This is a genomic window from Solibacillus faecavium, assembly GCF_014836905.1.
Classification (GTDB): domain Bacteria; phylum Bacillota; class Bacilli; order Bacillales_A; family Planococcaceae; genus Solibacillus; species Solibacillus faecavium.
This window is the reverse complement of sequence record NZ_JACSPZ010000003.1, coordinates 230,687-443,811: the sequence shown is the minus strand read 5'-3', so window position 1 is coordinate 443,811 and position 213,125 is coordinate 230,687. Positions and strand designations below refer to the sequence as shown.

Here is a 213,125-nt window from a genome sequence, read left to right as displayed (position 1 = left end):
CCGCCAGCGTTCGTCCTGAGCCAGGATCAAACTCTCCATAAAAGTAGTTTGAAAGCTCATTTGCTTTGCTAGCGATTCAACTTAATTAAAAGTTGAAATCTATTGTTTGCTTCATTTAAGAAGCTTGTTTCATTAACGTTGCTTGTTCAGTTTTCAAGGTTCATATAGCTCCGAAAAGGAACTTCTCAAGATTACCATCTTAAAGTTATTATGTCAATAACATTTATAATATATTTCTCAGTAACTCACCGACTCGAATTATTATATTTCATTTAAAATCCGAAGTCAATAATTATTGTGAAATACTTTTGAAGTAACCATCCTCTTAAGGACAATTAATAATATACCTTAAAAGGATGTATAAAATCAAGCTTTTTTTCTAAAAATCTTTTTCACATCAACAACAAATAACATTATGCCCAATATTACGATTAAACCACCCACTAATTGATAGGCTGTCAAATACTCATTAAAGATAAATAGTGCCAATATTGCTGCTCCAACAGGTTCAAACAAAATCGCAATAGAAATCACGTTCGTACTCACCCACTTTAATGACCAGTTAAAAAGATTATGCCCTAATAAATTAGGAATAATCGCCAACAATAAAAACCACATCCAATCAATCGCCGGGTAAGGACCGAATGATTCTCCTTTTACAATAATATAAAAGAATAATGTAATCGTACTTACTGAATACACGACCATTGTATAAGTTACAAGTGACAGTCTCTTTCTAACATCTTGACCAAACAATAAATATCCGGTTACTAATGCACAAGCAATTAAAGCTAAAATATCACCATAAAGTGCTGAACCGCTAATTCGGAAGTCTCCCCAACTAATCAGAACACTTCCTAAAATTGCTATAGCACCTGCCACAAGCGTCTTTAATGTAATCTTCTCTTTAAAAAATAGGTAGGTTCCGATAAAAGCGAACAAAGGCTGCATTGTAACCAAAACAGTAGAGCTTGCAACGGAAGTGTAGTTTAGTGACTCAAACCATAAGATAAAATGAAATGCTAAAAAAATTCCTGCTATCGAAGAAAAGAACCAATCCCGTTTTGTTAGCATTTTGATTTCGTGGCTATATTTCATTAAAAACCACGGTAGCATAATTATGATTGAAAACAACATACGATAAAATGCAATAACACCCGAGTCTGCACTAGCCAGTTTTACAAAGATTGCAGAAAGGGAAACAGAAATTACACCTATCATAATTGGGATATACGGATGAATTGGTGGTCTTTCCACAAACATGCCTTCTTTCTATATAAATAGTTTAGCATCCGATATTTTTACGATAACTAACCTTACAAACTATACCTCATAAATGATCTTTTTTCGATCTATTCTATAGAAAGGAGATAAACGCGTCATGGAATGGTTAAGTACTGATAATTTTACTATAGAAGTTTTATTAAAATTATCAATTGCGGCAACACTAAGTTTAATTATTGGAATAGAGAGGGAATTAAAAAAGAAGCCAGTCGGTTTAAAGACAAGTTTAGTTATTGCTACATTTAGCTGCTTACTAACAATTATATCAATCGAAACTGCCTATTCAACACCTGCACGAGATGACATCAACATTACAATGGATCCTCTCCGATTAGCTGCTCAAATTGTTAGCGGGATAGGTTTTTTAGGGGCAGGTGTTATTTTACGTAAGGGTAATGATAGTATTACAGGTCTTACAACAGCAGCTATGATTTGGGGTGCGGCAGCGATTGGTATTGCTGTTGGTGCAAACTTTTATATTGAAGCCTTTATTACAGTAATGATCGTCGTATTAGGAATCGAGCTTCTCGCCCCTTTACTTATGAAATTCGGGCCTAAAAGATTAAGGATGCGGGAAGTTTCATTAATGGTTATTACCGAACAGGCAGATAATATAAATGATTTGATGGAGTATATGAAGAAATATGATATGTACGTTGAAAATGTAAGCATTCGAGATGTATCTAACACCGAAAAAATATTGCACGAAATTGATATTAGATTTTCAACTATTGAAACAAATCATACAATTGAGTTATATAACCGACTAAGAAAGCTTAAATTTGTTCAAAATATTAAAATTGAATACTTAGATTAAATGGAGGAAAACGCATGGGAGAATTATTTAAGTTAATAAAAGGTGGTAATAAGCCATCCTTAATCGCCGCTTTTGTCAATTCATTTTTAGGCATTATAAAAGGGGTTGCGTTCTTCTTCACTGGCAATGTCGCCATGTTCGCAGAAATGATGCACTCATTTGGGGATGCTGCAAACCAATTTTTCGTATTTATCGGTTCCGCGCTGTCGAAAAAAGCTCCAACTCCAAGATTCCCCAACGGATACGGGCGTATTGTTAACTTAGTGTGCTTAGGAGCTGTTTTAATTGTTGCTATTCTTTCTTATGAGACCATTAAAGAAGGTTGGCATCACTTCATGCATCCTGCTACAGAATCTTCAGGCGTAGCTATTGCACTTGGTGTATTAACAATCGGGTTCGTATTGGAATTATTCGTTTTAAACAAGGCCGCAAAAGAAGTATTGCATGAAGTTGGGGTAGAGCGTAAAGGGATTGCAATCATTCAGTCTGCTAAGTATTTGAAACGTGCAAAGCCTGCTACAAAGCTTGTTTGGATGGAAGACTTAGTGGCAACATCAGGAAACCTTCTTGCTTTTTCAGCTATTGTCATCGCCTACTTTACAGACTTCTACCGATTAGAGGGAATTGTATCTATTATCATTGGTTTAATGATGTTTTATGTAGTAGGTCGTGTATTTTTGGATAATGCACGTGGAGCTATCGGTGAAACAGATGAGGAAATGCTTGTTCATATCGGTAACTTAGTAATGGAAGATCCTCACGTAAAGGATATTGCACGACTGGAAGTAATAAAAGAGGGTGAATTTTTGCATGTGGAATTAATTGCGGAAACAGACCCTAGTCTATCGCTCGCATATTTAGATGATGTACGTGATTATTTAACTACCCTGCTATTAAATCAAAAAGGTGTTACAAAGGTGACAATGGCCTTCGATGAAGATGATGGAGAACGTGCATGGAAACATACTGTCACAAAGCCCGAAACGGAAAAAGGGATGATTTAATTAATCATCATAATTAAAGGGAAGCTGGTCCAAAAGCAGACCAGCTTCCCTTTTATATTGTTATAAAGACATTTCCAGAATTTTTCGAACGTCCTCTGCTTCAAGCTTATTGAAGTTTCCGAATGGACCATATACTAGGCAATGCTCAACCATTCCTTCAACATGACTTGCATCGATCTCAAAATCAGCTAAGCGGTTTGGTGCACCAATAGATGTCCAAAATGCTGATAATGCCTCGATTCCTTCCAACGCAACCTGCTCATCAGTTTTACCTGTTGCATCAATATTGAATACGTTGATAGCCAACTTTGCAAATCGTGCGGGATTGACGTGTAAATTATGTTTCATCCAATTAGGGAAAATTATCGCTAAGCCACTTGCATGCGCGATATCATAATAAGCTGAAACAGCATGTTCAATATTATGTGTCGCCCAGTCACCACGCGAACCTAGTGATAAGAAGCCATTTAAGCCAATCGTTCCTGCAAGCATCAATGTTTCACGGTGTTCATAATTGAATGGATCCTCTAAAGCTTTAGGAGCAACATCAATTAAGGTACGTAAAATCCCTTCACTCATTTCATCTGTAATCGGTGTGTTTGTCGCATTGTTAAAATATTGCTCAAGGATATGTGACATCGTATCCACAACACCATTTACTGTTTGATTTGCTGGCACCGTAAATGTATAGGAAGGATCTAAAATCGAAAACTTAGGGAACACAGCAGGGCTGCCCCATCCGTACTTTTCTTTTGTCTCCAAATTAGTAATAACCGATCCTGAATTCATTTCTGATGCTGTTGCCGCTAACGTTAAAACAGTTGCCAAAGGTAATGCTTCCAATGCCAATACTTTCTTCGTTACAATATCCCATGCATCTTCTTCGACTTTGGCTCCTGCCGCAATTAATTTCGAGCAGTCAATAACCGAACCGCCACCTACTGCCAAAACGATATCAACATTATGTTGCTTACAAATTTCAATTCCTTTTCTTGCCGTTTCTACACGTGGATTCGGTTCAACACCTGATAGTTCAAATACATTCATATCCAAATCATTCAAAATTGACATGATTGAATCGTAAACACCATTAGTTTTAATACTTCCGCCGCCATATACAATTAAAATGTTTTTCCCGTATTGTGGAAGTTCCATACGTAAGTTTTCGATACTTCCCTCACCAAAGTGTATTTTTACCGGATTGTAAAATGAAAAGTTGTTCACCAATAATTCCCCCTGTTTTTGAAAAAAGCCTCACTCCACATTGGGAGTGAGACTTAATTTTATAACGATTATACCCATCCACGGAAGCGAGAAGCCTCGGCAGTACGGCGTACCCCTACCATGTAGGCCGCTAAACGCATATTAATATTGCGGTTTTGAGCTGTTGTATATACATTATCAAACGCTGTAACCATTTTTGCATATAATTTCTCACGGACCTCTTCTTCAGTCCAATAATAACCCATATTATTTTGAACCCATTCAAAGTAGGATACTGTTACACCGCCAGCAGAGGCTAATACATCTGGAACTAGCAGGATGCCACGGTCTGTTAAAATCTTAGTAGCTTCTGCAGTCGTTGGACCATTTGCCGCTTCTACAACGATGTTCGCTTTAATATTATGTGCATTGTCTGCTGTAATTTGATTTTCAATTGCAGCCGGCACTAAAATATCGCAGTCTAATTCCAATAGTTCCTTATTTGAAATAGTGTTCTCAAATAGTGTTGTTACAGTACCGAACGAATCACGTCGGTCCAATAAATAGTCAATATCCAAACCATTAGGATCATGTAATGCACCGTGAGCATCTGAAATTCCGATTACCTTTGCCCCTAAATCGCTCATGAATTTCGCTAAGAAACTCCCAGCATTCCCGAAGCCTTGAATAACAACACGTGCACCTTTAATTTCAATCCCGCGTTTTTTTGCTGCTTCCTCGATTACAATCGTTACACCTTCAGCAGTCGCGCGATCGCGCCCTTGTGAGCCTCCAAGAACAATTGGTTTACCTGTAATAAATCCTGGCGAGTTAAATTCATCCATACGGCTATACTCATCCATCATCCAAGCCATAATTTGAGCATTTGTAAAAACGTCTGGAGCTGGAATGTCTTTAGTAGGACCTACTACTTGGCTAATGGCACGTACATAACCACGACTCAAGCGTTCGATTTCCCCCATTGACATTTCACGAGGATCGCAAATAACGCCACCTTTACCTCCACCATAAGGAAGGTCGACAATTCCACATTTCAATGTCATCCACATAGAAAGCGCTTTCACTTCTTCCTCCGAAACCATCGGGTGGAAACGTACTCCGCCCTTTGTAGGACCAACTGCATCATTATGTTGTGCACGGTAACCAGTGAATACTTTAGTCGTACCATCGTCCATTTTCACAGGAATTCTTACTGTTAACATACGGACAGGTTCCTTTAGTAATTCATACATTGCCTCATCATAGCCTAGTTTATTTAATGCCTCATGAATTACTTCTTGAGTAGATGTGAATAAGTTTAAATTTTCAGCCATTATATTATTCGCCTCTTTAAAATTATTGTATTTGTGTCTTTCCGCCAACATTGTAACATACTTCATTCAGAGTTTGTTAAATATTTCGTCACATTTTATGGACTTTTATTATTTCTATAATAATTTATGAAAAAAAGTACTTTTTAAACCATGTTTATACTTAGTTAACCTATTTTCCTCAAATAAAAACACACCTCATTATCTATTTATATAACGAGGTGTGCTGTTTAATGTCCGGATTGTTCAATCCAGTCCTTTAATTTTTCCTTTAAAATTTGAAAACCATCTGCATCTACTTCATCTACCCGATCTTGTAAAGAACGGCGAGGTTGCATATCCCTTTTCCGATGAAAGGGCACTTCTTGAAGTTCACGAATAGATAAGCTTATTTTTTTTTGATCTGTATCTACATCTAAAACCTTTACTTGTATTTCATCACCAACGGATAAAAATTCACTTACATCTTTCACAAAACCATATGTGATTTCAGAAATATGCACAAGCCCTTGCGTAAATTCATCTAAAGCAACAAAAGCTCCGTATGGTTGTATTCCTGTTACTTTACCGGTTAACACGTCACCCACTTCAATTTTTTTTGCCATACTTTGTTCCTACCTTCTTTTCGTATATACGTAAATGTCATGTTAAATTATAACATATGAAGCTTACAGTAACAAAGAATCGTATTAATCTAGCGTTTTTCTATCAATAATTATAATAAAAAACCAATAAATAAAATTATTTTATTATTTGTTGCATGAAATTTATCATTTCACTAAATCTTTTTTGCAAAATTTGCGAATATTATTGTAAAATGTTTATTTGCATACACATGAGGAGGTTGTCTTTTGTCATCTAGAGATCAATTTACATCTAAGATTGGATTTATATTAGCTGCTGCAGGTAGCGCAATCGGTCTTGGAGCAATATGGAAGTTCCCTTATATGGCGGGAACAAATGGTGGTAGTGTTTTTATTTTATTATTCGTATTATGTACAATTTTAATCGGGTTACCGATTTTAATTGCTGAGTTTATGATTGGACGAAGAGGTCAAAAAGATCCGATTACCTCTTTTAAAGAACAGGCACCGGGAAAGCCTTGGTTTATGATTGGATGGATCGGGCTAGTTGCTTGTGGACTCATCCTATCGTTTTATAGTGTCGTTGGTGGTTGGATATTGAGCTATATTGTCAGAGCAACTACATTTTCCCTTACCGGTCAAGGGAATGACTTTGGCGCATTATTTACGGATATTATTTCAAATCCAATGGAAGTCCTATTTGCACAGGCATGCTTTATGATTTTGACTTTAGTTATCGTCCAAGCCGGCATTAAAAATGGAATCGAATCGGCGAGTAAATGGATGATGCCGATATTGTTCATTTTTTTCATCTTGCTGTTTATCCGTTCGATTACATTAGAAGGTGCCTTTGAAGGTGTAAAATTCATGTTTATTCCTGATTGGTCCTATTTAAATGGAGAGACATTGATTTTAGCTTTAGGACAGGCCTTCTTTTCACTAAGTATTGGCGTTGCCGCGATGATTACTTATGCCTCTTATCTATCCAGAAAAGAGAAAATTGTAACTTCGGCTATAAATGTTGCTACATTGAACATTGCGATATCATTATTGGCGGGTCTTGTAATTTTCCCAGCCGTTTTTGCACTTGGCTTTTCTCCTACAGAAGGTCCTGGATTAGTCTTCATTATGATTCCTGCAGTGTTTGAGCAATTGCCGTTCGGTAGTTTTTTACTGCTTGTCTTTTTCATCTTATTGCTCTTTGCCACTGTCACTTCTTCCATTGCCTTATTAGAAGTAGTTGTTTCTATTGGCATACGTGAAAAAACTGCACAACGTAAAAAGGCATCTTCGTTATTAGCTGCCATTATTTTTATCGTTGGTATTCCAAGTGCTTTATCATTTGGTATTTTGTCGGACGTTTCAATTTTTGATCGTTCTATTTTTGACTTTGTGGATTATGTAACAAGTGCAATACTAATGCCAATTGGTGCCCTTTTAACTTCAATTTTTGCCGGATACCATTATTCTAAGAAAATTTCACGTGAGGAAATTCAGGCATCGCCAATTTTATATAATGTTTGGCTATTCATCGTACGCTATTTAGCACCAATATCCATCGTAGCCATCTTTATTAATAAAGTGTTCTTTAGTTAATTTTAAAAACTTGTTCAAATTGAAATTTTGAACAAGTTTTTATTTTTGTCATAAACAGGGGATTTCATAAATAGTTCTACATATTATAATAAGTAAAAAGAATATATTGGAAGGATGTGCACCAAGTGAAATTAAAGCTTCATGAACAGTTAAAAATATTGCGTCTAGAAAAAAGCTTATCCATTGAAGACCTTTCAAAAAAGACACAAGTAGGCATTGAAAAGCTGACAGCCTATGAAAAAGGTGACCAGATCCCTTCGACGCAAACAATATTATTATTATCGACGATTTTGGAAGTACCAGTGTCAAATTTAATGGATGGCTTAAATATAAAAGCGAGCGGCCTTAGTTAAAGGTCGCTCGCTTTTTTTTAAATGATGCATTTGGCTTCAAATTTTACCGCAAGTAATTTATACGCAATAGCTACACAGCGTTCAAAAGGAATCCATTGTTCAAATGAATACTCATAAACTTTCTGAATTACTTTCCCTAGCTCTGTTGGATCATCTATCCCTTGTAATGCGGCTACAACATCGGCTGTCTCCGTATCATAGCTATGAATACCAAATCCGAATGGATCCCAATTTTGTAATATATGAACACACTTTTGATTCATTTCAATATTATCCATTTCCCTCACCCTATTACTCTCTTATAATAGTTAGTATAATAACATAAGTAAAAATAATTTCTATAGAAAAGAGGATTATAATGTCTATTTTTAACGAAATTCACGCTCGCCGTAATTCCGATTCAATTAAATGGGATATGATGAGTGCAGTATACAATTTAGAGGATACTTCGAATATTTTACCAATGTGGGTAGCTGATATGGACTTTCCCCCTCCCCCTGCTATGACTCAGGCTATAAAAGAAAGATTGGAGCATCCTATATTTGGCTATACATTTGCGAGTGATGAAGTAAAGGATGCAATCGTTAAATGGTATGAAACACGTCATCAGTGGAACATTGATCCATCTACCATCCTATTCCAACCTGGTGTAGTACCAGCAATTGCTACGATAATCGAGACATTCACAGAAGTTGGAGACAAAATCGCCATGTCTACTCCGGCATATCCCCCATTCTTCAATGTCCCTAAAGACCAGATGCGGGAAGTCGTGACTTGCGACTTAACAGAAGAAAGTGGCATTTACACAATTAATTTTGAAACACTAGAAGAAGTTTTCCGTACTGGTGTTAAAATGTTTATTTTATGTAATCCCCATAATCCAGCAGGGATTGTTTGGGAGCGTAAAGAACTTGAACAGCTTGTCGCTTTATGTATTCAATATGATGTGTATTTATTATCCGATGAAATTCATGCAGACATTTTAATCCAAAAAGCCTATACACCTATTTTTACATTGCCAAATGCTGCTGAAGCAAAAATCATTACTTGTATTGCGCCTACTAAAACATTTAATATAGCTGGTATTCATGCTGCAATGATTGTTGCGCCAAATAAAGAGTTATTTACAGCTCTCGGAAAAAATTCACAGGCACATGGAAATCTTGGCTTAAATACTTTTGCAAGCACCGCTGTAAAAGCTGTCTATAATGATGGTGGCCAATGGTTAGATGAATTGCTTTTATACTTAAAAAATAATATGGAATATGTTGCAAAAGAATTAAATGCAATTGAAGGAATTAATGTAAAAATTCCTGATGCAACCTATTTAATGTGGATCGACTACCGCGCAACTGGCATTGAGGAAAAAGAAATAATGAATCGACTTCTAACAATCGGACAAGTTGCTCTAGATCCCGGTACGAAATACACGGAAGCTGGTCGAGGCTTTTTACGAATCAATGTTGCATGTCCATTTGATACGTTAAAAGTTGGCGTTGAAGGCATTAAAAAAACTTTGCAAACATTTAAATAGCAAAAAAGGGGCTATCCGGAAAATTCTTTTCGGATAGCCCCTTCTACATTTCGATTATTGTTTTTGTAACTGTTCCAATGCCTGTTCTTTAGCCATACGCTCATTACGTTCCTTTAATGCGCGTTCTTCTAAAACTTTTGCTTGTGCAGCTTGGCGAGCAGCGATACGACGAATAAAACGGAATGTAGCAAAAACAATAATCAGTAAAATCGCGAATTCAATTGCAGCAGGAAGATAAAGTGATTTGTCTTCCGGGAAATATAAAAAGCCACCAGAGAAATTCATTAAAAATTGGTTCACGTGCTCACACTTCCTTTAAAAATTAGTCAATTACAGTGATTGACTCAATCTTAACATCTTCTTTTGGTTTATCGTGCATATTTCGGTCAACGTTCGTAATATTGTCAACAACATCCATGCCTTCCACTACTTGTCCGAATACAGTATGTTTACCATCCAACCATGGCGTACCACCGTTTTTCTTGTATACTTCTACATCTTCCTTCGACCAACCGCGTACTTCCATTTGTTTTAGCATAGATACTTCCACTTGTGGTGCTTGTACGATGAAGAATTGAGAACCGTTTGTGCCTGGACCAGCATTGGCCATAGATAAAGCACCACGGATATTTAATAATTCAGGTACACACTCATCTTCGAATGTACCGCCCCAAATTGACTCTCCGCCCATACCTGTACCAGTAGGGTCGCCACCTTGAATCATGAACTTTGGAATGACACGGTGGAAAATAATACCGTTATAATAACCTGATTTCGCGTGACCTAAAAAGTTTTCAACTGTTTTTGGTGCGTGCTCCGGGAATAATTTAATTTTGATTGAGCCCATCGTTGTTTTCATTTCTACCATTACTTCGCCTGGATTTAATTCTTTCGTTAATTGTGGAAACATTTTTGTCTCTCCTTTAAATAAAATATGGAATGGTTGGGTATAGGTAATAGAACCGAACTTCCCCTTTTCTACCAAGTTTCAGTTTACCATAACTCTGTTATTTTAAGCTAATAACATGCGAGGGACTTCCTTCGTATTCCGAAATAAGTTATACTATATTACAAATATTATGGAAGAATGTGATTAATTTGAAAAATATGAGACATAATTTCATCATCATTTTAGTAGCAAACTTTATAGTTGCAGCGGCCGCTACGATGATTATGCCGTTTTTGTCTTTGTATATTGATACGTTAGGGGATTTTTCAGACGACTATGTTCAAACCTGGGCTGGTTTAATCTTTGCTGCGACATTTGTTACAGCATTTTTAATGTCTCCTATATGGGGAAGAATAGCTGACAAATACGGATACAAACCAATTATGATTATTAACTGCATAGGTGTAGCAACAAGTATTTTTTTAATGGGTTACGTCCAAAATGTTGAGCAGTTTTTCGTATTAAGATTAGCTATGGGTGTCGTCACTGGTTTTATTCCAACCTCTATCGCCTTTATAAGTAGACATACGCCAAAAGAAGTGGCTGGAAAAACATTAGGTACTCTGCAAATGGGCAGCGTCGGTGGGACATTGTTTGGTCCTGTTTTAGGTGGAGTAATGGCCGATACATTCGGTTTTAAATATACATTTATTATTACTGCAGTTGCTATTGGAATTGCGGCAATAATTATTATAGTAGGTATTCACGAACCGACTATTATACGGAAAACGAAAAATGCAATTTACGCCAGCAAGAATGTTATTTGGGCGATTTTCCATCATCGATTAATTATAAATGTCATGCTTGTAACGACATTAATCCAAATCGGAAATTTCAGTATTCAACCTTTGCTGTCGCTATATGTTTCAGAACTTACCCCTTCGCAGGAAGTCGCATTGCTTGCGGGAATTACTTTTAGTGCTGCAGGACTCGGAAACATATGCTTTGCCAGGTTTTGGGGGAAATTGAGTGACCATTACGGCTATGAAAGAATATTATCTTATTTATTAATCGTTGCTGTAATTATCATCATTCCCCAAGCATTTGTAACAGAGTTATGGCAGTTAATTGGATTGCGCTTTTTATTCGGAATTGTTTCGGGTGGGCTTATTCCAATCACTTCTGCCCTTATTCGTAGGGAAGCTCCGGTTGAGGTTCAAGGGGAAATTATGGGCTATAACCAAAGCTTCCGTTTCCTTGGCAATATATTAGGACCAGTACTAGGTGGAGTAGTTGCTAGTATCGGTGGTATCCATTCGGTATTCTATTCGACTAGCTTATTATTTTTAATCGCATTTATTGTCATGTCCATTTTAAAGAAGCTCCCTGAGCAAAATATGAAGGAGCTCTTAAAAAAACATGCTTAGATCCATATGAATATGGTATTCTTTTTTAGAAAACAACATATGGGGGCCGATTAAAAGATGAAACAAATATTCGGCTACATAGTCATTTTATGTAGCATCCCCTTACTCCTATTAATTGGTAGTGAAGTATGGGTCGAAATAGGAGAAGCTAAGCAATATGAACAACAAATTGCGGAGTCCATTGAGCTTCCTGAAGTTGTCTCAACCTTTCCCGTCAATTTATATGATGCAAATAAGGTGATTTTCAGCGAAGAATATATAGAATGGTCACAACCCCTTCCCTTAAATGAAATACCTGAAATAGTGAAACAGCTATTCATATATAGTGAAGATGAAAACTTTTACAATCATATTGGTTTTGACGTAAGTGCCATTGCTCGGGCTTTTATAGCTAATACGTCCGAACAGTCCATTCAGCAGGGTGGTTCTACCATTACGCAACAGTTAGTAAGAATGCGCTATTTGTCTACAGACAAAACGTACGAACGTAAATTAATGGAGCTTTTTTATGCCTATGAAATAGAAAAGACTTATTCAAAAGATGAGATTTTTGAAATGTATTTAAATGAAATGTATTTTAGCAATCAAGTTTATGGTATTGGAGCTGCAGCAACCTATTATTTTAATCGCCCATTAACGAAGCTTTCGGTTGCTGAGATTGCCTTTATCGCAGCAATCCCTAATAGCCCGACCTTATACGATCCTATTCAACATTTTGAAAACACAAAAAATCGCCAAGAAAGATTAATCGATAAGCTCATGGAGCATGGTGCTATTACTGCAACAGAAGCGATTGCCTATAAAGAAGAAAGCATCCAATTGGAAGTAAAACAAAAGACACAACAGTATCCTAGTTACAGCACATTCGTTTTGCAGGAGCTCAAATGGCTTATCGCTGATCAAACTGGCTATCGTGAACTTATTGACAAGACTTCGGATAAAATGGAGAAGGAAATCTTGCAATTAGAGCTTCAAAAGAAAATTGATTTAATTTTACGTCAAGGTATTAACGTATATACAGCACTTCAACCGGAAAAACAGCGTCAAGATGAAATTGCTATCAATCGGATTTTACCTAATTCCGATTTACAGGCAAGTGCCACTGTTATTGACAACGAAACACGGGAAGTTATCAGTATTTTTGGAGGCAAAGATTATAAAAAGCACGATTTACACCGCGCTTACCAAGCACCTAGACAGCCAGGCTCTGCATTTAAACCGATTAGTGTATTTGCACCTTATTTTGAAACGACTACTGGTACGAAATATTCGAGTATAAATGGTGGTCCTTATTGTATTGGCAACTTTTGTCCAGAAAATTACGGCCGTATTTGGTATAACAATGTAACTGTTGAAACAGCTTTCAAAAATAGTATTAACACAAGTGCACTCCGAATTTTTAATACGGTTGGAGTCGATACAGCTTTTTCTTATATAGATCAATTCGGCTTTCAATCAATAGTGGATAAAGATCGGACTTTTGCTGCGGCATTGGGTGGATTAACTTATGGGGTAACATCACTTGAAATGGCCGATGCCTATTCTAGTTTTATCGATGGCTTCTACTCGCCTGTACGCAGTATCCGAAAAGTAACAGACTTAACAGGAAACGTGCTATATAGCTGGTCTCGTGATCGTGAGGAAATTTGGTCTGCAACAACGACTAAAACGATGCGTGATTTATTAAATGCGACTGTAACAAGTGGTACTGCACGAGGTCTTTATAGTTCTTCAGAGTATATCGGGGCAAAAACAGGTACGACAAATGCATTTAAAGATTACTGGATAGCAGGGCTAACGAATGATTATACAACGGCTATTTGGGTCGGCTATGATAGACCTCGCTCAATGGAGTCAATTGAAAGTTCAAAAATTCACTTTTCTATATTTAATGCAATAACAGATTAAGTATGTAGTAACCGCAAAACTACATAGCCAAACATAATAAAAAAGCTTGTTAACTAATGTATAGCGCACCTCCCCCGCTAAAATGTTAACAAGCTTTTTTTATTTTATGCAAATGGCAAGCCCGCAAGTATTCCATTGTAAAGCTTCACAATCGCATAGATGACTAACACCACTACTATTGACCAAGTAATTATTTCAAAGAAAATTAACCCAATCACACCTGTAATGGACATATACTGACTCACTTTATAGACATTGTAAATAAAATAACAAAATACTGTTATTAAAAAAACAATGACTAAAATAAGTAACGATTGAAATCCGATGATAGAAGTAAATGCTCCGAAAAAGAAGATAACATATCCTCCACGCGCTGCATGAATTGTTTGCCCCTCTTTATCTTTTGAGAAAAATAACATTCCAAGCTCATGAATCGTTTCACCAATAAGCTTCAATGCTGAAAATAGCATAAAAAATAATAATGCAAATACTATTAGTAGTACGAAACGCAATTCTAAATCCGATAAAAACTCACGCATACCGTTGTATACACCAACTGCGTGAAGTAATTGTAAAGATTCAGATATAGCAAACATACTGAATGAAAAACTAAATAAAATGATTGTTATTAATGGTAAGTATCCATATAAATATGGGTTTTTCATAAATTCATTTCCCTCAAAAATCGTAATATTTCATTCTTACATCATAGCTAACAATACTGTTACGAGCAAGTATGTCTTTACCTATAATTATCTCCTATTTACCAATAACGTCGTCGGTATGGTGGGTAATTATAAGGTGGATAGTAGTAATTCGGCGGATAATTTGGTGGATACGGCCCGTATGGTGGGTAATTAGGTGAGTAATTGTTATTAAGTGACCCCCCTAAAAAGCCTCCTAGAAAACTACCTAAAAACGGAACACCAAATGGATATACAAACCCTGAATTAAAATATGGGTTACGATTAACCATGTTTATGTCCTCCTCCCTTATAAATAGTGTATTCATAATTTATAGAGCCATTGGTCAATTGCCTAAAAATAAAAAGATGTCCCATAAGTTTTATACTTACAAGACATCTTCTCAAATATATTAATTATCGCGTAGCTCTACTAATGTTGCTAATGTACGCACCATGACTCCTGTTCCACCTTTTGGCCCTAAAGCATGTGGTGCACCTGCATCCGATGTACCTGCGATATCAAGGTGAATCCATGGCGTTCCTTCAGCAAATTCTCCAACAAAGCCGCCACCAAAAATCATATGTCCATCACGACCTGGTGAGTTGTTTAAATCCGCGACTTCTGACTTTCGAATACGCTTTTTATCGCTTTCTGTTAATGGTAAACGCCAAACAAACTCGCCTGTTTCAATCGCCGCCTCCATAAACTCTTCGAAAAATTCCTCGTTATTTGTTAAAGCACCAGTTTTATCTTTTCCAAGTGCAACAATTACTCCGCCTGTTAAAGTTGCAACATCGATTAAGTAGTTGGCACCTTGCTGTTTAGCATATGTCATGGCATCTGCCAGTACTAAACGACCTTCAGCATCTGTATTAAGTACTTCAACCGTTTTCCCATTGTACATTGTAATTACATCATCAGGTTTAAAGGCTTCTCCAGACACCATATTATCTGTAGAGCCAATTACTGCCACTACATTTTGCTTTGGCCGTGTTTCACCAATAATGCGCATCGCACCAAGTACTGCTGCAGCACCACCCATATCACCTTTCATACCAACCATACCATCACGAGGTTTTAAAGAATAACCGCCCGTGTCGTATGTAACACCTTTGCCGACAAAACCAATCACGTCTTCCCACTCTGGTTTGCCCTGGTATTTAATCGTGATTAAACGCGGCTCTTCTACAGAACCTTTGTTGACAGATAAAATACCGCCCATACCTAATTCCTCAAGCTGTGCTTTATTTAAAATTTCCACTTCTAAATCATAAATATTAGCAAGCTCTGTTGCATAATCAGCTAAATCTGTTGCTGTAAGTAAATTCGGCGGTAAGTTAATCAAAGTACGCGCTTCATTTACAGCAGCTGCATATACTTTTCCAACTTCGAAGTTTTCTACAACATCTTCTATCTTGGCCTCTGTTACAAATTGAACCTGATCTAAGTATGTGTTTGGTTCATTTGAAGATGTTTTATAGCTTAGTGTTGAATAGTAGCCTAAATTTAACCCTTCTCCAGCTAAATATGCGACTTCTGTTTCTTCTAATTGATCCGTAGTAAATGACTCTACCCAAATTGCAACATCACTTACTTTTGCATTCTTTAATTCTTTACCTACTGTTGCAAATGCTTCACGTAGTTCATCTGCTGTCATATGTTTACGCTCACCTAGACCAACAAAATAAATACGCTTAAGTGATGAATGGTTTCCTGAAAACGGCAATTTCGTAATTGTTTTAGACTCTGTTGAAATTTCTCCAGTATGAAGCCATGTATCAATTGTCTCTCCAAAGAAATCACTAAAAGATGACCAATTTTTCATTTGCTCACGGTGCTTTTGAACACCGATAATTAATGTTTCCGAAGTTTGTGTTTCAAATGTTTTTTCCATCACTTCAATATTCATATTTTTAAAACCTCCTAATGTATAGTTTTATTATATACAAAATCAGTTAATTCGGGTAACGAAAGAAACAATTTATTTATTTTTCTGTGAGTTTAATTTTAATCCAACATAGGAAAAATGGTATAATTACAGCAATTATGAGAAAGTGGGTGTAATTATCGAACTTCTGCAAAATACGCCACTTTGGCTCGGGATTTTCGCAATTGTTTTTGCACAAATATTAAAGGTTCCGATAAATTTTATTGTTACTAGAAAGTTCGACTGGAGCTTATTAACTTCTACAGGGGGGATGCCGAGTTCCCACTCTGCTGCTGTAACGAGCATCGCCACTGCAGTTGGTATAGAAGCAGGTTTTGATTCTGTAACTTTTGCTGTTGCTGCAATGTTAGCTGGCATTGTAATGTATGATGCGAGCCATGTACGTTTTCAAGCTGGACAACATGCAGCAGTTTTAAACGAAATCCGACATGACCTTCAGTTATTTTTCGATGAAATCAAGCGTTGGCCTGAAATGAATGAACAGGAAAAAATAGAAGATTTAAAAACGTTATTAGGTCATAAAAAAAGCGAAGTATTTATCGGGGGACTTGCGGGAATAGTGCTTGCAGTTGTGTGGTATAGTGTTCAAGGTTTATAAAAAATGGATCTGTTAAAAGATTAGATTACCTTTAACAGATCCATTTTTTATTTTTAAAACATTCGATAACCGGCCTTTCGAAGAGCAATCATAACAAATCCAGCTACTATTGCACCTCCGAAGCCACCCGCTAAAATTAAAATATCTACGAGCTGTAATGCCTGAACTTTATCTACTAGTGCAGAAAATGCCATACTAGGTTTAAAGATATAATCCAAAAAGCTAACTTCATCAATAATAAAAATTACGACAATCGGATAAACAATGGCCATTAACCATGTCATACGCAATAACATATTCAATAAAAATCCGATTCCGAAAAACATGACAAAAAATAAAACAATCGAAATGATTAACTGTACTAATGAAACATCATTCATGTTATGTATACCCCCAATAATCTCTCATAATTTTACATGATATAGTGGGTACTTTCAATTCAACATCCAAAATAATGAACAGGAGATTAAAATTGTCAATACTTCTCCATAAAGTTAATAGTATTTTTATTTTAGCAGTTATTATTTCTTGAAAAATAAATGATATTCGCTATAGCCAAATACATCTCCGGGATTAATATCTTCGATGATTGGATGAATATGACTAACAACTTGCTGATGCGCCATTTCCCTTAACATGACGGAAGATAATTCATGCTGTACGATATCTGTTGGTGCCATCCAGCAGGCTTCGATAATTTCTTTTTCCTGCAATACGAACTGTTGAATATTATCGATTGGCTCGCAATGAAAAATAGCCATATTATCGCTAATATCATTTAATATCACACCTGAGCGAAATCCTGCCAACCCCTTTACTTTGCAAATGATACCTGTCTCTTCCAAAACTTCACGCGTAGTTGCAGCTGTTACCGTTTCTGCTTCCTGTACAAAGCCAGCTGGCAGTGACCAAACCCCTTTAAGCCCACCATAAGTCTTTTTTACGAGCAGCCATTCCCCCGCTTGGTTCTCAACAATGGCAGCAACTCCAAGCCATACTTTCCCTCTGTCCTTTTTCATAATAGAAATCCCCCTTGTTATGCTGATAAAAAAACTTGCAAAAGAAGTGTTGCACACTCGTTTGCAAGTTTGAAGTTAGATTATAAAAATTTAAATTTCCCTTTTTTCAGTGTTAAGCCTACACCACCAACTAAATACAGTGCACGGTCATCAACTACTTTTTTTAATGCAGAGGCTGGCTTACCAGTAAATTTACGATCAAATGCAGTCCCAATAGCATCTTCATGCCCTAATGAACATACAGCACCTTTATCATCGTATACAAATACTTCTGTCGGCTCTTCATTAATTAAATGTTTAATATTTTTTGCAATAGTAACACCTTGCTGCATCGCAATCTGCGCAGTTGGCGGATAAGGACGCCCCGCCTCTTCATTTAGAAGAAATGCACAATCCCCTACGATAAATACATCATCAAAGCCTGGTGCGCGCATATCTTCACGAACTGCAATACGCGCCCGATTGGACTCGAGACCACTTGATTCCACTAAAGCATTTCCGCGTATTCCAGCTGCCCATACGACAGTCCCTGCTTTAATAAACTCAAAATCCTCTTCATCTTTTCTAATTTTAACACCTTCTGCTGTTGCTTCAACAATTGGTGTACCAATCGAAAACTCTACGCCTTTTTTTGATAATTGTGCTTTCGCATAATCGACTAATTCCGGATCAAATCCTGGTAATACTGTCGATGCTGCCTCGACACAGAGTAAACGTACTTTTTCTTGAGGTATATCAAATTCTTTACAAAGCTCAGGGATGCGGTTACCCAGTTCTCCCAAAAATTCGATTCCTGTAAAGCCTGCACCACCGACGATGATTGTTAATTTGCTATCGTCTTTTACTTCATCCAAAGTCCATGAAGCAAACTGATATTCGATATGCTCGCGGACTTGGCGTGCTGTATTAATATTGGTTAATGATAAAGCATGCTCTTTCAATCCAGGTATACCGAATGTCTCACCTTCAAACCCTAATCCAATGACTAGATAATCGTACGAAAAATCACCGGCAGAAGTACCGACCAATTTTGTATTGACATCGATGCTTTCAACATTAGCTTTTACAAAGGTTACGTTATGATTAATTACTTTTGAAATAGGATAGCGCGCTTTGTCAGGAGAAATCGTACCTGCCCCAACTTCATGCAACCATGTCGTTTCATAATGGTAGTCATTTTTGTTTACTAAAATGATTTCTGCCTCATTTGCATTGACAAGCTTTTGTAGATTAACAATAGTAGTTAATCCACCATAACCTGCACCTAATACTAAAATTGTCGGTCTTTTCACCAATCAAAACCCCCTTAATTTTAATGTACTAGCGCAAGTACTAGAATAATTCTATTTTCTGTACGCTAGAATGTGCTATTTTTTTACGAAATTACTACTTTTAATACTAGCGTTTTTTATTGGTTATTTCAAACAAATCAGTAAATAGTACTCTATTAATTAACGATATTATGCTCATATAAATAGTCATATTTGATATCAATAAATAAAAATTCTTCATTGGCAATTGCCATCGAGTAGGTACGCGTTAGCTCACCTGTTTCAATATCGCTATATACACCTGACAATTCTCCCTGGTTATCTTTTGTCATTTTAATAATGTTCAATAGGAAATATGGTCTCCAGCTCCAGTTTTTCCCTATTGTTTCTTGATGCATTTCCCACTTACCATCTTTCCAACTTATATTCGGTGATGTTTGGAAACCATTATTATCACAAATATAAAGTCGGAATGCACAATCTTCCAGAGCTTTTGCCAACTCCAATAATTTTTCGTTTTGCATACTTGTAGGATTTAACTGTTCCACAATTGTACAGATTACTCGCTCAAGCCGCTTCATTTCGTCATATTTATGTAGAAGCTGCTTCTTCTCTGTAGCGATAAATTGCTCACATTCTTTGCGGAAACGCTCTTTTAATGAATCACGTGCATGTAATTTCTTCTGTGGGAGTTGTAAATAAGGTCCTTTATAGTAACGTGCCCCGTTTTTCCATCCATGCTGTAATTGGTATACTGTTTCGATATTTTCAATTAATAATTGAGTGCCCATCTTAACAGCAAGAGTACGGATCGTAGAGAATGCGTGATTTTGAGCACCCCACAAATTATAATTTAGCTGACCTACATTCAATTTTAAAATGGATGGCTCGAGCAACATGATATTTTCAAGCTGCGTTTGAGACCCGACATCTGCAAATGCAATTTTCACGCCGTATGTCTTTATATAACGGATTAGATGTTGGAGTTGGTTGGTCTCCCCATCAAATTTATGCTCGGTCATTACAAGTGTAATATTCGATAAATTCGATTCTACAACTATTTCTTTTAACATTGAAAAATAGTTTTCTCCAAAATCTAGCATAAGCAACTCAGGGTTACAAGGAATATATAAACCAAAATCATCGATTAAATGTGCAACTGCCTGTAAAGTTTTCCGGACAAATAATAGCTCAATTTCTGCTCTAATATCCGCAGGCACATCTTTTTCGTATGTGAATTTTTCGATATTAATTATCTTGTTTTCGCTTTCTACTTGACCAATTACTTCGTATGCAATTACGCGATGTCCATCTGCACTATAGATCGGCTCATATAAAATTTCGATTTGATCCAGCTTATCCAATAACTCTAATACACTCACCTCATTGCCCCCTAGCAGTATGGTTTTATTATTATAATAATTCAAACCTTATAATAATACAAAAGTATACACTAAAACATAGTACCGTTATAGGAGATATAAGAATTCAAAAAAAGCCTTTAGCATTTATTGCTAAAGACTTAGTCATTTTAATTATTATTCACATGGTTGCTCTACTGCTGGACGTGCAGCCGCTTTAAAGCTTGTGCCGCATCCGCATGAAGCAAGTGCGTTCGGGTTGTCGATTGTGAAACCGCCGCCCATTAATGATTGTTTAAAATCAATTTTAGTGTCCTGTAAAATACCCGCATCTTCTTTAGATACGATAATTTGAATCCCGTATTGGTTGTCAACGAAGTCGTCTTCATTAACTGTTTGCTCAAATGCCATACCATATGAAAGACCACTGCAGCCCCCGCCTTTTACGGCTACACGCAAGCTCGCATTTTCCTCTTCGTTTTGGACCATCATTTCTTTGACTTGAAATGAGGCCGCTTCTGTTAATATAATTACTTGTTTTTCACTTGCCATTTCAGTCACCTACTTTCTTTACTTATCATATCAATTGTAAAACGTATCTGACAACAAAACTGCCTAGTCCAAGTATTTTACTACAGCACTTTTATTACTGGAGGATAAAATACCTAAAAAATTCATAATAATTCAGTTAATTTATCACTATTCCTGTAATTCCCTTGCTATAATATAGTTATTATTTATGCGAGAGGTATGTGACCTATGATAATTTCCCCATACTATGAAAAAGATGTTGAATGCTTAAATTGCAAAAAAAAATTCCCTACATTAAAAGTGCGTTCAAAATCCATAAAAGTTGACCATACCGAATCCGATTTTCACCCAATATATGCAGATAATCAAGTCAACGCATTATACTATAATGTATTCGTTTGTCAGCATTGTGGATTTTCCTTTACGGAAGACTTCAATAAATATTTTGCCCCGGGTGTCAAAGAACAAATCACTATTCAAATTTCTAATAATTGGATACCACACAATTTTAAAAGTGAGCGTACGGTTTTCGATGCCATCCAGGCATATAAACTTGCTTTATTATGTGCAACTATTAAAAAAGAAAAATTTGTTATTATATCTGGTTTGACCCTACGACTTGCATGGTTATACCGCTCCATCAATAATACTGGGCAAGAACAACGCTTTCTTAAAATGGCACGTGATTTTTATATGGAAAGCTTCTCGACGGAAGATTTTTCGGGTACACAAATGTCTTCCATACGTATTATGTATATGATTGCTGAATTATCACGTCGAATCAACGACTATCAAAATGCAACTCGCTTCTTTTCACGCGTTATCGAAAGTCAGCGTGTAGGTGGCGAAGCAAAACTTATAGAGATGGCCAAGGAGCAATGGGAATTGGTCCGAGAAGAACGTGAAAAAATGCCCCTATAAAAAAAATATAGAGCTGCCTTAAATTTAAATTTAAGGCAGCTCATGCTATTTTGCTATTTTCCGCAAAATGGGATACCCCTTAATCTAAAGGATAATACCATTAATTAGAATACCTGCTCTACTTCAACAATACCTGGCACTTCTTCTAATAGTGCACGTTCGATACCTGCTTTTAACGTAATTGTAGAACTTGGGCAGCTACCGCATGCGCCTAGTAAACGCAGCTTTACGATACCTTCTTCAATATCAACTAATTCACAGTCTCCGCCATCGCGTAATAAAAACGGGCGTAATTTATCTAAAACTTCCTGTACTTGTGCATATTGTTCTGTTTCTGTCATTTTGCTCGACTCCCTTCATTAAAATCATTATAATGTGAAGGAGCAAAAAAATCCATTATTGAATAGCGAAAGGTTGGAATTCCCATGTCACAATCTCAGCCAATTATTGAAGTTTTCGGCGCAAATATCATTTGTGCGAGCTGTGTGAACGCACCTTCTTCTAAAGATACATACGAATGGCTTCAAGCTGCAATCTCACGTAAATATCCTGAACAACCGTTTACGATTCGTTATATCGACATTGAAGGTACAATTGATAACGAGCGTGATCAAGATTATGCAAATCGCATACAAGAAGATGAATTTTTCTATCCACTGGTTTTAGTAAATGATGAAGTTGTCGGAGAAGGTTATGTACAAATTAAACCTGTATTTGCAGCACTTGAAGCAGCAGGCTTTGAGCCAATTGCAGAGTAAGAAAATGCCTCTTTAGCATAATTTTGCTAGAGAGGCATTTTTATTATTAATTATCGTTTTGACGTTTATAATACCAAAGAAGACCTGACTTCATTAGGCGTGCAATACGTCCTGTTACCGTTGTATCAGCTAAATGAACAAAGCCTTGCTTCTTACCCAAGGAGCCCATAAAGCCCTTCATTTTGATTTCTGAAAGCTTTTCCGGTAGTGGCTCGCCTTTCCAGCGCATTTTTAGTACTTTTACAATACGCTCACCTTGTTCCTCGGCTAATTGGGCTGTTGGAGGTAAATGAGAAGAAGCACAATCTCCTACTACGTATACATCCTCATCGCCAACTACATGGTAATGGTCTGTAATGATTGGGCGATTAAATTTATCTTTTTCTACATCCAATTCACGAACGATTTTTACAGGTTGTACACCTGCAGTCCAAACAATTACATCCGCTTCAATAACTTCATCGTGATTGTAAAGACGACCTTCTTCTACACGTGTAATATTAGATTCAGCAATTACTTCAACATTATGTTTTTCGAACCATGATTTAATGTATTCACTTAACTTTTCTGGGAAGTCTCGTAAAATACGGTGCGAACGGTCAAATAATTTAATTTTTAAATCTGAGCGACTTTCGCGTAATTCACTTGCAAGCTCAATTCCTGAAAGTCCTGCACCGATAATTGCTACAGTTGAGCCAGGAGCTAAACCGCAAACCTTTTCAAATGTTTTGCGTGATTTTGCGATAGTTTGAATACTATATGTGAATTCATCAGCGCCTGGGACACCATGATATTTATCAACACAGCCTAAACCGATAACAAGCTGGTCATATGCCAGTTCCTGTCCATCTTCCAAATATACTTTTTTATCTTCACGATCAATACGAACAACTTCACCATATACACGATTTAACCGCTCATGCTCCGGAAACGCAACACGAATTTCTTTATCTGTAGAAGTACCCGCTGCAAGTGCGTAAAATTCTGTTTTCAAACTATGGAAAGGTGTACGATCCACCAATGTAATTTCTACATCTGCCGGTAAGCCTGGTAATAAACGAAGCAAAATTCGCATATTTCCATATCCGCCACCTAATAATACTAATTTCTGCATAGCAATTTCCCTCATATTCTGTAATTAATCAATTACACCTACGCGTAATTGTGTCTGTTTTTTTCTAGTTTACCCCAAAAAAATCTATATAAATCTCCAACGCCTGTCAGAAGCTCTACCTTCATTCAGTACGAAATAGAACGCTTACTGTACGAAGAATAGTTTTGTTCACAAACTTTCCATAAACATTATAACTGTTTGTGATAAATTTCACAATACATTAAATTAGTTTTTGTGAATTAATTCACATAGCAATATATTATGAAACAGAGCAATTGACGTTAATAAAAAAACAAAGTAGCATGACTAATAGTGAGGTGACGATATGTTAAATCCATTAGTCGAATTTTGTATTAGTAACTTAGCAAATGGTGCACAACAAACATATGAACAATTAGAACAAGACCCTGATATAGATGTTTTGGAATATGGTTGCTTAAGCTATTGTACAAAATGTGCACAATGCTTTTATGCGGTTGTAAATGGTGATTTAGTCGAGGCGGATACACCAGAAGAACTGACGAAGCGCATTTATGAATATATCGAAGAAAATCCGATGTGGTAAACTACCCACACCGGATTTCTTTTTGTTATTTTAATAGCTCAATTAAATTCTCTACACAATAAGTGGGTAGCTGTGCCTGTTGTTTTACAATTTCTGTAGGCGTTACACCCGTATTGACATGAATTGTGTCACAACCAAAATGTATGCCACATAAAATATCGGTGTCATAATTGTCGCCTATCATAACCATTTCTTCTTTCTTAAATTGATGCTCGTCCGCAATGATTTGAAGCATTACTGGTGAAGGTTTTCCGATAAATAACGGTGTTACCCCAGCCACATTGCTAACTAAATGAACAAACGAACCATTGCCAGGTGCAAAACCATTTTCATTTGGAAATTTGATATCTTCATTTGTCCCGATTAACTTTGCACCATTTTGGATATAGGCACTTGCCTTAACAAGCTTTTCATAACTTATTTGGCGGTCAATGCCCATTACAAGTACATCGCTTTGTTCCTCCGTTATTTCTAATCCTTCTTCAAGTAAAGCTGTACGAATACCTGCTTCCCCAACGACATTCACCTTATTATTTTTGCAGATGGTTGCAACGTACTTTGCTGTTGCTAATGAACTCGAATATATATGATGAAGTGGTGCTTCAATACCTACACTTTTTAGCAGTTGCTGTAATGTTTCCCGCGTTTTTGACGAGTTATTCGTTAAATAATAAGGCTCAATTCCCTGTCTTTGAAGATGATGGATAAATTGCACTGCAGATTCGATGCCCATTTTACCGCGGTAAACTGTTCCATCCAAATCAAAGCAGTACGCTTTATAAGCTAACATTATGCATGGTCCTCAGGTAAAAATGCTGAAACTGGACCTAACTCATTTAATAAATAATCTTCAACTTTACTTGAGAATTGTTTTAACGCACTTAAATTTGAAGTTAACACTGTTAATATTTCTTCATTATCTACTGCGATAAATTCACGGACAATCATTTTACGTAATCCCACTACTGCTTTTAGTGGTGCATCCATTTCAGGCGTAATTACTTTTTCATCAACGAAGATATCAATAATGTCTTCATAGCTACCTGGATCACGCATAATGAAGCCATCGATTACAAGGTTCCCAACGTCCATCATCGCTTCCATCACATTATGGCCGATACGCTGTAAAGCAAGTTTATGAATTTCATCGCCTAACCAGTTGTCCGTTGATTCAAAAATTGATATTAATTCATCTAAATGTGATAAGTTGTTTGTAATTTTATTTCTATCTACGAAGTACATAGATAAAGCCTCCATTCAATCAATAAAAGTTGATAGTGTTTTCCCTTATATAGTACCATATTCTTTAGAGATGGAAGGGGTTCAAAACAAAATGGAACGATTTTTCTTATATGATGATGTAGAAGACACAAAAACGCGCTTTGTTAGTTTTGCCGGTAAATCGCAACGTTATGATTTAGCGATTTTACAAAGCAGTCGCTTTTTTGGGAAGGTTCTCGTGCTAGATATTCAGTTTGGAAGATTTGCTATTATCGGAGCTGATGATGTAGAGGAACCAGGTTATTTAGAGCATGTTTATAACCGTACTGAAGCTGATACTGAAGATTTGCGTGAATATTTACGTGAGCTATTAAGCTAAAAAAAAACGAGGAAACGTATTAAAACGTCTCCTCGTTTTTCATTTATTCAGTTACTTCCGCAACCTTTTCATCTACAATTGGTTCTGTTTCTTGCTCTTTTTTCACTTCTGTTGCGCGACCGGTTTTTTGAACAATAAAATATGCACAGCCGAAATTACAATATTCGTATAAATAATCTTGGATTGTGCTGATTTTTGTGTCAAATGTTGATTTTTGATTTTTATCATCAAAAAAACCTTTTAAACGTAACTGCCCATAACCCCAGTCACCAACAATATAATCATATTTCGTTAAAATATCTGAATAACGCGTCAGAAATGCTTCTTCCTGAAACCCTTCCCGCACATTTTCAATCAATTCATAAGTATAACCTTCCGCAATAATCAAACTAGACACCACCTATCTTATTTCCATGTTAATGAATATTGACCATGAAAGCAATATTCACTATAAAATTTCAAAAAGACAGCAAACTCATCAGATCTCTACTTTATGGTTTGCAGCAGCATTTACTTGCTCGTCTGCATGGTAGCTACTGCGGACTAACGGACCTGCTTCACAATGACTGAAGCCTTTTTCCATGGCAATTTTACGTAGCTTGCCAAATTCGATTGGAGAGTAATACTTCTTTACAGGCAAATGTTTTTTTGTCGGCTGTAAATATTGCCCAATCGTCATAATATCTACGTTGTTTGCACGCAGGTCATCCATTACTTCATAAATTTCTTCAATCGTTTCCCCTAAGCCGATCATTAATGATGACTTTGTCGGTATATTTGGCTGCATCTCTTTTGCTTTACGTAAAAATTCCAATGACCGATCATAGGTTGCCTTCGCACGTACACGTGGTGTTAAGCTACGTACGGTTTCAATATTGTGATTTAAAATATCAGGTTTTGCATCCATAAGTAAGCGTAGACTTTCTTCTCGACCACCTAAATCAGAAGGCAGCACTTCCACTGAAGTTAATGGACTTTTACGACGAATCGCGCGAACCGTTTCCGCCAAAACTTCAGCACCGCCATCTTTTAAATCATCCCGGGCTACCATCGTAATTACTACGTGTTTTAAGTTCATTAATGCAACTGAATCTGCTACGCGCTCTGGTTCTGCCAAATCTAATTCATTTGGTAATCCGGTTTTAACTGCACAGAAGCGACAGGCACGTGTACATACAGAGCCAAGAATCATCATTGTAGCTGTACGGCGCTCACCCCAGCACTCATGAATATTCGGACAGCGTGCTTCTTCACATACAGTATGCAAATTGTTGTCCCGCATTAACTTTTTTAATGCCTTATACTCATCATTCGTATTCAGCTTAATTTTTAACCATTCCGGCTTACGTACATGTTCTTCCTTCAGATTAGTTGGTTTACAAGATGTCATTTCACTTACTCCCCTCACTCAACTACTACGTTGTTATGATGTCAGATTACCATATTAAATACTTTCCAACAACACACTATTCTTATAATTGCAACTTTTCAAAATTAGGGTTAATCGTAAGGGATAGGTACTTCTATAGAAGGTTGTGCACCTTCACCCGCGCTGTAAATATGAGGAACGGTTCCTCGTACTAAACCGATGGCAACTGGGATTTTCTGCTCTACGGATGCAGATTTACTTGCAAATGGGACAATTATCTGAACGTTTACTTCAATAAATAAATTCACTTCTACAATAGCATTATTTATTCCAAATTCACTAACAGTGTTTTCAACATTGCTATGTACATTCCCAATAATGTGAAAACGTATAGGTATTTTTGGTCCTAGATTCCCAATTATAGGAACATTAAGAGCCTGCCCTAATGGCACAAAAAATACAATTCCGTCTCCAGCCTCCATCTTCCCGACATCATATTCGACATTTTCCAAATTCGGCAAATGCGATAAATCCCCATTTTCTGCTTGCTCTAAATATTCCTTTACTAATGCCGTTGTTTCTGCGCGCACTTGGTTAATAATTTCCGTATTAAATTTTGTCGTAATCATATCTGTTGATTGAGTCGGTAAATCTACAATAATATCATTCACATCGAGAACACTTGACGTTCTTGAATTGATCGCTTTACTTACGACATACGAGGCAACTTTATATGTCTGTACTTCGGCATATTGCAAATATGTCGGCATTAATCTTTCATTTAATACATATATACTAATACAAACCATTCCAACAATACTTACGACAACTATCGTAACAATGTTATGCATTCTACCTTTTTTTCTGCCATATGACTTTGACTTTGGTTTTGAATTTGACCTCCACTTTCTTTTACGAAAACGCAAATAAATCCTCCTTCTCTTAAAATATGAGAAGGAGGATTTTTTATTCAACATATACAGCAAATTCTGTTTCAATATTTTTTATGTAGATTTCCGGGTAATCACTCAAGCATATTTCATATGTAGCACCCAACAACTTATCATCTTCTTCGAAAACCCGAATCCACGGACGGGTTACGTCGATTAAGTTTTGCTTTGATACAATTCCACGTCGTCCATCTGTCAGCAATACAATGGTTCCGTTCGCATAATGAATTATGCTTCTTTTAAAAGCCTCCACTACCTTTGTATCAAATTTTATCCCATCATCTTTAACGATGATGGCAATTGCTTCTGTCGGTAGCATTTTGTTTCGATACACTCGATTAGATGTCAATGCATCAAATACGTCTGCAACTGCTATTATCTTCGCAAATGGATGAATTTCATGGTCCACTATCCCTCGTGGATAGCCACTCCCATCAATTCGCTCATGATGTTGAAACGCACAATGCGCTACAAGTAAAGACAGACTGTGCAGGTTACGCAATATGTCAAATCCATATTGAGCGTGACGCTTTATCTCTTCATACTCACTATCCGTTAATTTACCTGGCTTTAATAGTATCTCAATAGGAATAAGCAATTTCCCAACATCATGCAAAAGTGCCCCAATTCCAATCAATCGAATATCTTCATAAGTGTAACCCATCTCTTTTGCAATGGCTATCGAATACATTGCTACTTGAAAGGAGTGCTGATAAATGTATTCATCATATAAATAGGCATCTGTCAGCACCATTAATACATCATCACTATTGATAATAGAATTCATAATATCATCTACTATTAAGCCGATTACTTTAGATTGCTGATCGAGTACAAACGAGGCCTGATTTGGTTTGGCCTGTTTTACATGTTCAAATGCTTTTGTCATATTTTTTACTGCTTCAATACGCTTCTTCGGTTCAACTGTTTCCTCTATTTCTATTCCTTTTGAAAGGCTGTCATCTATATATAAGTATTGAACATTAAGTTGTCGCAGCCTTTCAACAATCCCTTTTGTTACAGTTACATCTTTATGGAGGAGTGGATGCCCGGCTTCATTCCATATAGTCCTCCCTACTACCATACCTTCTCTCAAAACATTAATCGATATTAATCGCATTTGTTTAATTTCTCCAATCTAAAATTACGTACATTTCATATTCACGTTTAATGGGGGAGAAATATATAAATTTTCACTGAAATTTCTTCATACAGTAGTTTTTAAATACATCTCTTATAAAATCTGGTAAGTAATATTCCTTCTTCGCATATTTAAAACTAGGAAAAAAATAGCCAAACGTAAATAAATCCAACGTAGCTAATCGATATACCTTATCAGGTTCCATGAGATGACCATTAATGAACAATTCACGTTGCTTCGTAATTTCAATGCCATAATTCAATATTTTCCCGAAGATAATTCCTCTAAAGCCTAGTCCTTTTAATTCAAGGCGAGACCACTCTTCATTTTCAAATTGAAGGAATATTTCTTTTAATTCACTACCAGTTATTTGAATGACACATATATTTATCGGATGAGGCAGAATTTTGTGAATATCATATGTAGAAATTAGTCCTTTTCGCAATTTGTCAACGAAAATTCCTGCATTAAACATGACACAATCTGCTCCTGTATAATCGTACATACATTCTGCAAATAAATCGGATAATTGAGAGCGGTGAAACCATTCTTTATTATACGATTTTGTTAATGTAAATACAGGTTTATCCAGTAGGAGCTTGGCTTCCTTTTGCAATTGGATTAACCATTCCCCTTCATTTTCAACTTCAGGTAAAAGAGCATTTTCATACAGGCGATCCTTCTTTTCGGTTAATGTCCGTGTGGCATGGTCAAACTCTATCTCTAACTGCCCCGTATATTGACCAAATTTACCGCCCCCTGTTAAAAGGACATTATTTTCTAGGCGCCCCTGTTCAAATACATGATGTGTATGCGAGCCAAAGATTACATCAATAATCGGACATTCCTGTGCTAACAACTCATCTTCTGTAATTCCTAAATGGGACATACAGATAATGATATCTGCTTGTTTTTTTAATTTAAAAGCCAATTTTATAAGCTCTGCACGAGGTGTTGTCACTTCCCAACCAAGTTCCTTATAAAATAGGTCAAACTGAGCTGTCGCCGCAATTACTGCAATTTTCGTGCCATACCTTGTTGTTAAAATAGTATAAGGCTTCATCCATCTTGGATTCTCTTCAAATTGTGAGTAAAGATTGCCGACCACTACTTCAAATTCAGCATCATCGTATAAATGATAAAGGACATTGTAAGGAAGTGTGATTCCTTCATTATTCCCTATTGTTACAACATCGTATTGCGCCTCATTCAGCATTTTAATATTGCCTTTGCCCAATGTTGCTTCTGTATACAAATTAGAACGGTCTAGATGATCGCCTAAGTCCACTAAAAAGCTTGTTTCCCCTCGATCGGACAGCATTTTGCGTTGCATCTGTATAAACGATTGACTGCGCTTCCAATACGTAAAATGACTATGCAAATCATTCGTATGAAAAAAATGAATTAATTCTCGCACTTTTGCTACCCCGCTCTCTTTTACTCTTCAAAAAATCCTAGCTGTTTTGGTGCAAGTCCACCAAATTCAATCTGTAAGATTTGCTGCATCCGTTTTGCATTTTTTGCTGCATGTCCACCGGAATTATTATTAAATAAAACATAAACATGCTCTGACTGTGCCTCTAAATCTTTTATGTCTTCCGCAAGTTTCTGCAATTCTTCCTCATTGTAATCATATAAAAATCGAACTTTTCTCCAATTTTCCCCGTGCCCAATATTACGCCAGCCATGTACATTTCGACCATGTATTCTAAGAAGCACTTTATTGTCGGTAGCAACAGGTACAAAAGGTACTGAACCACTTCCCGCTTGCGGTTCATCACAAACAGTATGGATAAATTGATTTTCTTTTAAAAATTGAAGTGTCTTTTCTTTCGTTTTGGGACTATACCAAGTTTGATTGCGAAACTCAATCGCAATTGGATAATCTATTAGTTGTTGTTTTATATAGCGAATATATAGTACATTTTTTCTTTGACAGTCAAACCATGGAGGAAACTGCACAAGCACCATCGCCAGCTTTCCATGCCTTTTAAATGTATCGGCACATTTTCTAAATGCATTAAACATATCATTTTTCGTTTCGAACGGTAATTCATCCCGTAGATGACCTGTCATCCCTTGATATGCCTTAATAACGAATTTAAAGTTATCAGGTGTATCTTTGCACCATTTTTCTACATTCTCTACTGACGGTATTGCATAAAAGGAGGTGTCCAACTCTACAACCGGAAAATGCCCACTATAATCAAATAATTTATCTTTTGCTGCCGTCACTTTACTATAGACATCTGGGTGATCGCCCCAACCAGTTAAGCCAATTGAAATCATTTCAATTCACCTCTTTAATTTATTGTATTGTACAACATATTGATCATATATATATTGATACATTGCAAAATGATTTAATTCCTACAATAATAGTAGAAAAGGGAGGTTCAGTTTATGCATATCTTACAATCAATCGAGGAATTTGAGCAAATTAAAAGTAGCTCGGCCGTCGTTTTTGAATTTACAGCTGACTGGTGTGGCGATTGTCGTTTTATTGATCCGTTTATGCCGGAAGTAGTTGAAAAGTTTTCAAATTACAAATTCGTTAAAGTTGACCGCGATAAGTTTTTAGATCTATGCATCGATTTAGGTATTATCGGGATTCCTAGTTTTTTAGCTTATGAAAATGGAATTGAACTTGGGCGTTTTGTGAGCAAAGATCGTAAAACCCAGGAAGAAATTGAAAACTTTATTTCCAACCTCAAATAGAAAAATGCTTCAAACGATAAGTATTATCCGTTTGAAGCATTTTTAAATTATTTGATTATACCTTCGTGCTCTTCGTTTTTCCAAAGTTTGTTGTTCTTTTTTTGTCCTAATGCCCAAAATATAACAGCTACTGCTACGACTAACACTACAGCAGGTACCCCTAAAGTAATTGGCCAGAATAAGTTTTCCATTATAGCTCGCTCCTTTTATATATAATCTACATTCCCATTATTCCATCTAATACAATTATTGTAAACGGCAGCCAAGTATTTAATTAATAAATTCTCGTAAAAGCACTTTTTTTCTTCACGAATTCAACACAATTTTGCTTTTAGTAATGCGATTTCGATTTTTATTACTAATTCAATGAATTTCTCTATCTAAATTCCAAAAAAAAAGCATTTGCCCCCAATTGGTTAGGAGGCAAATGCTTACATTGTATTATCCGATAGAACCTTCCATTTCGAACTTGATTAGGCGGTTCATTTCTACTGCATATTCCATTGGTAATTCTTTTGTGAATGGCTCGATGAAGCCCATTACGATCATTTCTGTCGCTTCTTCTTCAGAAATACCACGGCTCATTAGGTAGAATAATTGTTCTTCAGATACTTTAGAAACTTTCGCTTCGTGCTCTAAAGATACGTTATCATTTAAGATTTCGTTGTATGGAATTGTATCAGAAGTTGATTGGTTATCCATAATCAACGTGTCACACTCGATGTTTGAACGAGCACCTGTTGCGTTTTTACCGAATCTTACTTGACCTAAATAAGTTACTTTACCACCTTGCTTAGCAATCGATTTAGATACGATTGTTGAAGAAGTGTTTGGTGCCAAGTGAATCATTTTAGCTCCAGCGTGTTGGTGTTGACCTTTACCTGCAATAGCAATTGAAAGTGTCATACCACGTGCGCCTTCACCTTTAAGGATACAAGCAGGGTATTTCATTGTTAATTTAGAACCGATGTTACCGTCGATCCATTCCATCGTACCGTTCTCTTCAACAACTGTACGTTTTGTAACAAGGTTATATACGTTGTTTGCCCAGTTTTGAATCGTTGTATAACGGCAGTAAGCGTTCTTTTTAACGATGATTTCTACTACAGCCGAGTGTAGAGAGTTTGTTGTGTAAACAGGCGCTGTACAACCTTCTACGTAGTGTACAGATGCATCTTCGTCTACGATGATTAGCGTACGTTCGAATTGACCCATGTTTTCAGAGTTAATACGGAAGTATGCTTGTAGTGGTGTATCTAATTTAACGCCTTTAGGCATATAAATAAATGAACCACCAGACCAAACTGCAGAGTTTAATGCTGCGAATTTGTTATCTGTATAAGGGATTACTGTACCCCAGTGTTTTTTGAAGATTTCTTCGTTTTCTTTTAACGCTGAGTCTGTATCTTTGAAGATAATCCCCATATCTGTAAGGTCTTGCTTCATGTTATGGTAAACTACTTCAGATTCATACTGAGCAGATACACCTGCAAGATATTTTTGTTCAGCTTCCGGGATACCTAATTTATCAAATGTTGCTTTGATTTCTTCAGGTACTTCATCCCAAGAACGTTCTGTTGCTTCAGATGGTTTTACGTAATACGTAATTTCATCGAAGTTTAATGACGCTAGGTCACCGCCCCATTGAGGCATTGGCATTTCATAAAATTTTTCGAGAGCTTTTAAGCGGTAGTCAAGCATCCACTGTGGCTCTTCCTTCATACTTGAGATTTCACGAACGATATCTGCTGTAAGTCCACGTTCAGAACGGAAAATTGATACGTCCTTATCATGGAAGCCATACTTGTAATCGCCGATTTCAGGCATTTTTTTAGCCATGTTGTCTCCTCCGTTCATTAACTAAAAGTGTCCAAGCGCTCGTTTAGCTGTGACGGACGTTGGAGAGTCCTGACAAGTGTGCTCGCACACGCAGGAAGGAATCGAAACGTCCGAACAACAGCTAGCGCTTTGACCTGGATAAATATGAGAAGTGCTAAAATGCTGTACAAGCACTTTAGCCTACTTAAATTATTTATTTTCGTTATTTACGCCTTTTTCCATCGCTTTCCAAGCTAATGTAGCGCATTTAATACGTGCCGGGAATTTAGCAACACCTTGTAGTGCTTCCACATCCCCAAGATCATATTTTTCATCATCGAAGTCTTCGCCAAGCATCATTTTCGAGAAAATGTCTGCTAATTCTAAAGCTTCATCTAACTTTTTGCCTTTTACGATTTGTGTCATCATTGATGCTGAAGACATAGAGATTGAACATCCTTCTCCATCAAACTTCGCATCTTCTACGATACCATCGTTTAGCTTCAGTGTTAAATGGATACGGTCACCGCAAGTTGGGTTATTCATATCGATTGTCACACTGTTTTCTTCAAGTGCCCCTTTGTTACGAGGGTTTTTATAGTGATCCATAATTACGGAACGATATAGTTGATCTAAATTATTAAAAGACATCGCCAAAATACTCCTTCGCTGAGCGCAATCCTGCAACTAAACGATCAACATCTTCTTCATCATTGTACATGTAGAAGCTTGCTCGTGCTGTTGCTGATACTTGAAGCCATTTCATTAAAGGTTGGGCGCAATGATGTCCCGCACGAACTGCAATACCACTCATATCAAGCACTGTCGCCACATCATGAGGATGGACATCGTCAAGATTAAATGTAACAAGTCCGCAACGTTTCATCGGGTCACGTGGACCAAAAATCTGTAGACCATCAATTGTATCTAATTGATCCATCGCATAGCCTGCTAATTTATGTTCGTGTGCTGCGATGTTGTCTAAACCAATTTCTTCTAAGAAGTCGATTGCAGCACCCAGACCAATTGCTCCTGCAATAATCGGTGTACCACCTTCGAATTTCCACGGTAACTCTTTCCAAGTCGATTCTTCTAAACCTACGAAATCAATCATTTCGCCACCAAACTCTACTGGTTCCATTTCTTCAAGAAGCGCTTTTTTTCCATATAGTACCCCAATTCCAGTAGGAGCACACATTTTATGACCTGAAAAACCTGCAAAGTCCACATCTAAATCTTGTACATCTATCTTTAAATGCGGTGCTGCCTGTGCTAAATCAGCTACCATAATAGCACCATTTTCATGTGCAATACGTGCAATCTCTTTAATCGGGTTAATCGTACCTAATACGTTTGAAACATACATCATTGAAACAATTTTTGTTTTTGGTGTAATGATTTCACGTACTTTTTCCAGTGAAATTGTACCGTCTGGTTCAAGGTTAAGATATTTTAATACGGCCCCTTTTTCTTTTGCTAGCTGTTGCCATGGAATAATGTTTGAATGGTGTTCCATGTACGTAATGACAATTTCATCACCTTCTTTAACATTTTGACGGCCATAACCTGAGGCAACTGTATTAAGGGCTGTAGTAGTACCACGCGTAAAAATAACTTCCTGTGTTGAACTGGCATTAATGAACTTACGAACTTTTTCACGTGCACCTTCATAAGAATCTGTTGCACGGTTTCCAAGTGTATGCACACCACGGTGAACATTCGAATTATCCAGGTTATAATAATTCGACACTGCTTCAATTACTTGAATTGGCTTTTGAGATGTAGCCGCACTGTCTAAATAAACTAATGGATGTCCATTAACTTCCTGGTTTAATATCGGAAAATAACTTTTTATTTCTTTTGGTATCATTATCGAACTTTCCTTTCGATAACCTCCGTCAGCTGTTTTTTAACGCCTTCGATTGGCAATTGAGCAACAACTGGCGCAAGGAATCCATGAATTACAAGGCGCTCTGCTTCTTGTTTAGAAATACCGCGGCTCATTAGGTAGTAAAGTTGCGTTGGGTCAACACGTCCAACAGATGCTGCGTGTCCTGCTGTTACATCGTCTTCATCGATTAAAAGAATCGGGTTTGCATCACCGCGTGCTCCTTCAGAAAGCATTAATACACGAGATTCCTGCTCTGCATTTGCTTTCGTACCACCATGCATGATGTGACCAATACCGTTAAATATTGATTGTGCCTTATCTTTCATTACACCGTGTTTTAAAATTTGACCATCGGAATTTTTACCCCATTGACGGATTAAAGTTGTAAAGTTAAGTTTTTGATCTCCGCTACCTACAGTTACCATTTTGAAATCTGAAGTAGAGTTATCGCCAATTAAATTTGTTGTATTTTCATAAATTGTGTCTGAGTTCGTCATTAAACCTAATGCCCAGTCAATTTTTGCATCGCGCAGTGCATGTCCACGGCGATTTACATAAGCAGTATAACCATGTGCCAAGTTATCTACTGCACCGAATGTAACTTGTGCATTATCTTTTGCGATTACTTCCGTTACAACGTTTACTTGACCATGTGCTTCATCAAATGTAGAAATATAAGTTTCAACATAAGTTACAGCTGAAGATTCTTCTGCCACTATTAATACGTGGTTAAATAATGATGCTTCTGCATTGTCATTTAAAAATACAACTTGAAGCGGTTCTTCGATTACAACATTACGTGGAACATATACGAAAATACCACCGTTAACTAGTGCTGCATGGTAGGCAGTTAGTTTGTGCTCGTCCACTTTTACAGCAGTTGTCATAAAGTATTTTTCTACTAAATCTTTATGGTCACGGATTGCTGTTTGAATATCTGTGAAAATAACACCTTTGTTTTTTAGTTCTTCCGATAATTTTACAAACGCTGGCGTATTGTTGCGTTGGATATATAAATTTTCTTGTGTTTCAGTATCTACGACTGACTTCACTTCTGAAGGCAGTTCTTCCAATGAAGTGAATGGTGCGCTTTCTACTGTATGGTTTGCGAAATCAATGAAGTTCCACTTTTTAATATTCGTTCTATCTGGTTTTGGTAAGTCAAGCTCAGCAGCTTTTTCCATTGCATTTACACGGAAATCAGTAAATGCTGCTGGTTCAGCGTTATTTTGCGAGAACGAGCGTACTTCTTCTACTGATAACGCTAATTTTGTTTCAACCGTCATCTTTGTCGTCCTCCTTAATTATGCTTCTTCTGTTACTGCTTCAGTATCTTGAATACCTAGTTCTGCTTTAATCCACTCATAACCTTCTGCTTCTAAACGTTGAGCTAATTCAGCACCACCAGATTTCACGACTTTACCTTGCATCATTACGTGAACATGGTCAGGTGTGATGTAGTTTAATAAACGTTGATAGTGAGTGATCATTAAGCAGCCGAAACCTTCGCCGCGCATTTCGTTAATACCTTTTGAAACTACTTTTAATGCATCGATATCTAAACCAGAGTCGATTTCATCTAAAATACCGAATGTTGGTTTGATCATCATCATTTGCAGAATTTCGTTACGTTTTTTCTCACCGCCAGAGAAGCCTTCGTTTAAATAACGTTGTGACATTTCTTCCGGCATTTCTAAAAATTCCATTGTTTTATCTAATTCACGGATGAATTTCATTAATGAAATTTCTTGTCCTTCTTCACGACGCGCGTTAATTGCTGAACGTAAGAAGTCCGCATTTGTTACACCAGGAATTTCTGAAGGATATTGCATAGCAAGGAATAAACCTGCTTGTGCGCGCTCATCAACTTCCATTTCCAATACGTTTTCGCCATCAAGGATGATTTCACCTGAAGTTACTTCATATTTTGGGTGCCCCATAATTGCTGAAGCTAATGTAGATTTACCTGTACCGTTCGGACCCATGATTGCATGGATTTCGTTTGTGTTGATTGTTAAGTTTACACCTTTTAAAATCTCTTTTCCGTCGATTTCAACGTGAAGATCTTTAATTTCTAAAGTTGCCATTAAATTACCTCCAAATATTCATTTGCATACTTTTTGTATGCTAAATTAAGTTCATAACCAATCTTACCCGAAATGAATGTGTGTTGCAAATAGTTTAGAATGATTTTAATTAAAAAATACTTATCAATCTATTAAAACGCTTTAGTGCAGTTTGTTTCTACTATTTAAACAGTAATAATTATGCTTTATATTTTTTCAATAGCTAAACACTAATTGAGAATCAATTTCACTTATTGCTGGGCGCAACCATACCCTTTATATAATAAATTAAAACACCATTCTCTTAAAAGAAAATGGTGTTGATATAATTATATTAACTTGTTACTACTAATTCATTTAAATAATAATCAACACTTGCAGCAACACCGCGTCCTTCTTTAATCGCCCAAACAACAAGACTTTGACCACGGCGGGCATCACCGGCAGCAAATACTCCCGGTAGATTCGTTTCGTAATCTTTAATGGATGCGCGAATCCGGTTATTCGTAAATTCCACACCGAAATGTTCTGGCGTTTCCTTTTCTGCCCCTTCAAAACCTATTGCTACAAATACATGCTGTGCCGGCCACACTTTCTCTGTTCCCGGCAGCTCTTTAAAGTAATGGAAACCATCTTCTCCTAAAATCTTCTCCATTTGAATTGTATGGAGTTCTTTTACATTTCCTTTTGCATCTTTAACAATTTTTGTTGTTTGAATGCAATATTCACGTGGGTCACGACCAAATTTGGCGTCTGCTTCTGCGTATGCATAGTCCAACGTGTAAATATTAGGGTCTTTCGGCCACATTGTATCATCTGTACGAACTTTCGCCTGTTGAGGATGTTTCCCGAATTGGTAAACTGAGCGGCAATTTTGGCGCAATGCAGTTGCTACACAGTCTGCACCTGTATCTCCGCCACCGATAACGATAACGTCCTTACCTTCTACATTCAGTGCTTTATTATCCGCAAAATTTGAATCCAATAAACTTTTCGTTACATCTGTTAAATAATCCATTGCTAAGTGGATGTTACCAGCATCGCTGCCTTCCATATGAAGCGAACGCTGCTTTTGTGCACCTGTACATAAAATTACAGCATCATAGTCGGCCTGTAATTGCTCTTTCGTAATATCTTTCCCAACTTCTGTATTTGCTACGAAGCAAATGCCTTCCGATGCCAACAAGTCAATACGGCGCTCAATTACTTCTTTTTCAAGTTTCATGTTTGGAATACCGTACATTAAAAGTCCACCGAAGCGATCCGAACGTTCAAATACCGTTACAGAATGCCCTAGCTGATTAAGCTGATCTGCTGCAGCCAAGCCAGCGGGGCCTGATCCAACAATTGCCACTTTAAAATCAGAGCGTACCTTTGGAATACGCGGTGTAATCCAGCCATTTTCAAAGCCTTTATCAATAATAGTACGCTCTATTGATTTAATCGCGACGGCCGGATCTGTAATGGCTAATGTACACGACCCTTCACATGGAGCAGGGCAAACACGCCCCGTAAATTCTGGGAAGTTATTCGTCATATGAAGACGATCCAGTGCTTCTCTCCATTGCCCTTTATAAACTAAATCATTCCACTCCGGGATGACATTAAAAATCGGACACCCTGCAGCTGTACCTCGAATTTCAATTCCCATATGGCAAAATGGCGTTCCACAATCCATACAACGAGCCCCTTGAGTTTGAAGCTTTTCATCTGGTAGTTTGCTTGCATATTCGCTCCAACTCGAGATGCGCTCTAGTGGTGCTTGTTCCTGTACTTTTTCACGCTTAAATTCCATAAATCCAGTTGCTTTCCCCATGCTAGAACCCTCCTGTTATTTCGAACTCACAAGCTTTTTTTGACTTCCTGTTACTTCCACAAAGGCTTGCATTGCGGCATTGTCATATGTTAATCCATTTAATTTATACTCATCGATTTTTTCCAGCATTTCTTTATAATCCACCGGCACAACTTTTACAAATAGAGGAACGAATTGCTCCCACTTCGCTAAAACATCAAGTGCATAAGAGCTGTCTGTCTCTTCTAAATGCTGAATAATGAGTTGACGAACTGATTCGATCTCAGTAGCATCCGAAAGTTTTTCGAATTGAATCATTTCCATATTGCACTGCGCTTTAAATTTCTCCTCGTCACTCGGCAAAATGTAGCCTATACCTCCTGACATCCCAGCACCAAAGTTTTGACCTACATCACCCAATACGATAATCTTGCCGCCAGTCATATACTCGCAGCCATGGTCGCCTATTCCTTCAACCACGATTTGTGCACCGGAATTACGAACACCGAAGCGATGTCCTGCTTGCCCGTTAATGAATGCCTGCCCGCTTGTTGCACCGTATAAGCAAACATTCCCTGCAATGACGTTTTTCTCTTGTTCCCCTTTAATCGGAGCAATTGCTACTACTTTACCTCCCGATAGACCTTTTCCAAAGTAGTCGTTGACATCCCCTACTACTCTCATCGCCATACCACGTGGAGTAAAGGCACCGAAACTTTGGCCAGCATGCCCTGTAAATGTTAAATTAATAGTGTTTAAAGGCAGTCCAGCTTCACCATATTTTCTTGATATTTCACTACCGACAATTGTACCCATTACTCGGTCTGTATTTTTAATTGGATAACTTAATTCTATGCGCTCTTTTTCTTCAATTGCCTTTGTGACCTTTGGTAATAATTCGCGCATATCAAAGCTTTCTTCAATTTGATGATTCTGCTGTTGCTGCTTTGTACGCGTACCTTGCATTTGATGCAACAATGCGGATAAATCCAGTTGACTTGCTTTCCAATGTTTTGCCGTACGTTCAGAAATTTGAAGAACATCAGTACGTCCAACCATTTCTTCTACAGTTCGGAAGCCTAAAATACTCATGTATTCACGCATTTCTTCTGCTACAAAGCGCATATAGTTTACAACATGATCTGCATTCCCCATAAATTTAGCACGCAGTTCCGGATTTTGTGTCGCTACTCCTACTGGACAAGTATCCAAATGGCAAGCACGCATCATAACACAGCCTAATACGATTAATGGTGCTGTTGCAAAGCCATATTCCTCTGCCCCAAGCAATGCCGCCATTATGACATCCTTACCTGTCATTAGCTTCCCATCTGTTTCTAACGTTACACGATCTCTTAATCCGTTTAGCATTAATGTCTGATGTGCTTCAGCCAGACCTAGCTCCCACGGCAAACCTGTATGTTTAATCGAAGTTTTTGGCGAAGCACCTGTTCCTCCGTCATAGCCTGAAATTACAATAACGTCCGCTGCACCCTTTGCTACTCCTGCCGCTATTGTACCAACGCCTGCTTTTGCTACAAGCTTCACTGAGATTCTAGCGTAGCGGTTAGCGTTTTTCAGATCGTGAATAAGCTCTGCCATATCTTCAATTGAATAAATATCATGGTGAGGTGGTGGAGAAATTAACCCTACCCCTGGAGTCGATCCGCGTACTTCTGCTACCCAAGGATAAACTTTATTACCAGGCAACTGACCGCCTTCTCCTGGTTTTGCACCTTGCGCCATTTTGATTTGAAGTTCATCAGCGTTTACTAAATAATGCGATTTCACTCCAAAACGTCCCGATGCAATTTGTTTAATGCTTGAACGACGGTTATCGCCATTTGCATCTAGTTTGTAGCGCGCTGGATCCTCTCCACCTTCTCCAGAATTCGAGCGTGCCCCTAAACGATTCATCGCAATCGCTAACGTTTCATGTGCCTCTTTTGATAGTGAACCATATGACATCGCACCCGATTTGAACCTTTTAACTATCGAATCAACAGATTCCACTTCTTCAATCGGAAGTCGACGTTCTGCTTTTTTGAAGTCAAATAAGTTACGTAAAAACCCGATTCGCTCTTCATTAGCCATTTCTGCATACATACGATATAGACCGTAATCATTTTTTCTAGTTGCCCATTGCAGCGTATGAATTGTTTTCGGATTAAACGCATGATGTTCACCATCTGCACGCCATTGGAAATCCGAACCTGATTGCAGCTGATCTGTCATCGATTGTAGTGCTGCTTCATGACGGCGTTTAGCCTCTTCACCAATTGTTGCTAAATCAATACCATCGATTTGGGAAGCAGTTCCTGTGAAATATTCATCAATTACAGCTTTTGAGATTCCTACAGCTTCAAAAATTTGAGCACCGCGATATGATTGCACCGTTGAAATACCCATTTTGGACATTACTTTTACGACACCTTCTGCCGCGCCTTTTCGGAACTTCTGCATTGCTTTTTCAAACGGAATTGTTAAGTGTTCATTTTCAATGGCTTCTTCAATTGTTGCATAAGCTAAATACGGATGGATCGCATCAACACCGAATCCAATCAATGCTGCAAAATGATGCACTTCGCGAACTTCCGCACTATTTACTACAATACTTACTTTTGTTCTAAGCCCGATACGAATCAAATATTGATGGATAGTACTAGCTGCTAACAATACCGGTATCGTTAATTGTTTCGCATCTTCTACATAATCCGATAACACAATAATTGTTCGGCCACCGAAAATTGCCGCTTCTGCTTCTGTTTTTATACGATTAAGCTCGCTTTCTAAATTTTCCGTAAATTTAAGCGAGATTTCAGCTACTTTAAATGCTTCTTCTTCATTGTTTAAAAGCAGCTCGTACTCAGCAGTCGATAGCACTGGTGTTTCTAGGAAAATACGCTTTGCGTTTTGTTCGTTCGGATGCAATAAATCCCCTTCCGCACCTAATAGAGTCATCGTAGAAGTTACTACATGCTCTCGAATGGAATCGATTGGCGGATTCGTAACTTGTGCAAAGAGCTGTTTAAAATAGTTGAATAATGATTGTGGTCGATCTGATAATACAGCTAGCGGTGAATCATTCCCCATCGAACCAAGCGGATCTTTTCCTTCTTTAGCAAGCGGTACAATATATTTTTGAACATCTTCAAAAGTATAACCATGAATCTTTTGACGTAAAGTGATGTCATTTAATTCAACAATTTTTTCATCTTTCGCTTTAAGCTCTATCATGTTTTCCTTTAACCAAGTAGCATACGGTTTCGCTGCTGCCATTTGAGATTTCAGTTCTTCATCCGAAATGATTTTCCCCTGCTCTAAGTCGATTAACAACATACGCCCAGGGCTTAAACGGTCTTTATATAAAATATCTTCTTCTGCATAATCCACAACCCCAGTTTCAGAAGAGAAAATAACATGATCATCTTTTGTTACATATAGTCTTCCTGGACGTAAGCCATTTCGATCTAATATCGCTCCAATTTGTTTACCATCTGTGAAACAAATGGCTGTCGGACCATCCCAAGGTTCCATTAAGCTGGCATGATATTGATAAAATGCTTTACGGTCTTCTTCAATGCGCGGATTTTCCGTCCACGGCTCAGGAATCATCATCATCGCTGCCTCTGCCGGTGACCGTCCTGCTAAAACTAAAAATTCGAACGCATTATCAAGCATAGAAGAATCTGAGCCTGTTGCATCGATAATTGGTAACAGCTTCTGTAAATCCTCTCCAAAAACCTGTGATACAAATTGTTGCTCACGTGCTCGCATCCAGTTAATATTCCCACGCAATGTGTTAATCTCACCATTATGAATGATGTAACGATTTGGATGCGCACGTTTCCATGATGGGAATGTATTAGTCGAATATCGTGAATGGACAAGCGCTAAAGCAGAAACAAAGCTTTCATTTTGTAAATCAATATAAAATTCGCTTACTTCCTCTGGAGCTAGTAAACCTTTAAAAACCATTGTCTGACTTGAAAGACTAGGGATATAAAGCTCAAAGCCTTGCTCTACCGCCCAATGTTCCAATTGTTTACGAATAACATATAATTTCCGTTCAAATATTTGCTGATTTTGTGATTGAGCTTTTATAAATACTTGTCGTACAACCGGTGCAGTAGATTTTGCAATTTCACTTAAATTTTCTTTATTGATGGGAGCAGTTCGCCAGCCGATAAGTTCCTGGCCTTCTTGCTGAATTAATTCGTTCATTTTTTGTTCAATTTTCTTACGTTCGATTTCATCGTTCGTAAAGAAAATTTGCCCTACACCGTAAGCTCCTTTTTCAGGTAAATTAATTTCCGGACAATTTAATTTAAAGAAGTCGTGTGGAATTTGTACCATTAACCCTGCTCCGTCGCCTGTCTTACCGTCCCCTCCACGTCCAGCACGGTGTTCTAAACGACATAACATTTCTAAACCTTTTTTTACAATCGTATGTGATGGTTTCCCTTTTATGTTAGCGTACATTCCGATACCACACGCGTCATGTTCAAACTGTGGATTATATAAACCTTGTGCTCCTGGCAACTGGTGAAAACTCATATTAATTCCCCCTCATTCTTTCAATAACGTATTTACATTTTAAAGTTTTCGAAATAATATAAACAATATATAGTTTGGATATAAACAATCTATTTTTTAGATGAATGGGGTGGGATTAGTGGAATTAAGACAATTACGTTACTTTGTCGAGGTAGCAGAACGAGAACATATTTCAGAGGCAGCAGAGCATCTACATGTTGCCCAGTCTGCAATCAGCAGGCAAATTGCCAATTTGGAAGAAGAGCTTGGAGCGGCACTTTTCGAGCGTATTGGACGTAACGTCAAACTGACACCGATTGGTAAAACTTTTTTGGAACACAGCATTACTGCACTAAAGGCCATTGACTTTGCTGCTAAACAAGTTGAAGAATACCTAGACCCGGCAAAAGGGGTAATTAAAGTTGGTTTTCCAACTAGTCTAGCAAGCTATGTATTGCCATCAGTCATTTCCGCATTCAAAAAAGAATATCCGGATATCGCTTTCCATTTACGCCAAGGTTCTTATAAATATTTAATCGAAGCCGTTAAAAATCGGGAACTTAATTTAGCGTTACTCGGCCCTTTACCCCCTAAAGACGAATCAATCAATACGACGGTTTTATTTAGCGAAAGTATTCATGCATTACTACCCGCAACACATCCATTGGCTAAAAGGGATAAAATTAATTTAGTCGATTTACGAAGTGATCAATTTGTCCTTTTCCCAGAAGGATATATATTAAATAAAGTAGCAGTCGACGCTTGTCGCTCTGTAGGTTTTATGCCAACAATTACTTCTGAAGGAGAAGATATGGATGCTTTAAAAGGACTTGTAGCAGCTGGAATTGGTGTTACGCTTTTACCAGAAAGCTCTTTATACGATTCCACACCTCGTATGACAGTAAAAGTACCTATTGCAATCCCATCCATAAGACGGACAGTCGGCATAATTGCACCATCGACCCGTGACCTCGCCCCATCTGAAAAAGTATTTGTAGATTTTGTGTCTAAATTTTACTCACGTTTAACAAGATTCCAATAAAAAAAGAGATTAGTTGAGAATCCTCTCAGCTAATCTCTTTGCAATGACTGCCTAATTAAGCAACTCCAAGTATTTTATTCACCTGAAACAGGTACTACAGAGCCGCCCCATTCTTCAAGGATAAAGTCTTGAATTTCTTTTGAACGTAATGCTTCTACTAATGCTTTAATCTCTTTAGAATCCTCTTCACCAGATTTTACAGCAATAATGTTTACATATGGTGATTCACTTGACTCGATTGCGATTGAATCTTCCAATGGGTTAATTCCATTATCAATTGCGAAGTTCGAGTTGATTAATACTGCATCGCCTTCTTCATTTTCATACATTTGCACTAATAGTTCAGCTGCAGTGTTTGAATCAAATACGAAGTTTTTCGGATTGTCTACGATGTCTTTTGTTTCTGCTTTTGTTTTATCAATACCATCTGCTAAAGTAATTAAACCTTGTGCTTCAAGCAATGAAAGCATACGTCCATGGTCTGCTACAGAGTTTGACAGTAAAATTGTCGCCCCTTCAGGAAGCTCTTCTAAAGATTTGTATTTTTTAGAGTAAACACCGATTGGCTCGATGTGAATACCGCCTGCATTTGCAAAGTCATAATCGAAATCTGCTTTTTGAGCTTCGAAATATGGGATATGTTGGAAGTAGTTAGCGTCGATATCACCATTTTCTAAATCTTGGTTTGGAAGGACATAATCTGTGTATGTAGCAACCTCCAGCTCAATGCCTTGCTCCTCTAAAATTGGTTTTACTTTTTCTAAGATTACCGCGTGCGGCGTATTTGACGCACCTACTTTTAATGTATCTTCATCTCCACCACATGCTGCTAATGCTAATACTGAAGCTCCTAAAATAATGCTTGATAATAATTTTTTCATCTGTTTTACCCCTATTCTCTATTTGTAATTTTTAGCCATTATTAACCGAACAATTTTTATATTCTGTAAATTAAATATATAAACGCGCACTCTTTCAAGATTGCGTTTATTATTGCTCAAAAAACTTTGGCTTATATAATTATGACCTGTAAGTCACGAACTATCGTTTGTCCACTTTTACTGTAATAAAGTCACCAATATATTGAATGATAAATACTACAACTAAAATTAAAACTGTCGCCATAAGCGTGACATCAGTTCGGTTACGTTGGAATCCATCAAGGAACGCTAAATTCCCTAGGCCGCCTGCACCGATAATACCAGCCATTGCTGTATAACCGACTAAAGCAACTGCTGTTACTGTTATACCGGAAATTAATGCGGGTAAGCTTTCCGGAATTAACACTTTCCAAATAATAGTTGATGTTTTCGCACCCATTGAGCGGGCTGCTTCGATAACACCTTTATCAATTTCTCTTAGTGCGATTAATACCATGCGGGCATAAAAAGGTGCCGCACCGATAATAAGTGCTGGTAATGCTGCATTGGCACCACGAATCGTTCCAAGTAAAAACTTTGTAAATGGTATTAATAAAATAATTAATACGATAAATGGAATCGAACGGAAAATATTTACGAGCGACCCAGTCAAAAAGTGAACAACTTTATTTGCCCATAACTGGTTGTCACTTGTTAAAAATAACACAATTCCTATTAGAATTCCGAGGATGAATGTAATGACCGTAGCTACAGCTGTCATATAAACAGTTTCATATGTTGCGTCGAGCATTTTACCCCAGTCAACGTTCGGAAATAATTGATTAAGCATGCTCAATCACCTCCGTTTGAATTTCCTGCATTGTTAAGAAGTTTAATGCCTTCTCTACTTCGTGTTGCTCACCATCGATATGAATAAATAGCGTGCCGAATGAACCGGCTGTTGTATTGGATATTTTCCCGTGAACGATATTAACGACTATGTCAAATTGCTTGATCATCTGCGATATTACCGGCTGTTCTGTCGTTGCCTCCGCAAATGTTAATTTGGCAATTTTCCCTGCTGGATAATTCGCTAAAATTTGCTCTAGTGACGCCTGCATTTCCTGTGTTTCTCCAGAAGCTTGCGAAACGAAATTTTTGGTAATCGGCGCTTGTGGGTGTTGGAAGACCTGCAGAACATCTCCCTGTTCCACTACTTTTCCTGCTTCCATAACAGCCACACGGTTACAGATTTTGCGAATAACATGCATTTCATGTGTAATCAGTACAATTGTTAAACCGATCTTTTTATTAATATCCAGTAATAGCTCTAAAATAGAATCCGTCGTCTCTGGATCAAGTGCTGAAGTGGCTTCATCACATAGGAGAACTTCCGGGTTGTTCGCTAATGCGCGGGCTATGCCGACACGTTGTTTTTGGCCACCTGAAAGTTGAGATGGATAGGCTTTTCCTCTTCCTTTTAGGCCTACTAGTTCAATAAGCTCTTCGACTCGCTTGGCACGCTGAGATTTTGAAACACCTGCGATTTCAAGTGGAAATGCAATATTTTCTTCAACTGTGCGCGACCAAAGTAAATTAAAGTGCTGAAATATCATACTTATTTTTTGGCGTGCTTCTCTTAGCTTTGCCCCTGATGCTTTAGAAATATCCTGTCCACCTACAATAACTGAACCTGTTGAAGGTTTTTCCAAACCATTTAATAGGCGGATCATTGTACTTTTACCAGCACCACTGTAGCCGATAATACCGTATATTTCTCCTTTTTCAATCGATAAGCTAACATTGTCTACCGCTGTAAGCTCACCGTTTTTTGTGTTATATACTTTCGTGATATTTTGTATATCAATCATGCGTCGTACCCCTTCTCTTGAAATAACCTACCTGTAATTTCAATATAATGTTTTTGGTGTTTTTTTCGCATCTTCGAAAATAAAATTACACCAAAAAAACCTTCCTACTCACGACAAGTAGAAAGGTTTCACATAAAAATTTATACGGTAAACCGTTCTCTCATCTTTCAAAGTTTAAACTTTGTGTGAATTGGCACCTTTGCATAAAATGCTGGTTGCCGGGCTTCATAGGGCACTTCCCTCCACCTCTCTTTATAAGAGCAACGTTATTAAGTTTTATTATTATGTCTGTTACTTTATCATGCTAAAGAGAAGACGTCAATTACTTTTTTAATATTTCATACAAAAATGGTACGGATTTAAATGCATATAACTTTTTTGACACTTTTCCATTGTCAGAAACAATTAAACAAGGTACGCTTTCGATTTTCAAATCGTTGGCCAACCCCTCAATATAATTGATATTTGCCATACCTAGTGGTAAATCTGGTAGTAATTTCTCAACTACTTTCAGCATTCTTTCCGAAAGTTCACAAGTACCGCACATTGGGGTGTATAGAAAAAATGCGGTTTGATCATGTTGTTGTATATTTTGTTCCCACTGCTCTCTTGACCATTGTTCCATATTTAAGTCATCCTTCTTTTATTAAAAATTTTGCTTGTATTAATAAGTTCTGTAAAATATGTTTGGGAGTTTTTTCTACCTCTACATATTCTCGAGGTATGATTAGCTGAGTTACTTCAGGAAATGCCCGGTTCATTAGTTTTCTTAACTTTTCACCATTTTTGTCTGCATCAAACATTGTCACAATTTCATAATGCTCATAGTCTTCTAGTAATTCGATTAAATTGACTTCACTTATTGTTCCATTAGTACAAATTATCGTGACTTCTTCAGCCAATAAAGGAATTAACCTCATTTTATCGGCCCGTCCTTCAACTACAATGCATTTTCCCATAGAGATACGCTTCCTTTCATCAATTACGGCTATCTATACAATAGCAAAAAAACACCAAAACCTTTAACTAATAGGCTTTGGTGTTGAAACATTTATTGTTCAATTAATGCAGTATAAGCATCTGCATCCATTAATTCTTTAACTTCTTCGTCGTTCGTTACTTCAACCGTAATCATCCAAGCTGTACCGTAAGGAGATTCATTTACGTATTCTGGGTTGTCTAAAAGTTCTTCGTTAATCGCAACAACTTTACCTGAGATTGGAGCATAAAGTTCCGAAACAGTTTTAACAGATTCTACACTACCGAATGGCTGATCCTTTGAAACTTCATCGCCTACTTCCGGTAACTCCACAAACACGATGTCCCCTAATTCAGCTTGTGCAAAATCTGTAATTCCGATTGTTGCTTTGCCGTCTTCAACTTTAACCCACTCATGCTCTTTTGAATAAAGTAACTCTTTAGGTGTGCTCATTAAAAAACCTCCAGTTATTATGTAGTACATTCAACTTCATTTTGCCATATTTCGTTCGGAAATACAACGTGAATACCGGTTTATTTCCACGATTCTGAGAAGTCAGACTCCTTAAAACCTAATGTTAATTTTTTGCCATCTGTCACTATTGGACGCTTGATTAACATACCATCTGAAGCTAATAGCTCTAATTGCTCATCATCAGACATCGAAGGCAATTTGTCTTTTAGTTCCAGCTCACGATATTTCATACCTGAAGTATTAAAGAATTTCTTTAAAGGCAACCCACTAGCTTCATAATACGCTTTAAGTTGCTCTTTAGAAGGCGTTTCTTCAACGATGTTAATATTTTCATATTGAATACCATTTTCATCTAGCCATTTCTGTGCTTTTTTGCATGTAGTACATTTTGGGTATTGGATAAATTTCACTGTCATAAAAGAACTCCTCTTTACCATTCATTTTCCCTTATTGTAACGGATATAGAAAAACAAATCAAAATTGGAATTGCATTGCGGGGGTTATATTCTTAATTAATTTTATATTAGAAGATTTGTGATGATATTAGAACATATTGAATGCTTTTTAGAAGAAATCATTCATTTATTTGAAACTTTTAAAGATATTTTAGAAGAAGTGCAACTCTTATTAGAACTTCCGATTTAAATTAGAAAATTCATTTACCTAAAACATAAAAAAATCGGATGCGGGCCCTGCATCCGATTTCATTCTATCTTATTATACTACATATTTTTCAGCGTCGATTAATTTCGCTGCTGCTTCACGTTTTTTCGGAATTAAGTTGTAAGGGTTGTTGCGCGTTAATTTACGTAATGCCGATAAGATCATACGTGCATCATCACCTTCAACTGAAGCGATTAATGTTTCTTTTGCTTCTTTTTCGATTTCTGCAAATGCTTCCTGGCAGAAAATTTGTGTGTAAAGAATCTTTTGTGCCGCTTTTTCTTCTCCGTCACGCTCAATTGCTTTTTGTGTACGGATTACTGCTGATTCCATTGCATATAATTGGTTCGCAATATTAGCAATGTTAACAAGCACTTCCTGCTCCGCATCTAATTTAGCACCGAAACGTTGTGCTGCAGCACCAGCTGCAAGTACAGCGATTTTCTTCGCGTTTTTCACTAAATATTTTTCTTGCTCTAATGCTTCATTACCGATTTCTTCCGGCATAAGCATTAGTAGTTCATTTTGTAATTCCTGCGCTACTTGTAATAGTGGTAATTCACCTTTTAGCGCTTTTTTCATGAATGTGCCTGGCACGATCATACGGTTAATTTCATTTGTACCTTCGAAAATACGGTTAATACGAGAGTCGCGGTAAATACGCTCTACTTCGTACTCAGCCATAAATCCGTAGCCACCGTGTAATTGAACTGCTTCGTCTGCTACGTAATCCAAAGTTTCAGAACCGAATACTTTTGCGATCGAGCACTCAATAGCATACTCAGCGATCGCTCCAGCTATTGCTTTACCGTCTTTTTGCTCTTCGTCTGATAATTGGTTCAAGCGATCTTCAAAGTAACCAACTGTACGATAGTTTAAAGATTCTGATGCATAAATGTGAGAAGCCATTGATGCAATCTTTTCTTTTGTTAAGTTGAAATCTGATAATTTAGTTTTGAATTGTTGACGTTGGTTTGTATAAGCTACTGCTAATTCAAATGCACGTTTAGATGCACCTACTGTACCTACCCCTAATTTATAACGTCCAATATTTAAGATGTTGAATGCGATAATATGACCGCGTCCTACTTCACCTAGTAAGTTTTCTACCGGTACTTCTGCATCTTCTAAAATTAACGTACGAGTTGAAGAAGATTTAATCCCCATTTTCTTTTCTTCTGGGCCAACAGAAACTCCAGGGTATGAACGCTCAACGATGAAAGCTGTAAATTTATCGCCATCAATTTTAGCGTACACAACGAATACATCTGCAAAGCCTGCATTTGTAATCCATTGTTTTTCACCATTTAATACATAGTGTGTACCTGCTTCATTTAATTTGGCAGTTGTTTTTGCACCTAATGCGTCAGAACCTGAACCTGGCTCTGTTAATGCATATGCTGCAATTAACTCACCTGAAGCTAACTTCGGTAAATACTGAGTTTTTTGCTCATGGTTACCGAATAATACGATTGGTAATGAACCGATACCAACATGTGCACCGTGAGTAATTGAGAACCCGCCTGCTGGAGACATTTTTTCAGCGATTAATGCCGAAGAAATTTTGTCTAAGCCAAGACCTTCGTATTCTTCTGGTACGTCAGCTGCAAGTAAACCTAGTTCACCCGCTGTTTTTAATAAACGTACTGAGTGGTCGAATTCGTGATGCTCTAAGTTTTCAACAACTGGTAATACTTCGTTTGTTACATATTCAGAAGTTGTTTGAGCAATCATCTTTTGCTCGTCTGTGAAATCTTCTGGCGTAATTACTCGATTAATATCCACGTCCTCGATTAAGAAGCCGCCACCTTTAATAATGTTTGTTGTTTGTACCATAATAAATTCCTCCCTAGTTTCCTTTGTGATTTTATTGCGTTGTTTTCCGTTTCGGTTACGCTTTCCGCGGGCACGGCCTGAGCCTGTAGTCTCAGGCGTCGTGCTCCTGCGGTTACTCGTCGCAAAATAAATTTTGCTTTTCCCGCTGGAGTCGAACCTTCACTACAAACAACACCTTATTATTTCCCCAGACAATTAAAGAACTTCAAATACCCCTGCTGCACCCATACCGCCGCCAATACACATCGTTACAACACCATATTTTCCGCCGCGACGTTTTAGTTCGTTAATCAGTTTTACTGTTAGGATTGCACCTGTTGCTCCAAGCGGATGACCTAATGCAATCGCACCACCGTTAACATTCACTTTATCAATGTCGATCCCTAATTCACGTACTACCTGAATTGATTGTGATGCGAACGCTTCATTAATTTCCCACAGATCTACTTGGTCTTGAGTTATTCCTGCAATTTCCAATGCTTTTGGTACTGCTACGATTGGTCCGATACCCATTACTTCAGGTGGAACTCCGCCAACAGCGAAACCTAAAAACTTAGCAAGTGGCTTCATCCCTTGTTTTTCTGCTTCTTCACGATCCATTACTAATACTGCTGCTGCACCGTCAGAAGTTTGTGAAGCATTCCCCGCTGTTACAGAACCTTTTACATTGAAAGCCGGACGTAATTTTGCTAGCGTTTCAACTGAAGTTCCTGGACGAACCCCTTCATCTGTATCAAAAATTATTGTCTTTTCTTTTAATTGATTGTTTTCATCGACATAGTACTCTGTAACTTCTACCGGTACGATTTCATCTTTGAATTTACCTTCTTTAATCGCTTTTTCAGCTAACTCATGTGAGCGTACAGCAAAAGCATCCTGGTCTTCGCGAGTTACATTGTAGCGATTTGCCACTTCCTCAGCTGTGTGCCCCATTCCGATATAATATTGCGGTGCATCTTCAGCTAACTTAGGATTTAAGCGCACAGTATTTCCTGTCATCGGAATCATACTCATCGATTCCGTACCGCCTGCAACGATTGCCTTTGAATGACCAAGCATAATACGCTCAGCTGCATACGCAATTGTTTGTAATCCTGATGAACAGAAGCGATTTACTGTTAATGCTGGTGTTGTATCTGGAAGACCTGCCAATGCTCCTACTAAGCGGGCAACGTTCATTCCTTGCTCTGCTTCAGGCATTGCACATCCCATAATTAAATCGTCTATTGGACCTTCATAGCCCGCACGTTTTAACGTTTCTTTTACTACTACTGCACCAAAGTCATCGGGTCTAGTATTTGCCAAAGTTCCTTTTTTCGCACGACCAATCGGTGTTCGTGCTCCTGCAACGATAACGGCTTCACGCATAATGATGTTTCCCCCTTGTGATTAGCTAGCAAGTAAACTTGTAATCTACTTGCCGATGATAGAATTTAACTAAATATACGTTTCAATATAAAGTCCGTTGATTTCCGTTTCGGCGGACGCTTTCCACGGGCACGGCTCCAGCCTTCTCCCTCGCTTTGCTCAGTCCGGGTGCTTCCGCTCGCGCTGTTCCCGTAGGAGTCGCCGCCTACACTCCAATCAACTCTTCCCGAAAACTAAGTCTCTCCTTTAATAAAGACTTTTTATATTAGTTACGTAACGGCTTTCCTTTTACTAGCATGTGTTGCATACGCATTTGTGATTTTTGGTCTGCTACTAGTTCTAGGAACGCTTGTTTTTCCAAGTTTAATAAATACTCTTCTGACACTTCAGTTCCGTATGGTACTTTGCCGCCTGCGATGACATATGCCAACTTTTTAGCGATTTTCAGATCGTGTTCTGTAATGTAGCCAGAATCGAACATTCCTTGTGCACCTAATAGTAACGTTGCATAACCTGGTGCACCGACTACTTTTACTTTTCTTTTCACAGGAGGTGTATAGCCAGCCTCAGCTAATGCTAGTGCTGCTTGTTTCGCATCATAAATTAAATGATCCGGATTAACAGAAATTCCATCTGCGAAGTTTAGGAAATTGTTTTCACGCGCTTCTTCCCCAGATGTCGAAACTTTTGCCATTGCAATTGTTTCAAATACTTTATTAGCAATATGCTGGTAGTCTACTTCTACACCTTGAGGTAAGCCCTTAATGAATTTTTCATAAAGGCCTAAGTTACCGCCGCCGCCTGGGATTAACCCAACACCGACTTCTACAAGACCCATATATGTTTCTGCAGATGCTTGAATGTGTGCAGCTGGTAAACATACTTCTGCACCACCGCCTAATGCCATTTGGAATGGTGCCGCAACAACTGGTTTTGTTGAGTATTTAATACGGCGCATTGCCTGCTGGAATGATTTAATAACAAAATCAAGTTCAAAAATATTATCGTCTTGTGCTTCCATTAAAATCATTGCAAGGTTTGCTCCTACACAGAAGTTTTTACCTTGGTTACCGATAACAAGACCTTTAAAGTTCTTCTCAACTTCATCAACCGAAAAGTTAATCATCTGTACAATGTCCAAGCCAATTGCGTTTGATTTTGAGTGGAATTCCAGTAATGCAATTCCATCACCTAAATCTATTAAACTTGCACCTGAATTTGATTTAATAACGCCATGCTTTTTCTTGTAGCGTTTTAAATCAATTGCCTTTTCATTTACTGGTACTTTTACATACTCCGTACCGTTGTAGTATGCTAAATCGCCATCGATTTCTGTATAGAATGTAGAAAAGCCTTTATCGAGTAATCCGCTCACGAACTCTGGAATTTCACGACCTTCTTCTTTCATTTTTGCTACAGATTTTTCAACTCCGATTGCATCCCACATTTCAAATGGACCTTGTGCCCAGCCGAAGCCCCACTTCATCGCATTATCGATTGCTACGATATCATCTGCAATCTCGCCCATTAACTGCGCTGAGTAAAGTAATGTTGGTGCAAATGAATTCCACAATAATTCGCCTACGCGGTCTTGCGCATAAATTAATACTTTTAATTTGCCGCCCGGTCCTTTTGCCTGCTTTGCCATTTCAAGAGATGGTGCAACAAGCTTTTTATTTGGCTCATATTCAAATGTAGATAAATTTAATTGTAAGATTTCTTTTCCTTCTTTTTTGAAGAAGCCTTGGCCGGATTTTGCGCCTAACCAACCATTCGAAACCATTTTCTTTAAAATTGGTGACTCTTCAAATACTGCTTGCTCAGCACCTGTCGTTTGGTCATATACATTTTTTGCAACATGTGCAAATGTATCAAGACCTACTACATCCAATGTACGGAATGTCGCAGATTTTGGACGTCCGATTATAGGACCAGTCACTGAATCTACTTCACCTACTGAATAATTGCGCGCTACCATTTCATTCATCGTAACGATTAGACCGTATGTACCGATACGGTTGGCAATAAAGTTTGGTGTGTCTTTCGCAATTACAACACCTTTACCTAATACATCCTCACCGAACGATTTCATGAAGTTTACAACTTCCGGCTTTGTAGTGTTTGCCGGAATAACTTCCAATAATTTCAAATAACGTGGCGGGTTAAAGAAATGTGTCCCAAGGAAGTGTTCTTGGAAATCTTCTGAGCGCCCTTCTGCCATTGCGTTAATGCTTACCCCTGATGTATTTGATGAAACGATTGTCCCTGGCTTACGCACAGCGTCAATTTTTTCAAATAATCCTTTTTTAATATCTAATTTTTCTACGATAACTTCGATAATCCAGTCCACATCTTTCAGTTTCTCTAGATCATCTTCAAAGTTCCCCGGTGTAATTAATGCTAGATTTTTTTTCGCTGAAAGTGGTGCTGGTTTTTGCTTTAGTAATTTTTGCATCGCTGAATTAGCAAAACGATTTTTTACAGCTTTTGAATCAAGTGTTAAACCTTTTGCCTCTTCATCTTTTGTAAGTTCACGTGGTGCGATGTCCAATAATAATGTAGGAATCCCGATATTTGCTAAATGAGCTGCAATACCTGACCCCATCACCCCTGAACCTAAAACCGCTACTTTTTGAATTTTGTAAGACACGAGCACTTCCCCCTTCTCCCTTGAATGAACAGTCATTCATTTTGAAATGAAAAAAAAACTTCAAACAGCTTTTCTGTTCTTAGTGTAGATTATTTTGATAATTTACGCAATAATTTTCTCACAATTTTAAATAAAATTATTATTCTTATATTTTTATTGAGAGTAATAACGTGTCTTAAGTTAAATTACTTTTCGTAATCTACTTGTTTCGTGTACAATGTGCTATAAGGAGCGTGATTAATATGCAAGAAATTACAACAATTGAACAATTTACAGAACTAACAAGTAAAGAAAAACCGGTAATCATTAAATTCTTTGCCGGCTGGTGCCCGGATTGCACACGTATGGATATGTTCATCAATCCTATTATTGCAGAATATAATCAATATGATTGGTATTCAATTAACCGTGACAACTTCCCGGACTTAGCAGAGAAATATCAAGTAATGGGTATTCCTTCACTACTAATCTTCAAAAATGGTGAAAAGTTAGCTCACTTGCATAGTGCCAATGCTAAATCACCAGCACAAGTTGAAGAATTTTTAAACGCACAGGCTTAATAGTTCTTTTAAGATGAATCCAAAAGTTTACATGCTTTTGGTTCATCTTATTTTTAAGTAAATAACTAGTCAGAATGTAGTTTTCCGATTACAATTGAGTACGTGAAAATTTTCTAATTCAACGTGAGTAAACACCAGTTGTTAGAAAATATGCCTTGGCGGATTTCACGGATTTTTTTATGGATTTTTTTAATTCGCCGGGCACAATTTAATAGTAAGAAAGGAATTTTTATGACTTCAGATCAAAGAAAAAAATTGGCGTTACTTATGCTTAACATGTTTATTGCTGTTGGGAGCTTTGGAATTATTATTCCGATTATCCCCTCTTATTTAAAAGAACTTGGGCAAGGCGGAACAGCTGCAGGATTAATTATTGCCATTTTTGCATTTGCACAATTTTTAGTATCGCCAATTGGAGGGAAATGGGCAGATAAATATGGTCGTCGCCCGCTTATTAATATCGGACTACTAACATTAGCAATCTCGATGTTTCTTTTTTACTTCGCCGATTCTATTTGGCTCCTTTACTTATCGCGCGCAATTGGTGGAATTGGTTGTGCATTTTTAATTCCGGCAATTTACGCATATGTTGCAGATATTACGACGATGGATCAGCGTGCAAAGGGAAATAGCTTTATTTCTGCTTCGATGTCCCTTGGTATAGTTATTGGTCCTGGTATCGGTGGATTTTTGGCGGATTTCGGTTTGAAAACACCACTTCTTGTATCCGCAATCGTCGGTCTTTTAGCATTTGTAGTATCATACTTTACGCTTAAAGAAAGCTTGGAAGAGGTTGTAGAAACTGCAACTCCTCAGCTTATCGATAACAACCAATCGATGATTAAAGATATTATTTTATCAGTTAAAAAGCCTTTCTTCATTCCATTAGTTATTACACTTATTATGAGCTTCGGCTTAATGTCATACGAAACCGTACTTGGTCTGTATGTCGACGATAAATTTGGTGCAACCCCACAAGAAATTGCCTTTATGATTACTTCAACCGGATTAATCGGTGTTATTATGCAACTATTCGTTGTCGATCGACTTGTAAAGTCAATTGGGGAAGTAAATGTACTGAAATTATTTTTAATTGTTACAGCTTCTGGATTTTTCCTTTCTATTATTGCAGGAAGCTATACGATGTTCTTTGCAATTTCGTTATTGATTTTCCTGGCGACATCTATTTTGCGTCCTGTTTTAACGACATTAATTTCAAAAATGGCAGGTAATGAGCAAGGGTTTGCGATGGGTATGAATAATGCTTATATGAGTATCGGAAATATTATGGGACCTCTTCTTGCAGGTGCGTTATATGACATAGATATTTTATATCCGTTTATTGCAGGATTAATTATTTTAGTTTTAACGATTATTTTTACATTCATGTGGAAAGGCGTTAAGATTCAAAGAGCAGCATTAAAAGGAGGTCATTAATTATGAAAATTATTGTATTCGGTGCTACAGGCGGTGTCGGGCAGCATTTTGTTGAAATGGCTGTTGCAGCCGGACACAGTGTCACAGCATTTGTTCGTACACCCGAAAAATTAAAAACAGCTGGTGTCAACGTTATCCAAGGTGATGCATTTAACGCTCAGCAAGTGGCCGATGCGATTGTTGGTCATGAAGCAGTTATTTCATGCTTAGGCTCAAGCACAGGAATGAAAAAATCAAATGAGCTTGAAACAATGGGTAAAAACATTGCAGATGGAATGGAAAAAGCTAGCGTGAAGCGTTTAGTTTACTGTGCTTCAGCAGGTGTGGATGGTGAAATCCCTGGTATTATGGGGAAAATGATGATGAAAATGCTGGCAAATCCTTTGGCAGATCACCGCGCTGCATTAAACTATTACAAATCAAAAGGTGTTGTCTATACTATCGCTCGTCCAATGGGATTAAAAGATGACCCATTGAAAACAGATTATAAAGAAGCGTTTGATACAGTTCCGAAAGGCTCAAGCACGATTCCAAGAGCAAGCGTTGCACATTTTATGGTAAAGGCGCTAGATGATGCGAAGTATGAAAATACTTCAGTTGGTTTATGTAGCTAGACTTAAACAGACGAAAACTACCCCAAAGGTTGAGGTAGTTTTTGTTTTTTATTTGGAATCAATTAATTTGATTTTCTCGGCTAATTGATAGAAATGGTCTGTTAATGCTTTAGGAATTTTAAATGTTGTCCATGTATTATTGATTACATCATTTTTTATTACAAAGCCTTCTTTATTTCCCTCCTTTAACCAAAGCTCCAGTCTTCCTTTCTCACCATTTTTATATTCAATATTGATCATATATTCCGATCTCTCTAAATCAATGAACTCTTCATACACTGTTGCTTGGCTGAATAATTCAGTAATCTCTCCTAAATCTTTTTCTAAAATATAGGCATATGTCCCAATACCACCAATCTTATAAATCCCCAACGATTGAATCTCATCGTCTAGTAGAACATCACTGAGTTGAGGCTTATTTTCAAATGCATAAGGTATGATATATTCGTTACCCTTTTCATCTACTAAAATACGTGGAGCGGTACGGGTTAATGTCCAGCTAAAGCTATCATCACCGGTAATGAAATATTGATTGTCTTTTGTTTCGATCTGAATATTTGTATACGTTTCCTCGATTAATTCCCCCGAATAGGGTTTTTCATCTTCTGATTTCGGCTTTTCTAAATAGATGCGTGTATCACTCTTATAATGAAGTGTTCCATTATTAAACACATACATGATTCTGCTCTCTTTACGATTTTGAATAAACATATCTTTTAAATGCTCAGGCTTTGCTAAATACACATCCTCTTCTTCTGTGTCCACCGCTAATTGTTCGTCTGACTGTGGAATAAAGTAGAGTATTGTTCCAACAGCTAAAAAAAGTAGGAATATGAAGGCAGGTTGTAAGAAGGGCATACTCTTTTTACTCCATTTCTTGCCATCCAGCACCTTTTGAACAAATGCTTCATTCATCAGCGGTTCGCTCCCGATTGTCTCATCTATTGCTCGTTTCACTTGAGAATTCGTCAACCCATTCACCACCTTCTAATTGTTTTCTTAGCTTTTCACGTCCACGCTTTAGTCTTGTTTTTACGGTATTATCTGAAATTGATAGGAGCTCTGCAATTTCATCAATCTTCAACTCTTTGTAATAAAACAAAATAATAATTTCACGGTATTTTACTGGCAAATCAAGCACTGCATACCCTAATAGGCGATTATCGTTTTGCTCGAACACTTGTTGTTCAGTGGATTTGGTTACTTGGAAAATTCCCTGGATTTTATTCGTTAAAACAGTATTTTTATAGCTCCAACTGCGGAGATAATCATAGCTGCGATTAATTGTCATACGATATAGATACGTTCGATAACTCGCATCACCGCGAAATTTGTCTTGCTGCTCATATGCTTTTAAAAGCACATCTTGCACAATATCTTCTGCCATTTCTTTATTTTTGACATATGTATAGGAAAGCCGAAGTAATTCCTCGCCATGTGTTCTGACAAATTGCTCAAGCTGCATATAATCCCCCCCTTTTTTTATTTTGGTAACCGTTAGACGGAGCTGTTCTATTTTTAGTTTCAAATCATTAAGGATTATTTTTTTTAAAATTGGGTATATGATAATTTTATAACACAATGGAGGTATTAAGTATGCGGGTATTATTAAATGTTAATGGCAGGTCACAATATAGTTCGGACATCCGACCTGAATATCAAAACTCAGCATGCGGCCCGACGACTGCACACGTTATTTTGAATTACTTATGCGAAGATGAGACGATCCGTACAAAAGATGTAAATGAATTTTATAAATTATTAGGTGGAACAAAAATTGGACTTTTTAAATGGCGGATGATCAGAAACTTACGTCGACTTCTTGGAGATGATTGGTGTGTCGAAGAATGTACTTTAACCCAGGCAATTGAACAATTACGCTTGGGGAATCCGGTTGCGATGAAGTTTGATGTGTACTTTACCGGACAGTTCCTAAAAAATTATAACCCTCTCTACAAGTATCATTGGGTACCGTTGATTGGCTATGAAATTAAAGATGAAGAGCTTTTTTTAACAATTCATGATAACGGTGGCCGGAATCGTGAAAGCCAAATCCGAACATTTAAGTATGATGACAATCGCAAAGTTTTAAGTTATGTAAAAATCGAGCCAAAAGAGCACTAGCAAATAGCTAGTGCTCTTTTTATTCATCAGAATAAAAGTTGGTTCAATTGGTTATTACTGTATAAAAAATGCGAGGAAAATTTATGAAATCAATTGGCTCTATCAGTCTTTTACATATTATTTTTTTAACAATGACATTTATCGGATTAAAAAATCACGTTACAATCATCCCTTCCCTGCTTAACGGTGCAGGTAGAGATGCATGGATATCGGTACTAATAGCAACACTATTAATTATTCCTTGGTTACTGCTCCCTCTTTTAACATTAAAGAAATTAAAAGATGAATCTGTTCGGCAATATTTAATAAAAAGATATCCAAGGTTTGGTAATGCTCTTATATATGTCATCGTTTTTTATCTAATTTTAATGGCTGCCATTACGATGCACGAAACGTTACAGTGGGTTTCTACAACTTTTTTAATCAATACACCCTTTTTATTACTATTTTTCTTCTTTACATTTGTTTGTTTTTTACTTGCTACATCTTCCATCTTAACGATAACGATGGTCAATGTTATCGTATTATTCGTTGTCGTAGTTCTCGGTTTTTTTGTTGCCTTTGTTAACATTCAGGTAAAAGATTATTCATTGTTAATGCCCTTTCTTGAGCATGGGTTTACACCGGTTTTTGCATCTATGCTATATCCTGCCTCAGGCTTTGTAGAAATCTATTTGTTGCTATTTATTCAGCAACACTTTAAAACCAAGCTAAAATATAGTCATTTGTTAATTATGCTACTTTTACTTTTAGGGTTAACAATGGGACCATTAATGGGAGCTATTGCGGAGTTTGGACCAGTTGAAGCAGCAAAACAGCGCTATCCAGCTTATGAAGAATGGCGTATCGCTTCCATTGGCAGTTATATTAACCATGTAGATTTTTTCTCGATTTACCAGTGGCTTACAGGAGCCTTTGTCCGAATTAGCTTTATATTGTTCATAGCGATTGAATTAATAGGATTCACCGGACAAAAGAAAAAAATATGGAAGTATATTGTGCCAATTTTCGTCTTCCTTTCACTACCTCTTTATTTACTCGATGACAGTATATTTAGTAAATGGAAGGGGCAATATTTTTTAATAAGCACCACAATTTTCTTTTTCTTACTTTCAATTATTCTCTTTGTATTAGTAAACCGTAAACCAAAGCAAAAGGTGGGAAATGATGATTGAACAAGCTACCTTAAAAAAGCAATTTGATAATTGTGCTGATATTCGCTTTCAGACATTCGACTTTCCAGCAAGTAATGTAATGCTTATAACTTGTGAGGCAATGACAGACAATCATTTATTCAATGAAGTAGTCGTACCGAGATTAAAAGTTGCATGCCATCAAAAGGATCAATTTGATGAAGCGATTTTAATGCAGAAACTGCATCTTCCACAGCTTCAGAAAATTGATGATTTACAAGAGGCCGTTACGAATGTATTTAGCGGGTTTATTCTTATTTATATTGAAAGTTTAAAGATCTTGTTATGTAGTAATATTGAAAAAAAACCTAATCGAAGCCCGGAAGAGACTAATTTAGAAGTAATGATTAAGGGACCACGAGATAATTTCATTGAAGATTTAGGTGTCAATATTGCACTTATTCGCAAACGACTGCCAACGAATTCGCTATCCGTGGAGAAAATAACAATCGGAACACGCTCCAAAACAAAGGTAGCGATTTTATATTTTAATGACATTGCGGATTTATCTATATTAAAACAAATAAAACAGCAGCTTTCATCAGTTGAAACCGATGTTATCCTAAGTGGTGAATTATTGCTTGAAAGCTTTAATAAAATTTCATATCTTGTTCCGCTGAATGATACGACAGGTCGACCCGACTTTGCGATGCAATCTCTTACTAAAGGGCGCTATATCATTTTGGTAGATGGCGTTGCATACGCAATGATCACACCCATTAATATTTTATTATTACTCAAATCTGGAGAGGATAATGATTATCCGCCAATCTTCACCTCCTTGGAAAGGTTATTACGTCTAGGGAGCATTTTAATCTCACTTTTACTTCCTGCTTTTTGGCTTGCCTTAACAACTTTTCATCAAGAACAGCTGCCAATTCAATTGCTTGCAACCGTAGTACAAGCAAATACCGGCTCACCGTTGCCTTCAGCTCTAGAAATGCTAGGTATGCTCTTAATGTTTGAACTATTTCGCGAAGCTGGATTGCGCCTACCAAGTATATTAGGTGGAACTATTAGTGTTGTTGGTGGATTAATAATAGGGGATGCAGCCATTCGGGCAGGGATTACGAGCCCCGCTATGATCGTAATTATTGCAATTTCAACAATTGCTACGTTTACACTTGTCAATCAATCTTTGGTTACTACTATAAGCATACTGCGAATCGCATTTATTATTATTACATCAATTTTTGGGCTTTTTGGATTTTTCTTATCGATATATATGTGTCTAGTTTACCTAGCGAATATTCGTGTTTTTGGTGTGCCTTATTTGAGTGTACCTGCTAATTTAAGTTGGAGTAATTTTAAGATGTCCTTTTTCCGCCCACCACCAAATTCGAACAATAAAAGATCAGATTTATTAAATTTAAAAGATAAAAAAAAGGAAAATAAAAAATGAAAAAGCTCCTCTTCTTTCCATTGTTGCTATTACTTTCTGGATGTTGGGATACCAACCAAGCTGAGAGAATGTATTATATTCACGGACTGGGAATGGATTATAAAGATGAACAGTTTGTTATATATGCACAAATCGTTGCTTTTACCAATATTGCCAAAAGCGAACAGCCAAATCCTGATGCAACTCAAGCAGAAGTTGGAGTTGCAAAAGGGCGGACGTTCGATGAAGCCTTTTTCAATTTGTATCAATCGATGGATGAGCGCGTTTTTTTAGGCCATTTAAGATATGTTGTTTTTTCTGAAAATATTGCAAAGGAAAACAAAGTTGAACCCATTATAGATTCATTTATTAGATATCGTGAATTGAGGTATACGACTTGGGCTTATATGTCAGATTCACCTCTTGACGAAGTTTTGCTCATCACACCGATTATTAATAAATCCATTACTCTCTCTAAGCTTTCAGATCCACTCAGTTCATTTAGTCAATCATCCAGGGTACAGCCCATACAATTTCGTGAACTCATGATTCAATTAAATGAACCTAGCTATGAAGCAAAAATACCGTTTGTTGAAATGAGTGAAAACTGGTCGAAGGAAGATGGACCAGATCCTGTTTATAAATTTAAAGGCATCAGCATTCTAAATAGGGATTCTGGCTTTAAGGGCAATTTATTAGGGGACGATATAAACGGTGTACAATGGCTCACTGATAAAACAAAACGTTCAGATGTAACTGTTAAATGGGGGGAGTCTAGAGAACCATATACAACGACAACAGTTGACGAGGTGCATCCAGAAATTACCCCCGTTGTTACAAATAACAAGGTGCAATTCGATATAAATGTTAAATTAGTCGTTCAAACAAATGAAATACTTGATCGAAATAAATTGAATTCATTGAAAAAGGAAATTGAACAGCAAGTAAAAAAAGAAATCGAACAAACATATAAAGCCTCCTTACAATTCGACTCTGATGTTTACCGGTTATCGGAAGTATTGTATCGTAAAAATGTGAAGGCTTGGAAGGAATACGAGAAAGATGGAAAAATCCCTCTTGATGAATCTACAATCCGTAAATTGGATGTAGAGCTTGTAAAAGTTAAAGGTGAACGTATTACTTCAGATTAAAAGAAAGAGCTGTGCTGAACGTCAAATTGACGCTCGGCACAGCCCTTTTTCATCTTTATCTATAAATTGCACGTGCATGCTTGGCGATTAGACGATAGCCTCTTTGCTCAATCAGTTCGAACAAGTCCGGCATATAGTCAGTCAAACGTAATGCTTCAAAATCACATTCAATCGTTGCTGAACAATCAATTGTAGCTAGCTGATGAGAAAGCCTTAACATCTGTTCATTCTCACTTATTTTAATACGCTGTCCTGGCTTTAATGTCGGTAATGCAGCTAACACTCCTTCAATAGAGCCATGGTTTTGTATGAGCTGAAGTGCTGTTTTTGGACCTATACCTTTTACACCTGGGTATCCATCACTTGAATCCCCCATAAATGCTTTTACTTCAGCAAATTGTTTTGGCATAATACCGTATTCCTCGATAAAGCGGCTTTCCGTATACACATCGTACTCAGTATAGCCTTTTTTCGTAAAGGCAATTGTTGTAGAAGGATTTAATAATTGCAGTAAATCTTTATCGCCGCTGATTACGGTAATTTGTGCTTCGTCCTTCCATTTTTCAATCATAGAGCCAATTAAATCATCTGCTTCCAGACCATGCGTACCAAAGTTTTGCCAGCCAATCATAGCCGATACTTCTTTTGCCATATCAAATTGGGGCAGCATTTCTTCAGGTGGGGCCGGGCGATTTGCTTTATACCCTTCATATAAGTCATTGCGGAACGTATGTGCACCCATATCCCAACATACAGCTAAATGAGTAGGTTTCATTATATTTTGCGCTGTTAATACATGACGTACAAATCCTTGCACCCCATTAGAAGGTGTGCCGTCATCCAGTCGTATAAATTGATTCATAGCAGCCGACGCAAAAAACGATCGGAACAATAGCGCCATCCCATCAATAATTAGTAAATGTGGTTTTGTCATAGTAATCTCCTCTTTTGCTAGTAGAAATATATTATAACAAACTTCGGAATGTTAATCGTTCACAATTACTTACATATTAGGTTTTAAGTATTCAATAATACGATTAATATCACGACTAAAAATGCGGTCTTCTGTCATAGCAGGCGCAATCTCCCGTATCTCGTTCCACTTTTCCAACAATTTCGGAGACATCTTATCCACTCCGCGATATTCAGCTGCTTGTGCTGCACAGAAAGCTTCAATTGCCAGTACATTGCGTACATTGGCAATAATCATACGTGCATGGCGGGATCCGGTTGTGCCCATTGATACATGATCTTCCTGATTTGCTGATGAAGGAATAGAATCAACAGAAGCTGGATGTGCCAGTGTTTTATTTTCAGAAACTAGACTGGCCGCACTATACTGTAAAATCATTGCTCCGGATTCTAGCCCTGGATTCGCACTTAAGAAAGGTGGTAACCCTTCGTTTAATTGAGGATTTACTAATCGTTCAATCCGACGTTCCGATACATTCGCCAATTCGGCCATACCAATTTTTAAAAAGTCCATCGCAAATGCAATCGGCTGCCCATGGAAATTACCACCCGAAATAACAACGTCTCCATCCTCAAAAATGAGCGGATTGTCTGTTGCTGCGTTCATTTCGATTTCCAACTTTTCTTTTACATAATTTAACACCTGCCAGCTTGCACCATGAATTTGTGGAATACACCGCAATGAATATGGATCCTGCACACGCTTTTCACCTTGATGTGTAATAAGCTTGCTGTCTTGCAACCATTCACGCATACGAGCTGCAACATCCATTTGCTCTTTCATACCGCGCGCTTCATGAACAGCAGGGTGAAATGCATCGATAATACCGTACAAACTTTCCATTGTCATCGCGGCAATCCACTCACTAGCATAGGCTAACTTTTCTGCCTCTATATAATTGACTACTCCTTGTGCTGTCATTGCCTGTGTACCGTTAATTAAAGCAAGCCCTTCTTTTGCCTGTAATTCTATTTTAGATAGCCCCCTCTGTTCAAACACTTCATGTGAAGATTGGGATATACCATTTACAAAAACATCCCCTTCACCAATTAGGGCCAATACTAGATGAGAAAGCGGTGCTAAGTCTCCCGATGCTCCAAGCGAACCTTGTTGCGGAATTACCGGTATTACATCTTCATTAATCATATATAATAATCGTTCCAAAACTTCTAATCGAATACCTGATAACCCTTTCAATAAAGCGTTTAGCCGAAGCACCATCATTGCTTTGGCAACCTTCTCCGTAAAAGGCTCACCAAATCCACATGCATGTGAACGAATTAAATTCACCTGCAGCTTGCTTACCTCTTGCTCTGCAATTTTTACATCGCTGAATTTACCAAATCCAGTATTAATGCCGTACACTGTTTTATCTTGTTGTACAATTCGTTCCACCGCTTCACGGCTTTTTACAACTCGTACTTTTGCTTCTTCAGCAATCTCAACTTTTTCCTTGCTATATAAAATCTGTGCTAATTGCCCCATCGATAAATTCTGGCCATTCAGTTGAATCATTTGCCCACTTCCTTCTTCATTATCCTATTACTCTTAATTTATTATTGTACAAATAACAGTTTATTTCTACTCATTTATTAAATAAATTACGTTTTTTCATACAAAAAATCCATTTTTACTAGCTTTAATGCATATTTTATCTAATAATACATTTCCATACTATCAGGTTGATTGTCTAATGAATTAGTATTTCATTATAGTAAAGCGTTAAAGTGAATCATTAGTTAGATTAAAAAATTGCCCAGTGCTGCTACTTTTTCCGCAAAAAAAGAGACCCACTAGGGGTCCCTACATTTTATTTGTTCGCTTCATATCTCGGATTGCCTGAATTGATAAACGTACGAGTAAAATCGCACATAAAAATAATCCTAAATATGCAGCAGTGTTCAAATAAATCGCATATGCATTATGAATAAATTGCGAGATTGCGAGAAGTGCAACAGAAATAATACCGAACGTAATTCCGACAAGGAGTAATACAAATCTGGAAAATAACTGTGTGACAAACATTGAATTGGCTTTATCAGAAAAAATATCGTGATGTAATATGATTTTGCCACTCTCGACCTTTTTAAACAACTGATCAATGCGGCGCGGAACTTTTCGTAAATTAGGTATTAACAATGCCAGTTCTTCTTCAAGGTACTGTTTTGTTTCAAGCGGCTTCTTAAATGGCTTCAATAAATTCATTTTTAAATAATCATTCGAGAAGTCTTTAACTTCACTAAATATTTTAAAACCTGGGCAAATAATTGAAAGGGTGCCATCTAAAGTTATAATTGCACGTAATGCCACGTTAACAGAAGGGTAAAAATGTAGGCCGAACTCGCGAACGACCGAGAAAATGGAATACATTAACTCGTCTGTCGGTACATTCGATACATAATTAATTTTCAATAGAATTTGACTAATTGCCTGCTCCATCTCTTGATGTTTTATCTTATCAGCATTTTCAACTAGTTGACTAATACCATCAACTACAATAGCCGCATCATTTTGATGTATGCCAACGAGGAAGTACTTCAAACCTTCCTGCTGATGTGCCGCTAATCGTCCCACTGCCCCATAGTCCAGAATCGCTACACGTCCACTCGTTTCCTCCACATAAATATTACCTGGATGTGGGTCTGCATGGAAAACTCCTGAAATAAGTGCCTGTTCCAAAAATATTTTGAGTAATGTTTGGGCAAATTCATGTCGGTCAATTTGTAAATCAGCAAATATATTATGCGCGACGGTTACCGACTTCCCTTTAACATGCTCCATCACTACTACATTTGAGTTACTACATTCAGGGTATACTTTCGGGATTTTTACATCGATGCTTCCGCGCTCTACAATTTTTGCGACTTGCTCCATATTGCGGGCTTCAATGTTAAAATCGGTTTCTTCACTCAATGCCAAGCTAAAGCTTTTTGCTAAATCATAAAAACCAAGACTTTCAGCCCACTGTGATTTAGACGTTATCCAGCTTGCAAACTCCATTAAAATGGACAAATCTTCATGCATAATGTTTTTTACATCAGGACGCAAAAATTTTACAACGACCGGCTCATTTGTTTCCTTTAGAATTGCTTTATGTACTTGACCAATTGAAGCAGATGCTAAAGGCGTTTTGCTGAAATAGGAAAATATTTTAGTTGTATCTGCATTGAAGTTTTCCTTTATTATTTGGTCCACTTGCTGCTCAGAGAGAGGCTTTACGGTTTGCTGTAGCTTTTCAAGTTCATCAATGAAAACTGGGGACAATAGCTCTTTGCGGGTTGACAGAACTTGTCCAAACTTTATAAATACTCCACCGCATTGTTCAAGAGTCTCGCGTAATGCCTTTGCCAGCTCACGTTCATCTTCACGGGCACGGGCATATTTCATCGTTCGTGTAACCCCATTTTTCACAGCAATACTAACAACTTGGCGCAAACGTTTTTGTCGTTTCCAATACGTAATGAACGTTCTAAAATACGAGCGCCTCCCAACAGGTGTCCCTTTTTCATTTAATTCAATCGGATCAAAGAGCTCAAAAAGCAAATAAAAGAGCATGGAAATAAGGAGCATACTTCCTAACCATAATAGTGTCGCGATATTAACAACATTGGAAACAATACCCTGGTCATAGTAGTCTGAACCACGTAGGTATGTATACCAAAATACGAAGGTTGTAAAAGCAACACTAATTATTACCGACATAATTCTTTTGGTTAAGCTAACGTGCGAACCAATTAATCGACCGCTAATGAAAAAAATAATTACCGCTGCAACTAAAAGTTGGATGACTGCTGAAACGATATCCATCATAATCGCCCCTTTATTTCAAAGTTAAATGTACTTCTATATCTACATTCCCTTTTAACGCCTTACTAATCATACATGTTTCCTCCGCTTTATATGCATAGCGTTCTGCAATACGCCGCCCACGATCATCTTCTTTGTTTTTCAGTATTATAGATACATAATGATGAATTGACTTATAAGTAAAGACGCCGTTTGTCACATCAACAAATCCCTTTGACTCCAACGTAAGTTCAGCCTCTATTTGACTTCTTTCAAGCATAGCCGCAAGCGTAATCAAATAGCACGTAGCCGCTGCTCCAAGTAACATTTCGTCCGGATTTGTACCAATACCAGGTCCATTCATTTCAGGTGGAATCGATATTTTCGTTTGTAAACGTTCTGCCGAAAGCTCTCCTACCGAATTACGCCCCCCCGGCCAATCTATATTTAATGTAAATGTATGTATTGTCATGAATATTCACTCTTTTCATTTTTCTTTTACTATAACATTATTTATAGTATTTCCCGACAAAAAAAGCCCATCAACAAGAGTATCTCATTGATAGGCTTCGACTTTACCAGACGTTTTCTTTGTACTTTTTATAATAGTTCACTTGACGTATAAACATGTAAAATTTACGTTTTAAATGCTTGTCCTGCTTGTAGAATAGTGGATTGACTAGTTTCTTTTCCTGAATTAGGCGCTCGATATCCTTTTTCACTTCTTCATCATTGACGAAATTTTTCAAAACGATTTTAGGCACAACTGAAAACAGCACGTCCCCTTTTAAATAGCTGCATGGCTTTGGTATATCGTAAATTAAATCTTCTACAAAATAGCGGGCCATATTATGACCCATTGCATTAATATAGTAACTTGATCGACCTTGACGAATGTTAACTTCAAACACCTTAAACTTTCCATCGCGCTCATCGTATTTCAAATCAAAGTTACCGTACCCACGATAATCCACTGCTTCTAAAAATCCGCGCAGTTTTGTCATCACTTCTTCATTGAAACGGGAAATTAATGCAGTATAATTTCCAATTGCAGTTTTTGTATGCTCCTGCAGAACAACTTGAGCAAAGGACACTAGCTGTGTTTCGCCTTTCGTATTTACATAAATAACAGAATCCCACATTGCGGTATCATCACCAGGAATATAATCCTGAATAATAAGCTCATCGTTATAACCACTATTTTTAATCATGTCGATTACATTTTGTACTTCTTCTTTATTTTCCACTTTAAATACTTTTGCCTGTCCTTCAAACGGATGGCGGCTATATTCAATCCCATTGCTCGGTTTGATGATAACAGGATACATCATTTCCTGCTCAAAAGCCCCGTCCTTCTGGCAATCATAAAATACTGTTGTTGGAATATCGATACCAAACTGCTCACACAGCTTGTAGAAGTTGGACTTAATTTGCAAGTCATTCATTAAATCTTCGTTGATGTAGTTGAATACAAAATAATCCTGTAAAATAGCCCGATTTTCAATAATTAAGCGGACATATAAATCATTCGTACCGACTAAAATTAACTTTTCTGCTTCTTTTTCATATTTTTTTGCAACACTAATTAAAATTTTCGCAAATTGTGTCGGATCGCCCAACTTTTTATCATACTCAATCGCACGTGGTATGTTACTTAAATTGGTAAAGGGCAATACACCCTTCCCTACTAAAACTGGACGTATTTTATATTCTTCATGGAACGAGATTGCCATGTTATATGCATTAATATCAGTTCCTACAATAATCGGTAAAAAACGTTGTTGGGTCATAACTTACTTCCTCTCAATTTGTTCACGGTCTTTCATTTGATTTTTCACATATTTATCATACAATACTCTTTCGATTTATGCTGTATTTTACAAACGAATTTTGTCAAACAATGTTCCAGATTTTGAAACTTCTCTTCTTTTAAAACGTACGTATTAAGTAAGAGGTGATCGCTTTGAATGCTCAATTACAATTGTTTTTTACTAACATCGATAAAATTAATTTATACTTTGGCTCGGATGCCAAATCTTTTTATATTGATTTAGCACTGAAGCTTACAGTGCGTAATGTCATTTTTCATTATGAAGATTATGAAGCGATTCGGCAGGAAATTAAGAATCATACGAAATGGTATCACACGGCACGGGTCAATCAACAGGTTATTAATACATATTATGTCCACTTTGCAAAACAGCCCGAAAAAATCGGTGAAGCACTCAATCTTTATAAAAGTTTGACGAAGCAGTTTTCACGTGGCGAACATAGCTATATAACGTCTGCCTATTTAACGTCAGAAGATGATATGGACCGTATCCAGAAACTGTTAGCTGATTTAATGAAACAACCAAGCCTGAAATATTCTCCAATAAAACCTGCCACATGCGCAATACTGGCTAGGCGACCAGAAGATACAGGGATTTTGGCTAATACTATTGAGCACTACTATAAGGAACTCGTGTCTATCGGTTATGAACGGAAAGACGCCACTAAAAATGCCGCTCTTATTTTAACGATTGGAACAGGTACATTTGACGAGTTTACATTTTCAAGGCTGAAGGAGTTAACTTTATTTATAAAAAATACGGAAACAAAACTGAAATCCTGCCACTATGCAACAATTGCCCTGCTGGCGCTAGCAAAATTTGAAGTACATCAGTTTCCGGCACTTTATGATATCCACAATGAAATATGCCGCACATTGAAACTAAATCGAAATCAATGCAACACCTTACTTATCACTACACAAATCTATACTTCGAATGAAGCAATCGGTGACATACCGTCGAATGAATCGTATTACTCTGATATTATTTTCTCTGCAGTTGAATCAAGCTCTTCTGATGGCGTGAGTGACGGTGGTGGCGGTGGCGGAGATTAACCTTCTAAAACAAAAAACTATACTGGACGGCAATTTTTACCGTTCAGCATAGTTTTATTTTTGTTAATTTTGTTTACGTTCCTTCGCATATTCAGCAGCTGCTGTAAATACGATATCTGTTGAAGAATTAAGAGCTGTTTCACACGAATCCTGAATAACCCCAATAATAAATCCTATTGCTACTACTTGCATCGCAATATCATCTGAAATGCCAAGTAAACTACAAGCTAAAGGTATTAATAATAAAGATCCCCCGGCTACACCCGATGCACCTGATGCAGAAAGAGCTGCCATTACCATTAAAATGACTGCAGTGAAAAGATCTACTTCAATTCCTAACGTATGAGCTGTTGCCATCGTTAAAACTGAAATCGTAATGGCTGCTCCGCCCATATTGATCGTTGCGCCTAAAGGTATGGATACGGCATAAGTATCTTTGTCCAAATTCAGTTTTTCTGCCAATGCCATATTAACCGGAATATTCGCTGCCGAACTACGTGTGAAAAAGGCAGTGATTCCACTTTCTTTTAATGATGTTAATACTAATGGGTATGGATTTCTTCTTGCCACTGCAAATACAATGAGTGGATTCACAACAAGTGCGACGAAAAACATTGTTCCAACCAATATGATAATTAATCGGAAATACTCGCTTAAAGCTGAAAGACCAGTCGTATAGACCGCTTCAAACACAATCCCCATAATCCCTAATGGAGCTAAACTAATAATCCATTGTACGACTTTTGTAATCGCCTCCGAAAAATTAGCAATAACACCTTTTGTTGAGTCATTCGCCGCTTTCAACGCGACCCCTAAAATAACAGCCCACGCCAGGATACCAAGGTAGTTTGCTTCCATAATCGCACTAACTGGGTTTGATACGATATTAAATAATAATTTTTCGAACACTTCCATAATCCCGCTTGGCGGTGCTACATCCTGTGCTACTGTTTTTAATGTTAATGTCGTCGGGAAAATAAAACTTACAACAACCGCGACAAATCCGGCAGCTAATGTAGCAACCCCATATAAAGCAAGTACTGTCTTCATATTTGTTGATTTGCCACCGACATGTGAAGCAATTGCATTAATAACTAAGATAAACACTAAAATTGGTGCAACTGCTTTTAAAGCTAAAATAAATAAAGTCCCTAAAATAGTAATTCCACTTACAGCCTCTGGAATTGTCAATGCTAGTACAACCCCAACGATTATCCCTACGATAATACGGCTAACTAAGTTAATGCTGTTCCATTTACCTAACATTCTTTTCATAATTCCCTCCGCTATTCTAAGTTGTTAACTTACTTCGTGATGTTGAAGCGAGTGTAGGATTATCTGTGATGAGTAAAAACATCCTCTAAAGATTCTCCTTCTAAAACACTTATTATGTTAATTTAATATATTTCAATAATACATTGTCCCCCTAATTAACACAACTGTATTTTCTGGAAGTACATCGATAAAAGTTCTTAAATTACAGCAAATTACTACTATAACTTGCTTTTCCCTTTAAAAAACTCGAATAAAATTATTAAATAACTAAATTTCAAGAGCATTATATACATAAGGATATTTTTATCCGCTATTTTCGAATTATTTTATAGAAAATAGATGCGAGTATTTGTTGAAATAACATGCCAAACACGACCGGCATGGCAACTTTTGATGGAAAGTATGTCGTTGCTAGGACTACTCCTACTGCGATGTTCCTCATTCCTCCATTAAAAACTATCGCAACTTGATCCTCTTTAGACTTCCAGAATAGCCGACTGAGTATGAGCGAAAAAACATATCCGGATACCGCCAATAACAACACAATCCCTATTACTTTCGCCAACTCTAAATTTATATTCTTAACATAAGGAGCAATTGCACTGCTATTCACCATAATAATCGCAAATAAACAGAGCTTTGAAATGAGCGATAAAGGGCTGCCGTATTTTTCGAGTAATACCCCTTTTGTCCATTCATTTATAAAAATTCCTAATAATGATGGTAAAACAATCATCCAGATTAAATCAAAAACTAGTGACAGCATATTAAGCTGTATTGTCTCACCTACCACAAAGAATAAAACTAGTGGCATTAGAAGTGGTGCGATTAAAGTATCGATTAAAATAATTGCTAAACAAAGCGGCAAATTCCCTTTACTGATCGTCACCCAAATCACACTCGTCACACCTGTTGGTACTGCTACAGATATTAAAAAACCTATCGTTAATAATCGATCATCAAAAATTAGTTCTGCTAAAAGGAAAGCCCACAAAGGCATTATTATATGTAAAAATCCAATCATAAATAAAATCGTTTTCGGATATTGTCTAAATACCTTAATATCCCGAAACTTCAAACTTAAACTGCTAATTAACGTCATTAATGCAAATAAAATGGGTACTATAAATAATAAATGCGCACCAATATTTTCTAAAAAAACGCCGATTATTAAGCTTAGGGGGGTTAATACGGGGATCCACTTTTGAATAAATTGATTCAGTTGTTGTACGATCATTGCGTTACTCCCCCTACTTCTTTAATTTATAAATTGTATCATATTCAAAAATACAAGTTAGCACAGTAGAATTAGATAATTACTTAAAATAATTTCTATCATTTTAATTAGATAACTTTACGAGATTTATGTTATTTTTATGATGTAGTAGTGGAAGGAGGTTTTTGGCATGTCATTGTCTAAAGGTGGATACCTTATATTATTTTTAGGGGTCCTGTTATTAGTAGGATCGATATTTTTTACGACAAACTGGAGTATGGAAGCCTGGCTCATCTTGTTTATCATTAGCATCGTTTTATGTGCGGTAGGTATTTTAATGCTCATCATTCATTTAGTGAAGCAAATTAAACTAGAAAAACAGAATCGTCTTTAACACAAAATCGATACCCTCTTTTAAAAAAGGGCATCGATTTTTTTTAGTGGAATTTATTTTTCTTCCCTTACGGAAATAATTTTTACAGCTTCTTCATATTTAAGGCGGATCGTTTTTCTAGCGTTTATCGCAGACCTGGCTTTTACCGGTATTCGCTTTTTTTCACCATTATGCTCCACTTCCACTACAAAACATTTTGCACCACATTGCATTTTTATTTACTCCTTTCTTTCATTATAAAAGGTTTAGTTTAAAAAGGCTGATGGAACGGTTTGTAAAGATGGCATATAAAAAGCCGTAATGTAAAAAACGATCACTATGCTCAGTGGCAAAATGATCGTTTTTAAGGTTGCGGGATTTAGTTTGTATAGACTATATTACCATCATCTTCGTCTTCAATCTCTCCAACGATTTCTGATAATATATCTTCCATCGTAACAAGCCCAATTGTAACCCCTTTTCCATCGGTAACAATCGCCATATGATTGCGTGTTTGCTGCATTTTTAAAAACACATCTTTTATCGCAACGGTTTCTTTATAGCGAGGGATTTCACGAATATATGAAGTCATATCATTAATACGTCCTGCAGCAATATCCGTCAGCATTTCTTTCGAATTCACAAAGCCGATAAAAGCCGATGTATTTTTACTTCGGTCAATAACCGGATAACGTGTAAATTCAAATTCCTCGATAACAGCTAGCATTTGCTCCAGCGTAAAGTTTTTTTCCAGTGTTACAATTTCACTGCGCGGAATCATAACTTCACGCAATTTACGGGAATCAAAGGCGAAAATATTTTCTAAATAGGCAAGCTCGGTTTTATTGATTTCTCCGCCTTCATAACTTTGTGTCACAATCATTTTCAACTCTTCTTCTGAGTATACCGTATCATGACCAGCTGGTTTCACACCGAATATTTTCAATAATCCCTGAGCAGAACCATTTAGTACTTTTATAAATGGAGCTGTTATTTTACCAAACCAATAAAGTGGTGGCGCCAATATTAACGTCATCTTTTCTGCATATTGAATCGCCAGCGTTTTTGGCATTAATTCACCTAGTACTACGTGTAGGAATGTTACAACCGATAAGGCAATTGCATAAGAAAGTGCAGTCGCAATCGCTGCCGGAATGTTGAACTGGTCAAAAACCGGCTGAAGCATTTTCTCAACTGTTGGTTCACCTAATGCACCGAGTATTAAAGCTGTAATTGTTATACCAAGCTGACAGGCGGATAAATAATAGTCCAAATCCTGTGTAACTTTTTTGGCTGTAATCGCCTTTTTATTACCTTCTGCAATTAGCTGATCAATACGTGACATACGCACTTTTAAAATTGAGAATTCAGCACCTACGAAAAAGGCGGTTAATAAAATAAAAATCGCAACTAAAATTAAATTTATTATTATAATACTGTCCAATTAATTCCCCCGAAAATTGAGGGATTCACCTCCAAGACAAATAAATATCGTTTATTTACTGTTGAAACTTATACTGTTTTAAAATGACTTCTTTAATTTGAAGATTGTCCATATCCGAAATTGTCCAGCTATGGTCATCGAATTTAATTTCATCACCAATTTGGAGTTCTTCCCCATTTTTTACCGAGTCAATGCTCGTATGTTGAATCCATCCACCAATCGTATCGATTTCTTCACTGTCCTCAAATTCAAAGCCGAAACGATCTTCCAGTTCAACTAGTAATACGCGTCCGCTTATCGTATATTCATTTTCACCGGATTTACGGATTTCATCTACTTCATCTTCATCAAACTCATCACGGATTTCGCCTACTAGCTCTTCCAATACGTCTTCCATAGTCAGTACACCGGATGTGCCACCATATTCATCAATGACAACTGTCATATGTACTTTTGCCATTTGCATTTTCAATAAAGCATCCTGAATGCTTGTTACACCTAAAACAAACGGAACTTTTCTTACAAATTGATCCAACTGAACTTCTCGGTTAGAAACGATATGACTGAGAAGCTTATTGGCATTGACGACACCGATAATACGGTCTTTATCATTATTTTCAACGACAGGATAACGTGTGTAGTTATGTTCATCTAATATTTGAACGATTTCCTCCGCACTCATATCTTTATCGATTGTTATTAAATCTGTACGTGGTACCATAATATCCTTTGCATCACGCTCATCAAATGCAAACACATTTTCCAAATATTTCAGCTCTTGCTGATCAATTTGGCCGCCTTGAAAGCTTTGTGCCATTATAATTTTAAGCTCTTCTTCCGAGTATGCCTGATCTTCACTTGATGATTTGACACCAACTGCACGTAAAAGCAGGCGCGACGTTCCATTTAAAGCCTGTATAAATGGATACATCACTTTACCGAACCAATAAAGTGGTCCCGCAAGCATTAATGTCACTTTCTCCGAGAACTGAATTGCCAATGTTTTTGGCGCCATTTCACCGATTACTACATGCAGATAACTTACAATCGCCAATGCAATAACATAAGATGCAGCAGAAGCTACAATATCCGAAACATTTAACCAATTAAATATAGGATACATTAATTCCTTTACGTACGGCTTTGTAAAAGCACCTAAGCCGATTGCTGTAATAGTAATACCAAGCTGGCAAGCAGATAAATAATAATCAAGGTCACCTGCTACTTTTTTTGCTATGACTGCCTTTTTATTACCTTCTAAAATCAATTGATCAATACGCGACTTACGGATTTTCACGACAGCGAATTCTGCTGCAACGAAGAAAGCTGTTAAACCTAAAAAGATAATTAATAAAATGATGTTTAATATGGTGTTTACGTCCAATTACTTCCCTCTAGATGAGGGATTCACCTCCAAAATGAATTGCTATAATTTTTTATTCTTCTATTTTTATGTACCCAAATTGAGCAATAGCATGCTCAATATAAGAAAGAATATGATGAGTATGATTAAACTAGCAACCAAAACCATCACGTTATAGTTTAAGAAGATTATATATTCTTTTTTTTGTGATAGCAAATTATCTCCTCTAAAAAGGAAAGGAATTTTCAGCCTTTTTTTACAAAGCCGAAAATTCCTTTTTGTTTTCTATTCTACATCTACTGAAGATTTGATTATTTCACCATTAAACAACTGTACTTTTTTATAATCATTTTTTTCCACTTGTAAAACAAATGTGTGAGGAACTCCCTCTACATCGCATGACTCACCTTTAGCATCGATTAGTTGAACAGATAAAAAATCATCCTGATTATATACACCATCGACGGAAGTACCACAGCCATCTGAATAAGTAACGATAAATACAGCCATATATTTGTCCATATCAATTGAAAAATTTTCTACATTAAATCGTCCTTGAAGTGCTTCAAATTGTGACGGCGTATTGGCATATGCAATATAAGGAACGAGTGATTCATAAATAGGAGCAATTTTCTCTTCATAATGAACTAATTCGAATGGTACCGCCTGCTGTTCTGTAAATTTAGTATGTTGTTTCCCTTCTCCATCACTGCAGCCGGCTAGCAATAATAAAAATAGTGCGAGCATATATTTTTTCATTTTTTAATTCCCTTCTTTGAAACCTATTCTTCGTGATTTTATTAAAATTCCGCGCATTAATCAAATTTCCAATGCTAATATGTAAAATTATAACAATTATATAGGCTATACCCTAGAAAGTAGTGCATTTTCTAACATAGATTAGCAATGAATACTTTAAGAAGGAAGGTAAATTTTTGACTCAAAATCCATTTAACCCATTTGACAATAGCCCCAATCAACAACCATTCAGCCCATTTTTTCCGCCACCGTTTAATCCATCAAGTCCATTCCCGATTGGTCCGCCTCCACCACCAGGAGGGGGTAATACGCAATTTCCAGGCGGCCCACCTCAACCAGGAGGAAACACACCTATGCCTATGGGTCCACCTCCTGCTTTTACACCACAAATGCAATTGTCTGCTTCTCAATCGCAGCAAGGTTCGAGCGGCATAAGACGGTGTATTTACAGGAATACGTTTATTTGGCAAAGAAATGGTGATAGCTTCTGGTTTTTCCCAACTTTCGTTACTTCTAATATAATTTTAGGCTTCCGTTGGGGACGATTCGGTTGGGTATTCAGCACTGTAAATCGCAATTCTATCCTTACATTCCAGTGTTTTTAAAAGATTAAATAAAAGCTCTTATGATGCAGTGAAAGTCCTGCTTCATAAGAGCTTTTTTTGTTTTTACTTACTTTAGGGAATATTTTATACTTTAAATTTCCCGATTTCATTTTGTAATTCAGCTGCACTATCTACTAAAGAAACAGCTATACCGCTTACTTCCTGCATCGTTGCCGATTGTTCTTCCATCGCTGCGGCAACGGAAATCATACTTTGAGAAGCACTACCTGCTCCACTTGCAATTTCATTTACAGAAGCTGTCACTTCCTCAGAACTTGCTGAAAGTTGCTCTGCTGTTGCCGAAATCTCTTCGATTTGTGTTGTCATTAAATCAACTGCTCCAACAATTTCATTGAATGATTCACCTGCGTGACCAATGATTTTTACGCCGTCATTTACTGAGTTAATTGCGCTTGAAACAGCTTGCTCTACATTGAAAGTATCACGCTGAATTTCCATTGTTAACCCAACAATGGAATTTGCCGATTGCTTCGAGCTTTCTGCAAGTTTGCGAACTTCATCAGCTACCACTGCAAAACCTTTCCCATGCTCTCCCGCACGTGCCGCCTCAATTGCTGCATTCAAGGATAATAGATTTGTCTGATCTGTAATGTCCGTAATAACCTTTGTCATATTTTCAATTTCGACCGTTTGTGCCGATAGCTTTTGTACAAGTTCGTTCACAGTAGAAGTTGAGTGATTGATTGTCGCCATCTGCTCTTGAGCACTTTCAATAATTTGAGCACCTTTTGTAGCAGTCGAACTTGCATCCAACGATGAATTGTGAAGTACTTGAGAAGCTTCCGCGATGCGCTGAACACCGTGGGCAGTTTCTTCCATTGCACGAGCACTTTCATTTGAAGCAACTGCTGAATTTTGTGCCGCATCTGCAGTAATCTCAATTTGCTGTGTCACATCTTCTGTCGTTGCAGTAATTTCTTCCGCACTTGCTGAGAGCTCCTCAGCAGCAGCAGTTAATTGTTGTGAATTATTTTGAACAGATTGGATTAAGATTTGCAGGTTTAGCTTCATCTTATTAAAAATTGTGCCTAGTTGCCCAATTTCATCTTTTGATTGAATTTTTATTGTAGGATGTGTTAAGTCCCCTTCTGAAATATGTTCTGCTGCGTTCATTAAAGTCGCCAAAGGTTTTACGATAGATTTTTTTACAAATAAAACCATAAGGAAGCCGACTATAAGACTTATCAGAACGGAAACCATTGAAACTATTTTTGAAGTTGTCATTGTTTGTTCGGTTTCGTTCTTAATTTCATCCAACTGTGATTTCTGGAATGTAATCATATCATTCGCTACATTTAAAATCCCCACGTTCGCATTTTGCAAATCATTATTTACGATATTTGTACTCGCTTGGATATTGCCAGTCTTAAGCGTAGCTAGTAGTTTTTCGACACTTTCGTTAAATTGATTATTAAATACTGTGATTTCCTCTATATAAGATTTCATTGTATTTGTTGTAGCTAAATCTTCGAGCTGTTTAATATTTTCATCTAATTTACCTGCATATGTAAGCAAATTTTCCTGGTTCTTATTGGAATTTTCCAAGATAAGTGCTCGTCCATATAATCCTTGAAAAGCAAGGTTTGCCCGAATGTCATCAACTAAACGAATTTGCTCTACACGATTATCTAATGCCTCTGTTTGTTTTTCATCAATCATGTTTAAGTTGATGAATACAATAACAGCGGTAATAATCATTATCGCAATAATTGAGTAAAAAGCTAAATTTAATTTAGTACCCAGTTTCATAATAAATCCCCCATATAATATATTTAATTCTTAAAAATCTTATCATACAAATGTCATAATAATTCCCTGAAATATTTACAAATTATTGTTGTTTTCATACTTTGTATAAATCAGCTTTTCTTTTAGTAAATAAACTAATTGAAACATGAAAAAAAGCAACGACAATTTAATGTCATTGCTTCTTCAATACATATTTAATTAGTGCAAGATACTTTCATTAAAAGTTTAGTTCCTGTGGCTCTCCGTCATTCATCAATTTAATTGAAATCGGATCCAACTGAATCGTAACCATTTCACCTTCATCTGATGTGAAAATATCTTTGAAAAAGTTTGTGATTTTCAACTTAAGTGTATCATCTTTAATTTCACTCAGTTTAGCCGTGATTTCTACATATGGCGCATCCATATCTTCTTTCGTATAGCCCAATAAAATATGCGTATATGGATTTTCATTTAAATCCATTACTTTTTGTGAATCCTCTGTTGTTGTAGCATATAGTACAAATTCTTCATTCGTAAACGTCATATAGCGAACATAAGGTTGACGTCCGTTTAATGTTGCCATTGTACCGATATTGTTGTCATTAATAATTGAAAGAATTTTTTCTTTTAATGTATCCATTACTTGGCCCCCCTTAGATTAAATGAACTTCTTCTTGATTTTTACCGTTTTTATTCATAATTCTCATTCGTGTAGGCGTAATTTGAATTAGCACAAAATCTCCATCTGCATGTGAAGGGTATTTTTCAAGTAATTGTTGCTTTACAGCATCATTTAATGTCGTAGCAGCATTACCTTCAATTTCCAAAAAGGTTTCGAGAATTCCTTCACTTTCATATCCTAATAAAATATGTGTGCCACCATACTCTGTAATTTCACGTGCTACTGTCGAATTTTTTTCAGCTACCGTATAAAGTTTTGATTCTACATAGTAAAAAGTCATATAGCGCGAATTCGGCACACCGTTATTATTCGTTGCCATGACACCGATACTGTTCTCATTTAGAATTTGTAATGCAATATCTTTATTGCTTTTCATGATTTCACTCCTTCAGTATTATAATTTCATCAATTATAAGATGAGATGCACATACTAACGTACTTTAGGTTTTGCTATTTATTTAACGCTGTCGTGCTATACATTTATAATTCCCTTAATACGTGTAAATAAACAAAATTACTTTGTATGAAAAATAGTTGTAAAAGTTTGTAAATTAATAAAATCTATTAAAATTTAATTTTTATTACAGTAAACTGTAAATATTTAATATAAATGGATATATTTAATTGAATGTTAAAAATATAGAAGTTAGAATAAAGACAGAATAGTTAATTTATTCTGATTTATAGAAATAAAACTATATTTAAGGAGGAATATAAGTGAAAAGATTTACTTGGCTAACTCTTATTCTCGCAACTCTTTTATTAGTTTTAACTGCGTGTAATGATGCTGATGAGTCAACAAATGGCTCTACACAAAGCGATAGTGGCACGACAGAGGGTACAACTGAAGAAAATGCATCAGGGAAGCTCGTTATTTATACAGGGCGCGACGAAAACATGGTACAAGGTATTATTGAAAAATTCAATGAGCGCTACCCGAACATTGACGTGGAATACATGACGATGGGCGCACAGCAAATTTTGGAGCGTGTTCGAGGTGAAAAAGCAAACCCACAAGGTGACTTCTGGTGGGGCGGAACACAGGCAGCTATGATGGTTGCCGCAGGTGAAGATTTACTTTTAGAATGGGACCCTTCATTTATCGATAATATCGATCCGCTTCATAAAGATGAACAAAACCGGTGGGTAGGTGAAATGCTGTTACCTGAAGTTATTATGATTAATAGTGATGTTATATCCCCTGAAGAAGGTCCACAGGATTGGGACGAATTACTTGATCCGAAATGGAAAGACGAGATTTTAATTCGCGGCGTCCTTGCATCTGGTACAATGCGTACAATCTACTCATCCATGATTTATCGACAAGGTGCAGATGATCCTTCAAAAGGTTATGACTGGTTGAAGAAATTAGATGCTAATACGAAGGAATATACACAGGATCCAAACGCATTATATTTAAAATTAGCTCGTCAGGAAGGTTCCATCTCTTTATGGAACTTACAGGATATTTTACTTAAGAAACATACGACTGATTACACATTTGACTTTATTTATCCTAAGAGCGGTGCACCTATTTTAGTCGATGCAGTTGGTATTGTGAACAATGCAAAGAATGAAGAAAATGCAAAACTCTTTATGGAATTCCTATTTGACCAAAATACAATGATTGAGCTTTCTGAAGAATATTATCAAATTCCGACTCGTACGGATATCGATCCTGATGCAATGCCGGACTGGTACAAAGATCTGGATTTAAAATCAATGGATATTGACTGGCAAGTGATGGCAGATAAAGAAGCGGAATGGATGGAACATTGGGATTCAAATATTAAAGGCAAAGGCAAATAATTTTTACTCGAAAGACCTCTGCACAAGAGGTCTTTCTTTTCTAGCTACTACTGTGTGAAGGGAGTTCGATGTGATGAAAGCTGTTCGTATTAATGATGTATCAAAAAAATTCGGTGATGTATTGAGTGTTCACGATTTAGAATTGGATATAAAGTCAGGTGAGTTTTTTACTTTTTTAGGTCCAAGTGGTTGTGGTAAGACGACTACATTGAGGATGATTGCCGGATTCTATTATCCATCCAAAGGAAAAATCTACTTTGACAATCAAGATGTCACAACTTTACAACCAAATAAGCGCAATATCGGTATGGTATTTCAAAACTATGCACTCTTCCCACATATGACGGTCGATGAAAATATCGCATTTGGTCTGGAAATTCGAAAATATGATAAAAAGACAATCAAGGAAAAGGTAGACCGTATTCGAGGGCTTGTCCATTTAGGTCCATTAGGTTCCCGCAAAATTAACGAACTTTCCGGTGGCCAGCAGCAACGTGTTGCGCTGGCCAGAGCTCTTGTCATTGAACCGGATATACTTTTACTCGATGAGCCGCTATCTAACTTGGATGCAAAGTTAAGAGAAGAAACACGCATCGAAATTAAACGGATCCAATCAGAGCTTGGCGTGACGACTATTTATGTAACCCATGATCAAACCGAAGCAATGGCAATGTCGGATCGAATTATGGTAATGGAAAATGGCATCGTCAAACAGATCGGTACCCCACAGGAAATTTACCATCGACCAAACAATCGCTTTGTTGCTACTTTTATAGGGGAAACAAATTTACTTACAATGAACGTCAAATCTATCGAAGGAGATATTATTACTGTTGAAAATGATACTGGACTAACTTTAAAAGGCTTGACTGAAAACTTGGCAGCAGGTTTACAAATAAATACCGGCGATGAAATTTATGTGTCTATACGTCCCGAAGCTTTTGAAAGTGGTCCTGGTGATAATACGATCACAAGTGTAATCGAGCTAAATGAATTTACCGGTGTTAGTGTTAACTACTTTTTAAGATGGAATGACATTACCCTAAAAGCAATGATTATTAGTCGTGAGAGAGCACTTATGCAAGCTGGTGATACGATAGAACTGCATATTCCAAAACAGAATATTTATTTTCTTGGAGAATAGGGGGGAGGCACACTATGAGCAAAAAATCTGTTGATAATTTTGAAGCAAATTGGTGGTCTCGTCTAACACAATCACGCTATTTTGTTTATATTCTCATTTCTCCCCTCTTTTTAATTTTATTTGCTTATGTTATTTATCCATTTTATACAACATTCGTGCAAAGTTTTGCAGGCGAGAATACTCTTGCAAATTATCAGAAGTTTTTCAGTTTGGAAAGCACAGCGAATTTAGAAGCACTTTGGAACAGCTTTTATATATCGATAATTAGTGTAATCTGTTGTGCAGTGGTTGGGGTTATGATGGCATTTTTACTGGAGCGCTATGATTTTCCTGGCCGTAGAGTACTATCTATTTTAGTACTTGTCCCAATGGCATTGCCACCTTTGGTAGGTGTTTTATCTTTTACATTTTTGTATGGAGAAAGTGGAATCTTTCCGCGCTTATTTCAGCAAATGTTCCAATTGGAAGACGTTCCTTTTGCACTGAAAGGAATTTGGGGTGTGATTGTGGTTCATACCTTTACAATGTATACGTACTTTTACTTAACCGCTTCTGCTGCAATTAAAGGACTCGATCCTTCATTAGAGGAAGCAGCTACAAGTTTAGGTGCGAGTCGTATCCGTGTATGGAGGAAAGTTATTTTACCGATGCTTACACCTTCTTTAATCGCATCGTCACTACTCGTATTTATGGTGTCTATGGCTTCCTATACTGCCCCGCTCATGTTCGGGGTGGAGCGGACAATGACTATGCAAATTTATTTATCGCGAACGAACGGAAACTTAGATATGGCCGCGACACAGTCAACGATTTTATCATTCGTTTCTATTACATTCCTACTTATTATGCGCTGGTATCAAAACCGACGAAATTACCAAAATTTAAGTAAAGGCGTAAGTGTGCACCGATCTGAAGTAAGTTCAAAGCCTTTAAAGTATATCGCTGTTGTTTTATCTTTCATAGGGACTCTCATTTTAATTTTGCCTATTTTAGTCCTTATTTTAATTTCATTTTCAAAAGATGGTGCTTGGACGATTCAAATTTTACCGACCGAATATACGCTTGATCATTATAAAGCGCTATTTACGGATGAACGTACATGGCGACCAATCTGGAACTCGCTTCAAATGGGCTTTATCGCGACAATCGGCAATATTATTTTCGGGGTGGCGGCAGCATATGCAATGGTCAGACTAAATTTCAAAGGAAAAACAATGCTCGATATTTTAATCACGATTCCATGGGCATTACCTGGTACCGTGGTAGCAGTTAACTTAATCGCAGCATTCTCTACTGAAAGTGTGTTTACATTCAATCAAGTGTTAATCGGATCATTCTGGATTTTACCACTCGCGTACTTTATCCGGCATTTGCCGCTTGTGTTTAGATCCACTTCTGCTTCCCTTATGCAGTTGGATCAATCTGTTGAGGAGGCGTCACGTAGTTTAGGTGCAACGTGGTTGTATACTTTTAGAAGAATTGTCATTCCCCTAACTTTATCTGGTGTTCTTGCTGGTACTTTGCTAGCTTTTGTACAAAGTATCGGGGAATTTGTTGCATCAATTTTAATTTATAATACATCTACCATTCCGCTCTCAGTTGCAATTTTCCAAAAGCTCTACGCCTTTAAGTTCGGAACTGCTTGTGCATATGGCGTTCTGCAGATTATTTTAATCCTCATTGTATTAATTATTTCAGAACGGTTATCAAAAGGCTCTGCTGGAAGTGCGATATAATAGAAAAAACGTAAAAGCAATCAAAGTTGCTTTTACGTTTTTTACTGTTATAGATTTTTTACCATCCACAATTCATCAAAGTATTTCCCATCCATTTTCATTGCGCGCTTTTCAATCGCATACTGATTGAAGTCAAGAGATTTACAAAGTTCAAGCACCTGTACGTTTGTTGCCTCGACTGTCACATAAAGTTGCTCAAGTCCTTCATTTTCTTTTAACAAACGCAACAGCTCTTCCAACATTGCCCTACCAATCCCCTTTTTCCTCATTTCAGGGGTAACATACATTTCCATTAAACGCCCTTTATGATTCAGGTTTGCATTTGTTTCGCGTTTAAATGTAACCATGCCGATTAGTTGGTCACCTTCAAATGCCCCAAGTGTAAATTGATCTGTCTGCGGGCGAATATTATGTTCGGTTTCCTGCAGGGTATAGATTTCTTCCTGTGCGTACGATGAGCAAAATGATGTCGGGGAATCATTTATAGCCTGTAATCGTAGTTCTTTGTATTTCGTTGCGTCTTTATAACCTAGAATTCGTATATTCATCTTTTCACCTCGTATAATTACTTTCCCTTGTATATACCCCCGACGTACATTTTTTACACTACTTCATCGCGGATTCAATTTCCATGCGCAAGTTAGTCGGGTCATCGGCATAAACTCCAATATATTTCGCCGTTTTTTCATAGCCTCCAATTCCATGAATTATTTGCAATTCCTTCGCCTCAATGACAAAGGCAGGCAGTTCATCTGTATTTCCTAATACTTTAAAATGAAATATATTTTCATCTTGAACAGTTGCATGAAGTTGCGCAATATTCGTTAAGTCAATTTTTGCTCGTTTCATTAATCCATTGGAAATATATAGTTTACCATCTGCAATTCTTACTGGATTTAGAGCTAATGCACGAAAATCAGCCAGTAAAAATAAAAGTCCATAGACTGATAGAATGGTATGTCCCCAAGCTAAAAATGGCACTCGATCATGAAAAAACCAATGAAATGCGATTGCTTCAAATAAAGCCGCATGAAAAATCATGATTAAAAAAGCGATATACATCGTATTTTTGTATACTGTAAATCCATTTGGCTGTTTTTTCTTCCAACTACAAAATGCGTAATAAAACACAAGAATCTCCGAGCAAAGTATTTTTATAAGTAAGTTGTCCTTTACTTTCTCTGCTACAATTCGAGGAAATGCAAAAATAAGCTGCTCCCGCTCTAACTTCACTGCACGGATGATGCTCGGTAAATATTTTATAAAAATAACTAAAATAGTTAGCTCCAAAATAATCAACGCTACTTCAACTGCAATCGCTGACCACATCATATAACGAAAAGGCTCTATAAATGCTGTTGGAATAACTAGTCTTGCAAATATAATACCCATTGCAACAAAGGCTATAAAATTTTTAATAGACCATTTTCCTTTTTGCAATAGAAGAAGGGCTGGTGCAATTATCGCACAATCTATTAGAGAACCTATAACCATCCCATTTATTTGATCAATTGGAAGAGTATCAATGAATGAAAGCTGATATACGATTAAATTTCCTGTTAAAATAACAAGGGCAATGAGAAGCCACTTGTAATTATAGATTCTTTGTAAAACCATAGTTAGCACCCCTTTTTTAATTTCCTAATATTACTAAATCCCTCTCACCTTCATTATAGGGTATTCGTTGCACTTTTTCAGTAATAAAAAAACGCAAAAGCTATTGGTAACTTTTACGTCAAATATCTCTTTATTTTATTGCAGATTAACCCTTTATCAAAATCCCCTTCATTACTTCACGATTGCGCATTTCGAACATTTCATTGTGTGAGGAAACCTTTGCATATTGATCTGCAGTCGGTTCTAAACTGACTTTTATAGAATTAATCGCATTGACCGCATCCTGGAAAGCACCTGTTATTAAATACACTTTATTCTCATATTTAGAAATATCACCGACCGCATAAATTCCGTCAACGGATGTCAGTCCTTTACCATCCGTCACATAATAATAATTATAGTCAGTATCTTTTTCTGGAGCCAAGCTTGTATCAAATGAAAAAGAATGGTCACGATCATAGCCGTGATTAACAAGTACGTCATCTACTACGATTTTAGAAAGTTCATTTGTTTTAACGTTTTCCAAAACAACTTCTTCAATTTTTGTCTTGGCGTCATTTGCTACGAGCGTTTTAATTTGTGTATTCGTAATAATCGGGACACCATTTTCCTGCAAATAACGAATTTGCGCTTCATGGGCTGACAACTTATCTCCTCGGTAAATGACCATCATCTGCTTTGCAATACCGATTAAATCCTTTGCCCAGTCTATTGCGGAGTTGCCACCGCCTGAAATTAGGAGCGACTTATCTTTAAAGCTTTGAATGCCTCGAATCGTATAATGTAAATTCGACACCTCATATTTCTCTGCTCCTTCAATATGCAATTTGATTGGACTTATGATGCCGCCACCTACTGCTACAATCACTTTCTTCGTATAATGCTTTTCCCCTGTATTCGTTTCAATAACAAATAGATTGTCCTTTTTTGTTATGAATTCGACTTTCGTATTAAGGCATACAGTCGGCTTAAATGTTAGTCCTTGTTCGATTAAATTTTCAATTACTTTTTGAGCAGGTGTCGCAGGTAAGCCGCCAATGTCCCAAATAATCTTTTCCGGATATACATGCAGCTTTCCACCTAACGTCGGTTGAAATTCGATGATCTTCGTTTTTAATTCCCTTAATCCTGCATAGAACGCACTATATAATCCACTTGGTCCTCCACCGATAATCGTTACATCATAAATATCGTTCATTCGAAACACTCCATTCTTTTTCATTTCTAAAAAGTTAGCTTAAATTACTAATCATTTCGCCTTGGCTTAGTTGCTTCCGGATTGTGTAAAAAGTTAAACGAGCATTTCGGATTTCGCATGATGTCTCCCGATTGGTACAACGGATGGGGAATTCGAAACTGGATCTTGTGTAACGATACAATTCAAGTCGAAAATACTTTTTATTAATTCACTTGTAATAACTTGAGAAGGGATTCCTTCTGAAATGAGCTTACCTTCATGTAATGCAAAAATATGGTCTGCATAACGTGCTGATAAATTAATATCATGCAGGACCATTACAATCGTAGTGCCACGCTTACGATTCAAATCTGTCAGCAAATCCAAAATTTCTACTTGATACGTAATGTCTAAATACGTTGTCGGTTCATCTAAAAACAAAATATCAGTTTGCTGTGCAAGTGCCATGGCGATCCATACACGTTGTCTTTGACCACCAGAAAGCTCATCAATATGACTATCGGCAAATTCGGTAATATTCATTATTTCCATCGCTTCCGCCACTGCTTCATAGTCTGCAGTTGACCAACCCTTTAAGAAACTATGATGCGGGAATCGCCCCCGCCCTACTAAATCAGCTACCGTAATTCCTTCAGGTACGACCGGTGACTGTGGCAACAGACCTAAAACACGTGCAAGCTGCTTAGGAGGGATTTTGTTTATCGATTGCTCATCCAGCATAACTTGACCGGAAATCGGCTTTATTAATCGCGCCATCGTTTTTAAAAGTGTTGATTTCCCACAACCATTCGCACCGATAATTATGCTGATTTTGTTGCTTGGAATCGCTAGACTTATACCGTGTAAAATCGTTTTGTTGTCATAGCCGGCAACAAGATTTTGCGTTTGGAATGAATGCATTGTTTTCATCATAAATCTCCCTTTCGATTAATACGGATTAATAAATAGATTAAGTACGGTGCACCGAAAATCCCTGTTATGACTCCAACCGGATAACGTGTTTCAAAAGCAAACTGACCAATAAGATCTGCTGCCAATACTAAAATAACACCAATTAAACCAGCCGGAATGAGTGCTGAAAATCCAACACCTACAATTTTCTTTGCAATCGGGCCTGCTAAAAAGGAAACAAATGCAATCGGACCAGTAGCAGCAGTAGCTAATGCAATCATGAGAACAGATGTAATAATAAGGATAAGTCTCGTTTTGTTCGTATTGACCCCTAAAGACGTAGCTGCCTGTTCGCCTAGCTCGAGCATTTCCAAGCGTTTTGCAAAATACATTAAAATCGGTGTACAAATACACACTATTAAAATTAATGGATATAAATTAATCAATTTGGCTCCATTTAAACTCCCGCTCAGCCACCTCATAGCTGCCGGAATATCATGTGTATTTCCGATTAACATTAAATAATTGATAAAGGCCGTAAGCATCGCCTGAATACCGATACCGATTAGAATAAGTCGACCAATCGAAAAGGAAGAACCCTTTGCCAGCAGATAGATAAAGATAGCTGTTGCAAGCCCTCCTATTACAGCTGCAATGGATACAACGGTGTTGCTTGTACTCAGTACAATGATACAAAAAACAGCTGCGGCACTTGAACCTGTTGTAATCCCAATCACATTTGGGTTTGCTAGCGGGTTACGCAGCATCGTTTGGAAAATATAGCCCCCTACACCAAATGCAAAGCCTGCAAATAAGCCTGCCACCATTCGCGGGAAACGAATCGTATTTACCGCAAAAGAAGCCCCTTTCACCTGTTCACCTAATAATACCTTTACGACATCCTGGACTGGATAAATGGTATTGCCTAGCATGAGCATTAAACCGCAAAGTACTAACGATATAATAGCCAGTATAGAAGTCATCATCATAAAGCGACGTTTTCTTTTTAGTCTTAATGTCTTAATCATATTCATCGTTTCATTCATCATATTGCACGCATTTTCGCTTTCATCGTAATTAATATTAAAATTGGCGCCCCTATAAAGGCAGTCACAATTCCAACTTCGAGTTCACTCGGACTGCCAAGAAGCCTGCCGACCACATCGGATATCGTTAAAATAATTGCCCCTGACAAAGCCGACATCGGAATAATATAACGTAAATCAGGACCGATCACGAGACGTACGATATGTGTAGCTAATAAACCAATAAAGCCGATTGGACCTGCCAAAGCCGTAGCAGCCCCACATAATAATACGCCACCTAATGCCGCTACTATTCTTACTGTAACTGTACGTACACCCAACCCTGTGGCCACGTCATCACCTAATGCCAATGCATTGAGTGCAGGCGCTGTAAACAGTGCAATGAATATTCCTACTACAATAAATGGAATAAATAATGTGATTGTATCCCAGCTGCCGGAACCGACACTTCCGACTTGCCAAAACCGAAACTGATCCATAACATTCGTCCGTGGAATCATAATTGCAACAACTAATGAGGACAAAATTGCGCTCGTTGCTGCACCTGCTAATACAAGCTTTAATGGTGTTGCGCCACCTCTGCCCATTGAACCGATTCCAAATACAAAAATAGCGGTAATAAACGCTCCCGCTATTGCAAGCCAAATATATTGATTTGCTGAGCTAATGTTTAAAAAGGCGATGCCACAAACGACAAAAAGGGATGCCCCTGTGTTTACCCCTAAAATACTCGGATCCGCAATCGGGTTTCGTGTAACCGATTGCATAAGTGCACCAGAAACACCTAATGCAGCACCACATAATAAACAAAAAATGGTTCTGACAATACGCTGTCTTACTACATTAGCTTCATGTGACTGAACTTCTGAATGGAATAATCCATTCAGAAGATCTGTCCAACTAATCATCCGAGAACCAAATACTAATGACGCGAGTATGCATAGGCCGAGTAAAATAATTAAAAGCACTAAAACTTTTATAAAATTACGCGGCATCATAAATTGTTTCTTTTCTATAACGGATGAACTTTTCATATTACTTCAACTTTTTTGCAACTTCCGAAATTAGTGATACGTATTCATCAATTGTGTATTGAATGGATAATGGATTCGGGTTTCCTGCTGCAGCAAGTGGAGTATTGTCAGGAATAATTAACACCGCACCATTTTTAATTGCAGGAACTTTCCCTAAAATCGGATCTCCCTGAAGTGCTTTTAATGTGAAGGCATCGCCATATGCAATTAGAATTTCAGCATCATTTAAAGCATCCGCATTTTCTGCACTTAACTCAATGTAGAAGTTGCTTTCATCCTGAACTTGGGCTTTAATGCTTTCTGGAAATTCCATACCTAACTCTTCCAGTAATTCTCCGCGTGGATCAGCTGGTGTATAAATATAGAACTTTGATAAATCTGTCGCGTTAAACATACCGAATGCCGCTTTTTTCCCTTTAATTTCAGGGAACTCGTTTGCTTTATCTTGAATTAATTTTTCTGTGTCCGTGATTAATTGCTTTCCTTCTTCTTCCATACCCATACCTTTTGCGTTGTATAGGATTTGGTCACGCCATGTAATAACCCAAGGAGTTGCCGGGTATGCAACGACTGGAGCAATCTCGCTTAACGTATCGTACTCTTCTTTTGTAAGTCCTGAGTATGCTGCTAAAATAACATCCGGATTTGAATCTGAAATTGCTTCAAAATCCAGGCCATCTGTATCTTGGTAAATGTTCGGGTTCTCTTCACCAAGCGCTTTTAACTTTTCTACTGTCCATGGAAGCATACCGCTTTCATCTTGAACACCGTAGTTAGCTGCTGAGAAACCTACTGGTACTACACCTAGAGCAAGTGCCACATCATGGTTTGCCCATGCAACCGTTGCTACACGCTCCGGCTTTTCTTCAATCACCGTTTCGCCTAGTGCATGTTTAATCACAATTGGATACTCAGTTGCGGAATTTTCTGAATTTGTAGCTTGAGAATTTGTTTCTTCTGTTTTATTTTCTTCTGTGCCCGTTTCTTTATCTGCACAACCTGCAACTACTAGTAACCCGATAGCTACAAGTAGCATTGTCAAAAAAGAATTAAACTTTTTTGTAATCATTTTCATAACGCCCCTTAATTTTCAATTGATAACAATTATCATTATCGATAAGGAAAATAATACATGTAAATGATAATCATTGTCAACAGAAATTAATACTTAAAGTCTATTTCCTGCTTAATAATTATATATAAATAATAAAAACGATTTCGCTTACAGTAGCAAAATCGTTTTTATTTCCCTGCGGACACGGTATAAAGTTGGTCTTTCGTTTGCTCAGATAATGGAATGTGCAGTTGTTCTAAGTAATCGATTATAATTGGAATATAATAACGAACAGCCTTATTCATAAATTTATCTTTCCGGTATATAATAGCTGCTTCCCGCTTTAATCCTTCATTAGTAATCGGACGTGCCATTAATTTTTCGTTGTCTTGCATTTGAAAGAGTGACTTTGCAATGATTGTACCGCCCATCCCCCTACTTACAAAATTAAAAATCGTATTAATACTGGAAGTCTCAAAAACAGTATTTAATGAGATATGCTCTTGTTTTATAATGCCATCCAAAATTTTTCGACACAGATGCAAATTTGAGAATAATATTAATGGTACATCCATTAATTGTGAGAGGCTCAGCTCCTCTTCGGCCATTAATGGATGTTCGCGATCTGCAACGAACAAAAATTCTTCAATGTACAATGGAATTTCGATAAATTGGTCTTCTGCTGAAGGGAGATAGTTTTGAGAAAATGAAAAAGCGAAGTCAATTTGATTGTCCCTTAGCAGTGAATATAAATCGTCCGAACTAAGTACAGATAATTTTATTTGAGGATATTCAAATGAGTATTGAATTAAGCTTTCCGATACAATATTCGTTAGCTCTCCAGGCAATGCACCAATCTTTAATGTCCCTCGCTCCAGCAATTCCAGTTCATTAATCTGAAGTTTTGCATTATCAATTGAATTAAAAATGAATGCGCTTTGGTTAAATAATATTTCCCCTGCCTCCGTAAGAGATATCTTCTTTCCAATACGGTCAAACAACAAAGCCCCCACTTCATTCTCCAAAACTTTTATTTGATGGCTTAGCGTTGGCTGTGAAATATGAAGCTTCTCTGCCGCCCTCGTAAAATGAAGTTCTTTACAAAGCATCATAAAATATTCTAATTGCCTAAACTCCATCTCGACCCCTCATTTTCAGTTTATTTCGTCTATTAATATTGTACTTGTTTTTAAGGGGGTTTTAAACTTTCTTTTAGAAATCAAAATAAAATGACTATATTTTCTCCTTCGCGCTTTATTTCTCTTTAAATTGACGTTAACGTAAATGATATACTTTTGCCAATGGGGGTGTCTTCCGTGAAGTCGATTAAAGTAATTGCCAAAGAATATGCACTTACAACGAGAACTTTACGCTACTATGAAGAACTGGGTATTTTGAAACCAACACGACGTGATAACGGGATGCGCCATTATTCTAAACGGGAGGAGGCAAAAATTAAGCTCATCGTTAGAGGAAAAAAGTACGGTTTTTCCATGGAAGAAATTAAGGAAATGATTTTACTTTTTAATCTTGATCGTACTGGAGTGAAACAGCTGGAACGGACAATTGAATACGGGCAGCAAAAGTTAAAAGAAATAGATGAAAAGATTCAAGAGTTGTATGAAATCCGTCAAGATATTGAAAAGACGGAAGCTATTTTTCGTGAAAAACTAACTCAATTATTGGAGGAACAATCATGAATATTTCAAATTTATTAGCTCGTCATGCAAGAAAATATCCGAATAAGGTGGCTGTAATAAGTTTAGGACAGGAAACTACGTATAAACAATTGGACGAACAAGTGAACAATACGGCTAAAGCCTTACGTTCAAATGGTATAGAAAAGGGCGATAAAGTCGGGATTTTCATGCCCAATTTAAAAGAGTTCGTCGTTCTTTACTTTGCAATTCAACGTGTTGGTGGAGTTGTTGTACCGATTAATGCCAAATTTGTTGCGCGGGAAATCGAATATGTATTGAACCATAGCGATGCAAAGGCAATCTTTGCACATGAGCTTATTTTTGAACAAGCTTCCACAATTTCATTTAATGGCTTAAAAGTTAAAACAGGCGGTTCATCACTTCATTGGCAAAGCTTTGAGCAATTTCAACAGTCTGGGAATTATGAAGCTGTTGTGTGCGATTTACTTGAAGATGATGAATCTACTTTACTGTATACATCAGGAACAACAGGCAATCCAAAAGGGGTCCTGCTGACAAATCGTAATGTGCTTGCTGTATCACATATGATTGCTATTGAAATGGAAGTAAAGCCTGAAAGCCGTTTACTCATTATGATGCCGTTAACACATTCTGCACCATTAAATCTATTTTTAGTAACTTCTATATTAGTAGGTGCAACTGCTGTATTAACACCAACCTTTACACCAGATTTATTGATAGACACCGTGCAAACATACAAAACGACACATTTCTTCGGCGCACCTGTTGCTTATCTGTTAACGGCGAGCTCACCTCGCATTGAAAGTGCAGACCTTTCATCAATGGAATGGTGGGTATATGGCGGTGCACCACTATCTGAAAAAGAAGTCCTATATATTCAAAAGCAGTTTAATACGGATAATTTAGTATGTGTTTATGGTTTAACAGAAGCAGGTCCAAGTGGTTCAATCTTACATGCAGCTGATCATCCACAAAAAGCCGGCAGCATTGGGAAGCGTGCACCATTTGGAACAGAGCTACGTGTAATCAATCAAATAAATGAAGATGTTACACCAGGTGAAATTGGCGAAATTATTTTATACGGTGAAGGTAATATGAAAGAATACTATAAAAATCCAGAGGAAACGGAAAATATACTCGTTGATGGCTGGGTGCGTTCAGGTGACTTAGCTTGTATAGATGAGGAAGGCTATATTTACATTGTCGACCGTAAAAAGGATGTTATTATTTCCGGCGGCGTTAATATTTATCCGAAAGAAATTGAAGATCAAATGCTTCAGCATGTGGATATTTTTGAAGTAGCGGTATTTGGTGTTCCCCATCCAGAATGGGGTGAAACGGTGAAAACTGTATATTCTGCAAAAGCCCCTGTTTCTGAACAAGATATTAAAGAGTTCCTTAGCGGGAAACTATCTTCATATAAAGTACCGAAAATTTTTGAGCAAGTGGAAGCACTTCCTCGCAATGCATCCGGAAAAATATTAAAGCAACAGCTACGAGGTGAAGCAAATGCCAGAACAAGTTTTAGCAAATAAACTAGAGAAAAATAATAACTTTTATAAAGCAGACAAAACATTGCAGCAACTGTTACAGCAAAAGCTCGCTCCTAAATTTTATAAGTATGCAAATGAGCAGCTCACAGCATTCGGAGCGCTTTGTGCAGGACCAATCGATGCACGTGCAAAAGTGACAGATCGAGAAGGCGAGCCTAAGTTACGCCGATATAATGCATACGGTGATGAAGTAAGCGAAGTCATTGTTAATGAAGGTTACAAGCAAACTGTTGCAGAAACATACGCGACTGGCATTGTCGGCTATGTTCATAAAGATATTCCTGAATTAGGACATAGAGGTAATTATGTATACAGCTTCGCACAGGGGTATTTACTATCGCAAACAGAACCCGGCTTTTATTGCCCTGTAACATTATCAATGGCAACCGCTTATTTATTTGAACATTATGCTTCCGATGAATTAAAACAAAAGTTTATGCCTCACATTTGTGCGACAGGTGATACGGAATTATTCGAAGGGGCAACATTTTTAACGGAACGTCAAGGCGGGTCAGATGTCGGTGCAAATGTTGTTGAAGCACGGTTTGAACAAGGTGAATGGCGTTTACATGGAGAAAAATATTTTGCTTCGAATGCCGGTATGTGCGGCGTTGCAATGGTACTTGCACGTCAAACGAACAATACACAAGCCGGTTCTAAAGGGTTAACTTTATTTGCCGTTCCTTGGCATGATGAAGAAGGCAAGCTCAATCAGATTACTATTCGACGCTTAAAAGATAAACTTGGCGTAAAGGCAGTACCTTCCGGGGAAGTTGAATTTAACGGGGCAAAAGCATATGTTGTGGGAGACGCATCTAAAGGTATCTACTACATGCTGGAGGCGCTTAATCTATCTAGAATTTGTAATGCAGCCGCTTCTGTTGGCATTATGAAACGCGCATTGGATGAAGCGATTCACTATACAACCGGACGTATTGCCTTTGGTCAGACGGTTGCTGAATTTCCAATGGTGAAACATTCTTTAGGGGCATTACACGCAAAGTGGCACGCCTCTTTAGTAGCGTTATTCGATTTAATATCTCGTTATGATAAGGTGGTAAATTCCAAAGCATCAGAGGATGAACAACAAATCGTCCGACTTTTAATAGCGTTGGTGAAAAAGGAAACAGCAGAGTGGGCAATTGAATTTACTCATGAAGCAATTGAGCTCCATGGTGGCAACGGTTATATTGAGGACTTTGTGCTCCCTCGCTTACTTCGCGATGCCCAAGTATTAACGGTGTGGGAAGGCACAGCAAATATTTTAGCACATGAGCTAATCCGTCTCGTCCAAAAAAATGCCCATTCTGCTCTGCTAAAGGAATTACAGCAAACGGACCATCCATATTTACAACAGCTTGCATCTGCACTCGAAAAACGTTTCGAAACATTCGTCACGCTTAATCAAGCAAAACAAACACTTGAAGCTAAACCACTTATGCAACAGCTAGCTCGTCTATATGAGGCCGTCATATCAGTACAACATGGCAAAGTTACAGGAGAACGTGAGCGCGTGCTTGCAGAAATTTATATTGAAGAGCAATTTGATCAGAGACCATTTGGTGAAATACCGTTAGCAGTTAAGGAGTTTACATTATTGTAGAGTCGTCAAGTATAAAAAATTGAAAAAAAATTGCCTACCATCCCCCTATTAATGAATGTAGAAAGCATTCAATTGATTTAGGAATGATAGGCTTTTTAAGATTTGGGTAATGAAGTTTTAACTCTTAGTGGTGAAAATAAACTCGAATAGTTTTTCACCAAATAATTTCTGACTTTCAGTTCTGTCATAATAAATTTCCTGAAGGGATACACCGTCTTCTTTTGCTGATTCATCAATTTGCTTTCTTTGACATTTATAAAACTTGTTGACGGGGGAAGACGTTTTGCAAACATCCAATACGGTTTATTATTTAAAGAAAGTTCGAATCAATTATACAAGTTTCACACGAATATATAGTTGCTTACCGATTAGTGCCAAATCTGATTGTTCTATCTCATCAATCTCTAGCGTAGACTCATTCAATAGATGGTAATCTTCAGCATGTCCTGCCCAAAAGCGGATTAAATCGACGTTTTGATCTGGCGTGATATGCTCTTTTATATATTTTTGCAGAGACTCTAGAAATAAATCATTCCATCTACCTTCAACGGAATAAATAAAAGCTTTATCACTATAATCTTCTAAATCATATGGCGGGTTCAACCATTTAGATATACGTAGCTTCTCCATTGCCTTTTCATCCGGTGTATTTAAAATTTCCACATCATCATCAAATGAATGCCATGGTTGTTCCGGGAACCCTTCGTTTAATGGATACAGCTTTTTCATTTCCCGCACTGTTGTTAAGCGAAATCCTCTAAAATCAACCTCATGTAATTCCTCATCCGATACTAACGCTGTATATTGTGTCATCATTTACTTCCTCTCTTATCCAAAAAGGCCTCACCGACTGGAATAGTTTTGTTTTCCCATTGTCCATCATCATTTTCCCAGCTAACCTCTAACATAAATTCATTAAAAATAGCCTGTAATTGCGCATCTGTAAAATCCTTTACGTAAAAAACTAAGCGGTCTGTATTACGTTCAAAACTTCCATTTCTATAATTGGATGTTCTCCCATCACCATTCATAAATTTGAGCCCGTCCTCATATTTAACTTGCTCCATTAAATTACCGAAACCATTTTTATACTGAACGGTTAGATTATCAAATTTTTTGCCATTCCGTACGTGATAATCCAATACAATCGTTGCATAATTTTGTTTTATTTCTTCTTCTGTAAAATTACTCGTTTTTGCTCTTAACAGCTGGAACTCCTCATCATTTATATCTTGTAATTCAAATAGCAATTCATCATCCAATGTCAGCACTTTTTGAGAGCACCCAACGATGAGCATCACAAACAATAGGGCTAACAATATTTTTTTCATAAGTCACCTCTAACTTTCTATAGTAAGCACTGAGCTCAGCAAATTTTGACCGCACTCGATACAAGTGCGGTCAATTTATTAGAACTTTTTTATTTTAGTAAATTCTTTTACACCCTTATTTCTTCCTATAACGTACCCAAATCATAAGTGGAATAAATAATATTGCCATGTACGCACCGATAAAGCTGAGGAATGCATAGCTTGAGTTGGCCACGATTATACCTGAAAGCAGGCCACCTGCAGAGCCGGCAAGTGCAACTGAAACATCTACTGAGCCTTGGATTTTTGCACGGTTTTGAATCGTTGTAGCGTCAATAATCATAGCTGTTCCACTAATGAGTCCAAAGTTCCAGCCAAGACCAAGTAAAATGAGTGCAAGTGCTACCGACCACATCCTATCCCCTGGCGAATACGCTGCTATAAAGCCAGCAAATGATAATGTGACACCCGAGGCAACAACCATCCATGACCGCCCCACTTTATCGACCAAAATCCCCGTTACAAGAGAAGGTAAATACATCGCGGCCACATGCATACTAATCACCAGTCCAATAAGTGACAGTCCACTTCCTGCCCGCTCCATATGAATCGGTGTCATCGTCATAATTGCAACCATCACAACATGCGACATCACAAGGACAATCGCACCGACTCCAACTCCTAAACGATCAACTGTAGATTGTTGATTTACCCCACCTGTAGAAACTTGCTCTTCGTTTTGTTTTTCTGCAATAGCAACTGCCACAAGTAAAGGGTCCGGTTTCAATAAGAAGAAAAATATAAAGCCAGCCATTAAATAAGCAACAGCTGCCAGTAAAAATGGTCCAGTTAAAGTTGGTAAACCAATTGCCTCAGCAAGATGACCGGTGGGCGTAACTAAATTGGGACCTGCAACCGCTCCAATTGTCGTCGCGACCATTGCCATACTAATTGCTGTTGCACGCTGTTTTGGCTTAGCCAAATCTGTTCCGGCATAGCGTGCCTGTAAGTTCGTTGAGGTACCTGCTCCATAAATGAACAAAGCCAAAAATAGCAGGAGGATATTTTCCATCGTCGTAGCAGCTATGACCCCGAGCGCTCCAATTCCCCCTGTGATAAATCCGAATGACAGCCCGTATCTTCGCCCAAAACGCTGTGAAAAACGGCCGACTAAAAATGCGGATAATGCAGAGCCAAGTGTGAATAATGCAGTCGGCAAACCTGTAAAGCTCTCGGAACCAAGCATTTGCCGAGCGATTAACGCCCCGACCGTAATTCCGGCAGCCAGTCCTGCTCCGCCAAATGTTTGCGACAAAACAACAACCCACAACGTTCTTTTATAAAGCTTTTGTTGTTCTTCCTCTGATTGAACATAGCGCTCTATTGAGGGATTTTGTGTTTTTTTCATAGACTATTCCTATTCTTTCATTTTTCTTTAGAATATTGCTGTGTTCAGGTAAATAGAAATAAAACAGCGGTATTCCGGAATTCAAGAAACACCACTGTTTATATTATTATTTTTTTATTACAACCTTTTTTCTAATAGACTCTTCTTACTTCTATTTTAGTAATACCTTTAATATTTAGCAACTTTTCCCTATTTAAGTCTACACTATAAACGGCGTTCCTTATCGCCTACACATAAAATACTTTTTTTTACATTAAAGGTTTTTACTTCTTAAAAATCGGGTAAGGTTTTCGGATAGTTCTGCACTAGATCATTTGATTGAAAATTAATTTTTTCTCTTCGATAGTGCATCATTAATTAGTAGTTGAATAGAAATAAGGTATTGGTTCTACAAAATTTTTAGGGGGTTTTTAGCATGGTACTTCGTTTAATTAATACAACAGGCAGTGACACATTTCATTGGCAAATATGGAACGAGAAGAAACAGCTACATATAATATCCGGCAAATTAGGGGTTCCTGGCACAAAAGAAACGGTTTCGTTAGGATTTTTTGAAAGCTCTAAAGGAACGATGAAGAAATTGGCAAAAGAAAAGATAAATCAAGGTTATGAATATGTAAAAGAAGAGTCCTATACAAAAATGGTTGTTCAATACCGTTATGAGGATGAGTCACAATTTGAAGCAGCTGAGAAAAAAACTTTATGGGTAGAAGACTTACTGGACGAAGTTTTATATTTGACTGGAAATGGAAAGCTTTATGGCTCAGAAGTTGGAGATGGTGCTGGGACTACTTTTTGTCTTGTTATAGATTTGGATCTGGCATTAAATACTGTATTGGAAGAATTATCGAAAAACCAAGTAATTGAAGGGGCGGAAATCGCCTATGAAAACAAAGAAGGCAATTATATTGGTATATATCCAGAAGGTATAAAGTTTGAACTTGTATAATTACGCCTATGTAACGGGGGCATACATACCTCAAATATGAATGCCCCCGTGTACATATTCTTTTCTATTTCTCTTCTTGAATTGCTTCGATCAATGTTGTAAATAGTTGTGCATCATCTGCATCTTCATCCGTTACTTCATTTAAAATTTCCGAATCATCTGCATCAATCACAAAAAGGCTTATGCCATCTTTTAAAAACTCGTCTGCTTCTACTTCGCCTTCGTAATACTTATAAGTAGCAATGACGATGTTCGAGCCCTCTTCTTCATCAAAGAAGAAATAAAGCTTTTCTGTATTGCCATATACCTCCTCTAAAACTGTTTCAAGCTCGGCAGTACCTTTGCTCCACTTCACTTCATTATTTACGGTCGCAGCTATTAGCGATTCCAATAGTTCATCTACTGTATTTGTCATATAATCCTCCAACTCCGCTATGTTCGCGGTTAGTATGTCTACTGTAACATATTTTATTTATAAAAGATTATTTATAACATTGTCATAAGCATACCACCTATTATCCCTGTCACAACAACGACCATAGGAGATAACTTCCAGAATGCAAGCATACTGAATAAAATGGCTGCAAAAGCAAAGTCTGTTGGTGTAAAAATAGTGCTTGTCCATATAGGTGTATAAAATGCTGAAATTAATATACCTACAACCGCTGCATTTACTCCCATAAGGGCACCTTTTACTTTTGAATTACGTCGTAAGCTATCCCAAAAAGGCAATGTTCCAAATACTAATAAAAAGGCTGGTAAAAATATGGCTACAGTTGCCAGTAACCCACCTAACCAACCATTCATCACGGCACCTATGTATGCTGCAAATGTAAATAGTGGACCCGGTACAGCCTGTGTAGCCCCATAACCTGCTAAAAACGCCTCTTCACTCAACCAGCCAGTCGGTACAAATTCCCTTTCAAGTAACGGTAACACGACATGACCTCCTCCAAACACGAGTGCACCTGAACGATAAAAGCTGTCGAATAGGGCAATCCATTGAATGGAAGTCAGTTCTCTTAAAATAGGAAGGAGGAAAAGTAAGCCGAAAAATAATACTAAACAGCCTATTGCAAAGCGCCTGCTTAATGGAAAGGGCGACATTCCTTCCACGTCAGCTTTCTCTCTTTTGTATAGTAGAAATCCAATGAACGCACCTAAAAGTATTACTCCTACTTGCGAATAGGCGGTTTGCCATATTAATGTGACTATTACAGCAAAGAGGGCTATCGTTTTTCTTTGTCTATCCGGTGTTAAATTTTGTGCCATTCCTAATATTGCGTGTGCTACCACTGCCACTGCTACGATCTTCAATCCATAAATCCAACCTGCCTGACTCAAATCCAAACCTTGAACGACTAATGCAAATATAATAAGTGCTACTACAGATGGTAATGTAAAACCTATAAATGATACAATGCCTCCTATTGCTCCAGCACGTACCACACCAATCCCTATCCCTACCTGACTACTAGCAGGGCCAGGTAAAAATTGACACAATGCCACTAAGTCTGCATAACTTTTGTCGTCCATCCACTTTCTTTTCCGGACATACTCTTCATGAAAGTAGCCTAAATGAGCAATTGGCCCTCCAAATGAGGTAAAGCCCAATTTAGTCGATACGAAAAAAATCTCTATTAACGTTTTAAATAACCCTTTTTTATTCGGATCCAGTGACTTCATTTTATCTCCTTCCATTACCCTTTGAATATCATAATCGTAGCAAACATCCCTCTTTTCAAGTAATAAATTTACGAAACTTTACAAAACTTAAATAAAAAGAAAAACCCACTATTCTCTTTACAGATAAATAGTGGGTATTCCATGCGAGCTCAATATTTATAGGTTGGTAGCCAAATATTAAGAGTTGCATTGCTTATATTCGTTTGTAAGTTATTCCGTTTGTTCCAAGAATCGATTAGCCCATATATAATATTTTTGCTTGGCATCTTTCTTTGAAAGAATACCTTCATATAAAGTAGTACCCTTTTCAATATCGAATATTTGGAGTACGAAATCTTTTTCCATTTCGTTTAATACGTAGAATTTACCGTTGTAGCCATACGTATTATTCATTTCCTTATTCACGAATTTTTCAGGGTGTGGAACTGTTATCGGTTCAAGCCATCTTTGTTGTCCGATATTATAACGGTAAATCCAAGTGTCGGTATCCGTCATGCGAGCTGCAACGAAATAGTTATTATCTACCGTACCACTTTGTATATCGATTTCTAAACCGTCCGGTAATTCGAGTGGCGTTATTTCATTTGTTTCCATATTTACTACTTTAAACTGACGTGAAATGATATTACGTACTTCATGCTCAGCATTATATAATGTCGTTGAATAGATAAGATATTTTTCATAACCTAGATTATGATACTGATTATAAATTTCAAGATTAGTATACATCGCTTCATCATTTGTAACAGTCTCAATGGAAGTCTCGCTTACTAACTGTTGTTTATCTAAATCAATGATAACAATGTAAAATTCTTCATCACCATTGTTAAGGTAATGTCTGACTAACAACTTCACCTCATTATTTACAACAGTTATATTATGAACCGTAAGCCAGTTAACTTTCTTATTTAATTTGGATTGTATGTCAAATGTAATCCGATCGTTTTTTACTTTATCCAATAAATCGAATCGGTAGCTGTAGGAGTCGCCTTCATTTAATTTCCAGGTTTCATTTGGCTCTTCTACGTAAACAAGCTTCGTTTCATCCTCAAAGTAATTAGTGGCACTAAATCCTTTTCCACGCATAAAGTTTTTATTCTGCTCGATTAAATCGCGGAATAAAAGTGGTGCTTCTTGATATTTGAAATCGTCTACTAATGTTGTTTTATCTTTTCCAATAATAACCGAATTATATGTCATTCCCTCATCTATATTTCCTTCTATTAATAGTGAGTCTACATATTTGTCGTCCCCAGAAATTTTATCAAATGTAATATGATAATTTTTAGCATTGGCGACTTGGATATAATGGATACTTACCGTGACTACACTAACTCCGACAATTAAAAGAAGCTGCCAGTATTTTTTCATCTGCTTCCCCTCCCCTACACATTAATCTTTCGTTTTAATAAATAGTCTGCTAAATAAAGAGCCACCCCAAGTGTTAAAATACTCGTTACAGCAGTCAGTCCAATAATTTCGTTCAAGTATAAATAACCTGTAATATCCTGGATAATTACTGGGATTGCCATAACAATGATTGAAATGACCAGATAAATGACTCCTAGGAAAATACCTTTCAAATGGTAGCTTCGTTCAAATAAAATCGCTGTAAACACGACAGCTACTACTGTTGCTCCAAGTCCATAAAGAAGGGCAAACAGTAAAGGAGTCTTTGGATATAAGAACGATAATATATCGAATGAATAAATATAAGCTTTACTTGAATCAGCACGCAGCTGATCTGGTATAATGCCATGAATAATCAGTTGCACCACTTCTAATAAAGCAATTTGTATTCCTACTAAACAAAGTACGAACAGCAAAATCGTAGTCAGCTTGGCAAAATAAATGTTTCTTCGTGCAGTTGGCAGCATTAATAATCGATAAATAAATGACGACTTTCCAAGCCAATCACGATACCAAATGAAAAATACGTATATGATTAAAATTGATGCTGCGAACATAATTGAAAGTATAAAATACCCCGAAAATAAAAATTCTTGGAGATTATACGCCCCATACTCATGTACGTATTGACTTTCACCTAGTAGCTTCTGCGCCATCGTTGTTTCTACTCTGTTCATATAACTAAACGATGTCAGAAATGCCCCTATAACTTGAGCAACAATTACCATAACTATGAGTGTTAGAAAGAGTTTACTAAATCGCTTTATCTCAAAATTGACTAGCTTTAAATATTCGTTCATCCTACATACACCTCCCGCATCACATCTACTACGGATTTACCTTCTATTTCACGGATCTCTTCTACATTCATTTCTCTTAGTACTCTACCATCGCCGATAAGCACAGCTTTATCTATTAAGTGCTCAATATCATTGATTTCATGTGTCGTAATAATAACACCGCGATTTTCAATTAAGTGACTAGTAAAGACATTCGCAATTTGCTCACGTGAGAAGATATCGATACCGGAAAAAGGCTCATCCATTAATATGTAGTCCACATCTAATGCTAAGCCAAGCAGTAGATTGACCTTTGCCGCATTCCCCTTTGATAAGCCTGAAAGTTTATCTTGAAGGTCTAGTTTGAAAAAAGTAAGTAGTTCTGTTGCACGCTGTTCATTCCATGTTTTATAAAAGTCCGCCATAAACTCAAAGCTTTCTGCAATCGTATAGTTCGGCAGCATTGTAAGTCGATCCGGAATGTACGTAATTTTTTCGTACGCATCCTTATTAATCTTTTTACCATCGATTAATATTTCACCGCGGTCTATTGGTGTTAGCGCCATAATCGATTTCATGATTGTTGTTTTCCCCGCACCATTTATACCGATTAAACACGTAATTTGCCCTTTTTCCGCTGTGAAGCTCATATCTTTTAATACTTGTTTTTTCCTGTATTTTTTAAAGACATTTTTTACTTCAATCACGCTGCTCAGCCTCCTCATACTTTTTTTGCACGAGCTCCATAATTTCCGGAAGTGGTGCATTGATTGATTTAATAGAACTTATGAACACCTGCACCGCTTCAGTAATCAGCTCTTCACGAACGCTTTTTAATACTGCTTCGTCCTTCGTAATACAACTTGGCATATTTCCCTCTGTATAAATCAATTTTTGCTCCTCCATTTCCTTATAGGCACGTTGCACCGTATTTGGATTAATCTTGAGCTGATTGGCCAGCTCCCGCCGTGATGGAATCACATGTCCAGGCGCAAAGAAACCTTTTGCAATTTGTTCCTTAAAATGGCGAATCACTTGCACATAAACAGGATCACGATTATTAAATTTTACATCCATTGTTGTCAGCTCCCTTCGTGTATTAATGACCTAGTACACTATATCTAAAAAATGCGTTCTCACCTGTACTAACCCTTTAATACAGTATGCACAAAAAAATGTATTAAGCACTTCATACACTCCTTAAAGTGTATTATGTGGTTAATACATTTCATTTGTCAATATTATTTTGATTTTTTTGGAATTAAAGATAATTTTCTACTGCCGTTTTAGGGTAGTCTGCTTCAATCCACTGATGGTCTTTTTTCATTTTTTCATCAGTAATTAAGAAATAGTTATAATGAACTTTATCACCTTGATCAGGCACCGGGTCATTCCATGTAACATCCAAGTGGTACCACTGTCCATCCACTTTTACTAGATTCCAGGCATGAGGACCGCCCGCATCACCGATAACGTACTTTGCTTCAATACCAAGCTCTTCAAACATTAATAATGCTGCTAGTGCGTATCCTTCACATACGCCTTCCCCATTGACTAAAACGGAGTATGGTGTATGTGCATTGGCTTTACTGTTCAGATTATATTTTGTATGCACTACTAAGTAGTCATTTACAAACTTCACTTTTTCCGCTTCTGATGCATCGTCAGGAATAGTTTGAACAATTTGCTCGATCATACCTAATACAATCGCATTTTCTTCAGCTGTTAAATCATAATTTATCGTAGCCTGCCATTCAATTTGATTGCCAAAGGACCTTGCACGTGTTGAGAAATCTCCCATGACTGCCCATAAATAAGGCTCGTTTACCTGTAGCCACTTATACACTTCATCAACCGTGTTCTCAAAATCAGATGCATCCCCCTCATAATGCAGGGTAAACTGATTTTCGAATTTGGACATATGATGTGCAATCGCTTGCCCTAATTCTTCCACATTCGTGATGACCTGCGGATAATCTTTTACATCATATACAGGAATGACCTCATCATTTGCCAATGGCTGAAAGTTAAAGCTCTGCAGTTTATTTTCTGCATTAAATAAACTGGAAACGATTGAATCAATTTTGTCTTCCAAATCGACATTCAATTTTAATTGAACGTCTTTATTAATTGTCGGCAATGTTAACGAGGATGCTTTTACTTCATCTACTACCAATACACCAAAAAAAGTTGTTGCTATCAGGAAAATAAATGTGAGCATTCCTTTAGAAAACGTTAATAAACTCGCGAATAGTTTTGTCAGAGGATTTTTTACCATTCGATTCAGTTCACTTGTTGCCCTTTGCTCGAATTTCCTTCTATTTTTTGAAGTAAACAAACGACTTGGTCTATGGGTAACAATGTTATAAACGCGTTTATAAACTTCGGACAATTGTTGCTTATCACCTTTAGCTAGCCGAATCTCTGTTTTATTTTGAAGGAGACCTTTTTTTATTTTACTGCGCAAGTACAGCTGCGATGTAAATGAACGGAAAGTCTTTATAAAAATTGTTAATAGAATAAGAAATATGCATGAAAAAATAATTAAATTACTCATAAAACCCCCTATGAAATCTATACTCAATTTAATACTACCAAATAACTTTTTTGAATAATAATTATATGTTCTAAATTGTTTTTAACATTACATAACTAATACTTCCTTATTACAGTCCCTAATATACAGTTCGCTACTAATATATATTTTTTTGTCACTAGTTGTTCCGTTGGCAATGACAGTTGCAACCCATTTTCTTTCAAAATTCGATAATATGTGCGTAATCCTTTTGCATAGGATATACAATTAGCAACAATTTCCTGAATTTTTGTTAATGGGCTGGTGATTGGTGTCGAAAGATTGGATTTGGCTGTCGTCCTGGTTTTAAGGAATGCTGAGTATTTATTAATACCGAATTGCAAACTATTTTAGAAAGGACTGGAAAATTGAACGATTTTTTAAATTTCAACCGTATGATTGCAGGAGATATTATTAAGTATGTTTTTTGGGCTTTGGCCGGATTAACAATTATCGGTGGTTTACTATCTGCTTTATTTTCCCTTTTCAGCGGAGATATTATTTCGTTTTTAATGTGCCTTATATTCACTGTGTTGGGGCCAGTTATAATTCGGATTTACTGTGAGTTAATGATTGTATTATTTAAGATTCACGAAAACATAGTGGAGATTAAAAATAAGTAACCTTATCTTAAAAAATGGGAAACTCAGTAGTAGGGTTTCCCTAATATTTAATTCGATTTCTGTTGAAAGCAGTCTTCACACATGAAACTTCCTTCATTATTTAAATAAGCTTTTATTTCTGTCATCCCTTTTCGCTTTGGATAGCGCATTTTAATATAAACTACCTCCTCACCTTTAATTTCTTTACCGCATATAGTACATTTAGGCTTTTCTCCAAACACCGAATATTCCTCCCTATATATTTGTTCATCTACTTTGTTACGAATAAGATACATAAAAGTTTCTAGAAATCGGGCTACGTTCTTATTTTTTAATTCATACAAAAGGTTGAATCTTTCGAAAATTATTTACATACGCTGAATTAAAGTGTAAAATTACACTAATTGAGTATTATATTAAGAGAGGTGAGATGTTTGGAAAAAGAATCTGAAATGTTAGAACGGATTGGTGCACTTGAACAGGAGTTACGTACATTAAAAGCTGAGGTCCAGCATTTAAAGGAACATACGAAGTTCGAGAAAGTCGTACCCGCACAAAATAAAATGACAACATCCGTTCCTGCTGTAAAGGCCCAACCAAAAGATACACTTGTCATTAAGCAACCTGTCCCACCTAAAGAAACAACGCCTAAGGAGACAGAGCCTAAAAAGGCACAACGATCTCTCGAAGAAACATTTACCCGTGCACTCCCTAGAATTTTCATGGTTATTTTAGTGCTCGGAGTCCTTTGGGGCTTAAAGCTTGTTAGTGATTATGGCTTCTTATCAGACAGTGTAAAAATAATTGCTGGCTTTATGTTATCTGTCGGTCTTGCTGTATGTGCATATTGGATGGAGAAAAAGCAAAAGGGATCACGGGTTGTAGCCTTATCTCTTTACGGCGGTGCATTCATCGTCGGGATTTTAGTTACGGCTGCAGGAGCAATCATATATGATGTACTGAGCCTTTACGTTGCACTCGTCCTTGCACTAATTTACATTATTTACGGCGTATTCATTAGCTATTTAAAAGGCAATGAAGCATTAACAGCGCTCGTTGTATTTACATCGCTGCTGCTTCCTTATTTACTTGAATATATGGAATTTAGTGAGTTGATCATTGGTATTTTCATAGTATTGCTATTTACTACTGTACAGATTGTTATTTGGAAACATAAACAGCGAAAAGCCCTTTATATTGGTATGGCTTTTTCAATATTGGCATTGGCAATTGTATCGGCATTCCATAATGAACAAATTTTGTTCTTTGCACTTGCAATGCTCACGTTATACTGTGTCTTTTTAATAAGTTATTTACGTTTGTATTCGAGCAATAGCAAACGAAATGCAAGTATGCTCTTTACCTTTACCATTATTGTCCTATCACTGATTAATGGATTGCTAATTAATAAAGATATGGAGCTTTTAATTGTATTAGGTTTAATGCTGGGAGCTTTAGCCGGTTCGTTATACATTGCGTTTAAACGTGCAGATAAACTGTTAATTGATATGTTTGCTACACTATCAGTCTTAACAATTTTAAACATTATTGCGCAACTGAATATTTCACAAGAAGTTATGTTCCTTTTATTCGTACTTGTTTCATTTGCAGGATTAATACTCGCTGTGAAGCATGACATCATTTTTATGAAATGGGTAAAGGGTATTACGTTTTCAATACTGGCTATTTATGTTTTTACTTTTTATTCTGTTCAACCGTTTTTCTCGATGGAGCATGTAACAATGGTACTCGTCATCGCTATGCTCGCAGGTTTATATGCAATGCTGCTTCGATCTAACCGTGAGCCAGTAGAAAATAAAGAATGGATTATAGGATTACGTGATCTATTCCCACCCCTACTCTATGCTGCGGGGCTACTATACATTTGGAAATTAGACTGGGCGTATATGCCGATGCAATTCACTAATTTTTTATGGTTTAGCGTAGTTGCGATTGGCTTTGCAGGAATTGTTATGGTTAACCGAGCGTTTATCGGCCGGTTGCTTCCGTTCCTTGCCGGTGGAATTTACGGATTTGTGTGGCTCATATTACTAGTGAATACATGGGTTGATGAACGAGCGATTGTAGTCGCGATACTTGTCCGTATTTTATATATTGCTGTTTTATGGGCAATCGTAGCAGATTTATGGAAGCGCGGTATTATTTATAAAAACTATGAAGCTTTTATCGCCCGCTATACAGAACAATTGACGATTGCCGGTATGATTATTTCAATTATATGGCTGTTTAATATGACGCATTTCATGAACTATCATGATCTCATCAATTGGAACTCAGCTGTAATCTTAAATACAGTCTCAATCTTCGTTATCGCTAGCTTGTCACTATTTTTAGCAGCAAAACGAAGTTACCGAAACTTGAAGCTTGTTGGAATAGGCTTGCTGTTTTTCGGCATTATTAAAATGATTTTCTTTGATTTATCTGAACTCGACATCTTAATTCGCTCCATTTCATTCATTGCCATTGGAGCAATCGGGCTCTTTATTTCAAATAAACTGTTAGGAAAAGATAAAGAAGGATAAGATTAATGGAGGTGGCCTTAGCGATTTTGTTAAGGCTGCTTTTCTTACATGAGGTGATAAAATGGATAGACAATTTATTATGCAAATTACTTCGGAAAGTTTAAAACTTATCCGAACAGAAAATAATTTCACACAAGATAAGATGGCTGAAATTTTAGGAATTTCCAAAAAGACACTCGTTCAAATTGAAAAAGACCGTACACTTGCAAATTGGACAACTACTATTGCCATCTGTGCCCTATTTCGCCACAGCCCTACACTACAAAATAAAATCGGCGGTGACCCGATGGAAGTAATCGAGCTTACGGCGCATGATGTCATTATCACTCCGAAAGAAAAAACGCTGGGTGGCTACATTTGGTGGAAAAATATTGATGAATTTAAAAATCATCGTCTTCAGCAAAATTATTTAAGCGCTCATTATCGAATTCTGGATGATGAAAACTATCGTGTATTAAGTACGTTTGACGAGAACGCTGCAATGGAAAAATGGAATGAAATGAAAAAAATCCTTTAAATTATTTTTCCCGAAAGCCAAGCCGACAATTTTTCCCTTCCCTACTATAAATTTTCCCATTACGGGTATTCTTTTAATAAATATGAATAAAGGAAGTGGACAAGATGTGGAAGGAAATTTATGCAGATTTGCATATACATATTGGGCGGACACAAAATGGACGTGCAGTAAAAATAACGGGTAGCAATAATTTAACTCTTACCAATATATTAGAAACCGCTACATCAAGAAAGGGTTTAGATTTGATTGGTATTATCGATTGCCAATCACCTGAAGTTCTTGACGAAATAGAACAGCTTGTTCGTGAGCAAAAGGCCATTGAGTTACCGGAAGGCGGGGTTCGTTTTAAAAAGACAACGCTCATTCTAGGGTCAGAAATCGAAATTTATGATGCAAATTGCCACGGACCCATCCATGTGCTTTGCTATATGCCTTCTATTAATAAGATGAAACAGTTTTCGGACTGGATGTGCCCTCTTCAGAAAAATATTCATTTAAGCTCTCAGCGTATGTATTGTGATGGACGTGTCTTACAGCAAAAAGTGCATGAACTTGGTGGTTTATTTATTCCTGCTCACGTCTTTACTCCATTTAAAAGCTTATTTGGAAAAGGTGTGAAGAAAAGCTTAACTGAAGTGTTCGACCCTGACTTAATTGATGCAATTGAATTAGGATTAAGTTCGGATACGACAATGGTAAGCGGAATTAAAGAATTAGCCCGCTATAGTTTTGTGACAAATTCAGATGCGCATTCTCTTGGAAAACTGGCGCGTGAATATCAGAGAATGAAAGTGATGGATGCCAATTTTGTAGAACTGAAAAAAGTGCTTCATCAACAAGATGGCAGAACGATTACTGCAAATTATGGTTTAAACCCCCTGCTTGGTAAATATTATGAAACCGTATGCGTCAATTGTGGGGAACAAATTTTAAATGACGACTTTTTGCGTTGCCCTCAATGCGGAAAAGAACAGCTTATTAAAGGCGTCGCCAAAAGAATCAAGGAATTATCTGATGCTGAGTATGAAGAAATACAACGACCGCCTTACATTCACCAAATCCCACTCGACTTCATTCCGGGCATTGGTCCTAAAACGATTGAAAAGCTTTTAAATGCATTTGGAACAGAGATGAGTATACTCCATAACGCCACATTTGAAGAAATAAAAAAAATAATTCCAGAAAATCTCGCAAAAAGGTTTATGATTGCAAAAAGTGGGGAAATGAAGATAGTTGGTGGTGGTGGAGGTCAATATGGTAAGCTCGACTCATTTTAAATAGGTAAATAGTATATAAAAAACAAAAAAATGTTATAATCCTCTATTTTCGTACACCCTACTAAGTTATAGTATACTTACTAAAAGAAATCTTAATTAAAGGTAGGATTAAAATGAATAAAAAACGGAAAATTGGGATTGGCTTTAAAATTACTAGTGGTTATATTATTTTAATTTTATGTTTAGTTGTTTCTGCAGTTGTGTTAAACAATCAAATAACCAGTTTACAGGAAGAGCGAAACGCTATTATTAAGTATGATTCCTCAATGCGTGTAATGTCGAATAATTTAGAGCGAAAAATTCTTAACCTAGAGTCATCGTTACATCGTTACTTAATTACAAACAACGAAAAGTATTTAGATACGTATAAGGATGAAGTCGCTACTTGGGAAGCAAGTTATGAGGAACTTAATAATCTCGTAAATAATTACTCTACTGACGAAAACCAGCTTACTCCTATTTATAATAGTATTAATAATTGGATAAACAACATCGGACAACCCTTATTAACTGCCATTACACGAGATGACAGTGATCAGATAAACGCGTTGTTCAATGGAGAATTAAGCAGTGTAGCGATTAGTGAAATGCAACAGAATTTTACCGCATTCCGTACTGTCGAGACTGAAAATATTCAGCAACAGGTATCAGTACTGAATGAACGAAATACCGATTTAACATATGGTCTTTTTGCGATTCTCTCTCTCATTGCAGTAATTACGATTATCGTATTTACAATGATTTCCCGAAATATTGCGGGATCAATCAATGAAGTAACTGAAGCGATTGAAGATATGAACAAAACAGACGGCAAAAACCGTAAGCGCATTGTTGCGAAAACAAATGATGAAGTGCGAGATCTAGTTGATGCAACGAATATGCTCCTAGCTACAATGGAAAATCGTCAATGGTTCCAAAGAAATTTAGCTGAAATTGTAACAGCCTATCAGGGCGTACACTCGCTTGATGAACTGGGTGAAGTATTACTCAATTCTATAACTACCCGAACACAGTCAGTGTATGGTGCTTTTTATATTCAAGATGTACGCAATACTAACCAGTTCAACAAGATTGCGGCTTTTGCCGAGACAGGTGATGATGTCGGACGTCAAAGCTTTATGGTCGGACAAGGGTTCGTCGGTCAAAGTGTGAAGGAAAAACGTGTACTAAGCTATGAAAATAAAGAAAATAGCTTCCATTACCTTGAAACAGCTTTAGGAAATATACCGATTTCAAACGGAATTATTGTTCCTGTATTTTTCGGGAATGACGTTATCGCAGTATTGGAACTAGCATCTTTAAAGAAATATAATGAACATCACCGCGCTTTAATTAAAGAAGTAGTCGTGCATTTAGGCGTGACGATTAACAGTATTATCGGACGGATGGAAGTTATTCGTCTTTTAAATGAGTCACAGGCAATGACCGAAGAATTACAAGTTCAATCAGAAGAGTTACAAACACAATCTGAAGAATTGAAAATGCAAACAGAAGAACTTACTACAATTAATGAGCGTCTTGAGGAACGTACACGCGATGCAGAGCAAAAAACGCACGCACTGGAGAAAGCACAGATCGAGCTACAAGAAAGTGCTGAACAGTTGCGTCAAAGCTCAAATTATAAATCTGAGTTTTTAGCGAATATGTCACATGAGCTACGTACACCGCTTAATAGTATTTTAATATTATCCGAGATGCTGTCGGAAAATAATGATAATCGTTTATCTGACGATGATTTAGAATATGCCAAGGTTATTCATGATTCAGGTGAAGATTTATTAAATCTGATTAACGATATTTTAGATTTATCTAAAGTGGAAGCAGGCAAAATGGATTTATGGTTTAGAGAAATGGATGTTCATGAAATTCCACAGCATGTCCATAATTTGTTCTCACCAATTGCCAAACAAAAAGAACTTGATTTAAATGTTGATGTCGCTCAAAACATGGTAGAAATTTTCCACACTGATGTGAAACGCTTCCACCAAATTTTGAATAATTTATTATCAAATGCATTGAAATTTACCGAGCAAGGTTCTGTTGATGTGAAGGTGGAAATGGCACAGGTTACACCAGCAATGAAACAAATTAGTGATACGTGGCTAACGATTAACGTGACGGATACTGGTATAGGTATTCCTCAAGATAAGCAGCAGCTTGTCTTTGAATCGTTCCAGCAAGCCGATGGAGCAACCGTCCGCAAATATGGCGGTACAGGACTAGGCTTATCGATCTGCCGGGAAGTCGTTAAGCTTTTAGGCGGATGGATTACGTTACGAAGTAAAGAAGGCGAAGGCAGTACATTTACAGTTTATTTACCTAGTCTGCCGGAAGGAAATGTTACTACACTGATTTCCGAACAGGAAGTTGCATTTACAGATGCTTCTCCTGCCCTTCCAGTTCCAGTAACGCCTCCAAAAACGATATTTGACCAAAAGCATATTTTAATAGTCGATGATGATCATCGAAATATTTATGCTTTACGCCAAGCTTTAGAACAAAAAGGTGTTCACGTGCTGGAAGCTACTAACGGCTTGGAGTGCTTGAATATTTTACAAACGGCTACTCGCGTTGATGCCGTGCTAATGGATATTATGATGCCTGAAATGGATGGCTACGAAACGATGCAACGTATTCGCTATGATTTGCAGTTAACAGAGCTGCCGATTATTGCATTAACTGCAAAAGCGATGAAACAAGATCGTGACCGTGCATTTGAAGTCGGAGCATCAGATTATATAAGCAAACCTTTAAATTTAGATCAACTATTTTCTGTATTAACAGTATGGTTAACAAGTAGGGAACGTTTAAAAAATGGATAAGAAAAAGTTAGAAGTTAGTTTACTATTAGAGGCTCTGTACTCATTATCGGGTTTCGATTTTCGGCAATATAATCAGCAATCTATATTACGTCGAATTGAGCATCGGATGCGAATAAATAATATTCCCACTATATCCCGTTTAACAGAGTCAATTATTTATGATGAAAAGCTTTTAAATATATTGCTGAATGATTTTTCAATTAATGTAACCGAGATGTTCAGAGACCCTTCTTTCTTTAGAGCACTTCGTGAAAATATCGTTCCTCAATTAAAAAAGCTCGAAAAAATACGTGTTTGGCATGCTGGCTGTGCGACGGGTGAAGAAGTATATTCAATGGCTATTTTACTTCAGGAAGAGGGCCTGCTTGATCGTACAGTGATGTATGCGACTGATATGAATGAAAGTGTTTTGAAAAAAGCGCAGCAGGGTGCCTTCCCTCTTCAGAAAATGCAAGCTTACACAAAGAATTATATTTTAGCCGGTGGAACGGAAGGCTTTTCTCAATATTACAAAACAGATAATAGCTTTGCTTCGTTCCACCCGTATTTACGAGAAAATATTATGTTCGCCCAGCATAATTTAGTAACAGATCACTCATTTCAGGAATTCGATGTTATTATTTGCCGCAATGTGCTTATATATTTCTCACCAGATCTACAGCATGATGTGCACCGCTTATTTTATGACAGCTTAGCACCGAATGGCTTTTTAGGGTTAGGTGATAAAGAAACATTACAATTTACACCCCTGGCACATAAATACCGTACAATCAATTCAGCAGAACGTATTTACCAAAAAAAATTATAAAAACGATAAAAAAATCAATTTTCTCACTGAGAGAAAATTGATTTTTTTGTTTCACTATTCGTTTCATCATCTATTTGATTTGGTACTAACTTCTTAGTGCTACTGGAAATCTCATTACCGTTTGCCTGTAGAAGCAGTACACACATATCATCCGGCTGATCATGCTGTAATTCTTTTTCTAATAAGTAATCAATTGGCGGTACTTCTGTTGACCATGCACTACTTGCAATTTTACGTAGCTCGTTATCAGCCTCAATATCACAATCACCCATTGCTTCTAATACGCCGTCTGTAAAGAGTACGATTTGAATGGAAGAATTAAAATGAATTATTTCCTTCTCGATTTTAATATCCTCTACAAAACCTACAGCATAACTTGTCTGTATAATTGGCACTGTCTTTTCCCCATCAATAAGCGCATAACCGGTTGGATGGCCGGCATTTACATATTCCAACGTTTTTTCTTTCGTATCAACAATAAAATACACACCTGTAAAATAGTATAGTAAATTTTCTTTTTCATTTTGCAGTAGGTTCATATAGCGATTAAGCTCTGCAATTACAAGCTCTGGTTCTGTAAGTTTTTTAATCGCTTCCCTTAAAACTGAAGAAATGTACATGCAAACTAATGATGCAGATACGCCATGCCCCATCATATCCAATAGCATTACCGCATATCGGTTTTCATCAAGCTTATCCCAATAATATAAGTCTCCTGCTAAATTCGAAGAAGGTAAATAGGAAGCCGTAATTGCAATGTTCGACTTTTGTACAGGCGGACTCAACAAACTTTGTTGGACACGCGCTGCTAAATTAAGCTCCCTCTGAATTACTTTTTCCTGATTTGTATGCCAATCGAGTTCTGATTTCAAACGCTTCCCAACACGGATACGAGCTAACAATTCCACTCGATTTATTGGCTTTGTTATGTAATCAATGCCCCCAACATCTAAAGCTTCAGATAATTTCGCTTTATCCTCAAGTGCAGTTATAAAAATGACTTGTATATCTTTCCATTGTGGATTTTGTTTTAAAATACGACATGCTTCAATGCCATCCATTTCCGGCATCATAACATCCAATAAAATGACGTTGATTTCGTTGCATTTAGGTGCATTGGATGGATCTAAGTAGTCAAACATTTCTTTTGCAGAATGTACTGAAACATATTTTTCATAACCATCGCTTTTCAGAATCTTCTCAATAACGAATTGATTCACTCGATTGTCATCTACAATAAGAATAGTCATTCCAACACCTTCTCTCTGATTATACTTCCTATACACTCAATGTAATTATACCGAAGTATACTAGTAAATAAAAATTTACACCCTTATTTAGCATACTTTTTATGGCAGGAAGTTAATTACCAACTCTTTTAACAACACTAACTTAAATAATACTTCATTTCAATAAATTCACCTTATATCGATTCTGTCATTGCACTTAGCAACAAATGCTTTTCACCTTTTTACTAATTTTTTATTCAATAAATCAATCCTAATTTATGCCTATCTATTGCATTAGAACAAGGCACATATTATGATGAGCATACTCTTTATAGAAAAGGATTCGATTTCATTGAAAGAAATTTTACTTATACTATTACTACAACTACTTTATGTTCCTTTATTTACACTACGCACAATTTTCCTAGTGAAAAATATTACAATGCTTGCATCACTTATCGGTATTGTGGAAATGCTTATTTACGTATTCGGTCTTTCACTTGTATTCAGTGGTGATCAGGGCTTCCTTGCAATGCTCGTTTATGCGGTCGGGTTTGGTCTTGGGATTATTATCGGAACGCGCATTGAGCAAAAGCTTGCGATTGGCTATATTTACGTAACGATTAATACACAAAACCGCAACGAAGAACTTATTAAAGTAATTCGCGACGAAGGGTTTGCATTAACAACCTATGTGGGTGAAGGGCGTGACAGCCAACGTTATAAATATGAAATTTTAACGAAACGAAATCGTGAAAAAGAACTGTTTATGCTCGTACAGCATCATGAACCAACAGCATTTATTATTTCTTATGAACCAAAATCATTTAAAGGTGGCTTTTTAGTAAAGCGCATGAAGCAACATAAAAAGCATAAATAGCAATTCAAAAACGACCGATAAAGGTAGAAAACTCTCTACTTTATCGGTCGTTTTATTTTGGCTAGTCTACTTTGATAGTGTTGTTTGTGCCGTCACTTTTTCAAGCTCTTGCCCTAGGAATTTTGCAAGCTGCAGCATTGCAAATTTACCCTCTTTTGCTTCCGCATCGGAATTGTAGTTTGTATTCGTATTTACATCATAGGTAAATATTTCACCATTTGCATTACGGATAAATTCAATGCCCGCTACGTCAATCCCACTATTTTTCAGAAATGCTTCATAATTTTCAAGTAGCTTTGTTTCATTATTTTCAACTATTTCAAACTTCGCCCGCTGCTCTTTTGGCTCCTCACCTACCGGGCAAAACAAATCCCCGATTTGACATGCATCGGCTGGGCAAAGCTCGAATCCTTCTGATGTATCAACCTGCACAGAATAGAAGTATTGCCCTCCGATAAATTCAACACGTGTAATATATGACTCTGGAGATTCGATATATTCCTGGATCAGAACAATACCATCTACTGGCTCTTCATAATCGGGCTTCGCTAAATGCTCCTCCAATGCTGCGATTGAGTAAAATAACTGCACACCCAACCCTTTTCCGGCACGGTTATGCTTCGTAATAAAGGGCACAATATTAAGTGCTTTTGCTGCTTCTATAATTTGCTTTTTTCCAACTGCAGCAATGGTTTTAGGCGTTTTTACTCCATGCTTTTCTAATGCTGTATATTGCTTTACTTTACTTAACTCCAAACGAAGCGCATTGCTGCCGTTTAAAACCGTTCTACCATGGAATTCAAGCCAATCTAATACCGCACCTGTCAGTTCCGGTGCATAGCGGTGATCACGTGTATGTGAGGATGCACTCATACGATTATAAAACACACCTTCTGGAGGTGCTTCCGATAAATTGACAATCCCCTCATCTAAATGCCACGTTTCATATGGTAAATTCAACTCTTCTAGTCGTGTAACTAAATGACTTGTCCAGTCATCATTTTCATGAATTACATAAATCTTTGCCATTTTTCATTCCTCCGATAGTTAAAATATAATCTTAAATTAATTTTAATGATCCTATTAATATCATACATTATTCAGATAAAAAAAGTATGAATTATCGCTCGAATACTCAATAATTAAGAACCAATTTAGAATATAATTTCTTAGAAGTAGACAAAAAAATAAAGCAGTTCAACTTTACTCATCGTAAAATTTGAACTGCTTTTATTATTTCACATATTTGGCTACTTTATTTCGTCCTGCCTGCTTAGCTCCTATATAAAGAGCACGGTCAGCATTTCTTAATAGCCCTATCATTTCGTCAGTATCTTCTGGGGCATTTGATACGCCAATGCTTACTGTAATATGAATAATCTCTTCCTGATTCGTTTCGGTTAAATCAGACTCAATTAAAAACGGTGTGATTTCGATTTTCTGACGTATTTGTTCCCCTAGCTCGGCTGTTTCAGATTTATTTAGATGAGGAATGAGCATAACAAATTCTTCCCCTCCATACCGTGCCAAAACTGCCCCCTCAGGAACAAAGCTTTCCAATATCTTTGCAAATTCCTTTAGGACGATGTTTCCTGCATGATGACCGTACGTATCATTAATTCTTTTAAAATGATCTATATCCATCATCAATAGGGAGAATTGCAAATGCGGATTGGCCTCCACACGATCCTGCTCCACAGCCAACATCTTATCTAAGTAACGATAATTATAAAGACCAGTCAATGCACACGTCTCACTACGTTCCACTGCCGCACTTATATACTTTGCCTTTTCCAGCGATACGGCAAAATACGTCGACAACAAATGAACAATATCCATTTGATACTTTTCGAATGCGTTTTTCTTGCGGGCTGTTAAAATGACTACCCCTTCAGTACGCTGGTTTCGATGAATTGGAACAATCATGACACTGTTCATATCATATGTTAAAAAATCCGGTGCCTGTTCCATCCATTCTTTTGTATTTCCGTATACACTTTTTTCTTCGGATTGGAAGCACTCATTAATAAATGAATTTTGTATTGAATCGGAATCTGTATGGATTTCCCTGTCTTGTTTATCAATTCTTGCACGAAGGATAACATACTTACCATTAAGATTATCAACAATATAGATTGCATCATGTGGGAAAAGTTGACTCACACGATGAATAAATAAATCCATAATTTGCTGGGCACTTAGCCGGTCAGCAAGCTCATGACCAAATTCACTCGCTTTACTAAGGGAATAATTCACCCGCTCTGAAATATTGTACATCTTAACAACAAAAGTAATGACAAAAAAAGGTACCCCTAACAGGAAGATTGCCGGTACGCCTAATTCATTGATCAAAATTACCAATGTTATGCAAAACGGCAAGGTAATAAGTATACTGCTGTAATCCCATTTTGAATCCTCACTAAAGAATTTCTCCTTAATCCCTATTAATCGATCACGTACATATAAGATTAAGTGATTTACAAACATATGGATAAGTGCAAATATTGATCCATATATGAGCAAATGCATTAAATTTGTGTTCCCCACTTCAAACCCCAGTAAATGGACAACTCCCGCAGCGATAAACGATGATGCTACAAACATCCAGGAAATGAATAAAACCCGAGTAACCACATCCGGACGATTTCTCATTTGATAAATAATCGGTATAAGACTAAATTGGACAATGATCATTTCTGCACCGATACCATAAAGAAGAAAGGCAGTTAACGTCACCCATTGCGACAGGACAATTGTCGTTTCGCCTACTTGAAATGGAATGGCAGTAGTAATAATGGCAAATATTAATAAGTACGCAAAAATTTCCAGGTCGATTGGCTGACTAGGAAAGAAAAAATATAAAGCCACCATCATAGGCAGCCCTGTAATTATCCAAAGCAATAGCGTATTGCGTTTGGTTTCATAAGTAAATTCCATCTCCCTCTAGTCAACCCCTTTTTACTGAAATATCTGATAATAATAGTATACAACGTATCTCCATGTATGTATCATGCTTTAATTCCCAATTTATCATTTCTTTTTCCCTATTTTCCAAATAACAAACAGGTAAAAATAACTAATATTAATTTTAATTCATTATTTTAAATATTGATAGATATTTTTTTAAAAATAGAAATTTAGCATGCCTAATAAAGCAAGCCCTAATTATTATTGCGGGATTTGCTTCTTTACATTACAAATTTCACTAGAGAGCCCTTCCACTTATTGCTATATTCATGGCAATTAACCTACAACCATTTCCATAATCAAATTAAAATATAGACTTAATACCTATAAAACTTTATAATCCTATTATGAAATAATGTAATAAATGTATCAAACAGAAATTTCTTACAAAAATCTTACAAAGTTCAATTTAGAGATAGAGCTTTTTACTTAAATGCTATTGGAGGTATTCACATAAAAATCACAAAGGCTCTGCTTGTACTATTTGGTATTGCTTTACTATTACTAATGCCCCTTTTTAGTTTGTATAATAATCAGCCAGCTTTTGCATTACAAGGTCAATTGGATTTGGTTAGTACATCATTTAATAAGGAGAAATTAATCCCGCTTGATGGAACATGGGAATTTTATGAAAGTCAGTTATATGATCAAGAGCAATTTGAAAGAGGTATTTCAAAAAATCCTAAATATATAGAGGTACCTGGAACTTGGTCGACTGAGGCTGAAAAGTCAGGGAGCGGTACATATCGGCTTGTTATTCAAAATGTCCCTACCGATCAAGTGCTTGGCATAAAAAAACAAAATATCCGCAGTGCGAGTAAAATTTTTATTAACGGTAAATTGGTTAGTGAAGAAGGATTTGTAGCTAAACAACAAACAAATTATACAGAAGGAAATATACCAAAATTAATTTTCTTCCAACCAGATAAAGAACAGTTAGAGATTATTATTCAAGTGACCGATTTTTCCTACAACAGTGCAGGCATCTCTAATTCCATCTATTTTGGTGAACAGGATGTTTTAGTTAGTGAAAGCTTTAAACATGTGATATTCGAATTAGGGATCCTTGCAATCTTATTGACAATCGGCATGCTTTATATATTTTTATATTTGTTCGTGGAAAGATACAGGAGGAAAGAATTTTTTATTCTTGCCTTTGCGTTGTCATGTATATTTTTTGCTCTAGTAAATTTATGCTTAAGCGAAAGAACAATTCTTTATCTTATACCAAGCCTATCATTTGAAGCGCTATTTAAAATTAAAGATACTTCCATATTTCTTGCGACAATTTCCTTAATTCTCATTGTTACGCAAATTGATCAAAGACTGCTTAACCCTTTGTTTAAAAATGTATTAATTTTTGTCTACACATTTTATGTACTCGTTATTTTATTGACAACGTTAAATTTCTATCATTCCTTTTTGCCGATTTTTATAGTGTTAAATTGCTTTGTATATTTATATATGATGATAAAAATGTTGTATTTTTATTTTAAAAAAGATGTTGCACGTGATTATCAACAGAAAATTATTATGTTCAGTATGTTGAATATTAATATTTATAATATTAATTTATTGCTCTATAGCTTTGGCTTCACATCTAAATTGCAGCTCGGGTTCTTAAATATACTATTTTATGCAATTGCCCTCGCTATATATTTGACGATACGCGTTAATCATTCATACAAAAGAAATGACCTCTTGACTCACGAACTGGATGTGACAGAGCAAGCTTATTTAGTAGCACAAATTAAACCGCACTTTTTCTTCAATACATTGACGAGTGTAATGTCCCTTTGCTATTCAGACGGAAAAAAGGCAGCTCAGTTACTATCTCATTTCAGCAGCTTTTTAAGACAATCTTTTGAATTTAATTCTCAGGAAATGTATGTTTCAGTTGAGAAAGAAATAAAGCTGTTACATTCGTATATAGCGATTGAACAGGCACGATTCGGCGAGAAGCTTCAGATTGAATTTAATGTAGATCCGGATGCATTAGCAGAATCGATTCTCCCTCTTTCAATTCAGCCATTAGTGGAAAATGCTATTAATCATGGCATTTGTCCTAAAGAGGATTTTAGTATAATTAGAGTATCGATTAATAAAATACATTCACACTTAGTGGTGACGGTTTATGATACAGGGGTCGGTATTCCTTCAAATAAAATTTCAGAGTTGCTAGGTATGTCCAATCAAAAAGAACGGGGAATTGGCATTGCCAATATTAATAGAAGATTGACAAAATATTATGATACTCAGTTAATTATCGAAAGTAAGCTAGGATCATGGACAAAGGTATCGTTTGAAATACCACTTCATAGTTAGAGGGAGAGTGTCATTAGTGCTTAAAGCAGTAATAGTAGACGATGAAAAACTAGTATCAGATTTCCTGAAAATACAACTAGAGCAAACCGGCTTGGCCAATGTAGTTGACCAATTTCAAAAACCGACTACCGCTCTTTGTGAAATCCCAAATTTAAAACCGGATGTTGTCTTTCTGGATATTGAATTGCCTGGCATGAATGGCATTGAACTGGCGACAAAGCTACTCAATGTTTACAGCGAAATAGAGATCGTTTTTGTTACGGCCTACAATCAATATGCTATAGAAGCTTTTAAATTAAATGCTATTCATTATCTCCTAAAACCCGCTGATGAAGAGGACATTCGCACAGCACTAGAAAGAGTAATGGAAAAAAGAAAATATTACTCAAGCACTGTGTGTGATGAACAATTAAGAATTGAGCTTCTTGGACATTTCAAAGTATTCCATAACGGTATAGAAGTTCGGCTGAAGTGGCCTACTGTAAAGGTAGAGGAGCTTTTCGCACTTATGCTCATGTGTCGTAAAAATGGTATTGGGAAATGGCAGCTTACAGAGAAGCTATGGCCAAATGTAGATTTAAAGAAGGCAGAGCAAAACCTATATACAACAATTTACCGGCTAAAGAAGGTTTTAATAGAAAATGAAATACCTATTAGAATTGAAAATGAAAAGGGTAAATATTTTCTTAATTTACCGCACTATACAATCGATATTGATGAGCAGCCTCAATTTGATATAGGGACATTATTTGGTAATAAACAATATCATTGGTTACAGAATGCAAAACAATAATCCTGTTCCTGTATATTAGAAAAACCGCGTATTAACCATCGAATTTCATTCGTGGTAAATAATACGCGGTTTTTATAGGTTGTGCAGTCCTATTTATTTTTTATCTTTGTTTTCACTTTCATCAATCTGTTTCATTATGCGCTTATAACGGGTTAATTCCCGCTTACTGATAGGAATTACTTCGTGCCGTACCATTTTAGCGAAGGACACGATGAGTAAAAGTATGACGACTGTAAATGGAAGTGCAGAAATTAAGGATGCGGTTTGCAGCGCTTCTAGACCGCCTGTAAATAACAGTACGCTTGCAATTGCAGCCATTAATACACCCCATATTACTTTCAACGCATTTGTTGGGTTTAATGCCCCGTTAGAAGTCATACTCGCCATAATAAATGTTGCTGAATCTGCAGAGGTAATGAGGAAAGTAAATATTAAAACCATCCCTATAATAGAAGCAATCGTTGTTAAAGGAAGTTGATCGAGTAATTGGAACAATGCTACTGTTAAATCTGTATTCACTGCCTCAGCGATACTCGTCCCTTTATTTAAATCGAAATAAAGAGCAGAACCGCCAAACACAGCAATCCATAAACAAGAAATTAGTGGAGGAATAATTAGTACCCCTACGATAAATTCGCGGATTGTTCGTCCCCTTGATACGCGGGCTACAAACGAACCAACAAAAGGCGACCAGGCAATGGCCCATGCCCAATAGAAAATTGTCCAGTCCTTAACCCAAGTACCGCCAACATACGGCTGTAAACGCAGGCTATACTCTACAAAATGTGTAATATAATCACTAAGACCTAAAACAAAACTTTCAAGTATGAATACAGTTGGACCTGCAATAAATACAAACAATAATAAGATCATAGCTAGATACATGTTAACATTACTTAAAATCCGAATCCCTTTTTGTAAACCTGTAGTAGAAGAAGCCATATACCCTATAAACATTACGGCAATAATCGACATTTGTACCCAAATCGATATAGGTATATTAAATACAGCGTTTAAACCACCATTTGTTTGGAGGACTCCTAAACCTATTGAAGTAGCAACACCCATTACAGTTGCAATGACCGCTAAAATATCAATCGTATTTTTAATACCTCGTTTTGTTCCTGTGACAGGTTCTAATGCTGTAGACATTAATAGATCCTTTTTTTTGTTAAATTGCATAAATGCCATAACTAATCCCATAATTGCAAATACAGACCATTGACTAACTCCCCAGTGGAAAAAGGAATATCCCATTGCAAGACGAGCAGCGTCTGTCGTCTGCGGCTCCTGATTACTAAATGGTGATGAGAAGAAATGACTCATTGGCTCTGCTACACCCCAGAACACCAAGCCAATCCCTAAACCTGCTGAGAATAGCATCGCAATCCATGAATAAAACTTAAATTCAGGTTTTGCATCTTTCCCACCTAATCGGATTTTCCCATATTTTGAGATGGCTAGCACGATAAGAAATACTACAATAATAAATACAGATAATAAGTAGAACCAACCAAAATAATCGGTTGTTAAACTAAATAAAGAAGTAGCTACATCACTGAATAAATTTGGTGCCACTATACCAAAAATGACACATACTAAAATAAAAATTGCTGAAACAGTAAATACTACGTTTGAAAAATATTTCCCTTTCATATGTTCACCTCATCTTAAAACACATTTAATAGAAAATACCCATTATCATCTATCTTAAACCGTTAGAGTAATAGGAAATTATTTGTGAAACCTATATAAATCAGCACAAATCTTCATAACTTCTAGATATCATACATAAAATCATAATTTTTCCCCTTTACTAATTTATTTGAATTGACTAAATAAATAATCTAAGAGAATTTTTATGAAATAGTATTAAGTTCCTAACTTTTTAGCCGAAATTATATATGCATTTATAACTATAATATTATGGGAGGATAATAAAAATATGACCATTAAAAGGAAATTATACGGAAGCTTTAGCATCATTATTTTAATTCTAGTTTTTCTCTCTACTTTTTCTATTATTAAAATGACAGAAATCGATGAGGACTATTCTTTTGTAATCGAAGACAGGGTATTAAAAGTAATGGAGTTATCGGAAATTCAAAATGCTACATCTTTACAGGGACTATATATTCGTTCCTATGTTTTACGCCAAGATCCAAAAGATTTAGAAAATCTAAATTCTCAAATTGATACAATAAATAAAAAAATAATTGAACTTGAAACTCTGTCTAATACCACTCAATTGCAGGAACAATTAAGCACATTAAAAGAGCAACAAGATTCATATGATGACTATGTTCATGAAGTGGTTCGTTATGTGGACAGTAAAGAAATGGATAAAGCAGATAACATGTTATTTGCGTTCGCTTTACCAACAAGCCAAATTATTCAAGAAACAATCAATAACATTGTTACTACTCAAAAGAAGCTAATGGATACTACGAATACTGAAACAACTGAAAGCGCGAATACAAGTAAAACTTTAGTAATTATTATTTCAGTAATTGGTGTTTTATTTGCAATTGGGCTAGCAATTATCATTACACAAAGTGTTACTCGCCCGTTACGCAAATTAACAAATGCCGCCAATGTCATTGCAAGTGGGGATTTACGCGAGGAAGATATTCAAGTTAAAACAAAAGATGAAATTAATGATCTTGCTACTGCCTTTAATACAATGAAGGCTAGCCTATCCAACTTAATCAGCAACGTATCACTAAATGTATCAAGTACAACTGCAGCTGCAGAACAACTGGCAAGTAGTACCGATGAAGTGACTTCTGCTACGAATGAGGTTGCACAACGTGTAGAAACTGTTGCACTAGGCGCTGGGCAATCTGCAACTACCGGAAATGATTGCGCTGTTGCAATGGATGAAACAGCTCATGGAGTGAGTCGAATCGCTGAAGCTGCACAAGTGTTGAATTCAAAGGCTAATGATATGCAAACAATTGCCAGCGAAGGTAGACAAACATTACAAACTGCAGAACAGCAAATGTTTGTTATCCAGCAGTCGTCTCATAAAACAAAAGAAAAAATAATACAGCTAAGCAAACAGTCTGCAGAAATCGAAAACATCACAAAAGTAATTACCGATATTACAGACCAAACAAATCTACTTGCTTTAAACGCTGCCATTGAAGCTGCACGTGCAGGCGAACATGGTAAAGGTTTTGCTGTTGTGGCTGATGAAGTACGTAAATTAGCAGAGCAATCGAAAAACTCTGCTACAAAAATTGCTGGCTTAACATCTACGATACAAAAGGATACGAAGGAAGTAGAGGAAAGTGTAAGTACGACAGTAGAAAATGTAGATCAAGGTGTAGTTTATTTACAAAATGCTCAAGTTTCATTTAATAATATTGTTGGCGCTATTACAGAAATGACTGCCCAAATACAGGAAGTTTCAGCATCCTCAGAAGAAATTTCAGCAAGTACTGAGGAAGTGGCTGCATCAGTTTCCGAAATGGCTCATGCTGCAAACAGTGCTGCAGATGAAACAAGTGTAGTACTTGCTGCTGTAGAAGAACAAACAGCTACAATGCAGGAAATTAACGCTGTAGCTAAATCAGTAAGTGAAGGTGCAATGAGTATTCAAGAAGAAGTAAATCATTTTAAAATTTAATATTTCAATCAAAAACGCAAAAGCAGTTTAGAAGCTTTTGCGTTTTTGTGTATTGTTTTAAACCACTTTTACAAAGACATGCGCCGGGGGTTTCTTTTCATTTTCACCCGCTACTTTCCAAAATTCCTGGAGAACATTTTGCCCTCAGTCCCAGCCAAATTTCTAGCATTATACGATTAAAATATGATTCAATAAAAGAACGAAAGTTTCATTTTGGAGGGGAAGATGATGAAAATTGAACGAGTGCACATAAGAATTTTTATTACTTGCTCGATTGTAAGCTTCGCCAAGCAGGAAGAATTAGTTGCCAGCTATCCAAAAGAGGCTATTGACGAATTAGAAAAGCATGGCTATATTGCTCGCTCTTTGTATGGTCATTATTACAATACGAAGCTTGCTGCCCAGTATTTAAGAATCTTTATGGCAAGTTACAGTCCACGCTTAAAGGTGGCGGACATGGTGCATATGTTGGAGCAAGCGACCGAGTATGTCGTAGTAGATATTGAAACAACGGGTGGCTCTGCTGCACGAGGGGATAAAATTGTAGAAATTGCCGCATTAAAAGTACGCAACGGAGAAACTATTGATCTTTTTCACCGCTTTGTGAATCCGGAAAAGCCAATCAAAAATTCACATATTCATGGAATAACAAATGAACGTGTGAAAAATGAGAAAACAATCACCCCTGTTATTCACAGCTTTAAGAATTTTTTAGGCGATTTGCCGATTGTTAGCCATCATATCGGTTTTGATTGGTATAGCTTTTTGGCGCTCGAGCTATTTCGCAATGGCATACGCCCTACCAATCAAGCTGCATGCACAGTGTTACTTGCACGTAAATATTTAAACAGTCCTAAAAATAACTTAAACGTCATCGCTGACACTTACAATATCCCGCTTCTAAAGCATCATACTGCAGACGCCGATGCAATTTGTGCAAATGAAATTTTACAGCTGATTATGAAAAAAGCGAATTAACGTCTGGAACTTTTCCTCTGTCCCATTTGTTAATTCGCTTTTATTTTATATAGTTTCTACTTCTGCCTGTTCAAACATTGTGCTTTTTATATGGTTCGCTGAAATATAGCCAAAAACTGTTGTTGGTCCGAGTGTTGAGCCTGGACCTGGATATACTTTGCCCATAACGGATGCCGAGCAATTGCCTGTTGCGTAAAGACCAATGATTGGCTTACCGTCACGTAAAGCCTGGCCATGTTCGTCTGCCACGATACCGCCTTTTGTACCAAGGTCGCCTGGGTATACTTTCACTGCATAGAAAGGCGGCTTACTAATATGCCCAAGATTAGGATTGGCATATGCTGGGTCACCGTAATAATTATCATACGCTGAATCGCCACGTTTATAGTCTTCATCCTTGCCTTTATCGACAAAAGTGTTGAAGCGGTCGATTGTTTTTCGTAGCCCTTCCACATCAATAGCGCAAATTTTTGCCAAATCTTCAATGGAATCCGCACGTTTTAGCCAGCCTGAGTTTAATAATTTCTTCGGTACCATGCGAGGCATCATCGAACCGAATAAATAACGATTCCGATGGCGGCTTTCCATGATCATCCATGAAGGAATTGCCTTTCCTGATTGTTCTTGCTTATCAAGCATTGCCTTTCCTGCATCAACATACGACTCTGCTTCGTTGAAATATCGATTGCCCTCCTGATCAACGATAATTGTATGTGGCAATGAACGTTCATATACTAAAAAGCTCGGTGATCCGTCATCATTAATGGCTGTCGGTCCCCACCAGGCCTCGTCTAAAAGTGCTGTATCTAAACTGTGCTTTTGCGCGATAAGCAGCATATCGCCTTGATTCCCTATACTAGCCGATGACCATTCAGAGCCGATATTATGATATTTACGCCTTAATTCTTCATTACGTTCAAAGCCGCCCCCTGCTAAAATGACCGCCTTTGTTTGAATGAAATACGGTTCGCCATCTTGTTCAATCTCGACTCCTATAATTTCTTCATTTTCAATGATTAAATCCTTTAGTGGGGCTGACAACCGAATCGTTACATCTTGCAGTAATGCCATTTTAATTAGTCGTGATACGAGTCCTTGTCCGATTGAAGTTGCATGCTTACCTTGTAGCTTATATTTAATCCCGCTAAACAGCATCCCCGATACATTCGTGAAATCCTTCATGCTCGTAAAAGTTCGCGGCACAGAATAAACACGCCCTGAATATAGCGGGAAAGGCATTTCCACCATACCTTTACGTAGTAACGACTCATATTCACCTAATTCTCTTAAATCAAAAACTTCTCCTTCAATGGAGCGACCAATTTTACCGCCTGGACGTTCTGGATAATAGTCCGGATAAAGTGGTGCAGCAACCCACTCCATTCCTAATTCTTCTAAGAAGCTGACCATTTTGGAACCGTTTTTGATGTAGGCAACTTTCCGTTCGCGTGTGGAAGCGGGTCCATTATCCTCAATTACGTCTTCCATATATGTTAATGCCTCTTCCTCGCTATCCTGTAAGCCCGCCTTTTTTGATACATGGTTGTTCGGAATCCACAGTCCCCCACCTGATAAGGCAGACGAACCTCCGAATACGTCTGATTTTTCTACAAGCAATACTTTCTGTCCATTATAGGCAGCCGTTATTGCTGCGACTAACCCTCCAGCTCCACTACCTACGACTACAACATCCCACTGTTCTTGCCATTCCATAAATCCCCTCCATTATTATTGTGATGTGCGTTATGTTTTTGTATTTAAATGTCTATTCTAATTTATTCTTGGGATTTCTATAAAAGTAGTGATTTACTTAAATTATTTAGCATGTTCGAAGGGGATTTTATTAGAACAGTTATAGGAGATATTAGAAGATTTCGATGTGATATTAGAACATTCGGGTAGATTATTTGAACATTGTTAGGGCTTATTAGAAGATCCTGGCACTATATTAGCAATTCTTCCTCCATACGTAAAAAGACTGCATGGTATCTAAACCATACAGTCTCATTTCCCTTATTTCATATACTTTTCAACTAATTCATAACATCTTTCTTTAGTTAACTGCGCTTGTACGCTAGCGTATTCCAAATTTTTCATTGAACCGCCTTCAAACTTTGATGCTGCTTCTGCTGCTTTTTCATCACGATGCGTTAACCATTTTCGTTGTTCTTCTCTTAGTTTGTTCATGTCGTTCGGTGAAAGTTGTTGTGTTTCTAGTTGTTTATAGATTTCATTCAATAGTGCATCCCATCGCTCGAATACTTCTACCTGTGCTTCTGTTAACTCAATTTGGGTACCATTTTCAAATACCGGGTCCAATTCTTTTATTCCATTTTCTACTTCTGCTATTTTAGCTAAATACTTTTCCTTTGAACCAGTGGAATTTTGTTCAGCGTTCTCTTTAATACTATTATTAATTTCCATTTCAGCTTCTACAATCATTTTTTCTAACTCCGCTTTCAAACCGCTTTCCAATGAGGCATTTTCAAGCATTGGATGCGCCTTTTCCAACACACCATCCCAATCAGCATTGTCTCTCGTGTCCTTTACTTCTTTAAATTCCTGAAGCTGTGCATACAAAGCCTTTGTCTCTTCATCGTCTGGACTACCATCTGCATTTTCCTCTATTAAAGTTAACGCTTTATCATATTCTTTATTTTCTATTGCTTCGATTACACTGTCGTTTACCGGTTCATCTGCTTCATTACTGCAGCCGACTAAAAGGAGACAAGCAGTAACAATGCTTAAGCTTAAGGAGTTTTTTCTCATACTGTTTCCTTCTCTCTTTTTATAATTTGATCTTTGAAGGCAATTGACTTAAGAAACATTTTCTACAATCACCTTAAATTGGATTCATTATACCATATAGTGGATTTTTCTTTTAAAGCCTCATGATTAATCGGCTAAAATGATTAGCTGTATGGATATCCTACTCCCCTTTAAGATACAGTTTTTAAATTTATAAAATAATAATAAAAGTCTAAAGGACCAGATCGATTGGTCTTATTGAATCAAATTGTCCATCGTTTATTGACTATAAATATTTTAAAGCGTAGCATAACTCTTACAATGAATTGATAATGATTATCAATATCATTGTAGTTTATTCAATAACACTATTGTATCAAGGAGGTTTCTTACATGTTGGATGGGTTTACTCCACGGCCAGATGACAGAGCTGCTTTTTATCGTGAGGTAGGCTGTTGGGAAGGTTTAACGATTGGTCAAATGCTTGAAGATAGAGCTCGTCAGTTTGCTGAAAATGTGGCGGTCATTGATCATGAGCGCACACTTACATATTCGCAGCTAAATGAACGGGTCAATCAATTAGCTAATGGGCTTCTTTTACTAGGAATTCAAAAGGAGGATCGAGTTGTTGTACAGCTCCCAAATGTCGTCGGCTATGTCGAGATCGTATTCGCCTTATTTAAAATTGGCGCATTACCCGTTTTTTCACTGCCCTCTCACCGTTATAACGAAATTCGCTATTTTTGTGAATTTACCGAAGCAAAAGCCTATATCGCTATGGATTCTTTTGGTGGGTTTGATTACCGTAGTCTTGCAAGACAAGTACAGCAGGAGGTTTCTTCGTTAGAACACATTATTAATCTTGGTGACGCACAGGAATTTGTGCCTTTTGATTCGCTATTTACTACACAGTCAATTAGTTTTCCATCAGTAAAAGGAAGCGAAGTGGCTTTCTTGCAGCTTTCAGGCGGAAGCACAGGGATTTCCAAACTTATTCCGCGTACACATGATGAATATATGTACACGATTAAATTGAGTGTGGAGCATTGCCACGTGACAGAAGATACTGTGCTTTTGGTTGTATTGCCGGTTTCTCATAACTATCCAATGAGTTCTCCAGGTATTTTAGGCGTTCTGTATGCAGGTGGAAAGATCGTATTAAGTTCTTCACCAAGTCCTGATGTGGCATTCCCACTTATTGAAAAGCACCGCGTGACAATGCTTCAGCTTGTTCCTTCGCTTGCGCTGCATTGGCTGGATGTCAAACCGATTCACAAAGAGGATTTATCTAGCTTGGAAGTAATGCTTGTTGGTGGCTCCAAGTTCAGCGCTCAAGCGGCCAAACGCGTACGTCCTATATTTGATTGCCAGCTACAGCAAGTGTTCGGGATGGCGGAAGGTTTAGTAAACTACACAAGATTGGACGACCCGGATGAAATCGTTATCCATACACAAGGTCGACCAATGTCACCGTATGATGAAGTAAAAGTTGTTGACGATGAAGATCAAGAATTACCGATTGGAGAGGCAGGACATCTGTTGACACGTGGTCCTTACACTATTCAGGGATACTATAAAGCTCCGGAGCATAATGAAAAAGCCTTCACAAAAGATGGTTTTTACCGGACTGGCGATATTGTACGTAAAACTGAAGATGGTTATCTCATCGTGGAGGGTCGAGCTAAAGATCAAATTAACCGCGGTGGTGAAAAAATAGCGGCAGAGGAAGTTGAAAATATGTTGCTTGCCCATCCGGCTGTACATGACGCAGCAATCGTTGCTATGCCTGATTACTATATGGGCGAAAAAAGTTGTGCCTTTATTATTCTAAGAAATCCAGATGTGACGAAGCGCCAATTGAAGTCTTTCCTGCGGGAACGAGGTTTGGCAACGTACAAAATTCCGGATGAAATACTATTTGTGGAGAGCTTTCCGTTGACTCATCTTGGTAAGGTTTCGAAAAAAGATTTGCGTCTTTCGTTTGAAAAACAGTTACACACTTAAAATACTGAATATTAAGAAAAGAAGGTTGATATTATGGTAAATCAAACTGATTTTACAATTGAACAGCTCCGCGCTTTTGTCGCATCCTATGTGACAGAGCCTATAGATACTATTTCAGATGAAGATTATTTACTGGATGTCGGCATTGACTCTATTACGATGATGACAATCGTTGAGGAGCTGCGCCAAAAAGGGTTTCCCCTTACATTTATCCAGCTCGCAGACAATCCAACAATCAAGGGCTGGCATAGTCTTATTAAAGAATTTGAAGCTGATTACGGAGGATGAAATAAATGATCGAATTACGTTTCCCTTTAACTGAAGCTGCTTCTGGGATATGGTATGCCCATCACCTAACGGAAAGTCCTTTATACAATACAGCGGAGTATTTACATATTCCTGCTTACATCGATACCGATTTACTTTTACAGGCTGTAGATGCCACTATTGGGAGCGCAGTTGGGCTGCATATCAAATGTTCGGAAGAAGAAGGTTCACTTTATCAGAAAATCCCTTCTTCTATTACGTTTCAGGCAGAAAAGATATCATATTCAACAGAAGAAGCATTTTTGCACATGCAAGCAGATGTGGAAATAGTACGCAACCTAGGAAAGGACGATTTAGTTCGTGCCATACTATTCTCTGCGTCTTCCGAAGAGCACTTTCTCTACTTGCGCATCCACCATCTTGTAAGTGATGCCTATAGTTTCCGGTTAATATTTCAGCAAATTAACGAGCGTTACTCGGCTTTAGTTCAAAATAAGCCATATACAAAGCACTTTGGTGATTATGTTCAAATGGTTGAGCAAGACCTGCAATATAAAACTTCCGAACAGGCAAAGAAGGATGCTTCCTATTGGATTTCTAAGTTGCAAGAAACAGAGGTCATCTCACTTAGCAGAAAAAAGAGTAGCAAAATGGGACAAGTCATTTTACATCAAGCCCCCCTTTCTTCAGCAACGTGGATGAACTTGCAGCAATATAGTAAGCAATTGCACGTTAACATGCAGGAAGTCATTAGTGCCGCAGTAATTGCCTATACGAAACGTATGACACAGGCGAAGGATGTCATTGTTGGCATTCCGATGATGAACCGTTTTGGGCATAAGGCAATGTCTGTGCCTTGTACACGAGTTAATATTTTGCCTTTACGTGCTTCTTTCAATACGGAGCAAACTTTTGAAGAACTTTGTCAAATGGTCAAGGGCTTAATGGATGAGATGAAACCACATCAATATTACCGTCAAGAGCAGATGCGCCGTGATTTACAGCTGACAACCGATGATCAGCTGTATGGTCCAGAAATTAATTTCATGCCGTTTTATGAAAACTATATGTTTGGGAAAGTGAAAGTCGAAAATAGGAAGGTTGTTACAGGTCCGGTTGAGGATATTTCGTTCAATTTTTACAGTACACCTCATGGCATGCAGCTCGATCTTGTAGCAAACGCGGACCTTTATGACAAAGAAGAACTGGAACATCATTCAGCACGTTTCCTACAATTTCTTGATTTGCTGTTGGAAACAGTAGATGCTCCGATGTTTCAATTGCCAGTCCTATTGAATGAAGAGTTCGTCATGTTCCAGGATAAACAAGGCCCTGTCAGTGAACTGAACAACATCACAGTTTATGAATTGTTTAAAAAGCAAATGCAGAACATGCCCGGTGCTACCGCTATCAAAATAAATAATACACATATTACGTACGCTGAACTCGACCTGCTTGTCGGGCGAATTGCCCATCAATTGAAAGCGCATGACATTGGACTCGAAGACTTTGTAGGAATTTGCATGGAACGGTCGATTGAAATGGTCGCAACGATGCTTGCCTGCTTCAAGCTAGGTGCTGCCTATATTCCAATGGACCCTACTTATCCGGAAGAACGGCTGCTTTATATGATCGAGGATGCTTGCCCTAAAATTGTTCTCGTTAACGGAGAGGTTTCCTTTATTGCAGAAGGAACACCAATTGTGCCATTACAACCTTCCAAGCAAATATACGAACCGATTACTTCTTGCATCGGACAGACTGCTTATATGATTTATACGTCCGGTTCAACAGGTAATCCAAAAGGTGTCGTTGTAGAAATGCCAAGCTTAGTGAACTTTTTACAGGCAATGCAGCAGCAATTTTCACTATCCGAAAAGGACAATTTACTGGCGATTACTACGATTTCTTTCGATATTTCAGCTTTGGAAATTTACTTACCGTTGCTATACGGGGCCTCAATTCATCTGGCAACTAAAGAACAAGTGCAAGATCCAATTCTGATGCAGGCGCTAATCGAGCAGCAAAACATTTCAATTATGCAGGCAACACCTACTGTTTGGCAGATGATGGTCCAGTATGCAAAAGATGCACTGAACGGACTCACTGTACTTGTTGGCGGTGAAGCACTCTCAAGAAATCTTGCCCTGTCATTATTGGAAGCCGGAGCAACTGTCTACAATATGTATGGACCTACCGAAACAACAATCTGGTCCACTTGTACTGAAATCCGTCCGCAAGAGGCTCCTTCATTAGGATCTGCTATCGACCGGACCGAGGTTTATGTACTGGATGCTATGCTTCAGCCAGTTCCGATTGGAGTCATTGGTGAATTGTATATCGCTGGTGAGGGGTTGGCTCGTTGTTATCATAATCGTCCTTCGTTAACGGCTGAGCGCTTTGTTGCTAACCCTTTTGCTGCCGGGAAACGAATGTACCGGACTGGTGATTTAGTTGTATGGCAGGCAGATGGCAACCTTCATTATATTAGCCGCGCCGACCATCAAGTGAAAATACGAGGCTTCCGCATTGAGTTGGGAGAAATCGAAAATGCGCTTGAAGAAATCACTGCGATTGAACAGGCTGTTGTTGTCATGATACGTGAAGATCAGCCCGGTGATAAACGGATTGTTGCCTATGTAATAGGGGATGAATCAGAAGAACAATGTAGACAACAGCTGGCAGAAAGATTGCCTGATTATATGGTACCTGCTCACTTTGTTTTCATGGAAACATTCCCACAAACGAGTAATGGTAAAATTGATCGGTTGAAGCTGCCGCAGCCTGTTATTTCACATATAGAAAAAATGGAACCAACAACACGTACTGAAGTAACGATATGCGACTTTTTTAAGGGGATTTTAAAACTCAACTCAGTAGGAATCGACGAAGACTTCTTCCAGCTAGGAGGACATTCCCTATTAGCAACCGAGCTGCTATTGCAATTACGGAAAACATTCGCAATCGATTTATCCATTTCCGTTATTTTCAATCACCCTACTGTAATAGATTTGGCTCAAGCTGTGGAACAGGCGAAGAAAAAATCACTTGCTGTCATTGACAGACAACAGGTGGAAGTAATTCCTTTATCACATGCACAGCGCAGTCTTTGGTTTATCCAGCAACTGGACGAATCAAGTGCATCTTATAATATTCCAATTGTTTATACATTTGAACAGCCAATCGATGTTTTAAAACTGATTAAAGCTATTGGTAAAGTTGTAGAAAAACATGCGATTTTACGGACAATTTACCCAGCCATTGATGGTGTACCCTATCAGCAATTAGTTGATGAAGCGCCTAAAGTTCTCATTGAGGAAGTTGACCCAGACGAAGTGCAGGCCCAAATTAAAGCTTGCACACGTTATGCTTTCGATTTAAAACATGAGCCTGGATTCCGTGTGACGCTTATTAATAGGAAAACTCTGGTAGTCGTGTTTCATCATATTAGTGCGGATGGCTGGTCACTTGCGACATTTACCGAAGATTTGCAGCTTGCCTATGACAACAATGATCTCGAACCGTTAGAAATTCAATATCACGACTTTGCAGTTTGGCAGCAAACGGAAGGTGTTTACACAAACGACAACTTATCATACTGGATGGAGAAACTAAAGCACTCACCAGATGAAATTGAGCTTGTTCGGGATGGCAAGCGTCAATTTCAGTCTAAACCAGAAAGCGAGACATTAACTTTTACAATTGATGCCGCACTTCATCAACGATTGCAGCAGCTCGCTAAAAATAAACAGGCTACTCTTTACATGGTGCTTCAAAGTGGATTTTTAGCTTTAATGACGAAACTTGGTGCAGGCGAGGATCTGATTCTCGGTAGTCCAATGGCCGGCCGTGATCAGGAAGAATTGATGGCTAATGTCGGTATGTTCATAAATACAGTAGCCATGCGGACCGATACTTCCGGAGACCATAACTTTGTAACATTACTGGAGCGAGTGAAACAAACATGCATTGAAGCAATGGAGCACCAGTATGTTCCTTTTGACCATATTGTAGAGCGCTTGAAGCCGACACGTGTCCCTTCTCAGCATCCGATATTCCAGATTATGTTTGCTTTGCAAAATACACCTCAGCCGTCTCTTGTATTGGAGCAACAAAAAGCCGATATTCAGCTACATACTGTAGGTCAACCGAAATTCGATTTAAACATTGAAATGCGTGAGGAATTCATTGGCGACAAACCAAACGGCATCGAGGTCTTGGTAGAATACAGAACGGATTTATATAAAAAAGAAACGGTGTCCGCTCTCCTACAACGCTATGTTTCCGTACTTGAACAGGTGATGAACAACCCAATCCTGTCTGAGCTGAATGTGATGTTGGAAGGTGAACAGAAGAAAGTGCTGCTTGACTGGAACCCGAAAGGTCATAAAAGCGAACAAAAAACGATAGCTGAACAATTCGAAGCGATTGCAGAAATGCATCCACAACGCATTGCCGTAAGTGACGACAATGAGGAGCTCACTTATCTGGACCTGAATCGAAAAGCAAATCAGCTAGCGCATATTTTATTCGAAAAGGGAGTTACATCCGAAACATTTGTAGCACTTTTAATGCCGCGCTCGGTCGATATGATTGTCAGTATTTTAGCAGTGTTAAAAACCGGTGCTGCCTATGTACCGATTGATCCTGTTTATCCGAAGGACCGTATTGACTATATATTGAAGGATTCTGTTCCTAGCTGCTTAATCACTTCCGTTGATTTGAAGCTAAAAGCAGAAGCAATGAATGTAATGGAATTCATCGTAATGGAGGAGCTTCCTCTTGCATCATATCCTTCTGAAAATATTAAACATCATGAGCGCTTAGGTATCCTTCACCCAATGAATCCGGCTTATGTCATTTATACATCCGGTTCAACGGGTCGTCCAAAGGGTGTGGTGATACCTAACCAAAATGTCATCCGCTTACTTGATGCAACAAATGAATGGTTCCACTTCAATGAAGAAGATCGCTGGTCGCTGTTCCATTCCTATGCATTTGACTTTTCGGTATGGGAAATTTGGGGCGCCCTATTATACGGTGGCGAGCTTGTCGTCATCCCATACAATGTAAGCCGCTCGCCACTCGACTTTTTGGCGTTACTTGCCGAGAAGAAAATTACGGTGCTGAACCAAACACCATCCGCGTTCTATCAGCTAATGGCAGTGGATAAGGAACAGCCAGAATTATCCGAAAAACTGGCGCTTCGCTATATTGTTTTTGGTGGTGAGGCACTTAATCTCACACGTTTACAGGAATGGTATGACCGACATCCGGAAGATGCCCCTACCCTTGTGAATATGTATGGAATCACGGAGACAACTGTACATGTAAGCTACTTAAGATTAAACGAAGAGCTTAGCCAATCACAGGCAAATAGCTTGATTGGTACGGCGATTCCCGATTTAAATATTTATGTTCTTGATGAGCAGTTAAAGCCTGTTCCGCCAGGTGTTGTTGGTGAAATGTATGTTACGGGTGAAGGCTTGGCACAAGGTTATTTAAATCAAGCATCCCTTACTGCCGAACGTTTTATCGCCAACCCTTATGGCACTCCGGGAAGTCGTATGTACCGGACTGGTGATTTAGCTCGATGGACGAAAAACGGCGAGTTGGATTATATCGGACGTATCGATCATCAAGTAAAAATACGTGGTTTCCGCATCGAGCTTGGTGAAATTGAACAAGTTCTTCTGAAACATTCGCAAATTGCACAAGTAGCCGTCATCGCTAGAGAAGATCGACCTGGTGATGTACGCTTGGCTGCCTACTATGTTCCGGAGCAAGGACGTGCTGTTACTGAACAAATGTTGAAGGAATTCGCTTCCTTGTCGTTACCAGCATATATGGTCCCGACTAGCTACACTTTCTTGGAGCAGATGCCACTAACAGCGAATGGAAAGCTCGATACGAAGCAGCTTCCTGCACCAGTCATCACATTGCAGGAGCTTGTTTTACCAAAAACACCACAGGAAACTTTGCTCTGTGAACTATTCTGTGAAGTACTGAATCTTCCACAGGTTGGAACAGACGACAGCTTCTTTGAACTTGGCGGCCACTCCTTATTAGCCGTTCAGCTTATTGGACGCATTCGCGAGGCTTTCGGTAAAGAGCTCGCAATCGGACATCTATTTGAAGCACCTACCGTATCTGGACTGACCCATGCTCTGCAAAATGGAAAGGATTCTCAAGCTTTAAACGTTGTTCTACCGCTACGTGATGGGGAACAACCGATCTTTGCCATTCATCCTGCCGGCGGATTAAGTTGGTGCTATGCCGGACTTTTAAAAAATCTGTCTGCTGAATTTGCCCTTTACGGCATTCAAGCACAAGGTATTGCAGAAGACTGCGAACTCCCTCGCTCTTTGACTGAAATGGCATTGAGCTATATCGAGGCAATTAAGGAAATTCAACCAACAGGACCTTATCGTTTGCTCGGCTGGTCATTAGGTGGAAATGTCGTGCAGGAAATGGCTGTACAACTGGAACACCAAGGAGAATGTGTATCGCTTCTTTGCATTTTGGATGCTTATCCGTTTGCATTCGTTCCTCCAGTTAAATTGACCGAGGAACAGGAGGCTCTTGTTGCGCTACTTGCCCTAGCCGGCTATGAACCTGATATGGAAGATGAGGTTACTCAGGAATATGTGATGGATGCCTTGAAAGCAGAGGGCAGTGCAATTGCCACATTGGATGAATCGACGATTTTACGCTTAAAAGAAGTTTATAAAAACTCGATTAACTTACTGAAAGAACATAAGCCTCAAATTTATTGTGGGGATGTTTTATTTTATAAATCTACACTCGTACCAGATTGGATACCAGATGTTGATGTAGCGTCCTGGAAACCATATATCAAGGGAGAGCTTACACAGATTGATATTGCCTGTCGCCATAAAGATATGTGTCAATCCATCCCATTGAATGAAATCGGTCAAACTTTAATCAACCACTTAGTAAAGGAGAAAAAAATGTATGTCTAACCCTTTTGAACAAGCTGATCGTGAATACTATGTTTTGCGAAATGCAGAAGAACAGTACTCCTTATGGCCAGCAGCGATTCCTTTCCCTACTGGATGGGAGATCGCTTTCGGACCAGCTGTAAAAGCATCTTGTCAACTATATATAGAAGAAACATGGGTAGATATGAGACCTAAAAGTCTGCGGAGTCTTTTAGGATGAAAACCCAACGAGCAGTTATTATCGTCCTCTATGTAGTGGCGATGTTCATGGTTTCCATTGATGGAACAATCGTCAATGTGCTACTTCCGACAATTACCAATGAATTTGGTGTAGCTCCAGCTGCGACGAACGCCATTAATATCGGCTACCTTGTCAGCATTGCTATTGCGTTGCCTGCTGCCGGCTATTTAAGCAATCGTTTCGGCGTAAAGAAAATGTATCTCCTTTCTGTTAGTTTGTTTACATTCGCCTCTCTTCTATGTGGGTTGGCTGATAGCTTGCAGGCTCTTATTCTGGCGCGTGTTCTGCAAGGACTGGCAGGAGGAATTATTACACCTGTGAGCATGACCTTACTATTTCGGACATTTTCTCCGCCAGAAAGACAAAACCTGTCTCGCTCATTAGTATTGCCAATCGCTTTTGCACCGGCGATTGGCCCCCTCGTGGGAGGACTGTTTTCCGAATATTTATCATGGAACTGGGCGTTTTTCATTAATATTCCGTTTGGCCTCATAATCGTACTGATTGGGTTTTATGCCGTGAACGAGTTCGAGCTATATAAAGCGCCATTTGATACGAAGGGCTACGTGCTAATCGCGATCGGTTTGCCGATGTTAATGCTGACACTTAGTCTTATTGCTTCTGAAGGTATTTCTTTAGCTGTCTTAATGTGTGCAGTCATCGGTGTATTTTTATTAAGACGCTTTTATGTATATGAAAAGCAAATAAAGGAACCTCTTCTGGATGTGCGCCTTTATGAAGAGCCACAGTTCCGTTCTTCAAGTCTTGTTGCGATGTGTTCTATGGGTGCCTTAATGGGAATGCTTTACCTGTTCCCTCTTATGTATCAATATACTTACTCGGCTTCACCGTTAGAAAGCTCTCTTATTACGTTTACCGAAGCACTCGGATTGATGGTAGCGTCAAAATTACTGCCTGGAATGGCTAAGCGTTTTGGCATGCTTTTCACAGTACGTCTTGGTCTGATTGGTACTGTTATTATTTTCTGCTGTATTGCCATCATTGGTCCTTCAGCAAACCCTTGGCTATTGCGCGGCTTGATGTTCGCAATGGGTGTATGTTTAGGGCATAGCGTAATTGGCTCTCAAATTTCCGCATTTCATCATGTAGCGAAAAGCCAGATGAGTAAAGCAACTACACTGTACAATATGCTCAATCGAGTTGGCGCAGCTGCAGGAATTGCGCTTGTCGCAACTACATTAACAGTGACTGGTCGTTACTTATCAGAAATGCTTTCTTATCAATATGCACTTATCGCTACGGTTGGACTGCTTTTGGCAGGTTTAGTATGTTCTTTATTTACCAAAGAAAACGAAACCATTCTAAAAGGTGAGAAAGCATGACAACTATTGCCTATTGTAAAATTGACGATATGCCCGCTGAGTGGCAATATTATCTTCCTTTTTTAGAAGCGGAAGTGGTTCAGCGTGTTGAGCGAATGAGGAAAGTGGAAGATCAGTTGAGAACAGTTTGTGCCCATTTGCTGACGAAAATGGAGTTTACAACAACCTTTCAAAAAGAACTTTGCATATATAAAGATTCGAATGGTAAATACCAGACAGGACAAGACTTTCACTTCAACATTTCGCATTCAGGGGATTATGTTGCATGTGCCTTTAGTGCTTTTCCCGTCGGCATAGATATTGAACAACACGTAAAAAGAGATTTTTCGCTCTTTCAGTCTTTATGGAGCGAGGAAGAAAAACAGCTTTATCCGCTTCATGAACAGGAAGCTTTCTATGGGCTGTGGACTGCAAAGGAAAGTTACGGGAAGTACAAAGGGTTTGGTCTTCACACTTCATTGACTGAAGCGACCATTCAACGAGATGGGTTGATTCACCTTCCCCTAGGAATCGAACAGGCCCATGTCATTCCTTTCTTTATTGCTCCTAATTACAGTGCTACGCTGTGTACCGAGGATTCCTTGGACGCTGTTACGCCGTATAAGTGGGGACAGATTGAAGCATTTTTTAAATAATAGTGCTTAGTGTTTCATTAAATAAGCCTGTAACCATTTTTAAACGGTTACAGGCTATTGTTATTCATTTTACAGTCGTTGGACATTTTTAATGATGAAGTTACTTTTAGGGAGACTTGGAATGCTTACTTTACTGTAGCTTAAATCCTGCTCCGGAATATCATACGTCATATGATTGACTAAAAAGTCGAGACTCACTTTCATCACTTCTATTGTCACCCATTCTCCTGCACAGCGGTGCCCCAAATTGTAATCGCCGCCACCTTGTGGAATAAAGCTGAACGGACTGCCATCCCAGTTTTCAAAACGGCTCGGTTGAAACTCTTCAGGATTTCCCCAAATATTAATATCATGATTCGTGCCATAAAGATCCAATAAGGTTAATGTCCCTTTTTCAAACGTATAATCTTTCCAAGTAAAATCTTCTTTTACTTCTGCAGCGGCAAAGGGGAAGAATGGATAAAAGCGGCGCACTTCCTGAACAAACATTTGTGCAATCTGCCCATCACCTGTTTTCAACTTCTCACTCTCTTCGGGATAATGGTGGACGGCCAACGCCGAAAAGTTAATATAGACCGAAATCGCTACAATCGGTCGTAAAATATTGATTACTTCTACTGAAGCAATTTTTGTATCAAGCAGTTTCCCTTCTAAATCGCGGTGCCAGGCAAATGTATATAATGCGGTGCCTTCTTCTGGATGCAGTTTGCCGCCGCGTACTTGATCAATAATTTCACCCATCCATTTTTCAACTTGATTACGTGCATGTCTACCTGCCCAGTGCGCAGGACCGATTGCCGTTGCTGATTCGAACATTGCTCTTAAATCGTTAGCTAGCTTTTTCATTTCATTTTCTTCCACTGGTACACCTGCCCATTCACAGGCAGTACGGCACATGATTTCCAGTGACTCTTCATAAAGGACAATCTCGTCCATCTGCTGCCACTTTTCCAAGGCCATTTCCCACTGTTTAGCGGTAATTTTATTCAATATTTCAAGCCGCTCACGGGACATAATCGACATAAACATTTCTTTGCGGTGTTTATGAGCATCCCCGTCCAGTGACTGTACACCATCTTTACCGAATAATGTTTCTGCTACACGGTTTGGTGCAACGCCTTCTCTTTTGAATTTGCTATTGTCATAAAAAACGTCCGCTGCTTCCTTTCCGCCCATACAGATTGCTTTTTTTCCGAGTAATCGTGTTTCAAAAACGTCTGAATGGAAGCTTTGGCGTCTATTCAATATATACAAATAACCTTCTCTTAGAAGACTGAGGCTATGGTCGATTCCCTCTTCCTTAGGTACTGAATTTGTCATATCATTCATCTCCTTTTTCTATAAATAACATTGTTGATAACCATTTCCCTATTTATTCTTTTAAAAAACTTACCTTTAATTAAAACGTTCCGTTCATAAAATAAACGTTTACCTCCTCTTCCAATAAGTTTAGAAATTAAAAACCAGGCAGTGAAAAACAAATTGTTTTTCACCACCTGGCTATTCGCCTCAGCTTACAAAGCGGAGTTGTTTGATACTTGTACGAGCTCCTCTTTGGAAGACGGTTCACTGTTTAATTGCTCAATAATCTGAGCTGTAGAAAAGACCGCGCCACAGCGTTGTGCTACGTATTTAATTGCCATTTCATGCTCCTCTAATGTGAAATCAGCGACCGCATCTGCAATGAAAAATGGCTGTATGTCTGTCATGAAAGCCTCTCCAGCTGTCATAAGACACCCAATATGAGCATAAACACCGCATATAATTAACTGGTCGCGTCCTTGTTCATTCATAAACTCTAATAAATTCGTTTTCTTAAATGCACTGTAGCGCCATTTTTTCAATACGATATCATCTGCTGTCGGTGCTAAGTCATCAATCACTTTTGTAATATTCGGGTCGTCTTTAAGGCCTGGTCCCCAGAAGTCCGTCAGCAATGCACGGTCCTCGGCTTTTTGATTGCCAGATTGAGCCGTATATACAACGGGAATGCCCAGCTCATCGCATCTTTTTCTAATTGCCTGTATGTTGGCGACTAATTCACGAATTAATGATGCATCTTGCTTGTAGTAATCAATAAAGTATTGCTGCATGTCATGAATTAATAGAACAGATCTGTTCGAATCCGCTTCCCATGGTACTTTGTTTTTCGGTAAATTACTTTCTTTCGGCATTTCATATGATGAGATAGCTGGAATAGCCATCGAATCACTCCTTTTATATGTTTTTAGTTGATTCGTTCAATTAAATATCTTTAAACTGCTCCGTATTAACACCCATTGCGCGAAGCATCGTTTGGAATTTGGCACCTGTTTCGGCTAATTCCTCTTCAGGCTTCGACTCGCCGACAACGCCTGCACCTGCAAATAATCGCAATGACTGCCCATTTGCCTCTGCGCATCGAATTGTTACAACCCATTCCCCGTCTCCATCAGCATCACACCAGCCAACCATACCAGTAAAGAAGCCACGATCAAACGGTTCAATTTCCGAGATTGCCTGTCTCGCCTTTTCTGTAGGAGCACCACAAACGGCTGGTGTCGGTTGTAGAGCGACCGCTAAATCAAGCGATGACACTTCTGCGTCTAGCAGTTCTCCTTTAATGACAGTCGACAGATGCCACATTGTTTCAGTAGTGACCAATGAAGGCTTTTCTGGGACTTCCATATTTTTTAGAAATGGACGCAAGGCATTCGCTACAGTCTCCACAACTACCGCATGCTCATGCAGGTCCTTTGGAGAGGAAAGTAACTCTTCTGCGCGTCTTTGATCTTCTATAGGATCTTTACTTCTTGGTCTTGAACCTGCCAATGGATTCGCAATCGCCTGCATCCCCTGTCTTAAAACGAGTAGTTCTGGACTAGCGCCGATTAGTGTTTTCACTTGCTCCTCGAACTCAATATTTGTTGCAAACGTATAACCACGTTTATTTTGATAGGCGAGATTCCGTAAAAGCTGTGGAATATTAACAGACTCCGTTAAGCTTAGTTCCAATGAACGTGAAATGACGATTTTGTCCAGCTCACCGCTACGGATTCTCTTAATCCCTTGTGCTACCCCTTCCATGTATTGTTCAGGGGCTGGAACAGAGATTAGCTTATCGACAGCAATTGGAGTGGAACTAACCTGTCCTCTTTCCTCATGTTGATATGAAGGTGCAAAATGAACAGAGTTAGGAATATGCAAACAAGCCTTTTTATAGGAATCAAACGGAACTGCTCCCGTCACGATTGGATGTGGGTGCCCTTGCTCTTTTGCTTTTTTGAGTGTTGAGGCTACTTTTTTAGGCAAACTAACAAGTTGATTTTCACAGTCCTCTTCAGAAGGGACTTGTAGGAATACGCCTTTGCCTAAAATCGTTCGTTTCGGTGTCTCGATAAAAAAGTCACCAACTCGATAATCATCTAGAAGTTCCTGTTCCAATACTGCTTTTTGTTTCGTTACCATAATTACCTCTCCTTTTTGTTTACCTATTCAGAATTCAAAGAGCAGTCTTAACTCGCCCCTAAAGTTGCTCCTCCATCTACGACTAGATTACTCATTGTGATATGGCTAGATTGATCAGATAGGAAAAATAAAATAGCACTGACAATGTTTTGTGGCTGTGCAATCTTTTTCAGCGGAATCCCTACTTTAAAACTGTCAGGCATACCTTTAATCATCATTTCAGCTCCATTATCATCCGTCCAAAGAGAGCGCTGCATGTCCGTATCAGTTGAGCCTGGAGAGACAATATTACAGCGAATGCCATGTTCTGCAAGCTCTAAACCTAGACACTTTGTAAACATAACGGTTGCTGCCTTTGATGCCGCATAGGCTGCCATCGAGATTCTCGGCACACTGGCAGCATTTGAGCCGACTGTTACGATAGCCCCTTTTTTCCTTGGAATCATGTAACGACTTACCGCTCTTGAAACATTAAAAACGCCTGTCGTATTAATCGAAAATGTTCTCGCCCAATCCTGGTCACTAAATGTTTGAATAGGACCGCTAGACAGTACTCCTGCCACATTTACGAGCATTTCAATCGGCCCTATTTCATTTTCTACTTGTTCAACAATTGCATCGATTGCCTTACTTTCCCCTACATTTGCAGGAAAAGCGAATACGTCAAAGCCTTGTTCCTTTAAACGGTTAACTTGGAGATTTAATTGTTCCTCGTTATAATCTACAACTGCCACTTTTACACCTTGTGTAGCCAAACTCTCGACAAGGGTTCTACCAATTCCTTGGGCTCCCCCTGTGACAAGTGCAACTTTTCCTTTCAATTCTTGAAAATTCAAATCATAACTCTTCCTTTCTCATTTGAAGCTATATGTAAAAAATGATTGATTGTATTATCAACCATCAATCAATAATGATAATCATTATCAATTGATATACTAGCAATGATAGCGATAACTTCCAACACCGTCAAGAACCTTATTATTTTCACTAGTAAAGACCTAAAAATAAATTTAATGGCAATTTTAACAAGAAAATTTATCCTTTTTTAAAAATTTATAAGGACAATGGGTTTTCAAAAAACCATTAAAAGGAAATAACATGAATCGGGCTAACTGTTTCCTACAGTATTTAAATTTACACATCCGGCAAAATTATTCAGATAGCGAAAACTAAAAATATAAATGCCCGAAAACCTTATGTATTAAGGGTTTCAAGCATTGTGATAAAATAATGTGAAACAATTTATGTAATATTATCGTAGATTAAAAGTATTAAGGATCATGGAGGTGACAAATTGAGAAATTTATCTTCGTTTATTATGTTTTTAGGAATTTTAGTTGTCGCCTTTAGCGGGAATTGGATCATTCTTAATTATGATCAGGTATCAATCTATCCGAAAGCTTCCATTATTGCATTCGGGATTGGGTTAGCTCTTGTCGTTTGTGCTTTTATAGTAAGTAAATTATCTACTTACCATGACGGTGAACAGGTATTTCAAAAGGATTACCGGGATACTTTAAATAAATGGCTTCATGCTAATGGTACATCGAATAAATGGTTTACAGGTATAATACTTATTCCATTAGTAATTGCAGCGTTTTATAGCTTGGATTTGCTTTTCGGGCTGCTTAAGCTGTATTTATTTCTAGGCATCGTACTAGCGGGTTTTGTTTATTTATTGAAAGAAGATAGACTTGAAGAAGTTAATTTACAATTTAAAGGGAAAACAAAGAAACTGTTGGATTTAATTGATTATCGTAGGCATCCGTTTAACATTTCACTTATTATTTACATCCTTGTCATTATAAGCTTTGTATGGAGCAAAGCGTGGGACGTTCCGTTTTATATGGAAACAGGAGGTAATGTGCGCTATGTTACTTCACTTCCAATGATTTCATTTTTAATGTCTACCTTAATGGTAATCAGTACTTTTATTTATATTATTCATAATGGCGATCTGTTTGGTTTCCGGAAAAGTGCGCTAAGTACTGAAAAGGTCATGTTCGTCCATTTTGCAGAAATCTTTTGCGGGGTTACACTGATTATGCTTATTTTCACAGTGATCAATGCTCTATATTTCTTATAGTCAAATGACCGCCACAATATTTGTGACGGTCGCTTTTTTTGATTTGTGTATTAGCAACTTTGGGAACTGGCATAATATCGTTATACCTGATTATCTCGGTGCATTTCGCCCTAAAATTGCCGAAGTATTTTCTGCATGCTGGTTATTTAATCTTGTCGGTGTACTATCTACTTCGTCATGAGCCTTTACAGTATCTATAGGAATGATATCTGTTGTTTGTACTTCCGTTGCTTGTACAAGTAATGCTTCACTGTCATGTTGTGAAAAGCCAAGCACTTCTTCTATTTGCTGTATTGTCTTTTGTTTTTCATTTCCCTTCATTTTTTCACACCTCCTCTTTTTAGGATGTGTGATGGTTTAATCATTATGTAAACAATATAAAGACGCTTTTCCTTTTTTTGAAGAAAAGCGCCTTTATATTGTCTTATTGCTATTCTTCATAAATCATTTTCTTCGTCATTCCGCCATCAATTGTTAAATTCGTTCCAGTTATAAAATTGTTGTCCGGGTTTGCTAAATAAAGGCATGCACGCGCAATGTCATCCGGTTTGCCGACGCGTTTTGAAAGATGTTGTAAATGGTCAGATGGTCTTAGTGCATCGTAGTCTCCTGTTTCAATCCAGCCTGGAGAGATGCTGTTTACCGTTATATTTAATTCACTAAAGGAGCTTGCCAATGCATGTGTTAGTGCAACAATCCCACCTTTAGATGCTGCGTAACTTTCAGAATGTGGTTCAGACATCTCAGCACGCGTCGAAGCCATATTAATAATCGCCCCGCCATTTTTCATTAATTTTGCCGCCTCACGCGAACATAAAAAGACGCTGCGTAGGTTCGTATGGATGATGTCTTCCCAGTCATCCAATGATAATTCTAGCGGTGAAACCCATTTGCCTTTCCCTGCGTTGTTGATCAAAATATGAATTCCGCCAAACCGGTTTGCTGCCATTTCCATCGTTTGACGAACATTTTCTTCACTGCGTACATCCGTTTCTATAAAGATCGCAGTGTAGCCCTCTTTTTGGAGTTCTCCTGCTAGTTGTACACCTAAGTCATGCGCAATATCCGCAATAACGACATTTGCCCCGGCTTTTGCAAAATGAATCGCAATCGAGCGACCGATTCCCTGTGCTGCCCCTGTAATGACGACGGTTTTATTTTCAAACATTTGTATTCCTCCTTTACAAAATATCTATTAAGAGTGTAACTGAAATGAGTTGGAATTTCGTGCAGAAAGACATACAGCCTTAAAAATGGTTGAATGAATAATAAAATCTACAAGATATTAATCAGGCTTATAAGTACCGTGACCGATTGATTAGGTTGAAAAGAGGGAAACTGTATTACGCTGGACTTCCCCTCTGTGTGTTATATATAGAAATGTTCGATATGGAGGCAGTTATTTCGCTAAAGTGTGTGGAAAACTAGTATTTACGCTGAATCGGAAGTGCCTGATGAAAGTCAGTTCATAAAATTAGATTGATAAAAGGAGATGTTTTGATGATTGCAGTAATTTATTATGCTTATGGTGCACCAAAGTCCATTGATGATGTGGAGCCTTACTTCAGCCATATTTTAAATGGCAAAAACGTACCGAGACCGATGTTGGAAAATATCATCGGGATGTTTAAAAAGCCGAGCTTTCCTGATTTCATTCGTTCTTCTACTCAACGTATTGCAAAAGGAATTCAAACGATTTTAAGTGACCGATTAGATGAAGAAATTAGGGTCTATACCGCTTATAAGCATACAGCGCCATTTGTTGAAGATGCATATGAACAAGCTGTGGAAGCAGGAGCAAAAACGATTGTTACGTTATCGGTAAACCCTGTTGCATCTGAAAGCGGCGGTGGTGCAGTTCATACTGAAGTTGCGGCATGGGCAAAGGACAGTGATATCCACCACATTGCGATTGACGATTTTCATTTGGATGAAGGCATTGTCGGGCTGTATGCAGATCGTGTAGCCCGCGCTTTTGACTGGTTATCACGGGATGCCCAAAAATCTGCTTATGTCCTGTTTACGGTGCATAGTCAGCCGGTGGACGAAGAGCGCAATACCCCTTATGTGCGGGAATTTGAGGAACTGGCCGCTGCCATTGCGAAAAAGGCAAGTATTGAACGTTTCGAGACAGTATATCGCTCAGGTAAACCGGCAGGCTGGCTTGGACCGGATGTGAAAGATGCAATGAGGTCTCTACATGGTGATGGTGCACAAGGCTTTGTTACATGTGAGTTGCTAAGCGTATGCGCTGATGTGGAATCATTTGGTGAAATTAATGCTGAATGCCAAGCGGTTGCAGAAGAATTAAATGTCGACTTTGCGACTTCTGAATTTTTAGGTGATAGCTTTGATACGGTCATGGCGCTTGCTAAATTGGTAGAGACACGAATTCAGGCTCGTGTGACTAATTAATATATTGGATTGAATATTATTTTTGATGCCCTTCCCCTTTTATTATTGGGGAGGGGTTTATTTTTAGTCTCGAGAGGGATTTTTATTAGAACATTTCGTGAGGATATTAGAAGAGTTACGCAGGATATTTGAACATTGGCGGTCTTTATTAGCAGATCTCGAGCACTTATTTGAATAACTTAAACTTATATTAGAAAATCGGATTTTTATTAGAAAAATTGCACATGATATTAGAACAATTAAAGGCTTTATTTGAAAGTCAAATTAGAGTACCTCGTCCGGCAATCCATTGCAACAGGTAAATACTTCACTTTCATGCTATAATGGGTTAAGTAGATCATTGCTAGTAAGGCATTGACAAAGGAGATAAAATAATGAGTCAACAAAAACAAGAATCAGCACCACAATTACCTGAAAATTTCAGTGAGCTAAAGAAAGCTGTCAACAGAACAGCTGACTGGGAAGAACGTTTAAATGCGGTACAGGAATTGGCGAAATATAAAACAGACGAAACAATTAAGGTCCTTAAATATGTAGCAAAAGCGGATTTAGTAACAAAAGTTCGTGAAGCAGCAGCTCGTCACTTGAAGAAAATGGGTCAAGAAGTAGAAACTGCTGAAACACCTAAAGGCGATTTATTTAGAGATCTTCGCAAAATTTTCAAGCGTATTAAGAAAAGCTTACCTGCAGACCACACATACGAGGACTTCAAGGTAAAATTAGAAAAAATGCGTAGCGATATTTACAACACATATGAAGGCGAAAAAGGTGCACAATTTGACGCTTGGCTGAAGGATATGTGGGAGACGACATCAACTAAGAAATAAGTCTATTTGGGAGAACACGGGGTTATTTTCGTGTTCTTTTTTGTTTACATAAATGTACGAGTATAGCTTGGAAGAATTTTGTGAAAAATATTATGAACTATAGAAAGATGAGGTGAGCATATTGGGTATTTTTGACGGTTTAATGGGTAATGCAAGTGAATTGAAGGCGGAAGATGTTCAAAAGGATATGCATGAAATTATCACGAGTGGAGAAACGGTAAAGCATGCCTTTAAAGTAATAAGAGATACATTTATATTTACGAATAAAAGATTGATACTCGTTGATAAACAAGGTATGACTGGTAAGAAAACAGAGTATTTATCGATTCCGTATAAAAGTATTACTAACTTTTCTATCGAAACAGCGGGTACATTCGATTTGGATGCTGAGCTGAAAATTTGGATTTCAGGTAATAGTATTCCGATTGAAAAGAAGTTCAATAAAGCAACGAACATTTATGCGGTTCAACGAGTTTTGGCTGAGAATATTTTGGCATTGTAAATCTAGATTTAGGTAACGGACTATTCGTGTAGTTCGTTTTTTTTGTGTGTTTCTCGGGGGTGGTCTTGATTGGCGGGGCCAGCGGATATTAGAAGTTTTATTGTTATTTTAGAACATCGCGATGCTTTATTTGAACTTCTGAAACAGATATTCGAAAATCGAGCACTTATTTTAGAAGATCGATTAAAGTTATTAGAAGACCCCACCTTTATTAGAACATTTCAGATATTATTAGAAGTTTGACCGGACATATTAGAACTTTTTCATGACGATATTTTAAAATATGATGTATATTCATTTTAAAAGGGATGAAAGCGAGGGATTATAATGTACATAGAGCTCGATGAGAATACGAAAAACTGTATTCAATTAAAAGGTAAGCCTGTGTCCATAAAAATGATTCAAGTGAATGCATGCTGTGCTCCCCCTGTTCAGGAATGCATGACTCATTTCGGGAAGCCGAAAGATTTACATAACTATAAGGAATTTAAAATAGACAATTCAGCAATTTATGTTGAAAAGCATCTTTTACGTAATGAAAAAATGATATTGAAACTTACGGGTATTGGTATTTTCAAAACGATTACGGCGAGGTTAAGTTAACCTTAGCTATCGGGATTTTCCTTTTAGCTAAGGTTTTAGAAAGACTACTATTCATCCTTTTCAATAACTATATACGCTTGTCCTGAAATTATGCTATCTCCCATAGTGCTTGCAGATATATGTTTTACTTTCCAGCCGTCTTCCAAGTATTTATTTACTTCAGTCAACCCATCGTCTTCCTTTGCACCGATTGTTCGCATGTTACTTTTAACCCATATTACTTTCTCCATTATGCTTCACTCCTAGTGATAAACTTAGTTTTAAAAGTAATTCGCTTTTGTTTTATTAAATCCTCTCTTACGTTAGCTTGAATCCCATTCCATAAAAAAACTAGGAAATGGAGAAACTAATCTCACACTTCCTAGATAAATTATCCTTCAATATAATTTGCTTCCATTCCGCGCGCTACTTCCATTGTTTTTTCCATAACGGCTGGATGTGAAATTGCTACATAAATTTCACCTTCGAAAAATCGGAACGGTATTTCCACTCCTTCAATTTGCCACATGAAAAAGTGACCGTTAATCTTCATATTTACGCCATCCTGAGTAACACTATAGAAATCTCTGTACTCGAAATCGGATTTTGCTGCAAAGAAGCTTTGGCACTCCTCTAATTTGAGGGTCGGATTGCCTTCTGCATCATGGCGTGTAATTTTATATCGTGTGTTCATTTTCATAAAAAAACTCCTTTAATGTCTATCTATCGTTTCATTATAATCGGTAGAAATTGTTAAGGCAAAAGACAGTGCTTATCTACAAATTGTCTTCCTAAATAAAAATACTCCCCTTAGCAGGAGAGTACATTCTTTATAATAAATTTATTATTCCCAAATTGCTGATGCCCACTCGGGATGATCGATAAATGGATTGCGGTTGTGCTGGTAGTCCGTATAGATAATTTCATTTCTTGTGCGTTCGAACTGATCAACTGGATCCTCTTTATGCCATTGAAGCAATACAGAAAGTTTTCCATGGTAAGGAGCTGAGCCATTGTTTACACGGTTATTTAATTCCAAATCCAGCTCTCCGCTGTCCCCTTCATAACGAACCGCCATATAAAACAGCATACGGGCAACGTCTCCCTTTACACTATCTCTCGGCTCCCAGGAATCGGAGTCATAATAATTTCCTCTTGCTTCCGAATGCTCATTGCCCCCGTTATCAAAATCGAGATTACTTCTCGAACTGTTGACGCTCGCATCGGTTGGTCGTAAATGATGCAAGTCTGTCCCTGCCCCCATTGATGTCCCAAAGCCACCGTGTGATTTTGCCCAAACATGTTCCCTGTTCCAGTCATTCGCATTGCCGCCGTTTGTCAATTTGCTTTGTGAGCGTCCTGTATAAAGAAGTATGACATTATTCGGATTGTTCGGGTCTTCATCCGTTTCGCGAAGTGCAGTCCAAACATTTGAATAAGAAATTTCTGTATGATCATCAATAATATTGTGCAAAGCTGTTTTTAACGCTTCTCCTGTTTTCCCGTAAGCCGCATCATAATAGCTATTAGATGGAGGATTTGGTGTTGGTCCAGGATTTACAGTGCCCCCCTCCTGTACTGTAAAGGCAGTACCGTCTTTTAATCCCGGATGTGAGAAGTAGGCCGACATTGTCCCTGTAATTTTCAAAGATTTCCCCATTAGCGAAGAATTCGATTTTAATCCATATGAGGAACGGAAAGATGTTGGGATCTGTACATAAATCATTTTTGCCGTGTTCGTTTCTGTCGCACTTTCTGCTAAAGCTAGTGCATAGTCATTTGGAAAATTGCTTTTAAGCACTGTCGTTGTGGATGTAGGTTGTCCCACTACATACCCTTGAACTGTTTTTGTGGAGCTGTTTTGATTGCTAATTGCCTGAGAAACAGAATACGGCGAAGACCACGATCCGTCCCCAGTAGCTGCATTTGTTACTGTAGATTGAAGAGGCTGAATTAAAATGAAAACAATAAGTACCCAAGAAAACAGTAAACGTGTGTTTCGATTTTTAACCATTTTTCTCCTCCTAGAATGTCAATTTAAGTTAAATAGCAAAAGCTAACTAACTTATCAATATGTTATCATATTATTATTAATATTCTGTTAAATATTTATGGAAAATGGTTAAATTATTAAATTAGTTGTTAAGAAAATGATAGTTAATATAGGCATGCCTTTATGAAGGGGGCTTGATAATCCATTAAAAAACTAGCAAATGAAAAATTCGGAAAGACGAATTATTTTTCACTCGCTAGAATTGTTTATAGTATATTATTTGATGATTCTCGAATTAGAGGTGACTCCTATTTAAATTGAAATCGTGGTTCCTCGTATACCTGCACTTCGGAAAGCCATTACAACCATAAAATGATCCATGCTTACCATTTCGCAATACTAAATTACTGCCGCATTTTGGACAAGTGTCAACTGAAGTACTACTAGCTGGCTCCATAACAACTCGATCTATAGTAATCGGCTCGGTTTTCACCGCATTCACTTTTTTCTTTTTAGAATTTACAATCTCCTTCACATGCTCCAAGTGTTGTTTTTTAATTTCATTCTTTTGCTGCTTTGTTTTTGGAATTAGGGCATTTAGGAGCTTCGAAATTCGTATCAGTTGCTCGGCTGAAATTTCCTGTGTTTTATATTGTTCAATGGTGCGTTTTAAATGTTTTGTTTGAATTACGTGTGCTGTTTGAAAGGGCTCTTTAAATTTGAATGTTGCAGCATCCGAAAAAACTATAATTGAATGTACCGGCACATCCATATTTAAATGGTGCTGTAACGCTTTTAGATGTGTGTTATTTTGCATCACCGGATTATAAAACCGTGATCTCTTTTTATAAATTGTTTGAGTCCAGTTCCTTTGGGTCTCACCGCCAAAAATCCAGCCCTTATAATTTTTAGTTTCGATTACAAACAGACCGTAAGCCGACAGTAAAACATGATCGACCTGTGTCATTTCACCATCCTTCTTCGGTATATATAGGTCATTGAATATCATAGCTTCCTCACCTAAACTTTCAAGCAATTTGCTAACCCTCCGCTCTCCAACAACCCCTTTCGGTTGTATTAAATAAGCTATAAAAACAATAAAAGCCACAAAAGACAAACTAATTATTATGTAAAATAATAAACCGATAACTAACATACCATTCCCCCGTAAAATTAACCCTATGTTATTAGATACCCATCCTATTCTACCTTATTTTTAACAAATAATGTAAATTTTATCGACCTGACTTTTATTATTGTTTAATCAAGTACTACCGCTTAAAGCTCCAAAAATAAAACCGGTTCGTACTTTTTGTACGAACCAGTCTCTGTCATGCTGTCTATAATACTTTCCCTAAAAAAGCTTTTGTTCTTTCTTCTTGTGGTGTTTCAAACAACGCGATCGGATTGTTTTCTTCAACGATATAGCCACCGTCCATGAAAATAACACGGTCCGCTACTTCTTTCGCAAAGCCCATTTCATGTGTTACGACAATCATTGTCATTCCTTCTTTTGCTAAATCTTTCATTACATCAAGAACATCCCCAACCATTTCAGGGTCAAGTGCACTCGTTGGTTCATCAAATAACATAATTTTCGGTTGCATGGCAAGTGCACGGGCAATAGCAACACGCTGTTGTTGCCCACCTGATAATTCAGCAGGATATGCATTTGCTTTCTCTACTAATCCAACTTTTTCCAACAGTTCCATTCCCCGCTCATTAGCCTGGTCTTTCGTTAACCCTTTTAATTTTAGCGGAGCATATGTGATATTTTGCAATACGGTTTTGTGTGGAAATAAATTAAACTGTTGGAAAACCATTCCTACTTCTTGTCTAATTTGATTTAAGTTTGCATTTTTGTCGGAAATGGCATGACCATTTACAACGACTTCTCCGCCTGATATTTCTTCAAGGCGATTCAAACAACGTAAAAAGGTACTTTTTCCTGAACCCGATGGCCCGATGACACAAACAACTTCTTTTTCTTGGATTTCTGTGGAAATGTCTTTCAAAACTTCTAATTTCCCAAATGATTTTTTTAGGTTATTTACGGTAATAATGCTCATCGCAGGGCCATTCTCCTTTCAAGATAATTACTAAACAATGTTAACGCATATAAAATCACAAAGTAGATTGCTCCAACAGTTAACCAAATTTCAAACGCAGCAAAAGTAGCTGAAGCCTGTATGTCCCCTTTTTGAGTTAAGTCGGCTATACCGATAACAGATAATAGCGATGTATCTTTCAAACTAATAATCGCTTGGTTCGTAAAGGTAGGAAGCATTCTTCTAAGTGCTTGTGGCATAATAATGTCTTTCATCGTTTGAAATCCTGAAAGGCCAAGTGAACGAGCTGCTTCTGTTTGTCCTTTATCAATCGATTGTACTCCAGCACGGATAATTTCAGAAAAATAAGCGCCGGCATTCAATGAAATCGCAAGGATCCCTGCTGTAATATTATCCATCGGAATAAACTTTGTTACACCGAAGTAGATGAAGAATAATTGTACAATGATTGGTGTACAACGGATGATATTAACGAAGACTTTTGCAATGATATTTAAAATTGTTAAAGGTGCTAAACGGAACAATGCCACGACAAGACCAATAGCAAATCCTAATACAATAGCAATAACAAAAATATAAAGAGTCATCTTTAACCCTTCAAGTAAGTAAGGTAAGGCAGCAATTGCCACTTCCATATGTATTTCCCTCCTCTTAAAAATAAGCACGCTATATGCGTGCTTATAGTTTTATTCAGCTAAATAATTATCTAGAATTTCTTGGTACTCTCCGCTTTCTTTCAAGTTTTCTAGACCTTCATTAATTTTATCAAGAATTTCTTGATTTTTACCTTTTAATACACCAATCCCATATTGATCGTCATTCAGACGGTCACCAACAATTTTTAATGGTAAATCTTGTTGTGCGATTGCATATGAAATTACTGGGTAATCTTCGAATAGTGCTACAGAATTTCCGTTTTGTACATCTAAGAACATCGATGGGCTATCATCAAACTGCACCATTTCAAAGCCGACCTCTGATGCAATAGAAGTTGCATAGTTTGCACCAACTGTTCCTTTTTTAACTGCTACACGTTTCCCTTTTAGGTCTTCTACAGATTCAATATCAGTATTTTCGTCACTTACAATAAGAGACACACCTGCATCGAAGTAAGGCTCAGAGAAATCAACAACTTTTTTACGATCATCCGTGATACTCATTCCACCCATAGCTACGTCTAATTGACCTGCTTGTAATGCTGGTATAATTCCTTTGAAGTCCATTGCTTTTAATTCCACTTCAAAACCTTGGTCTTCAGCAATTGCTTCGATTAATTCCACATCAATCCCAACATATTTACCATCTTTTTCGAACTCAAATGGTGGGTATGTAACATCAATACCTACTTTATAAACCTCTTTGTCTGAATCAGTTGATGATGATTTTTCTGTATCATCCCCGCTGTTACATGCTCCTAATAACAATGCTGGTACGAGTAAGAAACTTGCTAATATACTCTTTTTCATGAATTATCCCCTTTTCTATTATATTTCGATTGTTCCAAATTAAGTTTATTATTTAAAAACTATCATTACAACCCTTTTCCTCCTTTTTTCCTTTGTAATGACATAAATTTAATAGTTTAAGATATTTTTCTATAATAAAATACCTTATATTGGTTATTAATTATTGAAATAAGAAAATTCTTATTGAATTATTGGTAGGCACTATAAAAATTCTTTATATTTGAAATCTAATTTCATGACAGGTTTTTGTCTGCATTGACAATTCGTTGCAGAGCAATTCCAAAGCCTAAAAAAATGAAGCCCCTCATAAAAGAAGCTTCATTTCAATCTATTTATACTTGTATTACACCTAATAGAACCGCAAAGATTAATAGAGTAATACTTAATCCCCACATCCAGAAGAACGAGAATTTCAAGTGCTTGCCCATTTCCAGGCCTGATAGACCTAGTGCAAGCCATACTGCTGGTGCAAGTGGTGAAACGAATGTGCCGACGATGTTACCAATAATCATTGCATACCCTGTAGATAATGAGTCGATGCCATAAGTTAACCCGATTTGATCTACGACTGGGAATAACGCGAAGTAATAGGCATCCGTACTTAACAGCAAGTCAAACGGTACGCCAAATACACCGATTATGATATGTAAATATTGTGCTAAAAAGCTTGGCAGTATATTTACAGCATTATTCGCGATGGCCGTTAACATGCCTGTACCATTTAAAATCCCTAAAAATAGGCCTGCAGCAATGATGATCGAAGCCATCGTTAATGCATTCGATGCGTGTGCCTGAATCCGTCCCATTTGTTCTTTCGGTGTACGGTAATTAAGCGGTAACGCAATTGCCACACCGATTAAGAACGCCAAGCCAGCCGGTAAAAGTCCTGACATGAGTACAGCTAGAACAACAATAGCTAAAATAGCATTTGCCCAAATCAATTTTGGACGTTTTAATGATTCATCTACTTCGTTGTTAAGAACACTGTTACTTAAATCGAAGTTTAATGGTTGTCCTGTTTGCGCACGTTTGGCAATCAGGCGTTTTTCACGGAAGCCCATAAAGATAGCGAGTAGCAGCATTAATACAATACCGATTACTTGAATCTTTATTAATGGATGCCAAAGATCTGTTACATCTGCATTAAGAACGGAAGCAACACGGCCTAATGGACCTCCCCATGGAATCATATTCATAATTGCCGCAGACCCTGCTACTAATAATAAAAGTAAGTATGGGTTCATACCTAGTCGAACATAAAGTGGTAGTAATGCTGTAATCGAAATTAAAAATGTGGACGCACCCGAACCATCCAGCTGTGCAATAGCAGCGACAATTACTGTTACTATTGCTACGAGTACGACATTTCCTTTTGATAGCGCTACCATTTTATTGATGACTGGTTCGAATAACCCAACATCCTGCATAATTCCGAAAAAGATAATCGCAAAAATAAACATAACTGCAACACTGATGACGGAGTTAATCCCATCCCCGAAAAACACTCCTAAATCATCAAACGAATAGCCTGCAATAAACATCGCAATTACGGGCGGAATGACCATTGCAACAATTGGTGATACCCGTCCGCTAATTAACAGCGCGACAATAACTAAAATCGTGATAATTCCAATAATACTTAACATTAAACAACCCCCATTGCTTATAATTGTAATAATTTTATGACAATTAAGCGCATGGAGGAATAATATGCTCATTTATTCAATAAAAGCAATAAAGCTAATTTTGTTCATAAGTTTCACGAAGGACATAATTGCGTTCCGGACGACCGACTGTTCCGTATAGAAGCTTCGTTTCCAACACATTCATTTCCACTAAATATTCTAAATAGCGTCGGGCTGTGGAACGGCTTGTCCCGATTACTTCACTTAACTGGGTAGCTGTTAACGTTGTGTACTTTTGCTCTTTAAATAAGTGAATGACCTGTTCGAGCGTAAATGTATCGATCCCTTTTGGCAATGCTTTTTCGGTAGAAGCACTGCTGTTGCTGTTCCGGTTAAAAAGCATATCCAGATCGTGCTGTGTAAAATGCATTTTCTTTTGAAATGCCAAACGTGTCACGTGCAGCTGTTGAAATGCCTTTTGAAGTCTTGCCTCATCAAATGGCTTCACAATGTAATCAAATACCCCATATGAAAATAATGCTTCCACATGTTCACGCTCTGCTGCTGCAGTCACCATCATGATATAGATTTCCGGATAATGAGCTCTTACATAGGCAACAAGATCATAGCCTTTGACATCCGGAATATATAAATCCATTAAAAGAACGGTTGGAGGTGTTGTATGTGTGAGCGATTCTATTAAAGATGCGCCACTTAAAAATTGCTGTACTTGTGCTTCCGGCTGTATCGCTCTTATGTAGTCGGCATGAATCGCCGCAATACGAAAATCATCTTCTAGCAGCCAAATATCCATTACATCACTCCCTTTGTAAAATGATTAAAAAGCAAGCTCCGCCTAGGTCACTTTCTTCTATTAATAAGGAACCGCCTACTTTTTGCAGTGCCTGCTCACTGATTGCCAAGCCGTAGCCTCGATCATAGCCACCCTTTGTTGTATAGCCGAGTGTAAAGATCTGCTCTGCCGTTTCTTCCTCTATGCCAGGCCCGTTATCATGCACCTCAATAATCAGTTCATGACTATATTGGTGAATAAAAATGTTAATTTGTTTATTGGCTATGTTCTTATTATGTAACGCATCCATTGCATTTTGAAGAACGTTGCCTAATGCTGTTAATAATGCATCCACTTCTTCATCACTATAATCGATTAAAACGTCTTGAGTTTCAATAGTTATCGTAATTCCGCGCTCCTTAGCCTCTGAAATTTTCCCCTCTAATAATGCTTGTATAAGAATAGAAGGTTGGGCTGCAAGTACTTGCTGCTGTTTTGTTGTATCCTGCTGCTCCTGCCGAATATATTGAATCGCCTCTTCAATATGGTCATTCTTTATTAAGCCGAGGATTACATGCAGTTTATTGGCAAATTCATGCGTTTTCGCCCGCTGCATCCGTGCTTGCTGCTTAACAAGTGTCAGCTCATTAATCACAGTTTCATACTCAAGCTTTGCACGCAAAATATATAAATAGCCGAGCTGCTTATCATGTTTTAACGGCGTCTTTGTAATAATCATGTCCTGTTGCTGCAAAGGAATTTCTAAAGCACGAACTACCTCTTCTTGAAAAAGCCTTACGGGTAGCAGTGTATGTAACGAGATGCCTTCTGCCAGTGGTGAAAGGAGTTCCTTCGCACGGGAATTTGAGATGACGACATCATTATTCAGTGTCGTTAAAATAATGCCATCCGTCGTTTCCTCTAAAATTGTATGATAGGCCGAATAAACTTTGGCAATTTGTGCCGGCTGCATACCGAGCAGCTGTTCTTTTACATACAGCGATAACAGTACTGCACAAATGATCCCGAAAACCGCAACGAGGAGCGTTATTTGAAGCCATCCAGAAAATGCGGTGTCAATGGTTCTTTGAATATCCTTAGTTAGAAATCCGACTGAAACAATCCCTACGACATTGCCGTCAACAATAACCGGTACCTTGCCGCGGATAGACTCTCCCAGTGATCCCGTTGTTAGTGATACAATCGGTTCTTTATTAATAAGCGCCGAATCATTGTCTCCTCCTACCATCGACAGTCCAATCTTTTTGGGGTCAGGGTGCGTATACCGAATCCCTTGTTCATTTCCAATCACCACAAAACTGGCATCGATCTGCTGTCGAATCTCCTCTGCAATTGGCTGAAGAATGGAAGAGGGGTCTTCTGTAGAAAATGCGGAAACGATATCTGGACGTTCAGCAATTAAATACGCACTCGTTAACGCCTTTTCCCCCATCTCCTTAAGTATCGATTCATCTAAATGATGATTGATTAGTATTAAAAACAGCACACAAATCGCAAATATGATCCCGCTAATCGTAATAATGAGCCGTGCCGTTAAAGATTGCCTTAGGCGAGTTATCAAGGTTTCGACCTCCTTTCGAGTGTTTTTACTATTTTAACATGGGCGTATCAAGGATTTAATTGGAATAAAATCTATTTCTAATTAGTTTACATATAGTAAAGGTGTTCTTATAGAAAAAATTACAACCCTTTCACAAAATAATTTATCGACATACTGTAAAATTCTGCTAAGGTTATTTTGTAAAGGAGGAAGTCTTATGAAGAAAATTAGCATGGTTGCTTTATTAATAGTTATTATTTCTGTAGGATTGTTTATCTTTTTTAATGGAGAAATTGGGGAAAGTACTGAGGAAGCAAAAATATCTACAATAGGTGGGTTTAGTGCTGATAACGTGGATTTCTCATTTTCTATATTATCTGCTTTAGACGAGGAGGAAGATAATATTATTTATATCGATTTGACACACGATATAAGAAAATCCTTAACTACTAGTTTGATGAGGCAGCATGCGGAAAAGAATCCAAGTCCGGAACATCCGACTTCATTTATAGGATCATTAATGTTTACAGATAACGATGGTTCCTTCAGAAAAATCCAGTTTTATAAGGATGAATCGGATCGTACATATATCAATTTCCCTTTAAGTTTTGAGAACTATGATAAATATTATGCTTTAACAACGGATCATTTCCCTGATCTATTTTTACAATTGAGTGAAAGTCAGTAATTATATAAGCCGGTGCTTGAATTGTATCAAGCACCGGCTTTTTTCAAATACCCTACTTATTTCCCCCAAAACAAGTACCTATTTCTAATTGTTTCATATGATTTATATGAAGGGGGGCGAAGGTTATCGTCTATACGGAAACGATTGATCTTCAAGGTCATTTATTTTATGCTGTAACTGTTCATTTACCTAAGACAACATTGCTGACGATTTCAAATGAGCGTGGATACATTATGTGTGGTGCGCTTGATGTCGGACTGTTAAATGAAAAATTGTCTGATCGCAAAATTATTGCGGGTCGTGCAGTTGGTGTCAGAACAATTGATGATTTACTTAAAGCGCCATTGGAGTCCATCACACATGAAGCGAAAGCGTGTGGCATCGAAGAAGGCATGATTGGTGAAGAGGCTTTATTAAAAATGATTTAAATTGGTTTGATAGCCAAATTTACATGCAAAAAACCGCTCTTTCAATTTCTTGAAAAAGCGGTCTATTTATTTATATTTAAATTGCTCGATTATAGTAAGAAGCTTTCGTTCCTTTACTCCGTTTGACGGCTAGAAGCTCCTCTAATTTCTGAATATATTCATGATCCGTTGATATTCTTGTAAGGCTTGTTAATAAATAGGGTCTTAATCCGGAATTGATTTTTTGGAAACGTGCAAGATTAATCAAATACTTGGCCATCTTAAATGACTTTAAGTGGGTATGTCCATTTTTGAATTCCTTCTTCGTATTAACTACCATAAATTCTTGCTTTCGCCCTTTATAAAAAGGAATAATAATGAACTCATCTTTTTTGAAAATTTGATTCATATTATCTCACCCTTTTCTCGAATAATTCAAAACGATCTTTCACATATGGAGAAATATCAATCTTGCTTCCTTTTACCCCATTACCGCCTTTCCTCTTTTTTTGTTCTTATCTCTCCTTACCCTAATTATCGATAACTATATTCCAAATTCAACGAAAAAATAACTCTTTTAACAATTATTAACAACACCTTCATATTCTCTTACATCACTATAATCCTAAAAGTTGCTTTTTCTTTGCTTCAAATTCTTCGGGAGTTATAATTCCTGCGTCTAGTAGCTCTTTATATTTTATGATCTCTTCGGCATTTGATATAGGTACAGGGACTGATGTGTGATCATTTTTGTTACTTGTTTTTAATTTATCCAGTATTTCATGAATAGCATTATTTATTGCTGTGGCAGAACCACTATCCAGACCAACCTTAAATTTTTCCTGGGGTGTATCAATTGTTAAAACACCAAATACCATCCCTTTTTCGAAAGAGATATCATTAATTCTTTCATGGTTGACTGCTTTGAATTTTTCACCTGTCATTGATTTTTGTCCGAATAGGATGCGCTTGTTCGTAATTGCGTATGCATAATTACTATCATGCTTTGTTACCGAGTTATAATTATGCAACCCTATAAATGTCATCAATACTTTTTCATCACGGATTAAATTATCCTGTAATACTTTAAAATGCTTTACTCCCCAACTTTGGTTAAAGCCTGAGCCGAATTGATTATCTACACAGTACTGGTACATATTCTCTGCTCGCGACATCGGATCATCACCAAGCTTGTCTTCTTTTTCCTGAATAATGGCCTTCACTTCTTCAACCGTTACTTTGTTCACATTAATACGCGTTGCTCCGCCAGCTTCCTTTAAACAGCTCGGACAAATCCACGCATTTGATTTTTTTAATTTAAATCGATTCAATTCAACTTGTTGATCACACACACCACAAGTCGCTTTTAAGTCAAAGAAACCCACTCAATCATCTCCTGCTAAGTTATATTGCTAATAGATTAACCAAATTCCAGCTATCTATGAAGATGGTTATTGATAACGGAATTTCCTAAAAAAAATGGCAGCATCTTGGGTGGATGCTGCCGGGTTTCTTATATTTGTTGCTTATTTTAAAGGAAGGAATTTCCCTTATTTTTAATTTCCTTTGAAAATCTGCTGAAATAAAGGAACAAATTTCCGTTATTAGCCTATAAATCGTGAAAATGGGTGACTTTTTCAATGATAAGGGAAAATATTTCCTTTATTTAACTCCTAAACAGCGCTCGATCAGGAAATAGCGGAAATTGCTTCCCTTATTTTTGGTGAGTAGGCAGGTTCATATAATTGGCTTTGGTAAATAACAGGAGAATCTCCGCTTATTTTTAATTTCTTTTAAAAATCAGCCGAAATAACGGGAGAAATTCCGCTTATTGACCTGGAAATCATGAAATTTTATTTTTTTTTAAGCAATAAGCGGAAATCTTACCCTTATTTAACCCCAAAACAGCGGTCAACTAGCAAATAACAGGAATTTCTCCGCTTATTTTACTGCTCACAACAAAAAACAAACCGCCCCTCACTACTAAAACGGGCGATTCGTTCTCATTCCTTTAATTCACTGCTGCTTCAACTAACGCTGCATTCTCCACCGGTTCTGCTTTTCGGAAAATGTATCTGCCTTTTGTGTTCGGTTCCACAATCTCGCCGTTCTTTGCGATTACTTCGCCGCGGCGTATTGTCATGACCGGCCAACCTTGGATGTCTCGGCCTTCATAAATTGTATAGTCCGAATTGATTGGAATTGTATTCGCATCGATTGTTAGCTTCTTCTCTAAATCGACGAGTACTAAATCTGCGTCCGAATCAATTTCGATTGTTCCTTTTTGAGGATACATGCCGTATGTTTTGGCTGTATTCGCGGCTGTTAGCTCGGCTATTTTTTCTAAAGGTAATCCGTGCTTGAAATGGCCTTCGCTTAGCATTAGCGGGAACATGAATTCCGCGCCTCCAAATCCTAATACCGTCTTATCAATATCATAACCATTTTTAAATTTATCTTTCCAGAAAATTGATACGTGGTCTGTCCCGACAAACTTTACAATCCCTTTTTTAATGCCCTCCCATAGCAGTTCATTATCTTCCTTATATCGAAGCGGTGGCTTAACAATTGCCCCTAAGCCTTTCTTGTTGTCTACCGTTTCGAGTAAGTAGTGCGGACATGTTTCTACATTGACGATATCCGGATTGAAATGCGTCATTTTTTCCAATGCCTGCATACTCGTACCGGCACTCATATGCACGACGGTAATTTTCGCATCATAGTGTAAGGCCAATGTCGCACAGCGTACAACCGACTCTGTCTCCACAATATCCGGATTATATTTTTCAAAGAAAATCAGTTCGTTTTTATCGGTTACGCCCTCATACTTTTTCGTATAATGTTTCCCCATATCCACGTTCTCGCAATGAATGGCTAATACAAGATCCTTTGAAATACTGTTCATTTCCGCGAAAATATCTAATAAAAGTTCATCATCCAATAAGCGGTCTGTGCCAAAGCGGCTTTGCTCCTGACCGCGGTAGCCTAAGTATAATTTAAAGGAAGTAGAACCAAATTCATTCACGTAGGAGCTCATTTCCTCCAAATGCTTATTTGTCATAATACCTAAGTGGAAGCAGAAATCAATGATGCTTTCGTTTTCGCCAATCCCGATTTCCGTTGGCAGCTGGTCTTTGTACGATTGGGAGCTGCGCATAAAATTAATGACTGACGTTACCCCACCAATGGCAGAAGAACGCGAAGTTTTGTAATAGTCTTCCGCTAGGCTGCCGTAAACGCCATAATGACTATGACCGTCGATGGCGCCCGGGAAAATATGCTTGCCATTTGCATCAATAATTTCGGCATTGTGCTCATTTAAATCGTTGCCAATCGCTGTAATGATTCCATCCTCTATCATGATATCTGCTCTTTTTACACCTTCATACGGAATAACTAAATTTCCACCTTTAATAATCGTCTTCATACTCATTCCTCCTTTAGTTTAGGCAACATCACGCTTTTCCTCTACTTCCACTGCCTTTTCCTGTGATGTTGGTTCTCTTGTCCAAAAAGCTGCAAATGCTGCACCTAGTGTAATCATCGTTGTAATGATAAATGCCAATTGGAATCCACTTGTTATAAATACTAAGCGATTTACCGAAACGTTCGCTGCAGCACCGGCATACACCGCTCCCTTTAAATCATCCGGAACAGCTGAGACGACAATCATTAACGCTAACGCCGTGCTCAGTACCCCGCCCATATTTTGTAGCATCGATCGGAGTCCGTTCGCGACACCTGTTGAATGACTCGGGACACTCATCATAATTAATTGTGTATTCGGGGTCATAAAAATACCTGATCCAAAACCAATCAAGAACTGCCCGATCATTAATGCGGTAAACGAGCTTTCCACATTCATGTTTAGTGCCAGCAAGCTCATGCCGATTGTTGAAATGAAAAGACCTGCTGTCGTTAGCATCCGCGTTCGTATGTAACTGCTTAGCCTTCCAATCATTAGTGATGCGACGACTGTGCCTCCCGTCATCGGCAATACCCATAAGCCTGCCTGAAAAGCATTCGCCCCGTATACGATTTGAAAAAACAATGCCATTAGCAGAACAACCGATGACCGTGCAAGTGAGTTTAAAAATGTCGTCATATTCGCCATCGAAAAGGTTTGTTGACGAAATAATGCAAAGTTCACAACGGGCATTTTCGCCTTTCTTTCCACAAAATAAAATACAATGGCCAGTAGTATGAAAATCGCAATTCCTGCAATAACGGATATATGTGTCCAGCCAAGCTCACTGCTGCTTGATATCCCGTAAATTAATCCACCTAAGCCTGCTAATATAAGTAAGCTTCCATAATAATCGAACGTTATTTTCGAATGCTTCACTACATTTTTTGGCAGCATCCAAATTGCTAACACCGTCCCGATAACACCGATTGGGATATTAAACCAGAACACCCATTGCCAGTTGAACATATAGGTGAAGTACCCGCCTACAACTGGTCCGATGAGCTGCGCAATCGAAGAAACGACTACATTAATTCCGAGCGCTGAACTTAATTTTTCTGCTTTAAATGCAGAGACAATCATGGGTGTCGTGTTCGTTATGACAAGCGCCCCGCTAATTCCTTGCAGTGCCCTTAACACAATCAGCATGCCAACATCTGTTGCATATCCGCATAAAAAGCTGAAAATAGTGAAGCTGGCAATGCCGATAATATAAAGCTTTTTACGCCCGAATAAATCCGCGACCTTACCAAAAACTAATATGAAGACCGTATTGAATAGCATGTAGGAAAGCAATATCCAGCTCGCTTCTAAAGAGGTTGCCTGGAAATGCGTTGTAATCGAGGGAAGCGCCACATTTAACGTACTCATATTCATCATGACTAAAAGAACACCTAAGCTCGTTATCATCAGTACTTTCCAAGAATTGAACTTGTCCCCCATACACATCTACTCCATTCTCATGATCCCACTACTCAGAAGCTATAATCAGTTGGATGTAGCCCATTTTTTCAGAGACCTCTACAGAAGCCTTTAGCAATGACTGAATCATTTGCTCCTGCTTAATCCCCATCCGCGCTACCGGACCAGATATCGATAATCCCCCAATGATCTGGTGCTTGCTGTCAAAAATCGGGGATGAAATCGATAGCAGCCCTTCAATCCGCTCACTTAAACTGACTGCATAGCCATCGTTTCGAATTTGCTGGGCTTGTTCCAGCAGAACTTCCTGTTGACTGAAATCAAGCGCCTCCTGCTGCATTACCATTTTTTGCTCATCATTCGATAAATAGCTGAACAACAACTTTCCGGAGGCCCCGTAGCAAAGTGCGCTACGTCCCCCAACCTTCACAAAATTCCGGATTTGCTGACTGCTTTCCACCTTTTCAATACAGACACGGTTATAGCCATCGAGTACGTTTAAACTTACCGTTTCCAACGTTTCCTCATTAAGCAACCGCATTACCGGTAGTGCCACTTGTCTTAAATCAATTGTCGCAGCATAGGCATTCCCTAGCTCAAATACTTTAAAGCCTAATTGATAAAGCTGGGTTAAGCTGTCCTGCTCAATAAAGCGCTGCGATTTTAATGTGTGCAAAATCCTGACTACTGTACTTTTAGGAAGCAGCAGTTTTTCTGAAATTTCTTTAACGGATAAACTGTTCTCTTCGATTGTGAAACAAGATAAAATTTGCAAAGCTCTTTCTACTGATTGAACGTTTGAAGTTTGTTGCCTCATCCCACAACCTCCATTCAAATAGTTATCTGACGGCCTTCTTTAAGTTAAGCAAATACTCTTTAATAGCCTCGGTCGGTACAACGTCACAATATTTCATCCATAAATCCAGTAAAGCTGCTTTATGGGATAATTCAATTCGGTCATATACTGCGTCTTCTACAATCGCTACATTAAAATTATGCGTGACAGCATCGACAATCGTTGCCCGGACACAGCCACCAGTTGAGCCGCCGACAACAATTAACGAATCGACACCTAATTTCACAAGATAGCTAATTAACGGTGTACCGAAAAATGCACTAGCGTAGCTTTTGTCCACGACGATATCCTTTTCTAACGGCAATAGTTCATCAATGATCTTTGTTCCTGGCATGCCGTCTACATAGTTGGAATTGTCGCGATTCGCCTTTAATGCAAAGGAATCAAATTGAATGGATCTTTTTTGCACATTTCGTGTGTAAATCGTCGGAATGCCTACTTCATCCGCCAATGCTTTTAGCTGCTTCACATTATCAAGTGTCGCCCAAGCTTTTTCGCCGCCACCGCTCGGATACTTGTGCAGTTGCTCTTCAATTGGCACATTTTCTCCCATATAGTTATATTGCGGATCAATGATTAGCAGCAGCGGGCTTTTGCCTAGCCCTCTCGACTTCCCGTAGCCGCCTCTTTCTATCACCAATTTATCCGTTTCTGAAAGCAGTTCATCCCAAATTCTTGTCATCGTCAATTCCTCCTTTATTAATAGCTCCATTTATCAAGTCCGAACTTAAACTCCTCCTGTATTTCCTCTCCAGCGCAGGAAGTATTGCTCTACTTTTAAGAAACCGAAGTTAATTAAGTAACCGATAATTCCTAATGTGAAAATACCTGCAAACATCTCTGCTACACGGAAAATACGCTGCATGTCCAAAATGAAATACCCGATGCCGCTGTTACCCGTAATCATTTCCGCTACAACTGCTACGACAAGTGCAATACCAACCGAAACCCTCATACCAGTTAATATAGAAGGTAGTGCTGCCGGCAAAATGATTTTAAACAATGACTTCATTTTCGAAACACCAAATGTACGGCCTGTATCGATTAAGATTGGATCTACACCACGTACACCGCTGTAAGTGTTTAATAAAATCGGGAATAAACTTGAAAGGAAGATAACGAATACTTTCATTTCATTTTCAATTCCTAAAAATAAGATCGCTACCGGAATATAAGCAGAAGCCGGTATTGGACGAATAAGCTCTGTAATCGGCTCTAACAAACGATAAATAAATGGCGTTGTACCCATTAATAAACCAAGTGGAACCGCTACTAATGCTGCTAATAAGAAGCCACTGAATATTCTTCCTAAACTCGGCAGCAAGTAATTTAATAGTTCACCGTTAGCTATAATACCGCCCCATGTTGTAAATACCTGACTGACTGGAGGCATGCTTACAGAGTCAACGATCCCCGTTTTTGAGGCAATCTCCCACATTACTAAAAGTGCTATTATTAATACAAATCCCGGCCAACGTTTTAACATATACATCTCCTCCTATCTCATATTTACGCCTGTCCTTTTTCCTGCGAGAAGATACTTGAAAACAACTTCAACTGCATCGTCGTAAAGTGTTTACTTTTTCTCGTATCAATTTGGTTTCGGGGATATGGCAGATTTACAACGATATCTTCTTTTAATCCAATAGGGGCCTTCCCTAATGAAATAATATGGCTTGATAAAAATACGGCTTCATCTACATCATGTGTAACGAACAAAATTGTGATTGGCAGCTTCTCCCAAATACTGAGTAGCAGCTCCTGCAAGATTGCTCGTGTCATCGCATCGACCGCACTGAACGGCTCATCCATTAAAAGTACTTTCGGTTCGCAAATTAATGCGCGGGCAATGACAACACGCTGCTGCATACCACCTGACAGTTGAGATGGATAATAGTCTTCATATCCTTCAAGGCCAACCAGCTTTATATACTCCATGCAGCGCTCTTTCGCTTCTTGCTTGGAAATATTCTTCTTTTGCGTATTCAGTCCAAATTCAATATTTTCCAAAACGGTATACCACGGGAAAATGGATTTTGTATATTGCTGGAATACATAAATCATTCCTTTTGGCGGTCCACTAATGACTTGCCCGTCGAAATTGATTGTTCCGCTTGTAGGAGTTTCCAGTCCGGAAATGAGTTTCAGCAGTGTTGATTTCCCGCATCCAGAAGGCCCAACAATGGAAAGAAAGCTGCCTTCAGGGATTTTGTACGAAAAGTTCTCAAATACGGTAATCTTATTTTTGTTTACAGAAAACTCCTTGTTCACTCCTTCAATATGGATAAGAGTTTTCGGACGCCCTGTCTCTATTTGCATTTCACTGTCTGTACCTAATTCATACACATTTGATAAATTCATAACAATCCACCCTTTCTTTACTTCAAAGTTTCCGTGACATATTGTGAAAAGTACTCTGTTGCTTCATGCTTTTGTTTTAACTCGCCTGCTTCTACATACATATCAACAATTTGCTGCCATACGTCTTTATTAAATTCATTGCTCCACGCAATTTGCGGCATATCGGTAATTAACTTTTCATCCACACCTGTGAAATCAACGATATGTTTTTTGGCACGCTCTTCATCCGCTAACATATATTCAATCGAAGCGGAGATCGCATCATAAAAGCGGGAAACAGCTTCCGGGTTTTCTTCAACAAATTTACTGCGTGCATACCAAGCTCCTACCGGCTGTTCCGGAATACTTTCTACGTAATTCCAAGAGATTACTTTTGTTGTCCCTTCAGAAACGAGCTGTGTTGTATAAGGATCTACTAATGAAATGGCGTCAACCTGATTGTTCTTAAGGGCATCTCCCATACTTGAAAACGGTACTTCTACAAATTCAACTTTATCTACGTCTGCACCAGACTCTTCAATAATCTTTTTCAGTCCTAAAACTAACTGGTTACGTGAATCGTAAATCGCTACCTTTTTTCCTTCTAAATCTTTTAAGCTTTCAATATTCGAATCGGCTAATACTTGAACAGAGGCTGTATCTGGTCCTTCTGCTTGTGCAATTTCATTTTGAGCAATGGATACTAGATCAAATCCGGATTCATTGGCCACCATCGCCGTACCTGGTGCTGACAAAATAATATCTACACTTCCAGAACGTTGCGCATTGATCGATTCTGAGCCTGATTTAAATTCGATCAGTTTGACATCTAATCCATGCTCTTCATAAATACCGACACTTTCTGCAATCCAGGCATTCGTTAAAGCAGCGTTTTTCTGAATACCAACTTTTAAAGGAATCACACCGCCATTTTCGGCTGAAGCCGTTGTTTTCGCTTCATCTTTACTGCATGCACTTAATAAAAGAAGCATCATCAGCATTAGTAAATAAAAACCATTCTTTTGTATTTTCATCATCTTGGTTTCCTCCTCTAAAATGTTTTCGAGAGACCTGTTTCACGATACGGAATGCGTTCCATTTTTCGTTAAGGTCATTCGCTTGAGATACCCTTAGTATATATTTTTATAATTTTCTGACTACTATATTGTTAGATTTTCTAACATACTTCTCGTTTTTAGATGTTTTGTTGAAATAAAATGTCAACTATCCTAACATACAACTTAGGTAATCAATAAAATTCAGAATAAAAATACTAGTATGTAACTTTTATTAACGAGAGGTGGTCTATTATGAAAGAAAACTATCAATCTTTTCGCGATAAGAAAATCATTTCAATCGGTAATGTTAGTGAGCTTCTTGGATTATCCATTCGTCAAATCCGATATTATGAGGAGCGTGGCCTCATCCTCCCTGCGCGTTCGTCCAAAGGTACAAGGAAATTTTCTTTAAAAGATATCGAAATACTTAGCCTCATCGCAGAATGTGTGGAAGAAGGCGTTCAAACAGTTGAAATCAAACAAATGTTAAAAAAACGCGGTCTCCCTTACTCTTCTCAGAAATACAAACAATCCTAGATCATGCAATTACTTCTCCTTAGATAAACTCAATCCCGTATAATCAACAACTGTTAATGTTATTGTGATAAACCATTTTGTATGTAAAAAGCACTTGGATTCACTTAAATAAAGGCAAAAAAAAATAACGGATATGTACTATGAGTTAAGTTAGTTATCTTCTCGGGGGGCGTGGGCGTTGTGAAAATAAGGGGAGAATTTACCCTTATTTCGAAAATTTACGGATTATGCGCCTAAATAAGCGGAGGAATTCCCCTTATTGGCCTGTGGGACGGGGAAATTTGGTGGTTTTTTGGTTGATAAGCGGAATTTTTCCCCTTATTTCATGGCGAAATGGGTGTCGTTGTAAAAATAACAGGAAAAACTCCGCTTATTTTTTTCTCAAAAGTACCTTAGCTACAGAATCGTACCGGGGAATTCATTTTTACTCAAAACGCCTGTTTCTATGTAACTTCTTATTAATGTCCAATCATCATTTTCTTGTTTTTTAAACGTTTGAAAAAATAAGCTAACACTCTCTAATCTTTTTCCATCAATGATTAATGTAGCTGATATGATCGCCATCACTTCATCTTCTCGTAATGGAATTATTGAAACCTCATTTAAATCCCAGCTATTTCCCTCTCTCTTAACAAAATTAAACCCCTGTTCCCATCCAGCTATAGACTGTTCATAACCAAAGTCTACTACTTCACCAGCTGAAATCTCCCTTGCTTTATAATCTTTAGAAATTATCCTTTTCATGTCTGATAACGATGAATTTCGCCAAATATTTAAATACGAATCAAGAAAATGGCGGAATGAGTTTTCTCTCAAAATAAAACACCTCCTAATTAAATTTCTACCACCTTAATATTAACTGAATTTTCATGAAACTTTAATGGGTTTTTAACGACTAATTTAGAAAAGGCGGTGAAAGGTATTTGAAATTGAAATTTTTATCTGTAGCTATATCATTATTGTTGCTATTTGGTTGTTCGTCTAACATAGAAGGGGCAGAATTAGCAGTAGACTTGTCTGACATTGAACAAATGAATATCGGTGCTGAGATGCCAAGGCTTTTATATGCCGCTAACAACATAGTCGTTATGCAAGGTACTTTTGGAGTAGTCGTATTCAATATGAAAGATACAGTCGTGACTAATCGCATTTCATATGAACAAATCAAGTCATATGGCATTACAATGATGATGGCAGCTGTTTCGCCAGATGGTACAACTATCTTTATCGGAAATGATAATCTGTCGATGTCGTCTAATGAATTTATCTATACGCATCAATACGATATTCGTACGCGATTAATTAAAGAAACTACACAACAGCCATCAAATTTGTATAGTCCTAAAACAATTGAACAACCTGGTTTTCATAAGCAATACGACGATATAGAATATGGTACGAGTCACAATGTTGTTGAACTGGATCACTCATATATTTATTTACGTTCCTCATCTTGGGAAATGAAAGATCTACAAATTGTTCATTGCCCATTTGAAGAGGGTGAAAGTAAAGTTTTTGATGTGTTTGAATGAGGAATATACTAGGTGTTCGGGAATTACATTACTATTTTTAAAAGGACTGATTTCAATTGACCAAAAAGTTCGTGCTAAGATTGTTCATTGCCATAATAGTTATTTTTCTTATTTTCATATGCTATTCAGCTATTAGCATTTGGTCTTTTGGAAACAAAAATCAATTAGTTAAAACTGATGCAGCTGTAGTACTTGGTGCTGCTATTTGGGAGGATGAACCTTCTCCTGTTTTTCGAGAACGGATTAATCATTCTATCTGGCTTTATGAGAATAATTATGTAGAGAAAATTATCTTTACTGGTGGTAAGAGTGAGGATGATGAATATGCAGAATCAGAGGTAGCAAGAGATTATGCTATTAAAAACAATGTTAATTCAGAAGATATTCTTATTGAAACTAAATCAAAAATTACAGAAGAAAATTTAAAATACGCTTATGAAATCGCAAATGAGAAAAACTTGAAAACTTTTACTATTGTAAGTGACCCTTTGCATATGAAAAGAGCCATCTTAATGGCAAAAGATATTGGGATGGAGGCATATTCATCACCTACCCAAAGTTCAGTATATAAGACATTGAATAGTAAAGTGCCATTTTTCTTCAGAGAGTTGTTCTTTTATATCGGATATATCTTCAGTTTGCCATTTAGATAATTACTGCCAGACTAGGATATGCTGCTCTTTTCTTCCTGGAGATGATCATCTTGAGTTCTTTAAAAAGCGTTGATTTTCCTCTTTTGGTGACATTACAAACTTTGCATATATGTAAAAAGAAAAACTACCAAAGATCCCGATGGCAGTAATGGAATTTGATACCGGCATACTTGTTATACCGCTAATAATGTTTAATGTAAAAAACAATAAAATACCGAATAACGTAGCAGTCATCATCATATTTTTTCTTTTCAACTGTTTCCGAAATAAAGGATTCCCCCCACTATTTTCGCTAATTAACCCTGAAATGATGATAAAAACTACTGCATATCCTATAATGTCATCCATTGTATTTCCCCCCGTTCTCTTGCTGAATTTATGAGTAAAATTCTCTTATTTTTTCCGGCAAGGTTTTATTCATAATGAAGCCTGCTAAAGCCAATCCCATCAAAATAATTACAATCTCCAAAATGTTTACTAGCCAAGAAATTTGTACAGTATCCGTAAAATTGGAGCCACCAATAATGACAATCACAGCTGCAGCCCATGCAACTAAAAATCCTGCGCCAAACTGAACCCATTCTTTTTTTGAAAGCTGTTTAAAAAGGCTTCTGTTTTTATAAAATTTCATAATCAAAAATATCCAAAGTAATCCACTCATTATCAATCCAAACATTTACAATCCCTCACTTTAGCTAGTTCGTGTCGCTTAACAACTGGTATACCTCGGCCCTTAAAATAACGGTAGGAATTCCGCTTATTTTGAATTCCACCGAAAAATTAGCCTAAATAGACGGAGGAATTCCGCTTATTTACCGAAAAAGCACTTAAATATATGATTTTCTGAGGTGATAAACGGAAAACTTACCCTTATTTTACCCCCGAACAGCGGTCATCCAGCAAAGAGACGGAAATTCTCCGCTTATTTTTCCTAGCTGTAGTTGCTCATCAATTCATATGTAATATCCGCATCCTTATACCTCTCCTGAAAGCGCTCAAGTTCTTCCTTATCATAGAAGAATGCAATTTCTCGATTATTTTCTATAGCTTTTGCCACTTTCACATAAGCTACTTGATCCGATGCAAAATATGTCGGCATCGTTGTTGATATTCGATCATAGCATACTTTACCTAACTCTAGGGACCGTTTCGGATTCACTTTGTACCATCCTTTAAATACATATTCGAAGCCGCCAAATTCACTACGGACATGGGCAAATAATGCAAGTTCCTGTCTCAGCTCATCCAAACGTTTCTTCATATAGGAAGCATTTACTTCCGCATCAGTATGATACTCGGTGAAATATTGTTCATTCGCGCTTAACTCATTATCCCAATTCGCATTCGGATAAAACTTTAACGCTTTAATATCGATGGCATCCTGAAATTTGTGCTTGGCTCCGCTACCTTGCAACCCTTTATAGCCGGCTCCAAAACAATTACAGCAATCTTTTACCGTTTTGAATGCAACATGTTCAGTCGCATCAAGATACCCTCTTTGTACATAGGTCATTGGATTGTACTCCTGCTCAACATCCCACACCTGATAATCTATACGGTCAAACTGCTGACGAAGCGCTAAAACTATCTCATCAATCTTTTCATTCATTTCCTGCAAATCATTTGTCACCTTTATACGAAAGACTTCACATTCAATCGCTTGTACGATATCGTGTTGACGCATCGTATCACTCAGCACCATTTCATCTGATAAATGATATGGCTCATCTATTTCTACAATCGTATTAATTTGTGGAAAATAAATGTCGGCAAGCGCATATGTTTTGGTTGCCACATCACGGACAATGTATTGCTGGGTAATCATCTTCACATCCGAATTATTCAGCAAATGCCAAATACGAGATACTACATAATTTTCATCATTTTTCTTATTAGTTTTCGATAATTGTTTTTTTATAAAATTGTATTTCTTCATTTTTAGCTCCTGCAATGATGTGACTTCTGGTGGATTAAAGAAATAACGGTAGAAATTCCGCTTATTTTGAATCCCATCAGAAAATTAGCCTAAATAGACGGAGAAATTCCGCTTATTTAACGAAAACACACTTAAATATATGATTTTCTGAGGTGATAAGCGGAAAACTAACCCTTATTTTACCCCCGAACAACGGTCATGAAGCAAATAGACGGAAATTCTCCGCTTATTTTCCTAGCTCAATGAGAGGAGCGTACTTCCGCGCCCACCCCGAAAACCTTCACCCGATTGCGTCCTTCTTGCTTGGCAGCATACAAAGCTGTATCTGCTTTATGCAATAACTGATGTAATGTTTCCTCTGTCCAATCCTTCACCTCTGCAACTCCAATGCTTAACGTAACCGGAATATTTCCTTCCGGAGTAATAAGTGGTGCCTTCTCCACGCTTGTTCGAAGTCGGTTGCCTAATACTTCGCCCTCTGTTTCATTGTATCCATTTAGTGCAATGACGAATTCCTCTCCGCCATAACGAGCGAAACAGCTTCCTTCCTGCAATTGTCTTTGGCAAACATTTACTACGTGCATGATAACTTGGTCACCTACCTGATGCCCATACGTATCATTCACCCGTTTAAAATGATCGATATCTAGTAACATCACCGTAAACGGATAGACAGTTTCTTTGGCTGCCAAAAAATCCTGCTCGCATTGTTGTAAAAAGGCGCGGCGATTATAAATTTGTGTGAGCTCATCATAATAAGCCTGTTGCTCCAGTTTTTCCTGCAGCCTTTTGATTTCCGTTATATCCGTAAAGACTAAGAGTAAACCTTTTCTATTTCTCGCTTGCTCTAGTGGTGTCGTACGTACTTGATAAATACGCTCCCCATCATCTAACTTCAGTTTTAATTCCTGAATGTCTCCTACATCGGCTCCTAATTTAAAAGGTAAAGTTCCTCCTGTATGATCCGTCCATATTTCAACAAAGTTCTTACCGAAAAGTGAGTTATTCAAATGTGGGAGCATTGCCTTCGAGGCCTGATTGTACTCAATTAATCGAAAGGATTCATCCAATACAATTACGCCATCATTTATGCTATTAAAGATTTTGTCTTTAGCAATTGGCATAATGGTAAACAGACTGGAAGTGCTAATCGATAATAAATAAAGCAGAGAAGAAATCCATAAGATCATGGCTACGGGGTCAATTCCTGCAGGTGTAAATCCTGTCAAATAGAGAAACGCTGTTACCATAGGTATAAGCTGACCGAACATTAACGCAATTAATTGTGGACGATATGCCTTAGCCGTTTCTTTCCAATGAAAGATTAATAGTAACAAGGCAATAAACAAGGAGGCAAATGTATACATGCCATGCACCGTATACCAAATACCAATCTCCTGGTAAACGTAAGGAGCACCTAAATTCGGATCCAGTTCAAAAACACGATAATGCAGATGATGCCAACTGTTCGTCGCTACCATTAAGATCGTAATAAAAGGAATAAGCAGTATGAGCATACTTCTCTTTACCGTAAGTTTAACACCTAAATAGCTCATCACAAATAATAACCCTAATGGTGCAGACAAGGGCATTCCTAAATATAAAATGAAATTCCATAACTTTATTTGCTCAAGCGTCGTAGAAATTAAACTCATACCAGAAGCAAAACTGTAAATGCTTAGAGCTGCTGTGTAAAAGATAAAGTAATTTGCGATATTCGTATATTTATGGCGTTTGCTAAAGGCATAGAGACATAAGTACAAATTAAGTACTCCCGACATACAAACAAGCGTAATATACATGTACAATTGCGAGCCCACAGTTGGTTTATCCTCTCTAACATTTTTTTCTTTAAATGTAGCATATTATAAAAAATAAGTGGATACTTTATCAAATTATTATTTAAAAGTATTAAACTATATACTTCCTCAAATCGAAATAAAAATTTTACATATATTTCAATCTTTTTAAGCAAAATACTTTCGAAATAGCACTAAATTACTATATAATTAGATTTCCTAGTTAATAGGAAATTAATAATTCTTTATAAGGGGGTTTCTAAGGAGTGTTCTTTTCTCCGGGCGTTAACATAAGTACTCAAATGCTAAATGAAAAATCTGTGCTGGCTGCAATGGAAACAAATTTAGCAATGATTGAGTTCAACTTAAACAGAAAAGTAATTTGGGTAAATGAAAATTTTTCAGAAACATTAGGCTATACAGTTAATGAAATGAAAAATATGCAGCATGAGCAGTTTTGTACGACGGAGTTTAGAAATAGTAAAGAATATAAAGAATTATGGAATAACCTCAGTAAAGGGGTAAAGTTTCAATCAAAGATTCCACGGGTCACTAAATTTGGCAATATCATTTGGTTGGAGGCTACCTATATCCCCATTATAAATCCTGATGGTAAAGTAGAAGCCGTTCTTAAAATAGCGACTAATATTAACGAGCGTGAAAATACTACCAATAAAATTACTGCTGAATTAAAGGAAATGCCCATCGAATTAGTAAATCTCGTCGTTGAGAATTCTAATGAAAAAATACAGGCAGTAGAATCATTAAAGAATCACATTGATTTAATCACGGAAATTACTAAAACGATTCGCAATATTTCTAGGCAAACGAATGTGCTAGCGTTAAATGCAGCAATTGAAGCTGCCCGCGTAGGAGAACAAGGTCGAGGATTCAAAGTAGTAGCTGAAGAAGTGAGAAGATTGGCTGGTAATGTTGATGATGCCATTAAAAATGTCAATCTGAATGTTGAAACCATTTTAAAAGACGTAGGAAATGTCGGCAAAATTACTGACGACTTACAAAAAATTGTCCTAGAAACTCAATCAAAGTTTACTAAGACGATTGCAGAATTTGAAAGTGTAATGAAATAAAATATTTGTTTTCCACATAAGGGCACAATTCATAAGGAATTGGGCTTTTTTGATTTAAAGATGGGAGGAAAAGTACACGATGATAGTATTTCTAGTAATTAGTCTTTATTTGATGCCTGTTTTAGCTATTATATTTTGTGTTAATTTAGTAATTATAATAAAGAAAGTTAAAGAAGGCTTACCTACTACTTTCAATACATTTTTATTAACAGCGTCATTTGTTTTAATTGTATGGAGTATTGCTGTAACATCTTTTGTTAACTAACAATATGGAGGCTTAAAATGAAATTCTTCAGAAAGATGGCTAAGGTTGAGCAGAATAATTGGAGAAAAGGAGCCATCCTCGGTTTTTACACTTATATGCTGCTATTATTTATAAATTATGTTTCCTCACTAATATTTGAAAGTGAGCCTCTTACTTCCGGCGTAATCTTTTGGACTGGATTGTTAGTAGCTTTTGGGTATGAGTTTATACTTAATTTTAATTCTAGAATAAAAGCAAAAAATTAAATGGATTAATCCAATTTAAAATTACCGTTTTGTAGAAAGAAGCTAAACATAGCACTGATTGTTATTGAAATGACAATTTTGATGAGGAAGTTGTTTGTAAGTCCTTCCATAACATATCCCTTAAATTTTTGTAGTTCTGTTGCTTCTGGCATCCAATCAATAACGTACCCAATCCCTAACATCGTAGGAAGGCTAATCAATATATAGATAACGATAAAACTAAGAAGAAACGTCTTGATACCCAAAGTATTGAACCTCCATTCCTCTATACATTCCAAAGCACCCCATTTGTTCTAACAAGGCGGTGCCGTTTGTTTTGGATACGTTATTAATCCTTATTACACTAATTAGAAATATAAAAAATATGTTAAGGAACCTACTAACACCATATACACACTATTTCTAATCCAAATGATTTTTTTACTTATCCCTGCTTTTTTTTCTAAGTAATTAATATAGTTAAATGTAAGTACAAATCCAATAAGTATTATTAAATATCCTCTAGGTTCATTTACTTCAACAATATACTTCATTATAGCCAAAGCAATGAGTGTGATTCCGATTGTGACCAAAATCATATAAAAATAGAGAATTTGCTTATCTTTTTTCAAGACCACCCCTCCATAACCGTATCCTATGCTGATTATGGAGGAGAAAGACACTAAGACCTATTTTTCCGTTATGTACAACCGCATATAAAGATAACCATCCTCCACATCGTCTGTTCTTTCAAAGCCGATGTTGCTCCAAAATTTTTGTGCAGTAATGTTTTCTAGATTAACTGGTGCGGAAATCCTATGTGCATTGAATTCTTTACACAAATACTCAATACAAAGCTTAGCCGCTGCTGATCCATAGCCTCTTCTTTGAAACCGGCTATCTATCATAAAATTGATGATTTGGGGGTTATTTTCGCCAATATACATTGAAACAAAACCTACCATCACATTATCGGCATAAATTGCAAAAGGGCGGGAATCATCATAAAACACCCACGCTTCGGCTAATGACCATGCTACAGAATCTACAAAGTCCACATTGGTATCAATTGTACGCAAATTTAAACATTCTTCATAATTGTCCTGATTAATTGTTCTTAACTCTAGCAAAGCGGGACCTCCTTTCCATCATAGTGAAGACTTTTTTGATCTCACACTAATTACCTCACCTAAATTTTAAAAAGTTCATGTGTAAAATTATACCATTTAAAGACTGCAAGCTGTTATACTTAAACGTACGGATTTGAGCAGTTTAACAGAATTTAGTGGCTCTCATTTAGATTGCGAGTTAATAATAAGGGAGGTTTGTTTGTTGTTAAATAGTTTAATTGATCGATTTGGGCTGCAAGTGCAATCTGTTAGTGATGTGGAAAATTCTCATAGTTCTACCGTCTATAAGTGTACATTAAAAAATGGGGAAAACGTTTTTTTGAAAATCCCCTATACGAAATTGAAATGGCAGCGCGAATTGGAAGCTTATGAGGTTTTGAAGGGGCGTGTTGCTATTCCGGAAATGTTGGATTACTGGTCTGGTGATGATGCCTGTCCCGGCGCTTTTTTATTGTCTGAATTAAAAGGAAAACCATTAACAACAGATGTTTTACCAACCGTAGCATTTCAAGTAGGTGTCCTACAAGCTACTATGCATACAGTTCGTCCGCCAGAGGGGAAATTGTTAACCGGCATACAAAATGAATTTTCAAACTGGTCTCATTTTATCGAAAAACAATTTTATGGCTTTGCTGAGGATGTGATTACTGTTGTGGACGAACATTTGTACAGGAAAGCCATTGAAAAGTTTGAGGAAATGAAGCAGCAACTCCCTCCTCATGATGGACCTAGCTTTGTACATATGGATTTCCGGCCGGCCAATATTATTATTGACGGTGATCGAGTTTCAGGCATGATTGATTTTGAAAGCGTTCGCTTCGGTTCCACTGAAATCGATTTCACCAAATTGAACCGTGATTTCCTAAGCTTCAACCCCGCTTTCTATGAGGCATTTCAGGAAGGCTATAAAAGTATTAGACCGCTCATTGATTTAGAGACTGTCTTACCGTTTTATTCATTTATAGATGCCTTCAATAGTATTGGTTGGTCTAAGCGTCGAGGTATTGAAAAAAACGCTGTGTTTTTAGAAGAAAACTTAGCTAAATTAAAGACTTTTGTAATGTGAAAAACATAGTGCCGAGTTGTTATCGCTTGGCACTACCGCCTATTCATCAACTCTATTTGTTCTGATATGTCTTGTGCGGATAATTCATTTTCATATTGCAGCCACCACATAATGACTCCAATAATCGATGCTGTTTTTACATCGCGATCTATGTAAAAGTCTCGCTTCGGTTTCATCGGATTGCGTCGCCGCGCCGTAATCAGTTCTTTAAATAGTTGAAATAAATGGCGTTCGACCGCTTCTTGTTGCCCAAGCACTGTAATCATTGACCAATGCTTTTGCAAATAATGGAGTAAATCGACGACTTGCTCTTGTCTTGAACTATTTCTTTCGTGCATCAGCGTACTTATTTTAACTGTTAGCTGCTTTAAAATTTCATCCGTCATTTGTACCTGTAAGTCTTCTAGATCCTTGTAATGTAAATAAAATGTCGTCCGATTTAGTTTGGCTTGCTTCGTTACCTTTTGTACGGATAATTGATGCAGCTGATTCCCTTCTAGCAAAAGCTCCATTAATGCGTCCTTTAATAGTTGCTGTGTTCGTAAAACACGCGGATCTTCATATTGCACTGCTTCCCCTCCAATTTTTATCGACAATTTTTCCCGTTTTGTCTACTACTATACACTTCGTCTACGATTGTTCATGGTCAACTTGTTATACATCTTGTTATGATATTTTATAGACATAGTGTCTATAATATAATTGGTTAGGAGACTTTATGCAAAACGAAATATCACCTAAAACGAAAAAACTGCTTGTGATTATTTTAATTGTCGGCTGCTTTTTCTCTACATTAAATCAAACGTTACTGAACGTGGCACTTAGTGAATTGATGCAAATTTTTAGTGTCACACCCGCCACAATTCAATGGTTAGCAACAGGCTTCATGCTCGTAAATGGTGTACTTGTGCCCATTACAGCATATTTAATGAAGCGTTTTTCAACACGTAAAATGTTCATTAGCTCGATGGTCTTTTTACTAGTTGGCTCCATTGTTGCCGCATGCGCACCAAATTTTGGCACACTATTAGCAGGGCGCATGATTCAAGCTGCAGGGGCTGGTATTATTTTACCGCTCATGATGACGGTTATCGTTTATTTATACCCGGCAGAGCAACGTGGGGCGATTATGGGGAAAATGGGCTTTGCGATTATTTTTGCCCCTGCCATTGCACCAACTGTTGGCGGCTTTATACTTGAGTTTGTTTCTTGGCGTTATTTATTTATCATGATGATTCCTATTTCAGCTGCCATCATTGTATTGGCGCTTAAATACATGATTAACATAGAAGAAGGTTCAAAAGTATCGCTCGATTTTACAAGTGTTATCTTATCAACGATTGGCTTCGGTGCCTTGCTTTACGGATTCAGTAGCGCCGGGAGCCGAGGCTGGGGTGACTGGCTCGTCCTAACAATGATTTTAATCGGGGTAGTAGGCATTTATTTATTTAGTCGCAGAATGCTCGCCTTTAAGGAACCGTTACTCAACTTACGCGTGTTCTCGTACAAAATGTTTACGATGACAAGCATTATTAATATCGCGATAACTGTACTTATGTATGCGGATTTAATTTTGCTGCCGATTTTTTTACAGGATGGGCTTGGCTTTAATCCGTTTATAGCAGGCTTAATTTTACTACCTGCCGCGATTATCAATGCATTCTTATCCCCTGTTACCGGTAAATTGTTCGATCGCTTTGGGGCAAAACCGCTCTTTATCATCGGGACCGTACTCATTGCCTTCTCAATGGTACTAGTCATTGATTTAACAACTACGATGTCCGTGACGTATATCGTGATGCGCACCATTTTATTACGTGTCGGATTAGCATTCATTACGATGCCGCTTAACACAGCTGCCTTAAATGCATTACCAAAAGAGCTTGCTTCCCATGGTTCGGCTGTTAATAACACAGTCCGTCAATTAGCCGGAGCCATTGGAACAGCGATTATCGTAACCATTTACACAATACAGTTAACTAACGTATCACTTGCTTCTAATGAAGGCTTTGCTACGGCAGCAGGCAACACCTATATATGGATGCTAGGCCTAGCCATCATCGCGATTGTTCTTACGTTCTTTGTACCATCTAAAACTGTGCAAACGAAGGCTTAATTTAACCATTCTATAAAACCTACAGTGAAATTTTCACTGTGGGTTATTTCCTATCTTTAAATCCTGAATAATCCATTGTGCTGCCTCTTTTAAATTTGGATACACTGCATCTGCTAATGGATCGTGCTTCCCAATAAAAACCGTTCTTGTGCCCGCTTTTTTACCTGCTTGAATGTCCGTATCCGTATCTCCAACCATGTATGATTGTTCAAGGTCAATTTTGAATTTTTTGCCTAAATCTACAATCATTTTGCTATTTGGTTTTCTACATTTACACCCAGCCTTTGGTTTATGTGGGCAATAGGCAACCTCATGAATCGTGGCTCCCTTTTTCTCCAATTCAGCTACCATATGGTCATGAATTTTATGTAATTGCTTTTCCTTCATAAAACCTAATCCGATTCCACCTTGGTTTGTTACGACGAACACATAATCAAAATAGTCATTTAAACTTTTAATTGCTACTTCTACACCAGGTAAAAAATAAAATTGCTTCGGTTCGTTTACAAATTTCACTCGATGTGTCAGAACCTCATTTATTACGCCATCTCGATCTAAAAAAACTGCCCTTTTCAATTCAATCACACCTTTTATTTTTATTCTTAGTATGTTAAAAAATATCGGCTTTACGCAGTGTTATTTCAGATATCCTATAATTAAGTGTGACTATCCATTTCCAAACCTTTTAATCTGGTCTCAAAGAAGATAAGGTACATAGCTTCTTTTCGTTATAAAAATAATTTTTTCTCCTTAAAGTTTAAACTCGTTAAATAAAGGTTATAAAACACTATGGCGAAATATTTTAAATAAAAATTAGGAGATGAATAGTATGAGTTTCATTTGGTTTTTAGTAATTGGCGGCCTTATCGGTTGGCTTGCAGGTGTAATTTTGGGGAAAGATGTCCCGGGCGGAATTATAGGTAATATTATTGCAGGTATCGTTGGTGCTTGGATTGGTGGTATGCTACTAGGAAGCTGGGGGCCAAAAGTTTCAGATTTCTATATCGTCCCAGCTATCATTGGAGCAGTTATACTTGTATTCATAGTAAGCTTCATTATGAAATCAATGCGCCGAGCTTCATAAGCTAAATAATTTTAAAAAATGGTCCTCTACAATTTAATTTGTGGAGGACCTCTTTTATTTTTATTTAACAGTCTTCGAAAAAGGGTTCGAGCGCATAACCAATGTAAACCAAACGGCAAACCCAAAATAAATTAATGTCAAAATAACGTATACGAAATGAAACTGCTCCGCTAACTGCCGGATTAGAGCAAAAAAGACAACGATGTAATGTATCAGATTTCCCAATACGACAGGTTTGTTATAGATGCCGCCGATCAGGGACGAACGTGTAAACCAGTTCAACATTGCAAACCCTAAATATAGCCCCCCGATGATTTGTAGAAGAATGAGAGTAACGGGTGAAGGATCAATCCCTAATATTTTTGAAATTTCTTCAGGAAGAAAGGTTCCTGCCAACCCCAAAAACCCCATTACCACGGCACTACTACTCAAAAGCCATTTTGTTTTTATTTTGTTTCCCCTTTTCATTTAATCTTGGAATTCTTTAAACAGCCATCAGTGAATTGTAAACAAGGTGTTAGCTTCAAACCGAAATAAGACCTTTTACCAATCTGGTCCATCATCAGAATCACTCACTTTAAGTGTAAATGAATTGGGATTTAAATTGTTTTTTTTAACTAATTCATAGAAAATTGATTTTATTTCTTCTTGCGTTGCTTCTGTCACTTCTTTGTTTGATAGGATAATTTTCATCTGAATATCCTCTTTCGAATAAGCAGCAATCATAATACTATATCTATAACCTTTTTCTGATAATTCATTATGCACTTGATTTACGATTCCATTATCTTTATATAGGAAAGTTTCCATCTCCTCAGAGCTTACTGTAGATGAAAATTCAGATTCATTTCCTTTTGATGAAGAACTATTGATAATTAAGAAAGCTCCTACAAACAAAAATATGACAGCTCCGATTAAAGTGATTCCAACCTTTTTCATTTTATCCGCTTCCTTTTTTATTCTAAGGATATGACTGAATAAGAAGAAATAAACTCACTTCATTTGTCTAAAAGACTCTTTTAAAGAAAATAATCGCATTCCTTGTTTGAATCGCGTCCAATTTTTTATATTGTCCTCTATTATATTCAAATATCTAACCTGGTGTTTTTCTTTAAGAATCGAATGCCTAAAATTTGGACAAATGGTAAAATATTTAAAATAAAGGAGTGGTATATTAAATGTCTTTCAACACAACTATTTCTAATCAAATAAGCGACAGAATAATGGGTGCAACAAAGGAAGATGAGAAAGTAAAATGCATCTTCTCCTGGATCAATGATGAATTTGAATGGATTGAAACGGACTATCAGGAAAGAACTGTGGAAGAAATCTTAATACGCAAGGCTGGGAACTGTGCGGAACAGGCGAAGGTCGTTGAAAAAGTTTTAAACCATATAGGAATAAAAACACGTTGGATTTTGGAAATAAACTCACAGCCGGAATGGGAGGATCGACAAAAGTTTTCTGAAAATCTCATTGAAAAGGATGGGAATTTCTACTCCATTTTTGGATGGAACCATAATGACCATAGATGGATTGAGTATTACAACAAAGATTCTAACCGGTGGATTCCTATAGATACAGCTTTTGGTGTATTTGGTATGAAGCATTGGTTAGAAACGAGGATTAGTTTTTCTTCAGAATCTATACCAACCTCGCAACAAATAATACCTTTTTGTATTGTTGCACTGGATTCAGCTAATGCTATTTCCGAGGAACTCTCAAGTTTTTACCTCATTGAACAATTCGATAAGTATTATAATGGGTTATTAAGTCAATCAGCAGAATGGGCCGAGTGGAAAATGTTGATAAATCAACTTACGAAGTTAGGGATAGCCACTTACAATAGTCATCACAACCTTCATAAAAATCAAGGTGAGATAAAGCAGTTTACAAACCTTTATTCAAAGTTAAAACACGAAGTTTTGAAAAGTCCGGTGATTAATGAATATCTTTAAAAAAACAATTAATTTTCTTAACAAAATGAAACACATTGATATTTGGGGAGACAACGATGTGGAGCAAACCAAGTATAGTAAAAATATTAAAAATCAAAACCCTTATGGCATGATAGGTCTTGTTATGAGTGGATTTGCATTCCTGTTTCCACAATATGGACTATCCTTCCTTACGCTCATTTTTTGTATATTAACCTATTTTACATTCGATAAGGAGAAAGAAGATAATCCTTGGCCATTTTATCTTGGTATTATCATTTCATTAATAGGAATAAAAATGTTTATTACAGGTGAAATTCATGTAGTAATCATTTAATAATATTACCACGATAGTAAACAAGGTCACTTAACTCCTGGAGAGCAGTGACCGTTTTAATATTTTCACCCGTTAGGAAAAGCCGCATCTTCTAATAACTCAAATAAGTTACTGTCATTAGAAATTTTATAGTACAAATGATCACTATCGTTATCATATTCATTGGCGAATACTAATATTTTTTCAGTTGAATCGAGATATAACTCATACAGTTTATTTAATGTAATATAAACAATATAGTCGTAATCATCGAGCAATTTATCTGGCTTTTGTATTTTTTCAAACCTAGAGTTTTCTATAGCTTGTATAATTGCAGATTTATCATCATCTGACAGTTGCAGTTTTTTTAAATATTTATTCGCATTTTCAAAGTCAATATAGGAGCCGTTCACATCTAGGTTTTTTGATTTAAAATCTACATCATTAAAAACTTCGTCACTGGCCAATATTTCGTTTTTGCTTTTAAAAGGAAAGACAGCGACTACTATTACAATTAGAGCTACGATAAACAATACGCCTATTCCATAGATTTTTTTATTTTTGATTATCATTCATCATCACACCTCATTTTCTTTTATATTCAAATAGTAACTCATTTTTCCTTATTTTGGATTAAAGATGTAGAATTTCTTCCGATTACCGTTTCCTCGAAACAGAAAAAGACACTTTCCTTTAAAGAAAAGTGTCCTGATGTAAAGATTATTTGCTTTCAAATTGCTATGCCTACTTCTTTGCACCTTGATTTTGACCATTACTACTATCGATCACTTCTTCGCCGGCTTCTTTCACTTTCCCGCTAATTACCTTTAAGTCCGTCTTGGCTTCCTTTGCTTGGGCAAGAATTTCACTTGATTCTTCCTTTACTGTACTAACTGGGATAATAATGTTCTCGTTTACTTTTTCATAAAGATTTTGAGCATCGCTTATAGCTCCTTTAAGAACAGAAGAAGCGGACTTCAGTCGTTCTTGCAAGTCATCCTTCACTTCTGAAGGATTATTTTTGACATGGCTATACATATCCAGTGTCGAATCTTTCATATTTTTTGTTGTGGTAGTTACTTTGTTTCGTGTCGTTGAATCAAGCAGTGTCAGCGCACCACCAATAATTGCTCCTAACACCATACCTTTTAAAAGCTTCCCATTATTTTCGTTTTCAGTGGTCGTCGATACATCATTATAAGAAGTTTGTGTCATATTTTATGCTCCTTTATATTTTGATTTGTTCTCTTACTCCTTAATTGCCCGATATTTTTTCCATTTAAACTATTTAAGAAATTTCAGCTATTCAAAGTATGAGCCATATGATGATATTTTTATTTCAAACCAGCTAGTAAAATCCCTTCTTTTTTAACTTTAATCCTCCACTATTTCAATTGATGGATTTTGTAAATTTTCCCCTCATTAGAAAACAACAAAAATTCTGCAAAAGAAAACGCAATTCCTTTTCAAGAATTGCGCCCTATAATTGAATATCAAATAAACTATTTAGCTATTTAAAACTACACATCTGCATTTAATAACTTGTAATCATTATCAAAATAGGCATGTATTCTGTGTCCACCAAATAAATCTCCATCATAATATTCACAGTATATATCATCTGCTCTAATTTCAATTGCATAGAGGGTAATTGCTTCGGCAAATTCTTCTTTGGTTATATCATATTCCCCTGCATCTACAGCATCCCAATTTAGATTTTCATCATCCTCATCATACTCGGGCCAAAAATCATTTTTGTAATTAATTAATTTCTCTGTTATGGCTATTTTAGCCTTTTGCTCGAATTTCTCTAAGAATGTGAAAAGTTTTTCTGCTCTTTTAATCATCTCATTTTTATCAACCAATTCATTTCTTATGTTTAATGTCCAAAGTATTTCCCCATTACTTGCCTTAAATGTTTTACAATCCTCATCATATGCAAATACCCCAATTAATTCACTTTTTATTGATTTTTCCATAGCCCAATCCCCTTCATAAATAGTCTATTTTATTTTACTTAAGAAGTGTCCTCAATTAAATAGCCCTATAACGGAAAAAACGCGATCTTCTTTTTGAAGAATCGCGCCCGATTGTTGAAGAAGAAAATTTTAGTTGAACATCATGTTAAGAACTTTACTTCATGATAAATAGCTCATACCTTTACTAATAAAAATTGCCCCTCCATTATTAGACCAAATCTAACAATGGAGGGGCAGTTCGTATAAGGGCATTACTTTTTTTCCCGTTCAATAAATTCCACATTATTTTCTTTAGCTACCCTATAAATTTCACTTTTATCTTCGTGCAAGAACTGACCATTTAAAGGAATTCGAATAGAATCTCCTTCAACTGAAGTGAAAATGTATTCTTCATGCTTACCTATATCATCGACATAATATTCGAGAACTACTTCTTCGATTTCAGACCATTGAAACGTTTTTTCGTCAAATAATTTATTTGAGACCACTTGTTCTTTTCCTATATATGTGTAACTTAAAATCGATAAGTAGAAAACAAAGAGTCCACCTGCAATAACAATACTTGATAGGCTAAAAGTGAGTTTGTTCTGTTTAATTACCGGAATCATTAATCCGATAAATAAAATAAAACATGCAGCCATTACTAGTCTAAAATTGATTTCTTCCGGATAGAGTATGATTGCCAATCTATCAAATAAAAATGTTTGTACATAGAACATAGGAAATATTGCTCCAACAACAGGTATGCTGATAAGGGCTACTATGGCGAGCACTAAAAAGATTAGACGAGGCGAGTAATGAGTTCGCATTTAAATTCCCCCTTAGGTATTGTCCCTAACTAATTATACGGTTAAAATAACATAAAGTTTCATTTTTTAAATTAATTACCAAATTATCCTAAAATTATCTTTTTTACCAACTAAAAGTTAATCCACCTTTAATAAAAATTTTATTCCACAATCTGGCCCTTTAATTAAATAAAGCACTTTCCTTATTCAGAAAAGCGCCTGATCTTTCAGTTAACTTTAATTTATATACTATACATGCTTAAGTGTCTTGGTAGTTTCTTCAACAAAGTCCTTAAATACTTTCTCTTCTTCAACAAACGGAAAGTGATTGGATTGTTCGAAGATAGTTAATTCAGCGTTAGGGATGAGCTCAGCAATTTCAACACTAAACTCAACTGGACATTGCGCGTCATATTTCCCGCCAAACACATAGGTATCTACATCAATTGTCGGCAGCTCTTTACGTAAATCAAATGACTTTACTGCTACTTTTCTAAAGTAATCCAGTGCTCGACCAACAGTACGCCCACTATTCGGAATTGTGAGGGCCTGTTTTAGGTTTTCTTCACTAGTAAAGGACATCAACGCCCATTCAAAATCCAGTTTTTTTCGTATTTCTTGTGGCGTATTCGGATCATTTAAACTCTCCATTATTTCGATAATCCGATTAAAATTTTTATTTTCCATACAGTAAATGCTATTTGGATGGGCTGCGTAAGCTTTACTTGCTGCACTGGAACCGCAAATGCATTTTGTTAAAGATTGTTGCTTTAATACAGCATATTGTAAGGCAAGCATGCCTCCTGTTGAATGCCCTGAAAAAGCCCATTTTGAAATATGTAATGCTTCACGAATCGCTTCTAAATCTAAAATAATTTCTTCTAAAGTCATTTGCTCATCCGCTTCAATACCATCTGAATTACCTGCACCACGGACATTTATTAAAAATACTTGATAATGCTCTGTGAATGGATTAGCAAACCAACTGCCTTTTTCATTAAACGCACTGTAAAAATGCGTAATAGCAAGAGGCTGACCGCTTCCCTTTACAAAATATTCGAAAGTACCTCTGGTTGTTTCAATCAACTTTTGTTCCCACATCTTGACGCATCCCCTTCGTAACAGCCTGTAATATTCTTACAAATACTATTATACTCTTTTAGAGAAAGTTCAATAAGAGAAATATCTATATTACTGCAGAATCGCGAAGATCTCTATTTAATTTATGGATCTAGAAAACCTATTGTTGCCATAATAAATATAACAAGATAGCCAATCAAACCAAATATATTCAAGCCTACTAATGTAAGTCTTACATATCCTTTCACACCGAACATGGCAAAGATTATCCCTATAATACCTAATCCAAATGGTAAGTATAAAGTAGGTCCTATAATCAAATCAAAAATTTTTCTTTCAAAATGAAAAGGCATTTGTGTAAACGATGAACTTATTACTAGAAAAAGAAATGCGGATAATACTGAAAAAAATACTTTTAACAAACAATCACCCCATCGATTGAAGATTTTATTAACTTATATCCAGTACTTTTTTATCCAATATTTGGTATTTAAATTATAACATACTTAATAATATATGGTCCTGCTATTGAATAAAGCACTTTTCATATTCCAGAAAAGCGCTCGATGGGATGGTGTTTTAAAAATCATTTTCCCCTTAAAAATTACCCGCGCCATGCAAGCTAACGCTGTTTAACTTTGCTTTTCCACGGGAACTAAAACAGCAAGAGTATTGGAGGAATTTGAATGAAAAAAGTTCTGAAGAAATGGAACAGCCGGAGTGGCAAATATAAAGTTCTAAGCGCTCTTTTACTTCTTTTGATTTTGCTATATATAGGAGAAATGTTATGGCATACATATAAACCGTTGCCGGATGGTATTTCCTATGAAGGAGACTTGCATAGAACAGACAATATTGAAATGCTGACGGATTTAACTTATGCACAAGACAAAGAAGGGACCAATCGGAAACATGAGAATTATATATTTGATGAGGTTTATACATTGATTGATGAAGCCGAACAATTTGTGGTTGTCGATTTCTTTTTGGTTGATGGGTATTTCGATGAAAAAGAAGATTTCCCCCCAATCGCAAATCTCCTCTCTGACAAGCTTACCGAGAAAAAGAAAAACAATCCCCATATGCCTGTTATATTTATAACCGATCCGCTAAATAAAGGCTATGGCTCCTATGAAACCCCGTGGTTCAAGAAGATGCGTGAAGCCGGGGTAGAAATTGTTTACACCAATTTAGAGCCGCTTCGGGATTCCACACCGATTTATTCAGGCTTATACCGATTATTTTTTCAATGGTTCGACAACGACGGCAAAGGATGGATTGCCAATGCCATGTCGAGCAAAGCACCAAAAATGACATTATCCTCTTACTTAGAACTGCTCAATGTGAAAGCCAACCACCGTAAAGCGGCCGTTTCGGAAAAGGAAGCGATTATCACATCATCAAACCCACATGATGCAAGTGGCTTCCACGGAAATCTTGCTTTAAAAGTAACAGGGCCCATCATAAACGATATTCTAAAATCAGAAGAGGCGGTGTCGCTTATGTCGGATGGTCCGAAATTGCCAAGGGCTGAGATTCCTCAGCAAGGTGATGGCCAGTATGAAGTGCAATATTTGACCGAGAAGAAGATTTTGGATGCCTTACTCGAAGATTTAGCGGCGACAAAAGCAGGAGATAAAATTTGGGTAGGCATGTTCTTTATTGCCCAGCGTGACATTGTCAACGCCTTAACCGATGCAGTAAACCGAGGTGTGCAGGTGAATATGATTCTAGATCCAAATGAAAACTCATTCGGTCAGAAAAAGTCCGGTCTGCCAAATCGACCGGTTGTGAACGAACTACTTGGGGATACAGAGGAACAGATCAACATTCGCTGGTACAATACCGTAGTCGGTCAATACCATACAAAAGCCATCTGGATTCAAACAGCGGAACAAACAATCATTTCAAGCGGTTCTTCCAACTATACAGAACGAACATTGGATGATTACAATCTGGAAAATAACATCCGCATCCTCGCTCCAAATGATAGCGCGCTTGCCTTGGATATGGAAAGTTATTTTGAACGGCTATGGAAAAATGAAGATGCCCTCTACACGCTTGATGTGGAAGAATATCAGGATAACCTCTCCTGGTGGCAGCGCTGGATTTACATGGCACAAAAAATAGCGAAAGTAACTACTTATTAATAGTAAAAAGGAGATGTCTCAATTTGAATACGGCATCTCCTTTTTATTTAGACCTTGTCTTCATTAAAATACACTTGAAAGAAATTTCAGTAAAAAAGCATCGAACACAGTTGGAAATCTGTGATCCGATACCTTTTGGGATGTATTTTTATCGTTCTAACACATGGCTTTCTCTTGCTTTTCGTTTCTTTATAATGAATGTGAAAATATTTAAAATAACTCCTATGACAAACATAACAATTGCATTGAGAGCTAGGATTATTGCTATAGTGCCTCCCCCAAAAGATGCATCACTATAACCATCTCCGGTATTTTTATTACTATAATAAATGTCTAATGATATAAAACTATAGGTTATTACTGGAACTAAAAGAGCCATAACGATTCCAGAAATCCATAATTGAATTTTCTTTTTGCGGTATAAATACAAGGCTAAAAGATTACTAACTATAAAATATAAGATAATAAGCGATCCATCCATATGACTTGCACCCCTTTGAGATAGTTAAATATATTTAAAAAACAATGCAATAGCCATTAGACCACTTAAAATAATTAGCCCTAATATTACTACTAAAAAAATCAATAAAGACTTTTTCATACTACTTCCCCCTTAAGATACATAACGATATATCTTTTTCATTCTTCATTTATCTTTTTACTTTAATACGTTTATGACGACTAGAGTTTTAATCAAATAGCGTTTCCTTTGTAGGCGTCCGCGCAAATTCAAATTAGCTGGTTTTGTTAGAAAATTTAGGTTAATTACTTACTCATCTTCATACACGCCGTCTTTCCACAATATGTTTCCATTAGTATCAAATGCTTCGATTTTCAATGGGTCTGGTTCACCAGGATTTGCATTTTCTAAAGAATCAAAGGTAACATACCAACCTCTAAACCCTTCATTCGTTTCAACAATTGTTGATTCTTTCTCTATTGTTTTTTGTTTTACAAGAACAGTTGTAATTTGTTCATTTGTAATAATTCCACCAAACAAAGTTATCGGTATTTTTGGGTTATTAATCATTACCCAGTCAAAACCGTCTTCTGGATTTATCTCCCCGTTGGAAGTATTTGTCCAATAATCATAATCCAACTTTTTATATCCAATACGAAATCCGGTTTCATCTTTATAGAAAACAATTTCATAATCATCCTTTTGCTGTTTATCTAAAATCTCTGTTGACTTTGGATATGGAACACTTTCTAAAAATTCGTCCGTATTATTACTTGAAGTAATAGAGCAGGCAGTCAGTAGCGGTAAAAGTATAGAAATTAAAAGTAGTTTCCTCATTTAACTATTCCCCCTTTTATGCAATTAGAAATTTATATAATGAACATAACGCTAATAACAATATTTGTAAAATTTATTCTATTTTTCAATTCAAATTATATAACGGAAAGTAAACCATCACCTGTTAGTTGTATCTAATAATTGGGGAAAACACCGCTTTGGGAATCTATTTAGCACTTTACAAGTTACTATTATGGAAATTTATTGGTATATTTATTAAAAGTATATTTAAGGGAGTATTAATATGGAACAATTAACATTTGGTGAATTACAAAACTACTTAGCATTAAAATACAAGGAAGGACGTACTTCTTCTGCATTATTTATGAAATTAGTAGAAGAAATTGGTGAAGTTGCTGAAGTACTAAACCAGTTAGAAGGTCGAAAGAAAATCGACTTACATGCTTCCTTAGAAAAAGAGTTAGTTGATGTTTTACATTATGCAATTGCCATTGCAAGTGTAAATAATATTGATTTAACAAAAGCAATTATCGAAAAAGATAAGGAAGCTGCAATTAAATATAATCAATCCCCAAACTTGGTGGAATTTTTAGTATCCAAAAATTAAACTAACAGTACCAATTATTTACTTATACATACCCTATAACGTTCCAAATAAAAGTTTGCTGTCAAAACAAAAATCGGTAAACATTGTTGTAGCAGCGTTTACCTATTTTTTATTGGAACATTGTTAAAATTAGCTTTTATACTTGGTGGAGACGATACTTAATTTGCATAAAAACTTGTATAGCGCTTCTTATATCGTTATAAATCTGCATCCTTTCTAACAATCACCAAAGAAAAAAAGTTACTCCACAATATGGTCCAAATTTTTAATACCTTTCATTAATCATTTGAAATGCATAATTAAAAAGCCTCTGTAAAGACTAAATTCAGGAGGTGAAAGCCATGGTAAACAACAAAAAAGCACATGAAAGATTTGGGACTGATGGTGACCAAGTTAAGCAAATAATCCAACATATTGAAGCTGAAGAACGACAAGCTTCCCGTTCGAATTCTAATGCAGAATTCGGAAATGAGACGGATATTAAAAAAATGAATCAGAAAATCCGACAAGTTAAAAACAACAAATAAATAGTTACCAATCACAACCAGCAACTTATATGCTGGTTGTTTTCGCCTTGCGTATAAAGAATCGTGCCCGATTGTTAAAGATACTTTTCCAACTATAGCTTCTATTAAATGAATAAGATGTTATTGAGCATTAAACTTTTTTACTCGATTATTTCTTATGCATTATAAATTGTGATTTGCTGTATTTAAAACCGTTCTTCTCGTAGAATGGTAATAACTTTTCTTCACAAAACAAACTGATTACATCGATATGTGATAGCTCATCCAACAATTTTGATACCATTTTTGTTCCTATACCTTCCTCTCTATAGGAATTATGTATAACTACGTCTTCAATATACGCTCTAAACTTTCCGTCTGAAACAGCTCTTGCGAAACCAATAAGGGTATCGTCTTTCCACGCACCTACTGATTTTACTTTTAGTAGCATTTCTTCAATATCCTGTTGTTTTCTTTCCTCCCACCAACCTACATTTTGATACAACTTAATTAAATCATTCGCTTTAATCTTTTTATCAGTATTACTTAAAATTACAACATTCAAGTATTAACCCCTAAAATCATTTTACATAATTTCACTGAATTTAAAACAGTATGTCTTTATTTCATTTTCGTTTAATAAATTTTTTCAATACAAACCTATAATCAACGATATGGCCCTATAACGAAACAGAGCGCCGATTTTTATTACAGAATAGTGCTTATTGTTGAATAACGAATGCCTTTAGCTTTATTCGTCCAAAAGTTTATGAAATTAATATTCCCAAACATCGCTTTGGGAACCTTATATCCATACTTTATAAACTGTTTTCTAAAGAATCCTTATCACGCAAAATTATATTCGGTACCACTCGAATGTAAATTATTTCCCCTACAATTTCTACAATTGTTTGCGTCACAATGATTGCTGCGACCATTGTACTCACATTATCAGGTAAAGCTAAAGCAAGTGGAAGCACTACAAGTGAATTCCGTGTGGAGCCACTAAATATTAATGCTCGTCCTGATGGAACATCCAGTTTGAAACACTTTGCAACAAGCTTTGAAACAAAAGGCATTATCATCATAAAGAGAATATAGATAGGAATTACCTTGAGTATTTCATCTATGTACATTGATAATTTACCGATTTGAGAAGCGATAATAACGAAAAGCGTAAGTGCCATAAATGGAACAGGAAGCCAAGCTGAAGCGTCGATGATTTTATTTGCAACAGATGACTTTTTCATAAACAATTGCACAAGAATCGCAATTGCTAAAGGAATAACAATAAGCATTAAAAAGGCTTCAAGAAATGGACCGATTTCTACAATCGAGGCTGCCTCTTTTCCAATAAACAAGACTAGATATAGCGGTAATAAAAGCATTTGTGTAATAAAGAGAATGGGTGTAGAAATAAGCATTAGTTTTTCATTTCCACGACCTAATGCTGTAAAAACAATGACATAATCAATACAAGGTGTAAGTAAAACTAAAAAGACGCCCAAGAGTAACGGCGGATAGTCTGGTAATAACCTTGTTAATAGCCATGCCACAATCGGCACTGCAATATAATTGACTGTTAGTAACGCCCAAATGAAACGGCGATTCGAGAATGATTTTTTTAATGATGTGAACGGAATTTGCGAAAACATACTATACATTAAAATCGCAATAATAATAGAAATCGTACCGTCTAATTTTGTACCGAATTCAGGAAATAACAAGCCAAATCCAGCTGCCAACAGAATGACGACAACATATAACCAAACTTGATTATTTTCTAATTTTTCTCTAGAAAACATAATTGATTGCTCCTTTTTTAAACGAAAATCTCCTTCTATATTAGCACGATACATTTCAAAAAGTTTTTCAATGTATGTTCGTGTATCGAAAATTGAAATAACGTTCCCAAATCAAAGTTAGGGAAGACACTAGAATGGCACACATGTTGTAAAATCAACGTTCGTGCCTTTTTTTTGAGGACTATTGCTTATACAGCTTTTATACAAATGGCGCAAACGAATGATCCAGCAACATTTATACTTTCTGTGCTTGTTCTTTAATTTGCATAAAAAATTGTATAGCTAATCACTTATCGTTATAAATCCGCATCTTTTCTAACAATCACCTAGAAAAAATGTTATTCAACAATCTGGCCGGATTGTCGAACAATTATATTATATTCTTCCCCATATTCTATCTACGTTTTTTAGCACTTTTCCATTAAAAGTTAATTTATATATATCTGGCATATCGAGATTTTGCCAAAAGGAAAAATCATACTGGCTATCAAAATAATTCATGATTAAAACCATTATATTTCCATGTGTTCCGATAACAACATTTTCATCTTTGTATTTCTCTAATATATTAAAAATGGTTTCTACACCTCTTTTTTGAGCGACATTGTTAGACTCTCCACCCTCCCACGAAAAATTGTAGTCCTCCCATACTTTTGTTATTGCAAGAGTAAAATCGTTGGCTGGGACTGTGGTTAAAGTACGCTCTTTCAAACCCTCTATAATTTCAACTTCTGTATTTATGTATTCTGCTATGCCTTTGACTGTTTGAACAGCTCGTTTATACGGACTGGACACAACAATACCAATTTCCTCTGTTTTTAATAATTTTGTAACAACTGCTGCATCAGCAAAACCTCTTTCCGATAAAGGTCTATTTAATTCATCAGGTGTATATATAGAATGTGCGTGCCTAACAAAATATAAATTAGTCAATTGAACAGCTCCCGGGAATTTAAATAGTAATAATAGATGAAAGAGTACTAAACTAGCTTATCCAATTAGATTTAAACTTTTAAAACCATTCGTACCGTTTTTAAAATATGCCCATCAAATTCATCATCAAATTCTTTCACAACGTCAAAACCTTTTGCTTCATAAAATGTCTTTCCTATTTTATTGTCCTTTTCTACGTTGATATAAATCTCTTTTATACCGTCTAAATTATCGATTCCTTGTTGTAACAATGCTGAACCTATTCCTTTACCTTGTTCTTCAGGATAGAGATAAATAGCACCTAATTCAGCTTTACCATCTTCTCTTACTGGAGAAAAGTTAGCGAATCCAACAATTTTACCTGCTCTCTCTCCCACGAAGAGAAAAGATTGCTCTAAACGTTGTTGCATTCTTTCATTACTATAAGCAGTTTTCAAGAATTTCTCTTGCACCTCTAAAGGAATTATTCCTTCATAAGTAGCATTCCAACTTGTTTTTGCTACATCTTGTACTTGTTTGATATCTTCTGATTGCATTTTACGAATTGTAAAGTCCATACAAACTCCCCTCCTGAACTAAAGCGTTTCATCCATACCAAAGTGTAATTAACATCCACCCCTTGATTTTAACATAAATATCCAATTCCTTTATTATGTCTTATTCATGAAAAGTGTCCAGATTGCTAAAGAAAGCGCAATTCCTTTTCAAGAATTGCGCTATCGTGACTTATGCTCTTCATTAGTTCAACAACTTCCTTAAATCCATTCTTTTGTATGTTTTATCATAAGAAGAGCCATCACTATCATAAAAAATCGCTTCTTTTGTATAATGGGTTTCAGGTGAATGCTGGTTAGTTGAAAAACCTTTTAAATTAATTTACTCTCTTTAATTTATTTAACTGTAGAATAAATTAACTCTCCAGCTTCAGAAAATGCCCGAATGTTTACAGGCAAGAACATATCTTCATCGGATTTAATAAAGAAAAATCGCAATCCTTGGGGACTAAAGATTAAAGCATCTTCAAAGACGTTTTTCTTAGTTTCTACTTCTATTCGATAAATCATTGGATTGAGAATTTGACCAAAGTAGTATGAAAGGCTTTTACCGTTTGAACCTGAGCTTGCCCAAGTAATTTCATCCTCTTCTCTAGGCGGATAAGATGTTGAAATTAATGTAGATTCATATCCCTCTTCATCTCTCACCTTCCAATTCCCCAACCAATTTTGCTCTAACCGAGCCACCGTAATTGAATGGCTATTTCTAAACATGGTTAACCAGTCCCCATCTATTTCCCTCACAAAATAGACCTCTTCAGTTCTTAAAGACCATTTGTCCGTCATGTTAAATACATCTTCTTCTGTCGGCAGTTGTTTTTGATTATAAAATAAAAATAACGTTATCGATCCCGTTAATATTAATATTCCAATAAGTATCTTCATCATTAATTGCCTCCTTAAATCTCATTCATCATAACATAAATTTCCAATTTAACTTAAAGTTACTCCTCAATATGCCCTATAATGATAAATAACTGGCTCCTTAATTTATTTTTTTATCGTAAATTACTTTTCAAACTTTTTTTGTGGAAAAGGCTTTAAAAGCCCGTTATAACAACAATGCAACCTCAAGTTGACAATTTGCATTCCCCACGTGATAGAAAAAGGGGCCATGTTTTTATACATTATAACTAACAAAATACAAGGGAGTTGAAATAAATGGGATTTGGTGAAAAACTACTTAAGCTAAGAAAAGAAAAAGGATTTTCTCAAGAAGCTTTAGCTGAAAAACTAAACACTTCAAGACAGGCAATTAGCAAATGGGAAAACGGTCAAGGATTTCCCGAAACAGAAAAGATCTTAATGATAGGAAACATTTTTGAGGTATCGATTGATTACTTATTGAAAGATTCTGTTGAAAACAATGAAGGAAATGAAGAAGGTTATTATGTAAGCAAAGAGATGGCAGAAGGTTTTTTATTAAGCACTCAAAAAACTGCTAAACATATTGCGTTGGGATTTGGACTTTTTGCATTGGCGTTTGAACCGTACTTAATTATGGGGACGAATTCAATGCTAGGGGTTCTCTTGATTATTGCCATTGGGACATTAGGAATCATTTCTTTTGCGACATTAGGTTTTGATCAAGGGCAATATTCCATTCTCAAAAAAGAAGTTTTATTATTTGATTCTAATTATTTTAAAGAGTTAACAGGGAGATACGAAGGCTTTAAAAGAAAATATTCAGGAGTAATGGTGATCGGTGCTTGTTTACTGGCGGTGGGATTCTTAGCTTTTGCACTGGAGAACAAATTAGAGATGGGCATTTTGGTTCCTTATTATCCGATCTTCGTATTTTTAATAGCTGTTGGTCTTTATATATCGGTTCGTGGTCTTACAATTCTTTCCGCATATCAATTATTAGTTAAAAATGATGAGCATACAGGCCGGTTTGGTTTTAAATTAAAACAGAAGGCAAAGAAGAAATTCGAGGATTTTTAAGGATGAAATTTTAGTAAGGGGGATTATAAATGATTTGGACATATTTTATTATTTTTATATTAGCTGCAATTCCTTTTTTTGAAGTGACAATGATCGTACCAATTGCCATTATCGGGGGTATGCCGGCAGTTCCAGTAATTCTTATTTCCATTTTAGGGAATTTATTAACGGTTGCTTTATTTATTATATTTGTAGACTCGATCCGTAATTGGCGTAAAAAGAGAAAAACAAATGTAGAAACAAATGATTCTAAACGTCATCAACGTGCGAAGAAAATTCGTGATAAATATGGTTTACCAGGTTTAGCGTTTATCGGTCCGTTTTTTATAGGTACTCATTTAACAGCATTACTAGCTGTCACTTTTGGTGGTACACGCCTAAAAACTTTAGTATTAATGACAGCAAGCATCGCATTTTGGGCAGTTTCACTTGGCGGTGCCGCGTATTTAGGGTTTGATTTTCTAGTGACGGATGAAGATGATGGTTTTATTACAAGACTTTTAAATCAATAAAAGAAACGTTCTTGCACTAACGGGCATACTTGTGGAAGGAAATAATAACCTATAATATTAAAAAACACAGATTAAGTTTTCTGTGTTTTTTATGATACGGTTCTCCGTAATATGAGTACATGCGGTTTTATATTGCACTTAAATATAAATCTAATGAGGCTTCTACTTCTTTTGCAACAAGCTCAACAAAATCATCATAGTCCGTCGTTGTATGCGCTTTATCTAAAGCATTATAGTAAGCTAATCGGTTTTCTACACGGATGATAATTGGTGGATAACCAGACTTCATTAACTCTAAATTTAATAAAAGTCGTGAAGTACGACCGTTCCCATCAATAAATGGATGAATGCCAACAAAGATTGCATGTAACATTGCCCCACGTACAATTGGATGTAAAATTTGTGCTTCACTGTCATACCATGACATTAACGCATCCATTTTTTCTTGAATTTTAAATGGTGGCGGTGGTGTATGCACTGCACCTGAAATAAATACTTGCTGGTCTCGATAAACACCTGCATAGCTATCATCGATCCCTTTTAAAACAAGACGATGTAAGTTTTTAATTTGCCATTCCGAAAAAGGCTCTTCTTTATGCACAACATCCTCAACGTATGAAATCGCATCTCGATGGTTAATCACTTCTAAATGCTCTCGCATCGTTTTACCGCCAACTGTAATACCTTCTAACACAACTTTTGTTTCGTTAATTGTTAGTGTATTGCCTTCTATGGCATTTGAGTTGTATGTCCATTCAAGAAAAAGCTTTTCACGTAAACTTTGCACCGTATATTTCGGTAGCGGTCTTTTTTCATCCAATTTCTGTTTCTTTAAATCAATTTGTTCGAACATATTTTCAACTCCTTTATGTAACTTTACATCATGTGACTTGGATTTTGGAAAAATACATTTTAATTTCTCCGATTAAGTTCATTATAGTTCACTATCTATTTTATATTACAAATACTCTATAATAATAAGTCCAAAACGATGAAAGAAATATACTTATTTTAATACACTTTCTAGCGATTCAAATAACGGATGCTCTAATTGTGTAATATCTAAGATGATAATCATCGTATGAATAATTTATACTTGCTTATAATCTCATGCCCAAACACATCATTTCTATATTTCATATATAATGCTGCGCAAATTTATCTAAAATCCATTACTGGAGACACCTGTCCTTTCAGCAGTCATTTCTTCTTATTATACTATTTACAGGAGGCGATTCGAATGAACTTTGTTTTTGATATTGATGGTACACTTTGCTTTGATGGAAAAACGATTCATCCATCAATAATAGATGCTTTAACCAAACTATCCAGTGCTGGCCATGAAGTCATTTTTGCATCTGCACGACCAATTCGTGATTTAGTTTCCGTTATTCCAGCCCCATTTATCAAGGGTAAATTAGTGGGTGGTAACGGTTGTTACACTTCAGTAAACGGTCAAGTTAGCTCTACATACTTTGATCCTGAGTTAAGAAATCAGCTACATGAAATTATCCATACATATCAACTTACTTATTTAGCTGATGGCGAATGGGATTATGCATTCACTGGCAGCTTTGATCACCCTATTTATAAAAATATTAACCAAACTATCGCTAAAAATTTAGCTATTACAGAGCTGGACAAAATCTGCAAATTAGTCATATTTAATCCTGCACAACAAGTAATCACTCAGCTTGAACATTTACCTGTTTCGATAATAACTTATAAAAAAGAAAATGCGATTGATATCAGTCCATTAGGTATTAATAAAGTAGTTGGTCTTGAAAAATTAAACATCCATGATTTTATTGCTTTTGGAAATGATAGCAACGACCAATGTTTATTCGAAAAAGCAGCTTATAGTGTATGTGTAGGTGATAATGAAGTGCAGCAATATGCTTCCAAAAAAATCTCAATAGAAGATGTCGCTGAAACAATTTTGCAACCAATAAATCTTACCGTCAGCATCTAATAAAAAAGCTTAAAGAACATAAATAAATTGTGTTCTTTAAGCTTTTTTCAAAACCTCACTTAACCACATTATGATAAAGCTTTCGCCGCAAAACAAAAACAAATTAAAAAGCTGTTTACTTCCCCTTGTTTTGTCAATACTTTAATTGTTTCAAGTTTTGATAATTAATGGAGGCGATATTGTGAAAGCTTTAGTTTATGCAGGTCCAGGAAAAAGAGAAGTACGTGACGTTGAGAAGCCACGAATTATAAATGATAGTGATGCCATTATCAAGTTAACAAAAACGACTATTTGCGGTACAGATTTACACATTCTTGGTGGTGATGTACCTGCTTGTAAAGAGGGAACAATTTTAGGACATGAAGGCATCGGTATTGTAGAAGAAGTTGGTTCAGGAGTGAAAAACTTTAAAGTTGGCGATAAAGTTATTATTTCATGTGTTACGGCCTGTGGTACTTGTGATTACTGTAAAACTGGGTTATATGCTCACTGTAAAGATGGGGGTTGGATTTTAGGACATCTCATTAATGGTACACAAGCAGAATACGTACACATTCCACACGCTGATAACTCGCTATACCACATTCCAAAAGGTATGTCCGAAGATGCAGCCGTTATGATTTCGGATATTTTACCTACTGGGTTTGAAATTGGGGTACTAAACGGTAAAGTTTCTCCTGGAGATGTCATTGCCATTATCGGTGCAGGTCCAATCGGGATGTCCGTATTATTAACGTCTCAATTTTACTCACCAGCTACAATTATAATGGTGGACTTAGACGAAAACCGACTAGAGGAATCAAAACGTTTTGGTGCTACACATACCATCGTCTCTAAAGATGCGGATACAGCTATAAAAGAAATTTTAGAAATAACGGGTGGCCGAGGTGTCGACGTTGCAATCGAAGCAGTAGGATATCCTGCCACATTCGACATATGCCAAAAAATCTTAGCTCCAGGTGGTCACCTCGCAAACGTTGGTGTACACGGAAAACCTGTAGATTTACAATTACAGGACCTTTGGATTCGTAACGTTACGATTACAACTGGGCTTGTATCTACAAACACAATCCCTATGCTTTTAAAAACGTTAGTAAACGGAAAAATTCAAATCGAAGAACTAGTTACGCACAACTACACATTCGATAATATTATGGAAGCTTATGACACATTCAAAAACGCTGCTAAAGAAAAAGCGCTAAAGATCATTATTGATTTTAAATAAGCTATTTTAAATAATCACAAAAGAGCTCGATTCCTAAAACGAGCTCTTTTTTCTATGCCGTAACGTACTTACTTACTGGTAAGGTTCACCGTAATATGAGGAAGCGCGGTTTTTACTTATTTATTCAAATTTCACTTCGTTTGAATAGATTTTAATCTTGTCCCCTTGTAAAACTTGAATACGACCTCCATCTCGAAGAATCGCCATAACATTAAATGATTAATATCCGCCCAACCAATTTAAGGTTACATACACATAATAATATATAAGCAAAGTAAAGAGGAGGCTTCTACAATGTCGTTACTACCTGATGATTCATTTAAACATTTATCGGATATAAGAAAAGATTTTGAACGAATGTTTTCTACTTTTCCTTTTGATTTAAATCTTTTCGACAATATGCTTGGCAGCTTTGGCGGCATGAAAGTCGATGTACATGAAACAGCAACGGAAGTCGTCGCTACTTGCGATATCCCTGGTTTAGAAAAGGACGACGATATTCAAATAACTGTTGAACAGAATATGTTAAACATTAGAGGTTTCATCAATAAAACAACGGAATTAAAAGAAGAAGACATGTTTAGACAAGAGCGTTATGCGGGTGGCTTCCAGCGCTCTATCTTCCTACCAAGTCCTGTTTCTAGAGACGGTGTGAAGGCAACTTATAGAAATGGTGTGCTTAAAGTAAGGATGCCAAAAACGGCACAAAAAAACGTACAAAATATTGAGATCGATTTTTATTAACATACTCTTAAATGCACCTCAACAAACATCCCTTTGGAATAGGGGTTCCCCATTTCAAGAGGGATGTTTATCTTTTTAAGAAAGCTGCAACTATCTACTCTGTTTGACTTATTGAACACTAAATCCTACCTGTGCTTCTAATTCATACTTTTCCTCTAGTTCAGTCCCCTCTGAAACTTTAATATCAAAATCTGCAATACCGTTTACGACATAATGTCCAGCGGGAAATTCTTTATTCATAACTCGTTTCATGAATTCTTTATATTCATTTTTGTCTTCGGAACTATATCCTCCACTACCAACATATTCTCCTCGAAGTGGTTCTCCCTTAACTAATGTCGTACTTAATAGCGGCATATCCATTCCGTATTCAATTTCATAATTTCTCGTAATCTCAACCATTGGAAAATAAAATGGAGAAGCAGCATGGAAAATTTCAATTTCTTCTCTATCACCTGTATATTCTAGTTCTGCGTAGATTTTTATCGGCTCATTTTCACTATACTCTGCTTTCTCGGTTACAAGTCGATAGGTAAAATCCCCCTCTGTGACTTCGGCCTGTGTTTCCAGCTTATCCGTGTTCGACACCTCATTATCAAGCTTCTTGTCATTACTTTGTTGGCAACCAACTAAAATAATTGAGATAAATACAAAAGATAAAGTCATTGTTATTTTTCTCATTAGTCACACCTCCCTTTTATCATTAGACGGGGTTACTTAGCTTTCGTTTCAAAAATAATCCAGTAGAATAAAGCTTGTATGCATAAAAGGTAGGAACAGGAAGTCGTAGATTGGAAAAGAATCTATTTCGTTCTCCGAAAACAGCCAGTTTTTACCCAGCATACGAGTTAAATAAACGTAATTCTGAAAATGATACATAAATTTAATATAAAAGTTACTTTCTATCATTTATACTAAAAATATAGTTATGAGAGGTGAATTTAGTGATTATTAAAGATACAAGATCATCCCACTTAGATGAACACCTAAAGAATAATTCTGAAACTAACAGTAATGAAGATAAAGAAATGCTTGAAAACATCAAGGTTACAATAGAGATGAATAAAGAAGTAATAGAGCAAAACCGTAAAATTCTTGAATCAAAGAAACAAAAAGAATCCACTGAAGAATGATTTCAGTGGTTTTTTTATCTTATTGCACTTAGATATAACTTTAAAGACACTTTTACTTCTTTAATTCAAGGCTTCTAACTCTATCCTTACAATCGTATGACAATTCTCAGCAGGATAACAGCCCATTGCGGGCAATAAATAGATTTCACGGTGAGGACCTTTTACGCGGTAGCCTTGTTTTTCTATATCCTCTTTTAGCACTGCTAGCGTTTCCACTGTATTTTTATAATCACCTACATGTAACCTTTGAGCACATAATATTGAGGTACTTTTTACGAATGTAAGTGTAGGCAAATCACTTACGCGTAAATTTTTAATTACTCGATTCAGTGCATACTCATAAATGTCATCCGTCACACAATCCGCGACGACCATCATTTGATCAACTAGCCATTTGTTATCTTTTTCTTCATGCCAGATGATCTCAGGCGGCATTAATTTAAATTTATATTCTAATTGATTTCTAGTAATTTGCTTTATTTGATTCACAACTTTCCAAGCCAACCACTTTTCATCTATCGGTTCAGGTCGTCCGTCCCAGTTCATATTATATGAAGTTGTCATTTGCTGCGAGACATACTTAAGTTCTGGCAGCTGCTGAATAATAGTTTTACCCGGTTTGATTTGGTATATATCTTTATAAATTTTTCGATGATCGTGCGTTTTAAGTATTTGTGCTTCTTTTTTTATCAAAATCATTTACCCCCTTCATTTTGGGATAGAACAATGCCAATGTTCGTCGAGGCTAAACATCAGCGTTTTCACCTCCCTTTTTAAATATTCCAGTTTTGTTTAAATCATCCTCTTTATAAATCGGAAAAATATATGTATGAACAATGCTCCATTACTCAATATCCCCAACAAATATTTTAGAGCCAAAAAATAAAAACAATCCTACTGTGCTTCTATTGATACTTTCCCAACGTCAGAACCAGGTATGTTTAACGAATAAATCTTTTTATATTGTTATTTATTTTCCATATATTATAAAAAAAGGATAATTCCCCTTACTCGAGAACATACTATTATAGTAATTTGAAAGGGGGTGAAAATTATAAAAACGAATACTTTGTTAATGTTAGGAGTACTTACGGGGATATTGATTTCGTATATTTTAAGGTCATTCGGAATTAGTCTACATTATGACTTATTCCTTCATAATGTATTTGGTGATTTTAAAATTCTAGGTGTATTATTTTCATTATTGCTTATTACAATTCTATTATTCTTTGTCTATAAAGCCAAAAACGCACTTTCAAAAGTGTAATAGGGCTGATATTTAATATCTAATAAACATTCCCAAATCAAAGCTTCGAGTCAAAAGAAAAACCGGTAAACGTTGGTGCAACAGCGTTTACCGGTTTTTATTGGAGTGTTTTTGAGGAAGAAAGAAAACTTATTCTGTTGCTTTTTTCAAATCGTCAGCAAATTTAGAAGATAGATAACTTAATGCTTCCTTAATTTCGCGATTTTCCTCTATGATTTCCTTATTTTTAGCTATCGTTTCCTTTATATTTAGATGGATTTCATTATCGTAAAGTTTTGTATCTAAGTGAGGTACTGATGTCTTATTCTTTTCCATATCAATTTAAACCTCCTTTTTCCGCTATTATAATAAGGGATAAAAATCTTTTCTTTCCCTAGAAGACTATTAGTTCACTACTACGTTAACTCATAATTTACTTTGCAATTCCTCTGCAAGCTTAAAGACCATAATGCGTTCCCCAGTTATTGTACTCAAATCACTATAAAAACTCACCACTTCTATACCTGTTATCGTTAGTATTGCTTCTTTTATTTCTTCAACACCTGATTCCACCAAGCTATTTCGCATTTTTTTGACTGATAATAGGCCCTCTTTATTTTGGCATACTGCATATTCAGCAGGTGTTAAAACCCCTCCTAACACAACAACCACCATATCTCGCAAGATATCTGATTTAACCGATACGGAACCGCGCCCTAGATAACTTTTCTCCCAGTTAGTTAACACTTTACTGATTTCAGCTTCAAGAGCACCTTTTGTTTTATCCATCATGACTCTCACCCCTCCATTCCACAATTAATCGTTATACATTTATTATATAGTCTGTATTACCTCTAGTTTCACCCATATGCACATATAAATATTTTTTCTCTGCACCATTTCTAACAAGTTCATAGCTTTCATTTCTAAAAAATAAAAAAACCGACAATCAAAAAATAATGGTTTCAAATATCAAACCATTTACTTTTAAAATTGTCGGTTTACTTTTAACTAACCTAATCTAGGTTTTTTAAAATGTCTACCTATTATTTAAAATTATTATTCTAATTCCTTTTTGAATGGATAATCAATGTCCAAAATATTGACTACCAAACTAAGGATAATACACTATTTATATTATTTAAAATATTAATACTTAGTTAATCCACTGTCAAGTTTTAGATAATTAAATTTATTAACCCATTTTCATTTATTATTTGTAGTATGATTGGAAATAAGTGGAGGGGATATGAGAAAAAATCAATTATATTATCTTATTTATCCTATAATATATTTTATTATTGCAACAGTTGGTCAATATTTTACAAGTGGAAAAATAAGATGGAGGGAAAATTTATCCCTTACAGTAATTGCTATTGTAATTGTTTTTTTAGCATTTGTAATATTTAATTGGGCGAACCCCCCTCATGCATCGAAAAGGAAAAGTAAATGAAACATTTGCCATCAACTTTGAAATACATAATAGATTGGAGCATACGAAGTGATACAGGTTTTATTTGTTATTTTAATATGGGTTATACCGATTATCCTTCTTATCGAAATATAAAAAAACTAATTTCTCGGTTTATAAGTGAGAAATTAGGCTTTAGTTACTTCGTTAAAGAGATCTTTAATGGAAGATCAGAACAAGTGTATTATCTTAAACAGGATAGACCAACTATAGTTTAAGAGTATAGTTCATAAACATCTATTCCATTTCTTCTTGCTGAATATAATAATCTATCGCTTGATCAAACCATTTTTGTTCATCTTCTGTAAATGGAGAAGGTGTCAAATTTTCAAGTTCTTGATAATCAAGTTCTCCTTCTATCTTCGTATCAGCGAATTTTTGCATCAAACCCTCACCAAGAAATGAAAAATATTCTTCTACATAGTTCTTAATCATTCGTTGTACTTTCGGGTCCTCTACGGGTTTACCATATAATTGTTTCACTTCTTTAGACACTTGATAAATCGTTTTATCTAAAGGGAATTTTTCTTCTTCCGATTTCTTTTCTAACTCTTCCATGACATCCTTGAAATCCGTTAACATATGGCGATCCATCCACTCTTCTTGTATATGTTCAGTACGCATACTGTGAATAAGGTTAAGTATTAAGTTACTATCCACTGTTCCCTCTTCCTCAATTAACCTAATTACTCTATTAATAGATTTCATTGACTGTTCGATTCGTTTTTTCTCTTTTTCTAAAGCTTGAAAATGGAGAGACAAGCTTTCATTTAAATCAACGGTAAAGCTTGATTTATTTAATAAATTTTTTATTTCATCCAGACTATATTCTAGGAATTTTAAACTCAGAATTTTTTGTAATATTATAATATCTTGATAATTGTAAATGCGATGCCCTGAAGAAGGATTTTTTTCTGGTCGTAATAAACCAATTTCATCATAGTAATGTAAAGTAGGAATAGGTACTCCTGTTTTTTCTGAAAACTCCCCAACGGAAAACCTGTTATTGTTATTCATCAAAATTCCTCCCAACAAAAGTATAAGTTTATTATAAAACCTCAAGCAACTTGAGGTTCAAGTGATAAATTTGAAAATGATATATTGTCCACTATACCTATTAATTAAACGGTGTTTATATTATCTAGAAATGTTCTACAATTTGCATAAAAACTTGTAAAAAAACTCTTGACCCCCTCCCCCTTTAACAATCTTTTAAATCCGTCGTGAGCAATTTCATTTCATAGTCCCTACTTGTCATCGTTTTAAGCGTACCATTTTGTCCATCAACAAATGGAAAGGCTGTTTTGTGAATAGTATAATGCTTTAACTTTAAATAGGCGACCACTGGAAAATCTGCATCAACCCATATTGCCTGATAACCTACTAAGCCAAATTTTTGCATCAGACGATCCAAACTTTCTACTACTGAATATACAAATTCATCATAATTGCACGCAAATGCTGATGTAGTCTCTGGAGCACCTTTTTCAGTATCGTCTATATACTGATTGATTTTAAAGTGTAGGTTTTCTCCGTTACTTTTTATATCAAACGCTTTGATGTGCCACTCTGTTAATCCTGGTTCTTGATACCAACTAAATTTCGTTTCATCGGCATAAGATTCTGTATTCATATCAGAATTCAGCGACAGTAAAGCATTTAACAAATCGCCTAAAGCATCAGAAATATAACTCGCTCTAAAAGTAAACGTTCCATTTGCTGTCTGTATTTCGCATATAGCCCATCCTACGCCTGTAATATTATAATTAAATTTCAAATTACTCACCCTTTCAATCTTTAATGAATTTGACCCTTTTTTAAGTAGTTTTAATCTTTCGCTAAAACTCGTACTTTTTCCTAAGTATACTAAATTCCCATAATAGTTGTGGGCAGCGATTCGTTCTTCTCTATTCCCGCTGTTTCCCAATATTTTTTTATGATCTACTAGTGCTAAAAATCGCACACCTT

215 protein-coding genes, 1 pseudogene and 1 riboswitch are annotated in these 213,125 nt (G+C 37.0%); of the genes and pseudogenes, 75 read left to right on the top strand and 141 right to left on the bottom strand.

Annotated elements, in window-relative coordinates; genetic code table 11:
* Positions 1 to 366: 366 nt before the first annotated feature.
* Positions 367 to 1,257 carry a DMT family transporter gene (locus H9635_RS09135; RefSeq protein WP_191699873.1) on the bottom strand — a complete coding sequence of 297 codons (891 nt, stop codon included), beginning with the start codon at positions 1,255 to 1,257 and terminating at the stop codon, positions 367 to 369.
* 124 nt (positions 1,258 to 1,381) lie between these two features.
* Here H9635_RS09135 and H9635_RS09130 point away from each other — a divergent pair, with 124 nt between their 5' ends.
* Both H9635_RS09130 and H9635_RS09125 read left to right on the top strand, forming a co-directional pair.
* Positions 1,382 to 2,101: an MgtC/SapB family protein gene (locus H9635_RS09130; RefSeq protein ID WP_191699872.1), complete on the top strand. Its 720-nt coding sequence runs from the start codon at positions 1,382 to 1,384 to the stop codon at positions 2,099 to 2,101.
* Positions 2,102 to 2,115: 14 nt separating this feature from the next.
* Entirely contained in the window at positions 2,116 to 3,105 is a 990-nt protein-coding gene (locus H9635_RS09125; RefSeq protein WP_191699871.1) for a cation diffusion facilitator family transporter, read from the top strand.
* A 60-nt stretch (positions 3,106 to 3,165) separates the two neighbouring features.
* Here H9635_RS09125 and H9635_RS09120 read toward each other — a convergent pair whose 3' ends face one another.
* The 3 genes from H9635_RS09120 to yugI form a co-directional block, all read right to left on the bottom strand.
* Complete coding sequence (locus tag H9635_RS09120) at positions 3,166 to 4,329, bottom strand: iron-containing alcohol dehydrogenase (protein ID WP_191699870.1); 1,164 nt, start codon at positions 4,327 to 4,329, stop codon at positions 3,166 to 3,168.
* Between the two features lie 68 nt (positions 4,330 to 4,397).
* Entirely contained in the window at positions 4,398 to 5,642 is a 1,245-nt protein-coding gene (locus tag H9635_RS09115; protein ID WP_191699869.1) for a Glu/Leu/Phe/Val family dehydrogenase, read from the bottom strand.
* A gap of 227 nt (positions 5,643 to 5,869) precedes the next feature.
* On the bottom strand, positions 5,870 to 6,244 hold the full coding sequence (gene yugI, locus H9635_RS09110; RefSeq protein ID WP_191699868.1) for a S1 domain-containing post-transcriptional regulator GSP13: 375 nt from the start codon (positions 6,242 to 6,244) through the stop codon (positions 5,870 to 5,872).
* A gap of 246 nt (positions 6,245 to 6,490) precedes the next feature.
* Here yugI and H9635_RS09105 point away from each other — a divergent pair, with 246 nt between their 5' ends.
* Together H9635_RS09105 and H9635_RS09100 are read left to right on the top strand one after the other, a co-directional pair.
* Entirely contained in the window at positions 6,491 to 7,819 is a 1,329-nt protein-coding gene (locus H9635_RS09105; protein WP_191699867.1) for a sodium-dependent transporter, read from the top strand.
* 125 nt (positions 7,820 to 7,944) lie between these two features.
* The gene (locus tag H9635_RS09100) at positions 7,945 to 8,172 is read left to right on the top strand and encodes a helix-turn-helix transcriptional regulator (protein ID WP_191699866.1); all 228 of its coding nucleotides are present in this window, start codon (positions 7,945 to 7,947) and stop codon (positions 8,170 to 8,172) included.
* Positions 8,173 to 8,189: 17 nt separating this feature from the next.
* Here H9635_RS09100 and H9635_RS09095 read toward each other — a convergent pair whose 3' ends face one another.
* Positions 8,190 to 8,450, bottom strand: coding sequence for a DUF1871 family protein (locus H9635_RS09095; protein WP_191699865.1), 261 nt, complete (start codon positions 8,448 to 8,450; stop codon positions 8,190 to 8,192).
* Between the two features lie 80 nt (positions 8,451 to 8,530).
* Between H9635_RS09095 and H9635_RS09090 the strand changes: the two genes are divergently transcribed.
* On the top strand, positions 8,531 to 9,706 hold the full coding sequence (locus H9635_RS09090; RefSeq protein WP_191699864.1) for a MalY/PatB family protein: 1,176 nt from the start codon (positions 8,531 to 8,533) through the stop codon (positions 9,704 to 9,706).
* A gap of 54 nt (positions 9,707 to 9,760) precedes the next feature.
* On the opposite strand, the gene H9635_RS09085 is transcribed toward H9635_RS09090, so the two are convergent.
* Both H9635_RS09085 and H9635_RS09080 read right to left on the bottom strand, forming a co-directional pair.
* Positions 9,761 to 10,006, bottom strand: coding sequence for a hypothetical protein (locus H9635_RS09085; protein ID WP_318245195.1), 246 nt, complete (start codon positions 10,004 to 10,006; stop codon positions 9,761 to 9,763).
* A 22-nt stretch (positions 10,007 to 10,028) separates the two neighbouring features.
* Positions 10,029 to 10,616, bottom strand: a complete 588-nt coding sequence (locus tag H9635_RS09080; protein ID WP_191699863.1) for a peptidylprolyl isomerase — start codon at positions 10,614 to 10,616, stop codon at positions 10,029 to 10,031.
* Positions 10,617 to 10,804: 188 nt separating this feature from the next.
* On the opposite strand from H9635_RS09080, the gene H9635_RS09075 reads away from it, so the two are divergent.
* On the top strand, positions 10,805 to 12,022 hold the full coding sequence (locus H9635_RS09075) for an MFS transporter (RefSeq protein WP_191699862.1): 1,218 nt from the start codon (positions 10,805 to 10,807) through the stop codon (positions 12,020 to 12,022).
* Positions 12,023 to 12,079: 57 nt separating this feature from the next.
* Positions 12,080 to 13,930 carry a transglycosylase domain-containing protein gene (locus H9635_RS09070; RefSeq protein WP_191699861.1) on the top strand — a complete coding sequence of 617 codons (1,851 nt, stop codon included), beginning with the start codon at positions 12,080 to 12,082 and terminating at the stop codon, positions 13,928 to 13,930.
* Positions 13,931 to 14,034: 104 nt separating this feature from the next.
* On the opposite strand, the gene H9635_RS09065 is transcribed toward H9635_RS09070, so the two are convergent.
* The 3 genes from H9635_RS09065 to H9635_RS09055 form a co-directional block, all read right to left on the bottom strand.
* Positions 14,035 to 14,595 carry a YufK family protein gene (locus H9635_RS09065; RefSeq protein WP_191699860.1) on the bottom strand — a complete coding sequence of 187 codons (561 nt, stop codon included), beginning with the start codon at positions 14,593 to 14,595 and terminating at the stop codon, positions 14,035 to 14,037.
* Positions 14,596 to 14,693: 98 nt separating this feature from the next.
* Positions 14,694 to 14,906, bottom strand: a complete 213-nt coding sequence (locus H9635_RS09060) for a hypothetical protein (RefSeq protein WP_191699859.1) — start codon at positions 14,904 to 14,906, stop codon at positions 14,694 to 14,696.
* 120 nt (positions 14,907 to 15,026) lie between these two features.
* Positions 15,027 to 16,526 (bottom strand): leucyl aminopeptidase, encoded by a 1,500-nt coding sequence (locus H9635_RS09055; protein ID WP_191699858.1) that lies wholly within the window; start codon positions 16,524 to 16,526, stop codon positions 15,027 to 15,029.
* 145 nt (positions 16,527 to 16,671) lie between these two features.
* Here H9635_RS09055 and H9635_RS09050 point away from each other — a divergent pair, with 145 nt between their 5' ends.
* A complete protein-coding gene (locus H9635_RS09050; RefSeq protein WP_318245194.1) occupies positions 16,672 to 17,163 on the top strand; it encodes a divergent PAP2 family protein in 492 nt (163 codons plus the stop codon).
* Positions 17,164 to 17,216: 53 nt separating this feature from the next.
* On the opposite strand, the gene H9635_RS09045 is transcribed toward H9635_RS09050, so the two are convergent.
* The 5 genes from H9635_RS09045 to H9635_RS09025 form a co-directional block, all read right to left on the bottom strand.
* Complete coding sequence (locus H9635_RS09045) at positions 17,217 to 17,543, bottom strand: YuiB family protein (RefSeq protein WP_191699857.1); 327 nt, start codon at positions 17,541 to 17,543, stop codon at positions 17,217 to 17,219.
* A gap of 141 nt (positions 17,544 to 17,684) precedes the next feature.
* Positions 17,685 to 18,182, bottom strand: a complete 498-nt coding sequence (locus tag H9635_RS09040) for an NUDIX domain-containing protein (RefSeq protein ID WP_191699856.1) — start codon at positions 18,180 to 18,182, stop codon at positions 17,685 to 17,687.
* A gap of 80 nt (positions 18,183 to 18,262) precedes the next feature.
* Entirely contained in the window at positions 18,263 to 19,474 is a 1,212-nt protein-coding gene (locus tag H9635_RS09035) for an NAD(P)/FAD-dependent oxidoreductase (RefSeq protein WP_191699855.1), read from the bottom strand.
* 155 nt (positions 19,475 to 19,629) lie between these two features.
* Positions 19,630 to 20,835, bottom strand: a complete 1,206-nt coding sequence (locus H9635_RS09030) for an EAL-associated domain-containing protein (protein ID WP_191699854.1) — start codon at positions 20,833 to 20,835, stop codon at positions 19,630 to 19,632.
* Between the two features lie 156 nt (positions 20,836 to 20,991).
* Positions 20,992 to 21,366 carry a HesB/IscA family protein gene (locus H9635_RS09025; protein WP_191699853.1) on the bottom strand — a complete coding sequence of 125 codons (375 nt, stop codon included), beginning with the start codon at positions 21,364 to 21,366 and terminating at the stop codon, positions 20,992 to 20,994.
* Between the two features lie 207 nt (positions 21,367 to 21,573).
* On the opposite strand from H9635_RS09025, the gene H9635_RS09020 reads away from it, so the two are divergent.
* Complete coding sequence (locus H9635_RS09020; RefSeq protein WP_191699852.1) at positions 21,574 to 22,266, top strand: DUF2225 domain-containing protein; 693 nt, start codon at positions 21,574 to 21,576, stop codon at positions 22,264 to 22,266.
* A 104-nt stretch (positions 22,267 to 22,370) separates the two neighbouring features.
* Here the strand turns inward: H9635_RS09020 and H9635_RS09015 are convergent.
* A pseudogene (locus tag H9635_RS09015) lies at positions 22,371 to 22,693 on the bottom strand (NifU family protein).
* Between H9635_RS09015 and H9635_RS09010 the strand changes: the two are divergent.
* A complete protein-coding gene (locus H9635_RS09010) occupies positions 22,692 to 23,024 on the top strand; it encodes a YuzD family protein (protein WP_191699851.1) in 333 nt (110 codons plus the stop codon). The pseudogene H9635_RS09015 and the gene H9635_RS09010 overlap by 2 nt on opposite strands.
* 46 nt (positions 23,025 to 23,070) lie before the next feature.
* Here the strand turns inward: H9635_RS09010 and H9635_RS09005 are convergent, their stop codons facing one another.
* The gene (locus H9635_RS09005; RefSeq protein WP_191699850.1) at positions 23,071 to 24,138 is read right to left on the bottom strand and encodes an NAD(P)/FAD-dependent oxidoreductase; all 1,068 of its coding nucleotides are present in this window, start codon (positions 24,136 to 24,138) and stop codon (positions 23,071 to 23,073) included.
* Between the two features lie 325 nt (positions 24,139 to 24,463).
* On the opposite strand from H9635_RS09005, the gene H9635_RS09000 reads away from it, so the two are divergent.
* A complete protein-coding gene (locus H9635_RS09000; RefSeq protein WP_191699849.1) occupies positions 24,464 to 24,703 on the top strand; it encodes a YuzB family protein in 240 nt (79 codons plus the stop codon).
* A 25-nt stretch (positions 24,704 to 24,728) separates the two neighbouring features.
* On the opposite strand, the gene H9635_RS08995 is transcribed toward H9635_RS09000, so the two are convergent.
* Complete coding sequence (locus H9635_RS08995; protein WP_191699848.1) at positions 24,729 to 25,493, bottom strand: TIGR01457 family HAD-type hydrolase; 765 nt, start codon at positions 25,491 to 25,493, stop codon at positions 24,729 to 24,731.
* A complete protein-coding gene (locus H9635_RS08990; RefSeq protein ID WP_191699847.1) occupies positions 25,493 to 25,945 on the bottom strand; it encodes a DUF86 domain-containing protein in 453 nt (150 codons plus the stop codon). The genes H9635_RS08995 and H9635_RS08990 overlap by 1 nt, the downstream gene beginning before the upstream one ends.
* A gap of 91 nt (positions 25,946 to 26,036) precedes the next feature.
* On the opposite strand from H9635_RS08990, the gene H9635_RS08985 reads away from it, so the two are divergent.
* Positions 26,037 to 26,303, top strand: a complete 267-nt coding sequence (locus tag H9635_RS08985; RefSeq protein WP_191699846.1) for a DUF3055 domain-containing protein — start codon at positions 26,037 to 26,039, stop codon at positions 26,301 to 26,303.
* A gap of 43 nt (positions 26,304 to 26,346) precedes the next feature.
* Here H9635_RS08985 and H9635_RS08980 read toward each other — a convergent pair whose 3' ends face one another.
* From H9635_RS08980 to H9635_RS08955, 6 genes are all read right to left on the bottom strand, one after another.
* Positions 26,347 to 26,691 carry a YutD family protein gene (locus tag H9635_RS08980; protein WP_191699845.1) on the bottom strand — a complete coding sequence of 115 codons (345 nt, stop codon included), beginning with the start codon at positions 26,689 to 26,691 and terminating at the stop codon, positions 26,347 to 26,349.
* Between the two features lie 90 nt (positions 26,692 to 26,781).
* Positions 26,782 to 27,693: a lipoyl synthase gene (lipA, locus tag H9635_RS08975; RefSeq protein ID WP_191699844.1), complete on the bottom strand. Its 912-nt coding sequence runs from the start codon at positions 27,691 to 27,693 to the stop codon at positions 26,782 to 26,784.
* Between the two features lie 110 nt (positions 27,694 to 27,803).
* Positions 27,804 to 28,598, bottom strand: a complete 795-nt coding sequence (gene yunB, locus H9635_RS08970; RefSeq protein WP_404828846.1) for a sporulation protein YunB — start codon at positions 28,596 to 28,598, stop codon at positions 27,804 to 27,806.
* A gap of 40 nt (positions 28,599 to 28,638) precedes the next feature.
* Positions 28,639 to 29,742: an HD-GYP domain-containing protein gene (locus H9635_RS08965; protein WP_191699843.1), complete on the bottom strand. Its 1,104-nt coding sequence runs from the start codon at positions 29,740 to 29,742 to the stop codon at positions 28,639 to 28,641.
* A gap of 73 nt (positions 29,743 to 29,815) precedes the next feature.
* Positions 29,816 to 31,180, bottom strand: a complete 1,365-nt coding sequence (locus tag H9635_RS08960; protein WP_191699842.1) for a bifunctional metallophosphatase/5'-nucleotidase — start codon at positions 31,178 to 31,180, stop codon at positions 29,816 to 29,818.
* A 20-nt stretch (positions 31,181 to 31,200) separates the two neighbouring features.
* On the bottom strand, positions 31,201 to 32,052 hold the full coding sequence (locus H9635_RS08955) for a DUF72 domain-containing protein (RefSeq protein ID WP_191699841.1): 852 nt from the start codon (positions 32,050 to 32,052) through the stop codon (positions 31,201 to 31,203).
* A 114-nt stretch (positions 32,053 to 32,166) separates the two neighbouring features.
* On the opposite strand from H9635_RS08955, the gene H9635_RS08950 reads away from it, so the two are divergent.
* A complete protein-coding gene (locus H9635_RS08950; protein ID WP_191699840.1) occupies positions 32,167 to 32,481 on the top strand; it encodes a thioredoxin family protein in 315 nt (104 codons plus the stop codon).
* Positions 32,482 to 32,528: 47 nt separating this feature from the next.
* On the opposite strand, the gene H9635_RS08945 is transcribed toward H9635_RS08950, so the two are convergent.
* From H9635_RS08945 to gltB, 8 genes are all read right to left on the bottom strand, one after another.
* The gene (locus H9635_RS08945) at positions 32,529 to 32,672 is read right to left on the bottom strand and encodes a hypothetical protein (RefSeq protein WP_191699839.1); all 144 of its coding nucleotides are present in this window, start codon (positions 32,670 to 32,672) and stop codon (positions 32,529 to 32,531) included.
* Positions 32,673 to 32,922: 250 nt separating this feature from the next.
* Positions 32,923 to 34,320: a Fe-S cluster assembly protein SufB gene (sufB, locus tag H9635_RS08940; RefSeq protein WP_191699838.1), complete on the bottom strand. Its 1,398-nt coding sequence runs from the start codon at positions 34,318 to 34,320 to the stop codon at positions 32,923 to 32,925.
* Positions 34,321 to 34,509: 189 nt separating this feature from the next.
* Positions 34,510 to 34,950: a Fe-S cluster assembly sulfur transfer protein SufU gene (gene sufU, locus H9635_RS08935; protein WP_191699837.1), complete on the bottom strand. Its 441-nt coding sequence runs from the start codon at positions 34,948 to 34,950 to the stop codon at positions 34,510 to 34,512.
* The gene (locus H9635_RS08930) at positions 34,940 to 36,169 is read right to left on the bottom strand and encodes a cysteine desulfurase (RefSeq protein ID WP_191699836.1); all 1,230 of its coding nucleotides are present in this window, start codon (positions 36,167 to 36,169) and stop codon (positions 34,940 to 34,942) included. The genes sufU and H9635_RS08930 overlap by 11 nt, the downstream gene beginning before the upstream one ends.
* A complete protein-coding gene (gene sufD, locus H9635_RS08925; RefSeq protein ID WP_191699835.1) occupies positions 36,169 to 37,476 on the bottom strand; it encodes a Fe-S cluster assembly protein SufD in 1,308 nt (435 codons plus the stop codon). The genes H9635_RS08930 and sufD overlap by 1 nt, the downstream gene beginning before the upstream one ends.
* 18 nt (positions 37,477 to 37,494) lie before the next feature.
* Positions 37,495 to 38,277 carry a Fe-S cluster assembly ATPase SufC gene (gene sufC / locus H9635_RS08920; protein ID WP_191699834.1) on the bottom strand — a complete coding sequence of 261 codons (783 nt, stop codon included), beginning with the start codon at positions 38,275 to 38,277 and terminating at the stop codon, positions 37,495 to 37,497.
* A gap of 313 nt (positions 38,278 to 38,590) precedes the next feature.
* Positions 38,591 to 40,072 (bottom strand): glutamate synthase small subunit, encoded by a 1,482-nt coding sequence (gene gltD / locus H9635_RS08915; RefSeq protein WP_191699833.1) that lies wholly within the window; start codon positions 40,070 to 40,072, stop codon positions 38,591 to 38,593.
* 15 nt (positions 40,073 to 40,087) lie between these two features.
* Positions 40,088 to 44,608: a glutamate synthase large subunit gene (gene gltB, locus H9635_RS08910; protein WP_191699832.1), complete on the bottom strand. Its 4,521-nt coding sequence runs from the start codon at positions 44,606 to 44,608 to the stop codon at positions 40,088 to 40,090.
* 118 nt (positions 44,609 to 44,726) lie between these two features.
* Here gltB and H9635_RS08905 point away from each other — a divergent pair, with 118 nt between their 5' ends.
* Positions 44,727 to 45,629, top strand: coding sequence for a LysR family transcriptional regulator (locus tag H9635_RS08905; RefSeq protein ID WP_191699831.1), 903 nt, complete (start codon positions 44,727 to 44,729; stop codon positions 45,627 to 45,629).
* Positions 45,630 to 45,703: 74 nt separating this feature from the next.
* Here H9635_RS08905 and H9635_RS08900 read toward each other — a convergent pair whose 3' ends face one another.
* The 10 genes from H9635_RS08900 to H9635_RS08855 form a co-directional block, all read right to left on the bottom strand.
* Positions 45,704 to 46,510 (bottom strand): MetQ/NlpA family ABC transporter substrate-binding protein, encoded by an 807-nt coding sequence (locus H9635_RS08900; protein ID WP_191699830.1) that lies wholly within the window; start codon positions 46,508 to 46,510, stop codon positions 45,704 to 45,706.
* A 160-nt stretch (positions 46,511 to 46,670) separates the two neighbouring features.
* A complete protein-coding gene (locus H9635_RS08895) occupies positions 46,671 to 47,339 on the bottom strand; it encodes a methionine ABC transporter permease (protein WP_191699829.1) in 669 nt (222 codons plus the stop codon).
* A complete protein-coding gene (locus H9635_RS08890; protein ID WP_191699828.1) occupies positions 47,332 to 48,360 on the bottom strand; it encodes a methionine ABC transporter ATP-binding protein in 1,029 nt (342 codons plus the stop codon). The genes H9635_RS08895 and H9635_RS08890 overlap by 8 nt, the downstream gene beginning before the upstream one ends.
* Before the next feature lie 157 nt (positions 48,361 to 48,517).
* A riboswitch (SAM riboswitch) is annotated at positions 48,518 to 48,621 on the bottom strand.
* A 61-nt stretch (positions 48,622 to 48,682) separates the two neighbouring features.
* On the bottom strand, positions 48,683 to 48,985 hold the full coding sequence (locus H9635_RS08885) for a thioredoxin family protein (protein ID WP_191699827.1): 303 nt from the start codon (positions 48,983 to 48,985) through the stop codon (positions 48,683 to 48,685).
* A 7-nt stretch (positions 48,986 to 48,992) separates the two neighbouring features.
* Positions 48,993 to 49,319 (bottom strand): toprim domain-containing protein, encoded by a 327-nt coding sequence (locus tag H9635_RS08880; protein ID WP_191699826.1) that lies wholly within the window; start codon positions 49,317 to 49,319, stop codon positions 48,993 to 48,995.
* A 92-nt stretch (positions 49,320 to 49,411) separates the two neighbouring features.
* Positions 49,412 to 49,792 (bottom strand): glycine cleavage system protein GcvH, encoded by a 381-nt coding sequence (gene gcvH / locus H9635_RS08875; RefSeq protein ID WP_191699825.1) that lies wholly within the window; start codon positions 49,790 to 49,792, stop codon positions 49,412 to 49,414.
* Positions 49,793 to 49,872: 80 nt separating this feature from the next.
* Positions 49,873 to 50,229, bottom strand: a complete 357-nt coding sequence (locus H9635_RS08870; protein ID WP_191699824.1) for an arsenate reductase family protein — start codon at positions 50,227 to 50,229, stop codon at positions 49,873 to 49,875.
* A gap of 301 nt (positions 50,230 to 50,530) precedes the next feature.
* Positions 50,531 to 52,312: an acyl-CoA dehydrogenase family protein gene (locus H9635_RS08865; RefSeq protein WP_191699823.1), complete on the bottom strand. Its 1,782-nt coding sequence runs from the start codon at positions 52,310 to 52,312 to the stop codon at positions 50,531 to 50,533.
* A 195-nt stretch (positions 52,313 to 52,507) separates the two neighbouring features.
* On the bottom strand, positions 52,508 to 53,680 hold the full coding sequence (locus H9635_RS08860; protein ID WP_191699822.1) for an acetyl-CoA C-acetyltransferase: 1,173 nt from the start codon (positions 53,678 to 53,680) through the stop codon (positions 52,508 to 52,510).
* Positions 53,681 to 53,945: 265 nt separating this feature from the next.
* A complete protein-coding gene (locus H9635_RS08855; RefSeq protein WP_191699821.1) occupies positions 53,946 to 56,330 on the bottom strand; it encodes a 3-hydroxyacyl-CoA dehydrogenase/enoyl-CoA hydratase family protein in 2,385 nt (794 codons plus the stop codon).
* Positions 56,331 to 56,572: 242 nt separating this feature from the next.
* On the opposite strand from H9635_RS08855, the gene H9635_RS08850 reads away from it, so the two are divergent.
* The 3 genes from H9635_RS08850 to H9635_RS08840 all read left to right on the top strand — a co-directional run bounded on the left by H9635_RS08850 (position 56,573) and on the right by H9635_RS08840 (position 58,941).
* A complete protein-coding gene (locus H9635_RS08850) occupies positions 56,573 to 56,890 on the top strand; it encodes a thioredoxin family protein (RefSeq protein WP_191699820.1) in 318 nt (105 codons plus the stop codon).
* A gap of 231 nt (positions 56,891 to 57,121) precedes the next feature.
* Positions 57,122 to 58,327 (top strand): MFS transporter, encoded by a 1,206-nt coding sequence (locus H9635_RS08845; RefSeq protein WP_191699819.1) that lies wholly within the window; start codon positions 57,122 to 57,124, stop codon positions 58,325 to 58,327.
* A 2-nt stretch (positions 58,328 to 58,329) separates the two neighbouring features.
* Complete coding sequence (locus tag H9635_RS08840; protein ID WP_191699818.1) at positions 58,330 to 58,941, top strand: NAD(P)-dependent oxidoreductase; 612 nt, start codon at positions 58,330 to 58,332, stop codon at positions 58,939 to 58,941.
* A 48-nt stretch (positions 58,942 to 58,989) separates the two neighbouring features.
* Here H9635_RS08840 and H9635_RS08835 read toward each other — a convergent pair whose 3' ends face one another.
* Both H9635_RS08835 and H9635_RS08830 read right to left on the bottom strand, forming a co-directional pair.
* Complete coding sequence (locus tag H9635_RS08835) at positions 58,990 to 59,913, bottom strand: hypothetical protein (RefSeq protein ID WP_191699817.1); 924 nt, start codon at positions 59,911 to 59,913, stop codon at positions 58,990 to 58,992.
* Positions 59,879 to 60,406: a sigma-70 family RNA polymerase sigma factor gene (locus H9635_RS08830; RefSeq protein ID WP_191699816.1), complete on the bottom strand. Its 528-nt coding sequence runs from the start codon at positions 60,404 to 60,406 to the stop codon at positions 59,879 to 59,881. The genes H9635_RS08835 and H9635_RS08830 overlap by 35 nt, the downstream gene beginning before the upstream one ends.
* A gap of 131 nt (positions 60,407 to 60,537) precedes the next feature.
* Between H9635_RS08830 and H9635_RS08825 the strand changes: the two genes are divergently transcribed.
* The 4 genes from H9635_RS08825 to H9635_RS08810 all read left to right on the top strand — a co-directional run bounded on the left by H9635_RS08825 (position 60,538) and on the right by H9635_RS08810 (position 64,790).
* Positions 60,538 to 61,065 (top strand): C39 family peptidase, encoded by a 528-nt coding sequence (locus H9635_RS08825; protein WP_191699815.1) that lies wholly within the window; start codon positions 60,538 to 60,540, stop codon positions 61,063 to 61,065.
* A gap of 83 nt (positions 61,066 to 61,148) precedes the next feature.
* The gene (locus H9635_RS08820) at positions 61,149 to 62,240 is read left to right on the top strand and encodes an endospore germination permease (protein WP_191699814.1); all 1,092 of its coding nucleotides are present in this window, start codon (positions 61,149 to 61,151) and stop codon (positions 62,238 to 62,240) included.
* Complete coding sequence (locus H9635_RS08815; RefSeq protein WP_191699813.1) at positions 62,233 to 63,660, top strand: spore germination protein; 1,428 nt, start codon at positions 62,233 to 62,235, stop codon at positions 63,658 to 63,660. Before H9635_RS08820 ends, H9635_RS08815 begins: the two co-directional genes overlap by 8 nt.
* The gene (locus tag H9635_RS08810; RefSeq protein ID WP_191699812.1) at positions 63,657 to 64,790 is read left to right on the top strand and encodes a Ger(x)C family spore germination protein; all 1,134 of its coding nucleotides are present in this window, start codon (positions 63,657 to 63,659) and stop codon (positions 64,788 to 64,790) included. Before H9635_RS08815 ends, H9635_RS08810 begins: the two co-directional genes overlap by 4 nt.
* A gap of 55 nt (positions 64,791 to 64,845) precedes the next feature.
* Here the strand turns inward: H9635_RS08810 and H9635_RS08805 are convergent, their stop codons facing one another.
* From H9635_RS08805 to H9635_RS08785, 5 genes are all read right to left on the bottom strand, one after another.
* A complete protein-coding gene (locus H9635_RS08805; protein WP_191699811.1) occupies positions 64,846 to 65,724 on the bottom strand; it encodes a 5'-3' exonuclease in 879 nt (292 codons plus the stop codon).
* A gap of 69 nt (positions 65,725 to 65,793) precedes the next feature.
* On the bottom strand, positions 65,794 to 67,278 hold the full coding sequence (gene hutH, locus H9635_RS08800) for a histidine ammonia-lyase (protein WP_191699810.1): 1,485 nt from the start codon (positions 67,276 to 67,278) through the stop codon (positions 65,794 to 65,796).
* A 288-nt stretch (positions 67,279 to 67,566) separates the two neighbouring features.
* The gene (locus tag H9635_RS08795; RefSeq protein ID WP_191699894.1) at positions 67,567 to 69,570 is read right to left on the bottom strand and encodes an ABC1 kinase family protein; all 2,004 of its coding nucleotides are present in this window, start codon (positions 69,568 to 69,570) and stop codon (positions 67,567 to 67,569) included.
* Between the two features lie 13 nt (positions 69,571 to 69,583).
* Positions 69,584 to 70,021 (bottom strand): SACOL1771 family peroxiredoxin, encoded by a 438-nt coding sequence (locus H9635_RS08790; RefSeq protein ID WP_191699809.1) that lies wholly within the window; start codon positions 70,019 to 70,021, stop codon positions 69,584 to 69,586.
* A 103-nt stretch (positions 70,022 to 70,124) separates the two neighbouring features.
* A complete protein-coding gene (locus H9635_RS08785; RefSeq protein ID WP_191699808.1) occupies positions 70,125 to 71,339 on the bottom strand; it encodes a carboxylate--amine ligase in 1,215 nt (404 codons plus the stop codon).
* Between the two features lie 173 nt (positions 71,340 to 71,512).
* On the opposite strand from H9635_RS08785, the gene H9635_RS08780 reads away from it, so the two are divergent.
* Entirely contained in the window at positions 71,513 to 72,436 is a 924-nt protein-coding gene (locus H9635_RS08780) for a DUF4003 family protein (RefSeq protein ID WP_191699807.1), read from the top strand.
* 63 nt (positions 72,437 to 72,499) lie between these two features.
* On the opposite strand, the gene sstT is transcribed toward H9635_RS08780, so the two are convergent.
* On the bottom strand, positions 72,500 to 73,711 hold the full coding sequence (gene sstT / locus H9635_RS08775) for a serine/threonine transporter SstT (protein ID WP_191699806.1): 1,212 nt from the start codon (positions 73,709 to 73,711) through the stop codon (positions 72,500 to 72,502).
* A 310-nt stretch (positions 73,712 to 74,021) separates the two neighbouring features.
* Positions 74,022 to 74,948: a bile acid:sodium symporter family protein gene (locus H9635_RS08770; protein WP_225231204.1), complete on the bottom strand. Its 927-nt coding sequence runs from the start codon at positions 74,946 to 74,948 to the stop codon at positions 74,022 to 74,024.
* Positions 74,949 to 75,117: 169 nt separating this feature from the next.
* On the opposite strand from H9635_RS08770, the gene H9635_RS08765 reads away from it, so the two are divergent.
* Positions 75,118 to 75,321, top strand: coding sequence for a hypothetical protein (locus H9635_RS08765; RefSeq protein WP_191699805.1), 204 nt, complete (start codon positions 75,118 to 75,120; stop codon positions 75,319 to 75,321).
* Positions 75,322 to 75,374: 53 nt separating this feature from the next.
* On the opposite strand, the gene H9635_RS08760 is transcribed toward H9635_RS08765, so the two are convergent.
* From H9635_RS08760 to H9635_RS08745, 4 genes are all read right to left on the bottom strand, one after another.
* Positions 75,375 to 75,533 (bottom strand): hypothetical protein, encoded by a 159-nt coding sequence (locus tag H9635_RS08760; protein WP_191699804.1) that lies wholly within the window; start codon positions 75,531 to 75,533, stop codon positions 75,375 to 75,377.
* A 146-nt stretch (positions 75,534 to 75,679) separates the two neighbouring features.
* On the bottom strand, positions 75,680 to 76,744 hold the full coding sequence (locus tag H9635_RS08755; protein WP_191699803.1) for a hemolysin family protein: 1,065 nt from the start codon (positions 76,742 to 76,744) through the stop codon (positions 75,680 to 75,682).
* Between the two features lie 55 nt (positions 76,745 to 76,799).
* Positions 76,800 to 78,128, bottom strand: coding sequence for a hemolysin family protein (locus tag H9635_RS08750; protein ID WP_191699802.1), 1,329 nt, complete (start codon positions 78,126 to 78,128; stop codon positions 76,800 to 76,802).
* Between the two features lie 264 nt (positions 78,129 to 78,392).
* On the bottom strand, positions 78,393 to 78,866 hold the full coding sequence (locus H9635_RS08745) for a Fe-S oxidoreductase (RefSeq protein WP_191699801.1): 474 nt from the start codon (positions 78,864 to 78,866) through the stop codon (positions 78,393 to 78,395).
* 176 nt (positions 78,867 to 79,042) lie between these two features.
* Between H9635_RS08745 and H9635_RS08740 the strand changes: the two genes are divergently transcribed.
* Positions 79,043 to 79,471 (top strand): hypothetical protein, encoded by a 429-nt coding sequence (locus H9635_RS08740; RefSeq protein WP_191699800.1) that lies wholly within the window; start codon positions 79,043 to 79,045, stop codon positions 79,469 to 79,471.
* A gap of 84 nt (positions 79,472 to 79,555) precedes the next feature.
* Here the strand turns inward: H9635_RS08740 and H9635_RS08735 are convergent, their stop codons facing one another.
* From H9635_RS08735 to H9635_RS08725, 3 genes are all read right to left on the bottom strand, one after another.
* The gene (locus H9635_RS08735; protein ID WP_191699799.1) at positions 79,556 to 81,241 is read right to left on the bottom strand and encodes a methyl-accepting chemotaxis protein; all 1,686 of its coding nucleotides are present in this window, start codon (positions 81,239 to 81,241) and stop codon (positions 79,556 to 79,558) included.
* A 217-nt stretch (positions 81,242 to 81,458) separates the two neighbouring features.
* The gene (locus tag H9635_RS08730; RefSeq protein ID WP_191699798.1) at positions 81,459 to 81,863 is read right to left on the bottom strand and encodes a pyridoxamine 5'-phosphate oxidase family protein; all 405 of its coding nucleotides are present in this window, start codon (positions 81,861 to 81,863) and stop codon (positions 81,459 to 81,461) included.
* A gap of 13 nt (positions 81,864 to 81,876) precedes the next feature.
* On the bottom strand, positions 81,877 to 82,281 hold the full coding sequence (locus H9635_RS08725) for a pyridoxamine 5'-phosphate oxidase family protein (protein WP_191699797.1): 405 nt from the start codon (positions 82,279 to 82,281) through the stop codon (positions 81,877 to 81,879).
* Between the two features lie 341 nt (positions 82,282 to 82,622).
* Here H9635_RS08725 and H9635_RS08720 point away from each other — a divergent pair, with 341 nt between their 5' ends.
* From H9635_RS08720 to H9635_RS08710, 3 genes are all read left to right on the top strand, one after another.
* On the top strand, positions 82,623 to 83,714 hold the full coding sequence (locus H9635_RS08720; RefSeq protein WP_191699796.1) for an extracellular solute-binding protein: 1,092 nt from the start codon (positions 82,623 to 82,625) through the stop codon (positions 83,712 to 83,714).
* Positions 83,715 to 83,787: 73 nt separating this feature from the next.
* Positions 83,788 to 84,858: an ABC transporter ATP-binding protein gene (locus tag H9635_RS08715; protein ID WP_191699795.1), complete on the top strand. Its 1,071-nt coding sequence runs from the start codon at positions 83,788 to 83,790 to the stop codon at positions 84,856 to 84,858.
* 14 nt (positions 84,859 to 84,872) lie between these two features.
* A complete protein-coding gene (locus H9635_RS08710; RefSeq protein WP_191699794.1) occupies positions 84,873 to 86,594 on the top strand; it encodes an ABC transporter permease in 1,722 nt (573 codons plus the stop codon).
* Positions 86,595 to 86,641: 47 nt separating this feature from the next.
* Here the strand turns inward: H9635_RS08710 and H9635_RS08705 are convergent, their stop codons facing one another.
* The 8 genes from H9635_RS08705 to H9635_RS08670 all read right to left on the bottom strand — a co-directional run bounded on the left by H9635_RS08705 (position 86,642) and on the right by H9635_RS08670 (position 94,573).
* Positions 86,642 to 87,142 (bottom strand): GNAT family N-acetyltransferase, encoded by a 501-nt coding sequence (locus H9635_RS08705; protein ID WP_191699793.1) that lies wholly within the window; start codon positions 87,140 to 87,142, stop codon positions 86,642 to 86,644.
* Between the two features lie 58 nt (positions 87,143 to 87,200).
* A complete protein-coding gene (locus H9635_RS08700; protein WP_191699792.1) occupies positions 87,201 to 88,211 on the bottom strand; it encodes a hypothetical protein in 1,011 nt (336 codons plus the stop codon).
* 145 nt (positions 88,212 to 88,356) lie between these two features.
* Positions 88,357 to 89,409: an NAD(P)/FAD-dependent oxidoreductase gene (locus tag H9635_RS08695; protein ID WP_191699791.1), complete on the bottom strand. Its 1,053-nt coding sequence runs from the start codon at positions 89,407 to 89,409 to the stop codon at positions 88,357 to 88,359.
* Positions 89,410 to 89,502: 93 nt separating this feature from the next.
* The gene (locus tag H9635_RS08690; protein ID WP_191699790.1) at positions 89,503 to 90,318 is read right to left on the bottom strand and encodes an ABC transporter ATP-binding protein; all 816 of its coding nucleotides are present in this window, start codon (positions 90,316 to 90,318) and stop codon (positions 89,503 to 89,505) included.
* Positions 90,318 to 91,349 carry a FecCD family ABC transporter permease gene (locus H9635_RS08685; protein WP_191699789.1) on the bottom strand — a complete coding sequence of 344 codons (1,032 nt, stop codon included), beginning with the start codon at positions 91,347 to 91,349 and terminating at the stop codon, positions 90,318 to 90,320. Before H9635_RS08685 ends, H9635_RS08690 begins: the two co-directional genes overlap by 1 nt.
* Positions 91,346 to 92,380: a FecCD family ABC transporter permease gene (locus H9635_RS08680; RefSeq protein ID WP_191699788.1), complete on the bottom strand. Its 1,035-nt coding sequence runs from the start codon at positions 92,378 to 92,380 to the stop codon at positions 91,346 to 91,348. Before H9635_RS08680 ends, H9635_RS08685 begins: the two co-directional genes overlap by 4 nt.
* Position 92,381: 1 nt before the next feature.
* Entirely contained in the window at positions 92,382 to 93,449 is a 1,068-nt protein-coding gene (locus H9635_RS08675; RefSeq protein ID WP_191699787.1) for an iron-siderophore ABC transporter substrate-binding protein, read from the bottom strand.
* 173 nt (positions 93,450 to 93,622) lie between these two features.
* Positions 93,623 to 94,573, bottom strand: coding sequence for a LysR family transcriptional regulator (locus H9635_RS08670; protein ID WP_191699786.1), 951 nt, complete (start codon positions 94,571 to 94,573; stop codon positions 93,623 to 93,625).
* Positions 94,574 to 94,750: 177 nt separating this feature from the next.
* On the opposite strand from H9635_RS08670, the gene H9635_RS08665 reads away from it, so the two are divergent.
* From H9635_RS08665 to H9635_RS08655, 3 genes are read left to right on the top strand one after another with little or no spacing between them, the layout of a single operon-like run.
* Positions 94,751 to 95,134 (top strand): MerR family transcriptional regulator, encoded by a 384-nt coding sequence (locus tag H9635_RS08665; protein WP_191699785.1) that lies wholly within the window; start codon positions 94,751 to 94,753, stop codon positions 95,132 to 95,134.
* Positions 95,131 to 96,651, top strand: a complete 1,521-nt coding sequence (locus tag H9635_RS08660) for a class I adenylate-forming enzyme family protein (protein WP_191699784.1) — start codon at positions 95,131 to 95,133, stop codon at positions 96,649 to 96,651. The genes H9635_RS08665 and H9635_RS08660 overlap by 4 nt, the downstream gene beginning before the upstream one ends.
* The gene (locus tag H9635_RS08655) at positions 96,626 to 98,272 is read left to right on the top strand and encodes an acyl-CoA dehydrogenase family protein (RefSeq protein ID WP_191699783.1); all 1,647 of its coding nucleotides are present in this window, start codon (positions 96,626 to 96,628) and stop codon (positions 98,270 to 98,272) included. Before H9635_RS08660 ends, H9635_RS08655 begins: the two co-directional genes overlap by 26 nt.
* Positions 98,273 to 98,602: 330 nt before the next feature.
* Here the strand turns inward: H9635_RS08655 and H9635_RS08650 are convergent, their stop codons facing one another.
* The 3 genes from H9635_RS08650 to H9635_RS08640 form a co-directional block, all read right to left on the bottom strand.
* Positions 98,603 to 99,085 (bottom strand): hypothetical protein, encoded by a 483-nt coding sequence (locus H9635_RS08650; protein ID WP_191699782.1) that lies wholly within the window; start codon positions 99,083 to 99,085, stop codon positions 98,603 to 98,605.
* On the bottom strand, positions 99,085 to 99,603 hold the full coding sequence (locus H9635_RS08645) for a hypothetical protein (protein WP_191699781.1): 519 nt from the start codon (positions 99,601 to 99,603) through the stop codon (positions 99,085 to 99,087). Before H9635_RS08645 ends, H9635_RS08650 begins: the two co-directional genes overlap by 1 nt.
* 115 nt (positions 99,604 to 99,718) lie before the next feature.
* On the bottom strand, positions 99,719 to 100,990 hold the full coding sequence (locus tag H9635_RS08640; RefSeq protein ID WP_191699780.1) for an MFS transporter: 1,272 nt from the start codon (positions 100,988 to 100,990) through the stop codon (positions 99,719 to 99,721).
* 415 nt (positions 100,991 to 101,405) lie between these two features.
* Here H9635_RS08640 and H9635_RS08635 point away from each other — a divergent pair, with 415 nt between their 5' ends.
* Positions 101,406 to 101,939 (top strand): hypothetical protein, encoded by a 534-nt coding sequence (locus H9635_RS08635; protein ID WP_191699779.1) that lies wholly within the window; start codon positions 101,406 to 101,408, stop codon positions 101,937 to 101,939.
* 64 nt (positions 101,940 to 102,003) lie between these two features.
* Here H9635_RS08635 and H9635_RS08630 read toward each other — a convergent pair whose 3' ends face one another.
* From H9635_RS08630 to H9635_RS08600, 7 genes are all read right to left on the bottom strand, one after another.
* On the bottom strand, positions 102,004 to 102,354 hold the full coding sequence (locus H9635_RS08630) for a hypothetical protein (protein WP_191699778.1): 351 nt from the start codon (positions 102,352 to 102,354) through the stop codon (positions 102,004 to 102,006).
* A 71-nt stretch (positions 102,355 to 102,425) separates the two neighbouring features.
* Positions 102,426 to 103,640 (bottom strand): chromate transporter, encoded by a 1,215-nt coding sequence (locus H9635_RS08625; protein ID WP_225231202.1) that lies wholly within the window; start codon positions 103,638 to 103,640, stop codon positions 102,426 to 102,428.
* A 195-nt stretch (positions 103,641 to 103,835) separates the two neighbouring features.
* Positions 103,836 to 104,996 (bottom strand): hypothetical protein, encoded by a 1,161-nt coding sequence (locus H9635_RS08620; protein WP_191699777.1) that lies wholly within the window; start codon positions 104,994 to 104,996, stop codon positions 103,836 to 103,838.
* Positions 104,997 to 105,010: 14 nt separating this feature from the next.
* Positions 105,011 to 105,835 carry a hypothetical protein gene (locus H9635_RS08615; protein WP_191699776.1) on the bottom strand — a complete coding sequence of 275 codons (825 nt, stop codon included), beginning with the start codon at positions 105,833 to 105,835 and terminating at the stop codon, positions 105,011 to 105,013.
* Complete coding sequence (locus H9635_RS08610) at positions 105,832 to 106,521, bottom strand: ABC transporter ATP-binding protein (protein ID WP_191699775.1); 690 nt, start codon at positions 106,519 to 106,521, stop codon at positions 105,832 to 105,834. Before H9635_RS08610 ends, H9635_RS08615 begins: the two co-directional genes overlap by 4 nt.
* Positions 106,514 to 106,891: a GntR family transcriptional regulator gene (locus tag H9635_RS08605; RefSeq protein ID WP_191699774.1), complete on the bottom strand. Its 378-nt coding sequence runs from the start codon at positions 106,889 to 106,891 to the stop codon at positions 106,514 to 106,516. Before H9635_RS08605 ends, H9635_RS08610 begins: the two co-directional genes overlap by 8 nt.
* Before the next feature lie 184 nt (positions 106,892 to 107,075).
* Positions 107,076 to 108,371 (bottom strand): transglutaminase domain-containing protein, encoded by a 1,296-nt coding sequence (locus tag H9635_RS08600; RefSeq protein WP_191699773.1) that lies wholly within the window; start codon positions 108,369 to 108,371, stop codon positions 107,076 to 107,078.
* A 356-nt stretch (positions 108,372 to 108,727) separates the two neighbouring features.
* On the opposite strand from H9635_RS08600, the gene H9635_RS08595 reads away from it, so the two are divergent.
* Positions 108,728 to 109,012: a DUF4282 domain-containing protein gene (locus H9635_RS08595; protein ID WP_225231200.1), complete on the top strand. Its 285-nt coding sequence runs from the start codon at positions 108,728 to 108,730 to the stop codon at positions 109,010 to 109,012.
* A 47-nt stretch (positions 109,013 to 109,059) separates the two neighbouring features.
* On the opposite strand, the gene H9635_RS08590 is transcribed toward H9635_RS08595, so the two are convergent.
* Entirely contained in the window at positions 109,060 to 109,233 is a 174-nt protein-coding gene (locus tag H9635_RS08590; protein ID WP_191699771.1) for a Fe3+ hydroxamate ABC transporter substrate-binding protein, read from the bottom strand.
* 192 nt (positions 109,234 to 109,425) lie between these two features.
* Here H9635_RS08590 and H9635_RS08585 point away from each other — a divergent pair, with 192 nt between their 5' ends.
* The 5 genes from H9635_RS08585 (at position 109,426) to H9635_RS08565 (ending at position 116,958) form a co-directional block, all read left to right on the top strand.
* Entirely contained in the window at positions 109,426 to 111,534 is a 2,109-nt protein-coding gene (locus H9635_RS08585; protein ID WP_191699770.1) for a DUF2339 domain-containing protein, read from the top strand.
* A gap of 61 nt (positions 111,535 to 111,595) precedes the next feature.
* Positions 111,596 to 112,051, top strand: coding sequence for a helix-turn-helix transcriptional regulator (locus tag H9635_RS08580; RefSeq protein WP_191699769.1), 456 nt, complete (start codon positions 111,596 to 111,598; stop codon positions 112,049 to 112,051).
* A gap of 104 nt (positions 112,052 to 112,155) precedes the next feature.
* A complete protein-coding gene (locus tag H9635_RS08575; protein ID WP_191699768.1) occupies positions 112,156 to 113,328 on the top strand; it encodes an endonuclease Q family protein in 1,173 nt (390 codons plus the stop codon).
* Between the two features lie 113 nt (positions 113,329 to 113,441).
* The gene (locus H9635_RS08570) at positions 113,442 to 116,150 is read left to right on the top strand and encodes an ATP-binding protein (RefSeq protein ID WP_191699767.1); all 2,709 of its coding nucleotides are present in this window, start codon (positions 113,442 to 113,444) and stop codon (positions 116,148 to 116,150) included.
* The gene (locus tag H9635_RS08565) at positions 116,143 to 116,958 is read left to right on the top strand and encodes a CheR family methyltransferase (RefSeq protein ID WP_191699766.1); all 816 of its coding nucleotides are present in this window, start codon (positions 116,143 to 116,145) and stop codon (positions 116,956 to 116,958) included. Before H9635_RS08570 ends, H9635_RS08565 begins: the two co-directional genes overlap by 8 nt.
* A gap of 23 nt (positions 116,959 to 116,981) precedes the next feature.
* Here H9635_RS08565 and H9635_RS08560 read toward each other — a convergent pair whose 3' ends face one another.
* Positions 116,982 to 118,208 carry a SpoIIE family protein phosphatase gene (locus H9635_RS08560; protein WP_191699765.1) on the bottom strand — a complete coding sequence of 409 codons (1,227 nt, stop codon included), beginning with the start codon at positions 118,206 to 118,208 and terminating at the stop codon, positions 116,982 to 116,984.
* A 331-nt stretch (positions 118,209 to 118,539) separates the two neighbouring features.
* Here H9635_RS08560 and H9635_RS08555 point away from each other — a divergent pair, with 331 nt between their 5' ends.
* Positions 118,540 to 119,067 (top strand): DUF2179 domain-containing protein, encoded by a 528-nt coding sequence (locus tag H9635_RS08555; protein ID WP_191699764.1) that lies wholly within the window; start codon positions 118,540 to 118,542, stop codon positions 119,065 to 119,067.
* 66 nt (positions 119,068 to 119,133) lie between these two features.
* Here H9635_RS08555 and H9635_RS08550 read toward each other — a convergent pair whose 3' ends face one another.
* Positions 119,134 to 120,096: an ATP-grasp domain-containing protein gene (locus H9635_RS08550; RefSeq protein WP_191699763.1), complete on the bottom strand. Its 963-nt coding sequence runs from the start codon at positions 120,094 to 120,096 to the stop codon at positions 119,134 to 119,136.
* Between the two features lie 204 nt (positions 120,097 to 120,300).
* Complete coding sequence (locus H9635_RS08545) at positions 120,301 to 122,004, bottom strand: sensor domain-containing diguanylate cyclase (RefSeq protein ID WP_191699762.1); 1,704 nt, start codon at positions 122,002 to 122,004, stop codon at positions 120,301 to 120,303.
* Between the two features lie 552 nt (positions 122,005 to 122,556).
* On the opposite strand from H9635_RS08545, the gene H9635_RS08540 reads away from it, so the two are divergent.
* On the top strand, positions 122,557 to 124,359 hold the full coding sequence (locus H9635_RS08540) for a sensor histidine kinase (RefSeq protein WP_191699761.1): 1,803 nt from the start codon (positions 122,557 to 122,559) through the stop codon (positions 124,357 to 124,359).
* Between the two features lie 16 nt (positions 124,360 to 124,375).
* Positions 124,376 to 125,152 (top strand): response regulator, encoded by a 777-nt coding sequence (locus H9635_RS08535; RefSeq protein WP_191699760.1) that lies wholly within the window; start codon positions 124,376 to 124,378, stop codon positions 125,150 to 125,152.
* 93 nt (positions 125,153 to 125,245) lie between these two features.
* Here H9635_RS08535 and H9635_RS08530 read toward each other — a convergent pair whose 3' ends face one another.
* Positions 125,246 to 126,808, bottom strand: a complete 1,563-nt coding sequence (locus H9635_RS08530) for a BCCT family transporter (RefSeq protein ID WP_191699759.1) — start codon at positions 126,806 to 126,808, stop codon at positions 125,246 to 125,248.
* Between the two features lie 289 nt (positions 126,809 to 127,097).
* Here H9635_RS08530 and H9635_RS08525 point away from each other — a divergent pair, with 289 nt between their 5' ends.
* Both H9635_RS08525 and H9635_RS08515 read left to right on the top strand, forming a co-directional pair.
* Positions 127,098 to 128,783 carry a methyl-accepting chemotaxis protein gene (locus H9635_RS08525; protein WP_191699758.1) on the top strand — a complete coding sequence of 562 codons (1,686 nt, stop codon included), beginning with the start codon at positions 127,098 to 127,100 and terminating at the stop codon, positions 128,781 to 128,783.
* Between the two features lie 228 nt (positions 128,784 to 129,011).
* Positions 129,012 to 129,761, top strand: a complete 750-nt coding sequence (locus H9635_RS08515) for a 3'-5' exonuclease (protein ID WP_191699757.1) — start codon at positions 129,012 to 129,014, stop codon at positions 129,759 to 129,761.
* 45 nt (positions 129,762 to 129,806) lie between these two features.
* On the opposite strand, the gene H9635_RS08510 is transcribed toward H9635_RS08515, so the two are convergent.
* Both H9635_RS08510 and H9635_RS08505 read right to left on the bottom strand, forming a co-directional pair.
* Positions 129,807 to 131,474 carry an FAD-dependent oxidoreductase gene (locus tag H9635_RS08510; protein ID WP_191699756.1) on the bottom strand — a complete coding sequence of 556 codons (1,668 nt, stop codon included), beginning with the start codon at positions 131,472 to 131,474 and terminating at the stop codon, positions 129,807 to 129,809.
* Between the two features lie 300 nt (positions 131,475 to 131,774).
* A complete protein-coding gene (locus H9635_RS08505; RefSeq protein WP_191699755.1) occupies positions 131,775 to 132,530 on the bottom strand; it encodes a lysozyme inhibitor LprI family protein in 756 nt (251 codons plus the stop codon).
* Between the two features lie 372 nt (positions 132,531 to 132,902).
* Here H9635_RS08505 and H9635_RS08500 point away from each other — a divergent pair, with 372 nt between their 5' ends.
* The 6 genes from H9635_RS08500 to H9635_RS08475 are packed head-to-tail and all read left to right on the top strand — an operon-like array spanning position 132,903 to position 143,961.
* A complete protein-coding gene (locus H9635_RS08500) occupies positions 132,903 to 134,513 on the top strand; it encodes a (2,3-dihydroxybenzoyl)adenylate synthase (protein ID WP_191699754.1) in 1,611 nt (536 codons plus the stop codon).
* 33 nt (positions 134,514 to 134,546) lie between these two features.
* Complete coding sequence (locus H9635_RS08495) at positions 134,547 to 134,801, top strand: phosphopantetheine-binding protein (protein ID WP_191699753.1); 255 nt, start codon at positions 134,547 to 134,549, stop codon at positions 134,799 to 134,801.
* Positions 134,802 to 134,806: 5 nt separating this feature from the next.
* Entirely contained in the window at positions 134,807 to 141,763 is a 6,957-nt protein-coding gene (locus H9635_RS08490; protein ID WP_191699752.1) for an amino acid adenylation domain-containing protein, read from the top strand.
* Positions 141,756 to 141,962 carry an MbtH family protein gene (locus tag H9635_RS08485; RefSeq protein WP_191699751.1) on the top strand — a complete coding sequence of 69 codons (207 nt, stop codon included), beginning with the start codon at positions 141,756 to 141,758 and terminating at the stop codon, positions 141,960 to 141,962. Before H9635_RS08490 ends, H9635_RS08485 begins: the two co-directional genes overlap by 8 nt.
* On the top strand, positions 141,959 to 143,326 hold the full coding sequence (locus tag H9635_RS08480; RefSeq protein ID WP_191699750.1) for a DHA2 family efflux MFS transporter permease subunit: 1,368 nt from the start codon (positions 141,959 to 141,961) through the stop codon (positions 143,324 to 143,326). Before H9635_RS08485 ends, H9635_RS08480 begins: the two co-directional genes overlap by 4 nt.
* Complete coding sequence (locus H9635_RS08475) at positions 143,323 to 143,961, top strand: 4'-phosphopantetheinyl transferase family protein (RefSeq protein ID WP_191699749.1); 639 nt, start codon at positions 143,323 to 143,325, stop codon at positions 143,959 to 143,961. Before H9635_RS08480 ends, H9635_RS08475 begins: the two co-directional genes overlap by 4 nt.
* A gap of 69 nt (positions 143,962 to 144,030) precedes the next feature.
* On the opposite strand, the gene H9635_RS08470 is transcribed toward H9635_RS08475, so the two are convergent.
* From H9635_RS08470 to H9635_RS08455, 4 genes are all read right to left on the bottom strand, one after another.
* Entirely contained in the window at positions 144,031 to 145,281 is a 1,251-nt protein-coding gene (locus tag H9635_RS08470) for a cytochrome P450 (RefSeq protein WP_191699748.1), read from the bottom strand.
* 194 nt (positions 145,282 to 145,475) lie between these two features.
* Positions 145,476 to 146,165, bottom strand: coding sequence for an isochorismatase family protein (locus H9635_RS08465; protein WP_191699747.1), 690 nt, complete (start codon positions 146,163 to 146,165; stop codon positions 145,476 to 145,478).
* Between the two features lie 40 nt (positions 146,166 to 146,205).
* Positions 146,206 to 147,408 carry an isochorismate synthase DhbC gene (gene dhbC, locus H9635_RS08460; RefSeq protein WP_191699746.1) on the bottom strand — a complete coding sequence of 401 codons (1,203 nt, stop codon included), beginning with the start codon at positions 147,406 to 147,408 and terminating at the stop codon, positions 146,206 to 146,208.
* A 47-nt stretch (positions 147,409 to 147,455) separates the two neighbouring features.
* Positions 147,456 to 148,244, bottom strand: a complete 789-nt coding sequence (locus tag H9635_RS08455) for a 2,3-dihydro-2,3-dihydroxybenzoate dehydrogenase (protein ID WP_191699745.1) — start codon at positions 148,242 to 148,244, stop codon at positions 147,456 to 147,458.
* 458 nt (positions 148,245 to 148,702) lie between these two features.
* On the opposite strand from H9635_RS08455, the gene H9635_RS08450 reads away from it, so the two are divergent.
* The gene (locus H9635_RS08450; protein WP_191699744.1) at positions 148,703 to 149,494 is read left to right on the top strand and encodes a nucleotidyltransferase; all 792 of its coding nucleotides are present in this window, start codon (positions 148,703 to 148,705) and stop codon (positions 149,492 to 149,494) included.
* A 90-nt stretch (positions 149,495 to 149,584) separates the two neighbouring features.
* Here H9635_RS08450 and H9635_RS08445 read toward each other — a convergent pair whose 3' ends face one another.
* Together H9635_RS08445 and H9635_RS08440 are read right to left on the bottom strand one after the other, a co-directional pair.
* Complete coding sequence (locus H9635_RS08445; RefSeq protein ID WP_191699743.1) at positions 149,585 to 149,815, bottom strand: cAMP-binding protein; 231 nt, start codon at positions 149,813 to 149,815, stop codon at positions 149,585 to 149,587.
* 109 nt (positions 149,816 to 149,924) lie between these two features.
* On the bottom strand, positions 149,925 to 150,662 hold the full coding sequence (locus H9635_RS08440) for an SDR family NAD(P)-dependent oxidoreductase (RefSeq protein WP_191699742.1): 738 nt from the start codon (positions 150,660 to 150,662) through the stop codon (positions 149,925 to 149,927).
* A gap of 332 nt (positions 150,663 to 150,994) precedes the next feature.
* Between H9635_RS08440 and H9635_RS08435 the strand changes: the two genes are divergently transcribed.
* From H9635_RS08435 to H9635_RS08420, 4 genes are all read left to right on the top strand, one after another.
* Complete coding sequence (locus H9635_RS08435) at positions 150,995 to 151,909, top strand: ferrochelatase (protein WP_191699741.1); 915 nt, start codon at positions 150,995 to 150,997, stop codon at positions 151,907 to 151,909.
* 374 nt (positions 151,910 to 152,283) lie between these two features.
* On the top strand, positions 152,284 to 152,736 hold the full coding sequence (locus H9635_RS08430) for a HEAT repeat domain-containing protein (protein WP_191699740.1): 453 nt from the start codon (positions 152,284 to 152,286) through the stop codon (positions 152,734 to 152,736).
* 121 nt (positions 152,737 to 152,857) lie between these two features.
* Complete coding sequence (locus H9635_RS08425; protein ID WP_191699739.1) at positions 152,858 to 153,238, top strand: PH domain-containing protein; 381 nt, start codon at positions 152,858 to 152,860, stop codon at positions 153,236 to 153,238.
* 327 nt (positions 153,239 to 153,565) lie between these two features.
* The gene (locus tag H9635_RS08420) at positions 153,566 to 153,841 is read left to right on the top strand and encodes a CC/Se motif family (seleno)protein (RefSeq protein ID WP_191699738.1); all 276 of its coding nucleotides are present in this window, start codon (positions 153,566 to 153,568) and stop codon (positions 153,839 to 153,841) included.
* Between the two features lie 47 nt (positions 153,842 to 153,888).
* Here the strand turns inward: H9635_RS08420 and H9635_RS08415 are convergent, their stop codons facing one another.
* The 10 genes from H9635_RS08415 to H9635_RS08370 form a co-directional block, all read right to left on the bottom strand.
* Positions 153,889 to 154,071 (bottom strand): hypothetical protein, encoded by a 183-nt coding sequence (locus H9635_RS08415; protein WP_191699898.1) that lies wholly within the window; start codon positions 154,069 to 154,071, stop codon positions 153,889 to 153,891.
* Between the two features lie 140 nt (positions 154,072 to 154,211).
* Entirely contained in the window at positions 154,212 to 154,520 is a 309-nt protein-coding gene (locus H9635_RS08410; RefSeq protein ID WP_191699737.1) for an excinuclease, read from the bottom strand.
* A 144-nt stretch (positions 154,521 to 154,664) separates the two neighbouring features.
* Positions 154,665 to 155,834 carry an endonuclease gene (locus H9635_RS08405; RefSeq protein WP_191699736.1) on the bottom strand — a complete coding sequence of 390 codons (1,170 nt, stop codon included), beginning with the start codon at positions 155,832 to 155,834 and terminating at the stop codon, positions 154,665 to 154,667.
* A gap of 274 nt (positions 155,835 to 156,108) precedes the next feature.
* The gene (locus H9635_RS08400; protein WP_191699735.1) at positions 156,109 to 156,969 is read right to left on the bottom strand and encodes an NERD domain-containing protein; all 861 of its coding nucleotides are present in this window, start codon (positions 156,967 to 156,969) and stop codon (positions 156,109 to 156,111) included.
* Positions 156,970 to 157,153: 184 nt separating this feature from the next.
* Positions 157,154 to 157,882, bottom strand: coding sequence for an amino acid ABC transporter ATP-binding protein (locus tag H9635_RS08395; protein WP_225231198.1), 729 nt, complete (start codon positions 157,880 to 157,882; stop codon positions 157,154 to 157,156).
* Positions 157,879 to 158,517: an amino acid ABC transporter permease gene (locus H9635_RS08390; RefSeq protein ID WP_191699734.1), complete on the bottom strand. Its 639-nt coding sequence runs from the start codon at positions 158,515 to 158,517 to the stop codon at positions 157,879 to 157,881. The genes H9635_RS08395 and H9635_RS08390 overlap by 4 nt, the downstream gene beginning before the upstream one ends.
* A gap of 51 nt (positions 158,518 to 158,568) precedes the next feature.
* Positions 158,569 to 159,348 (bottom strand): transporter substrate-binding domain-containing protein, encoded by a 780-nt coding sequence (locus tag H9635_RS08385; RefSeq protein ID WP_191699733.1) that lies wholly within the window; start codon positions 159,346 to 159,348, stop codon positions 158,569 to 158,571.
* A gap of 332 nt (positions 159,349 to 159,680) precedes the next feature.
* A complete protein-coding gene (locus tag H9635_RS08380) occupies positions 159,681 to 160,994 on the bottom strand; it encodes a CitMHS family transporter (protein WP_191699732.1) in 1,314 nt (437 codons plus the stop codon).
* Between the two features lie 94 nt (positions 160,995 to 161,088).
* The gene (locus tag H9635_RS08375; protein ID WP_191699731.1) at positions 161,089 to 161,787 is read right to left on the bottom strand and encodes a response regulator; all 699 of its coding nucleotides are present in this window, start codon (positions 161,785 to 161,787) and stop codon (positions 161,089 to 161,091) included.
* A gap of 4 nt (positions 161,788 to 161,791) precedes the next feature.
* Positions 161,792 to 163,348, bottom strand: coding sequence for an ATP-binding protein (locus H9635_RS08370; protein ID WP_191699730.1), 1,557 nt, complete (start codon positions 163,346 to 163,348; stop codon positions 161,792 to 161,794).
* Between the two features lie 196 nt (positions 163,349 to 163,544).
* Between H9635_RS08370 and H9635_RS08365 the strand changes: the two genes are divergently transcribed.
* Both H9635_RS08365 and H9635_RS08360 read left to right on the top strand, forming a co-directional pair.
* Positions 163,545 to 164,015, top strand: coding sequence for a hypothetical protein (locus H9635_RS08365; protein WP_191699729.1), 471 nt, complete (start codon positions 163,545 to 163,547; stop codon positions 164,013 to 164,015).
* A 125-nt stretch (positions 164,016 to 164,140) separates the two neighbouring features.
* The gene (locus H9635_RS08360) at positions 164,141 to 164,443 is read left to right on the top strand and encodes a YunC family protein (RefSeq protein ID WP_191699890.1); all 303 of its coding nucleotides are present in this window, start codon (positions 164,141 to 164,143) and stop codon (positions 164,441 to 164,443) included.
* Between the two features lie 76 nt (positions 164,444 to 164,519).
* Here H9635_RS08360 and H9635_RS08355 read toward each other — a convergent pair whose 3' ends face one another.
* From H9635_RS08355 to H9635_RS08315, 9 genes are all read right to left on the bottom strand, one after another.
* Positions 164,520 to 164,831, bottom strand: a complete 312-nt coding sequence (locus H9635_RS08355) for a hypothetical protein (RefSeq protein ID WP_191699728.1) — start codon at positions 164,829 to 164,831, stop codon at positions 164,520 to 164,522.
* Positions 164,832 to 165,039: 208 nt separating this feature from the next.
* Positions 165,040 to 165,807 carry a PH domain-containing protein gene (locus H9635_RS08350; RefSeq protein WP_191699727.1) on the bottom strand — a complete coding sequence of 256 codons (768 nt, stop codon included), beginning with the start codon at positions 165,805 to 165,807 and terminating at the stop codon, positions 165,040 to 165,042.
* Between the two features lie 626 nt (positions 165,808 to 166,433).
* Entirely contained in the window at positions 166,434 to 167,849 is a 1,416-nt protein-coding gene (locus H9635_RS08345; RefSeq protein ID WP_191699726.1) for a dihydroorotase, read from the bottom strand.
* Between the two features lie 18 nt (positions 167,850 to 167,867).
* The gene (locus H9635_RS08340; protein WP_191699725.1) at positions 167,868 to 169,331 is read right to left on the bottom strand and encodes an MFS transporter; all 1,464 of its coding nucleotides are present in this window, start codon (positions 169,329 to 169,331) and stop codon (positions 167,868 to 167,870) included.
* 28 nt (positions 169,332 to 169,359) lie between these two features.
* Positions 169,360 to 170,127: an IclR family transcriptional regulator gene (locus H9635_RS08335; RefSeq protein ID WP_191699724.1), complete on the bottom strand. Its 768-nt coding sequence runs from the start codon at positions 170,125 to 170,127 to the stop codon at positions 169,360 to 169,362.
* Between the two features lie 22 nt (positions 170,128 to 170,149).
* Positions 170,150 to 170,848, bottom strand: a complete 699-nt coding sequence (locus H9635_RS08330) for an isochorismatase family protein (RefSeq protein WP_191699723.1) — start codon at positions 170,846 to 170,848, stop codon at positions 170,150 to 170,152.
* 45 nt (positions 170,849 to 170,893) lie between these two features.
* Positions 170,894 to 171,652, bottom strand: coding sequence for an ABC transporter permease (locus H9635_RS08325; RefSeq protein WP_191699722.1), 759 nt, complete (start codon positions 171,650 to 171,652; stop codon positions 170,894 to 170,896).
* Between the two features lie 23 nt (positions 171,653 to 171,675).
* Positions 171,676 to 172,527: an ABC transporter ATP-binding protein gene (locus tag H9635_RS08320; RefSeq protein ID WP_225231197.1), complete on the bottom strand. Its 852-nt coding sequence runs from the start codon at positions 172,525 to 172,527 to the stop codon at positions 171,676 to 171,678.
* 17 nt (positions 172,528 to 172,544) lie between these two features.
* Positions 172,545 to 173,543 (bottom strand): ABC transporter substrate-binding protein, encoded by a 999-nt coding sequence (locus H9635_RS08315; RefSeq protein ID WP_191699721.1) that lies wholly within the window; start codon positions 173,541 to 173,543, stop codon positions 172,545 to 172,547.
* A gap of 273 nt (positions 173,544 to 173,816) precedes the next feature.
* Here H9635_RS08315 and H9635_RS08310 point away from each other — a divergent pair, with 273 nt between their 5' ends.
* The gene (locus tag H9635_RS08310; RefSeq protein ID WP_191699720.1) at positions 173,817 to 174,101 is read left to right on the top strand and encodes a MerR family transcriptional regulator; all 285 of its coding nucleotides are present in this window, start codon (positions 173,817 to 173,819) and stop codon (positions 174,099 to 174,101) included.
* Between the two features lie 396 nt (positions 174,102 to 174,497).
* Here H9635_RS08310 and H9635_RS08305 read toward each other — a convergent pair whose 3' ends face one another.
* On the bottom strand, positions 174,498 to 174,917 hold the full coding sequence (locus tag H9635_RS08305; RefSeq protein WP_191699719.1) for a flavoprotein: 420 nt from the start codon (positions 174,915 to 174,917) through the stop codon (positions 174,498 to 174,500).
* Between the two features lie 113 nt (positions 174,918 to 175,030).
* On the opposite strand from H9635_RS08305, the gene H9635_RS08300 reads away from it, so the two are divergent.
* Together H9635_RS08300 and H9635_RS08295 are read left to right on the top strand one after the other, a co-directional pair.
* Entirely contained in the window at positions 175,031 to 175,633 is a 603-nt protein-coding gene (locus H9635_RS08300; protein ID WP_191699718.1) for a hypothetical protein, read from the top strand.
* A 56-nt stretch (positions 175,634 to 175,689) separates the two neighbouring features.
* Positions 175,690 to 176,286, top strand: coding sequence for a YdcF family protein (locus H9635_RS08295; protein WP_191699717.1), 597 nt, complete (start codon positions 175,690 to 175,692; stop codon positions 176,284 to 176,286).
* 45 nt (positions 176,287 to 176,331) lie between these two features.
* Here the strand turns inward: H9635_RS08295 and H9635_RS08290 are convergent, their stop codons facing one another.
* The 4 genes from H9635_RS08290 to H9635_RS08275 form a co-directional block, all read right to left on the bottom strand.
* Positions 176,332 to 176,634, bottom strand: a complete 303-nt coding sequence (locus H9635_RS08290) for a 4-aminobutyrate aminotransferase (RefSeq protein WP_191699716.1) — start codon at positions 176,632 to 176,634, stop codon at positions 176,332 to 176,334.
* A gap of 28 nt (positions 176,635 to 176,662) precedes the next feature.
* Complete coding sequence (locus tag H9635_RS08285) at positions 176,663 to 176,947, bottom strand: hypothetical protein (RefSeq protein WP_225231196.1); 285 nt, start codon at positions 176,945 to 176,947, stop codon at positions 176,663 to 176,665.
* Between the two features lie 270 nt (positions 176,948 to 177,217).
* Positions 177,218 to 178,222, bottom strand: a complete 1,005-nt coding sequence (locus tag H9635_RS08280) for an AbaSI family restriction endonuclease (RefSeq protein ID WP_191699714.1) — start codon at positions 178,220 to 178,222, stop codon at positions 177,218 to 177,220.
* 239 nt (positions 178,223 to 178,461) lie between these two features.
* On the bottom strand, positions 178,462 to 180,003 hold the full coding sequence (locus H9635_RS08275) for a histidine kinase N-terminal 7TM domain-containing diguanylate cyclase (RefSeq protein WP_318245193.1): 1,542 nt from the start codon (positions 180,001 to 180,003) through the stop codon (positions 178,462 to 178,464).
* Between the two features lie 320 nt (positions 180,004 to 180,323).
* On the opposite strand from H9635_RS08275, the gene H9635_RS19465 reads away from it, so the two are divergent.
* Positions 180,324 to 181,112, top strand: a complete 789-nt coding sequence (locus H9635_RS19465) for a methyl-accepting chemotaxis protein (protein ID WP_191699888.1) — start codon at positions 180,324 to 180,326, stop codon at positions 181,110 to 181,112.
* A gap of 282 nt (positions 181,113 to 181,394) precedes the next feature.
* Positions 181,395 to 181,622, top strand: a complete 228-nt coding sequence (locus H9635_RS08265; RefSeq protein ID WP_191699712.1) for a hypothetical protein — start codon at positions 181,395 to 181,397, stop codon at positions 181,620 to 181,622.
* Positions 181,623 to 181,627: 5 nt separating this feature from the next.
* Here the strand turns inward: H9635_RS08265 and H9635_RS08260 are convergent, their stop codons facing one another.
* The 3 genes from H9635_RS08260 to H9635_RS08250 form a co-directional block, all read right to left on the bottom strand.
* Positions 181,628 to 181,867: a hypothetical protein gene (locus H9635_RS08260; protein ID WP_225231195.1), complete on the bottom strand. Its 240-nt coding sequence runs from the start codon at positions 181,865 to 181,867 to the stop codon at positions 181,628 to 181,630.
* 102 nt (positions 181,868 to 181,969) lie between these two features.
* Entirely contained in the window at positions 181,970 to 182,239 is a 270-nt protein-coding gene (locus H9635_RS08255) for a hypothetical protein (protein ID WP_318245192.1), read from the bottom strand.
* A 51-nt stretch (positions 182,240 to 182,290) separates the two neighbouring features.
* The gene (locus tag H9635_RS08250) at positions 182,291 to 182,731 is read right to left on the bottom strand and encodes a GNAT family N-acetyltransferase (RefSeq protein WP_191699710.1); all 441 of its coding nucleotides are present in this window, start codon (positions 182,729 to 182,731) and stop codon (positions 182,291 to 182,293) included.
* 202 nt (positions 182,732 to 182,933) lie between these two features.
* On the opposite strand from H9635_RS08250, the gene H9635_RS08245 reads away from it, so the two are divergent.
* Positions 182,934 to 183,797, top strand: a complete 864-nt coding sequence (locus tag H9635_RS08245) for a phosphotransferase family protein (protein ID WP_191699709.1) — start codon at positions 182,934 to 182,936, stop codon at positions 183,795 to 183,797.
* A 32-nt stretch (positions 183,798 to 183,829) separates the two neighbouring features.
* Here H9635_RS08245 and H9635_RS19460 read toward each other — a convergent pair whose 3' ends face one another.
* On the bottom strand, positions 183,830 to 184,366 hold the full coding sequence (locus H9635_RS19460) for a TetR/AcrR family transcriptional regulator (RefSeq protein ID WP_191699708.1): 537 nt from the start codon (positions 184,364 to 184,366) through the stop codon (positions 183,830 to 183,832).
* A gap of 149 nt (positions 184,367 to 184,515) precedes the next feature.
* Here H9635_RS19460 and H9635_RS08235 point away from each other — a divergent pair, with 149 nt between their 5' ends.
* The gene (locus tag H9635_RS08235) at positions 184,516 to 185,913 is read left to right on the top strand and encodes a DHA2 family efflux MFS transporter permease subunit (protein ID WP_191699707.1); all 1,398 of its coding nucleotides are present in this window, start codon (positions 184,516 to 184,518) and stop codon (positions 185,911 to 185,913) included.
* Between the two features lie 33 nt (positions 185,914 to 185,946).
* On the opposite strand, the gene H9635_RS08230 is transcribed toward H9635_RS08235, so the two are convergent.
* Entirely contained in the window at positions 185,947 to 186,489 is a 543-nt protein-coding gene (locus H9635_RS08230; RefSeq protein ID WP_191699706.1) for a D-glycero-alpha-D-manno-heptose-1,7-bisphosphate 7-phosphatase, read from the bottom strand.
* Between the two features lie 253 nt (positions 186,490 to 186,742).
* On the opposite strand from H9635_RS08230, the gene H9635_RS08225 reads away from it, so the two are divergent.
* Positions 186,743 to 186,997: a GlsB/YeaQ/YmgE family stress response membrane protein gene (locus H9635_RS08225; RefSeq protein WP_191699705.1), complete on the top strand. Its 255-nt coding sequence runs from the start codon at positions 186,743 to 186,745 to the stop codon at positions 186,995 to 186,997.
* A gap of 60 nt (positions 186,998 to 187,057) precedes the next feature.
* Here the strand turns inward: H9635_RS08225 and H9635_RS08220 are convergent, their stop codons facing one another.
* Together H9635_RS08220 and H9635_RS08215 are read right to left on the bottom strand one after the other, a co-directional pair.
* Positions 187,058 to 187,393 carry a multidrug DMT transporter permease gene (locus H9635_RS08220; protein WP_225231194.1) on the bottom strand — a complete coding sequence of 112 codons (336 nt, stop codon included), beginning with the start codon at positions 187,391 to 187,393 and terminating at the stop codon, positions 187,058 to 187,060.
* 147 nt (positions 187,394 to 187,540) lie between these two features.
* Positions 187,541 to 187,936, bottom strand: a complete 396-nt coding sequence (locus H9635_RS08215; RefSeq protein ID WP_191699704.1) for a hypothetical protein — start codon at positions 187,934 to 187,936, stop codon at positions 187,541 to 187,543.
* A 239-nt stretch (positions 187,937 to 188,175) separates the two neighbouring features.
* Between H9635_RS08215 and H9635_RS08210 the strand changes: the two genes are divergently transcribed.
* Both H9635_RS08210 and H9635_RS08205 read left to right on the top strand, forming a co-directional pair.
* The gene (locus H9635_RS08210) at positions 188,176 to 188,955 is read left to right on the top strand and encodes a transglutaminase-like domain-containing protein (RefSeq protein WP_191699703.1); all 780 of its coding nucleotides are present in this window, start codon (positions 188,176 to 188,178) and stop codon (positions 188,953 to 188,955) included.
* 25 nt (positions 188,956 to 188,980) lie between these two features.
* On the top strand, positions 188,981 to 189,271 hold the full coding sequence (locus H9635_RS08205) for a cell division protein FtsK (protein ID WP_318245191.1): 291 nt from the start codon (positions 188,981 to 188,983) through the stop codon (positions 189,269 to 189,271).
* Between the two features lie 65 nt (positions 189,272 to 189,336).
* On the opposite strand, the gene H9635_RS08200 is transcribed toward H9635_RS08205, so the two are convergent.
* The 6 genes from H9635_RS08200 to H9635_RS08175 form a co-directional block, all read right to left on the bottom strand.
* Positions 189,337 to 189,822, bottom strand: coding sequence for a hypothetical protein (locus tag H9635_RS08200; RefSeq protein ID WP_191699701.1), 486 nt, complete (start codon positions 189,820 to 189,822; stop codon positions 189,337 to 189,339).
* 172 nt (positions 189,823 to 189,994) lie between these two features.
* Positions 189,995 to 190,465: a YtxH domain-containing protein gene (locus H9635_RS08195; protein ID WP_191699700.1), complete on the bottom strand. Its 471-nt coding sequence runs from the start codon at positions 190,463 to 190,465 to the stop codon at positions 189,995 to 189,997.
* 305 nt (positions 190,466 to 190,770) lie between these two features.
* Positions 190,771 to 191,229, bottom strand: a complete 459-nt coding sequence (locus H9635_RS08190) for a DUF2262 domain-containing protein (protein WP_191699699.1) — start codon at positions 191,227 to 191,229, stop codon at positions 190,771 to 190,773.
* A gap of 251 nt (positions 191,230 to 191,480) precedes the next feature.
* Positions 191,481 to 192,038, bottom strand: coding sequence for a hypothetical protein (locus H9635_RS08185; protein ID WP_191699698.1), 558 nt, complete (start codon positions 192,036 to 192,038; stop codon positions 191,481 to 191,483).
* Between the two features lie 228 nt (positions 192,039 to 192,266).
* Positions 192,267 to 193,118 (bottom strand): alpha/beta fold hydrolase, encoded by an 852-nt coding sequence (locus H9635_RS08180; protein ID WP_191699697.1) that lies wholly within the window; start codon positions 193,116 to 193,118, stop codon positions 192,267 to 192,269.
* A 122-nt stretch (positions 193,119 to 193,240) separates the two neighbouring features.
* On the bottom strand, positions 193,241 to 193,519 hold the full coding sequence (locus H9635_RS08175) for a hypothetical protein (RefSeq protein WP_191699696.1): 279 nt from the start codon (positions 193,517 to 193,519) through the stop codon (positions 193,241 to 193,243).
* Positions 193,520 to 193,783: 264 nt separating this feature from the next.
* Here H9635_RS08175 and H9635_RS08170 point away from each other — a divergent pair, with 264 nt between their 5' ends.
* On the top strand, positions 193,784 to 195,247 hold the full coding sequence (locus H9635_RS08170) for a phospholipase D family protein (RefSeq protein ID WP_191699695.1): 1,464 nt from the start codon (positions 193,784 to 193,786) through the stop codon (positions 195,245 to 195,247).
* Positions 195,248 to 195,395: 148 nt separating this feature from the next.
* Here the strand turns inward: H9635_RS08170 and H9635_RS08165 are convergent, their stop codons facing one another.
* Together H9635_RS08165 and H9635_RS08160 are read right to left on the bottom strand one after the other, a co-directional pair.
* Positions 195,396 to 195,728: a hypothetical protein gene (locus tag H9635_RS08165; protein WP_191699694.1), complete on the bottom strand. Its 333-nt coding sequence runs from the start codon at positions 195,726 to 195,728 to the stop codon at positions 195,396 to 195,398.
* 288 nt (positions 195,729 to 196,016) lie between these two features.
* Positions 196,017 to 196,544 (bottom strand): hypothetical protein, encoded by a 528-nt coding sequence (locus H9635_RS08160; RefSeq protein WP_191699693.1) that lies wholly within the window; start codon positions 196,542 to 196,544, stop codon positions 196,017 to 196,019.
* 244 nt (positions 196,545 to 196,788) lie between these two features.
* On the opposite strand from H9635_RS08160, the gene H9635_RS08155 reads away from it, so the two are divergent.
* On the top strand, positions 196,789 to 197,112 hold the full coding sequence (locus H9635_RS08155) for a MazG nucleotide pyrophosphohydrolase domain-containing protein (protein WP_191699692.1): 324 nt from the start codon (positions 196,789 to 196,791) through the stop codon (positions 197,110 to 197,112).
* A 341-nt stretch (positions 197,113 to 197,453) separates the two neighbouring features.
* The gene (locus tag H9635_RS08150; RefSeq protein ID WP_191699691.1) at positions 197,454 to 197,639 is read left to right on the top strand and encodes a hypothetical protein; all 186 of its coding nucleotides are present in this window, start codon (positions 197,454 to 197,456) and stop codon (positions 197,637 to 197,639) included.
* Positions 197,640 to 197,787: 148 nt separating this feature from the next.
* On the opposite strand, the gene H9635_RS08145 is transcribed toward H9635_RS08150, so the two are convergent.
* The 5 genes from H9635_RS08145 to H9635_RS08125 form a co-directional block, all read right to left on the bottom strand.
* Positions 197,788 to 198,183, bottom strand: coding sequence for a GNAT family N-acetyltransferase (locus H9635_RS08145; RefSeq protein ID WP_225231193.1), 396 nt, complete (start codon positions 198,181 to 198,183; stop codon positions 197,788 to 197,790).
* A 253-nt stretch (positions 198,184 to 198,436) separates the two neighbouring features.
* On the bottom strand, positions 198,437 to 199,423 hold the full coding sequence (locus tag H9635_RS08140) for an arsenic resistance protein (protein ID WP_191699690.1): 987 nt from the start codon (positions 199,421 to 199,423) through the stop codon (positions 198,437 to 198,439).
* Between the two features lie 375 nt (positions 199,424 to 199,798).
* Positions 199,799 to 200,356 (bottom strand): histidine phosphatase family protein, encoded by a 558-nt coding sequence (locus H9635_RS08135; RefSeq protein ID WP_191699689.1) that lies wholly within the window; start codon positions 200,354 to 200,356, stop codon positions 199,799 to 199,801.
* Positions 200,357 to 200,427: 71 nt separating this feature from the next.
* Positions 200,428 to 200,913 (bottom strand): GNAT family N-acetyltransferase, encoded by a 486-nt coding sequence (locus H9635_RS08130; RefSeq protein WP_191699688.1) that lies wholly within the window; start codon positions 200,911 to 200,913, stop codon positions 200,428 to 200,430.
* Positions 200,914 to 201,246: 333 nt separating this feature from the next.
* Positions 201,247 to 201,798: a hypothetical protein gene (locus H9635_RS08125; RefSeq protein WP_191699687.1), complete on the bottom strand. Its 552-nt coding sequence runs from the start codon at positions 201,796 to 201,798 to the stop codon at positions 201,247 to 201,249.
* Between the two features lie 273 nt (positions 201,799 to 202,071).
* Between H9635_RS08125 and H9635_RS08120 the strand changes: the two genes are divergently transcribed.
* Together H9635_RS08120 and H9635_RS08115 are read left to right on the top strand one after the other, a co-directional pair.
* A complete protein-coding gene (locus tag H9635_RS08120; RefSeq protein WP_191699686.1) occupies positions 202,072 to 202,854 on the top strand; it encodes a helix-turn-helix domain-containing protein in 783 nt (260 codons plus the stop codon).
* 29 nt (positions 202,855 to 202,883) lie between these two features.
* A complete protein-coding gene (locus tag H9635_RS08115) occupies positions 202,884 to 203,366 on the top strand; it encodes a small multi-drug export protein (RefSeq protein ID WP_191699685.1) in 483 nt (160 codons plus the stop codon).
* Between the two features lie 127 nt (positions 203,367 to 203,493).
* Here H9635_RS08115 and H9635_RS08110 read toward each other — a convergent pair whose 3' ends face one another.
* Positions 203,494 to 204,219, bottom strand: a complete 726-nt coding sequence (locus H9635_RS08110) for a Fic family protein (protein ID WP_191699684.1) — start codon at positions 204,217 to 204,219, stop codon at positions 203,494 to 203,496.
* Positions 204,220 to 204,606: 387 nt separating this feature from the next.
* On the opposite strand from H9635_RS08110, the gene H9635_RS08105 reads away from it, so the two are divergent.
* The 3 genes from H9635_RS08105 to H9635_RS08095 all read left to right on the top strand — a co-directional run bounded on the left by H9635_RS08105 (position 204,607) and on the right by H9635_RS08095 (position 207,307).
* On the top strand, positions 204,607 to 205,338 hold the full coding sequence (locus H9635_RS08105; protein WP_191699683.1) for an HAD-IIB family hydrolase: 732 nt from the start codon (positions 204,607 to 204,609) through the stop codon (positions 205,336 to 205,338).
* 181 nt (positions 205,339 to 205,519) lie between these two features.
* Positions 205,520 to 206,563: a zinc-dependent alcohol dehydrogenase family protein gene (locus tag H9635_RS08100; protein ID WP_191699682.1), complete on the top strand. Its 1,044-nt coding sequence runs from the start codon at positions 205,520 to 205,522 to the stop codon at positions 206,561 to 206,563.
* Positions 206,564 to 206,857: 294 nt separating this feature from the next.
* Complete coding sequence (locus H9635_RS08095; protein ID WP_191699681.1) at positions 206,858 to 207,307, top strand: Hsp20/alpha crystallin family protein; 450 nt, start codon at positions 206,858 to 206,860, stop codon at positions 207,305 to 207,307.
* Between the two features lie 108 nt (positions 207,308 to 207,415).
* Here the strand turns inward: H9635_RS08095 and H9635_RS08090 are convergent, their stop codons facing one another.
* On the bottom strand, positions 207,416 to 207,988 hold the full coding sequence (locus H9635_RS08090) for a hypothetical protein (protein WP_191699680.1): 573 nt from the start codon (positions 207,986 to 207,988) through the stop codon (positions 207,416 to 207,418).
* Between the two features lie 263 nt (positions 207,989 to 208,251).
* Between H9635_RS08090 and H9635_RS08085 the strand changes: the two genes are divergently transcribed.
* Positions 208,252 to 208,440 (top strand): hypothetical protein, encoded by a 189-nt coding sequence (locus H9635_RS08085; RefSeq protein ID WP_191699679.1) that lies wholly within the window; start codon positions 208,252 to 208,254, stop codon positions 208,438 to 208,440.
* A gap of 60 nt (positions 208,441 to 208,500) precedes the next feature.
* Here H9635_RS08085 and H9635_RS08080 read toward each other — a convergent pair whose 3' ends face one another.
* Positions 208,501 to 209,139, bottom strand: a complete 639-nt coding sequence (locus H9635_RS08080; protein ID WP_191699678.1) for a hypothetical protein — start codon at positions 209,137 to 209,139, stop codon at positions 208,501 to 208,503.
* Positions 209,140 to 209,515: 376 nt separating this feature from the next.
* Between H9635_RS08080 and H9635_RS08075 the strand changes: the two genes are divergently transcribed.
* On the top strand, positions 209,516 to 209,707 hold the full coding sequence (locus H9635_RS08075) for a hypothetical protein (protein ID WP_191699677.1): 192 nt from the start codon (positions 209,516 to 209,518) through the stop codon (positions 209,705 to 209,707).
* A gap of 129 nt (positions 209,708 to 209,836) precedes the next feature.
* Here the strand turns inward: H9635_RS08075 and H9635_RS08070 are convergent, their stop codons facing one another.
* The 4 genes from H9635_RS08070 to H9635_RS08055 form a co-directional block, all read right to left on the bottom strand.
* Positions 209,837 to 210,022: a multidrug transporter gene (locus tag H9635_RS08070; RefSeq protein WP_191699676.1), complete on the bottom strand. Its 186-nt coding sequence runs from the start codon at positions 210,020 to 210,022 to the stop codon at positions 209,837 to 209,839.
* A 90-nt stretch (positions 210,023 to 210,112) separates the two neighbouring features.
* Positions 210,113 to 210,475: a DUF2294 domain-containing protein gene (locus H9635_RS08065; protein ID WP_191699884.1), complete on the bottom strand. Its 363-nt coding sequence runs from the start codon at positions 210,473 to 210,475 to the stop codon at positions 210,113 to 210,115.
* A 919-nt stretch (positions 210,476 to 211,394) separates the two neighbouring features.
* Positions 211,395 to 212,174 (bottom strand): MerR family transcriptional regulator, encoded by a 780-nt coding sequence (locus H9635_RS08060; RefSeq protein WP_191699675.1) that lies wholly within the window; start codon positions 212,172 to 212,174, stop codon positions 211,395 to 211,397.
* A gap of 184 nt (positions 212,175 to 212,358) precedes the next feature.
* Positions 212,359 to 213,120 (bottom strand): hypothetical protein, encoded by a 762-nt coding sequence (locus tag H9635_RS08055; protein ID WP_191699674.1) that lies wholly within the window; start codon positions 213,118 to 213,120, stop codon positions 212,359 to 212,361.
* Positions 213,121 to 213,125 lie beyond the last annotated feature (5 nt).

Bases quoted from the DNA above. Each gene is read 5' to 3' on its own strand.
- H9635_RS09025 (WP_191699853.1), bottom strand. From the start codon at position 21,366: ATGGCAAGTGAAAAACAAGTAATTATATTAACAGAAGCGGCCTCATTT.
- gltD (WP_191699833.1), bottom strand. From the start codon at position 40,072: ATGGGGAAAGCAACTGGATTTATGGAATTTAAGCGTGAAAAAGTACAG.
- H9635_RS08990 (WP_191699847.1), bottom strand. From the start codon at position 25,945: ATGTACTTCGTAGATAGAAATAAAATTACAAACAACTTATCACATTTA.
- yugI (WP_191699868.1), bottom strand. From the start codon at position 6,244: ATGGCAAAAAAAATTGAAGTGGGTGACGTGTTAACCGGTAAAGTAACA.
- H9635_RS08785 (WP_191699808.1), bottom strand. From the start codon at position 71,339: ATGACCCAACAACGTTTTTTACCGATTATTGTAGGAACTGATATTAAT.
- H9635_RS08435 (WP_191699741.1), top strand. From the start codon at position 150,995: ATGATTGCAGTAATTTATTATGCTTATGGTGCACCAAAGTCCATTGAT.
- sufD (WP_191699835.1), bottom strand. From the start codon at position 37,476: ATGACGGTTGAAACAAAATTAGCGTTATCAGTAGAAGAAGTACGCTCG.
- H9635_RS08810 (WP_191699812.1), top strand. From the start codon at position 63,657: ATGAAAAAGCTCCTCTTCTTTCCATTGTTGCTATTACTTTCTGGATGT.
- H9635_RS08570 (WP_191699767.1), top strand. From the start codon at position 113,442: ATGAATAAAAAACGGAAAATTGGGATTGGCTTTAAAATTACTAGTGGT.
- H9635_RS08365 (WP_191699729.1), top strand. From the start codon at position 163,545: ATGAAGAAAATTAGCATGGTTGCTTTATTAATAGTTATTATTTCTGTA.
- H9635_RS08335 (WP_191699724.1), bottom strand. From the start codon at position 170,127: ATGAGGCAACAAACTTCAAACGTTCAATCAGTAGAAAGAGCTTTGCAA.
- H9635_RS08090 (WP_191699680.1), bottom strand. From the start codon at position 207,988: ATGAGAAAAATAACAATGACTTTATCTTTTGTATTTATCTCAATTATT.
- H9635_RS08330 (WP_191699723.1), bottom strand. From the start codon at position 170,848: ATGACAAGAATTTGGGATGAACTGCTTTCAGAAACGGATAAATTGGTG.
- H9635_RS08640 (WP_191699780.1), bottom strand. From the start codon at position 100,990: ATGAAAAAAACACAAAATCCCTCAATAGAGCGCTATGTTCAATCAGAG.
- H9635_RS08375 (WP_191699731.1), bottom strand. From the start codon at position 161,787: ATGGATATTTGGCTGCTAGAAGATGATTTTCGTATTGCGGCGATTCAT.
- H9635_RS08770 (WP_225231204.1), bottom strand. From the start codon at position 74,948: ATGATCGTACAACAACTGAATCAATTTATTCAAAAGTGGATCCCCGTA.
- H9635_RS09065 (WP_191699860.1), bottom strand. From the start codon at position 14,595: ATGAAAAACCCATATTTATATGGATACTTACCATTAATAACAATCATT.
- H9635_RS08820 (WP_191699814.1), top strand. From the start codon at position 61,149: ATGAAATCAATTGGCTCTATCAGTCTTTTACATATTATTTTTTTAACA.
- H9635_RS08680 (WP_191699788.1), bottom strand. From the start codon at position 92,380: ATGAAAAGTTCATCCGTTATAGAAAAGAAACAATTTATGATGCCGCGT.
- H9635_RS08675 (WP_191699787.1), bottom strand. From the start codon at position 93,449: ATGATTACAAAAAAGTTTAATTCTTTTTTGACAATGCTACTTGTAGCT.
- H9635_RS08410 (WP_191699737.1), bottom strand. From the start codon at position 154,520: ATGAAAATGAACACACGATATAAAATTACACGCCATGATGCAGAAGGC.
- H9635_RS08865 (WP_191699823.1), bottom strand. From the start codon at position 52,312: ATGGTACAAACAACAAACATTATTAAAGGTGGCGGCTTCTTAATCGAG.
- H9635_RS08620 (WP_191699777.1), bottom strand. From the start codon at position 104,996: ATGAAAAAATACTGGCAGCTTCTTTTAATTGTCGGAGTTAGTGTAGTC.
- H9635_RS08710 (WP_191699794.1), top strand. From the start codon at position 84,873: ATGAGCAAAAAATCTGTTGATAATTTTGAAGCAAATTGGTGGTCTCGT.
- H9635_RS08150 (WP_191699691.1), top strand. From the start codon at position 197,454: ATGGTAAACAACAAAAAAGCACATGAAAGATTTGGGACTGATGGTGAC.
- H9635_RS08185 (WP_191699698.1), bottom strand. From the start codon at position 192,038: ATGCGAACTCATTACTCGCCTCGTCTAATCTTTTTAGTGCTCGCCATA.
- H9635_RS08930 (WP_191699836.1), bottom strand. From the start codon at position 36,169: ATGATACCAAAAGAAATAAAAAGTTATTTTCCGATATTAAACCAGGAA.
- H9635_RS08825 (WP_191699815.1), top strand. From the start codon at position 60,538: ATGCGGGTATTATTAAATGTTAATGGCAGGTCACAATATAGTTCGGAC.
- H9635_RS08860 (WP_191699822.1), bottom strand. From the start codon at position 53,680: ATGCGTGAAGCCGTTATCGTTGCAGGAGCACGAACACCGATTGGTCGT.
- H9635_RS08795 (WP_191699894.1), bottom strand. From the start codon at position 69,570: ATGGATATCGTTTCAGCAGTCATCCAACTTTTAGTTGCAGCGGTAATT.
- H9635_RS08205 (WP_318245191.1), top strand. From the start codon at position 188,981: ATGAAACACATTGATATTTGGGGAGACAACGATGTGGAGCAAACCAAG.
- H9635_RS08600 (WP_191699773.1), bottom strand. From the start codon at position 108,371: ATGAGTAATTTAATTATTTTTTCATGCATATTTCTTATTCTATTAACA.
- H9635_RS08275 (WP_318245193.1), bottom strand. From the start codon at position 180,003: ATGTCGGGAGTACTTAATTTGTACTTATGTCTCTATGCCTTTAGCAAA.
- H9635_RS08130 (WP_191699688.1), bottom strand. From the start codon at position 200,913: ATGGACTTTACAATTCGTAAAATGCAATCAGAAGATATCAAACAAGTA.
- dhbC (WP_191699746.1), bottom strand. From the start codon at position 147,408: ATGGTAACGAAACAAAAAGCAGTATTGGAACAGGAACTTCTAGATGAT.
- H9635_RS08160 (WP_191699693.1), bottom strand. From the start codon at position 196,544: ATGAGGAAACTACTTTTAATTTCTATACTTTTACCGCTACTGACTGCC.
- H9635_RS08500 (WP_191699754.1), top strand. From the start codon at position 132,903: ATGTTGGATGGGTTTACTCCACGGCCAGATGACAGAGCTGCTTTTTAT.
- H9635_RS08805 (WP_191699811.1), bottom strand. From the start codon at position 65,724: ATGACAAAACCACATTTACTAATTATTGATGGGATGGCGCTATTGTTC.
- H9635_RS08495 (WP_191699753.1), top strand. From the start codon at position 134,547: ATGGTAAATCAAACTGATTTTACAATTGAACAGCTCCGCGCTTTTGTC.
- H9635_RS08995 (WP_191699848.1), bottom strand. From the start codon at position 25,493: ATGTTAGCTTATAAAGCGTACTGCTTTGATTTGGATGGAACAGTTTAC.
- H9635_RS08395 (WP_225231198.1), bottom strand. From the start codon at position 157,882: ATGAGCATTATTACCGTAAATAACCTAAAAAAATCATTTGGGAAATTA.
- H9635_RS08285 (WP_225231196.1), bottom strand. From the start codon at position 176,947: ATGAGTGGATTACTTTGGATATTTTTGATTATGAAATTTTATAAAAAC.
- H9635_RS08170 (WP_191699695.1), top strand. From the start codon at position 193,784: ATGAAAAAAGTTCTGAAGAAATGGAACAGCCGGAGTGGCAAATATAAA.
- H9635_RS09005 (WP_191699850.1), bottom strand. From the start codon at position 24,138: ATGCAGAAATTAGTATTATTAGGTGGCGGATATGGAAATATGCGAATT.
- H9635_RS08880 (WP_191699826.1), bottom strand. From the start codon at position 49,319: ATGGGAAAATGCATTGTAGTTGAAGGACGGGCCGATAAAATGAGGTTA.
- H9635_RS08310 (WP_191699720.1), top strand. From the start codon at position 173,817: ATGAAAGAAAACTATCAATCTTTTCGCGATAAGAAAATCATTTCAATC.
- H9635_RS08745 (WP_191699801.1), bottom strand. From the start codon at position 78,866: ATGAAAAAATATATGCTCGCACTATTTTTATTATTGCTAGCCGGCTGC.
- H9635_RS08355 (WP_191699728.1), bottom strand. From the start codon at position 164,831: ATGAATCAAATTTTCAAAAAAGATGAGTTCATTATTATTCCTTTTTAT.
- H9635_RS08645 (WP_191699781.1), bottom strand. From the start codon at position 99,603: ATGAAAAAAATATTGTTAGCCCTATTGTTTGTGATGCTCATCGTTGGG.
- H9635_RS08210 (WP_191699703.1), top strand. From the start codon at position 188,176: ATGTCTTTCAACACAACTATTTCTAATCAAATAAGCGACAGAATAATG.
- H9635_RS08345 (WP_191699726.1), bottom strand. From the start codon at position 167,849: ATGAAGACGATTATTAAAGGTGGAAATTTAGTTATTCCGTATGAAGGT.
- H9635_RS08895 (WP_191699829.1), bottom strand. From the start codon at position 47,339: ATGCTTAATCAATTATTTCCGAACGTTGACTGGGGTAAAATGCTCGAC.
- H9635_RS09090 (WP_191699864.1), top strand. From the start codon at position 8,531: ATGTCTATTTTTAACGAAATTCACGCTCGCCGTAATTCCGATTCAATT.
- sufU (WP_191699837.1), bottom strand. From the start codon at position 34,950: ATGTCTTTTAATAATTTAGATCAACTATATCGTTCCGTAATTATGGAT.
- H9635_RS08155 (WP_191699692.1), top strand. From the start codon at position 196,789: ATGGAACAATTAACATTTGGTGAATTACAAAACTACTTAGCATTAAAA.
- H9635_RS08735 (WP_191699799.1), bottom strand. From the start codon at position 81,241: ATGAAACTGGGTACTAAATTAAATTTAGCTTTTTACTCAATTATTGCG.
- sufB (WP_191699838.1), bottom strand. From the start codon at position 34,320: ATGGCTAAAAAAATGCCTGAAATCGGCGATTACAAGTATGGCTTCCAT.
- H9635_RS09045 (WP_191699857.1), bottom strand. From the start codon at position 17,543: ATGAATGATGTTTCATTAGTACAGTTAATCATTTCGATTGTTTTATTT.
- H9635_RS08655 (WP_191699783.1), top strand. From the start codon at position 96,626: ATGCCAGAACAAGTTTTAGCAAATAAACTAGAGAAAAATAATAACTTT.
- H9635_RS08065 (WP_191699884.1), bottom strand. From the start codon at position 210,475: ATGGATAAAACAAAAGGTGCTCTTGAAGCTGAAATCAGTAAAGTGTTA.
- H9635_RS08390 (WP_191699734.1), bottom strand. From the start codon at position 158,517: ATGGAAGTGGCAATTGCTGCCTTACCTTACTTACTTGAAGGGTTAAAG.
- H9635_RS08140 (WP_191699690.1), bottom strand. From the start codon at position 199,423: ATGTTTTCTAGAGAAAAATTAGAAAATAATCAAGTTTGGTTATATGTT.
- H9635_RS08445 (WP_191699743.1), bottom strand. From the start codon at position 149,815: ATGAAGGGAAATGAAAAACAAAAGACAATACAGCAAATAGAAGAAGTG.
- H9635_RS08080 (WP_191699678.1), bottom strand. From the start codon at position 209,139: ATGATTTTGATAAAAAAAGAAGCACAAATACTTAAAACGCACGATCAT.
- H9635_RS08320 (WP_225231197.1), bottom strand. From the start codon at position 172,527: ATGAATTTATCAAATGTGTATGAATTAGGTACAGACAGTGAAATGCAA.
- H9635_RS08635 (WP_191699779.1), top strand. From the start codon at position 101,406: ATGGTACTTCGTTTAATTAATACAACAGGCAGTGACACATTTCATTGG.
- H9635_RS08400 (WP_191699735.1), bottom strand. From the start codon at position 156,969: ATGTTAGTTATCGGTTTATTATTTTACATAATAATTAGTTTGTCTTTT.
- gltB (WP_191699832.1), bottom strand. From the start codon at position 44,608: ATGAGTTTTCACCAGTTGCCAGGAGCACAAGGTTTATATAATCCACAG.
- H9635_RS08845 (WP_191699819.1), top strand. From the start codon at position 57,122: ATGACTTCAGATCAAAGAAAAAAATTGGCGTTACTTATGCTTAACATG.
- H9635_RS08515 (WP_191699757.1), top strand. From the start codon at position 129,012: ATGAAAATTGAACGAGTGCACATAAGAATTTTTATTACTTGCTCGATT.
- H9635_RS08870 (WP_191699824.1), bottom strand. From the start codon at position 50,229: ATGACAGTGAAATTTATCCAATACCCAAAATGTACTACATGCAAAAAA.
- H9635_RS08890 (WP_191699828.1), bottom strand. From the start codon at position 48,360: ATGATTGATATACAAAATATCACGAAAGTATATAACACAAAAAACGGT.
- H9635_RS08715 (WP_191699795.1), top strand. From the start codon at position 83,788: ATGAAAGCTGTTCGTATTAATGATGTATCAAAAAAATTCGGTGATGTA.
- H9635_RS08440 (WP_191699742.1), bottom strand. From the start codon at position 150,662: ATGTTTGAAAATAAAACCGTCGTCATTACAGGGGCAGCACAGGGAATC.
- H9635_RS08510 (WP_191699756.1), bottom strand. From the start codon at position 131,474: ATGGAATGGCAAGAACAGTGGGATGTTGTAGTCGTAGGTAGTGGAGCT.
- H9635_RS08560 (WP_191699765.1), bottom strand. From the start codon at position 118,208: ATGACTATTCTTATTGTAGATGACAATCGAGTGAATCAATTCGTTATT.
- H9635_RS09040 (WP_191699856.1), bottom strand. From the start codon at position 18,182: ATGAAAAAGGACAGAGGGAAAGTATGGCTTGGAGTTGCTGCCATTGTT.
- H9635_RS09125 (WP_191699871.1), top strand. From the start codon at position 2,116: ATGGGAGAATTATTTAAGTTAATAAAAGGTGGTAATAAGCCATCCTTA.
- H9635_RS08565 (WP_191699766.1), top strand. From the start codon at position 116,143: ATGGATAAGAAAAAGTTAGAAGTTAGTTTACTATTAGAGGCTCTGTAC.
- H9635_RS08625 (WP_225231202.1), bottom strand. From the start codon at position 103,640: ATGGAAGGAGATAAAATGAAGTCACTGGATCCGAATAAAAAAGGGTTA.
- H9635_RS08480 (WP_191699750.1), top strand. From the start codon at position 141,959: ATGAAAACCCAACGAGCAGTTATTATCGTCCTCTATGTAGTGGCGATG.
- H9635_RS08490 (WP_191699752.1), top strand. From the start codon at position 134,807: ATGATCGAATTACGTTTCCCTTTAACTGAAGCTGCTTCTGGGATATGG.
- H9635_RS08760 (WP_191699804.1), bottom strand. From the start codon at position 75,533: ATGCAATGTGGTGCAAAATGTTTTGTAGTGGAAGTGGAGCATAATGGT.
- H9635_RS08955 (WP_191699841.1), bottom strand. From the start codon at position 32,052: ATGATTTCAATTGGCTTAACTGGTTGGGGCGATCACCCAGATGTCTAT.
- H9635_RS08180 (WP_191699697.1), bottom strand. From the start codon at position 193,118: ATGTGGGAACAAAAGTTGATTGAAACAACCAGAGGTACTTTCGAATAT.
- H9635_RS08105 (WP_191699683.1), top strand. From the start codon at position 204,607: ATGAACTTTGTTTTTGATATTGATGGTACACTTTGCTTTGATGGAAAA.
- H9635_RS08125 (WP_191699687.1), bottom strand. From the start codon at position 201,798: ATGATGAAGATACTTATTGGAATATTAATATTAACGGGATCGATAACG.
- H9635_RS08700 (WP_191699792.1), bottom strand. From the start codon at position 88,211: ATGGTTTTACAAAGAATCTATAATTACAAGTGGCTTCTCATTGCCCTT.
- H9635_RS08095 (WP_191699681.1), top strand. From the start codon at position 206,858: ATGTCGTTACTACCTGATGATTCATTTAAACATTTATCGGATATAAGA.
- H9635_RS09010 (WP_191699851.1), top strand. From the start codon at position 22,692: ATGTCACAATCTCAGCCAATTATTGAAGTTTTCGGCGCAAATATCATT.
- H9635_RS08840 (WP_191699818.1), top strand. From the start codon at position 58,330: ATGAAAATTATTGTATTCGGTGCTACAGGCGGTGTCGGGCAGCATTTT.
- H9635_RS08325 (WP_191699722.1), bottom strand. From the start codon at position 171,652: ATGTTAAAACGTTGGCCGGGATTTGTATTAATAATAGCACTTTTAGTA.
- H9635_RS09055 (WP_191699858.1), bottom strand. From the start codon at position 16,526: ATGAATATTGAAGTGATGGAAAAAACATTTGAAACACAAACTTCGGAA.
- sstT (WP_191699806.1), bottom strand. From the start codon at position 73,711: ATGAAAAGAATGTTAGGTAAATGGAACAGCATTAACTTAGTTAGCCGT.
- H9635_RS08380 (WP_191699732.1), bottom strand. From the start codon at position 160,994: ATGTTAAGTATTATTGGAATTATCACGATTTTAGTTATTGTCGCGCTG.
- H9635_RS08190 (WP_191699699.1), bottom strand. From the start codon at position 191,229: ATGGAAAAATCAATAAAAAGTGAATTAATTGGGGTATTTGCATATGAT.
- H9635_RS08690 (WP_191699790.1), bottom strand. From the start codon at position 90,318: ATGAAAACAATGCATTCATTCCAAACGCAAAATCTTGTTGCCGGCTAT.
- H9635_RS08280 (WP_191699714.1), bottom strand. From the start codon at position 178,222: ATGAAGAAATACAATTTTATAAAAAAACAATTATCGAAAACTAATAAG.
- lipA (WP_191699844.1), bottom strand. From the start codon at position 27,693: ATGACATCTTGTAAACCAACTAATCTGAAGGAAGAACATGTACGTAAG.
- H9635_RS08475 (WP_191699749.1), top strand. From the start codon at position 143,323: ATGACAACTATTGCCTATTGTAAAATTGACGATATGCCCGCTGAGTGG.
- H9635_RS08685 (WP_191699789.1), bottom strand. From the start codon at position 91,349: ATGATGAATGAAACGATGAATATGATTAAGACATTAAGACTAAAAAGA.
- H9635_RS08340 (WP_191699725.1), bottom strand. From the start codon at position 169,331: ATGGGGGACAAGTTCAATTCTTGGAAAGTACTGATGATAACGAGCTTA.
- H9635_RS08650 (WP_191699782.1), bottom strand. From the start codon at position 99,085: ATGACACAATATACAGCGTTAGTATCGGATGAGGAATTACATGAGGTT.
- H9635_RS09130 (WP_191699872.1), top strand. From the start codon at position 1,382: ATGGAATGGTTAAGTACTGATAATTTTACTATAGAAGTTTTATTAAAA.
- H9635_RS08215 (WP_191699704.1), bottom strand. From the start codon at position 187,936: ATGAAAAAGGTTGGAATCACTTTAATCGGAGCTGTCATATTTTTGTTT.
- H9635_RS19465 (WP_191699888.1), top strand. From the start codon at position 180,324: ATGCTAAATGAAAAATCTGTGCTGGCTGCAATGGAAACAAATTTAGCA.
- H9635_RS08115 (WP_191699685.1), top strand. From the start codon at position 202,884: ATGATTTGGACATATTTTATTATTTTTATATTAGCTGCAATTCCTTTT.
- H9635_RS08850 (WP_191699820.1), top strand. From the start codon at position 56,573: ATGCAAGAAATTACAACAATTGAACAATTTACAGAACTAACAAGTAAA.
- H9635_RS08945 (WP_191699839.1), bottom strand. From the start codon at position 32,672: ATGGAAAACTTATTCTGGCCAATTACTTTAGGGGTACCTGCTGTAGTG.
- H9635_RS08985 (WP_191699846.1), top strand. From the start codon at position 26,037: ATGGAACGATTTTTCTTATATGATGATGTAGAAGACACAAAAACGCGC.
- H9635_RS09000 (WP_191699849.1), top strand. From the start codon at position 24,464: ATGTTAAATCCATTAGTCGAATTTTGTATTAGTAACTTAGCAAATGGT.
- H9635_RS08725 (WP_191699797.1), bottom strand. From the start codon at position 82,281: ATGAAAAGCAATAAAGATATTGCATTACAAATTCTAAATGAGAACAGT.
- H9635_RS08385 (WP_191699733.1), bottom strand. From the start codon at position 159,348: ATGAAAAAGAGTATATTAGCAAGTTTCTTACTCGTACCAGCATTGTTA.
- H9635_RS08705 (WP_191699793.1), bottom strand. From the start codon at position 87,142: ATGAATATACGAATTCTAGGTTATAAAGACGCAACGAAATACAAAGAA.
- H9635_RS08965 (WP_191699843.1), bottom strand. From the start codon at position 29,742: ATGCGATTAATATCGATTAATGTTTTGAGAGAAGGTATGGTAGTAGGG.
- H9635_RS08290 (WP_191699716.1), bottom strand. From the start codon at position 176,634: ATGGATGACATTATAGGATATGCAGTAGTTTTTATCATCATTTCAGGG.
- H9635_RS09060 (WP_191699859.1), bottom strand. From the start codon at position 14,906: ATGGTTAATCGTAACCCATATTTTAATTCAGGGTTTGTATATCCATTT.
- H9635_RS08730 (WP_191699798.1), bottom strand. From the start codon at position 81,863: ATGGATACATTAAAAGAAAAAATTCTTTCAATTATTAATGACAACAAT.
- H9635_RS08110 (WP_191699684.1), bottom strand. From the start codon at position 204,219: ATGTTCGAACAAATTGATTTAAAGAAACAGAAATTGGATGAAAAAAGA.
- H9635_RS08235 (WP_191699707.1), top strand. From the start codon at position 184,516: ATGCAAAACGAAATATCACCTAAAACGAAAAAACTGCTTGTGATTATT.
- H9635_RS09115 (WP_191699869.1), bottom strand. From the start codon at position 5,642: ATGGCTGAAAATTTAAACTTATTCACATCTACTCAAGAAGTAATTCAT.
- H9635_RS08485 (WP_191699751.1), top strand. From the start codon at position 141,756: ATGTCTAACCCTTTTGAACAAGCTGATCGTGAATACTATGTTTTGCGA.
- H9635_RS08550 (WP_191699763.1), bottom strand. From the start codon at position 120,096: ATGGCAAAGATTTATGTAATTCATGAAAATGATGACTGGACAAGTCAT.
- H9635_RS08695 (WP_191699791.1), bottom strand. From the start codon at position 89,409: ATGAACGATATTTATGATGTAACGATTATCGGTGGAGGACCAAGTGGA.
- H9635_RS09020 (WP_191699852.1), top strand. From the start codon at position 21,574: ATGATAATTTCCCCATACTATGAAAAAGATGTTGAATGCTTAAATTGC.
- H9635_RS08165 (WP_191699694.1), bottom strand. From the start codon at position 195,728: ATGGATGGATCGCTTATTATCTTATATTTTATAGTTAGTAATCTTTTA.
- gcvH (WP_191699825.1), bottom strand. From the start codon at position 49,792: ATGAGCACACCTAAAGAGTTACTTTATTCAAAAGAGCATGAGTGGGTT.
- H9635_RS08075 (WP_191699677.1), top strand. From the start codon at position 209,516: ATGTTAGGAGTACTTACGGGGATATTGATTTCGTATATTTTAAGGTCA.
- sufC (WP_191699834.1), bottom strand. From the start codon at position 38,277: ATGGCAACTTTAGAAATTAAAGATCTTCACGTTGAAATCGACGGAAAA.
- H9635_RS08505 (WP_191699755.1), bottom strand. From the start codon at position 132,530: ATGAGAAAAAACTCCTTAAGCTTAAGCATTGTTACTGCTTGTCTCCTT.
- H9635_RS08575 (WP_191699768.1), top strand. From the start codon at position 112,156: ATGTGGAAGGAAATTTATGCAGATTTGCATATACATATTGGGCGGACA.
- H9635_RS08885 (WP_191699827.1), bottom strand. From the start codon at position 48,985: ATGGAACAATGGTCAAGAGAGCAGTGGGAACAAAATATACAACAACAT.
- H9635_RS08525 (WP_191699758.1), top strand. From the start codon at position 127,098: ATGACCATTAAAAGGAAATTATACGGAAGCTTTAGCATCATTATTTTA.
- H9635_RS08615 (WP_191699776.1), bottom strand. From the start codon at position 105,835: ATGAACGAATATTTAAAGCTAGTCAATTTTGAGATAAAGCGATTTAGT.
- H9635_RS08470 (WP_191699748.1), bottom strand. From the start codon at position 145,281: ATGACAAATTCAGTACCTAAGGAAGAGGGAATCGACCATAGCCTCAGT.
- H9635_RS08530 (WP_191699759.1), bottom strand. From the start codon at position 126,808: ATGAAAGGGAAATATTTTTCAAACGTAGTATTTACTGTTTCAGCAATT.
- H9635_RS08830 (WP_191699816.1), bottom strand. From the start codon at position 60,406: ATGCAGCTTGAGCAATTTGTCAGAACACATGGCGAGGAATTACTTCGG.
- H9635_RS08120 (WP_191699686.1), top strand. From the start codon at position 202,072: ATGGGATTTGGTGAAAAACTACTTAAGCTAAGAAAAGAAAAAGGATTT.
- H9635_RS08430 (WP_191699740.1), top strand. From the start codon at position 152,284: ATGAGTCAACAAAAACAAGAATCAGCACCACAATTACCTGAAAATTTC.
- H9635_RS08580 (WP_191699769.1), top strand. From the start codon at position 111,596: ATGGATAGACAATTTATTATGCAAATTACTTCGGAAAGTTTAAAACTT.
- H9635_RS08660 (WP_191699784.1), top strand. From the start codon at position 95,131: ATGAATATTTCAAATTTATTAGCTCGTCATGCAAGAAAATATCCGAAT.
- H9635_RS08070 (WP_191699676.1), bottom strand. From the start codon at position 210,022: ATGGAAAAGAATAAGACATCAGTACCTCACTTAGATACAAAACTTTAC.
- hutH (WP_191699810.1), bottom strand. From the start codon at position 67,278: ATGATTCAACTGAATGGCCAGAATTTATCGATGGGGCAATTAGCACAG.
- H9635_RS08225 (WP_191699705.1), top strand. From the start codon at position 186,743: ATGAGTTTCATTTGGTTTTTAGTAATTGGCGGCCTTATCGGTTGGCTT.
- H9635_RS08265 (WP_191699712.1), top strand. From the start codon at position 181,395: ATGAAATTCTTCAGAAAGATGGCTAAGGTTGAGCAGAATAATTGGAGA.
- H9635_RS08420 (WP_191699738.1), top strand. From the start codon at position 153,566: ATGTACATAGAGCTCGATGAGAATACGAAAAACTGTATTCAATTAAAA.
- H9635_RS08200 (WP_191699701.1), bottom strand. From the start codon at position 189,822: ATGATAATCAAAAATAAAAAAATCTATGGAATAGGCGTATTGTTTATC.
- H9635_RS08790 (WP_191699809.1), bottom strand. From the start codon at position 70,021: ATGACAATACATACATTTACATTAAATATAGATTGGCCGGGGGGGCGT.
- H9635_RS08195 (WP_191699700.1), bottom strand. From the start codon at position 190,465: ATGACACAAACTTCTTATAATGATGTATCGACGACCACTGAAAACGAA.
- H9635_RS08605 (WP_191699774.1), bottom strand. From the start codon at position 106,891: ATGGATGTAAAATTTAATAATCGTGATCCTGTTTATGTGCAAGTGATT.
- H9635_RS09070 (WP_191699861.1), top strand. From the start codon at position 12,080: ATGAAACAAATATTCGGCTACATAGTCATTTTATGTAGCATCCCCTTA.
- H9635_RS08545 (WP_191699762.1), bottom strand. From the start codon at position 122,004: ATGGAATTTACTTATGAAACCAAACGCAATACGCTATTGCTTTGGATA.
- H9635_RS08900 (WP_191699830.1), bottom strand. From the start codon at position 46,510: ATGAAAAAATTATTATCAAGCATTATTTTAGGAGCTTCAGTATTAGCA.
- H9635_RS08465 (WP_191699747.1), bottom strand. From the start codon at position 146,165: ATGGCTATTCCAGCTATCTCATCATATGAAATGCCGAAAGAAAGTAAT.
- H9635_RS08670 (WP_191699786.1), bottom strand. From the start codon at position 94,573: ATGGAGTTTAGGCAATTAGAATATTTTATGATGCTTTGTAAAGAACTT.
- H9635_RS08950 (WP_191699840.1), top strand. From the start codon at position 32,167: ATGCATATCTTACAATCAATCGAGGAATTTGAGCAAATTAAAAGTAGC.
- H9635_RS08630 (WP_191699778.1), bottom strand. From the start codon at position 102,354: ATGACAAATACAGTAGATGAACTATTGGAATCGCTAATAGCTGCGACC.
- H9635_RS08415 (WP_191699898.1), bottom strand. From the start codon at position 154,071: ATGGAGAAAGTAATATGGGTTAAAAGTAACATGCGAACAATCGGTGCA.
- H9635_RS08815 (WP_191699813.1), top strand. From the start codon at position 62,233: ATGATTGAACAAGCTACCTTAAAAAAGCAATTTGATAATTGTGCTGAT.
- H9635_RS08765 (WP_191699805.1), top strand. From the start codon at position 75,118: ATGTCATTGTCTAAAGGTGGATACCTTATATTATTTTTAGGGGTCCTG.
- H9635_RS08060 (WP_191699675.1), bottom strand. From the start codon at position 212,174: ATGAATAACAATAACAGGTTTTCCGTTGGGGAGTTTTCAGAAAAAACA.
- H9635_RS09095 (WP_191699865.1), bottom strand. From the start codon at position 8,450: ATGGATAATATTGAAATGAATCAAAAGTGTGTTCATATATTACAAAAT.
- H9635_RS08315 (WP_191699721.1), bottom strand. From the start codon at position 173,543: ATGATGAAAATACAAAAGAATGGTTTTTATTTACTAATGCTGATGATG.
- H9635_RS08405 (WP_191699736.1), bottom strand. From the start codon at position 155,834: ATGGTTAAAAATCGAAACACACGTTTACTGTTTTCTTGGGTACTTATT.
- H9635_RS09080 (WP_191699863.1), bottom strand. From the start codon at position 10,616: ATGTTTCCACAATTAACGAAAGAATTAAATCCAGGCGAAGTAATGGTA.